This is a genomic window from Megasphaera coli (assembly GCF_900095855.1).
In the GTDB taxonomy this organism is placed as follows: domain Bacteria; phylum Bacillota; class Negativicutes; order Veillonellales; family Megasphaeraceae; genus Megasphaera; species Megasphaera massiliensis_A.
Map to the genome: position 1 here is coordinate 807401 of NZ_FMIY01000002.1, position 230686 is coordinate 1038086.

The window sequence follows — 230686 nt, forward strand, 5'->3', positions numbered from 1 at the left end:
TTTCTCTCCAAAAAGCCGATCCATCCCGGAACGTGTCACAAACCAGCCGGAGCTACATTGCCTGTACTCATCGTCGTTAAATTTTTTCCATTTACGCACTCCTCTGCACGCATCTTTTATTGTCTGCGGATTAACGCCATAAATCTTGGCCGCCTCAGCGGCAGTCAGTACCTCTTTTAATGCCTGTTTACTAAATTTCTCAGTCATAGCGCAATTAAGCTCCCTCGTCATTAATAATTCTATCATACCAGATAAAACCGGCACGTTGACAATACTAATATTACGCCGATCATAGCCTCACACTATTTAGATATCTCAGAAAATTGGATACACTTAGATATGGCTATATTTTCACCGGCATATAAATATACTCTTGGAAATATTCCGCTTCCGGTATCTCCTCATAATAAACGTTATACATCATTCATTAATACTGAATTATGCTTCATTCATTAGTAATAAAATCGCGATAAAAAGATGAATAGTTTACTGGGCAGTTTCTTTATGTATTCGGCATAGAACCGTATACTTGTTCCATACCGGTCCGTGTAACAAGCCGGATACGGCCTGTTTTACGTGCTTTCATCGATGCAAATCGAGGCTTTCCGCCGTGATACCCCGTGCATGCCTGTTGTACCGTACGTATCAACCGCCTCCGTTTCACAATCGCTTTCGTTGCTGTCATTACTTCGTGTAAAGCCTTTTCACTAAATTTACTGCCCATAAACTTATTGCACCTCCTACTATTAATAATTTAAGTGTAACGAGCGTCATCGGCTCATCATACATAATTACTAATATGCCGACAATAAATGCCACGTTGTAAACTACAAATTTCATACACTTCTCTCCTTTCAATATTCAACTAACAAGTAAAAAAATATCCATACCGGCATTACTAAACTGCCTTTGCGGCAGCTAACACTCGCAGCTTTGATGATTTTAATGACAGCGATTTCTAAGCTGCCTTTGCGGCAGCTAACGTTTTGACGGCACAAAAGCTGCAATAGTTGCATTTCTAAGCTGCCTTTGCGGCAGCTAACCCGATGCTCGGCATTGGTAGTGCTGGGCTTATTTTCTAAGCTGCCTTTGCGGCAGCTAACGCTTTCTTCCCGTTCGTGTATTCTACCATGCATTTCTAAGCTGCCTTTGCGGCAGCTAACATGAGGCCGTCCGCCGTATCATACTCTTTGCCTTTCTAAGCTGCCTTTGCGGCAGCTAACTAAAGGGGAACATAATAGTGTTTCCCCGGAAATTTCTAAGCTGCCTTTGCGGCAGCTAACTGACACAACGTTTTTACTCAAGCATTTTGAGATTTCTAAGCTGCCTTTGCGGCAGCTAACTTCTTTGCGACTGATACTTGTGCTATGAGTTTTTTCTAAGCTGCCTTTGCGGCAGCTAACCTGTCTAAAAATGACCACATCATATCGCGGCATTTCTAAGCTGCCTTTGCGGCAGCTAACCAAGATTATATCACGGTGGATGCGAGCTAGAATTTCTAAGCTGCCTTTGCGGCAGCTAACTTTCTGCTTGTGCTTTGTTGCTCCAGTGTTTATTTCTAAGCTGCCTTTGCGGCAGCTAACTCATCAATATGCGTAATCGGACTTACAAAACCTTTCTAAGCTGCCTTTGCGGCAGCTAACCAGTTTATGCAGCTCCTCTGATTCGGCGTTAATTTCTAAGCTGCCTTTGCGGCAGCTAACGATCACGACGCAGGCTGTCATGACATCTACGTTTTCTAAGCTGCCTTTGCGGCAGCTAACTTTTGAGCGCGCGGCGTGTTACCGATAAACGATTTCTAAGCTGCCTTTGCGGCAGCTAACGTAAATGTGCGGACTGACACCAAAAGATTTTGTTTCTAAGCTGCCTTTGCGGCAGCTAACTCGGATGAGTAGCGCGAATGGCTTATCTGAGCTTTCTAAGCTGCCTTTGCGGCAGCTAACATCCCGTGCGGTCGTTGTATTGGTTGCCGATTTTTCTAAGCTGCCTTTGCGGCAGCTAACGGACGACGCTCGAGCTCTGCCGTAACCATTATTTTCTAAGCTGCCTTTGCGGCAGCTAACAGCTGCGGGCGTCTATACGGATGGACGTCAAATTTCTAAGCTGCCTTTGCGGCAGCTAACAACGCCTCTGCCGTCCGGACGGACTCCCAAATTTCTAAGCTGCCTTTGCGGCAGCTAACATATCGCAGCTGCAGTATGTAAAGTAGGTGATTTTCTAAGCTGCCTTTGCGGCAGCTAACGAGTAGACCTGCTGCCTTACTCGTCTCCGTCATTTCTAAGCTGCCTTTGCGGCAGCTAACGACCACCAGAAACGCGAGCCGTAGCACCTAATTTTCTAAGCTGCCTTTGCGGCAGCTAACACGGCACTGACAGAGTGGCAAGCGCAGCAAGATTTCTAAGCTGCCTTTGCGGCAGCTAACACGCAAAAAGCGCGTAAAACCGTTAGGACTATTTTCTAAGCTGCCTTTGCGGCAGCTAACACAGTCCACAGATTATTTAATTCCGCAGGTAAATTTCTAAGCTGCCTTTGCGGCAGCTAACATCTCCGGGCATGAGTCGCTGTGGCCGCTGCATTTCTAAGCTGCCTTTGCGGCAGCTAACCCGGGCAATTACGCCCGGCTGATTGATAAGTATTTCTAAGCTGCCTTTGCGGCAGCTAACACGACCGTTGACGATAGCATGGTGGCGCGTATTTTCTAAGCTGCCTTTGCGGCAGCTAACAGTTTGTTTCCCATCCCCATCACCTCCTTTCGTTTCTAAGCTGCCTTTGCGGCAGCTAACTCTGACAAAAACCAAGGCGGCGTCAGCATGGATTTCTAAGCTGCCTTTGCGGCAGCTAACGTCAAGCGGAAACAGTAACGCGATGGACGTAATTTCTAAGCTGCCTTTGCGGCAGCTAACCAGGTTACAGTTATTGAGCCGCAAGCTCAGATTTTCTAAGCTGCCTTTGCGGCAGCTAACGTTGGTTAGGCAGTATTTTAGGTGGTGCAGTTTTTCTAAGCTGCCTTTGCGGCAGCTAACATACAATAGCAAAGGCCTGTATTTCCGCATTCTTTCTAAGCTGCCTTTGCGGCAGCTAACATCCTGCGCGGCGATCCCGTGCAGCAGAGCCATTTCTAAGCTGCCTTTGCGGCAGCTAACTTATGCCTGGCATAATGCCAGTACATTGCTTGTTTCTAAGCTGCCTTTGCGGCAGCTAACATAAAAAGGACGCCCCGATTCAGGGCCCCCTTTTTCTAAGCTGCCTTTGCGGCAGCTAACTTCCTCAATTTCTTTTAGCATGAAAGCCCGAATTTCTAAGCTGCCTTTGCGGCAGCTAACCAATAAAATTAACGGTTGCCGTCAGTTCTTTATTTCTAAGCTGCCTTTGCGGCAGCTAACGGTTCGTCAGGAAAACTTCTGTCACGCTACTTTTTCTAAGCTGCCTTTGCGGCAGCTAACAATTGAACTGTTTGAAGGGCGTATTTTTTACATTTCTAAGCTGCCTTTGCGGCAGCTAACGTGAAGGTGGAGAGTTCGTATCTAAATCAAATTTTCTAAGCTGCCTTTGCGGCAGCTAACCCGACACGGTGACCATCTCTTATGCCCAGATTTTTCTAAGCTGCCTTTGCGGCAGCTAACACGTCACGCGCGGCATGACGGAAAACGCCCTGTTTCTAAGCTGCCTTTGCGGCAGCTAACGGTGGCAATAGTGATGGATGCACGTTTACATTTTTCTAAGCTGCCTTTGCGGCAGCTAACGCCCGCCGCGCCTCGGATATAGTCACCGGTTATTTCTAAGCTGCCTTTGCGGCAGCTAACAGTAGCATTATATCACACAAATGCTGATTATAGCTACTATTACGGGGGATTATCCCAAAATACCCAATTTTTTCCACCCGTCTTTCAAAGCCTGTATTTTACTTGCTTCTCGCACTGGCAAAATATTTTGGTTAAAATTCCGGAACTGTTGCTCGAACACTAAGTCCATAGGTTCCAACTTCTCCTTCACACGGACTGTCAACCAGTTTTTTTTGGACGAAAAGTCTGAATTGATTTTGATTGGAAATGCTTTTCATCTGAATATACGGAAACCGTTCTTTGTCTTTTTTCTGCCTCAAAAACTTCACTGCCTGCTCATAAGTCGTTTCCGGATGTCGTCGTGCATATCTCATCGCCTTTTGATGTACTGAGCCGTCTCCTTGATACCGGCTGTATACGGCATATGATTTAATCCTGTTTTTAGGTACCGCCCTAACTTGTGTAATATGAACATAATCAAAGAATCGCTGCAATATCAATTTTAATTCCAGACTTTGTAATATTCCCTCTGTATCTGCAAAAACCCTGAGTTTACTACCCGGGCCAACTGCAGCATACTCAGGAAAAGAAACAGCGAAATCCATACAGCCTGTTTTATTTTTTCGATCCGCAAAGGCAATATGCAGCTGCGTGAATACTTTCGTCCATAAAAAATGCACCGGAATCTCTGCATCAGGCAATAGGGTTACTTCCTGATAATATTCCATGTCCTACTCCTTTTCTTTGGTTCCGAACACACCGCCTCGTACCAAAACAGCCATAACATAGTTTTTATCATTTTCATTAACCAAATCTTTATCAGTATTGGAAGACCATTTGTCAAATAACGTATAAAAATCCTTTTTATCCGCCTTGTTACCGCGAAAAGCACGCCCCAAATTTGTGACGGATCCGTATACTTCAATTGCAATCGGTCCATTTGGTAATTCATCATAATGTGGATACCACGTATCAATTGTTCGAACGGCATTTCCAATTTTTTGCGAATGCATGGCGGCAATATTATTGACACTGTAAAGAACCTTGCTTTTTTCTCCATTATTTTTATTTTTGTTCTTATCCAAAATTAACTCTTCACTCGGATATACTTCCTGCCCATTCCCAACTTTAGCAAAAGCTGTTACTTCCAGTAATAAGGTCTTACATTTTTCGGTTTCGGTTAATGTATTGGCAATGATTTCACTCAGTTCTTTCACATCCGAATTTTCGACCTCAAAATTCTTTAATGGTAGTTTATAAGAATCAAAAGTCCACGTTTTATCTGTGCCTTTTATCGTTATAACAGTTTCCAAAGCTTCTGCACCAACACGATTTCGCCAAAGAAAACGTGCATTTGCAAGATTTATGGCATAGCGTTTGGCCAACTCTTGAAAACCGTTTTCTTGTATAAACTTTTCGCCCATAGATTTTATGTTTTTTAAATGAGTTTCATCATTGCAAGCTGACGGTATATGCGGATTGGGCAAGACTTTTACTGTAAATTTTAATTTTAATGTATCTTGTTCCATACTAAGCATTGCATTGTCAACGGTCTGCAAATTCGCTTTTTCCACTTCTGCGCTTAATTTACCGGGATCTCCCGTAACTGAATCAGGTAACCGATGAGAGATAGTCCCTCTAACCGATTTTTCAACCAAGCGTATCGGTGTTTCTTTGTCATTATCCCGATTCTCCCATGTAGTTCCATACATATATCCATCAGAGAAAACTAATTTTTTCTCAAATGCCAATACCGATGCAATTCCATCCTTTTTCTTAGCCATAACACTTACCTCCTATTTTCTGATTTTTACACAAATACAACTGTTCACCTTCGTCATACTCATAATGCCACATCATGTCTTCAACTTTTGTAAATCGATATGGCATTTTAAACTCGCCTAATGTCACTACGGGCTCTACAAAGCGATGCGGCATATTGGGATCTCGCTGCTTTTCTACCTTCCCAAGCGGAGATAATCCCTTAAACCCGACTGCCACAGGCACTAACCATCCCGACTCACGTTTACTTTTCTTCCATTCTAAAACTTTACCGGACTCTGATTTTACCGCTTCATTCTGCACCGCTAAAAAGTTTATAAGCGCATCCAAGGCATCTTCCTCACGTTCCTCTTCTGTTAATAAATCACTTCGTTCTACAATAACAAACCCCGGCATTAAGGACGCAATTATCTTTCTCTCACTTCGTTCGTCTTCTTCATCAGCATATAAGACACGTACAGACTCTACTTTTAATAAATCACCTCCGGCAAATTTCATTAAGGGCAACTGTTTTTCTACTGCATTCTTAAATATTGCTTCCGTATCGCCGTTAATACCCTGCAATTCCATGAGAAGAGATACATTTAAATGTATCCTCGGTTCTTCAATAAAAGAAGGTCTCTCCCCTTTTTCATTAAGAGGATTGGCTGTACCTATAATAGAGTTAACATAATCACCCGATCCTCGATACACTTGTAAATCTGTTTGATGATAGGAAACGGCAACCTTGGGAATTCTTACTGCCTTTAGGCCATCATGTGCAGTAACGTTCCGTTCCAAAGCATGGACTGCTCCAAGCCAGGCAGTCATAGCCGGCACACCCATAGTCAAAGTACTGCTCATGGCATTGGCATTATGAATTTCCAAGTTTTGCATCAGTAAGTACGCTGCCATTCGTATACGTCACCTCCTCTTTCAGTACGGCTTTCATCCGTTCGGCAAAGAATTGAAACTCTGCGTCTCCCAACAACACGGCATCTTTTACCATTCGCTCATAAGACTTAATAAGCCAGCGAGAAAAGTCTTTGCTCAGTTCTGTAAGTTCCCGTTCCACATCGTCTTCCAATTTATATTTACAATCAAGCCATGCTTTATAGCGAGGCGGCAAACTTTTATAAGCATCTCGTCCAGTCCACCCCGCCGGCTCTTGTAACAATTGATACCGCACACACATGACTACATCGATTATTGCATCTATTGCATTTCTTATGGCTGTTCTGATTTTCAAGTTGTTCCGGTCTAACAAAAACAGTTCTTGTAATCTGTAGATCAAATCTGCATATTGCTCACGAGGTATACTTTCCTTCCAAAAATCTCGCTTCGGTAATCGTATGGTTCGAACTTTTATATTAGGGGGCAACGATTCAAGTAGTCTAGCCTCTCCATGATTCAAATGATTCTGTCCACTAATATTCTGTGATTTTGTACCACCAAAACCGATAACTGTCATATTTAATAATTCCAAATAACTTTTACCATAATCTTTATTCTTTTTTTCTTCTTTATCTTCTGTAATCTTTTCACTCCGATAATTATTTTTTTGTTCAATCAACTTACTAATCCGTCTATGCAATTCCATCAGTATTCCTGAAGCTGGCATAACAGTCAACAAATGATACCCATTGTTAACCGGAAAGTACACTTGTCTTAATCTTCCGTCAGATTTTATATTACTTGGTCTATCATTCATTATCTGTTTCACATGATTACATAATTGAGAATAATCTCCACCTAGTTTTTCAATAACTGTCCTAACCTCAATATCCTCAGCTAATATATGCTCAATTACTTTCTTCCCATCTTTCAAGTCTGACAATAATAACTCTGCACTTGATATATACGCTGCATTTACAGTGATGTCCAGCGGATAATCAACTGTATCAGACATGATATATCTCAGATTTTCTGTTTTTTGCCTGCTATACCAATAAAAAACTTTTGTAGCAGGATGAGTAAACTTACCTATATGAGTAGCCAGTTTACACTCCGGTATTTTACTAATGCAGCTTTCTAACCATTCTTCCGTACGCACTTTCTTTTTTTTCGCTTTATCTTTAATACGCTCCTCCAAAATACTCATCTATCTCCCTCCCATCTATTCCTTATATTCTCTAAATAATCCGAAATGATCCGAATAGTACCATTGGGAATTATTTGTATTGTATGGCATTACAATTTCTCCATACTGTCTAGATATCTCTTCTAAAATAATCGTTTCATCCTTTCTGCCATCCGCTATAATTCGCTTTTGCAATGCATTCTTATAATCTCTATACAACCAAAGCCGCTCCTTCATAATTTCGTTCATCCCTTCCCGTATAGAGATATTTAAGATTTCATTCCTGCGTATATATTTACCATTATTATACTCACAAAAATCAATCCTTTCATCTTTATAAATCGCCCAGAGTTTCACATCCGTTCCTGTACTTTCACGAAATGGGTTAAACCGCTGCGGCAGGGCCGTAAGCCACCAGTACTCTTCCAGCCATCCGTTTAACTGCTTTGGTCCGTCTTCATGGCTGTTAAAATCCAGCATGACTTGATGTTCCAAGTCAATGAGACGTTCTTCCGGCTTCAATGCTTCCGCCTTTATAATGCGCGGTATTGCATCCACTCTTTCCGCCAGTTCAGTCTCGTTCAAGAGCGAAGTAATATCGTGTGTACGTAGCAAATGTAGTCCCGATTCATACCCCGGACGACAAAAGGCAATTTTTTGCTTTTCCAAGCCGCGCAAATTAAACTGCATAATCGCCATATTATAGGCTTCAATACCCTTGTCATTTCGCCTATGGCGGCGTATTCTGCCGGCAAGCTGAATGATGGAGCGATACGATGACGGCTCGACTACGGCCCAGTCCCAATCATGGTCGCGCCCCACCTCTTCAACGGGCGTGGCCACGAGGATAAAAAGAATATTCTCCGAATCACACGAATCGATATGCTTACGAACAACAGAATCTTCGAAATCTGCAATATTCGATTTTTCTTGATGCCGTTTCAACAGTTTATCTAAATATTTTTCCTGTTCATGTCGCAATAACAAGATTTGTCGGCTGTGATATGCCATGACTCGCACCGTAATATCTTTGCTCCAGGAACAAGACAATAAATAGCGGCATAATGACACGCAAGGCTTGATATTGGCCGTACGCACGACGCCGAAGGAGACTTTCTTCCCGGTCTTTTTGTCGCATACACAGTTTTGTCGGTGCAGCGCTTCAGCCGCTTCTTTAATCTGTTCAAAATATCGAATCTCAACGGTATTGTGCTCAATACACGTTCCGGCCTCATCAATCGCTTCTGCGGTGCAGTTCTGTATGTAAGCTTTTCGTTGAATTGGTTGCTGCCGAAGTTTTTTCACCCGTTTCTTAACAAAGCGCTCATGAACGTCTGCAAAACAACGGTCTTTAATATTTATATCTTCCACTTGCGCTTTAAATTCATCACAGTGAATTAGAACTGGCTGCTTTTTTTCGGAAAAAAATCCGTTATGGCAGGCAAGACCGGCCGTATATGCTCTATAAAGACCTTCCGCCAAATCCGGCGGTATGGTAGCAGACGATATGGTTACATTTCTACCGTACATACCTGCCAAGTGCACCAAGCGTGAAATGGCAATTAAATCTTTTTTGCCAAAATCATCGATCTCATCAATGACTAAATCAGAAGACATAAGCCGTAAAGACGGTAATAAGAATCTTCCGCCACGTACAGTTTCAGTTGCACCCATCATATGGTCAATCGTTGCGACCAGAACCGGTTTATATAAGAGAGCATGATTCTTTGCGGCTTGTTTTGAGCTGATTCCCCGTTTTCCCGGCGTGACTGCTTTGAAAAAGATATCCAGAAATTTTACTTGCTCATCATCTTCCGTATCAACATATTCAATTTCTTCCTCTACCAGTTCTTCAAGATTACCGTCTATAGCCGGTTCATATTCTTTATCTTGATTGTCTTGCCGATGTAATTCCCGTACTGCTGTCGAACCGATTAAAACGGCAAGTTCCGTATCATCCAAACGTATGCGCTCTTTATATTCATCACCTGTTTGCAATGTTAATGAACGAAGCCCTAATGCCAAAATATAGCGAAGAGACCTGCCGTCTTTTGAGAGTGCCTGCATAATTTTCGCATTGGCAAATGTCTTGCCGCAACCGGTACTGGCCATATTTATCGTAAAGTATGCATACCTTTCTTCTTTGTCTTTTCGAAAGGCTTTTATTTCTTCTGCTACCGTATCTTGCCATTTAAATTTTTCCGGGCTTTTTTTCTTCAGTGTCTTATTATCAGTTACACTTTCCATCTGCTCTGTAAGGCGCGGCAATTGATGAGCAATTTTTACGGCCTGTTCACATACTCGCACCAAATGCTCTTCTAAAAGCTGCCTCATTCCCGATATATCCGTATTCGCCCATAGTTTTAGACTATTACACCATCGTCCTGTATTCTCCGCATCCATGGACGACACATAGTGATCGCCCAAGACTAAACATATACGGGCATAGTTAAGGAGCTGCCTAAAAGCATTTTTATTTGTTTTGTTATTAAAAAGACATAAAAAAGCCTCCCTGTTTTCCAGTAATCGGTAAGTCCATTTTTTTACCGCTTTATGCCACTGCACCTGCTTCGGTCCGACCAATCCTTCAGAAAAGGTAAAACAACCGTCCTTATTCAAAGCTTGGGTATTTTCATATCCCCAATCGGCATGAATACTGTTCAACATTTCGTTAAACTCTTTTTTAGATACGTCTTTAAAACTTCTGCACTTCTCTTTATCTGCCAGGTCAGGAAGTTTATGATGGCATAAAATTAACCAGCAAACACTCTGTGCAAGAGGCGGTAACTTATTAAAATTAATTTTCCCGTCTTGTTCGGACGCCACCATCCGGGCTATAGAACATATGTCCAATTCTCCGTTTTGTAAGATCTGCAACCATTTACAATCGTTACTTTCATGAACACCGGAACCGGCATGTTTAACGATCATCTCCAACAGTTTACACGACATCCACTCGTGCCGAAAGGGATCTCTTTCGAGACTTCGCGATTTCAATTTCTGCTGAAAATGATCTGATGCTTTTCCGTAGTCATGAAATAAAGCGGCTACAGCTACCAGAGCTTTCAATAAGGGCAAATATGTCCAGCCGTTTTCCCATTCTCTATGAAGGATATTTGTCCTGGTAGAATGGACCGGAACTATACCATTGTCATTAAAACATTCCCGATTACCGATAACCCATACGAGTTCACTGCGGCTACGGGAACGAATCCAATGGCAGGCAACGGCCGTGTTTTTTGTCGCACTTTTTCGCAGCAAGGTTCTTACGGCGGACAGGCCTTCCGCCGTTATGACTGTTTTCCATGTATCATTGCCGATACGATCCGCAAAGCTGTCTAAAATACGTCTGACCGTATACAGAGCCTTTTTCTCGCTCCTACTTGTAAAAACAACCATCATATGCCATCACTGTCGCAAAATAGGCGACTTCCTTTTTTCACTTCATCAAACATAAAATCAAGAGCTTTATGTTCCGTAAATTTTTGCAAACACGTTTGTCTGAAATCCTGTTCCGCTCTGCCGTCTGCAGCACAAATAAAGGCCCACGGTAATACCAGCGTATCTTTAACTAAATCAGCCACATCAAACACAAGTGCCCCTCTACGCGTCTTTCCATGCATTACGGCAAAACCGTGCGGTATTCCTAAAACCCACAATGTACAAGCAGCTAATCCGTATGCAAGATAATTACCGTGATTAAGAAAACAATTAGCGTCATCAGTACCGTCATGATCACGCGTAAAACTATTCTCACCGCTTGTCCGCTGGGCCGCATACTTGTAAAGTTTTTTAGTAAATTCCGCTTCCGCTGTCAAAAGCTTAGTGACATTAGGGGCTACTTCTATTTTCTTTTTATACGACGCCAACGCATGTTCAATATCCGTATCGTCACAATAAAAACTATACGACTGTAATTCCGAATCCTTAGTCCACACTACCTCTAAAAATTGACACCGCTTCCTTTGGAATTCTTTAGCCAATTTCAACCGTTTTTCCGAGTCAAACCAAAAAGACAACCAACCTTGTACATACTCAGTAGGTCTGTACTCACTCTGCGGTGCAAACCATTCTATTTCCGTCCCTGCAAATAAAGGCGTGCCGCCGCCGCCACAGAATCCGACTAAAACACCGGCAGCAGCCAGCAATCTCATAGCAGCTTGAGTTATGGACGTACCTGTCCCTAACATAATAACTGTCGTATTTGCAATAGGAATATTCCAATAAAGACTCTCTTTTTTGCCATCTGTCAAATAAACAATACGCCCATCCTTCTGCATGACTCTACATTTCTCAAGATAATAAATATTGGCCCTCTTAGAATGTAATATTGCTTTTAAATCCGAACGATTTATATCTTCCATACCTTATGCTCCATCAAAAATTAACCATCTTTCCATGTATATTCGTCATATACTTTATCATTATATCTTGCTAATTTCTACATGAAATATTGTAACATTTTTATGATATTTTGTGTTATTGGGAATAATTATTAAACCACTTATTTGATTGACTTAAACTCATAGATATTTTTTCAGTTTTATCGGAACGATTTATATTGCTGCGTCGGGAAGCAACTCTTTTGTCCTTATTCATTTTCTCCTTGCCGCAGTGCAATAAATCTGCTAAACTAATTGTACTGGAAGACCTTGCATAATTGTTCCACGGCTCTTGAGCCGTTGCGTATGCAAGGTCTTCTCTTTTTTTATAATGTCTTTCTTATGGTATGATATAGGCGGGTATATATTATCCGAAAATACTAATAAGGAGACATGCACCATGACCATTAGAATAGGTAAAAAGTTTTTCATCATTGCGGCACTCATTATCGCAGCTGTAGCCGGCGCTTACGGTTATTATCATTTTTATTACACGCGCACGCCCGAATATACGCTGCAAATCATCCGTACGGCCGTGAAGGATCATGACGCGGACACGTTCAACAAGCACGTCGACATTGACAGTATTATCGGCAAATGGATTGACGGCGAAATGGAAAAAGACGAATCCATCAAGGCCAATCCTTTTGCTGCAGCCCTGATTCCGGTTGCCAAGAATATTTTAACGACGTCCGTCAAAAACGCCGTTAACGCGGCTATTACGGATACGCCGAAGGCTGCCGCTGCAAACACATCCGGGCAAAGTACGCCGGCCGATACGATCATCTCCGAAAAGGACGACCTCTCTATCGGCAACATTTCTTCTGTCAAAAATGCCGACAAAACGGCCGATATCAGTATTGTCGTTGAAAACAAAAAGAAAAACACGTCGACAACGCTTAAATTGAAAGCCGTTTCTCTGGAAGACGGCACATGGAAGATTACGGAGCTCGAAAATCCGGAAGAAATAAAGAATTTATAATCGGTTTTATTCAAATTGATATAATTGCTGCCCGGGTCTGTTACAACAAAGTAATTGTATTCATGCGGCCCTTTTGCTATAATGTTTTGCGTATAACTTTTACATAGTAAAGATCTAAATTTATAGGAAAGTAGTGGTTTTGTATGGCAGAAGAACAGCAACAATTGCGGCGCAGCCTCAAAGCGCGTCATATGAACATGATCGCCATAGGCGGCGCTATCGGCACGGGTCTTTTCGTTGCCGGCGGGGAAACGGTCAGCTCGGCAGGCCCGGGCGGTGCCCTCCTGGCTTATGCCTTCATCGGCGTAATGGTTTATTTTCTCATGACCAGTCTCGGCGAAATGGCTGCCTATTTGCCGGTCAGCGGCTCCTTTGAGACCTATGCCAACCGGTATGTCGACAAGTCTCTCGGCTTTGCCCTCGGTTGGAACTATTGGTTTAACTGGGCCATTACTCTCGCGGCGGAGCTCGTGGCAGGTGCTCTTATCATGAAGTATTGGTTCCCCGATGTGCCTGCGGCCGTCTGGAGCGGTATTTTTCTTGTCGTCTTATTTTTCCTGAATTACCTGTCTACCCGTTCATATGGGGAAAGTGAATTTATCTTCGCCGGTATCAAGGTCATTACGGTCGTAACCTTCCTTATTGTCGGTACACTCCTCATTCTCGGCGTAGGCGGCGAATCACCGGGGTTTACGAACTGGACTGTCGGCGACGCGCCTTTTGTAGGCGGTGTAACGGCAATTCTCGGTATCTTCATGGTAGCCGGCTTCTCCTTCCAGGGGACGGAAATGATCGGTATTGCCGCCGGTGAAAGTGAAGAACCGGAAACGAATATCCCCAAGGCGGTACATTCCATTTTTTGGCGTATTCTTCTCTTTTACTTAGGTTCCTTCGTCGTCATCGGCTTCCTCATACCTTATACGGATGAAAACCTTTTGAACACGGCTATTGAAAATATCTCCATCAGCCCGTTTACACTCGTCTTTGAACGGTTCGGGCTCGTTGCAGCGGCTTCCGTTATGAATGCCGTCATCCTTACGGCCGTCCTGTCCGCAGGCAATTCGGGCCTTTACGTATCGACACGTATGCTCTATGCCATGGCCAAGACAGGCCAGGCCCCGAAGACCTTCTTGAAGCTCAACAAGCGCGGCGTTCCTTCACACGCCCTTTTCGCTACGGCCGTATTCGGTCTGGCAGCTTTCCTGACATCGCTCATCGGTGAAGGCAAGGCCTATGATTGGCTCGTCAACATCAGCGGCATGGCAGGCTTTATTACATGGATCGGCATCGCTATTTGCCACTACCGCTTCCGCCGCGCTTTCAAGGCACAGCACAAGGACTTGTCCGTCCTGCCCTATAAGGCATCTCTCTTCCCGTTCGGGCCGATTTTGGCTCTCATCCTCTGTATTATTGTCACGGCCGGCCAAAATTATTCGGCCTTTACAGGTCCTGAAATCGACTGGTACGGTGCCAGTGTCGCTTACATCGGCATCCCCGTATTCCTGGCCGTTTTCCTGTACCACAAGTTTAAGCACAAGACAAGTCTCATTCCCTTAAAAGAAGTTAATTTGTCTCGTGATGAAGAAATATCCCGCTAAATTAACAAACGCAAAAAGGGCGGTCCTGGTGAACCGCCCTTTTTGTATGCCCACTTCACTCGTATGCGCATTTCTATGTGAGGCGCATCATGACATGCGCCGGCACGCGGCGTACGTCGCGGACACCTGTAATCGTCATGGCATCGCGAAGCTCTCCTTTTATTTTGTTAAAATACAGTTCTACGCCTTCAGCGCCGCCGCCGATGGCCGCAACCGCCACGGGTCGTCCGATGAGAACGGCGTCGGCCCCCAAAGCGAGCATTTTAAGGACGTCTTCACCCGTACGTACGCCGCCGTCGACAAGAATGGTCGTCTTCCCTTTTACGGCTGCCGCAATTTCAGGCAATACATCTGCCGTTCCGGCCATGCCGTCCAGGACGCGGCCGCCGTGATTGCTGACGACGACGGCCCCCGCTCCGGCCGCAACACACCGCTTCGCCTCCACGGCGGACATGATGCCCTTCACAATAAAAGGGATACTTACGGCCTTTGAAACGGCACGAATGCTCTCGGGACTCTTCGGTCCTACAGGCTGCCCCAAAAGCCGCATATTGATAAGCGTCGCCGCATCGACATCCGACGCGACGGCCGGTGCGCCGCACGCAGCCGCAAGCTTTGCCTTTTCAATTATCTTATCATCTTCCCGCGGCTTTATGGTCGGTATGACACGGCCGGGACAGGCCTTACATGCCTGTAAGGAGCCTTCATACATGAAGGGTGCACCGCCGTCCCCGCAAAAGGCCGCCGTCCCCGCTGCAGCCGCACCTTGAGCGACAGCCAGGTCATAGGCCGCTTCTATTTCCGCCGCATCGCCTTCCATCTTTGCATTAAGTGAAATCGCACCGACAGGCGCCGCCATGACGGGCAGGGACAGCTTCATGCCGAAAAGGGTAATTTCCGTCCGAGGCTCCTCAACCTGTGCCAAACTGTTCATAATAAGACCGTACTGCCGCAGAGATTCCACATTGCGAATAAAGGACCGGGCCGTCCGCAGGCCGCCGAATCCCGGAATTTCTCCGATACAGCCCAAGCCGTTACATTCTTTGCACACACGGCATCCATTCATTCGTTTTTTCGCCTGCGCACGCACTTCGCTATAGTCCATCGTCAACACGCTCCCATAAAAAAAACTGCTGTCACATTTTTATGATAGCAGTTTTTTTATTATGCGTCTAATCTTATAATTTTTCGAATGCGTCTTTGCCTGCACCGCATACGGGACATACCCAAGAATCGGGAAGGTCCGCAAATTTCGTGCCTGCCGGGGCGCCGTTATCGGGATCACCTTCAGCTTCGTCGTAAATATAACCGCATACCGTGCATTCGTACTTATCCATACTTAACTCCTCCTATAGGAACATATCATACCGCTCTAAAAGCGGTCGGCTTTATCATAACACTTGCATTTGAAAGGTACAACCTGATTCTTATCAAGATTGACTTTACTTATACGCATAAACGCCGTACTTATAACTTAACAAAAGCATCCTTGTCCGCACCGCATACGGGGCATACCCAGGAATCGGGAAGGTCCGCAAATTTCGTACCTGCAAGGGCACCGTTGTCGGGATCGCCTTCAGCTTCATCATAAATGTAACCGCAAATTGTGCATTCGTACTTTTCCATTTTTACTTCCTCCATTTATTCTCAACAAATTATTATTATTAATTAAATCTATATGTATAATAACATAGATTCTTTTTGAATGCAACAGGAATTACAAACTCTTTTTGACCGAAAAAAATCACGTATTTTTGCGGTTCCCAAGGTAATATGATATAATTCGGCCATAAGGAGGGTGTATGAAAAAGAGATATTTTTTCTTCTTTATTCTCGCCTTCATGGCCATGGCCGTTTGGAGCCATATTACGGACAAACCCTATAACGCTAATCCCTTTGCGGCATCGGAAGAAGCCGATTCGTCCCTTGCGCCGTATCTGCATTTTCGCGAATCCATGCAGAGCAAAATCAGGCATATTCACGGTTACGTCAAGGCCGATAAGCTTCCCCGCTCTCTTCTCCGGGCTGTCGTTTCCGTAGAAGATAAACGCTTTTACGACCACGGCGCAGTCGACCCCGTCGGTATTATTCGTGCCGGTGCCGTCAATCTCTATGCGGGCAAGACGGTAGAAGGAGGCAGCACAATCAGCCAGCAGGTCATAAAAAACACGTTCCTCTCGCAGGAGCGCACGGTCTCCCGCAAAGCAAAGGAATTGCTTTTAGCCATCCTTCTGGAGCGTAATTACACAAAGGATGAAATCCTCGCCATCTACTTAAACACGGCCTATTTCGGCGCTGACGCGACGGGAATCGCCCAGGCAAGCCATACATACTTCGCTGTTGAGCCGGAAAATCTCACGCTGGCTCAGTCGTCCATGCTGGCCGGCCTTCTTCAGGCGCCGACTTACTATAATCCGCTGGAAAATTACAAAGCGGCCAAAGAGCGGCAACAAACGGTCCTCGCCCAAATGACGGAAAGCGGCTTCATCTCAGCCGACGAAGCCCGTCGAGCTTATGAGGAAGATCTGCATCTGCAAAAGTAAAATATGCCCGTATACACGAAAATCCCCCTGCCCGAAGAGCAAGGGGATACTTTTCTTCATGCTTATTTCGCGTAGTCGACCATGCGCGTTTCTCTGATAATGACAACTTTGATTTGTCCGGGATATTCCAATTCCGATTCAATTCGTCTTGCCACATCGTGAACCAGAATGACGCAATCATCTTCGCTCAATTTTTCCGGTTTTACCATAACGCGAATTTCGCGGCCGGCCTGAATAGCAAAGCATTCTTCAACGCCGTTGAAGGATTTTGCGATTTCTTCGAGTTTGGCCAACCGTCTTAAGTAATTTTCCAGTGTTTCCCGACGCGCCCCCGGCCGTGCCGCCGATATGGCATCGGCCGCCGCTACCAACACGGCTTCCACGGATGTCGCTTCTTCATCACCGTGATGCGAAGCGATACAGTTGATGACGGTCTTCGATTCGCCGTACTTCTTGGCTACATCAACACCGATGGACACGTGCGTTCCCTCGAGGTCATGATCCAACGCCTTACCGATATCATGCACCAAGCCGCCGCGGCGGGCAAGGGTTACATCAACGCCCAGCTCGGCCGCCATAATACCGGCAAGCTGCGATACTTCAATGGAGTGGCGCAAGACATTTTGCCCGTAACTCGTACGGTAACGCAAGCGTCCCAATATCTTGATCATTTCCGGATGCAGGCCGTGAACGCCCGCTTCATATGTCGCCTGTTCACCGGCTTCGCGAATCTTCTGGTTCACTTCTTTACGGGCTTTTTCAACCATTTCTTCAATGCGTGCCGGATGAATACGGCCGTCGACAATGAGTTTTTCCAAAGCCAGGCGGGCAACTTCACGACGAATGGGGTCGAAGCACGAAAGAATAACCGCTTCCGGCGTGTCGTCGATAATGAGATCGACGCCGGTCAACGTTTCAATAGCGCGAATATTGCGACCTTCGCGACCGATAATGCGTCCCTTCATTTCGTCATTGGGCAGAGATACGACAGAGACTGTCGTTTCCGCTACATGATCGGCGGCACATCGCTGAATAGCGAGAGAAATGATTTCCAAGGACTTCTGCTCCGCTTCTTCCTTCGCTTCTTCTTCGAGTGTCTTAATGAGCTGTGCCGTTTCATGTTTCACTTCGTTCTTGACGTTTGCCAGAAGAAGTTCTTTCGCATCATCGTAGGTCAGTTCGGAAATACGTTCCAACTCGGCCAGCTGACGTTCGTGCAGTTGGTCGATTTTTTCACGTACCTTCGCGACTTCCCCTTCTTTTCTGACGAGAAGTTCTTCTTTTTTCTCCATGGACTCGGATTTTTTATCCAGGTGTTCCTCTTTTTGAAGCAACCGCCGTTCCAGACGCTGCAATTCGGAGCGCCGTTCTTTATTGTCCCGTTCCGCGTCAATACGCAGTTTGTGAATTTCTTCTTTGCCTTCGAGAATCAGCTCTTTGCGTTGTGCTTCGCCTTCCTGTTTGGCCGTCGTAATAATACGGGCCGCCTCCGCTTCGGCACTGCCGAGTTTGCTTTCGGCAATGCGCAGGCGGTAAAAGTAGCCGAAGCCGAGGCCGATAGCACCGCAAACTACGGCTGCAATTATAATTCCAATCACTTTACACTGTCACCTCCTTTTCATTAAAAAAAGCCGAACTCCCGTCCGGCTTTTCTAGTATGCGTCTTACTTTTCTGCATCTTTTTTCAAAAAACCATCATAGCTGCATATAAGAACCGATACTGTCATTCGGTTACTCTTATTGTAAATTTTTTTCACTCATCTGTCAAGCTGACAAAGTCATCGAAAACCGCTCGTACAGCCGTTCCCGAAAAACCGCGGTTCTGTAAATAACGGGCAATTTTGCGCCTGTCGGCTTCCGTCCGGGAAAAGTATTTTCGTACGAGAGCAAGAGCGGCTTCCGTTTCGTCATACTCTTCCCGCTCTTCCGGCAAAGGCAATAGGCGGAGGCGCAGTTTATTGCAAATATACGCATGACCGTACTTTGCTTTTTGCGCATAATGGCGATATACGGCGGCTGCCAGGCGCTCGTCATCAATAAATCGCTCCGTTTTCAGCTTCTCTACCACTTCATCAATTACATCGTCCGCCGCTTCACGAGCCTGCAATTTGCGGCGCAGCTCACCTTCGCTGAGAAAGCGCACGCTCAGCAGGTGCAGCGCCTTGGCATAAACCTCTTTCGCATTCACGGCTTACTCTGCGGCCGCTTCATCGGCGTGAGGCCGTTCCGTCAGCACTTCGTCGAATCGTTCCGGTTCCGCCGCAAGGGTGTCACGAATAATTTGTTCCACTTCCGACGCTATTTCCGGGTGCTCTTTGAGGAATGTCTTCACGTTTTCCTTACCCTGGCCGAGACGCTGGCCCTTGTAGGAATACCATGTACCGCTTTTTTCCAGGATGTCCATGGATGCGCCCAAGTCGAGGAGCGTTCCCTCCTTGGAGATACCTTCACCGTACATGATATCCACTTCACAGTTACGAAAAGGCGGCGCCACCTTATTCTTTACGATTTTGACCTTCGCCTTATTGCCTACGAGTTCACCGCCGACTTTAATGGCTTCACCCTTGCGAATTTCCATACGCACGGATGCGTAGAATTTAAGGGCCCGGCCGCCCGTAGTCGTTTCGGGATTGCCGTATATGACACCTACTTTTTCACGCAATTGGTTGATAAAAATGACAATGGATTTGGACTTAGAAATAATGCCCGTCAATTTACGCAAAGCCTGGCTCATGAGTCGGGCGTGGAGACCTACATGGGATTCACCCATTTCCCCTTCAATTTCCGCCTTCGGCACGAGAGCCGCCACAGAGTCGACGACAATGATATCGACAGCACCGCTGCGTACGAGTTCTTCCGTAATTTCCAAAGCCTGTTCTCCGTTATCGGGCTGAGAAATGAGCAGTTCCGCCGTATCGACGCCGAGATGGCGCGCATATACGGGATCCAAAGCATGTTCCGCATCAATAAAAGCGGCAATACCGCCGTCTTTTTGAGCCGAAGCGATGGCATGCAGAGCTAATGTCGTCTTACCGGACGATTCGGGACCGTATATTTCTATGACTCGGCCGCGCGGATAGCCGCCGACGCCGACAGCCGCATCAATAGCCAAGGAGCCGGACGAAACAACTTCCAAGTTCATTTTTTCCGCCAAATCGCCGAGCCGCATAATGGCGCCCTTGCCGAAGTCTTTTTCAATTTGCTTCAACGCGTTTTCCAGCGCCGTTTGTTTCGCTTCCATAAATGTGCCTCCTTCTATGAATGTTCCATTATATACTGTAATGCATGATAAACGGCCTTAGTCGCCGCTCTTTCTTTCACTTCTTTACGTTCGCCCGGAAAGACGCTCTTATAAACCGTCGTTCCCCACGGGCCGGCGACACCCGTATAGACAAGGCCTGCAGGTTTTTCTTTCGTACCGCCGTCGGGACCGGCGATACCCGTTGTGCTGACGGCAATATCGCTGCCGTAAAGCTTCCTGCTTCCTTCCGCCATTTCGGCAGCCGTTTCTTCGCTCACTGCCGTATGAAGGCGCAGCGTTTCCGAAGACACACCGAGGAGTTTCGTCTTCACGCCGTCCTGATAGGTCCCGGCAGAGCCGAGGAAGTAGGCCGAACTGCCGGCAACGTCCGTTATATACGAGCCGACAAGGCCGCCCGTACAGGATTCGGCACAGCTCATCGTAAGCTTCCGATCAAGCAAAGCACGGCCCAAGGCGGCGGCAACCGTCTCGTCGTTATACGTCACGGCAGCGCGCCTGAGGCGCTTACGCAGCTCGTCTTCCACAGGTCTTACCAGTGCCTTGGCGGTTTCCTCATCTGCCGCTTTTGCCGTGACACGCACTTCCACAAAGCCGATGCGTGCATACATGGCAATGGTCGGGTTGGACTGTCTCTCAACGAGATCCATAATCATGTCTTCAATACGTGCTTCGCCCATATCATATATTTTAACATAAGTCGAATAAATATAGCCCTGAGAACCGAAAATATGCCGTAAATAAGTCTTTACCCGGTTATTGAAGACCCAGCGCATTTCCGACGGCGGACCGGGCAGGTGGATGAGAACCTTTCCGTTCTTATATAAGGCCGTCCCCGGTGCCGTCCCCGCCTCATTGGCAAGAACCGTCGCTCCCTCGGGGATCATCGCCTGGCGTCTCTGGTTATCCGTCAAATCCCGTTCGGGATGACGCAACTTGATCCAGGCCGTAACGCCTTCCATAACGTCTTTGCGAAAGACGAGAGACACGCCCATGACCTGAGCACCGATGATCTTAGTCACATCTCCCTGCGTCGGCCCCAAACCGCCCGTCGTAATGACGATATCCGCTCTGTTTAAAGCCGTGCGCAGAACCGTCTCCATACGATTCGGATTATCGCCGACCGTCGTCTGATAGATAACGGAATAGCCCATTTTATTGAGCTGTTGTGACAAGTAGCGCACATTTTCATTGACAATTTCACCGAGCAGCAGTTCCGACCCGGTCGTTACCAGTTCTACGAGCATGTCTTATCCACCTCGCCGCTATACTCTTTCGGCAATTAAATCATAAGCGAAGCCGCGCACTACTTTGACGGGAATAATATCGCCCGGCTCAAGGCCCGCGCCGTCTTCCACATAGGTCAGGCCGTCCACTTCGGGAGCCTGCGTATTGATACGGCCCACAGCCTGTGTATAACCGTTTTCGTCCGTAATTTCTTCAACAATGAAAGGATGAACGCTTCCTTCAAGCTCGCAGTTTCGTTCCTCCGAAACCTTTGCCTGAATGGCCATGAGCTTATGATACCGTTCCTCCTTTACGCCTTCGGGAATTTGATCCTTCATGGCCGCTGCCGGTGTACCTTCCTCCTGCGAATACGTAAAAACGCCGACGGCATCGAATTTCGTCTGCTCCACGAAATCGCAGAGCTCCTGAAATTCTTCTTCCGTTTCACCCGGAAAGCCGACGATAAAGGTCGAGCGCAAGGTCAGCTTGCGGCCGTGACCGCAGAGCTTGCGGACGAGCCGTAAAATATCATCCTTCGTGTCCCGTCGATTCATACGCCTCAATACCGTATCGGAAATGTGCTGCAGCGGCAAATCGACGTAAGGACAGATTTTATCCTCCCTGACAATAATATCCATCAATTCGTCCGTAAAGTAATGAGGATATAAATAGAAGAGGCGAATCCACCGCACCTTGTCTATTTTTACGAGGCTGCGCAGGAGTTCGGGCAAAAGCGGCTCACCGACCGTATCGATACCGTAACTCGTCGTATCCTGGGCAATAAGGTTGATTTCCTTCACGTCGTTTTGCGCCATATCTTTCACTTCCGCCACGATCGAGTCCATAGGCCGGCTATACAGAGGACCGCGTACTTTGGGAATAATACAGAAGGTACAGCCGTTGTTGCAGCCTTCACCGATTTTAACGTAAGCGCTGTACGCCGGCGTCGTCCGCAGACGACTCGTCTCCTGATCGTACAGGTGGCTGACATCATCCATAAAACAGGCGCGTTTTCCCTGTTTTGCCGCCGTAACGGCTTCCCAAATGCGATCCCACGAGCCCGTACCCAAGAGGGCATCCACTTCGGGCAGTTCTTTCAAGAGTTCCCGTTGATACTGTTGACTGAGACAGCCCGTAACGATGAGGATTTTGCATTTTCCGTCCGTCTTATAGCGTGCCGCAGCCAAAATCGTTTGAATGGATTCTTCCTTCGCCTTTTCAATAAAGGTGCACGTATTGACAATAATAATGTCGGCGTCCGCCATGTCTTCGGTCAGGCCCATGTGGCGCTGCTGCAAAATACCGAGCATGACCTCCGTATCTACTAAATTCTTTGAACAGCCCAAGCTGACAAAAGCAATTTTTTCCATTACCCTTCCCTTCCGAATCGTACGGCTCTGAGCCACCAATCCTGCATGGACTTGCGTTCACTGTCGTTATAATGCTTCGTCCCTTTAAAGATGACGAGATTTTGCTGTTTCGAGTCCTGACGCGCAGGCAATGTACTGTTGGCATAGTGGAAATAGAGGCGGTTTTTGCGCAATACGGCTGCCGCTTTATCAGACAAAAGCCAATCTATAAAGGTTCCCGCCAGGTCTTCATCGGAGCACCACCTAGTCACGGCGGCTCCGGTCAACCAAGCGGATGTTCCGTCCTGCGGAAAAATAACATATACAGGCGCGCCGTCAAAACGATACTGCTCGGCCGTAACCGCATCGACTACGCCGACCTGGGCTTCACCGCCGGCGACGCGGTGCATAATGGGGATCATCGTTTTCGTGTACGAGCCTATACGCTCCTGCAAGCTTCTGAAGTAAAGAGCCGACCGTTCCGTCCCGTGTTGTTCCACATATTCGCAAAGAAAATCGCCGGCAATGTCCGTCGCCGCAAGATCCGGAAAACTGATGACCATAGTCGAATCCGTAAGCAAGTCGCCCCACGTATTGATATTACTGCCGCCCATACCGTAATAGTCACGGTTGACTACAAAGACAAGAGGATTATACCACAGACCCGTCCAGGCACCGGCATCGTCTTTACGCTCGGGCGCAACCGTATCCGTCATGTCCGACAGATACGGCAAAAAGGCGCCTTGAAGCCGTCCCGTGCGCAACGTCCCTTCCGAAGCGATGACCGCGTCGGGCTGCTGCCCCGGTGTAGGGTGCTGCAGTGAACGCTGCAGGGCGTCTTCCGTGAGCGTCACCATGCGCACGCGCAGGCCCGTTTCCTCATAAAAGGCCGTCGCCAAATCGCGATTCGCTGCGGCCGGCAGGTCCGAATACACGGTCAAATGCCGTTCTTTTTCGTACATTGCCTGCGCTTCAAGCTGCTGTTCCCGATCCTGCTGTATAAATACGCCTGCCCAAAGGAGGCCCATAATAAAAAGTATTATCCCTAAAAGAGGAAGATGTTTTTTCATGCACCCGTTCTCCTACGCGGTTAACCGTCCGTCTCGTTACAAGACCTGCCATACAACGACTGCGGCAAGACAAATGACCATGCCGACAATGCCGACTTCAACCCATCTGCCCTGATTACGCCGATTATTTTGCGTACGCCGCAAAAAAGAGGATTTTCGCACCTTGCGGCGCACGGGCTGCGGCCTTTCCGGTGCGGTATGCTGTAAATACAACTCTATCAACTCCTCGCCGTTTATGCCCAAATAATTGGCATAGGAGCGAATAAATCCTTTGACAAAAACCGCACCCGGAATAGTATCATACTTATCGGCTTCAAGGGCCGCCAAGTAATCCGTCTTTATATGCGTAGCCGCCGCTATATCCGTCAACGTCCGACCCTGAACTTCCCGTTCGGTTTGTAGAACTTCTCCTGCTGAAGGCATATATGTATCCTCCGTTTATGGTATATATAGTCAAACCGACAGCTTTTTAATCGGAAAAATACTTATGCTGTACTTCTTCCGCCGTCATGAGAATTTCTCGCGCCTTACTGCCATTGGCGGGACCGACAATATGCATGACTTCCATTGTGTCGACCATGCGGGCGGCACGAGAAAAGCCGATACGAAAACGGCGCTGCAGCATGGATACGGAGGCCTGTCCCGTTTCCAAGACCATCATAATCGCCTTTTCCATCAATTCGTCTTCAAAGAAATCGCCGCCGTCGGCCTTTTCTTCCTGCTGAGCCGCCGTGACGGATTCGTCATACTGCGGCTTGCCTTGCGCCTTAATATATTCGACGACTTCGTCGATTTCGTTGTCCGATATGAAAGCGCCCTGAACGCGCACAGGCTTTGACGCACCCATAGGATAAAAGAGCATATCTCCCTTGCCGATAAGCTTTTCCGCACCGGCCATATCCAAGATAGTGCGCGAGTCGATTTGGCTCGACACGGCAAAGGCGATACGGCTCGGCACGTTAGCCTTAATCAGGCCTGTAATGACATCGACGGACGGTCGCTGCGTTGCCAAAACGAGGTGCATGCCGCAGGCGCGGGCTTTCTGCGCCAAACGGCAAATAGAGTCTTCCACATCGCCGGCTGCAGCCATCATAAGATCCGCCAATTCGTCGATAATGATAACCACATAGGGCATGGCTTCCTGCGGATGAAGCTCGTTATAACGCTTAATATCGCGCGTCTTCGTCATGGCAAAACGCTTATACCGATCATCCATTTCCCGTACGGCCCAACGCAGTATATTGGCCGCCTTTTTCGGATCCGTCACGACAGGTGTCATCAAATGCGGTATGCCGTTATAGTTCGACAGTTCGACAACCTTCGGATCGATTAAAATCAGTTTTACATCCTGCGGCCGCTGTTTAAAGAGGATACTGGAAATAAGGGTATTAATACACACGCTCTTGCCCGATCCGGTAGAACCGGCGACGAGCAGATGGGGCATCTTCGCAAGATCCGCCACAATAGGTGTGCCTGCAATATCCCTGCCCAGACCGACGGGAACACCGCCGGCGGCATTGCGAAATACGTCTGTATCCAAGACGTCGCGCAGGCAAACGGGCGTCACCTTGTGGTTGGGCACTTCAATACCCACGGCAGCCTTGCCGGGAATGGGAGCCTCTATACGAATATCCGTAGCGGCAAGCTTTAAAGCCAAATCATCCGCCAAGTGAACAATTTTGCTGACCTTGACGCCTGCCGCCGGCTCCAGCTCATACCGTGTTACGGCAGGGCCGCGACTGGCTGTCAGCATTTTTGCATCAATGTTAAAGCTTTTTAACGTATCCTGCAAGATCTGAGCATTTTGCCGCACTTCATCACTCAAACCCGTTTCGGCCGCATCGCCGCGATGCAGTATGGAAACAGACGGCAGGCGGTATGTGTGTTCGCCTTCAGCCGTCGGTACGGCCGTCTGTCCTCTCGCGCCCACTTCGACCGTACCGGCCGTAAGCTCCGTTTCGAGAGGCTTTAAGTCCTCCATTTCAACAGCCGGCGCCGTTGCGGCCGTATACGCCGCCGGTTTCGTATCGTCGATGACGACCGTTTCGATTATACCGTTGCCGTCGTTTGCTTTACCTGCTTCGGCCTCGGGAATCTCCGCATCGTCTTCATCATAACCATAAGCTTCCAATTCGGAGCCATATACGTCTCTGCGGTCTTCAAATTCTCCTTTATCGGCAAAATCTGTGTTGTCGCCGCCGGCTTCGACAAGCGACAACTCGTCAGATGAACTCGGTTGTACGATTTCACGCTCTTCCCAATTTTCCGTTTCCGTCACCGCGGACTGCGGATTATGAGACACGACAACTGATGCGGCAGCTGCGTCGTTCGCTTCCTTTTCAATGTCAAAAATCTTTCGCTGTTCACGCTGTTGCCACTGTTCGCGCACGACCTGCGTCGCTTCCTGAATGCCTGTAACCGCCTTGCTCGACGCATAGGCGACAGGCCTCGAGATGGAGATTTTCTTCCAGATCATGAAAGCTGCAATAAGAGCAACGACAAGAATTAAAACAGTGCCGAAAGGACCGCAAAGGCTGCGCAGAGCCGAAGTCGGCAGGGCGCCCAAAATTCCGCCGCCCAGACGCAGAGACGCGGGAACGAACTCTTCGCCCTGTCCCGTAAAAAAGGCGTGCCAAAGGCTCAGCAAAAGCTCGTACACCAAGGCGCCCATGCACCAGCTTTTCGTAAAGGGCAGGGCTTTCCGTTTAATTATGTACTGAATGCCCGCCGCAATAAAGGCAACAGCTACAAAGAGGCGACCCGCACCGAAAGCATAAGCAAGGAGGTCGTCCAGAGCATAGCCGATACTGCCCGTGTCAACACCCATAAAACCGACGGTAAAAAAGATGCCGCCTACCAATAAAAAAAGCCCGATTATTTCATATTTTAACCAAGGCGTACCGCTTTTTTTACGCGTTGCCGCCCTCTTTTTTGCACTCCCGCCTGAAGCCCGCTTCACTTCGGTCCGTGCCGCCTTTGCCCGAGTCTTTCGTTCAGCCACTTTGCCACCTGCCAATTATAGCGCTCCTGTAGATTTATAGGTTTCGTACCATATAGAAAGCCGCCAAGCTAACTTAGCGGCCGAATAATCATGGATTATCTGTCAAAAAAGAAGCCCCACCATGCCGTCTATAACCGAGTTTTGAGCCTGCCTGAGCAGGTGGGTGTCCTCCTATTGGGAGTCAACAGTCCAGTGAAGGCATTGTTTAACCGCAATAGAGCCCGAACTCCCGATGTATAAGTGTTGGTTCAAAACATCGAGTACCTTTACGCACACAGTAGGGTTTTCTCTTGACCTTAGTATACTTAATGACCGCAAAAAAATCAAGTCATACCGCCAATTCTCACATATCTTGACGGCATGACCCGGCCATTGGAATTCTCTTGCCTTATACGGATTTAATGACATCGCATTTCATATACGGACGGAGCACTTCCGGTACTGCGACGGAGCCGTCCGCCTGCTGGCAGTTTTCCAGAATGGCCGCGACCGTGCGGCCTACGGCAAGACCGGAGCCGTTCAGCGTATGGACGTATTCGGGCTTCGACTTGGCATCGCGGCGAAAACGAATATTCGCACGCCGTGCCTGGAAATCTTCCGTATTGGAGCACGACGAGATTTCGCGATACTTGCCCTGCGCCGGGAACCATACTTCCACGTCGAAGGTCTTTGCTGCGGAAAAACCGATATCGCCCGTGCAAAGGCAGACGACATGATACGGCAGCTTGAGTTCCTGCAGAATAGCCTCGGCGTTTTGCGTCAACTTGTCCAGTTCGTCATAACTCGTTTCGGGGGTAACGTATTTTACCATTTCCACTTTGTGGAACTGGTGCTGCCGAATAAGGCCGCGCGTATCTCTGCCGGCGGATCCCGCTTCGGCACGGAAACACGGCGTAAGGGCCGTCAAGTAAACGGGCAGTTTCGCACCGTCAATGATTTCGTTGCGATAGTAATTCGTGAGCGGTACTTCCGACGTCGGAATCATGAACATTTCCTGTCCTTCAATACGGAACATGTCTTCATAAAATTTCGGCAACTGCCCCGTTCCCTGCATTGACTCGCGATTTACGATATACGGCGGAATCACCTCCGTATAGCCATCCACTTCCGTATGGCGGTCGAGCATGTAATTATAAACGGCCCGTTCCAAATGAGCGCCGGCACCTAAATAGAAATAAAAGCGCGAACCCGCCACTTTACCGGCCCGTTCGGCGTCAAGGATGCCGAGAGCTTCACCGATTTCCCAATGGTCTTTGGGCTGAAAATCAAAGTGCGGCAATTCACCCCACTTACGCACTTCCGGATTGTCGCTGTCGTCTTTGCCGACGGGAACGGACGGATGGCACATATTGGGCAGCATGAGCCGGATGGCGACCATCTTGTTTTCCGTGTCCCTCACTTTTTCATCAAGTTCCGCAATTTCATCGCCCAATTTTTTCATGTCCGCAATTTTTTCATCTGCATTTTCTTTGTTTCGTTTGAGCACGCTGATTTCTTTTGTCACTTCGTTACGGCGGCTTTTCATGGCTTCAACGCGGCCTAACAAATCGCGCCGTTTTGCATCAAGTTCAATAAAAGTATCCACGTCGACGACAGTGTTGCGTCGTTTTAAATTCTCTTTTACAGCCTCTGTATTTTCACGAATAAATTTTGCATCCAACATATTAATATCTCCTCTCATTGTACGCTGATTATAAGCCTTTTTGGTCTGTCGTGCTGAATAAATATCCCATGTGAAGTGTTGAGTTCAGCAGGACCAGGCGCCACTTGCCGTCCTGTTCCTCCAGGACGTTAATGCACGTATTATCCTGCTTTACTTGCCAGAATTTGTCGATTCCCATACCGAGAAGATCACAAATAATAACCTTGTTTACCGCATCGTGAGCGGCAACGAGCACGGTTTTGCCGGAAAAGCGGGCGGCGTAGTCGTCAAAGGCCGGGCGCACTCGTTTTCTCACGTCTTCCAGCGATTCGCCGCCGGCACCGGGCATTTTCACCGTATGAGGGGCTTTGTGCCAAGCCTTAAACTCGTCGGCATACAGGCTTTCAATTTCTTCCGTAAGGCGGCCGCCCCAATCACCGTGATGGATTTCCGTCAATCGTTCGTCCTTTTCAACGGAAAGATTATGCAAATCGGCACAGAGTTTGGCCGTTATAAAAGCACGTTGCAAAGGGCTCGACAGGCAGACGTCGAAAGGAATGTCCTTGAGGCTCCGAGCCAGCTTTTCTCCCTGCTCCCGGCCATAAGCGCTGAGCGGGGTGTCTTCCTGTCCCTGATAGCGACCCGTAACGTTCCACTCCGTTTGGCCGTGGCGAACTAAAATAATACGTACCATCGGTCTCCTCCTTATTGGTGCGGCTCACAATGAATGAGTTTCATATCCAAAATGCCGTCGATTGCCTTGAGCTTCAACATGACATTGCTTGGAATATCGTCGGCGACGGCAATAGCCATTATATTCGTCCCCTTTTGCGTCATATTCCCGACCTGCATGCCCGTAATATTGATCCGCGCTTCGCCAAGGATGGTCGAAATCTGGCCGATCATATTTGGCTGGTCAATATGCGGTGCCAGGATAAGGTAGTTTTCCGGCGTGAAATCGACGCGGTATCCGTCAATCTGCACGATTTTCGCTTCTGTCCGGTTAAATAAAGTTCCCACGATGCTGTGTTCGCCCTTTTCCGTCACAATGCGTACCGTAACGGCGTCAACAAAGGTACCGGGGTCGGCGCTGCGTATTTCTTTGACCGAAATATGCCGCTGCTTGGCCACATCCGGCGCATTTACGAAATTGACCGAATCCTGCAGGATCGGATTCAGCGCACCTTTCAAAACGGCCGTCGTCAAAAGCCCGGTCTCCGTTTCGGCAAGCTTCCCCGTGTATTCGACCGTAATTTCCTTCATAGGCCCCTCAGCCAAGTATACACCGATGATGCCGATACGTTCCATCAGATCGAAGTAGGGCTGAATTGTAAGATAAACGTTCTTGGCAATAGGTACCATGTTGACGGCCGTCGGCACCGGTTCACCGCGCAGTCCGGCCATAATTCCTTCGGCCACATCTACGGACACGCCTTCCTGAGCCTCTACGGTCGATGCACCGATGTGCGGTGTAATGACGACGTTTTCCATGCCCTTGAAGGGATTGATATCCGCCGTAAGCGGTTCTTCCGGGAAAACGTCTACGGCTGCGCCGGCAACGTGACCGCTTTTGAGGGCGGCGGCCAGGGCATGTATGTCGAGGACGGCACCGCGCGATACGTTAATTACGCGCACACCCTTTTTCATTTTCGCTATTTCTTCAGCGCCGATCATGCCGCGCGTCTCCTTTGTCAGCGGCGTATGGAGCGTAATATAATCCGCTTCGCGCAAGAGCGTATCCAAATCGACGAGCTCGCAGCCCAGCTGCTTGCCCCGTTCTTCCGGTATGTACGGGTCATAGCCGATAGTCTTCATTTCCATGGCCTGCATGCGTTTGGCAATACGCGAGCCGATACGACCGACACCGATAATCCCGACGGTCTTGTCCTTGAGCTGAATACCCGTAAACTTTTCCCGGTTCCACTCGCCGGCCATGAGCGAATCGTGAGCCTGCGGAATATGGCGCGTAACGGCCAAAATCATGGCGCACGTGTGTTCCGTCGCGGCAATCGTGTTGGATGTCGGCGCGTTGACGACAATAATACCGCGAGCCGTAGCGGCTTTGAGGTCGATACTGTCGATACCGACACCGGCACGGCCGATGATTTTAAGCTTCCCCGCCGCTTCAATGACCTCCGCTGTAACGTGCGTCATAGACCGCGTAATGAGGCCGTCATACTCGCCGATGCACGTAATGAGGTCTTTTTCGTCGAGGTTTGTTTTTATATCAACATGATATCCGTTCCTGCGCAATAACTCGACGCCCTTAGCCGACACGTCGTCGCTTACCAGTATTTTCATCATCTCTTCCATTGCCGCATCCTCCCGTCTATGTTATGCATGGTTCTTGCGAAATATCCTCATAAAATCCGCCAATACTTCACAGGCTTCAAGTGTCACCGCGTTGTATACGGACGCCCGACAGCCGCCTAAGGAACGGTGCCCTTTAAGACCCGTTAAATTTCGTTCCGCCGCTTCATGTACAAACTTCTTTTCCAGTTCCGCCGACGGCAGGTTGAAGGTAATATTCATGATGCTCCGCGAATTTTTTGCCGCATGCCCTTTATAAAAACCGTCGCTTTCATCAACGGCTTCATAGATGACGGCCGCTTTTCGGCGGTTGCGCGCTTCCATGGCTGCCAAGCCGCCCAGAGACTCCAACCAATGAAGGACCTTGTTGACGAAATAAATGCAAAAAACCGGCGGCGTATTGTATGTCGAATCGTGGTCAAAAAAGGTACCGTATTTGAGCATAAGCGGCAAGTCTTTCTTTGCTGTCCGCAGCAGTTCTTTTTTCATAATACCGATGACCGCACCGGCAGGACCGACATTTTTCTGAATACCCGCGTATATAAAAGCAAACTTGCTCACGTCCACAGGCCGTGCCAAAAAGTCGCTGGATGCATCGCAGAAAAGAGGGACGCCGACCGTCGGGTAATCTTGCCACTGCGTGCCGTGAATTGTATTGTTCGACGTAATATAGACATAATCCGTATCGGGAAGAACCGTAAAATCGGCAGCCCCGGGAATGTATGTGAAACCGTCTTTTTCACTTGACGCCACATCATACACTTCTCCGAAAAAGGAAGCCGCTTCCTTGGCTTTCTCCGACCACACGCCCGTATTGATGTAGCCGCCCCTGCGGCGCAGGAAATTCGCACCGTGCATGAGAAACTGCAAACTGCCGCCGCCCTGCATAAAGGCGACGACGTAGTCGTCGGGAACGGCGAGCAGTTTGCGCAAGAGCGAAACGGTCTCATCCTGCATTCGCTGATACGCGTCGCTGCGATGACTGATTTCAACGATACTCATGCCGGTCCCGTTAAAATTCAAAAACTCGTGCTGTACTTCTTCCAACACGTTCAGCGGCATGGCCGACGGACCGGCATTAAAGTTATAGACTCTTTCCACCGTCTTTCCTCCTCACTTCCCGGAAAAAATAAATACGGAGAAGCTGTCCACTTGGGACGAGCCTCTCCGTATCTCGCGGTACCACCCAATTTGCCGTAATGCGAAAAAACAAAAAAACTCCCGTCCCTCAGGGACGAGAGCATATTCCCGCGTTGCCACCCAACTTGCCGTACGGCCATCTTTAAGCGCTATATCGGGCGCAGCCCGTCAAATTCGTCATTTGCCGCTCCGGAGCGGAACGCCTCACAGTCCTGTCGCCTCGCACCGGCCGGCAACTCTCTGAAAAAGACTCCGATTTGCTTCTCCATCACTGCGTTTCCTTATTATTGTTCATAGTATATGCATTTTACCGTTCCCTGTCAATACATATGCTTATATTCGTATATCCATCCATGCAATAACTGTATATATCTGCGTGATTATAATCTGGACTTTTTAAGTATTATTTGTTATACTTGTCATATGATAATCATTATCGACTTTTTATAAGGAGGTTTTTTATTATGGCATACACATTACCCGATTTGCCGTACGCATATGCGGCGTTGGAACCGTATATCGACGAGGAAACAATGCATTACCATCACGACAAACACCACAACACGTACGTAACGAATTTGAACGGCGCTGTTGAAAAGCACCCGGAGCTTTTTGCAAAGACGGCTGAAGAACTGGTCGCCGATCTGAACGCCGTTCCTGAAGATATTCGTACAGCCGTTCGCAATAACGGCGGCGGACATGCAAACCACACGTTCTTCTGGAATATTATGAGTCCTGACGGCGGCAAGCTTTGCGGCTCCGTGGAAGACGCTATCAATACGGCTTTCGGCAGCACGGCGGAATTCCAAAAACTCTTTACCCAAGCCGCCACAAGTCGTTTCGGCTCCGGTTGGGCCTGGCTTGTCGTAAACAAGGGTAAGCTCGAGGTCATGTCCACGGCCAATCAGGATTCACCTCTCAGCGAAGGCAAGACGCCGATTCTCGGTCTCGACGTGTGGGAACATGCATACTATTTAAAATATAAGAATGCCCGTGCGGCCTACATTGATGCTTTCTGGAATGTAGTCAACTGGAAACAGGTAAACGAACACTTTGAAAAAGCAAAATAAATTTTCCATAACCGAAATGGCCGTCCTCAAGGGGACGGTCATTTTGCATACAAATTACTATCTCATTCTTATAAAAACAGGGACAACACCATTTGGTAAAGTATCAATATGCCCCTTTGCACGGGAATAAGGATCGTTCCCAATATATTCGTCATCAACAATACGATGAGAATCAGGAGTGAGTATCGTTCCAGGCCGGCCAGTTTATATGCCCATTCCTGCGGCAAAAGAGCTGTCAGGATCCGCGAACCGTCAAGGGGCGGAATAGGCAGTAAATTAAAAACGGCGAAATTGATATTATACATTACGATTAATTGCAATACCAGGAGCATACCGCTTGACAAGAGCACATCAAATCGGTTAAATACGGCTATCATCCCCATTGCCAAAAAGGCGACCAAAAAGTTTGCTCCCGGTCCGGCAAAGGCGACAAGAATCTCGCCGCGCCGCCAATTTCGAAAATTTCCGGGATTGATCATAACCGGTTTGGCCCAGCCGAAGCGTGCAATAAACAACATAAGCAGGCCGACGGGATCAATGTGGGCAATCGGATCCAAGGTAAGCCGTCCTTCCCTTTTGGGTGTATCATCTCCCATAGCGACAGCCGTACGGGCATGAGAATATTCATGAACGGTCATGGCGATAATTAAGCCGGGAATACCCGCTACCATGGCAAGTATATCAAAGTTAAACATATTATCCTCCAAGAGTGTATCAGTTGGATTTTTTCTTGCTGATTTCCATGCGCATACGTTCCATATTATCCTTAAACGTTTCCGAATCGGCCATGGCAATACGCGTATAGAGTATGTCCGCAACGGCCATGTGAATCAGACGGGACGCGCCGGCTTCAGAAGAGTAATTGACCTCCCGCCCCATACCGTGCAGGCAAATATCGGCAAGCTTCGCCAAGGGCGGGTGAATATGGCTGGTCAGGGCGATAACGGCCGCGCCTCTCTTTTTCGCCACCTTCACGGACTGTATAAGCTCGTCTGTCGCTCCCGTGTGAGAGACGGCAATGACCGCATCCTGCGGTGTGAGCATAGCCGCCGACGTCACCTGCATATGGGAATCGGAATAATCCTGAATGGCAAAACCGAGACGCAAATACCGTGTCATAATATCACGACAGACCGTTGCGGAATTGCCGAACCCGTAGACGGCGATGCGCCGAGCCTGCCGCAAAACTGCGGCAGCCCGGTCTACAGCCCGATAGTCGAGAAGTTGAAGCGTATCCAATAATCCGTCTGTAATATTCTGAAATATTTTAGCCGCAACGGCACTGCACGAATCGTCAACGCCGATATCATGGTAGTTTTGCATTTCACTGGTCAGCAAATATGCCGTCAAGGCCTGCTTTAATTCTTGTCCCCCCCTGTACCCCAGTTTCTTACAAAACCGGGATACCGTAATTTCCGAACTCTCCGTTTGATCTGCAATCTCGGAAATGGTCATTCTCAAAAAAACTTCCGGCTGCTGTGCCATGTATTCGGCAATGCGCCGTTCCGATTTGGTCATGCCGGGATAGGCGCTGCGGAGAAAGGGGATTTTTTCTATATTTTCATTAATCATATGTCAACACTCTCTGCCTGAATGACTATGCCACAAAAGCATTCAATACGAGTACGCCGATGAGGCCCATAACCGCGATAATCGTTTCCAAGGCGCACCACGTACGCATCGTTTCTTTTACGGTTAAGCCGAAAAATTCCTTAAACAGCCAAAAACCCGGATCGTTGGGCGGACTGAAAATCAGAGATCCTGCGCCCGTCGCCAAAACCATGAGCTCCGGATTGGCACCGGTAGCGGCACAAATGGGGGCGGCAATACCGCCGGCTGTAAGAGCCGCAACGGTCGCCGAACCGCAAGCCGTACGAATAACGGCCGCTACAAGCCATGCAAGGACGAGAGGCGCAAGACCCGCGTCGGCAACGAGGGTACCGATATACGTTCCCACACCGCTGTCGATGAGAATCTGCTTCAATGCACCGCCTGCACCGACGATGAGAAGAATCATGGCAATAGCGAGAATGGCATCCTTAACGGTAATCATGATTTCATCCATCTTTTTGCCGCGCGCCAGGCCGAATGTATACAAAGCTATAGCCACGGAAATGGTCAGGGCCATGTCGGGCTGGCCGAGGAACTCGAGGATCACTGCCGCCGCCGACGCCTGGTCGAGGACGAGTTTGGCAATAGCCGATGCCGCCATGAGGACGACCGGCACGAGGGCCGTGAATACGGAAACGCCGAAGCTCGGCATTTCTTCATCGGCAAAAATTTTAGGATTATACAGTCCTTCAGGAATGGCCGGATTAATATCTTTCGTGAAGTTGTAGAACAAAGGACCTGCAACGATGGCCGTAGGCACGGCAATAACGGCGCCGTATATGAGGGTCATGCCGATATCGGCATTATAAATGACGGCAATGGCGGTAGGACCCGGGTGGGGCGGCAGAAATCCGTGTGTTACGGACAGGGCTGCAGCCATAGGGATACCCACTTCAAGAAGAGGAATCTTCGCTTCCGCCGCAATCGTGAATACGAGCGGTATGAGCAGGACGAAGCCGATTTCGTAAAAGAGGGCAATACCGACGATAAAGCCCGTCAGACTGACAGCCCATTTGACGTTCTGCCGACCGAAAACGTTGATCAGCGTCGTCGCAATACGCTGCGCACCGCCGCTTTCGGCCATGAGCTTGCCCAAAACGGCACCGAACGACACGACGATAGCCAAGCCGCCGAGGGTGCCGCCCAATCCCTTCTCAATGGTGGGAATAAGCTTGGCAACGGGCATTCCTTCGGCCAGGCCGACGAGTCCTGCTACGAGCAGGAGCGCAAGAAAGCTGTTGAGCTTAACGCGCACAATAAGAAAAAACAAGACGAGTATGCCGATTGCTAAAATAATTAATGGCATGCTGTGCACCTCCTGTATAGAAAAATAATTGCCGGCCGCAGAAGCGGCGAAAAAGTACTAATGCCGTTTCCAATCGTGGTGAACCGCTTCTCCCGTATCGACGCGCTCAAAGGTGTGAGCGCCGAAATAATCGCGCAGTCCCTGAATCAGGTTGGCCCCGACGGACCGGCTGCGGAATATGTCTATATACTCCAAGGCACTCATGTATGCCGGTACGGGAATACCGCCGAGGGCGGCCGCCGAAACGGTGTGCCGCAGGTTGTCCGTACCGTCGTTGATGCGCATGAGGAAAAATTCGTCGAACATAAGATTTTCCAAGGACGGATTATGTTGAAAGGCTTCCACTATTTTATTGAGAAAATCGGCCTGAATAATGCAGCCGGCTCGGAAAACGGAAGCGATATCGGAAAAGTTCAAATGCCAACCGTAGGCGTCCGATGCCGTGTGATACAAGGAAAAGCCCTGCGCATAGGCAATGATTTTGGCCGTATACAAGCTCTTCCGCACCATTTCCGCAAAGGCCTCTTTATCGGCACGGGAACATTCCGACTGTGCCATAGCCCGGCGTGCCGTTATACGACCGGAATCGTTGGATGAAATACGTGTGTTGCAGGCGGCATCGATCATGGAAACGTTTACGCCGAGGCGCATAGCTTCCATACACGTCCAACGGCCGGTTCCCTTTTGGCCGGCCTTGTCGACGATCTTGTCGATAATATAACCGGCGGCGACATCATCGTGCTCCGCCAAAATATCTGCGGCCGCACCGATGAGAAAGCTCTTCAGCTCGCCCTGATTCCAACTGCGGAGGATTTCGGACATTTCCTGATTCGTAAAGCGGCCCACGTATTTGAGAAGTAAATAGGTTTCGGCAATAAGCTGCATATCGGCGTATTCAATGCCGTTGTGCACCATTTTCACAAAATGGCCGGCTCCGTTTTCGCCCATATAGGCACAGCAGGGCCTGCCGTCGTCCGCTTTGGCCGCAATAGCCTCATAAACGGGCCGAATGGCTTCATAAGCGGATGCGTCGCCGCCGGGCATGATGGACGGTCCCTTACGTGCCCCTTCTTCACCGCCCGAAATACCCATGCCGAAAAAAAGCACTCCCTTTTCCTTACACTGTATGCAGCGGCGCCGCGTGTCGCCGAAAAAGGAGTTGCCGCCGTCAATGATGATATCGCCCGGCTCAAGAATATCCAACAGCTGAAGGACCATGCTGCCTACCGGCGCGCCGGCCATGATCATGAGCATGACCTTGCGCGGTTTTTCCAGGGAGTCTACAAATCCTTTCAAGTCATAGTAAGGTGTAATATTTTCATGCGGCCGCTCAGCCGTAAATTGTTTCGTCAAATCAGGGGTATAGTTGTATACGGATACGCGAAAGCCGTGATCCGCCATATTCAGGGCAAGATTGCTGCCCATGACAGCCATGCCGATGACCCCGATGTCCTGTGCCACGTTCGGTCCTCCTTATAATTTGTTCTGATATGCCGTAATCGCCGTAAATTCAGGCTGTAAATTTTCGTAAATCCGTTCAAAAATCCGAAACAGCTCTTTATATACGGCTACGTTTTCCGCCTGCGGCACATATACCTTCTTCGGATGGACGAGGCTTGCCGTATCGGCAATACCGCTCAATTTTCCGCCGGAAATAAAGCCCAGGACGGCAGCGCCGAAAGCGGCACCTTCACTGTTGTCGGGAAGCGTAATGGGCTCGTTCAATACATCGGCAAGAATTTGCAGCCAAAGCTGAGACTTTGTAAAGCTGCCGCTCACACGAATGTCTTCAACGGAGCCGAACTCACGCAGGGCCGACATAACGCTGTTCAGACTGTAGCAAATACCTTCCATGACGGCGCGGATCATGTGCGAACGGCTGTGATTTAAGGAAAAGCCGAAAAACATACCGCGCAGCTCCGAATTCCAGTAGGGAGCACGTTCGCCCGTAAAGTAAGGCAGACAAATAAGGCCGTCCGCACCGGCATCGACGTGTTCCGCCTTCATAGTCATGAGATCGTACGGGTCGATGTCGAGGGATTCCAGGGCACTGCCGCCGTAATGGCAAATTTTGTCGCGTACCCAGCGCAAAATCATGCCGCCGTTGTTGACGGCACCGCCGGCGACCCACACATCATCGGTCAGGTTGTAGCACCACGTGCGCATGCGCTTGTCCGTCTTCGGTGCCTGTGTCAGCATGCGCAGAGCGCCGCTCGTACCGATAGTGCCGCTCAACTGGCCCGGATTGACGGCACCGATGCCGACATTGACGAGAACGCCGTCCGTAGCGCCGATAACGACGGGAAGGCCCGCAGGCAGGCCCATGGAAGCGGCAGCGCTGTCCGTAAGGGTGCTGCTGTATGTCGTCGAGACGACAGGAGGCATATAGTCTTTAGAAATACCTGCGTACTGCAGGATTTCTTCATCCCATTCCAAAATAAACTCATTGTACAGGCCGCTTGCACTGGCCGCGGAACGGTCAATAACCCATTCACCCGTAAAGTTACGAAAAATATAGTCCTTCAGAGAACCTACGTATTTCATTTGGCTGAATAAGTCCGGCTGGTGCCTGCGCAGCCAAATAATTTTGGCCAACGGATAGCAGGCGTGTACAGGGCAGCCCGTCCGTTCATAAAAGCTGCGGCACAAGTCGGCATCAAGCTTCATGTCCCGCACAATGCCGGCACTGCGGCTGTCCGCCCAAGTCTGCATGTCCATGAGGGGCTGCTTGTTTTTATCAAGACCAGCAAAGCTGTGCATGACTGTACTCAAAGCAATACCGGATAATTCCTTATTCTTATAGCGCAGCTGTGACGCCGTTCTGCGAATAACATCTTCCACGGCTTCGTAGATTTGCAGCGGACTTTCTTCAGCCCAATCGGGATGGGGCGTCAAGAGCGGATAAAAGGCTTCCGCCGAGCACACATTTACACCTTCCGCCGTGTAAGCGATAGCGCGCACGCCCGTCGTACCGACATCAACACCTATCCAAACTTCCTGATTCGTCGAATCCATGGTCATTTTCGATTACCGCCTTTCACGCTGCCCGTTCATCCGCAAGGTATTATATAATGCCATTATACCCGTTATTCACAGTATATAGCAACATTTATTTCATACTATTAAATAGATTGCGATAGCTTTTTATCATAAATTTCCCCTTTTGCACAATTGCAAAAGGGGAATGCTTTTATGTCTCCAATGCGCCTACAATATCGCCGATTCGGTGTATGCCTTCGCGACGGCACCATGCTTCCATGCCGTCGGCAATTTCCGCCAAGGCACGGGGATTTATAAAATTGTATGCGCCTACTGCAACGGCACTTGCACCGGCCAACATGAATTCGACGGCATCCTGCCAGGTCGCAATGCCGCCGAGGCCCAAGACGGGAATGTCCACCTTATTTGCAACCTGCCAAACCATGCGCAGAGCAACAGGCTTTACGGCCGGGCCGGACAGGCCTCCCGTAATATTGCCGAGAAGCGGTCTGCGCGCAGTAATGTCTATAGCCATACCCGTCAGCGTATTAATAAGGGCTACCGCGTCGGCCCCGGCCGCTTCGACGGCCTGCGCTATTACCGTAATATCCGTCACGTTAGGCGAAAGTTTTACAATAACCGGTTTTCTCGTACGGGCTTTCACACTTTTTGTCACGGCTGCCGCCGCCTGCGGATCCGTGCCGAAAATGATGCCCCCTTCTTTTACATTCGGACAGGAAATATTCACTTCCAACGCATCCACACCGTTCACATCGAGCTTTGCCGCCATTTCTCCGTATTCATCGGCCGTACCGGCAGAGATATTGACAATGAAACGTGTATCCAATTGTTTTACCGTCGGCAGTATATGTTTCATAAAGGCATCGATGCCAGGATTTTCGAGGCCTATGCAGTTGAGCATGCCTCCTGCCGTTTCGGCTACGCGCACACCCGGATTACCGGCACGCGGTAAAGGCGTAATTCCCTTGGAGATGACGGCGCCTACATCTTTCATGGCGAGGAAATCTTCATACTCCGTGCCGAAGCCGAAGGTACCCGAAGCGCCCATGACAGGCGTATTCATAGGCATTCCGAGGAAATTGATTCCTATACGTTCCCGCTTCATCAGAACACCTCCCTGCCGTCAAAGACGGGCCCGTCGGTGCAAACCTTATAGCGCTTGCCGTCGATCTTGCTTTCAAAGGTACAGCCCAGACAGACGCCGATACCGCAGGCCATGCGTTTTTCTACGGATACTTCACAGGGAAGGCCGGCCGCTGCAGCCGCCTCGGCCACGGTCCGCATCATGGCTGTCGGCCCGCATACGGCAATGCGTCCAATGGCGTGGTTTTGCAATATATGCGGTACAGCCGCAACGGCAAAGCCCTTCATACCGGCACTGCCGTCATCGGTCGTCACATAGAGCTTCTCCGCATTTTCTGCAAAAAAATCCGTCCAAAAAAGCTCTTCCCTATTTCTGCCGCCGACGAGGACTATAGGCTTATCCGGCAAGCGCCGTGCCAGGAAGATGAGCGGCGCCAAGCCGACACCGCCGCCGACAAGAAGCGTTTTTCCCGGTTTCGTCGAAAAAGTTCCCTCACCCAAGGGACCTTCTATAGAAAAGCGGTCACCGGTCCGCAGCTTCGCCATATTCTCCGTTCCCGTGCCGACGATGCGGTAAATAATTGTGATTTCACGGGCTTTAGCAGAAACACCGGCAATGCCGAAGGGACGGCGTAAAAAGGTATTTCTTCCTGTAAGGGCAATATTGACAAACTGCCCCGGCAAGGCCGCCGCCGCAACCTGTGGCGCCCGACAGTCGAGCTTATACACCGTATCCGTAACCGGACCGTTCGCCGTAACAGCCGCTTCCTCCAAGAACTTCTTCACACCGCTACCTCTTCTCCTGTAAGTTTCTCTATATTCTACCACAGGCGGCGATAGGGAAAAAGGTATTTTATCTATTATCGATCTTTTCCGGATACAAGTCACGGTTCATCATTCTGTAGCGGGCTATACCGGCCCATTTCGTACCGGCCTTGCCGTAATTGCAGTACGGATCGATGGAAATGCCGCCGCGCGGCAAAAACTTTCCCTGTACTTCAATGTATTTCGGCTCCATAAGAGCCTTCAAATCTTCCAGGATTATGTTGACACAATCTTCGTGAAAGGCGCCGTGATTGCGAAAGGAAAAAAGATAAATCTTGAGACTCTTGCTCTCCACCATCTTTATATCCGGCACATAGGCGATAGTAAGAGCCGCAAAATCGGGCTGTCCCGTAACGGGGCAAAGGCTCGTAAATTCGGGGCAGTTAAATTTTACGAAATAGTCGCGATTGCGGTGCTTGTTATCGAATACTTCCAATACAGTCGGATCGTATTCACTGCTGTAAGATACCTGCTTGTTTCCCAATAACGTTAATTTTTCCATTATCTTATTCCTTTCAGGGCCGGATCTTGCACATGATTGGCCGCAAATGCGGCAGCCCTGTCCCGGCATGTACCGCAGCGCCCGCAGGGTATGTCGCCGTTTTCATAGCACGAACGGGTAAGTTCATACGGAACTTTGAGATCCAAGCCTATTTTTATAATAGCCGCCTTATTCATTTGTATAAACGGCGCTTCTATGCGTATCTGTCGGCCCGTCCCTTCCCAAACGGCTTTTGCCGCAGCTTCGTTAAAGGCAGGCGAACAATCGGGATAAGCAAAGCCTGCCGCGTCATCCGCATGGGCGCCGTAATAAAGGACGCTGCTGCCGCGGCTCAAGGCGATTCCCGCCGCAACGGAAAGAAATATGCCGTTGCGAAAGGGCACATAGGTGCTGACCGGCGTCTCGCCGTTTATCTTCTCCAACTGAGCCGCATAACTTTCCTTCGGTATGTCCTCAGTCGAGTGCTTGAGCAGAGACGACGGACTGTACTGAAAAACGGTTGTCAAGTCTGTAACAAGCTGTTCCACACCGTAATGAGCCGCAATAGCCGCGGCTGCGGACAATTCGGCTTCATGCTTTTGCCCGTAGCGCACGGACAGGGCCGTCACGTTTTCCCGCCCCGCCTTTTCGATTGCCAGAGCCAAAACCGTCGTCGAATCGATGCCGCCGCTGAAAAGTACCGTTGCTTTCATTATGCTTCCTCCGTCATACCCCGCGCGCCGCAGGGTCCCAAATAACCTTGTGTATCTGTATTTGCAGGCGCCAGTCGTTCAGCTTGCGTTCCAACATATAGGCGACAATTTCCTGCGGATCGACAGCTCCGAAGACGGGACTTACATAGACATGGCACCGCTTCATCAGACTGTAAGCCCTTACGATTTCTTCGGCACGCATCAAATCCGCTCTTGACGAGACGACGAATTTCACCGTGTCGTCCGGACCCAGGCAGGCAAAATTTTTGCATATCATAGCGTCTTCGCAGCCGCTGCCGGGCAGCTTGCAGTCCATCGTAAAAACGGGATGTGCACCGCTGCAAAACGGCTGAAGCGGTACGGCACCGTTCGTCTCTATTTCTGCACGCAGGCCGGCGTCGGCCAGCAGCCGCAGGAGCTCTTTCATATCTTCCTGCAAGAGCGGCTCACCGCCTGTAAGTGTCACATTCTTAATTCCCGTTCGGGCGGCATAGGTACAGATTTCGGCCGGTGACATTTCCATATAAGGACAAGCCGCCTCATTGACCCACTGCGTGTCACAGTAAGAGCAATTCAGATTACAGCCCTTAAAGCGAATAAAGACAGCCGGTTCACCGGCTCTCCGTCCTTCGCCGTTAATGCTGACAAATTTCTCCGCCACCTGCATGACTAAGCCTCGTAAGCGGCACAGTTAACGGGTGTCTCATATACTTCCGTGCGGCAAACCGAAAGCCCTCTTGCCTGCAGGACATCAAAAAAGTAGCGCGCCAAATTTTCCGCCGTCGGCCTGAAAGGTACTGCACGCAGCAAAAAGCCTTCGTCCTTAAGAGCCGCCAAAGTCGCCGGTTTTAAAGAGTTTCTCTCATATATAAGCGCATGGTCGAAATAATTACAGATTTCCCGCAATACCCGCTTCAAATCGCCGAAGTCGACGACCATACCCGCTTCCTGCCGGGTATGCTGCAAAGCTTCACCTTTAATCTGCGCCGTAACGCGCCAATGATGGCCGTGCAGATTACGGCATTTACCGTCGTAGTTTTTCAAAAAATGGGCACCGTCAAAGGTCGCTTCCGAAGTAATATAAAACATGAACCCTCCCAATAAAAAAGCTCTGCCCGTGACAGAGCGTTACGCCGTGAGCGCAACAAAAAACAGCCCTGGTTTTGTTTAAGGACAGGATGGCACAAACGAACTGTCCGCGTTTCCGCTGTTTCAGTGTAGCCGACGGAGCGGCTTTTGTCAATTAGAAGAAGCCTCTCCGTTCTTGTCGGAAAGGCTTCTTTCATAACGAGTTACAGGCCGCATATTATTCATTAATCAAGTCGGCTGCGTAATTCGCCTTCGCAAGCAGCATGCGGCCGATGCCTATAAGATCCGCATCGCCGGCATTTAAAATGTCTTCCGCAGCGGCACGTGTCTTAATGCCGCCCGTCACGAGAACGGGAATGGAAACAGCTTCCTTAGCGGCGTGCGATACGTCGCGGTACCATCCCTCTTGTGTATTGCCGGGACGTGTAAATCCGTTAGCACCGCCGGAAATGCTGATCAGGTCCGCTCCGGCCGCTTCAAACCGCTTGGCTGCAGCTCCGACGTCATCAATAACCGCTCCGCCCGGCATGTCGTCCACGGCACCCAGGCGAATAGAGACGATAAAATCGCCGCCTACGGCCTTGCGCACGGCTTCCAGGATCTCCGTCTGCAGCTGCGTACGTCCTTCTATCGCAGCTCCCGTATAGGCATCAGTACGATGATTCATGAGGGGCGAATAAAATTCGCTCAGCAAATAGGAATGGGCACTGTGGATTTCGACACCTGCAAAGCCTGCCGCTTTGACGCGCAGCGCTGCCGCCACGAATTGGTCTTTAACCGTATTGATGTCGTCCTGCGTCATTTCATGAGGCAGAACCGGTGTTTTGTCTTTATAGCGCCTTACAATATCCGGGCGCCTGTTGGGTACTGCCGACGGCGCTATGGCCTGCGCATCCAGTGCGGCTTCGTTGGCGCTGCCGCCGTGATTGATCTGCACTAGACCGACCGTCCCGTTCACCTGTACGGCGGCGGCCAATTTCTTCAAGGCTTCAATATCGCTGTCACGGGCGACGGAAACCTGTTCCGCTTCCGCTCTGCCTACTTCGGAAATGTAGCTGTGCTCCGTAATAATCATGCCGATGGCACCCGTAGCGGCGCGGTCTTTATAATAAGCGAGTGTCTTATCAACCAACCCCCTGCCGAATCCGGTTGCCATAGGCGGCATGACAATACGGGATTGCAACGTATATGGACCTACTTTAATCGTATCTGTTATTTTCATCATGCCCTCCCCATTTATCAAGAGATTCCGTTCAAGGAACGCCCAAAATTCGTACTTCCGTTTCCAACCGCACGCCGTGCACCTCATGGACGCGCCGCTGTACCTCATGAATGACGGCGAGTACGTCCGCTGCCGTCGCATTGCCCCTGTTGACGACAAAGCCCGCGTGTTTCGTAGACACTTCCGCATCGCCGTGAGAAAATCCCTTCAGTCCCGTCTGATCGATGAGTGTCCCTGCAAAATACCCGGGCGGGCGCTTGAAGGTGCTGCCGGCACTGTGCATTTCAAGAGGCTGCTTCGCCAATCGCTTTTCCGTAAACTCGTTCATCTTTTCCCGAATGACCTCTTTATCACCATACTGCAGCCGGAGCTCCACTTCAACGACAAATTCCTGAAGCCGCTGAAACATACTCGTCCGATAGGAAAAACCGAGCTTTTCCGCTTCATACGTCGTCACACCTCCGTGACCGTTAACAGTGCGCACGCGAAAAACAATGTTGCTCATTTCGCCGCCGTAGGCGCCGGCATTCATGAATACGGCACCGCCGATGGTACCCGGAATGCCGCAGGCAAACTCCGCTCCTGTAAGCGCATTCTGACAGGCAAAGTCACAAACATCGGCAAGCATATAGCCCGAAGCGGCGTGAATCTTATTGTCGTGGCAGGAAAGAACGCGCTTCATCTCGTTAAGCTGAATAACGACACCGCGAATACCGCCGTCCAGAACGAGCACGTTCGATCCGCCGCCGAGGACGGTCAGCGGCAGTGATGCCGCCCGTGCCGCCCGTATGGCCAGGGACAGTTCCTTAACCGATTTCGGCTGCACCAACACGTCCGCCGGCCCGCCGACGGCAAAGGTCGTATGTCTGCACATGGGCTCATCCGGCAATATTCGCTCTGCCGGCATGTCCGCACCGAGACGATCTATAAATTCTCCAACAGCCTTACCGGTCAAGAATGCTCATCCCTTCCGCCATAGAATCCTGAATGATTTGATAAATTTCGCCGGCCTTGGACTGCCATTTATTATATGCCTGTAAATATTCCATAGCCGTAGGCCTGTTTTTAAGGATTTTCGCCAACCGGTTGAGTTCTTCAATCTTTTTCTTTACGGGCTTGTCCCCCATGGATTGGGCATAGGCGAGTTTTGCCTGAAGAACCAGGTAATCACGCACGTGTATGCGCGTTGCCGCTTCTTGGTCCAGTTTTTCACCTGCCGCCAAGAGCGCTTTATAGTCTTCGCAGTCTTTTACTGCCGCTGCCAGAGCGTCGGCTTTCTCGTATATCGCTTCCATTATAAATTCCTCGTTTAACGTAAATGTTCAATTCCTGTACCGCCTTTGGCAAGATCGGGAAAATCAAGCTGCCGCAGGGCTTCGTACGAAACGACGGCGACGGCGTTGGATAAGTTGAGGCTGCGCGCCTCGTCGATCATGGGAATGCGGAAACAGTTTTCCTTATTGGCCTTCAGCAAGCTTTCAGGCAGGCCCTTTGTCTCCTTGCCGAAGACAAGCATGTCGTCGGGCTGAAAGCGAATATCCGCATAGCATTTATCGGACTTCGTCGTCAAATAGAAATAACGGTTTGCCTTATACTTTTCCTGTAATTGCGCAAAATTTTCGTGTACTTCCAGGTCGAGAAGCTCCCAATAGTCAAGACCGGCCCGCTTCAAGTACTTGTCTTCCAGTGAAAAGCCCAGGGGCTTCACTAAATGTAAGGTAATATGGTTGGCCGCACAAAGGCGGGAAATATTTCCCGTATTCCCCGGTATTTCCGGCTCTACCATGACAATATGCATAACCTATCACACTCCGCCATCATTGTACAGGATGAGGCGCCTAAAGACAAGAGCGCGGTCAGCGTAAAAACCTGCCGAACACATAATTGCCGTATGGCAGTCCCCGCTTCGTCAGCTTATAACCTCTTGCGGTCTTTTCCAAAAAACCTTTTGCCCTGAGCTCCGGCAGCACCGGGCCGAAAGCGGCTTCCACGGTCCTGCCGAAAAGGTCCCGAAAACGATTGCCGTCAATACCGTCGCGCATGCGCAGGGCAAGAAAGCAGTAATCTTCTTCGCCCCGTTCGGTGTCTATATCTTCCTTTTCCGCCACAACGGATGTTTTGCCCGCCTGTTTAATGTATACCGGAATATTGCTTTCATTGGCAAAACGCGTCTTCCCGTCAAAAGAGTGGGCCGACGCGCCGAAACCGATGTACGGCTCGTAAGTCCAATACTTTATATTGTGGCGCGACGCATAGCCGGGCCGGCAATAAGCGGATATCTCGTAGTGTACAAAACCGCTTGCCGCCATAGCTTCCCGAATAAGCGTGCCTGCCGCTTCCACTTCCTCAACGGAAGGAAGCGACACCCTGCCTGCCGCAACAAGGCGCTCCAAGGGCGTGTGCGCTTCTACGATGAGGCTGTACAGGGATGCGTGCGTAATCGGTAAAGACAGAAGCGTTTCCACGTCGCACCGCAGGGCGGCCGCGGACTGCCCCGGCAGTCCGTATATAAGGTCGACGGAAATATTTCCGATGCCTGCGGCATACACATCTTCCACGGCGCGTACGGCCTCTTCCGCCGTATGGATGCGGCGCAGGAAGCGAAGCGTTTCATCACCAAAGGACTGAACACCCAAACTGACGCGGTTTATGCCGAGAGCCGCCAGCTCTTTCGCATATTCTTTGTCCATGCTGTCCGGATTGGCTTCAAGTGTAATTTCCGCATCCGCTCCAAGAGAAAAGGTCGCCCGTACGGCCGCCATAATCCGATCGACTTGCTCAGCCGTCAAAAGTGACGGCGTACCGCCGCCGAAGTAGAGAGTATCCGCTTCTCCGCCCGCATAGGAAGAGGCGCCGATTTCCCGGCACAGGGCAGCCACATAGTCTTCCTGATATGACGAAATGCCTCCGTATGACGGGAAGTCACAATAGAGGCATTTCTGCATGCAAAACGGAATATGTACGTATATCCCCGTCATTATGTATCATCCACCTGCAGTACCGCCATAAAGGCTTCCTGCGGGATTTCCACACTGCCTACCTGTTTCATGCGTTTCTTCCCTTCCTTCTGCTTTTCCAGAAGCTTGCGCTTGCGGGAAATATCGCCGCCGTAGCACTTTGCCAGGACGTCCTTGCGCAGGGCCGCCACGTTTTCGCGGGCAATGATCTTATTGCCTATGGCCGCCTGAACGGGGATTTGAAAGAGCTGCCGCGGAATGAGACCGCGCAACTTTTCCACCAGCCCTCTGCCGCGGCGAACGGCAAAGTCCTTGTGCACGATAACGCTCAATGCGTCGACGACGTCGCCGTTAATGAGAATATCCATCTTCACCATGGGCGACGTGCGATAACCGTCAAGCTCGTAATCCAAGGATGCATATCCCTTCGTCGCCGACTTAAGAACGTCAAAATAATCGTAGAGAATTTCGCAAAGAGGCAAGTCATAAACAAGAGATACCCGCGTGTCGTCGAGATAGTCCATGGTTACGTACTGGCCGCGCCGGTTCTGCGATATTTCCATAACCGTGCCGACCATTTCCTTGGGAATGATAATAGTCGTCTTCACGTACGGCTCTTCAATATGCTCTATCCTCGTCATTTCCGGCAAGAATGCCGGATTGTCGACAGTCGTCATCTTGCCGTCCGTCGTATAGACCCGGTAAATAACGGACGGCGCAGTCGTAATCAGGGCCAGGCCGTATTCCCGTTCGAGCCTCTCTTTGATGACATCCATGTGAAGGAGCCCCAAAAAACCGCAGCGGAAGCCGAAGCCGAGGGCCGTTGATGTTTCAGGTTCATAGAGGAGGGCGGCGTCATTGAGGTTGAGCTTTTCCAAGGCGTCCCGCAGGTTATCGTAGTCGCTCGTATCGGCCGGATAGAGGCCGCAGTAAACCATGGGCGCCGCCGGCCGATAGCCAGGCAAAGGCTCCGTCGCCGCCTTGTCCGCCTCGGTAACCGTATCACCGACGCGGCAATCGCGGACATTCTTCATGCTTGCCGCAAAATAGCCGACGCTGCCGCATTCCAGGTCTTTTACCGGATACATGCGCGGCAGAAAGACGCCCGTTTCAATAACTTCAAACTCCTTGCCCGACGACATCATGCGAATCGTATCACCCGTCTTGAGGGATCCTTCCATAATACGGATATTGGCGATGGCACCCTTATACGGATCAAAATGGGAGTCGAAGATGAGAGCCCGCAAGGGCTTGCCGCTCTCGTCCTTGGGCTCGGGAATCTTCGTGACGATTTCTTCCAGCACTTTGTCCACGCCGAAGCCCGTCTTGGCGCTGACCATGACGGCTTCGGACGTGTCGAGACCGATGACGTCTTCAATTTCCCTGCACACCCGTTCCGGGTCGGCACTGGGAAGATCGACTTTATTGATAATGGGGATGATTTCCAAATCGTGCTCGAGGGCCAAGTAAACGTTGGCCAAGGTCTGGGCTTCCACGCCCTGTGTTGCGTCGACGACGAGGAGTGCCCCCTCGCAGGCTGCCAGACTGCGGGATACTTCGTAGTTAAAATCGACGTGTCCCGGCGTGTCGATGAGGTTCAACGTATATTGGTGCCCGTCTTCGGCGTCATACAAAAGCCGCGCCGACTGTGCCTTAATCGTAATGCCCCGCTCCCGTTCGAGGTCCATCGTGTCGAGGAGCTGTTCTTCCATTTCCCGCCGCGTCACGGTGCCGGTCATTTCCAGCAGGCGGTCGGCCAGGGTCGATTTGCCGTGATCGATATGCGCGATAATGGAAAAGTTGCGAATATATTTCGTTGCCACTGTGGGATCTCCTTTATTATATAATTACACCGCCGCCTAAGACGCGGTCACCGTCGTACAGCACCAATGCCTGCCCTGCCGTCACCGCCCGCTGCGGTTTGTCAAACTCCGCTTCCAGTCCGTCTCCGTCGGGATAGACACGGCAAGCCGCTTCCTCGGCTGCATAACGTATTTTGCCGTACGCCCGAAAGGGCTTTGTCGGCGTTTCTTCGACCCACGTCGCTGATTTTGCCCTTACGCGCGTGGAAAATAAATCTCTTTCGCCGCCGACGACGACACGGTTATGCACCTTGTCGAGAGCAATTACGTAGTACGGGCCGCCGGGTCCGCCGATGCCGAGGCCGCGCCGCTGACCGACGGTATAGGCCGCAATACCTTTATGGCGGCCGACGACCTTGCCCCTTATATCTACAAAATCACCGGCTTTAAAAATGTCAGGCGATACCCTTTCCAAAAAGCCTTTATAGTCATTATCCGGAATAAAACAGATATCCTGGCTTTCGGGCTTATTAAAGACCGGCAGTTTCCACTGCTTCGCCAGTTCCCGGGCCCTTGTCTTTTCAATATGCGCCATGGGAAACAGCAGGTGCGGCAGTATATCCTGCGTCAGCTGATAGAGTACGTACGTCTGGTCCTTGTGCAGATCCTCGCCGCGCCGCAGCGTATACAATTGCCGCTTTTCATCGTAGATGACGCGCGCATAATGGCCCGTCGCAAGAAAATCGGCACCGAACTGCTGCGCCTGCTCCCAAAGGAGACCGAATTTGATGAATTTATTGCATGCAATACAGGGATTCGGCGTCTCGCCGCGGGCATATAAATCGACGAAATAGTCGATGACGTCACGTCGGAACATGTCGCGAAAATCAAGGGTATAGTGAGGAATGCCCAGAATAGTCGCTACGGTCTTGGCGTCGTCCACGGAGTCGAGAGAGCAGCAGGCGTGAACGTTATTTTCCACACGGCACGACGGCTCTTCCTCCCACAAACGCAGCGTAATGCCGATGACGTCATACCCCTCGCGCCGCAAGAGGCCGGCTGCAACGGAGCTGTCCACACCGCCGCTCATGGCGACGGCCGCGCATTTAGCCATGGTTCGGCTCCTCTCCCGCAATAGTGCGTATAATCTCTATGGCCTTCCTTATGTCGGCCTCAGTCGTATCTTTTCCCAAGGACAGGCGCACACTGCCGTACAGCGCCTCACCTCCAAGGCCCATGGCCGTAAGAACGTGAGACGGCTGTGCCGCCCCCGATTCACAGGCCGACCCGGCCGACAAAGCGAGGCCCTTACGGTCCGCCGCAATGAGAACGACAGTCCTGTCCTTATGAGCAATAGAAAAATTAATAATATGGGGCAACGAATTTTCCAATGTGCCGTTCAGGCAATATGTTTCGCTGCCTGCAATGAGTTCTTTATAGAAAAGAGCCTTTAAGGCGTACGCATGACGTACGCGTTTTTCTCCTTCGGCGGCAAGGAGTTCGCAGGCCTTGCCGAAGCCGACGAGGGCCGCCACGTTCTCCGTCCCCGCCCGCAGATGCCGTTCCTGCGGGCCGCCGTACATATCCGGCTGAAGCTCAAGACCGCGGCGGATGTAAAGGGCGCCGCATCCCTTCGGGCCGTACACCTTATGAGCCGCCACACTGAGAAGATCAATATGCCGGGTCAAGGGATGCAGCGGGAGCCAACCGAAGCCCTGGACGGCGTCGACATGAAAGACGATACCTGCTTCGTGAGCTATAGCACCGATTTCTTCAATAGGCTGAACCATGCCGGTTTCGTTATTTGCCGCCATGACGGAAATGAGAACCGTATCGTCCCTAAGGGCCTGTCGTACGGAATCGGGCGCAACGCGACCGTCCGCTCCTACCGGTAAAATCGTGAGGTCATATCCCTTTTCCGCCAAGGCCTTAAAGGTCTGCAGGACCGCGGCGTGCTCGACAGCCGTCGTAACGATATGACCGCCGCCCGGACAGCTTGCGCGCAAATAACCGAGGACGGCCAAGTTGTCCGCTTCCGTGCCGCCGCCCGTAAAGACGATGTCCTTCGCATCCACATTCAGAACGGTCGCCACCTGACGCCGTGCCGTCTGCACGGCTGCCCGTGCGGTTTGCCCGAAGCGGTGCAGACTGGAAGGATTGCCGAATTCACTTGTCAAATAAGGCATCATCGCCGCCAGGACGCGTTCATCAAGAGGCGTTGTTGCCGCATAGTCCAAGTATATGCGCTCCATGCGAATCTCCTCATAAAAATCTATCTTTTATCATATCACATAGGCGCCTTGCCGACCAGATAGGTCAACCTCGGAAATACATATTTTCCTTGCTATGGAGCCCTATTCATGATAGAATGACGAAGTACGGCACATGCGCCTATAGCTCAGGGGATAGAGCACCGGTCTCCGGAACCGGGTGCGCAGGTTCGAATCCTGCTAGGCGCACCATATACATAAAGAGGCTTCTCGAAAATATTTCGAGAAGCCTCTTTATGTATATATCGGACATCACTCATACACTATACCTATAGCCTAATAAGCGGCAGCCGTATGGTCTCGATTTATAAGATCATGACAAAGGTTCCTGCCGTGATGAGGAAAGCGCCAATGATAACTTTCAAGGTTACCGTTTCGTGCAGGAAGATAAATGCCAGCACGATGGTAATGACGAGACTGAATTTATCTATCGGAACCACCTTGGATGCATCGCCCAGTTGAAGGGCCTTAAAGTAAAAGAGCCATGACGCGCCGGTGGCAAGACCGGAAAGGATTAAAAATATCCAGCTCTTTTTGGAAATGTCCGAAATCCCCTGCTGTGTTCCTGCAAAAAATACCATGCCCCACGCCATGACGAGGACGACGGCCGTGCGAATGGCCGTCGCCAAGGTCGAATTGATTCCGTCGAGGCCGACCTTGGCCAAAACCGAGGTCAATGCCGCAAACAGGGCGGACAAAAGAGCATATACAAACCACATAGTATCCCCTCATTTATTTATAAAAATTTTCGTCCACTCATCGATACGCTGCTTCATTTCTTCTATATTGAGGACACCGCAGGCAAAGCCTTTCTTCACAAGATCCGGCGGCAAGTATTCGTCGTATTTGTCGAAGAGGGGCAGCTCTTTCGGATATATGAGCTCCATCGGGTCCAAAGGCTTTTGTATTTCCTCGGTAAGGACCGCAAAAAATTCTTTTTCTCCCGCCTGCATGGTGAACTGCATGTAAAAGGGCCGCGCCGAGTCGAAGGCGCGCAGGCCCAAGGAACCTGCACATCTTATGCGCAGGAATCGCTCCAACGCATAAAAGGAGTATGTCCCGAGCCACGGCAAAAGACAGTACATATTGCCGCCCAGATTGATGAGAGGCCTCTCGGCTGCTCCCGAATGAACTGCTGTATTTCTTGCCTGTGCCAGACGGACGACAGCGTTTTTCTTCGGCCTTGCGCCGTGCCTCTTCTTCTTTGCGCCGCCCTTCTTCTCGTGCATGAGTCATATTCCATTGGCGCGTCACTTCTTCTTCGATAAATTTTAAAATCCATTTTGTGCGAACGACGGGACGGACCGGATACTTACTCCCGTACACTTTCCGCATGAGTGAATCGACGGTACGAATCAAATCACCGGGCTTATGCTTCTTTAAACGATAAAAGTTAAAACACCGCAAACTCCAATGTCCATCCTTTACGCGATACACACGGGCCGGATTGACTTCGTATATCCGATCCTGCGGTTTGCTCTTTTCATAAAAGGTTGCCGTATAGAAGGGATAGAACGGATTGTTGAAGAAGGATCCAAAGTAATCTTCGAGCCATGTTTTCGTCCGGCCGGCCTTATAATACGCACTCAGACGCCTGACAACATTTCCAAGGACGGTCAGCATATCATCCGGATACTGCTTATAAAAGCGATTTCTCTCTATTCTAAAGTCTGACGCGATAATAAGAGCCATGCCGACTTCCATATCATCAAATTGATCCAGGTTGCTCAAAGTGAAAATGGCCCCATCACGGAAATCTTCCTCATCACGCAGTAAAAATGGCGGAAGATCATAGTAGATCACGTAGTCCGTCAGCCACTGACCTACATAGTAATAATAGCCGTTCGAGTGGCATACATTTATGTAATTCAAGCAAAGATTAGCCAGCTTCTCATATCCGTCAAGGGGATCTTTACACCCGATTTGATTAATGAGTTCATACGCGTACAGGCAGACAAACGTAAAGGGCATTGTTTTCCATATATACTTGCGCGCTTGTGTACGCCACGTAAAATAACCGCGCAGTTCCGCATCCGTAAGGTCTCCGTAGGTCGGATAAAACTGTCTTACTTCTTTTGCATAGGGCTTATTGTCCTCATAGTTTTCCATGAGCTTCGCTTCCGCGACGAAGAGCTGCGCAGGCGATACTTTACGCCGATCCGCAGTATTTTCGAGGTCGCGCAGTTGTTTAAAGGGCGGATATACTTTCCTCTGTTTTTTCCTCCCGTTACGGTAAGGAACGGATTCCGATGAATAGGTCTGTTCAAAAAAATGCTCAAGCCATGACATATTGAAATTTCTCCATTATATATGACATTAAGGTATATTCTTCCTTTTCTTTTATATTATCAAGTAAAATACATCCGAATGCAAGAATAAATATTTTATATCTTTATGGAAAAGTATTTCAATTAATATAAATCCACATTATATATTTTTTCTATTAAACTCTTAATAAAGTGAAATTAATAACTTTCTATTTTTTATAGTTTATACACTTTGTTCATTATAAATAAGCTGTTCCTAAAGTATTCTTTTTTAGTATTATTTTTATTTGAAACAGGCAATATTGTAACTATTGACAACATTCTCCATAAGATACATAATCAAGAAAACAAATCAGTTTGCCGGCGATATGAATGTATCGGGACAGGCATGATTCTCATTGCCGGCAGCCTCAACAAGAGGCGTGCCGGTATTTTAATATGATATTACAAGGAGGTTCATTATTATGTTACAGAATGCAGCATGGAAGGATTTTGCAGGACGTCTCTGGAGAGAAGAATGCAACGTCCGCGACTTTATTCAACGCAACTACAAGCCCTATGACGGTGACGAAAAATTTCTCGTCGCTCCTACGGACGCAACGAATAAATTGTGGGACAAATTGCAGGAGCTGCAAAAGCAGGAACGTGAAAACGGCGGCGTTTTGAAAGAAGAAACGGATGTCGTTTCGGGCCTCACCGCATACGGCCCCGGCTATATCGATCCGGCTTTAAAGGATCTCGAAAAGGTTGTCGGCCTGCAGACGGACGAACCGCTTAAACGCGCTTTCATGCCTTACGGCGGCATTAAAATGGCTGAGGAAGCGCTGGAAATGTACGGTTACAAACCCAATCCGGAACTGCACAAGATTTTTACGGAATATCACAAAACTCACAACGAAGCCGTATTCGACGCATATACGGATGAAATGATGACGGCACGGCATACACACATCGTTACGGGCCTTCCCGATACGTATGGCCGCGGCCGTATTGTAGGCGACTATCGCCGCGTAGCTTTATACGGCATCGACCAGCTCATCACCTGGAAAGAAGAAGACAAGAAAAATTGCGGCGACGGCCACATGACGGAAGAAATTATTCGCCAGCGCGAAGAAATCTCCGAACAGATCAAGGCTCTCAAGGGCATGAAGAAGATGGCCGAAATTTACGGCTATGATATCTCTCAGCCCGCAACGAACGCTAAAGAAGCCGTACAGTGGCTCTATTTCGGCTACTTGGCGGCTATTAAGACACAAAACGGTGCTGCCATGTCGGTCGGCCGTATTTCCACCTTCCTCGACATCTACCTCCAACGGGACATGGACAACGGCACGCTCACGGAAGCGGAAGCGCAGGAATTAATCGACCACCTGACGATTAAGCTGCGTATGGTTAAGTTCGCGCGTATCCGTTCGTACAACGAGCTCTTCTCGGGTGACCCCATTTGGGCAACGTTGGAGTTGGCAGGCATCGGCATGGACGGCCGCTCCATGGTAACGAAGACGGATTTCCGTTTCCTCCACACGCTGGAAAACATGGGCCCTGCTCCGGAACCGAATCTGACGGTCCTCTACTCGTCCGCATTGCCTGAACCCTTCAAACGGTACGCTGCGGAAATCTCCGTAAAGACGAGTTCCATTCAGTACGAAAACGACGATGTCATGAAACCCGTATGGGGCGACGACTATTCTATTTGCTGCTGCGTATCGGCAACACAGACCGGCAAGGAAATTCAGTTCTTCGGTGCCCGCGCAAACCTGGCAAAGGCTCTGCTTTACGCTATTAACGGCGGCGTCGATGAAAAGTTCAACATCCAGGCCGGCCCGGCTTACGCTCCCATCACCTCGGAATACCTCGACTACGACGAAGTCATGGAAAAATATAAGCTCATGCTCGACTGGTTGGCAGACATTTATGTCAACGTCCTCAACACGATTCATTACATGCACGACAAGTACTACTATGAAGCTGCCGAAATGGCGCTCATCGACACGGACGTACGCCGCACGTTCGCAACGGGTATTGCCGGTTTCTCCCATGTAATCGATTCCCTGTCGGCTATTAAGTACGCAAAGGTCAAAGTCATCCGCAACGAAAAGGGGCTGGCTGAAAGCTTTGAAGTGGAAGGAGACTTCCCGAAATACGGCAACGACGATGACAGAGCCGACGATATCGGGGTATGGGTATTGCACGAATTTATTACGGACATCAAAAAGAGACACACGTACCGCAACTCCGAACCGACAACGTCTATCCTGACGATTACGTCCAACGTCGTATACGGCCGCTTCACGGGCATGCTGCCTGACGGCCGGGAAGCTTGGACACCGTTCGCACCGGGCGCAAACCCGAGCTACGGCGCTGAAACGCACGGCCTTCTCGCTTCGCTCAACTCCGTTGCCAAGATGCCTTATGAATGGTCGCTCGACGGTATTTCCAATACCCAGTCCATGAACCCGAGCGCATTGGGCCACGATGAAAGAGAACGTTCGGAAAACCTCGTTCACGTTATGGACGGTTACTTCGATCAGGGAGCACATCACCTGAACGTCAACGTCTTCGGCCGGGAAAAACTGGTCGACGCTATGGAACATCCGGACAAACCGGAATATGCAAACTTCACTATCCGCGTTTCCGGCTACGCCGTCAAGTTCATCTCCCTTACCAGAGAACAGCAGCTCGACGTTATTGCCCGGACATTCCACGATAAAATGTAAGATTCAGGTTCTCATTGGGACAGCCCTGAGCAGCTCTTGCCCGGGGCTGTTCCCTTATGTGGAACCTCGGATAAAGGAGGCGGCTCTTATGACGCGGGAACAAAGAACAACGGACACAGCAGTCTGTCCTGCCAAGCCGAAAAACCCGATCATCGGCTATATACACTCGACGGAATCTTTCGGAGCCGTCGACGGCCCCGGTGTACGCTTCATCGTCTTCATGCAGGGCTGTCGCATGCGCTGCCGCTACTGTCACAACCCGGAAACGTGGGCCCTGACGGGAGGCACGCCGCGAACAGCCGAAGACGTGCTGGCACAGGCGCTGAAATACAAGTCCTACTGGAAGAACGGCGGCGGCATTACGATCAGCGGCGGCGAAGCGCTGCTGCAAATCGACTTCGTCATCGAGCTCTTCCGCCTGGCTAAAGAAAAGGGCATCAATACGGCTCTTGATACGTCGGGTAATCCGTTCACGCGGTCGGAGCCCTTTTTCCATAAGTTTCAACGCCTCTGTGCCGTAACGGATCTGTTTATCCTCGACATTAAGGAAATCAACGATATAAAACACCGCGATTTAACGGGACAGACGAACGTCAATATCCTCGACATGGCCCGCTATCTGTCGGATACGGGCAAGGATATGTGGATTCGCCACGTCCTCGTGCCGGGTATTACGACGAATACGGATGACCTCAAGGGGTTGGCCGAATTTCTAAAAACCTTAAAAACTGTAAAGCGCACGGAAATCCTGCCCTACCACAAATTGGGCGTGCCCGAATGGGAACGGCTCGGCATTCCCTATACCCTAAAGGATACGGAACCGCCGACAACGGAAGAAATTGAAACGGCCGAATCCATCTTGGGCATACATAAAAATAAATAAGGCAAAAAGCTCCCGGCAAAGTCGGTATATCCGCCTCTGCCGGGAGCTTTTGTTATATGTGTGTAATGCGTAATATCGGTCTCAGCCGTGCAGTTCCCTGTCCAGTTTCTCCAGGCGTGCAATGCGATCGGCCGTACTCGGATGAGTACTGAATAAGCTTGCCATACCGCGCCGTACGCCGGAAAACGGATTGATAATGCACATGTGCGCCGTTGCTTCAGTCGCACCCGGAAGGACACGGTGACGAGCGTAGGCGTCAATCTTTTCCAAGGCCCTGGCCAACGCCAACGGTTCGTCCGTCATGCGGCCGCCTTCATCGTCAGCCATATACTCACGTGTCCGTGAAATGCTGAGCTGAATGAGCATAGCCGCAAGGGGGGCAACAATAATCGTCACAAGAAGCCCGATGATACCGCCATTATCGTCGTCACTATTTCTTCCGCCGCCAAAAATAGCCGACCACTGGGCAATATTGGCAAGCATGGAAATGGCGCCGGCAAAAGTGGCAACGATAGTGCTGATCAAAATATCACGGTGCAGAATGTGGGACAGCTCATGCCCCAGGACGCCGCGGATTTCATCGTCGTTCAACATGGCAATAATTCCTTCCGTCGCCGCAACGGCCGCATGCGACGGACTGCGCCCTGTCGCAAAAGCGTTAGGCACGTCCGTCGGAATAATGTAAACCTTCGGCATGGGCATATCCGCCCGCTGTACGAGTTCCGCCACAATGCGGTAGAGGCGATGATCCGGTCCTACTTCTCCGGCATGATACATGCGCAGCACTATGGAATCGCTGAACCAGTAGGAAAAGAAATTCATCGCCATGGCAACCATAAACATGACGACAATACCCTGCCGGCCGCCGAAAACCGCACCGACAGCCATGAGAATCACTGCCATCAAAGTCATGAGAAATACGGTTTTTATACTGTTCATATATATCCCTCTTTTTCTTGCAAAGTAAAGGTCAAAAGGTAAAATAGTATGTCCATATTATAAAAAATTTTCGCCCGAAAGTCAATTGCAATCAAAAAAGGGGGAGTCCCGATATGTTCAGGACTCCCTATATATTAGGCATTAGATAGGGGGGAGTTTATCTATTTGCCTAATTCACGATGCAAAACTTCACCTAAGCATTTGATACCTTCTTCAATGCGTTCAGGCGGCATATTGGAGTAATTCAGGCGGAAATGATTCGCATTGCCGCCGTTCGGATAAAACGGGCCGCCCGGTACGTAAGCCACATTTTGCTCCAACACTTTCGGCATTAATTCCTTCGCGTCGACACCTTCCGGCAAGGTCACCCAGGTGAAGAGCCCGCCTTCAGGATATGTAAAGGTTACGTTTTCAGGAAAGTACTTCTTCATGCAGTCGCACATGAGCGTGCGCCGTTCGCCGTAGAGTTTGCGAATCGTTTCCACATGTTTGTCCAAATCGAACATTTCCATGTAATACGCAGCCTGCCGCTGACCGAAAGAAGAGGTCTGCAAGTCGACAGCCTGTTTTAATTTAACAACTTTGTCGATAATTTCCGGATTTGCAACCATCCATCCCAAACGGAAGCCGGGCATGAAAATCTTGGAGAATGAGCCGAGGAAAATAACATTCCCCTTCGTGTCCATTGACTTTAAGGTCGGCACCCGTTCGCCGTCATAGCGAAGTTCACCGTACGGGTTGTCTTCAATAATGGGAATTTCGTGTCTGTTCATGATTTCCATAACAGCTTTACGCCGTTCCAAAGGCCACGTAATGCCCGTGGGATTTTGGAATTCGGGAATGACGTACATCAGGCGAACGCGGTCGTTTTCAGCGAGGATTTTTTCCAACGCTTCCGGTACAATTCCCTTGTCGTCCGTCGGTACTTCAATGAATTTCGGGAATGCCAGCTTGAATGCATTAATGGCACCCAAATACGTCGGGCTTTCTACGAGAACTATGTCGTCTTTGTTCAGGAAGATTTGACCCAACATGGACAGGCCCTGCTGCGAACCGGCCGTGACGATCAAGTCTTCAAAGGAACAGTCCACGCCGAAAGCCGTCTTCATGCGGCCTGCAATTTTTTCGCGCAGCGGATTGTATCCTTCGGTCGTGCCGTACTGAACAGCCTGACGGCCTTCTTTGCGCAGGATCTCCACGTCAACCTTTTCCATTTCTTTAAGGGGAAACAGTTCCGGTGCCGGTAAGCCGCCGGCAAAGGAAATTATTTCCGGCATGGTTGTGAGCTTAAGCAGCTCGCGGATTTCCGATGCTTTGAGGCTCATGGCAACATCAGAAAATTTCATATTCAATCACTCCTTTTGTAAGCAAAATAAACGTATATCTATGATTTGAGTTTATCATAGATATACGTTTAACGCAATTTTTATTTGTCGAAAAATTGCAACAATGCGTTTTTCTCATCATTTTTCATGGCAGCCACCAATTCAGTAATAGAATCGAATTTCTTCTCGTCCCGCAGGCGCTTATAAAAACGAAGGCGCAGCTTCTTGCCATATAAATTTCCCGACCAGTTGATAATATGTGTCTCCACTCGCCTGTATTGGCGTGAGAAAGTCGGATTGCTGCCGATGTTCGTCATTGCCGGATACTCTTTGCCGTCCAAGGTAATCGTCGTGGCGTAAACGCCGTCCGGCGGCAGCGCTATGTGTACGGGAATAAGCATATTCGCCGTAGCGAAGCCGATCGCATTTCCCCTCCTGTCGCCCTTAACGACTTCACCGGTCATTTCAAAAGGGCGCCCCAGAAGGGATGCCGCTTCTTCCATGCGGCCCGAGGCGACGCATTCGCGAATGACCGTGCTGCTCACGGGGCGCTCCCGACCGGGTGCGCCGAGAAGTGCGAGGGCCTTGACGGGTACGCTTTCGGCCTTCATAAAGGCCGTTAAGGCAGCCGTGTTGCCGGCGGCCCCCCTGCCGTACGTAAAGTTCGTGCCTACGACGATTTCTGCCGGCTGTACATACGTCAAAAGAGAACGGCTGAAGTCTTCCGGCGATTCACCGAGAAGCTCCCTCGTCACGGGCAGAATGAGCAGGCCGTCTACACCGAGCTGTTCAATGTATTCTATTTTCTGTTCCAATGTGGCCAGGCGCAGCGGTTCCTTCTCCGGCGCCAGGACGGACAGAGGATGGGCGGAAAAGGTAATGACCAGCGAAGTTACGCCGAGAGCGGCCGCCTCATCTATAGCCGTCTGAATGACCTGCCTGTGCCCCGAATGAACGCCGTCAAAGGTGCCCAAGGCCACAACGGCATGACGGCATGCCTTGATTTCCGCAAAGGAATGATAAATCTCCATGCTTACCTCTCTTGACTGAACATCTTATGCGGCCGTATGACATGATGCGCTTCATCAAAACGACCGATGCCGACCAGCCCGTTTTCGGCCACATAAAGCCTCAATATGTCGCCGTCCCTCAGATCGGCCCGCGCAAAGGGTACCGCCCTGCCCTGCAACAGCGCCTCATAGCGGTCACGTGAAAAAAGGGTACGCCGCATATGTCCGAGAGCCGTATCGACGGGAAGGATGAAACGGTCTTTATTAAGTGCCAATTCTTCGATTGTCGCCGCCGCATCTATGGAAAAGTCGCCGACGCGGGAACGGACCAAGTAAGTCATGGTCGCGAGCGTCCCCAAGCGCTCACCCATATCGCGGATAAGGGAGCGGATATACGTCCCCTTGGAGCAGCTCACTTCTATGAAAACGCGCCTGCCGACCATGGCGAGAAGGCGCAAAGAGTGAACCGTCACTTCCCGCTCGGGCAGCTCGAAGTCCGCCCGCTGCCGCGCCAGTTTATACGCTTTAACGCCGTTTACGTTGATGGCCGAATAGCGCGACGGCCGCTGCTTGATAGTACCCGTGAACTCCGGCAGAATGTCGAGAATATCGTTCTCCTCAAGGTCCGATACGGCGCGGGTCTCGACTACCGTTCCCGTGCCGTCTTCCGTATCCGTCGCAAAACCGGGAACAAATTCGGCGCGATATGTCTTATCTTCATCGCCGCAGTACTCGATGAGCCGCGTGGCCTGCCCCAAAAAAACGGGAAGTACTCCTGCCGCCAGGGGATCGAGCGTGCCGGAATGACCCACCTTTTTCATGCCGTATATGCGCCGGACTTGACCGATAATGTCGTGACTCGACATACCCGACGGTTTCAGGACGTTAATAATTCCCTGTATCATAGGTTCTTTTCTATTTCCTTTACGAGAACTTGCTTCGCTTCTTCCAAAGGCAATGCCAAGGTACAGCCGGCTGCGCGGACATGACCGCCGCCGCCGAAGGCGCCGGCAATAACATTGACGTCCACTTCCTTCGAACGCAAACTGACACGTGTTGTTTCCGGGCCCTGCCACTTGACCGTAAAGGCCACGTCAACGCCTTTCAGACGCCGTGCGTAGTCGATATAACCGCCCGTGTGCTCGCCCGTATACTGCTGTACTTCCTGCGTAAAGGAAATGCCGGCCACGCGGCCGCCTGCAAAGAGCTCGATTTCCTGCAGAACCTGCGCTAAGGCTTTAAGCTTATTCATCGTCGTCTCTTCGAGGCCTTCCGAAATACGGTTCGGCTCGGCACCGGCGTCCACAAGATACGATGCCATTTGTAAGGTATGCCCCGTCGTGTTGGCAAAACAGAAAAAGCCGCAGTCCGTAGCGATAGCCATATAGAGCGCGTTGGCCATGGCCGGCGTAATTGCCGCCTCCCATATTCTGAAGAGCTCCGTCAGGATTTCGCCCGTTGCGGCGCAATCCGTACGTATATATTCCCAGTCGGCGAAATGACCGTTCGATACGTGGTGGTCAATGTTCATGACCTTCCCCGTAATAAGAGCCGCCACCTTGCCGATGCGCTGCATATCTGTCGCGTCCAAGATTACGGAGAGGCGGTTGTCGTCGGCTTTTACCGCTTCAGGACGGACGATGCCCCTGCAGCCGTCATAGGCAAAGAACTTTTCTTCAATGCGGTCGTCAATGACAACGATTACCTTCTTGCCCAAAGAACGCAGCCATCCGGCCAGCGCCGACAAAGAGCCCAAGGCATCGCCATCGGGACTGACATGGGCCGTGAGCAGTATATCCGTATAGGACGTAAACACTTGCAGCAAATCTTTAGGTGTACAATTCATGAGCTAGTCCTTTTTTTCTATGTCCTGCAGCATTTTATCTATCTTCATACCGTAGTCGAGAGATGAATCTTCTTTGAAAGTGATTTGCGGTGAATAGCGAATGCCCAGGTGCCTGCCCACCTCGGAGCGAATGTAACCGCCGGCTTTTTTCAGAGCCGTCAGGGTATTCGCCTTTTCCTCATCGCTGCCGAAGAGGCTCACATAAACCGTAGCCTCGCGCAAGTCGCCCGTAATCCGTGCATCCGTAACGGTCACGAACCCGAGACCGGGATCCTTCAATTCATGCAGGATAATACGAGATACTTCCTGCTTAATAAATTCCTGTATTTTCCGTACTCGTAATTCTCCCATCGTTATGCCTCACTTTATTCTGGAGCGACTTCCACCATTTCGTAGGCTTCCACTTCATCGCCTTCTTTAATGTCGCGGTATCCTTCAATGGTAATGCCGCATTCGTAGCCTTCGGCAACTTCTTTGACGTCGTCCTTGAAGCGGCGCAGGCCGTCCAATTCGCCTTCATGAACGACGATGCCGTTGCGGATCAGGCGAATTTTGGAAGTGCTCGTAATCTTGCCTTCCCTGACATACGAACCGCCGACGATGACCTTTGGCGTCGTAATAACCTTGCGCACTTCCGCACGGCCGATAATGTGTTCTTCATATTTCTTGTCGAGCATCCCCTTAATGGCCGCTTCCACGTCGTTAATGGCGTCGTAAATAACGCGGTACGTACGCATGTCGACCGTTTCCTTTTCGGCCGCTTTGCGGGCGGACAGGTCGGGACGCACGTTGAAGCCGATGATGAGGGCATTCGACGCGGAGGCGAGCATAATATCCGATTCCGTAATGGCACCGACACCGGCGTGAACGATGGAAATACGGACTTCGTCGCTCTTAATGGCGAGGAGCGACTGGCTGAGCGCTTCAACGGAGCCCTGTACGTCGCCCTTGACGATAAGGGACAGTTCTTTCAGCTCGCCCTGCTGAATCTGGCTGAACAGGTCGTCGAGCGTAACCTTCGTATTGACGTGCAGCTCGGAGGAGCGTTTCTTTTCCAAGCGTTTTTCCGCAACAAAACGGGCTGTCTTTTCATCCGTCACGTTAAGAATGTCCCCTGCTTCGGGAACATCGTTCAGGCCGAGGATTTCCACGGGCAGGGACGGTTCGGCCTTCTTCACCCGTTCGCCCCGCTCGTTGTTCATGGCGCGAATTTTGCCGTAACAATTGCCTACGAGGATGGAATCGCCTACGCGCAGCGTTCCCTTCTGAACGAGGACGGACGCGACGGGACCGCGCCCCTTATCGAGCTTCGCCTCAATGACGACACCCTGGGCGGGGCGATCCGGATTGGCTTTAAAATCAGATACTTCCGCCAGAACGAGGATATTTTCCAACAAATCGTCCAAGCCCTGCTTCGTATGCGCCGAGACGGGCACCATAATCGTGTCGCCGCCCCAATCCTCACTGATGAGTCCGTATTCCGTCAGCTGCTGCATGACGTTGTTCGGATTGGCGCCTTCTTTATCGATCTTGTTAATTGCCACGATAACCGGCACGCCGGCAGATTTCGCATGATTGATGGATTCAATCGTCTGCGGCATGACACCGTCATCGGCCGCTACAACGAGGACGGCAATATCCGTAACCTGGGCACCGCGGGCACGCATGGCCGTAAACGCTTCGTGACCGGGCGTATCCATGAAGGTAATACGCTTGCCTTCATAGCGAACCTGATAAGCACCGATATGCTGTGTAATACCGCCCGCTTCCTGGCCCGTGACGTTTGTCTTGCGAATGGCGTCGAGGAGGCTCGTCTTGCCGTGATCGACGTGCCCCATAATGGTGACCACGGGCGGACGATGCTTGAGCGTTTCCGGCGCGTCCGCAATTTCTTCGATTTCCGTCGGATCTTCCGGCGGTGCCTCCATGGACACGGTTACACCGAATTCGTCGGCAATGAGCGCAGCCGTGTCGTAGTCGATTTCCTGATTAATAGTCGCCATGATGCCGCCGAGAAGAAGGCGTTTAATGACTTCGCCCACCTCGCGGCCGAGTCGTTCGGCAAAGTCCTTGACGGAGAGCGTCTCCGGCAATGTAACGGCTTCAGGATAATTTTTCTTCTTCGTCTGCTGTCCGTGGGGATCGTTTGAATTGTGTCCGCGATGGTCGTTACGGCGATTGTTCTTGTTCTTGCCTTTATTGAGTACATTCGATAAAAGCGTATGCGGGCGGTTGGCCTGCTTGTTGCCGCCCTTATTGCTGCGGTCGTTCTTGTTGCGCTTGTTGTCGCCCTTCTGGGGACGATTGAAATACTTCGTCCGCTTTGCGGTACTGCCCTGACCGCTTTGACCGCCTTGGCCGTTTTGACGCTGCTGCCCGCTGCGGTCGGCACCATTCCTGTCGCTGTTGTTTCTTTCGGAACGGTTGCTGCGATTGCCGCCGTTTTGACGCTGCTGTCCGTTCGGCCGGCCGCCGCGGTTATCCGCGCGGCCGTCATGCCGTCTGTTTCGGTCCTGTTGCTGTGCTGCCCGGTCGCTTTGACGACTGCTGCCGCCATCTCCTGCAGGCCGTCTGTTTTGCTTCTGCTGACCGGATTGTTGTTGTCCGGCCTGCTGCCGGCCGCCGTGCTGAGGCCGGTCTTTTTTTGCGGCCTGCCCTTTGCTTTGTCCGTCCCGCCCGGCCGGTCGCTGCTGCGCTTTCTCGGGCTGCCGCTTTTCCGCCGGCTTGGAAGGCGCCGCTTCGGCACTGCCTGCGCCTTTAAACTTCTTATCCAAAATAACCTGCATGGATGCATCTACACCCATAAAATTGCTCGCCTTGATATTATGTTCCGCCAAGGCTTGAATGACCGTCTTTGTCTGTACTCCGTATTCCCTTGCTGCTTCAAATACTCGTTTCGTCATCTGGTTACCCCCTCCGTACTCAGTCCATCGCCTGTACCGCCTTACTCATCGCATCGGCAAATCCCTTATCCGTAAGCACGACGACTGCCGTCTGTGCTCTTCCCAGGACTTGGCCCAACTGTTCTTTCGTATACCTTCGTATAACGTTTATATCTTTTTGCGTGCTTAAACGCAAGTATTTTTCTTCATTATTCGGTCCGCAATCTTCAGCCAATAACAGGATGTATGCAGCCTGCTTTCTCAAGTGCTGCTCCGCCGCAGCCGCACCGCACACGGTCTTACCGGCCTTATAGGCGAGGCCCAACAAGTTCAGAACCTTATCGTTTCTCATGATTCCAACTCGCTGCGGAGTCCTGTATATATTTCTTCGGACACCTTCGTCTTCAAGGAGCGTTCAAGTCGATGCTCCTTATAGGCCTTTTCCAAACATTCGCTTGTTGCACAGACATATACGCCCCGTCCCGACTTCTTTCCGGTCCTGTCGATTTCAACGACGTCTTCCGGTGTTCGCACGATGCGCAGAAGCTCTTTTTTCGGTTTTTGCTCCTGACAGCCTACACAAACGCGCAGCGGAATCTTTCTGACTTTCACGACGGGCCTCCTATTCTTCTCCGTTGACCGGTTCCGCCGGATCTTCGGCAGCCGGTACGGCGAGTTCGTTCATCATATCATCCGTATCTGCAAGGTCTTCTGCAGCCGCAGTTTCAGCAACGCCTTCAAAACCCTCTTCTTCCGCCTGGCTTTCGCTCTTAATATCGATTTTCCAATTGGTCAGCTTCGCCGCGAGGCGGGCATTCTGGCCGGCCTTGCCGATAGCCAGGGACAGCTGATAGTCCGGCACGACAACGGCGGACGTCTTCTTGCTTTCGTCGACGGTCACGGAAATGACCTGTGACGGGCTCAAGGCGTTGGCAATGTACACGGCCGGGTCTTCATCCCATTTAACGATGTCGATTTTTTCATTCTGCAGTTCCATGACGATGTTCTGCACGCGCGCCCCCTTGGGGCCCACACAGGCACCGACACAATCGACGTTCGGGTCACGCGAATAGACGGCAATTTTGGAGCGCCGTCCCGGCTCTCTCGCAACGGACTGCAATTCCACGACACCGTCATAAATTTCGGGAACCTCCAGTTCAAAGAGGCGCTTGAGCAGGCCCGGATGCGTACGGGACAGGAGAATCTGCGCTCCCTTCGTCGTCTTGCGCACTTCTACAACATAACACTTGATTCGTTCGCCGACAGCATATTCTTCCGTCGCAATTTGTTCAGCCTGCGGCAATACGGCTTCGGCCTTACCCAAATCGATATACACGTTTTTTTGCTCAACGCGGCGGATAATGCCTGTAATAATATCATCCGTGCGGTTGTAAAACTCATCATAAATAATATTGCGTTCCGCTTCGCGCAGGCGCTGAATCATGACCTGCTTGGCCGCCTGTGCCGCAATTCGGCCGAAATTCGACGGCGTCACGTCAACCATAATTTCATCGTCCGCTTCATAGGCCGAGTCAATTTTTTTCGCCTCTTCCAGAGAAAGTTCCGTTTCTCCGTTTTCGACGACATCAACGACCTTTTTCGGCGCTACAATACTGTAATCACCCGTTGTTCTGTCAAGGCGCACGATCGCGTTCGGATTGGCGTCAAATTCTTTCTTATACGCCGTAATCAGAACGGCTTCCAGAGAATCGCAAATAACATCGACGGACACGCCCTTTTCTTTTGACAAATATTCAATCGCACTGAGTAACTCTTTATTCACTTCGTATAACCTCCGTTAAAAATCTACGTGTAAGCGTATCTGCGCTATTTCTTTCCGCTCTATATCCGTCTCCGCACCGTCTACGGACAGGCGTACCGTATCGCCGCTCTTACCGACCAGAACGGCGACGATCATCTTCATGCCGTCGCGGGGCTTAAAAAAGTGAACATCTACGTCGCGCCCCTTATAGCGCACGAAATCGGCGTCTTTCTTCAGCACGCGATCCAATCCGGGCGACGATACTTCGAGGAGGTAATTGTCCGCAATCGGGTCTTTCGCGTCCAAAACCTTGCTGAGCTTCTCACTGACCGCCTGACAGTCCTCCAGGCCGACGCCTCCTTCTTTGTCGATAAAAACGCGCAAATACCAGTCCCGCTCACGCACGTACTCGACGTCTACGAGCTCAAGGTCCGTACCGGCAATAATCTGTTCCGCTTCACGGGCTACCAAATTTTCAATGTCGCTTCGTTTCATTCTCTTCACCCATTGTCCTTAATGCTGCTTCGCATAAAATTTGAGAGCGGGCTCACACCCACTCTCAACACAAAAACGCTCAAATTACAATAAGTATACCACCATTGCCGCGCCTTTACAACGCTTTGTGTTCCGCCTTGTCTCTGATTTCATCCAGGACGGGACAGAGTCTTTCACGTAAAGCGCCGCGCAATTCATCGACAGACGTGCTGTCGAAATCATGGACGAGGTTCGGAAAGTTGTGTACCCGCCGTTCGGCGAAAAAATCGTCGCGCAGAAAATTATACATAACGGCCAGGCCGCTCTGCGTTACGCCGTCATAATAGGCGGCGACCATGTAGGAACCGTTGATGATACGCACGGCACAGGTCGGGTCGACGGTCCGCCTGAAGCCGGCATACGTCGCCGGCAGCAGACTCTCCCAATCGCCGTCGGGAACGCCTTTTTGCTTCATAATGACGTTGAAGTCCTTCTCCGCATGTACATAATGACTTTCTATGATGGCCGGCAACCGTTCTTCCGTCATGCCGCGAAAGGCATCGAAGTCGTCCGTAATAAACTCGATGAGCGAAAATTCCAGCATGCCGATGTCAACGCGTACGGAAAAATCACCGGAACCGTCATTGTATAAAGCGCGAACGGTCCACCCTTTTTTCTCATCCTTATACGCAAAAACCGTTTCTTCCCCTTTGCCGGCCGGCTCAAAAGAGAAAATTAACGTAAAATCTCCCACCTGAAGTGGGAGAGAGGCATCAATATTCCATTGTTTCACTGCTTCTATCAACGTCTCGTCCATCAGAAATACATGGTGCGGTTGGCGGGACTTGAACCCGCACGACCAAAGATCACTGCCGCCTGAAGACAGCGCGTCTGCCATTCCGCCACAACCGCATGACAACTAAAAATCATACAACGCATGATAGCGTTCTTCGTTTTGCATTACTACTCTAACATATTCTCGCGTTTCTGAAAAGGGGATACTGTCTATTTCGGAAAAGTTTTTATCCCAGCCGTAATCACTCATCCACTTGTCCACATGGCCGCGGCCGGCATTATAAGCCGCCAAGGCGAGAATCGTATTGCCGTCGTACTCTTTTAAGAGATACGCCAAATACCACGTGCCCATGCGCAAATTCGTACTTACGTCGTTTAACCTGTCAGGCGTAAAGTTATGCAGGCCCATTTCCTCGGCAATCCATTCGCCCGTTTCGGGCATGATCTGCATGAGGCCGCTTGCGCCGCGATGAGACGCTGCCTGCTGATTGAACTTGCTTTCCGCAAGGACTACCGCCGCCACGAGAGACGGGCGCACACCGTTCGTATACGCATACTGGCGAACCATATAATCGTATTCCAGAGGGTATACGAATTTGCGCATAATCGTATGCCGCCACGCACCGAAGTAAAGGACACATAAGAGAAGTGTCAACACGGCTATAACAACTGTACCGGTTTTGTTTTTCCTCTTCACCGTGTCCTCCCGTTTTATACTCGCGACTGCAAGGACCGCCACTGCTCCCAAACCTGTTTTTCAGTCTCTTCCCCGGAGCCCGAATTATCGATGACGACGGGAGACAGCCTTTTTTTTTCGTCCATCGCCATTTGTGAGTGTATACGGGCCAAGGCTTCTTCTTTCGTATAGCCGTTGCGTTCCTGCAGGCGCTTGAGCTGTACTGCCGGCGGCACGTACACCAGCCACACTTCGTCGACGCATGCATTATATTTTACTTCATACAAAAGAGGCATGTCAAGAAAAGCTACGGACTCGCCGGTCTTTGCCAAATGCTCCAAGGCCTCGTCGATGCGCTTAAAAATAAGGGGATAAAGCAAGACTTCGAGACGCTTTTTCGCCGTCTTGTCCGAAAAGACGAGATCACCCATATAATCCCTGTCCATGGCGCCATCCGCACCGACGGCGGCCGCACCGAAGGATGCCGCTACAAGACGGGCCCCTTCCGACCCTGCCGCTACGACATCATGCGCGATGACATCACAGTCGATGACGGCTGCCCCCAAACGGCGGAGCATATTTGCAACCGTACTCTTGCCGGACGCAATACCGCCTGTCAGGCCGATACGATACATAATTCCTCCTTATTTCTGACAATGCGGGCAGTAATGAGTCCCTCTGCCGCCCTGCTTGACATAGGCGATTTTCGTACTGCAGCGCAGGCACGGCCGTCCCTGCCTGCCGTAAACGGCAAGGTTTTCGCTGTTTTCGCCCTCTCTGCCGCTGCCGTTGACGAAATCGCGAATCGTCGTGCCGCCGTAAGCAATGCCATCGGCCAGAACGTCGTCAATAGCTTTTTTCAAGGCTATAAGTTCCCTTTTCGTAATTCCGTAACAGCGCCGCGAAGGCCTGATACCTGCCGCGAAGAGCGCTTCGTCGGCGTAAATATTGCCGAGACCGGCCACAACGGTCTGGTCGAGGAGAAAAGCTTTAACGGTTCGCCGCGACTTGTGCAGGATGGGCCAGGCGTAGTCAATCGTAAAAGCCGGATCCGTCGCGTCCGGGCCAAGTTCATCATATCCCTTAATACCCGTTTTTCCCGTCTTCGGCACGAGCCAAAGGCAGCCGAAGGTGCGTACATCGCAGTAAACAAGTATCCCCATATCAAGTGTAAAGACGATGTGCGCCGTACCGGGTATGCCGCTGCCGGCAGGCATATAAATGAGACTCCCCGTCATGCGCAAATGGATGAGAAGGTCCTTGTCGCCGTCAAGGACCAGGCGCAGGTACTTGCCCCGCCGCACCACAGAAGTTATGACGCGGCCTGTCAGGGTATGTCCAAAGACCTGCGGTACCGCATTCTTCAAAAGGCGCGGCAAGAAAACCTGTACGGCCGTAATCTTTCGCCCCGTCACTACATCCGCCAAGGTACGGCGTACTGTTTCCACTTCCGGTAATTCAGGCATGGTCCGCTCCTATTTCGCTTCTTCCCAATTCGCTCCGTGGTGAATATCTGCAATAAGAGGCACGGACAGGGAGACAATGTGTTCCATCGTTTCTTTTAAAAGCATTTCAACCACTTCCTTTTCCGCCGCCGGCACTTCCAGGACGAGTTCGTCGTGAACCTGCACGAGCATACGGCTCCGAAGCTTCCGTTTTTCCAATTCGCCCTGCACGGCGTTCATGGCCATCTTAATGATATCGGCGGCGCTGCCCTGAATGGGCGTGTTCATAGCCGTCCGTTCCGCAAAGGAACGGCGCATGAAGTTCTTACTGTTTATTTCCGGCAAGTCGCGGAGGCGGCCGAACATGGTACGCGACTCGCCCGTTTCGCGAGCTTTTTCAATGAGACCGTTCATGTATTCGTGAATCGTGCCGTAACGGGCGAAGTAGGAATCAATATAGCGTTTAGCCTGCTGCCGCGTAATGCCGAGATTCCTGGCCAGTCCGAAATCGCTGATACCGTAAATAATGCCGAAGTTGACGGCCTTGGCATGCGAGCGCAGTTCGCCCGATACTTCATCCAGGGGTATGCCGAAGACTTCCGATGCCGTCCGCCTGTGAATATCCTGGTTCTTCCGAAAGCCGTCAACCATGGTCGGATCCTGCGACAGATGAGCCAAGAGGCGCAGCTCGATTTGCGAGTAATCGCCGGAGACGATGTAATCATAGCCCTCTCCGGGAACGAAGAAGGAACGAATTTTACGGCCCTGATCCGTGCGAACGGGGATGTTCTGTAAGTTCGGTTCCGAGCTGCTCAGGCGCCCCGTTGCCGTTACCATCTGGTTGAAGGAAGTATAAATCCGTCCCGTTTCGGGCATGATAAGCGGTTCCAGGCCGTCCAGGTAAGTGGAAATAAGCTTCTTCAAGGCTCGGAATTTTAAGATGGGCTCAATGATTTCGCTCTGCCCGGCCAATTCTTCCAGTACGGACGAGTCCGTAGAATATCCGGTCTTTGTCTTCTTAATGACGGGCAGGCCCATTTTTTCAAAGAGAATGACACCGAGCTGCTTGGTCGAATTGATGTTGAAGGACTCGCCGGCAAGGTCATAAATCTTGTTTTCCAGCCCGTCCGCTTCCTGCGACAACTCGCCTTTCATCTCTTCAAGCCGTTCTTTGTTTACGGCAAAGCCGTTCAGTTCCATTATCGCCAAGGTGCGTACGAGAGGTGCCTCAACGGATGTATACAAATCCGTCAGGCCTTTCGCATCAAGGGCCGTCGATAAAGGCCCGCGCAGCGACAAAATAAAGGAGGCACAGCTGCCGAGGCGCCGCTCTTCACTGCTGCCGTCTTCATGAAAAGGCAGGCCGAAAGCCTCGGATAAATACGTCAGGCCGTACGCGGCGCGCGTCGGCTCGAGAAGATAGGCAGCCAAGGTGACGTCAAAAACCGGAAGATCCGTACAGCCTGCGTATTTTGCCGCCTTATAAAGGGATTTCCCGTCTTCCGTGAGAACGGCCTTTGCCCGCGTCAAGGCTGCAAGCCAAAAGCCGATTTCATCGGCCGGCACGGCAAAGACGCCCGCTTCAACGGCAATACTCAGGGCCGCTGCGCGCAAATCCGACGCGACCCGTTCGTACGTGAAGGCGACGGCGACGTATTTATCTTCAATATCATTTGCCGACAAGGTGTCCAGAACGGTAATATCCGCCGTTTCTTCGGCCTTGTCGAGACTTTCAAAGCGGTCGAAGGCGGCGAAGCGTTTCAAGAGATTGCGAAAACCGAGGCGTTTAAAGAGTTCCTTTACTTCCGCTTCCCGCGGCTGCGGCAAAAACGTGTTTTGATCAAAGGCCACGGGCACATGGCAGTTGATGGTAGCCAGCTTTTTCGAGAGTATGGCCTTCTCCTTATTGTCCGCCAGCTTTTCACGCAGTTTCGCGCCGCCCACTTCATCAATATGGGCATACACTCCTTCGACGGAGCCGAACTGACTGATAAGCTTTTGCGCCGTCTTTTCTCCGATGCCCGGCACACCGGGAATATTGTCGGATGTATCGCCCATGAGAGCCTTCATGTCGATGACCTGCGCCGGTGTGTAACCGTACTCACGCACCATGACGTCAGGCGTCACGGCGAGCATCGTCGTAATCCCCTTCTTCGTCAGGCAGACCGTGATTTTCTCGTCGACGAGCTGCAATGCGTCGCGATCGCCCGTAATGACGGATACATCCGTATCGCCGTCGCGGACACTTTTGGCAACGGTGCCGATAATGTCGTCACCTTCATAACCGTCGATTTCCAGGACACGGATACCCAAACACGAGAGAACTTCGCGAATGAGGGCGAACTGGTGCCGCAGCTCATCGGGAGCCGGTTTTCTCGTCGCCTTGTAATCCGCATAGATGTCATTGCGGAACGTATGCCTGTCCTTGTCGAAAGCGACGGCCACATAGTCGGGGTGCAGTTCTCCATAGAGCTTGAGAAGCATGTTGAGGAAGCCGTAGACGGCATTCGTCGGATTACCCTGACTGTCGGACAGAGGCGGCATGGCATAAAAGGCTCTGTAGAGCAAACTGCTCCCGTCAATAATAAGTAATTTTTTTTTCATCTTCTCTCCCGGTTACGTACATTAACGCAAAAACGACTTAATAACGGCATAAATAAAGTAAAGGACGGCGGCTCCCAATAAATAAGGGAGGGCAAATAAAAGCAACCCGAAAAAGCTGACAATGACGGCGATGACAAAGAAAAGAATGATGCCGACAGCAATCTTTATGCGTAAGGGCAAGCCGTTCACAGTATATATGCGCACGTGCTCCGATGCTCTTCGCGCTTCGTATCCGTCCCGGCTGATGCCGCTGTACACGTTACCTTCTTCGTCTATGGTCTGCCCGCGGAAGCCGTCCCTTTCTTCATCGGACAGAACCGTTGCTTCTTCCCGGTCGCTGTGGCAGCTCTCGCACAGCCCGTCATCATATACGGCATCCCTGTCACATTGACGACATTTCATGGTTCATTCCTCCGTAATTTAATAGTCTCTATTTTTCATGCGCCGCTCAATATCGCGCTTCGCTTCTTTTTCAGCCAGTTCCTGCCGCTTATCGTAGAGCTTCTTGCCGCTGGCCAGGGCAACGGTTACTTTGACGCGCCCTTTTTTAAAATATAAATTGAGCGGAATAAAAGTGTAGCCCTTTTCCTTCGTTGCACCGATAAGTTTGCGTATTTCCTCCTTATGAAGCAGAAGCTTGCGCGTCCGCACGGGGTCAACGTTAAAGCGATTACCCTGTTCATACGGGCTGATATGCATGCCCACAATATACGCCTCTCCTTTGTCGATGCGGCAGAAGCTGTCCTTCAGGTTCACTTTTCCCCGGCGCAGGGACTTTACTTCCGTTCCCGTCAAGGCAAGTCCCGCTTCATACGTATCGTGAATAAAATAATCATGGCGAGCCTTGCGATTGTCTGTAATGTATTTTACGCCGTTCTTCTCAGCCATGTCTTACCTCCTGCCGCGCTTGCCGCGCTTTTTTCCTTTAGGCGATTTTTTCTTTCGCTTGGCCTTGCCGCCGAAGGTGAGCTTTTTACGTTCCGTCCCCGTCCGTTTCGGCACGGCCCGCTTTTTCTCCTTGCGGCTGTCCGGCCGCGCGGCCGTGAATTTTGTCAAATCGGCCAACGTTTCAAACGTACCGGGCACAAAGTCGATTTCACAACGTTCTTTATTGACGGCAGCCAGCGTGACCGTTATGGCATCGCCGAGGCGATAGACCTTCCCGCCGCGGCGGCCTATGAGAGTATACGTCCCTTCGTCGAAATCGTAATCATCCTCCCTCAAATGAGAGATGTGGACAAGTCCTTCAATGCCGTTGTCCAAGGAAACGAAAAGCCCGAAGGACGTAATACCCGTCACGTGAGCCGCAAAAGCTTCGCCCACAAAGGGCGCCATATATTCGGTTTTCTTCAAATCGTCCGTATCCCGTTCCGCTTCGACGGCAATGCGTTCACGAATGCTCGCCTGCTCCGCCGCGGCGGCGAGAAAAGCCGTCCGTGCCGATATTTTCGCTTCGTTATACCGCTCATCATAGGCCCGTATGAGGCGATGAACGAGTAAATCGGGATAACGTCGAATAGGTGATGTAAAATGAGTATAACAGGATGATGCCAAGCCGAAATGGCCGGCATTTACAGCGGCATATTTCGCCTGCTGCATGGCCCGCAGCGCAACGGTCTGCACAACCTGTTCCGCCGCCGTTCCCTTGGCCAACGACAGAAGGCGCTGAAATTCTTCGGGTTTTACGTCCGCCGCCGCAGGAACAGGTAAATCAAACACGGAAAGAATCGTCTCCATCAATTTGACGCGTTCCGCGTCGGGGCATTCATGAATGCGGTAAATCGACGGATTATCGCCCTTTTCCAAATAAGCGGCGACGGTTTCATTGGCAATGAGCATCGCCTCTTCCACAATCTGCTCCGCTTCCGACCGTTGCCGTTCTTCCATGCGCAGCGGTTTGCCGTCGGGATCCAAAATAACCTTATATTCGGGAAAATCAAAATCAACGGCGCCGCGGCGCAGACGCATGTCCTTTAAAGTCTGCGAAAGCTCCCGCAACGTACGGATCACGGGCATCAGTGGTGCCAAGTCGTCGGGTACGATATCCTCGCCGAGAGCCTGCTTAATTTCCCTGTAACTGCAGCGCCGCTTCACGTTAATAATCGCCGGACCGATATCCGCATGAACGACTGTACCGGTCTTGTCAATTTCCATGACACAGGTCATGGCATACCGGTCTTCACCGGCCTGAAGGCTGCAGATATGATTGCTCAACACTTCGGGCAGCATGGGGATAACCCTGTCGACAAGATAAACGCTCGTACCGCGCTTATACGCTTCTTTATCAATGGCCGAGCCCGTCTTGACATAACGGCTCACGTCGGCAATATAGACGCCCAGGCGGCAGTTGCCGTTAGGCAGCCTTTCCGCGTCTACGGCATCATCCAAATCCTTCGCGTCTTCACCGTCTATGGTAATGAGCTGCCGGCTTCTGTAGTCACGCAAACCCGCTTCGGGCGTGACGCTCTTATTGATGTGCTCCGCTTCTTTTTTTACGTCTTCAGGGAAATCGAAAGGTAAGTTATGGCGTGCCATAATGACTTTAATATCCAAGTCCTTATCGCCCGTATAGCCGATGACTTCTTCAATTTCCCCTTCGGCCTTGTGCTTTCCTTCGGGCCACTTCGTAACCCGCACGAGAACGCGGGCACCGCTGCGGGCACCGCCGTCCTGCCCCAAGGGGATATATATATCTTCTCTGAGCCGTTCATCATCGGGCGTGACAAAGCCGGCCGTCTTTTGCCGGTCGTACGTGCCGACGAGCGTCTCATTGGCTCTTTCATCGACAAAGAGAATTTCGCCTTCCCGTTTCCCCTTGCGCGTGCCCGGCAAAAACCGCGCCGTAACGGCATCGTTATTCATGGCACCGCAGCGATTTTCCTCGGCAATATAAATATCTTCTTCTCCGTCAGGTGTAATGACAAAGCCGAAAGATTTCGTATAGCCCTTGTATATACCTGTTATGTTGGCGGCCTTTTGCGTTTCCTGCCGCTCTTTCGTCGTAAATTTCACTGCATCAAACTTCCTTTTTACCTTCTCAGTCCACTATAAATTATGACTGTATTATATCACACATGCCGCCCGTAGCGGGCAGGCATCAAAAAACAAAAAACCTGCGGTATGACCGCAGGTTCCCGTACGAATACATTAGAAAGTATGTAATAATCTGCCTAAGAGCATGGCTGTAAGGGCAAAGATGACGGACAGGATAATGGTCAGCTTTGACAACAACGCATCCATCCCTCTGGCACGGCTGCCGAAGAGGTCTTCCGCACCGCCGCCGAAACCGGCACCCATTCCCTGTGTCTTGCTCTTTTGCGCCACAACGACACCGATAAGCAAAACAGATACTATCGTTACGAGAACTTCCAATACGCTAATCACTGTATTCCTCCTTACGGTCCACAATCAACGGTATTATTGTACACTCATTTCTTTTTTTCGGCAACAGGCCGTTCCTTTTTCGCTTCGTCATCCCGTGCGGCCAAGTAATGCTCCACCTTTCGCTTAACCCGCTGCAAGGCATTGTCGATGGATTTTTCATGCCGTCCCAGCTGAACGGACATTTCGTGGTACGATTTGCCGTCGAGGTAGGCGACGAGCACTTGCCATTCCAAATCACTCAAGACCTCGTTCATCTTGATTTCAATGTCTTCATATGATTCGCGGCTAATGACCAGTTCTTCCGGATTCATCGCATTCAGCCCCGTCAGGACATCCTGCAGCGTTCTGTCCGAATCGCCGGCATAGACGGGCTTGTTAAAGGATATGTACGAATTGAGAGGAATATGCTTCTGTCTTGTTGCCGTCTTGATGGCCGTAATAATTTGACGGGTAATGCAAAGCTCCGCAAAGGCGCGAAACGAAACATGCCTACCCGCTTTGAAATCACGCGTAGCCTTATAAAGGCCGATCATCCCTTCCTGCACGATATCCTCTTTATCGGCACCGACGAGAAAATAGGCATGAGCCCGCGCTTTTACGAGGTTGCGGTATTTCTGAATAATATAGTCCGCCGCCGCGCCGTCACCGCCCTGAGCCGCGCCGACAATTTCTTCGTCCGCCATGGCTTTAAAGGATGGGCCCTGTTCATTATTCATATGTATCTCCTATTTGGAACGGCGCAGCTTTTCAAGCTTTTCCCAAACATCCCTGTTGCGCACGTGATTTGCCACTTCATTGCGATTTCGCGTCTCCAGGCGGCTGTTATCGTGTCCGTAGCGCTGCGCTTCCCGTTTCATGCGCGCCACGTCTTCCGCAAGCTCCCGCGCCGGTACGCGGCAGGCACCGCTGCCGAGAATCTGATTCTGCTCCGTCCCGTCCGACGTGGCCACATATATGGTACGTCCGTCACCTTTATGCGCGTAAACAAGTCGTTCAATACAACTGTCCGCCGTCTCTTCTTTATCCGTGTAAATAACCGTACACTCTCTGCCGATTTGCTCTTCTTTCGCCGCTTCGTCGTTGTGCATGGCATCAAAGACAAGAACGAGCTCCACACCTTTGATTTTACCGTACGCCGCCATCATGTCGATAAGCCGCTGCCGTGCGTGTTCCAGCGACTGGCGCGCCAAAGTTTTCAAAGAATCCCACGTAAAAATAATATTGTATCCGTCTACAAAAAAGAGGTCCTTCATCGCGCATCTCCCCGCTGCCGCACGACTTCGTACATGAGCAGCGCCGCCGCGACGGAAGCATTTAAGGAATTAATTTGCCCGAACATGGGAATGCGTACGAGAATATCGCAGTTTTCCCGCACAAGCCGGGACATGCCCCTGCCTTCACTGCCGATGACGAGTACGACGGGCCCGGTCAGAGAGCTGTGAAAGTAATCGTTCTCCCCGTCCATGTGAGCACCGATAATCCAAAATCCCCGTTTCTTTAAGCTCTTTAAGAGGCTCGTCGTATTGCCGACTTGGACGATGGGCATATATTCAACCGCACCGGCCGACGTCTTGCCCACGGTCTCATTGACAGGTGCGCTGCGCCGCTTCGGCACAAGGACGGCATGAACGCCGGCGCATTCGGCCGTGCGGATGACGGCACCCATATTGTGCACGTCCTCCACACCGTCGAGGAGAACGAGAAAAGGTATTTCCCTCTTTTCCTGCACCCGGGCCAGGACGTCATCCAAGACGGCGAAGGATACGGCCGCCGCAAAGGCGATGACATCCTGATGGCGCGTGTCCGGCGCATAACGCTGCATGGCTTCGGGCTTAACAAATTCCAAGGGCACGCCTTTTTCCCGGGCGAGAGCCTTGATTTGCCGCAGGGGCTGTGAAGCTTTATCGGCAGTCATATATATTTTTGTCAGCGAGCGTCCGGCTTTCAGCGCTTCGGCCACGCTGTTTCGACCTGCAATAATCGTTGCCATCCGTTTCTACTCCCTGTGATGAAGGGCGCAATATTGCCGCGTCGCCTCACAGACGGCCGTCATAAGTTCCCGGAGGCGCTCCCTCCGTCCGCTCAGGACGAGGTAGCCCACCAAGGCTTCCAAAGCCGTACTTGCCCTGTATTCCGCAACGGACGCGCTCTTCGGCACGGACGAATCCGTGTTGCGGGCACGGCGGCAAAGCGTTTCCTCTTCTTCCGTAAGACATTTTTTTATTTCTTCATACACAAAAGCCTGGGCCCGGGCGGAAACAAATTCCGCCGCCAAAGCGTGGAGGACACGCACATGGGGGATACCCAGTTTCAAAAGATGCCTGCGCATCATCAGGGCGTAGTATGCGTCGCCGACGAGTGCCAGGTTCAGCGAGTCCGACAAGGCCGCTTTCATGGTAGGGGAAGCTAAAGGAGCGTCCGCCATGAACGCATCATAGGCTGTCTGCTTTACGTGTTGGAACTGCTTGAATTTCACTTTTTCCAGCGCGCCCCCTGCGGTGAATCTTCAATGGTAATGCCGATGGCCGCGAGCTTATCGCGAATAGCATCGGCCAGGGCATACTGCTTTTGAGAGCGGCATTCCTGACGCAGCTCCAGGATTACCTCCATCAGTTCGGCATAGTCTTTATCGCTTGCACTGCCGTTTTTGCCGGTCCAGCGGTCTTCGAGGACACCGAGAATGTCGGTCATCATCTTGAAAATACGCTTTACTTCCGACAATACGGCCGAGTCCGCGGGAACATTGTTCGTCGCCACGTCATTCTTGTAAATGTTGATCTTCTTGGCCAATTCAAACATGGCCGCACTGGCAAGAGCCGTATTGAAGTCGTCACACATGGCTTCTTCATACTCTTCTTTCGCCTGTTCCGCGTCGGCCAAAAGCTGTGCCGATGCGGCCGATTTGCCGCCTGACGGCAGTTCAAGAAGGTAGAGCGTGTTGTCGATAGCCGTGCCGAGCCGTTCGAGGCTGCGCGTCATTTCCGTAAGCCGTTCGTCACTGAAGTCCAAGGGGCTTCTGTAATGGTTGGAAATGAGGAAGTACCGGAGCGCGTCGGCGCTGTAATGTTCCAATACGTCCTTGACGAGGAAGAAGTTATTCAAAGACTTGCTCATCTTTTCCGAGTCGATCGTAATAAAGCCGTTGTGCACCCAATAATTGACCATCGGGCCGTGGCCGCAGCACGCTTCGGTCTGGGCGATTTCGTTTTCGTGATGCGGGAAAATCAGGTCGCTGCCGCCGCCGTGAAAATCAAAGGGCTCGCCCAGGTATTTAAGGCTCATGGCGGAACATTCGATGTGCCAGCCCGGCCTGCCTTTGCCCCACGGGCTGTCCCAGGACGGTTCACCCGGCTTTGCGGCCTTCCAGAGAGCGAAATCCATGGGATTTTCCTTGCGGTCGTCCACTTCGATGCGGGCGCCGGCCATCATATCGTCCAAGGAACGGTGGCTCAATTTACCGTAGTCTTTAAAGCTCGTTACGCGGTAATAAACGTCGCCGTCGAGCTCATAAGCGTGCTTTTTCCGAATCAGCCCGGCAATCATATCGATAATGTCGTCCATGTGCTCCGAAACGAGGGGATACTTGTCGGCACGCTGAACGTGCAGCTTGTCCATAACATCAAAATACGACGCAATGTAGCGGTTCGTAATGGTGTCCCACGACACTTCTTCACCGTTGGCCGCGTTAATAATCTTGTCGTCGACATCCGTAAAGTTCTGGATGTGCGTTACTTCATAGCCGAGGTGACGCAAATACCGTTTAATGACATCCCATGTCACGAAGGGCCGCGCGTTGCCCATATGGGAATGGTTATACGGCGTAATGCCGCAGACATACATTTTCACCTGACCCGGCGTAACGGGTTTAAAAACTTCTTTTCTTCTCGTCAACGTATTGTATACTGTAAGTTCTCTCATCGTGTCCTCCCATTTACACGCAAAAAGGGCCGCCATCCCTCTACAGAGACGGTGGCCCGCGGTTCCACTCTGCTTTACGGCAGATGCCGTAATCTTAAGGCCTCTAACGGCGGCAGCCGGGCCGGGGTACTTCAGTTCACCCGACCTGCTCGCAAAGGCAGCTTCATCGTTTTGCCGTCTGAAAAAGCTCTCAGCAACCGCTCTTTCTCTCTGTAGCGCTCGACGACGAACATATTTCGGTCATCGCAGTTACTATTCTGTCTGAAGAGGCAATTTTATAATATACTATAGTATATGACAGTTTCGCGCCTGTCAAGACGGAACTATTGCAAGAGGCCGCTTTTTTGCAGGCGCGCCATTACCTTTTTCCGTCCCATCAGGGCAATGATTACGTTCAAATCCGGCCCGTGCATAACACCTGTCAGGGCCACGCGAATCGGCATGTATACGAACTTGCCTTTTACGCCGAGTCCCTTTTGCACCTTTTTGAAGAGGGGCTGTACTGTGTCGGCCGTCACCTCCGGAAGGGCCTCAAGTTCCTGCACGAACGCGGACAATACTGCCGGCGCCGTTTCTTCCCGGAGGACTGCCGCCGTTTCTTCATTTTCCGGCGCGTAATCGTCCGTAAAGAAAATTTTCGCCGCTTCCACGACCTGCGCGCCGTACTGAATGTGTTCACGCAAAGCCCAAACCATTTCCTTCGCCCAGGTGAGCGTTGCCGCGTCGGCATCTTTTGCAATCCGGCCGGCCTGCTGCAGATGCGGCAGGCATACTTCAAAAAGCCGGTCCGCGTCGAGCTGTTTCATGTATTGGAAGTTAATCCAGTTGAGCTTTTCAATGTCGAAGACGGCCGGATTTTTTGCAACCCGTTCAAGTGTGAACCGGCTGCAAATTTCATCGTGCGAAAGAATTTCTTCATCTCCCTCCGGGGTCCAGCCGAGGAGCGCCAGAAAGTTAAAGAGCGCTTCGGGCAAATACCCCATATCCCGATACTGCTGCACCGATGTGGCGCCGTGACGTTTACTCATCTTCTTCCTGTCCGCACCGAGTATGAGCGACACGTGGGCGAACCGCGGCGGTTCAAAGCCGAGAGCCCGGTAGATGACGAGCTGGCGCGGCGTGTTGGAAAGGTGTTCTTCCGCACGAATAACGTGCGTAATCTTCATAAGGGCGTCGTCAAGGACGACGCAGTAGTTGTACACGGGCACGCCGTCCGACTTGACGATGACAAAGTCGCCGATATTGGCCGCTTCAAAAGGAACCTTGCCGCGAACGATATCATCCACTTCGACCAAGCCTTCCTTCGGTGCTCTGATACGTACGACATGAGGACGGCCCTCCTTTAAATATTCTTCCACTCTGTCATGCGAAAGACAGCTGCACTTGCCGCTGTACACGGGTGTTTCACCGTCAGCCAGCTGCTTTTCCTTTTCCGCTTCCAGTTCTTCCGGCGTGCAGAAGCAGTAGTACGCCTTGTCTTCGGCAATGAGCTTTTCCGTATATTTTTTGTACAGGTCGAGACGTTCCATTTGACGGTACGGACCGTAGTCACCGCCCACGTCAATGCCTTCATCCCAGTTGATGCCCAACCAGCGCAGAGCTGCTTTAATATTTATTTCCGATTCGGCCGTAGAGCGCTTCAAATCCGTATCTTCCACACGCACGACGAAGGTTCCCCCTTCGTGCCTGGCAAGAAGATAATTGAACAGAGCCGAACGGGCCCCGCCGATATGAAAAGGACCGGTCGGACTGGGCGCAAAACGTACGCGAACTCTTTCAGACATAACTAAACGCCTCCTACAACGCATTGTATTTCAAAATCATAGCAGCCGCCTGGGCGGCCATCCCCTCTTCTCTGCCGACGAAGCCCAGGTCTTCCGACGTCGTCGCCTTGACGGACACATCGGCCGTGCCGATTTCCAGAGCCGAGGCTATATTTTGTATCATTTCGGGAACATAAGGCCTGATCTTCGGCCGCTGGGCCAGAAGTGTCGCATCCACGTTGATAATGCGGCAACCGTTCTCAACGAGAAGCTGCTTCACTTTACGGAGCAAATGCAGGCTGGAAATCCCCTTAAACGCCTTGTCCGTATCGGGAAAATACGTGCCTATATCCTTCAGGCCCGCCGCCCCCAGGAGAGCGTCCATGACGGCATGAGTGAGGACGTCCGCATCGGAATGACCGTCAAGCCCTTTCTCGAAGGGAATTGCCACGCCGCCCAAGACAAGGCGCCTGCCTTCTTTCAGGCGGTGGACGTCATAGCCGCTGCCGACACAGTACTTCGTAGGCCCGTTCAAGTAAAACTCCAGGACCGGAATATCGTCCGGCGTCGTCACCTTGCGGTTACGTTCGTCTCCTTTGAGAACGACGATATCTTCGCCGAGAGCCTCGACGAGGGCGGCATCATCCGTCGCCTCTATACCGTTGTCTTTGGCGTATTTATATGCTGCCAGCAAGGTTTTTCGCCGAAAGATTTGGGGTGTCTGCACGGCGATAAGACGACTCCGCTCCAGTGTTTTCAGCTGCTCCGGCCCGTAGTGCTCCTCCGTCCCGCACAGCTTTACCGTGTCTTTGACGGGTACGGCGTAAATGGCGGCTACGGCCTTTTCCATGACGGCCGCGGCATTATCGTACCATTCCGGCCCCGCCCAGGGCCGCGAACCGTCGTGAACCATGACGACGTCACAGTCGCCTGCCGTCTCCATGAGGCCGTTATATACAGACTCGCCCCGCTCGGCACCGCCTAAGGCGAACTTGACCGGCACGGCCGGGCGCAGAGAAAAGACGAGTTGCTCCGCCTCTCGCCGGTCCCGCTCCGAGATGACCAGGATTACTTCATTTACCTTTCGCGCCGCGAAGACGCGGGACAGTGTGTGTTCCAATACGGGTTTACCGCAAAGAGGATAAAACAGCTTATTTCGTTCATAACCAAACCGCCGACCGGAGCCGGCGGCTACGACAATAACGGATACGTTCAAAAAATCCACCTGTTTCTTATTCAGATACTTTAACAAAAATCATACGCCCTGCAGAGGTCTGCAAGACCGACGTAACCGTGACGGGGATATTCATACCGATGTACTTTTCCCCGTTTTCCACGACGATCATCGTGCCGTCGTCAAGATAGGCGACGCCCTGATTTTCTTCTTTACCGGCCTTGACGACGAGAACGTTCATCTCTTCGCCGGGAACGCGCGCCGGCTTCAACGCATTGGCCAGATCGTTGATATTGAGAACAACGACACCCTGAAGTTCCGCAACCTTATTAAGATTATAATCGTTTGTAATGACCTTGGCATTGAGCTTTTTGCCCAAGCGCACCAGTTTGGAATCAACGCCCTGAACATCGTCGAAATCGTCGTTAATGACATCAACCTGCACATGCCGGTCCTCCTGCATGCGCTTTAAAATATCAAGTCCGCGCCGGCCCTTCGTACGCTTCAGCAGATCTGCCGAATCGGCAATCAGCTGTAATTCTTCAAGGACGAAGACAGGGACGAGCAAGGGGCCTTCCAAAAATCCCGTCGCGCACAGTTCCGCAATACGTCCGTCAATAATCGTACTCGTGTCGAGGAGTTTTCCGGCCCCCGCACCGCCCGGTTTTGTATTCTTCTCTTTACTCTGCTTACTTACGCGCAAGGTGGAAATAAGAGTGGAAACTTCCGTCTTTTTGCGAACGGCGATACTCATACCGGCGTAACCGAAGACGAGGTTGAATACAATCGGCCCGTACGCGCCGATAATGGGAAGCCGGGAAAAAGCAAATCCGATTAAATTAGCAATAATAAGTCCAATAAGCAACCCTACAGTCCCGGCGAGCAGATCCTGTCCGGACAAACCGCTCAAGCTGTATTCAATGCGATGAATAGCCGCCCAAATGAGGCGCAAAATAAAATGTGACAAAATGTACCCAGTCACGGCACCGATAACCGCACCGACCGCGTAAGCGATAACCGTGAGCACGGTCAGGCCGAGTATACCGCCCGACGCGGCTTCACCTTCCAGTTCGGCACTGAAGAAAGGTGTCGTCAAAAGTTCGTCCGCAAGAACGACAAAAATAAGGGCCACGACGAGGACGATGAGCCATCGCATGAGATTATCGGCCAGCTTGTGCACCTTGGCACGGCGCGCTTTTCCTGCATCACGTTCATTGGCGGGCGACATGTTTTGTGTTGTCATATTCGTTCACCTCCCATATACGACCGGGAAACTGATTAATTATATCATGTATAACCGGACATGAACAGAAAGAAACTTAAATCACTCCTCTTTAAACGCCGCACGAAGCGCTTCGCCGAGATTCTTGACGTAAACAACGTCATACGTATGCCTGCCCATGTCGTCCTTATTGCCCCGCGGCAGAATAAAACGTGTAAAGCCGAGCTTGGCCGCTTCCTGTACACGCCGCCTGACATGGGGCACGCGGCGGATGTCACCTGTAAGACCGATTTCACCCATAAGGGCCGTGTTTTTGTCCACGACGACATCGCGCAGGGACGAGACGATCGCCAAGGCTACGGGCAAATCGGCGGCAGGCTCATTCAGCTTCAATCCGCCCGCAATATTGATATACACGTCCTGTGTCGACAAATTCAGGCCGACACGTTTTTCAAGAACCGCCAGAAGGAGGATGAGGCGGTTATAGTCCATACCGACAACAGTACGCCGCGGCACGGCAAAAACGGAACGCGACGTGAGGGCCTGCACTTCTCCCAGGAGCGGACGCAAACCGTCCATGACGGCGGCCACGGCGGATCCGGCTTCGCCTGCGGACCGTTCCGCCAGGAGCAGAGCCGACGGATTTAAAAGTTCTTTGAGGCCCGTTTCGGACATGGTAAAAATACCGGCTTCGTTCGTCGAGCCGAAACGGTTTTTCATGCTGCGCAGAATACGGAACTGATACTGCCGCTCCCCTTCCAAATAGAGAACGACGTCGACGAGGTGTTCCATGAGGCGCGGACCGGCGATGGCGCCGTCTTTCGTAACATGGCCGATGACGACGACAGGCATACCCGTCGACTTGGCAAAGTTCATGAGTTTGTTCGTTCCTTCGCGAATCTGCCCCTGACTGCCCGGCGCGCCGTCACAGTCGCTCGTATACATAGTCTGGATAGAATCGACAATGAGAAGGCCCGCTTTTTCATTTTCCGCCGTCTTCAAGACCGCATCCAAATACGTGTCGGCCTGAATAAGAAGTTCCGGTGCGTCTATACCCAGGCGCCGGGCACGCAGCTTAATCTGTCCAGCCGACTCTTCCCCTGTCGCGTAAAGGACCGTTCCGGCCGCCCCGCAAACGGCTGAAGCCAGCTGCAGAACAAGCGTCGACTTGCCGATGCCCGGATCGCCGCTCAAGAGAATGAGAGCACCCGGCACGATACCGCCGCCCAAGACGGCGTCGAGCTCGCCGATACCCGTGACGAGGCGGGCCGTCTCTTCCGATTTAATATCCTTAAGCGCTGCCGGCGATTTCCCGGCCCGGCGCACGACTGAACGGGCCGCGACCGGGGCGGGCGGCGCCTCTATTTCTTCGTGCAGTGTATTCCACTGACCGCACTGCGGACAGCACCCCAGCCATTTGGCGGAAACGCTGCCGCACTCCGTGCAGACATAGCGGCTTTTTATCTTTGCCATCCCTTCTCCTTATGTGACATCAATAACGGTAAAGGTCAAATTCTTGCCGTCCGTGCTGTCGGCGCGGACAGTCTGTCCTTCCGTCAGGCTGCCGGCAAGAAGCAGCTCGGAAACGGGATCTTCCACCTGCTTCTGAACGGCTCTGCGCAGGGGCCTCGCACCGTAAGCGAAGTCCGTGCCCTCGCCGACGAGAACGTCCACGGCGGCAGCCGTCTTTTCAAAGTGAACGCCCTTTTCTTCCAGCCGCTTTTCAAGGTCCGTCAACATGATGCCCACAATATGCCGCAAGTCCGCCTTTTCCAAAGGCTTGAAGACGAGCATTTCATCCAGCCGATTAATAAACTCGGGTTTAAAGAAGCGCCGCACGTCGGCGAGGATTTCCTTTTTCGCCCCTTCAAAAGCGGCCATGCCTGCCGGTTCTCTGTCGGTGTCGAAACCCATGGTCGGCGTTTCCGGCCGCAAGTGAGACGCGCCGAGGTTACTCGTCATGATGATGACCGTATTTCGAAAATCCACGCTGCGGCCCTTGGAGTCGGTCAGTTTGCCGTCGTCCAGGACCTGCAGGAGAAGGTTGAAGAAATCGCCGCTCGCCTTTTCCACTTCGTCAAAAAGGATGACGCTGTACGGCTTCTCCCGCACCTTATCCGTAAGTTCGCCCCCTTCTTCATGGCCCACATAGCCGGGAGGAGAACCGATGAGACGGGAAACATTGTGGCGCTCCATGAACTCGCTCATGTCGATACGAATAAGGGCGTCGTCGCTGCCGAAGAGCTGCTTTGCCAGCGCGCGGGCCAACTCGGTCTTGCCTACGCCGCTCGGTCCGAGGAAGAGGAAGGATCCGACAGGGCGGCGTTCATCTTTAAGACCAGCCCGGGCGCGGCGTATAGCCTTGGAAACGGCAGTAACCGCTTCGTCCTGGCTGATGACGCGTTTGTGCAGGTCTTCTTCCAAATGCAGCAGCCGATGCGCTTCCGTTTCCGTAAGCTGCCGCACGGGTACCCCCGTCCAGACGGACACGACATCGGCTACGTCGGCCGCGGTAACAACAGGCGCCGTTTCTTCTGCCGCCTTTTTGCCGCCGCGCAGATGCCGGAGCTTTTCTTCAAGAATCTTGCACTTGTCGCGCAGGGCTGCGCAGGCTTCAAAATCTTCCGCCGCGAGAAGCGCTTTCTTCTCTTTCGCAAGCTGTGCCAATTCCCGTTCCAAACTCTTTATTTCCGTTGTCGGCGCAGTGGCGCAAATGCGTACCTTCGCGGCCGCTTCGTCAATGACGTCTATCGCCTTGTCGGGTAAAAAGCGGTCCGAAATATACCGTGCCGACAGGAATACGGCTTCGGCAACGGCCTCGTCTTCGAGACGGACGTGATGAAATTCTTCGTACCGCTCCTTCAGGCCCGTTAAAATCTGTACGGCTTCTTCCCGCGACGGTTCTTCCACGCGAATAGGCTGAAACCGCCGTGCCAAGGCCGAATCCTTTTCAAGGTATTTCTTGTATTCTTCCGTCGTCGTCGCACCGATACATTGTAATTCGCCGCGCGCCAACGCGGGCTTTAATATATCGGCCGCATCCATCGCCCCGTCTGCCGAACCTGCGCCGATGAGCTGGTGCAGTTCATCAATAAAAAGGATGACGGAACGGTCGTTTTTCACCGTATCTACAAGACGTTTAATACGTTCTTCAAACTCGCCGCGGAACTTCGTACCCGCAACAAGGCTTGCCAAATTAAGAGAAAAGACCTTTTTGTCCGCCAAAATATAGGGCACTTCGCCATCGACAATTCGCTGCGCCAATCCTTCGGCAATGGCCGTCTTACCGACACCGGGCTGCCCCAGGAGAACAGGATTGTTCTTTGTGCGGCGGCAAAGGATTTGAATAACCCGTTCAATTTCTTTAGCCCTGCCGATGACCGGATCGATTTTTCCCTTGCGTGCTTCTTCATTTAAATCCCTGCCGTAAGCGGACAAGCCGTCGTCCTCAAGGGGTTCTTCATTAGCCGCCGTTTCCGCCCCGTCATCTGGTCCTTCATCATGTCGCGACGAAGAGGACATGCCCTGCTCGAAGGCGTAAATCCGTTCGGCAATTTCCTGCGGCGCAATATCCATGCTTTCCAAAATTTGCGCCGCCATGCTGTCATCTTTCTGCAAGAGGCCGAGCAATATATGCTCCGTCCCTACATAGGACTGTTTGAGGCGTTTCGATTCTTCAACGGCGAACTCCATAGCCTCTTTCATGCCCGTCGTCAGGACGAGATGTGCGTTCGGCGTCATCCCGAGACCGACAATATTCTCTACGGCACGAGTCACGTTTGTGGGCGTCAGGCCCATATCTCTGAGCATCTGCCCGGCCGTCCCTTCTTCGTTGAGCACGAGGCCCAAGAGTATATGTTCCGTCCCCACGTAATTATGAGCCAACCGCTGTGCCGCATTGCGCGCATAGCGGAGAACTTTTTTAGAATCATCAGTAAACCGATTATACATGCACATCCCCTCCTTACAGGTTATATACATTCTTACAAAAGGTATTCGCGAAGTGTATGCTGCAATATACGCGCCCGCACTTTTTCTTCCGTGTCGAGAACGCCTCCGCCGGCAACATGAATATAGGCGGGCTCACTGACGCTCATCAACGCCGCATAAGCATGAGTCCTCAACGAAAGATATCCCAGCGCAGCGGCCAGCTGCACGTCGCTTAGGAGCGACAGAGCCTCTTCATAATCGACGAGCCAGGCCTGTGAAAGAAGGCCGTAACTGCGCATTAAGCGATCGTGCAGCGTATCGGGCTCGTTTTTCAGTAAAAGTGTCCGACACTCCCGTTCTTCTTTTACAACATGCGTGACAATTTCTTCCAAACGACTGATAATATCTTTTTCCGTTACGCCGAGCATAACTTGATTGCTGATTTGAAAAATATTGCCTACATACATATTGCGGCTGCTGTACAGACCGCCGAAGACAAAGCCGAATTTTGTAATATCCTGCGTAATCCGCCGCAATCGATTCATGGCGGCCAGAGCCGGCAAGTGAAGCGTTACACCGGTGGAAAAGCCGGTCCCCGTCAGGGACGGAACGGACGTAAGGTAACCGAAGTCTTCATGAAAAGCAAAATCCAGTTTTTCTTCCAACGCATCATCTATACGAAAAGCATCATAAGCAGCCTTATGAAGAGCAAATCCGTTTCCGACCGTTCTGATGACAAGATGATCCGCCCCGTTCACCATAAGTGCTGCCGCACCGTCCTCGCGAATCGCCAGTCCTCTGTTTTCAGGCTCATCCACAAAGGCACCTGAAATAAACCGCTTTGCCGCGGCAAGCTCCCTTTCCCTCCTCGTTAAATTTTCAAGAGCCGTATATTCAAAGCCGCAACGGCAGGCTGCATCAAGCTGCGGCAAGGACTTACTTACCTCTGCCGTGACGGCCTGCAGCTCTTCTGCAGACGCGCGGGCAGGAAAAAGATGCTGCTTGATGTTGCGCGCCAAGCGCACGCGGCTGTCCAGAACTATATCACCGTCCATGGTCGGATCATGCTGCCACGGCAGGAGAACGGCCCCGACCATTTCCTTAATCACGGCTGCCCTCCCCGTCCTTTTGAAGACGCTGCCGTTCAAGCACCTTAATTTCATCGCGCACCTTAGCGGCTTCTTCATACGCTTCCCGGTCCACGAGCTTTTGCAAATGCTGCTTCAACCGCTTAATGTGCGTAGCCGTACGAAAAACGCCGCTGCCCCGTTCGGGTACCTTGCCGACATGACGGGCATGACCGTGAATACGGCGCATGAGCGGCTCAATTTCTTCGGCAAAGGCATCATAGCAGAAGGGACAGCCGAACCTGCCGTCACGGGCAAACTCGCTGTACGTCATACCGCAACGGCTGCACTGCGGTTCATCTATAGGTTCGCCGGTGTAACCGGGATAAATCATTTTACGAAAAAAATCGTTATCCATATTGTTCATTTCACGTTCTCCGCCCAAAGCCCCCTGCTTATTGGCGCAGACTGCGCAAAGATGCAGTTCCGTACGTTTACCGTTTTCTATCTTTGTAATGTGTACGACCGCATCCTCGCGTTTACACATTTGACATAACATAAGACTTCTCCTTTCACATATTCGGGCGCAGGTTGAGACTCTTTAAAATGCGCGTAATGACGGCAATGCGCTTCGGCTCATCGTCGATTTCCGCAAAGAGCGCACGAAACGTATGGTGCAGCATAATGGCTTCCCCGTTGGTAACCGCCTTGTGTTTCAACAAACTGAAAAGGAGACCGTCCAAATCGTCCAGAGAGATACTGACGGCAGGACGTCGCTCGGACAGCATGACGGGCATGCGGTCCGCTTTCTTCTTGCGGGCAATCCGCACGATGCGCACAAAGCCGCCGGAACCGCGGCGCGATTCGACAATAAACCCCTTGTCATTGGAAAAACGCGTGCTCAGGACATAGCTGATTTGTGACGGTGCGCAATCAAGTTCGTCCGCCAATTCGTTGCGGCGCAAGACGATATTTTCTTCCTCTTCCGCAAGGAGTTTGTGAAGAATAAATTTTTCTATTTTATCAGCGAGAATGCTCATAGTATCACCTCATGAAAAGATAAAAATGACGGGTCAAAACATGAAATTTTGACTTTATGTCTTATTATATTAGACTTTTTGACTTTTTGCAAGAAAAGGCGCGATTCACGTTCCCTGAAAAAGGTTGACAGGCCAAAAAACTTACTCCTATAATATATGTACTGTTTTAATTTTGATTCGGGAGGCAGCTATGCTCAGTACATCCTATTTTTGGAACCTGTCGCGCCTTATTTATAAACACCGTAATATCAGAGAAGATAAACGGGCCTTCGTTTTCTTCTGCAAAGCCGTGACCAATAAACCGCTGTTCCGGGAATTATATGATTTTTTGGATGCCTGCAAGCCCATGAAGGGGTTTCTCACCGAAAAGGACCGCGACTTCCACGAAGTGATGACGCGCGTTTTTCTCTTTAAAAACTCGACCATGCGCAATCGCCTCGATGCATTGGAGCACCACTTTACTATTCTCCGCACCATGTTTACGGATGAGGTTATTCACAACCTTTACTGGGGCACGGACTATACGCTGTGGAAATCACCTGACGCCGACCTGCCCTTGGAGTGCAGTCTCCGCTTCGATACGGGCCAGCGCAAAGAAGGCTTTCTCTCCCTCTACCTCTATTATGCCGGACAAATGATGTACCACTTCAACTTCCGCTTCGACTACAATGCGGAGGGGATGCCGTCCGTCTATGTCGGCACCCTGCAAGGCTCCAAGGAAGGGCTGGAGCAGACGAAAGTCTTAACGAAAAAACTCTTCGGTTACAGGCCGAAAAACTTTATACTCTACTTGCTGCGCATCTTCACACAGACCTTGGGAATCAAAAATCTTTACGTCATTACGGACGAAGGCTTCTACACGAACAGCCACCTTCTGCGCGGCAACCGCTCCAAGAAGACGGAATTTAATACCTTCTGGCTCGAAGAAGGAGCGACGAAAGCACCGGGCGAGAAACACTTCTTCGCCCTGCCCATCGAAGAAAAACGCCGCAAATACGGCGAAATCAAATCACAGAAGAGAAACCTCTTCCGCAAGCGCTACCTTCTCATGGACACGATCGTACCGCCTTATATGGACGCAATCCGGATACTGTGCCGCCCGGAATTTGCACCCGTACCGTCGGCTGTCGACGAAGCGGCCATTACGGACAAGCCGGCAGACTACGACCCCATCGAAGCGCCGCAGAACTGAAATATATGACAACCCCGCTCAATCCGACAAAAGCCGAATCAAGCGGGGTTAATTTGTATATAAATTTATACCGATTTTCTTAACTTTCCGTAGGGCTGCAAGTATGCTTCAGCTACGGTACCTGCAACGCTCCTCGCCTCATCCGATATACCGTCCTTCAAACAGATATGCTCCTTCAAAATGTGCGCAATTTCATGAAAGAGGCTGAAGCGAAATTTATCTAAATCATCTGTGCCGCTCCTTGTAATCCCTACTATAATTTTATCCGTATTGCGATCGTAAAAGGTTATGCCGTGTAAAAAAGAGTTCTTCAAGGCCGGCAAAAGCACCAGCGCTATACCACAAGACCTGAGCATATCCGACAACGGTTCCTCAAAATCTCCCGTTTCGCCACTCGTTATATTGCGTATTTCCTCTATTTTACCTGCCAAATTATTGGCGGAAAAAGACTTGACTTCTATATTTTTTGCCTTAATTTTTGCATATTGTGCCAAAGCCCGCATAATATACGCATTTTTTTTCGTCACGGGCAAATTTCGACATACAGAAGGCATCAATCCCTTATTGTTAAGAAGCTTTAAATCACTGACCTCAAAAAATTTACATAAATTAATGTATTTTTCCAATCGGTTATCAGTGTTCGGAACCATACCCCATTGAGCCATTTCACTATATGGATACTTACTTACCAGCTTCTTTTGCTCAGCCCATTCATTTTCCCGCTTTACTCGAATTAGCTTCTCCTGATAAACAGCTTCCAGCTTATTCCAAAATCCGGCCGGTATCCCTAAGACCAGCTCCAGCCTTCCGGCCATGTCAGGTGTTAAATGAACATCCCCGTTAACAAGCTTGCTGATATGTTTTTCAGACATTCCCATCCGCGCGGCAAATTCCTTTTGTGTCATGCCGCGGTCTTTAAGCTGTTCCCTAATCATAGCACCCGGTGGTGTAGCAATATAAGTTTTACTCTCCAACATAATTTTCACTCCCTTTGCTTTACCGGTGATAATCGATAATTCCCTGTATCCGGGCGATTTGTATTTCCTGCCCTATTTTAATAAAAACCAACCGGTACGGATGAACTAAATCCATTGCATATTGACCGGCCCTATTTCCCGTTAATAAATGACATCGCCCGATGTGTCCTTGAACCAAAATTTCAACTGTGTCAGCTGCTTTAATTACATCAATCCGCTGATGAATTTTCCGGGCCATTTCATCGCCATATTCCTTACGAGCAACATTTGCATCTGTACACACTTTACACAACTTTTTACTCCTATATAGGATTTCCAACGCCGCACCTCATTTACCTATAAGGTTAATATTATTTTATGTCAAACTGCGAAATAAATCAACTATTTTATTTACCTTATAGGTTAATTCAAATTATCCCGTTCTTTAAAATACCTGGCAAGTGTGTTATAGTCTAAACATTTTTATCTTATAGAACGGCCGTTACATTTCTGTTTCCATAGGATACCCGACCTGGCGAACAGAAAAAGGCAAATGCTTCGTAAAGGGGCCGTTGAACCGCCGTTCATATTCAGCTTCATAGGCATCCGGATACTTATAATACAGCTCGGTTAATCCCTGATATGTCATAAGGCTCCTCCAAATAGTAAAATCGTTGCTTATTATAATAAAAAAATAGTGAAATAGTAAAAAACGCGTTTTTTACTATTTCACTATAGTTATATATTGAAATCCTAATTATATTGCAAATCGGATTGACAACACCATTCCCTAAACAATGGTGACGCCAATCCCATTATATTCCTCGTTTATCCGGTCTCTACAACCGAAACATATTAAGTAAAATGAAAGTCCTTAATACTGGAGCATGTATTTTATGTCAGAATTGAATCTATACCAATATAATAACGGAGTAGATGATCGGTTTTATCTTTATCCACCCATTGGAAACCTTGTTCTTCATAAAATCGTTTTAAATAACCTATATCTTCACACTCGACAACAACTGCCCGACCACCAATAATTCGATGAACCACCATAATCTTATCAATTGCCAATTGTAACAGTTGACGTCCAGTGATTAAATGAGCTTGATCAATTCTGTCTTTATAATTCTTTGCTAGTTGCCCCACCAAATATACTGCACAGTCTTTTCTGCCGGAATACCCGGAAATTATTTTTCGAATCCTATTTGATACCCCATTAACCATACTTAGATGTTTAACTGCAATGGCATAGTATCCTAGAAGTTTCTTCTCACCCTTATACTGCCCGAAGATAAAATAAGTACGAGATAACCCCAATCTTTCAAATTCAATGGATTTATCTCGTAAGAAAGTCTCTACTTCCGGATTTAACGGGCAAGAAAAACTATCAATAATAAATTGTACGATTTCTTCATCATCAATGACTTCACTAAGCGCAATAGTATTATAATCTATCATTCAGTTTCATACCCAAAAATGCACGAACATGCTCTTTTTTTACTTCTTCTTCAGTGAAGTCTTTCTCGAAAGAAACTTTCTTATTTGAGTTAATAATTCTGATCAGTTTTTGCGTATCTCGTTTACGTATCGAAAAATTTTTCATAAAACTTTGAGTCGCCATACCCCTCACCTCTCACACGTACTACAGCAACCAAAACTCTTAGTTTATTATGACACAATTCTTTTTATGAAGTCAATGAACCTATATAAAAGGACAGTGTCAAGTTGTTGTGGAAAATAGATTGACAAGGACTCCTTGGAAATAGAATTAATTTAGATAATGATACCATCCATTTTGTATGTCGCGCATTTGTTCTTGCTCATGAGTTAGAACATATTTTTCTTCATAACAAAGGTAGAACCCAACTTGTTCTTCCTTCAACGATTTTTTAACATATGTCTGACCAACCTAATCACATATAGCAAGAAGCCATGTTACTCAAAATAGAATAACATGACTTCTTGTTTAGGCGTGGTCTAAAACCACTTATAAAAATTTTAATGCGAGGCTAAACCTCTTTGTTATTCTATTGTATAAATCGTTCAGCTGTTAAATAAAGGTATTAATGCCGCACAGAGCGGAACTCCTCGCTATATGTCCTTCAGTTCTTCTATAATATGCTCGTTAATCTCCGTCTTTTTCAGCTTTTTTATCGCTTTTTTCAGGGCCGGGGACAACATGCCGCCTTGTTCCCGCCAGCTTTTAACGACATTAAGCGCCATATGCCTGTTATTGACAACCGGGGACTGCAGCGCGCAAATAACGAGTTTCTCACCTAAGCCGTCATAACCGTGCAAATGTTGTAACACCTGCGACAGGATTAAAAACGATTTTGACAGTTCATGGCCGAAAGCGAATAACTCGTCCGGCCCTGTCGCAATTTCATACAAAGGCAGAGCCTTTTCATAAAGGCCGATGAGCCGTTCATTTATCTGCCTGTCATCACCCAAAGCATATTCCAGCACGTGTATATTCTCCAAAGGATCACGTTCAATACAGTTAACAGCTGCCTGCCGACATTCCATATTCATGGCGGCTGCCAAGTAAAATCCCCGGCCCGTTTTAAATGCTGCCTCTACCGTATCCCTGCATTCGGGCGTAACCAAAATATCACCGCACATCTGCTTTATCCGGTACTGCGCCGGACTTTCCTCCCATGGGTGAACATACTGCAATATATGTAATACCAGCTCAAAATGCTCTACGGTTCTCGTATGCTTTACCATTTCCCGGAGAAAGGCTTCCAAAATAACTTCTTTATTTTCTATATCCGACAGCCCCGGTGCCTCATCTTCTAAAAGTAAGGTACCTATAATTTCACCTACGCCTTTATACTCATCTTCCGGCAGTGAACCGCGTTGCAGCAAGTCTGCCAAATCGACGGTCTTGGCAATTCGCAGAGCCGGATATTCCTGCTCCCAATTACAACGGTACCCCTCCGTCAGCAGCCACCGCTTTATTTCTTCCGTTTCCGGTTCCAACCATTCAAGCGCCAGGACACGGCCCCAACCGAATACATGCTTGACCATTTCAAAAATCAACTCGTTCTCATTAGGCCAATCCTGTACGGCAAATACACAAAACAGAGTAAACTCATCACACCTTGCCAAATCTTGTATACAGGCAGCCAGCTCGTCTATACCGCCTAAGTCACAAGATCCCAATAGAGCCAGTGAAAATTTAATTACTTCCACATTCCGCGAAAAAGTAATCATATTGGCCGTAAAATACGCTAAATTATTGGCATCCAGCTCTTCTTCATGCTCTATCAACCACTCGGAAATATCGTCAATAATAGATAACATGTTGGCATTCCGCATATCAAAGAAATATGAATTAAGCCCGTCTATAGCCGCTTCATAATCAGCTTGCGAAATCAGTCTGAGTACTTCATATATCGGTTCCGGATCCTGTTCATCAGGGGCTACGTGATATGTTATGGTGCCGTCCCAAAAACCGTCAACAAAAGAAATACCGTGCCTGCCGCTTTCATAGACCGCATTGATGCTGAAATCAGGCGGCAACGTGCCGTCATCCTGAATATGTTCTCTAATATAATCCAGTATGGGCGGAGCTATATTTTGTACCGCTTCAGCCTCTTCCTTCTCCAAGTCTTCCGTAATATCCGTCCAGCTGCTGAGATTCGGGAGCCGCCCTTCCAGCAAATATGCTTCAACCCACCCCTTCACTTTATCCAAATCATCCGTAGTAATCGCGTATTGGCGGAACGCATCCATCATATTCAAGGCGCATTTCCGCATCATAGGACTCAATAACATTGCCGTCCTCATCCCGCCTGCAGCACGTGCCTACCAGCAGATACACACTGTTGTCAATAGGCTCCGTCGGCTCCAGCACTATATAATTCCACTTATTAAAGTCAAAGGCATCCAAGGCCTTACATATATCCTTTACGCTCGGATTCTGGATCCGTGTTTCTCCTTTGCCTTCCATATTGGTTATTAACGTAAATAAGAGAGAATTTTTCATTTCGCCACCGCCTTTGGTAGTATCGAGGTATCCAACAAGCTAGTAATTTTCCTCAACTAATTCACAAATAATATGGCCCGCCAATATATGCATCTCCTAAACACGGGCCGTCGTTTTAGTCGGTACGGCTAAAGTCAAATCGCAAAGCTCCTTCAACTTGCCGCCGCCGTCTCCGGTGAATGCAAAGGTTTGTATACCCATAGTCTTGGCAAACTCAACAGCCTTCACTACGTTAGCACTGTTGCCGGATGTGGAAATACCGATAAGCACATCACCCGCTTGCCCTAATCCCTCTACTTGGCGCAAAAATATTTGCTCGTACCCGTAATCATTCCCTACGGCTGTCAAAATCGACGTATCCGTAGTGAGTGCTATGGCCGGCAACGAGCACCGTTCTTTTACAAAACGTCCCACAAATTCGGCTGCAATATGCTGCGAATCCGCTGCAGAACCGCCATTTCCATAGAGCAAAATTTTATGGCCCTTTTCTTGTACCTTTGCAATGCAGAAAATCAAATATATATAACAGTTTTCTTGTAATTTCTATGCAACAAAAATGAAAAACTCTCTTGCAATATATTTTCAGTAATCAAAGCATCAAATAATCCTCATATCAAGCAGAGCATATGCAGCACTATATGTGTATAGTGCTGCATACATATAAAGCTCTTTCTAAGGCTTGATCCATATTATAATATTTAAAATCAGCTAATCTTCCACATACATACAAATTAGTGATCTTACTGGCTCTCTTTTTATACTGATTAGATAACGCAATGCTTGCATCTGTTAAAATAGGATAATACGGCTCTTGCTTAACGTTAGGCTTATATTGAACAGGATATTCTACAGCATACGATGTGCCAACGACATTTTGTATTGGCAATTTTTTGAATTCCGTGATTCTTGTATATCCTCTGGCTTGAGGATAGGCTACAACTGCTGCAGTCTGTTTTTCTTCTATTTCTTCATAATACCATTTAAATGTTAAAGAACGGTATGGAAGAGCACCTTCATCCATACCAAATAGTTCATCTAATGCACCGGTATAAATAACGGGAATATCAAGAACACTGCCATCCACTAAAACACTCCCCGTCTTTTCAGAAATACACACTGATTCCAGGGCATCTTTCCCTGTCACAACGGTAATATTAGGATGATTCAGCAAGGTCTCAAAAAAGCTGGTATACCCTTCATACGGCACGGCTTGATATATATCATCAAAAAATCTGTTACTGTAAGATAGTTTGATTTTAACCCGTTCTAAAATACTGGGATCTATCTCATTCGCAGGAATTCCCCACTGTTTGCTTGTATAAGGTTTATAATCCTTTTCATATAGAAACTCTGCGTATTCTTTAATAAGAATATCCGTAGACTCCAATAATTCTAATATAGAGACTTCTGATTTATTACCAAAATATTTCCGAATACGTTCTTTCAAAATTTGAGCATCCGACTTCGTATAAAAATCATCTATTGTTTTAAAATTGAAAGGCGTATCTGTATATATTCCCTCCATATACGTATTGTAGGTAAGATCAAAAGGTGTCATTTCCACATATTGCTGCATATATGAAAATAAGTCTTTGCTATTGGTATGGAATATATGTGGTCCATATTTTTGTACCCGTATATGATGTTTATCAACGTAATCATACATATTTCCACCAATATGCGCTCTACGCTCCCATACACATACCTGTTTTTTATGGTTTTCTGCTAAATATCTGGCAATCACGGAACCGGATAGGCCGGCACCAATTACAAGACAGTCCATTTAAAATGCCCCAAATTCATTAATAAACTCTTTCAAATATGGTAATTCTTTATCCTTATCAGCTAAAATCAGCTTCTCACCGCTACCGATTTTATCTAATGGCCACTCTACATTAATATCCGGATCATTCCAACGAATGCCGCCATCGTATTCGCCGTAAAATTTCTCAGCACATTTATATGAGACAATAGACTCTTCCAACACTAAATAACCATGCGCACACCCGGCAGGAATTAAAACTTCCGTATAACTGTCTCCTTTTAAATTAAAAGCCAGCCATTTTTTAAATGTTTGGCTATTTTTACGCAGGTCAACAACTACGTCATATATATGCCCGTAAATACAACGAACCAATTTTGGTTGCTGTTTTACACGTTGGAAATGAAGTGCCCGAATGACGCCTTTATGAGAAGTAGTATAGAAAACTTCCGCTAAGTTATAATTAATCCCATTTTTTTCAAAAATTCCCTGCGAATAATCTTTTGTAAAACAGCCTCTAATATCCGGCGCATTAAATACTTTAATTAAATATGTTCCACTAATCTCAGTCTCTACAAATTCAAAATTCTGATTCATATTTTACTTACCTGCCTTTTCTAACCAAGCTCTCGTTCGTTTCGTTCCCTCAGCAAAGCTAACTTCAGCTTTAAACGTGGTATCTTTTTCTGTTTGTGTACAATCAAACACATTTAACGACAGATTAGTACCTGTAAAAGGAATATCACCAAAAATAAAGTCCAAATCCGGAGCAATGGATTTTTTCATTTCCAGCAAAAATGACTTTAACGGTTTAGCTTCTGAACTGCCAATAATATATTCATGGAAAGGTTTGCCATTTTTGCCGATCAGATAAAATGCTCTGGCAACATCGTCAATATATACAAAATCATAATTTTGCGTACCGGCAGTAAATTGCGGTGCTTCTCCATTGATACATTTTCTAATCGTTGTATTAACAAGCCTCGGACTGATCTCTCCTACACCATAGGCGTTTGTAATTTCCGCCCATACAAAATCAATCCCCAACTTTGCTGCTACAGATTTACTCATGACATGGGCAATCAATTTACCGCCGCCATAAATATAACCGAGTCCGGGCCTATTGCCTTGAGTATATGCAGCAGCCATTGTTTCATGTTCCATAATACTGCCGGCACCAACAAAGCGGGCACACCCTAATGTATGAGCCAAAGTTAAAGCATCAACAGTCCATTGGGCATTTTGTAGCTGTAATCGCGTATCGGCGCGTGCCTCTCCAGAGGTTCCAGCCCAAGCAAAATGGTAAAAGGCATCATACTTTTCCTTTGGAATATCTTCAGCTACTGCAGCTATATTTTCAATAGAAAAAGGAACATGTATCACTAAGTCCGATACAGGTATATTATTATAATGATCTACTCGATGTAATGCAAGGACATGAATTTGTTTCGATACTAAATATCTAACAACAGCACTACCTATAAAACCGTTAGCACCACTGACGATAACTCGCTTCATTATTTCACCGCCCAACATTTATAAATGCTTCTATTTGATAATCCATTTCTTCAGTAATATTACCTTTCCCCAAATACACCCGTGTCCATTCCACAATTTTTTGAACAGCTTCTTCTATATGCCATTGAGATTTCCAGCCAAATGTATTTTTGATTTTAGAAGAATCCAGTTTTAAGAAATTGGCTTCATGCGGGCCATTATCTGATTCATCAATCCAATTTAAGTCTCCCCAATATTTACAAAAAAGACTCACCAATTCACCGGTAGTTAAACAATCGCAATCATCCGGACCTACATTATACCAGCCCGATAATGACTTGTTATCATATTGCTTAGCACAAATCAATAGGTATGCAAATAAGGGCTCTAATACGTGTTGATACGGCCGAGTTGAAAACGGGTTTCTGACAATTACATTCTTCCCCATTTCAATAGCGCGAACACAATCAGGTATAATACGATCCTCCGCAAAATCGCCGCCGCCGATCACGTTACCGGCTCTGGCAGTAGAAATAGAAGCATGACCATCAGTAAAATAGCTGCTCTTATAACTATGAGTTACAAGTTCAGAACAGCTTTTAGAATTAGAATAGGGATCGAATCCATCTAACGGTTCATTTTCACGATAACCCCATTCCCACTCATTATTTTTGTACACCTTATCAGTTGTTACATTTAGAAATGACTTCACCGTATCACTATGACGAGCACATTCTAATATGTTTACTGTCCCCATAACATTGGTCTCGTAAGTATATACCGGATTAATATACCCTTCTCTAACTAACGGCTGTGCCGCCAAATGCAGTACAATCTCCGGCTGGCTGGAATCAAATGCGTCCTGCAGTGCTTCTTTATCTCGAATATCGCCAATTATATGATGAATATGATTCGAGATATCGACTAATTCAAATAAGCTGGGATTAGTTGGCGCCGGTAAACTATAGCCTGTTACGTTAGCCCCGGCATTAATTAATATACGGCTTAACCATGCACCTTTGAACCCGGTATGTCCTGTAATAAATATATTTTTACCTTTAAAAAATCCTAAATCAACCATTATTTCCCCCAAACTTTCCATGCAGCTTGGCCTCTGTTCCATAAGCCTTCTAATTTCTCACGATCGCGTAATGTATCCATACATTGCCAAAATCCATTATGTTTAAATGCCATTAACTGTCCTTCTGAAGCAATATTTTCCAACGGTTCCCGTTCAAAGGTTGTCTCATCATCTCTGATATAATTAAAAATCTCCGGCTCCAATACCATATATCCGCCGTTAATATAGCCTACATCGTTTTGACTTTTTTCACGGAATGATTTGATCGCTGTATCATCAATGTCCAAAATACCAAATCGTCCTTCAGGCTTTACGGCAGTCATTGTACAGATCTTACCATGACTTTTATGAAATTCGACTAGTTTATTAATGGGAACATCGCTGACACCATCACCATATGTTAACATAAATGTGTTGTTTTCAACATATGATTCGATTCTTTTAATCCGCCCTCCTGTCATTGTTTCTAAACCGGTATCAACAACAGTCACTTTCCAAGGCTCAGCACTACGATGATGTACGATCGTATCATTGCCCTTTGTAAAATCAAAAGTAATATCGGACGTATGAAGAAAATAATCAGCAAAATATTTTTTTATATAATCTTGTTTATATCCGGCACAAATAATAAATTCATTGAATCCATAGTAAGCATATTCTTTCATAATATGCCATAAAATAGGCATACCTCCAATTTCAATCATAGGTTTAGGCTTAAATTGAGATTCTTCACTAATACGAGTACCAAATCCACCTGCTAATAAAACGACTTTCATATCAGAACACTCCTTATCTGACTATTTATTTACCAATTAATTTGAAATAATATTTCTTAACAAAATTTCTTCGTTTTGATGCTTTAGGCAATACCATATAACATAAGGGCTCTGATATATGCTTAATTGTAAATAGTATCTGTTTTTTCATATGGTCAAACCATCTACTAGTTTCAGTATCTTCAAAATAGACCATTTGCAACTCTTTTATCTTACATGAGTCCTGTATGGATAAATAATAAATATATATGCCGTATAAAATCTCACCTAAATACCCTATAGTTCGTTCACAGTTTCCTATATATCCTGATTTACTCAGTTTATCTTCCAATACCGTCAAGACACCGAATTGGAATTCACACATATTATAGAATAATTTTCGTTTCATAATATAACAATTATATCCCCTATGCCATCGTCCGTATAAATACTCTTGTGTAGCGGCATAATATTCCGGAAATCTATCTTGTATAACACTTATCAAAATAGGCAAAACCCGCTTATCTATAAAAACCTTATCGTGAGCAGCCCAATGGCCATAGACTGTTGCTTGTTTTCCTTGAGGTGTCGGTACATTAGTAATATCTATCGCTTTATTAACAACAACATCATTTTCTTCTATGAGCTGTTTCATACGTTTACTATCCAATAAATTATATTTTTTTTCTGACCGCTCGTCCAAAAAATTTTCATTAACTTGGCCCAGCATGTCTGTAGTAAATATTTCTTTACTGAAAGATAGATACCGCCGATAATGACACAACCCATAATACCTAGACTCAATATTTTTCCAAGCCCAATATTGTACCGTAAACTCACAATAAGAATTCCGTTTATTGGAAATATTATCCCCTGTATTATCCCCTACAATTCCTGTTGCAAAAGGCGATTCTCTAAAAATTGCCCCGCAATATACAGGTATATATAGAGAGTTTGGGATCTGTACACTATTTAAATCAATACGATTCGATACAAAAATATTAATGGCCTGGCTCATAATATTACTCCCTATATGTTTTGCCTCTTATTGCAAAATACATTCTGCGTAACGCATAATATCGTTTTGTACCAACCGGAAAAATAAGCTTTACAATATTTTTCAGTTTATTTATCCTATAAGGGTTAAAAACTCGTCTGATCAATCCTGCCGTATGAACTGCTTGGTGTCTTAAAATAGAATCATTGACCTCCTTATTTACCATTTTATATAAAATTCTTTCATAAAAAGCGGTTTGTCTGGCTACCTCCCAGAAATCATTACCAAATTCTACAAAGGGATTATTCCACGGCTTGTGATCCCCGGCGTAATGAATAATATACGGCGCTTTTCTTGATTGTTGGAATGCTGCTCTAACGTCTTCCGGAGCATCATTTATAGCTTTTTCAATAACCTCGCCTTCACAAATCATATGATTCCATCTAAAATCAATTAATTTGCTTTTTCCTTCTAACAAAATATTAAATATATCTTGATCTACAACACGTAACTGATATTTATTAATATATTCAACAATAGTAGCCACATTAACGTAATCTCTGTATTTCTCAAAATCCAATAACACCAAACCGCCATTAAAACATTTATATGGGTCAGTAATACGAAGATAATCTATATAATAATAATAAGTATCGTTCATCTGTCGATCATTCAACCACCCCTGAAGAACGATATCATTTACGCCGCCGATAATTTTATCTCCCAAGTCATCAAAGTATAAATCTGCCAAATCATGTTTTGCAATCATATCACAATCCATGATAATAGCACGTTTAAAGTTCGATAATACATAAGGGGCTAACAACCCATAATAAGTTTCCTGAGACAGTCTGGTGCTATTAAGATAAAAATTTAATCCTTTCATGGTCTCAGTTACATTAAAAAATCTAATGGACACATTGCGCTTATCTTGTATCATCTTTAAAATATTAGACTTATTAATATCCGCAATCTCTCGTTCAAGAACAATGATATCATAATTATATTGATTTGACGCATATAACAAGATCGATTTAATACATACGCCTAAGTATATAGAAAATTCATCACTTGAAGATAATATAATAACGATATTATTTTGTTTAAATGCAGGTATTATCGTATTTCCTTTTATAGCCATGCTTTCAACTCCATTAGTAATTAATTTATACTTCTTTCATGTATTCCATATACTGTTCAATAACTGCAGGTGGCAAATCATCCATAACTAAATGCCCATCTCTGATCCATAATGCCCGATCACAAAAAGCTCTAATTTGTTCCATGGAATGGGAAACAATAACAATTGTCGTACCTTCTGACTTTATTTCTTGTAATTTTTTAAAACATTTCTCTTGAAAATGAATATCGCCAACCGCTAAAATTTCATCAATTAATAATATATCAGCCCTTACATTTATAGCAACAGCAAAAGCTAATCTCATGTACATACCGCTGGAATACACTCGAACCGGTTCATCGATATATTGTTCTAATTCAGAAAAACTAATAATACGTTGAAGCTTAACATCTATTTCTCTTCTCGTTAACCCGAAGATAGAAGCATTAATATATATGTTTTCCCGGCCGGTCATATCTGGATGAAAACCTGCTCCCAATTCTATTAAGCTGGCGACTCTGCCTTTCATTGAGATGCGTCCAGTATTAGGAAACATAATCCTGCTCAGCAGCTTTAACATTGTACTTTTCCCGGAACCATTCGTACCAATAAGACCGACAGCCTCTCCTTTTCTTACGGTGAAGTTGATATCATCAAGTACAACACGTCTATCATATTTATTCCGCTGCCAAAACAAGGCCCTTTCCTTTAAACTATGCCCTTTATCTTTATATACTTTAAAACTTTTACCAACATGATTGACGATTATAGAATTCATTATAATTCCTCCGCAAAGTTTCTTTTAAGTTTTGTAAAGGTATATACGCCAATGCAAAAAATAATAATGCAGAATACAAGCGAATGTGCAAGCAGCATCATGTCTGGCAATCGACCATAATATAAGATATCTCTATACGAAATAATAATAGGTGCCATCGGATTCAACGAAAATAGAAAACTATATTTTTCCGGAATCAACGATTCCGGATACATGACGGGCGTTAAGAATTGCCAGCCAAACACAATAATACTTAGAATGTGCTCCATATCGCGAATATATACAGTAACTGCCGAAATAATGAAAGCAAACCCTAATGCCAATATATACTCCATTATTGCTACAACAGGCAAAGTTAGCCAGGCAATCAAGTTAAGATTATAATTATAAAAAACAACGACAGCCAAAACGATCACAAAACAATACAGCATATTGATAAAATGACTAGTTACGACCGATAACGGCAGTACTTCTCTCGGAAAATATATTTTAGTCACTAAGTTCTGATTATAAACAATGCTCCCAATAGCGCCTAGTAAACTATTAGCAAAAAATATCCAAGGAATTAATGTTACAAACAGGAATACTTCATAGTGCTCAATTCCCATTCGCATAATACTGGAAAACACGACAGTATAAATCAACAGCTGTAGCAACGGATTAATGAAAGTCCACAAAAACCCCAACATAGACCCTTTATATCTGCCGCGTAAATCCCGTTTGACCATACTGCTGATCATTTCACGATACTGATATAATTCTTTTATCGTATCAATCATACCTCAATTTTCCCCCACTATTGTAATATTTATGACTATCTCACAACTTTTCTAACCAAAAAATATGTTATCTTTTTCAGCCAATTTTGCGGTTCTATAAAAGACACATTCTGCTCGGCATAATCAATCTTATTTTTTTCAAGCCACACGTCAAGCAGTATTTCGCTGACAAACCCGAAAACACGGGCTTCATAGGAATTGTAAGCGGATATATCTATTCGCTCTTCCAACTCCGTCAAGACCGAAAACAACCACGTACAATAAGAATCAAATAAATCCTTGCGCATGACAAACATATTAAACATATGTGCCCATGTACGGCTGCATACTAGCTCAAACGCTTCACTATAATCCGGGTACAGCATCCAAATAATACGCTCCGTCTCATCCAGTCCTTCCCTATGGTGAGCGTGGTTATAATGAGACCGGTTCGACTCGATGTAATAGTTTCGTTTATCCGCTACTACTACAGGATGCAGGGTCAAGAGATTCCGCCAATCGGCTGTCGTCAGGATCTGTGCTTTTTTGCCTTCAATACCGTGCACTTCTTTGCGTGTAAAGTAGCGGCGGTAATGTACCAGACCGAGGTAATCCGCATCAAGATTTTTCCATGCCCAATACAATCCTGTCAATTCACAATAGCCAGCATTTTTGGAAGAAATATTCTCTCCCGTATCATCGCCCGCATACCCCAGATCGCTTTTACCCGTACGCCCCACATGTATGGGGAAATATGCGGGATCATCAGGCATCCAATAGCGTTTATGCGTTGCCACCAATATATTAATATCCACTAGCTGCTCCCTAATTCTCGTTCCGCCAGATCCAATGCACCCGCAATCACTTTATCCATATCATAATACTTATATTCCGCCAAGCGTCCTCCGAAAACAGTCTTTGTTTCCGCATCGGCCAAGGCAGCATACCGTTCGTACAAAGCTCGGTTTTTATCATCATTCACCGGATAATAAGCTTCGTCACCGACCTGCCACTTTTTCGGATATTCTTTAGTCACATATGTAACGGGCTGCCGGCCGAATTCAAAATGTTTATGCTCAATGCTGCGCGTATAGGGAATATCTCCTGCCGTATAATTCACTACGGCGACGCCCTGATAATTTTCCTCGTTCAATCGTACCGTTTCAAAATGCAGCCCTCTATACTCCAAATTGCCGAAGCGATACTCAAAATATTCATCAATAGGCCCCGTATAGATAATTTTTTCCGCCAGCCCATTATATATATCACGTTCCTTTATATAGTCAACACCAAGCCGGACTTCAACATTCTCCAGCAGGCGCTCAATTAACTTGGTATATCCGCCTACGGGAATTCCCTGGTAGGGATCATCAAAATAATTATTATCATACGTATACCGAACGGGCAGGCGTTTGATAATAAAAGCCGGCAATTCCGTACATTTCCGTCCCCACTGTTTTTCCGTATACCCTTTAATGAGCTGCTCGTAAATATCCGTTCCCACCAGACTGATCGCCTGCTCTTCCAAGTTTTTCGGTTCACCCTTTATACACTGCCGCTGCCTGGTAATAATCGCTTTCGCTTCTTCGGGAGTTCGAATCCCCCACATCCGGGAAAATGTATTCATATTAAAGGGCAAATTATAGATTTTCCCCTTGTAGTTGGCAATGGGGCTGTTTATATAGTGATTGAATGAGGCGAATCGATTGACATAGTCCCATACATGCTTCATGGAGGTGTGAAAAATATGAGCACCGTAAACATGAATAGTAATGCCGTCCTTATTTTCACAGTATACATTGCCGCCTATATGATTACGTCGCTCAATTACATGACATCGTTTCCCCCGTCTGGTTATTTCATGAGCAACTATACTGCCAAACAATCCACTTCCTACAATTAGGTAGTCATACATCTAGGCTTCCATCTCCCCAACTGTTAATAAGCCCCTTTTTTATTCAACACGATAGCTATAGTCCGCCAAATCAATACAATATCAAACCATACGTTCCAATTACGAACATACCATGTATCCATTTGCACCCGTTCGTCATAGGAGACATCACTGCGACCGCTGGTCTGCCACATGCCCGTAATGCCGGGTCGAACCATGTAAAAGTCTTCAATATATTTGCCGTAACGGGAAACTTCCGCATCAATAATAGGCCGAGGGCCGACGAGGCTCATTTCTCCTTTAAGCACGTTAAAAAGCTGCGGCAACTCATCCAAGCTTGTTCTGCGTAAAAATGCCCCGCTGCTGGTAATGCGCGGATCGTTCTTTAGTTTGAATTCTTTTTCCCATTCCGCTTTTGCCTCTGCATCCTTTTCGAGGAGTTCTTTCAGTTTTACATCCGCATCAACACACATGCTGCGGAATTTATAACACGGAAATTTCTTGCCGTTGCGCCCGACTCGATAGTGTTTAAAAACAACAGGCCCCGGCGAATCTTTATATATCCAAATGGATATTAACAGAAACACCGGTAACAAGCAAATAATGCCGATACTCGTCAAAGCCAGATCTACTGCCCGTTTAATTAAGCGGTTATACCAGTGGTCTAAGTTATTCCGGATTGTAAATGTAACAATATGTCCGTCAATAAGGCTTTCCATATCCATAGTAGCCAACGGCATGGTCCCCATGTCGGGAATAAAGGAGATACGCCTTACTAAGGGCTGCAGCCGATAAACTATATTTTGAATGCCTTCGTTATTCAGTCCCGGAGCGATGACCATGATCTGCTGTACCCCCGTTGCTTTAATAACGGTTTCCGCATCGGAAAATTTCCCTAAATGAGGCATCATGGAGATAACCTTTTGTTCGGCTTTATTATCCTCCAAGTAACCTATAAAATCATAACCCAAGCCGGCATCGGTCTTTAAATAATCGAGAATAAGAGACGCCGTCTTGCCTGCACCCATAACAAGAACAGGTATCTGAAGCATATGGGTATATAAAAATATTTTTTTCATAATATACCGCATCGCCACAAGCAAGAAGAAAGACGATATCGCCATGAAAATCACAAACAGACGTGACGTAGACGCCGCCACTTGGTTCAGGTACATCAGAAAGACAAGTGAGACGACAGCATAGACATTGACATTGAATATTTTAGAAATGACCCGCCAAAACTGCATCCGCCGCGTATACAGCCCGCTAATTTGCATAAATACGATATATACGAAGGGGATAATGACGTGAAAGCTTAACCACGAAAGACGAAAATATGTCGACGAAATGAGACAATTACGCAGTGCTTCCGAAAAAAAGGCAGCCAATAAAATGGCAAAATAGTCTCCTGCAGCCAAAACTATCGGCAAAATAGTCGTGCTGTATTTATTTTTAATGGAAATTTCGGAATGTCCCTGCTGTTCCCCGGCCATATATCCTCCGATTCATCAGATTCCAAAATACTGTTACCGCAAGCTCATATACTCTGTTCTTTTAAGTCGGTTTCCATGCTCCTTCCAGCGCAAGCAGATACCTTTTCCTGTTCATACCGCCTGCATAGCCGGTCAGGCTGCCGTCACTGCCGATAACACGGTGACACGGCACGATAATGGAGATCGGGTTGTGGCCGACGGCGCCGCCGACGGCTTGGGCAGCCATCCGTTTTCCCGTCTGTGCAGCGATTTTTGCTGTAATTTCACCGTATGTAACGGTTTTTCCATACGGGATGGTACGCAAAATGTCCCACACGGCACGGCGAAAAGCCGTGCCTTCCATTTGCAGCGGTATATCCCACTGCGGTCTGCGGCCGGCGAAGTATGTGTCCAGTTGCCCGGAAACGTTTTTCAATAAAGCCGTCTCTTTTTTTACATAATCTTTGCCGAAATCGGGCGTATATGTACCGGTCTCAAACCATAAGCCCGTAAGAGCGGCGTCATTGGCAGTCAAGGTCAACGGACCGACGGGTGAATGATAAATATGTATGTATTGCACGGGGGTCTCCTTTCTCTCTACAGTAAGGCCGTCGAGTCCAAATGTTCCCATGCTTTCAACAGATCGTAAACGGCAGCTTTAATCTTCGCACAACCGCCTGCTTCCCTGCTCTCTATGTTAAGCGGCATATCGGGATCGTGCAGAGACATGCGCAGGAGTGCCCACCCTTGAGAAAAGCACAGGCGTACGCCTTCATATGACGGTGTCGCAATGGGTATGCGCGCGTCCAAGGCCGCTTTTTCCAGGCCGTCGAGGACACCGGCACCGTAAGCCTGCACGTCCGTCGTGCCCGATATGGCCAGCCTGTATTCGCACGCTTCCGCCGGCTCGCGCAGCTTCTCAATGAGGCTTGCCAGCGTTTTGCCTCTGCGCCGCGCCTTTGCCGCCGCCGTAAGAAGCTTCACCGCCAAATACGCACCGTCATCGAGGTAATAGTTTTCACTGAGCGCACCGTGACCTGACGTTTCGATGGCCAGCGGCGACATGACGAGGCTCTTATTGAGACGCATACATTCATTAATGACATTTTTGTAGCCGCGCATATAGCGATGATGTACGAGGTGAAGCTCTTCTTCCAAAAACTCCGTCAATTCGTCGGACGTAACCGAGTCCGTCACAATCGTACTCTTCGGGTAGTCCGGCGCCAAAATGGCCGCCATCATGGCGATGAGAGCATTACGGTTCACTTCCGTGCCGTCTGCAAGAACGGCGCTCATGCGGTCCACGTCGGTGTCGAAAATAAGGCCCAAATCGGCACGGTTCTTGAGGACCGCTTCTTTAACGGACGCCATGGCGGCCTTGTCCTCCGGGTTGGGAACGTGATTGGGAAACATGCCGTCAGGCTCCAAAAAGCGGCTGCCCGCCGTATCGGCACCGAGAGGCCGGAGAATGTCGGTCACAAAAAATCCGCCGGCGCCGTTACCCGCGTCAACTACGATGTGCATGCCTTCAAACGGCCGTGCCGTTTCGGGCATATTCAGTTCTTTGCAAATAAGCCGCCGCAAGTGAGCCGTATAGAGGCCCATGAGGTTATATTCCTTTACGTCGGCCGCGCCGCCCGGAACGGTCTCTTCTTTGGCGGCAATATCCAAAATTTTGGCAATATCCGCTTTTTCCAGACCTCCGTCAGGCGTAAAAAACTTCAGGCCGTTGCGGTTATATGGCAAATGGCTGGCCGTGAGCATGACGGCACCGTCCGTCTGCATTTCTTCAAAGACCGTGGACATAAACATGGCCGGCGTCGAGGCGAGACCGCAATCCATGGCCGCTACACCCTGCCCCGCCAGGCCCTGCAGAAAGGCCTCTTTCAGTTCGGGGGCGGAAATACGCGAATCGTGACCGACGGCGATTTTTAAATCGCCTGCCGCCCTGCCGCTTCTCTCCGCTAAAAAGGTCACAAAGGCACCGCCGATTTGAGCGACCCGCCGCGCCGTCAGGTTCACGGCTTCTCCCTTGACGCCTGCAACGGCTACACCGCGTATATCGCTGCCGTTCTGTAATTTTTTGTATACAGCATTATCCGTCATGGCCTCATCTCCCTTTACAGTCAAAAGGACTTCCTGTCGCACAGATCTATAATACCTTGGCCGCTTTGACTATGGCTTCCGCAGTCAGGCCGTATTTTTCCAATAAATCCTCGGGTGATCCCGATTCGCCGAAGGTATCCTGAATCCCGACAAAAGCCTGCTTTGTCGGACAGCTCCGCGCCAATACTTCGGCAACTGCCGAACCGAGACCGCCGATAACGCTGTGTTCTTCCGCCGTTATGACCTTGCCCGTCTTTCTCGCCGATGCGATGACGAGTTCTTCATCCAAGGGCTTGATCGTATGTATATTGACGACGCGCGCACTTATACCGGCGGCAGCCAATTCCCCTGCAGCCGCCAAAGCCTTGGCAACCATGATCCCCGTCGCGAAAATCGTCACGTCGCCGCCGTCGCGCAGAAGTTCACCTTTCCCCCATTTAAAAGCATAGTCGTCGCCGTGAATATCTTCCACTTCGGCACGGCCGAGGCGCACATAGACGGGACCGGCATGATCGACAGCCGCACAAACGGCGGCTGCCGCTTCTTTGGCATCGGCCGGATTGATGACCGTCATATTCGGCAAGGTCCGCATGAGCGATATATCTTCTACAGCCTGATGACTGCCCCCGTCGGCACCGACCGTAAGGCCTGCATGGGTGGCGCAGATTTTTACATTCAAATTAGGATAGCATATGGAATTGCGTATCTGCTCAAAGGCTCTGCCCGCAGCAAAAACGGCGAAGGTGCTGGCAACAGGAATTTTACCGGCTGCCGCAAAGCCTGCGGCCGTACCCATCATGTCCTGTTCGGAAATTCCCATGTTAAAATACCGTTCCGGCGCCACCTCTTTAAAGGCTGCGGACTTCGTGGCATTGCCAAGATCCGCTTCCAGGACGACGACATTCGGATTCTTATATAAAGTCGACTTCAGCACCTGACCGTATGCCGCTCTCGTTGCCGTTCCCATTACGCTTCACCTCCCAATTCACGAACCGCCAGAGCGCATTGCTCCTCATTCGGCGCCTTGCCGTGCCAACCGACCTGATTTTCCATAAAGGAAACGCCCTTCCCCTTCACCGTTTCCGCAACAATGACCGTCGGTTTGCCCACGGCCGCCTTGGCTGCCGTCAAAGCGCCGCGAATGGCGTCATAGTCGTGCCCGTCGATTTCAACGGTGTTCCAGCCGAAGGCCCTGAATTTTTCCGCAATGGGCATGACCGACATAACCTCATCATTCGTGCCGTCAATCTGCAATTTATTATGATCTACAAAGACGGTCAAATTATCCAACTTATAATGACCTGCCGACATGGCGGCTTCCCAAATCTGCCCTTCCTGGAGCTCACCGTCACCGCAGACGGCATAAACGCGCCGCGCAGACTTGTCCAACTTGGCTGCCAAAGCCATGCCGTTTGCCGCTGAAAGCCCCTGTCCCAGAGAGCCCGTAGACATGTCGACGCCGGGTGTATGTTTCATATCGGGATGGCCTTGGAGCATGGCACCGCACTGCCGCAAATGCCACAGCTCTTCTTCCGGAAAATATCCTTTCTCCGCAAGCGTCGCGTAAAGAGCCGGCGCCGCGTGTCCCTTGGAGAGGACAAACCGGTCTCTGTCGGGCGCATCGGGCCGGGCGGCATCCACATTCATCGTCTCAAAGTAAAGGACCTGCAATATATCCGTAACCGACAAAGACCCGCCGGGATGGCCGGACTTCGCTACGGTCAGCATTTTCACTATATTTCGGCGCACATGGGCCGCATGCTTTGCCAAATCTTCGTTTTTCATTTTCTTCTCCCCTTTTTATGGCCTGCCGCATATTACAGCATACAGAAAAATAACCGTGCCGTAAAGAAAAGATCTATGCCGTTTTCTAATGCGCCCTAATATATTTCTATAGTCTTGCCGGCTTGTACATCTCGGGGCAATAATTTTTCTTCACCTGCCGCCATAATGCAGCCGGGCCGCTGCGCTTCACTGCCGCCCGTAAAGCACAGCGTACAGTGTCCCAGTTCGCTCAAAGACTGCAACGCCGTGCTGCCGACAGCCGTAACGGTAAATACTTTGCCGCAAATGACAAGCATATCGCCGGCGGCGATCGTCGGGGAACAGACTTTTTGTTTTTGCAGCACTGCGATTTCCGAAAGCTCCGGCGGTACATGCTTGTCAAACAAAATAAGGGACTCTGAACCGGGATCGGTCAAAAAACGCAGCGCTTCCGTCCCGAAGCCGACTATTTCGGCATAATATTTCATTCTCAAGACTCCTCAGTCATCGTTTTCCGGCGTTTCCTCATAGGCAAGAAGCCCCGTCGCACAGGAAACATCCGTAATGAGCGTATTGATGTAACCGCCCCGAACGGCGCCGATAACGGCTTCCACCTTGCCGCTGCCGCCGACGACGCCGATGCGCCGCGGCACGTTGCGCAAATCCGCCAGTGTCATGCCCGCCACGTGCTCGTTGTGCGATGTGAACCGCTCCGTCCGGCCGTGTATGTCAAAATATTGCAGGCCGATGTCGCCGACGGCGCCGCGGGCCGAGAAATCTTGTAAAATGGTTTCGTCAATATACTTCATCTTAATGACCGTCGAGTAGTCGCCCTGCGGTACGCCTATACTCATGACGACGGCGTCCAAGTGCTCAAAGAGCGAGAATATACGGGCAATGGACGGCTCCCGTTTAAAGCCGCGCAGAACATTGGCGTCCGAAAAGACGGCCGGTGCGTAAAAGGGCACGTAGTCGGCACGAAAACGCTTGGCAAATTCCGCGGCCAAGCTGTTGGCGTGAAGTTCCAAATAAGTTTCGCCGACGCCGCCCAAAACGGGAATAAAACGGCAGTGTACGGCCTTATCAACAGTATAGTCCGCGTGCGCAATATTATGCAGCGTAAGGCCCAGGGTCACGCCCACATCATCGCCGTCCTTGAGGACCCGTTCCAAGTAGGACAGCGCCGTCGTGCCCATGAGGCTGCTGATGTGTTCCGTTGCGACCGCAACGGGCCGATCTTCCACGACGATGACCTCCTGCAGGCCGAAGCGCGCCTCCAGCCGCCGTTCCAAATCGCCGTATTCCGGCGCAAAGGGGTCGACCACTTCAATTTTGACAATTCCCCGGTCCCGTCCCATTTTCAATAAGCGTGAAACCGTCGGCCTGGACACGCCCAATATATCACAAATTTCCTGCTGGCCGAGATTCTCCCTGTAGTATAAAATACAGCTTTTGACGAGAAGTCTCTTGTCGTCAATGATTTTTCTCACGAGGACACCTCTTTTGCATAAGTAAGATAGTTTTATTATACACCGCTTGCACGGATAACACCATGTATGCCGCATATCTTTACAATTCCGAAAATGTATGATAATCTGACGATACCGGTTGTTCGGTAATAAGGTATTATTTCAGGTGTACTCATGGAGGACATCTGTCTTTAACAAGGATAAGGCTATGGCAGATATAAAGAAAGTAATCAACGAAAAGAAAGAGGCGCTCCGCCAAATATGCAAGGGATTCACATCAAACAACACGGGCGGATGCTGCGGCGTCAGCCTGCCGCCGGAAGAGCAGGCCGAATTGAAGCGCCTGAAAGAAGGCAAAACGTAAGCACGGGGATGTAAAGGTTTCGACGTGCGCAGTTGTATCATGAACAGCGAGCCGGGGTTTCATCTGCCCGTAAAACGGTGAACCTTAAATTAAACGCAAAAGAAAATAATTTTGCTTTAGCCGCCTAAGGGCAGCTAACGTCTCTTACCGTTATTCCTGCGGGCAGTAGGAGACGTCACTAAGCAGGATACCGAGCGGTTGTGCCCGACAACCGCTTTGGGAACTCGACGGGCTGGATCGGTCCGGTTTGTCCTTGTACGAAAACCGATTGAGACGCCGAACAAGGTCTGCGCTCGGAGAGGTTCATGGGGCAGTGCGTACGGACAGGAGTTCGACTCTCCTCATCTCCACCAAAATATAAAGGGGACATCAGGAAAAACGTCTTGATGTCCCTTATTTTTATGTTTACCGGTACATTTTACATTTCTTTTGACGACTCAAAATCCATTACCTTGCCGGGATTTAAAATCCGGTTCGGATCGATGGCTCTTTTTATGGTCTTCATCAATTCCAGTTCGACCGGGTCCGTATATTTTTCCATATATTTGAGCCGCTTCAGGCCGATGCCGTGCTCGCCGGATAACCGGCCGCCCAGGCTGTAGACATACGGGTATGCGACGGCGCGGAAAGCCTCCGTCTGTCTTTCCCATTCGTCATCGCTCATATCACCCTTGAGGATTTGGAAGTGCAGGTTGCCGTCACCTGCATGGGCAAGGCAGAAGATGCGAAAATCGTACTTTCGGCTTTCCGCCGCTAAGTGCCGAATACACTCGGCGATGCGCACGACCGGTACGACCAGGTCTTCCGACGTGGCGACTTTGGAAAAGGCACGCGTACTTTCGAGGCAATTGCGCCTCACCTTCCAGACGCGCTCGTCCGCTTCGACCACGTCCGTTGCGCCGCAGGCCTCACAAATAGAAGCGAGCTTTTCCATTTTTTCGTCAAGCTCCGCCTCGTTAAAAGTTTCAATCGTAATAATATCGTAAAACCCGTCTTCATAATGAGGCAGGCGCACTTCACTGTAATCGGAAGCGCTGCGCACGAAATTATTATCCATAAATTCGACGGATGTCGGATTTATACCTGCCTTGACGAGCGGCGGCACGAGAGCCGTCGCCGCCGCAAGGTTCGTAAAGACGGCGAGCACGTCGATGTGATACGGGCAGAGGGGAACGAGCTTTACGGTCGCCTTCGTAATGATGCCGAGTGTCCCTTCACTGCCGATGATCAGCTGTTCGAGGCAAAAGCCGGTGGAACACTTTTTGAGGACGCCGCCGAGATTCGTTATCTTTCCGTTCGGCAAAACGACCTCTACGGCATAGACCTGATGACGCGTCGTGCCGTAACGAACGGCCTTATTCCCACCGGCATTGGTGGCAAGATTGCCGCCGATGAGACAGCTGTCGGCACTGCACGGGTCGCCTGCATACAGGAGCCCTTTCGAGCGGGCCAGGTTCTGTATATCTCCTGTGCGCACGCCCGCCTCAACGGTCATGTACATGCCCTCTTCATTCAGCTCCAAAATTTTATTCAGCCGTTCCATGAGCAGAACAATACCGCCATATGCAGGAACGGCACCGCAGCTGACACTTGTACCGGCACTGCGCGGCGTAACGGGTACTTTACAACGGTTGGCGATTTTCATGACCGCCGCCACTTCTTGAGCCGATGCCGGCAGGACGACGGCTTCCGGTAAGCTCCAAAAAGACGGCGTCATGCTTTCATCTTTTTTATATACCTCCAATACGGCCGGCTCCGTTTTTACATATTTTTGACCGACCGCTTCCTGCAGAGCCCGTATGACCTCTGCCGTTACAGGATTATATTGCACCGTCCGCACCTCACGAAATTATTATTTTATAATTGGCCCATGAAAAAGGCGATAATAAGACGTACGACAATTAAGAGGATAACGCCTTTCGACACAAGTGCCAAAAAGCGTTCAAATCCGTCTTCTTCGCTGTATCTTTGATATTCCATACTCTCTTTCTCCTTCTGTCAGTGGGGAAACAGCTCATGCACGAGGCGAGCCGACGTTTCGTCCTGATTGATGCCCATGATCAGCGTCCGTTCCGAGTTTTCCATATGCTTTTTGGCAATTTTCCGGGCCTGCGTGCTGTTGCGGTTGGCAATACATTCGACAAGTTGCCGATGCTCTTCCCACGTCGCCGCCAGTCTGCCCGGATAATGCATGGAAATGGAGCGAAAACGCAGCATTTGCTCGCGCAGATTGCGGAGAATGTCGACGAGGCGGTTGTTGCGGCTCGCCTTATAGAGGATACCGTGGAAGCGAATGTCCGCATCGACTATCTTGTCAAAGTCATCACGCGCAATATAGTCGTTAATTTCCACGAGAATCCGTTCCAGCTCTTCCAGCTCGTCCGGCGTAATGCGCTCCGCCGCAAGGCCGGCGGCCAATTCCTCCAGGGCACTGCGGATTTCAAAGACCTGCACGACGTCTTTTAAGGAAATGTCGGCCACGTACGTACCGCGGCGCGGCACCATGACGACGAAGCCTTCAAGCTCCAGCTTACGAATGGCTTCCCGTATGGGCGTACGGCTTACGCCGAGCTCGTCGGCGAGCTGAATTTCCATAAGCCGTTCTCCCGGCTGCAGGACACCTTCACGAATAGCCTGCCGCAGCGCTTCGCTGACGACATCACGCAGGGGCTTATACGTATCCAGCCTGATCGGTTCCAATTTATGCTGCTTGTTCACTCTCTATCCCTCTCTATTGCAAAGTCGTCAAAATGACTTCCGTCGTTTTCGTTTCGTTTTCTATGGCTGCCGCCAGCTCCTCGCCGTCCGTATCGGACGGAACGAGAGCAAAGACGGTCGGCCCGCTGCCCGTCATAAGCGGCCGCAGTCCGCGGCGCCTGAGGAGGTTCATACACTCTCCTACAGCCGGCACGTGCGGCATAATGAGTGTTTCAAAGGTATTGCTCATGGCGTCGCACACGCGTGTAAAGGACTTGGACGCGACGGCTGCGGTCATCTCGCCTACATCCGTCCCGGCAAGGCCGCTTGCCTTATCGAAGAGAACGTATGCCTTATCCGTGTGCACGGACACGGGCGGATGAAGGATAATTACCTGCCACTGCGGCAAAGGCGCAAGGGGCACGAGAATTTCACCGATGCCGCCGGCGCGGGCAATGCCGCCGTTAATGCAAAAAGGGACGTCCGCCCCCAAGGCCCTGCCGATTTTCCGCAATGTATCGGGCGACAAACCCAGTTTCCAGAGGCGGTTCAAACCGCGCAGGACGGCGGCACAGTCCGCACTGCCTCCGGCAAGACCTGCCGCCACGGGAATATGTTTGTCAATATGAATGTGTAACGGCCGCGGCCCGTCGCAAAAGGGCAAAAGGGCCGTATATGCTTTGTAGGCCAGGTTCGTCTCGTCACAGACAAGATCGTTGCGCGAACAGGTGAGGCGAAATGTTTGACTCGCCTCGAATAAAATGTCATCATGAAGAGAGACGGACTGGTAGACCGTATCCACTTCATGGTACCCGTCAGGCCGCCGTCCCAATATATTCATGGCCAGGTTTATTTTGCCGTACGCTTTTTCGGAGTGTATCATCACACCTCGCCGCGAAGAGGGCTTTGTGCTTTTATCATTTACTTATAAATTTCCCTCATGCTATAATGAATTCATATTAATTCAGCATTATCATGAATTGCTATGGATATTCCTGTTTATTATACTGGTTTCTCCAAGCTTTTACAATCATCATAAAGGACAGTCCCCGTAATGAAACAAAAGGAAAAACTCACGAAAAAACAGTTGGCTACACCGTACATAGCCAATCTCATAGGCAGCATCATCGCCGCCGTCGGCATCAACGCCTTCTTTATCCCCCATCACCTCTTGAGCAGCGGTATCGGCGGCATCGCCATTATGGTCTACTATGCGACGGGCCTTCCCGTCGGCACGGGCAACTTTATCATGAACATACCGATCCTCTTCGCCTGTTATAAGTTCATGGGCAGGCGTTATACGGTATTAACGATTGTGGGGACCTTTCTCTATTCGTCTCTCATCGACATGACCGCCTTTCTGGCCAATCAATCGATCATTCAGGATTCCATGACGGCAGCTATCACCGGCGGTATCCTCAACGGTATCGGCATGGGTATTATTTACCGCTATAACGGCAACACGGGCGGCCTCGACGTGGTCGGCGCCATTGTGAAAAAGTTCTATTCCCTCGAAATGGGCAATGTCGTCATGGGCCTGAACACGTTTATCCTCATCTTTGCGGCATACATGTTTAATTTGGAACTGGCCGTATTGACATTCATTTCCTCGTATGTATCGGCTTTCGTGACCAATAAGGTCGTCATCGGCCTCAATCAGCGCAAAGCCGTCACTATCGTCTCCAACCGGCCGGAGCAGATGGCACGCGTCATTATGCGTTACATCGGGCACGGCGTCACCTTTATTGAAGGCAAGGGCGCCTATACGATGCAGGACAAGCAGATTATTTACGCCGTCATCAAGCTGACGGAAGTATCCAAGTTAAAAGAAATCGTCAATAAAGTCGACCCGAAAGCCTTCATGACCATCAGCGACGCATCGGATGTATTCGGCACGGGTTTTACGAAGCCGTCGCCTAAATTTTATGAAAATCCCGGCGATTCCCTGAGTATGCCGCGAACGAAAAAATCCATTCCCCCCGAATATTAATTTTGTGCAACAGTTTCTCATCAATTAGTATGCGACCGCCTCATGCAACACTGCCGTACGGCCTTTCATGAGGCGGTTCTTTTTATACTGCCGGATTCATCTGTTATATGAGTTTAAAATAACGGTCAATCCATTTATGTTGACATAGAAATATGACTCCTATATACTTTACCGGATAATGAATGTTATTATCGTGCCGTAAATGCCGATATCCTTTAATCATGGCATTCACGGCGAAACGGAGCGTAATCAGGGAGGCATAACATGAACATCAGAAGATTGGCAGACATGGAAGCGGGCGCTTCCGGTACTGTCGAAAAGCTCGAAGGACACGGCAACATCCAGCACCGGCTGGTCGATATGGGCGTCGTAAAGGGCTCTCATATTTCGGTAGTCAAAACGGCGCCTTTAGGTGATCCCGTAGAGGTAAAAGTAAAGGGCTGTGCGTTGGCTCTGCGAAAAAATGAAGCGGCTATGATCAGTGTAGCCGTCGACGGGGAGGAAAACTGTTAAAATGAATTCAAACAAAACTGTACGAATCGCCCTGGCAGGCAATCCGAACTGCGGCAAGACCACGATCTTCAACAACATTACAGGCGCCAAACAGCACGTCGGCAACTATCCGGGAGTTACGGTAGAAAAAAAAGAAGGCCACCGGTCGTACAACGGCGAAGATCTTCTTTTTATCGATCTGCCGGGTACATACAGCCTGACGGCCCGTTCCCTCGACGAAGTGGTGGCTCGGAATGTTATTATCAACGATAAGCCGGATCTGATCGTCAATGTACTCGACGCGTCCAATCTGAACGCAACCTTTACTTGGCAGCTCAGCTCGCCGAATTGGGCAGGCCTGTAGTCCTGGCGCTCAATATGATGGATATTGCCGAGCGGATGAATGTCAAAATCGACTTGGAGAAGCTCGGCGAAAAACTCGGTGCCGTCGTCGTTCCTCTCGTAGGCAGCAAAAATATCGGTACGGACCGGCTGCTTGCCGTCGTCATTGATGAAGAACGCCTGAGCAAGCTCAAGAATCCGCAGATCTTCTACGGTCCGGTGGTGGAACCGGCGATCACGGCATTAACGAAGGTCATTGAAGAATCCGGCAATATCAATTATCCGCTCCGCTGGCTGGCAGTCAAGCTCCTTGAAAACGACAGCGATGTCGTCGAAAAGGTTCAAGCTGTCGACGGTGCCGAAAAGATACTCGAAGAAGCTTCCCGGCTGCGGGCCGGGTTGAAAGATAAGGTGGATCTTGATTTCCACTTCGCGCAGTATCGCCATCAATTTGCCGTTGAAGCATACAACGCCGCCGTCGTCTCCGCCGGCACGAGCGATACTCTTTCCGACAGGATAGACCGGGTCCTGACGCACAAGATCCTGGGTCTGCCTATATTCCTGTTCTTTATGTGGCTTATGTTCACGGTCGTTATCGACTTGGGCGCTTATCCGCAGGATTGGCTGGAAACGGGCTTCGGCATGCTCGGCGACCGGCTCGGCACGATCATCGAAGACGAACAGCTTCGCTCTCTCGTCGTGGACGGCGCCATCGGCGGTGTCGGTGCGGTTCTCAGCTTTGTACCGCTCATCGTCCTTTTGTACTTTTTCATCAGCCTTATTGAAGACTCGGGCTATATGGCGCGTGCGGCCTTCCTGATCGACCGTATCATGCGGGCCTTCGGTCTCCACGGCAAGTCTTTTATCCCCATGATCCTCGGCTTCGGCTGTAATGTACCGGGAATCATGGCCGCACGCACCTTGGATAATGAAAGGGACCGCATGGTCACGATCCTGGGCCTGCCCTTCATGTCCTGCGGCGCCCGCCTGCCGGTATACACACTGTTTATCGCGGCCTTTTTCGGCTCGACGGGATTCGGCGGCACCGTGCTCTTCGGCATGTACCTGCTCGGCATCGTCGTGGCAATCGCTATTGCGCTCATCCTGCGCCGTACGGAATTTAAAGGCGAGCAGGAGCCGTTCGTCATGGAGCTGCCGCCTTACCATGTACCGACTGTCAAAGGCGTACTCATGCACATGTGGGAACGTACAGTTCTTTACTTGAAAAAAGCCGGTACGATCATTCTCGGCGCTTCCATCCTCGTTTGGTTCCTCACGGCCTACCCGATGGACGTAGATTATTCGCAGGACTTCGACGCCGCAAAGGATGCCGTAACGGCCACGTTGGAAAAGCGGCAGTCGGCGCTCCTCACCTCGTACGGACTGACCTCCATCGAAGACAACGCACGGCTGAGCAGCATGTATGAATCCATGATCAGCGCACAAAAAGAAGCCGATGACGCGGCAGACGACGAAGATCAGGACATTAAAAATGTCAAGCAGGCACAGGAAGCGGAAGATAAACCGGAATATCCCGATGCCTTTGCCGGCCTCAAGCAGTCCGACCCGAACGTCTATGCGCAGGCGCTTCCCCTCTTTGATGCGCAAAAGGCTGCCGATGACGCGATAAGTGACTTGGATTCGCAGCAAAAGGCTGAAAAATTATCACAAAGCTACGCCGCCCGTCTCGGCCGGTTCATCGAGCCGGCAATCAAACCGCTCGGATTCGACTGGAAGATCGGCGTAGGCATCATTGCCTGCACGGCTGCAAAAGAGGTCATGGTCTCTACGCTGGCCACCATTTACAGTGTAGAAGCGGACGATAAGCACGAAGCAAACCTCGTCACCTATCTTGCCGACGACCCCAGCTTCAACCGGGCCGTCGCTCTTTCACTAATGGTATTTTGCCTCCTCTACATGCCTTGTGTAGCCGCACTGGCCGTTATCAAGCGTGAAACGAACTCCTGGAAATGGATGGGCTTCTCTGCAGGCCTGGGACTTACCTTGGCTTATGTATTCTCCTTTGTTGTATACCACTTGGCTCTTCTTGCAGGATTAGGCGCATAAGAGTTCTTCAGATTCGGGCATTATGCAAAAACCGCAGTGCCCAATACGGAAAGAAGGCGATCAGCATGACCCCGGCAACATATATTATAGGGATCGTAATCATCATTGCCGCCGTATACATGTTCAGACACATACGCGGCCTGTTCAAAGGAACATCAGGCTGCTCCTGCTGTAACGGCGACGATTGTTGCTCCTCGAAAAAACAAAAAACCTCGGCACCGAAATAAAAATCGTATCAAAAAGGGGCCGTAACAGGATAATATTTTCAGTTATCCTGTTACGGCCCCTTAGTTATAGGCAACCTTAGCCGTTTGCCATGTTCTTATAGATTTCGTATTTTTCTTTCGCAAAGTCTTCGGCTTTTGCAAACAATTCGTCCGCAATATCCGGGAAGGTTCTCGTAAGAGCGGCATACCGCGTTTCGCCCATGAGGTAGTCGCGGAAGGACGCCTTCGGTTCTTTCGAATCGAGGATGAACGGGTTCTTGCCCTGTTCCCGCAGCTCCGGATTGTAACGATACAAGTGCCAGTAACCGCATTCTACGGCGCGCTTCATTTCTTCCTGCGCCCGGCCCATGCCGCAGCTCAGGCCGTGGTTGATGCAGGGCGAGTAAGCGATGATGATGGACGGGCCGTCATAGGCTTCGGCTTCTTTGATCGCTTTCATGAGCTGATTCGGATCGGCGCCGAGCGCAACCTGGGCGATGTAAATATGACCGTACGTCATGAGGAGGCGCCCCAGGTCTTTCTTGTTGGAGCGGCGGCCTGCCGAGGCGAATTGCGCCACTGCGCCTACAGGAGTCGCCTTGGAAGACTGCCCGCCCGTGTTGGAATATACTTCCGTGTCGACGAGCATGATATTGAGGTTATGGTGCATCGAAAGGACGTGATCCAAACCGCCGTAACCGATATCGTACGCCCAGCCGTCACCGCCGTACATCCAAATGGTCTTCTTGACGATGTGTTCCTTGTGGGCGAGGATGTAATCGCGAAGCTCCTTCGCCCTGCCGCTTACATCGGCCTTGGCGAGGGCCGCAATATAAGCCTTACTGAGGCCTTCCGTCACTTCCCCTTCGTTCTTCACGCCGAACGAGTCGAGCCAGGTCTGCGCCGCTTCGGCCAATTCACCGTCGACGAGGGGCAGGAGCTCTTCCGTCTTCAGGCGCAAATCCATGCGCTGCTGATCCATGGACAGGGACATGCCGAGTGCAAATTCCGCATTATCTTCGAAGACCGAATTCGACCATGCCGGGCCGTAGCCGTCGGCATTCGTCGTGTAGGACAGACTCGGCATGGCGGAGCCCCATGCCTGCGTACAGCCGGTCGCGTTGGCAACGAGCATGCGCTGGCCGAAGAGCTGCGTCAGGACCTTCATGTACGCCGTTTCGGCACAACCTGCGCAGGCGCCGGAGAATTCGAGAAGAGGTTGGTTGAACTGGCTGCCCTTGACGGAGAACTTGTCGAAGGTCGTTTCCTTCTGGCTGAGCGTTACGGCAAATTCCCAATCTTCGTGTTCATGAAGCTGCGTGTCGAGAGGTTCCATGACGAGGGCTTTTTCCTTCGCCGGGCAGGCGTTGACGCAGCACTGGCAGCTGTAGCAGTCAAGCGGTGACACCTGGATACGGAAGCCGTATTCTTCCATACCCTTGCCGGTTGCCGGTTTGGTTTCAAAGCCCTGCGGCGCCTTTGCCAATTCTTCCTTCGTCGCCAGGAAGGGACGAATAGCGGCATGCGGGCACACGAGGGAGCAGCGGTTGCACTGAATGCAGTTTTCCCGGATCCACCGCGGCACGACGCTGGCAATACCGCGCTTTTCGTACTTCGTCGAGCCCATGGGATAGGAGCCGTCCGCATAGGGAACAAATTCGCTGACCGGAATATCATCGCCCTTCTGCAGGTTCGACGGTTCGACGATTTTCTTGATGAAATCGGGAATGTTGCGTGTATCTTCCTGCACCGCTTCTTCCGGAAGCTCCGCCCAGGCGGCGGGAACATCGATTTTCACGATACCGTCCACACCGCGGTCAACGGCGGCCTGGTTCATGGAGACAATCTTGTCTCCCTTGGCCATGTATGTCTTGTAAATAGCTTTTTTCATATGTTCCACAGCGTCTTCAATGGGCATGATGTTGGCCAGTTTGAAGAACGCCGCCTGCAGCACCGTGTTCGTCCGGTTGCTGCCGAGGCCGATTTCGCGTGCGATTTTCGACGCGTCGATCGTGTAGAACCGTATTTTTTTCTGCGCGATTTGGCGCTTTACCTTATTGGACAGGTGCGTTTCCAATTCTTCCGGCGTCCAGCTGCAGTTGAGGAGAAATACGCCGCCGTCCCGTACTTCACCGACAATATCGTACGTACTCATGTAAACGGGCTTATGGCAGGCGAGGAAATCCGCTTCCTTAATATAGTAGGTCGCACGGATCGGATTCTTGCCGAAACGCAAGTGTGACTTCGTGACGCCGCCGGACTTCTTCGTATCATATTCGAAGTATGCCTGTACGAACATGTCCGTGTTGTCGCCGATGATCTTGATGGAGTTTTTGTTGGCGCCGACAGTACCGTCCGAGCCGAAGCCCCAGAACTTACAGTTGACGATGCCTTCCGAATCGACCGCCAAGGGCACGTCGGGAATGGAAAGATGCGTCACGTCGTCGTTCAGGCCGACCGTAAAGTGTACCTTAGGCTGCTCCGCGTCCATATTGCGGAAAACCGCATGAATCGAAGCGGGCGGTACGTCTTTCGATGACAAGCCGTAGCGACAGGCGTAAATTTTCGCATGCAGATCCGTATGGCGAACAGCAGCGCAGACATCTTCATAAAGCGGTTCGCCGAGGGCGCCCGGTTCCTTCGTGCGATCCATGACCGTGATCTTCTTCACCGTCTTCGGCAGGGCCGCCACGAAGTGTTCCAACGAGAAGGGGCGATAAAGGTGAACCTGCACATAGCCCGTCTTCTTGCCCTGCGCGTTCAAGGCGTCCACCGTTTCCTGAATCGCGCCCGTAACGGAACCCATGGCGATGACGACCGATTCCGCATCGGCTGCGCCGTAATAGTTGAAAAGCTTATATTCGCGCCCTGTGAGCATGCTGATTTGCTGCATGTATTCATCGACGATCTGCGGCAGCCGGTCGTACCAGAGGTTGCTCGCTTCTTTGGACTGAAAGTACATGTCCGGATTCGTTACGGTACTGCGCATGACCGGGTGTTCCGGATTGAGGCCGGTATGTTTGAACTGATAAAGCGCGTCTTCGTCGATGAGTTTTTTCAGTTCTTCTTCCGGCAGCATGGAAATTTTTTGAATTTCATGGGACGTGCGGAAGCCGTCAAAGAAATGCATAAACGGCACATGTCCCTTAATGGCCGACAAATGGGATACGGCAGCAAGATCGGCGCATTCCTGAACGCTTGCGCTGCAAAGCATGGCAAAGCCCGTATTGCGACAGCCCATGACGTCGGAATGATCGCCGAAAATGGACATGGTATGGGTCCCGACCGTACGGGCCGCAATATGCAGAACAACAGGCTTCAGCTGACCGGACAGGCGGTGCAGTACGGGAATCATGAGCATGAGTCCCTGCGACGCCGTAAAAGTCGAACAGAGACTGCCCGTTTCGGCCGCACCGTGAACGGCACCGATGGCACCCGCTTCGGACTGCATTTCCACGAGTTTGACGGGCTGGCCGAAGAGGTTCTTGCGGCCGTGTGCCGCCCAGGCATCAACGTGTTCCGCCATCGGCGATGACGGCGTAATCGGGTAAATCGTCGCTACCTCCGTAAAGGCATAAGCCACGTCGGAAGCCGCCTCGTTCCCGTCGAGAGTTTTTATGATTTGTTTTGCCATAGATCTCACTCCTTTTCAGTTTACGTATAACGTTTAACTTTATCTTAATTATAAAGATTTTTATCCATTTGTGTCAAGCATAGTTCTATTTCTATTTTTGCATTATTACTGCCATTCCATTTTCTTTACGCATTCGGCGTATATATTCTCAATTAGATGCAAAAGGGGGAAGTACATTACAGGAATGTACTCCCCCAAGGATGTATACATTTATTCAACTGTTACGGATTTGGCAAGGTTCCGCGGCTTGTCGACATCACAGCCTCTCGTAACGGCCGCATAATACGCGAGCAGCTGCAAGGGAATGACCGCCAAAATAGGGATCAGGAGTTCGTCCGTAGCGGGTACCTTGATGACATGGTCCACATACTTGGCAAGTTCCGTGTCGTCGGCGGCGGCAATGCCGATGACGACGGCATCGCGCGCCTTTACTTCTTTTATATTGCCGAGCGTCTTTTCATACACGGACTTCTGCGTCGCCAGGGCGATGACCGGCACACCTTTGACGATCAGCGCCAGCGTACCGTGCTTGAGTTCGCCCGCCGCATAGGCTTCCGCGTGAATATAGGAAATTTCCTTCAGTTTCAGAGAACCCTCCATGGCCACGTTGTAGTCGAGAGACCGGCCGATGAAGAAAGCGTCTTCATTAAAGCCGTACTTCGTGGCAAAGGTCTTGATCGGCTCCACATCTTCAAAGGTACGGCTCACGTCGTCGGGCAGCTTCTGCAGGGCCGCAATGAGTTCGGCAATCCGTTCGGACGGCTGTGTTCCTTCAATTTCCGCCATGTACAGGGCAAGCATGAAAAAGGCGACGAGCTGTGTCGTATACGCCTTCGTCGAGGCGACGGCGATTTCCGGACCGGCCCACGTATAAATAACCCGATCCGCTTCGCGGGCAATGGACGAGCCGACAACGTTCGTAATGGCCACCGTCTTGGCACCGCGCCGCTTCGCCTCTTTCAGTGCCGCCAAGGTATCGCTCGTTTCACCGGACTGGCTGACGACGACGGTCAGCGTCTTGTCGTCAATAATAGGGTCTTTGTAGCGAAACTCCGAGGCCACGTCGATTTCAACGGGAATACGCACCAGCTTTTCGATATACGTCTTGCCCACGAGACCTGCATGGTAGGCCGTACCGCAGGCGACGATGGAAATTTTGTCGATCGAATCGAGAAAATCCTTATCCCACTTGAGCTCGTCAAAAACGACGGACTTCCCGTCTTTCGCAATGCGCTGCGACATCGTATCGCGCACGGCTTTGGGCTGTTCGTGAATTTCCTTGAGCATGAAGTGCTCATAGCCGCCCTTTTCGGCAGCTTCGGCATTCCAGTTTACTTCAAAAACCTTCTTGTCGATCCGTTCGCCTGCAAAGTTGCACACATCCACGCCGTCCCTGTGAACGACGGCGATTTCTCCGTCATTTAAAATATACGTTCGCCGCGTACGGGAAATGATGGCGGGAATATCGGAAGCGATGAAATTTTCCCCGTTGCCGAGACCGATGACCAGAGGATTGTCCTTTTTCGCGCAAATGAGGCGATCCGGGTGGTCCTTGGAGAGAAATACGAGAGAATACGATCCTTCGATCATGGTCAGGACCCTGTGCACGGCAGCCTCGAAATCGCCGTCATAGACATCGGCCAAAAGATGAACAACCACTTCCGAATCCGTTTCCGACTTAAATTCATGGCCCTTCTTCAGAAGCCCTTCTTTTAAAGGCAAATAATTTTCAATGATACCGTTGTGGACGACGGCAAAGCGCCCCGCTCCGTCCGTATGGGGGTGGGCATTGTTATCGGCCGGACGGCCGTGTGTCGCCCAACGGGTGTGGCCGATGCCGATAGTCCCTTTAGGCACATGACCGTCGATTTTTTCCTTCAGCGCCGCCAAACGGCCGACGCATTTTTCCACGACGAGTTTCGTCCCGTCGATAGTGGCAATGCCGGCCGAATCGTAGCCCCGGTATTCCAACTTGGAGAGGCCGTCCAACAAAAAAGGAGCCGCCTCTTCCTTTCCCACATATCCGACAATACCGCACATACTGTAAAAACCCTCCTTGCAGCTGCGGTTCGCGTTCCTGCCCGAGCCCTTATATACCGCTTTGTCCTCACCGTCACCGCTGAGTTTTAACGGCCTTTATCGACCGGCCCGGCCGAGAGGCATCCGCTGAAACCTCGACAACCTCTTCCTCGTCCTCTCCTCGCGGAGAGCCAGCGCTAAGACAACGTCTTTTCCGTAAAACGGACAGCACACTGCGAACACAAACATATAAAAATAACAGGCAAGGCAACCTGCCCAGCCATCGTGTTTATCATACCCAATACGGCCCCTGTCGTCAAGCTGAGAAACATAATCGACAGGCCGGCCTACCCGCCCGCTTACGCAGTATTGTCACAGTATCTTTTAATGTTATTACTCAGGTTGATTATATTTCAATTAAAATCAAGATTTTTCACATGCCGTTATGATACCGTAATATAGCTTCCGTTATTTCCAAAAATCAAATTTCTTTACTGTCTTTACTTACGTATTATTACGTATTATACTATTTTTTAATAAAGGAACTGCTAACATGAAAATATCTGAACCGGCAAAACTCCTGAGAAAGAACGGTTGTCTAAAACTCCGCAGCGGTTCACGCCACGATATTTGGTATAGTCCCATTACAGGTAATGAATTGCAAATCCCTCGTCACAATGCAAAAGAAGTAAAAACCGGAACTGTTCAAGCTATTTTAAAGGATGCCGGCTTAAAGTAGTATTTTCTTTTTTATTGCCGGGGTCCGTTAGAGGAGTGATCGCTTATGAAGTATATATATCCTGTTGTTTTTACGCATGCCGAAGAAGGAGGGTATTTAATTTCTTTTCCCGATTTTCCGCACATTCATACGGACGGCGAATCCTTGGCCGACGCGTTTTCCATGGCGGAAGATGCGTTGAATTTGTGGCTGTGGCATGCCGAGGAGAAGAGCAAGGAAATACCCGTACCCACTAACCCCCGTGATTTAGCAATAGCCGACGATGACATACTCGCTTTAATCAAGGCGGATACGGCGGAATATCGCAAACACAACGATACGCAGGCTGTAAAAAAGACCTTGTCCATTCCCCGTTGGCTCGACACGCTGGCAAAGGAGAGTAACGTTAATTTTTCCAATGTGCTGCAAAATGCCCTGATGAATGAATTAAACGTAAGTGAAGGACATCCGAAATAGAAGTCGCCGCTTACTGTCTAAATTTCATACATGATGAGAAACATAATCGACAGGCACGCTCATGTTGCAAGCGGCAGCATGAGCGTGCCTGTCCCATTGCCGAAATTTCAAGAATATCGTATCAAATCATATATATTTTGCGCCGAAATGCCGTTCATATACGAACCGATTTGCATCTTTTCCAGTGCCGCCAACAAGTCCTCCCGTTTCAACGGCAGGCCGACAAATTTTTTCTCCAGCTCGGAGATATTTTTATCGCCGAAAAAATCGCCATAAAAGTTGATCGATTCGACCCGGCCTTTATCTACCTGCATATAAACGGTCACCAAGCCTGCAGGAAATTTTTTCTCACGGCGAAAGTTATATGCCGGCGATTTGCCGTAATTCCATTGCCAGGCAGCGAATCTTTTTTCCTTAAGTTTTTTTATATTTTCCCAATCCGCTTCAGTTATTACCAACGGTTCCATATTTTCGTTATCCTTCAGCACTTCCTGCAGCAACAGCTTTTTAAATTGCGCTGCATTAACGGGAATTGATAAATGTGAGTTGACCGATGTCACCCGGCTCCGGACGGACTTGATACTGCGCGATTCATATTTTTTCTTTTTTACCTGCAAAGCACTTGAAAGATAGTCTACGTCGGCATCAACCATAATACAGCCGTGATGCAGCAAGCGCTCTTCATTTACACATTGCGCATTGCCGGAAAACTTCATGCCGTCTATCAGTAAATCATTCCTTCCCGAAAATTCAGCCTTAATTCCCAGGTTGTTCATAACACGTAATACAGGCTCGGCAAAAACAGCGAAGTTAAAATCTCTATCGCGTTGCCGCTTCACAATGAATGAATAATTTATATTCCCTAAATCATGAAAAACGGCACCGCCCCCGGTCAATCTTCTGACGACATGAATATGATGCTCGTCTACAAATTTACAATTTATTTCTTCGACCGTATTCTGATGTTTTCCCACTAATATAGTGTTGTCAATTTGCCATAATAAAAAATAGTCATCCTTCGGCTCCATATATTCAAAAATATAATTTTCCAAAGCCAAATTCAAATACGGATCAGTTGATTTCACTTCTAAATATTTCATCTTATCCCTCTGTTTACTGTTTCTTAATTTAACCGAAGTCGGCAGAGGTTCCTTCCCGGGCTTTATAATAATCATCAACTGCAATGCCGGCTTTATAAGAGCTTCTGACCAGCGGACCGCTTACTACATGCGAAATTCCCGCCGCTTCGGCCATGTTTTTATATAATTCGAATTTTTCGGGCGTAATATACTCCGCAACGGGCACGTGTTCCTCAGACGGTCTTAAATACTGCCCTATAGTAATAATATCCGCTCCGGCGGCCTTTAAATCACGAAACGCTTCTTCCAGATCCGCCGGCGTCTCCCCGAACCCCACCATAATCCCGCTTTTAATTAGCGGCCTGACGGCATGGTTTGCCGCATACTTCAATACCTCCAGCGAGAGGTCGTAGCTGCCAATTGGACGAACGTCGGAAAAGCGGCGCCTTACGGCCTCGATATTATGGTTAAATACAGTCGGTCGGCTGCGCAGTACCAAATCGAGACTGCTCCGCTTCCCCTTAAAGTCGGGTACCAATACTTCTGTCGTCGTCTTGGAGGAATATCGGCGTACGGCCTGTATACATTCGGAAAATTGAAAGGCGCCGCCGTCAGCCAAATCATCTCGCGCAACCGACGTAATAACGACATGCTTTAACCCCAACATCTCCACGGCTGCCGCCAATTTTCCCGGTTCATCCCTATCCGGCGGCAACGGTTTTCCCTTTGTAACGGCACAATATCTGCACGCTCTGGTACACACGCCGCCGAGGATAAGAAAGGTAGCCGTTTTATGACCGAAGCATTCACCGATATTGGGGCAATCGGCGTTCTCGCACACCGTATGTAACTGCAACCGTTTCATCATATTTTTTACGGCAGTATATGTCTCATCATTACAAACCCGTTGCTTGAGCCATTCCGGCTTTTTCATATGAGCAGTCATGTTCCTCACCTCGAACAGCAGGTAGGCTGCGGAAAGGGAATTTATAACCGCTCCCCTGCCGCAGCTCATATCCCTAATTTATTTGCGTTCAGGCGGCCAGTGAATAGATGCTTGGAATACATCCAATGCGGCCTCTCCAATAGCTTCCCCTACGGACGGATGTGCCCAAATCGTGCTGATCAACTCATCCACCGTAGCCTCCAGCCGTATCGCCAAACTGCAGGCGGCAATCAACTCGGTCACACGCGGTCCGTACATATGGACGCCCAAAACCTCGCCGTATTTGGCATCGGCAATAATTTTTATCATGCCTACTCCGCCGTTTTCAATAAGCGATTTTCCGTTTCCCGATAACATGAAGCGTCCTGCTTTATACTCAATCCCTTTAGCGGCCGCTTCATCTTCCCGCAGGCCTACGCCTGCCACTTCCGGTTCCAAGTAAATGCATGCCGGGGCCGTCGCCTCCTCAAACGAGCCTTCACCCCGCATAATGTACTCGACGGCAGCCACCCCCTGTGCCGAAGCGGCATGAGCCAGCATTAGTTTTCCGTTGCAATCGCCGACGGCGAAAATTCCCGGTACGGAAGTCCGGAAATGTTCATCCGTAACGATCCGGCCGCGTTCCAGAACGACACCTGCGTCTTCCAGGCCGATATTCGCCGTTCTCGGCCTGCGTCCGACTGCAACGATAACCGCTTCACCGGTAACGGCAAGGTCTTCTTCCTGCCGTTTGGCATATACGGTCAGCAATCCGTCCTGCCGCTCGATGGACTCGACTTTCGAGTTGACAGCTACTTCAATGCCCCGTTTTTCCAAATCTCCCTGAACGAGAGCCACAATTTCTTTATCCACCGGCGGCAAAATATAAGGCAACGCTTCCACGATTGTGCATTTTGCCCCTACGGCCGCAAACATGGCTGCAAATTCAATACCGATAACACCGCCGCCGATAATGACAATAGACTTCGGAATCTTTGTTAATGCCAAAGCCTGCGTACTGTCAAGCACTCCCGGCAAATCGGCCCCGGGGAGCTTTAAGTATACCGGTTCCGAGCCGGTGGCCAGAATGATATAATCGGCAGTCAGCTCCTCACCGGCCGCATCTACCGTATGGGCATCAATAATACGGCCGTGCCCGGTATATTTTTTTACGCCGTTGGCTTTCAGAAGGCTGTCAACACCGCCGACCAACCGCTTAACAACGGACTCCTTATATTTAACCGCCTCGCTCCAATCAACAGCTGCACCGGTTACATGTACACCCACGGTTCCTGCTTCTCTTATAATCGAATCGTACAATGAGCTGACATGTATCAGCGCCTTTGTCGGAATACAGCCTACATTCAGGCAGGTGCCGCCGACATGGTCTTCTTCAATGACGGATACGTCCGCACCAAGCTGTGCCGCTTTAATCGCGGTTACATATCCGCCGGGACCGGCACCGATAACGATAATACGTTTTTTGCTTTTTTCAGCACTCCTGCCGGACGTCGCCGCAGCCGCTTTTTCAACAGCTTCACCGCTCGTGCCGTCCGTACTTTTTGCGGCGGCTGCGGCAACGACTTCACCGGCGGCACCGATATAGCCCAACACACCCTTTACCGGCAATACATCTCCTTCTTGTGCGACTATTTTCAACAGAACGCCGTCTTCCGGCGCTTCCACGATATTATTGATTTTATCGGTCTCCACTTCGACAATGCCGTCACCTTTTTTGACGGCATCGCCTTCCTGCTTCAACCACTGCGAGACGGTTCCCTCCGTCATCGTCAGGCCCAATTGAGGCATAATCAGTTCACCGGCCATAATTCACGGTCTCCTTTCATCCGTCCGAATAACTGCATTCCTTATAACAGCAACAGCGGATTTTCCATGTATTCCCTCAAGCGCGAGGTTACCAGCCCGGCAGTGGCGCCGTCAATAACGCGGTGGTCATAGCCCAATACGGCATTCATCATAGGCGCAATCACAATTTCCCCGTCTTTAACTATCGGTTTTTCCACTGTCCGGCACACACCGAGAATCACCGCTTCCGGCGGATTGACGATCGGTGTGAAGTGGTCGCAGCCGTACATTCCCAGATTACTGATCGTGCAGGTTCCGCCCTGCATTTCATCCGGTGAAAGCCGCCCTGCTCTCGCTTTTTCAGCCAGCTCGCCTACTTTGTCGTGAATCTGCATTACGCCGAGGCGGTCGGTATTTTTAATGACAGGCACGATCAAGCCGCCGTCAATCGCTACAGCCACGCCCATGTTAATGTCCGCATTGTGGATAATATAGTCATCCGCAAAGCTGTCATTGGCGGCAGTATATTCTTCCAATACACGGCTCAGGGCCTTGATAATCAAATCGGTAAAAGAGAGTTTCTTATCCATTTTCTTAAAGGCCGCTCTCAGCGCCGTCGCTTCCGTCATGTCGATTTCAACCGTATGATGGACATGCGGCGTATTGCGCCAGCCTTCACTCAAGCGTCGGGCAATGACCTTGCGCATGCCTTTTAACTCAGTTTTGTTCGTGTCCTTTGCCGCCGTAGCCGCACTCACGTCAAGCTTCGCGTCAGGCTGCCGAAGCGGGACTTCCGCGGCAGCTCCGGCCGCACGCAAAACATCCTTTTTCATAATGCGGCCGTCCGATTGAACACATCCCGTATCAACACCCAATTCAGCGGCAAGCTTTGCGGCTGCAGGTGAAATACGAACCTTATGCTCTTCTTTATACGCCGACACGTCATCGCCGACGATTCTGCCGTTCGGCCCGCTGCCTGTTACAAGCGCCAGGTTAATGCCGTCTTTTTTTGCTAAAAACCGGGCATAGGGAGTAGCCAATACCCGGCCGTCAACAACGACATTCTGTACCGGAATTGCTCCGCTCAGCTCGGATACGGCGGCCACTTCTTCATTTGCCGCCGCAATTGCGGGCAGATCAAAGGTATCATCAGCTGTTCGCCGTACATTAACCGTTTCTCCGGCAGCGCCGATGATGCCGAGTAAGCCTTTAACCGGCAATACGTCGCCTTCCCGGGCGACTATTTTTAACAAAATGCCGTCTTCCGGAGCTTCTACGATATTATTGATTTTATCGGTCTCCACTTCGACAACGCCGTCACCTTTTTTGACGGCATCGCCTTCCTGCTTCAACCACTGCGAGACGGTGCCCTCCGTCATTGTCAGGCCCAATTGAGGCATAGTCAGTTCACCGGCCATAATTCAGTTCCTCCTTTATTTCGGTCAATACACCTTTTCAGATTATGTTTCCTTATTTATTCCCGGACTGAAGCTTACCCTTTTTGGGCAGGGACAACATGACCAGTCCCGAAATGATCAGCATGCCTCCGAGTGCCCAATAGCCGGCATCGGTTGATCCCGTAGTCTGCTTAATAACGCCCAGCATATAGGGCCCCAAGTATCCTCCCAAATTTGCGATGGAGTTAATCATTGCCGTAGCACCGGCCGCCGCCGCACCGCTGAGAAAAGTCGTAGGTACGGACCACCAGGTTCCCATTGCCGAATACACGCCGACAGCCGTAACGGAAATGAAGATCAGGCTGAGAATGCCTGTATGAATAAACGGAGCGCAAATCAACCCGAAAGCGCCTAAAAACATGCAGCCTGCAATGTGCCAACGAACTTCTCCGGTTTTAGAGGAGTGGTGCCCGATAATAATTTGAGCAATCAATGCCGCTCCCATGGGAAATACAATGGCAATACCCACTAATGCCGGTGACCAGCCGGACACGCTTTTGAGAACCTGTGGCATCCAGAAATTGAAGCCCCAAAAGCCGGTAATCCAGGTAAAATAAATTACACATAACCGCCATACTTTCTTATCCGTAAGAGCCTGCCAAATCGTATACTTTTTAGCTTTATCCTTTTCCTCTTCTTCCGCTGCAATAGTTTCTTTTAAATACTCTTTTTCCAGCGGCGAAAGCCAATTAACCTTATCCGGCCGATCTTTAACCCAAAACAGGAACACGAATGTAAAAACCACGGCCGGAACGGCTTCCAGCAAGAACAGGCATTGCCAACCGTAAAGCCCGAACAAATTCAGTTCCAGCAATATTCCGGCAATGGGCGCGCCTATGATAGCCGCGATCAAAAGAGAGGTCAACATTAAGGAAATAGCTGCCGCCCGCTCCCTGCCGAGGAACCACCGCGGAAACAATACGGCGTAAATTACCGGATACAGGCTGGCTTCACACGCACCGAGCAAAAACCGGAACAAATAAAAATGCCACGGTGCCGTCATGAATGCCAACAATCCGCACACAATACCCCATGTAAACATAATCCGGGCAATCCATTTGCAGGCATCAAATTTCGCCGCAATTAAGGAGCCGGGAATTTCAAAGAAAAAGTATCCCAAGAAAAACATACCTGCACCGGCGCCGAATATTTCAGGCGTGAGCCAATCCAACTGCTGCGCCATCGTCATGCCGGCGTAAGCAATATTTACCCGGTCTATAAAGGCAATGACGGAAACCAGAAAAACGGGAAGAATAATATGAAGCTTCCTTCTGCGGTCTAAACCGGCAAAATCAATACCGCTGTATTTCGGATCCATAAAAATACATCCTTTCTGTCGATTATTTTTATAAAAATAAATTATTTTCCGAGCATGTCCTTCACGGCCCTGCAAATATCTTCCGGCTCAATTTTCACCAATCGTTCCAGCGTCGGCGCATACGGAATCGGTACGAACGGTGCCGCTAAACGGACAATAGGCGCATCCAGATAATCGATCATTTCTTCCGCGGCACGCGCGGCAACTTCCGCACCGACGCCGCCCTGCTTTACCGCCTCGTGTACAATCATGAGCCGTTTTGTCTTTTTCAGGGATTGATACACCGTATCCATATCAAGCGGAGAAATCGTTCTTAAATCTATGCATTCAAGAGAAATACCGTCTTTTGCCAATTCGTCCGCCGCCGTCAACACATGGTTCATATAAAAGGAATAGGATACAACCGTTATATCCATCCCCTCTTTGGCTACACGGGCTTTGCCGATAGGTGTCAGGAATTCACCTTCCGGTACATCTCCTTTCATGGAAAACAACCGTTTATGTTCAAAATACAGTACAGGATCGTCACTGCGAATCGCAGCTTTCAACAACCCTTTGGCATCTGCCGGGTTGGACGGGATAACGACCTTGATGCCGGGAATGTGCATGAACCAAGCTTCAACGCATTGCGAATGCTGTGCCGCGCCGCCCCGTGTCATGCCGTCGGGAGCACGCAATACAAGAGGCACTTTTGCCTGGCCGCCGAACATATATCTGGCCTTTGCCATTTGGTTGAAAATTTCATCCATAGGCACGCCGATAAAATCGGCAAAATGCATATCTACAACCGGCCTCATACCGGCTAACGCGGCACCGACGCCGCCGCCGATAATAGCGGTTTCCGAAATAGGCGTATCACGAACGCGGTCATTCCCGAATTCTTCGGCCAAGTCTTTAAACTGTCCGAAAATACCGCCTTGCCGCGCAATATCTTCACCCATCAAAAATACATTCTTGTCCCGTTGCATTTCTTCACGCATTGCTTCCTGCGTCGCTGCGGAAAATGTAATCTGCCTCATATCCATGCCCTCCTGTATCACCTGTTTATCTGCCTATTCACAATAATAGTTTTCCATCAGTTCCGATTCTGCCGGGTACGGTGCCGCCATCGCTTCCTGTACGGCTTCTTCCACCAGGGCCTTCGCCTTTTGATCAAGCTCGTCCAACTCGGCCTCGGTAAGCCACTTTTTACCGGTAACGACGGCACGGAAATTCTGCAGGGGATCGTCTTTAGTGAAGTGTTCTTGTACTTCCTCTCTGGTGCGGTATTTTTCCGGATCCCCCACAAAATGCCCCTTTATGCGGTATGTTTTTAATTCCAGCAAATACGGGCCTTTACCGCCGCGAACATACGCGACGGCTTCTTTTGCCGCTTCATATACTGCAAAAAAGTCATTGCCGTCAACGCTTTTACCGGGCATATCGTACGCCGCGGCCCGAACGGCGATATCTTCGACCGAGGTGGTGGTTCTATACGGAGTCGTTGACGCCCATCGGTTCATTTCGCAAACATAAAGTACGGGCAATTTCCAAACGGAAGCCATATTGCAGGATTCGTGGAAGGTCCCGCGGTTGGATGCGCCGTCACCGAAGAAGGCAACGGCAATTTGTTCCGTCCTTTTCAATTTCGCCGCCAATGCCGCCCCCATGGCCAGGTTATAGCCTGCGCCGACAACGCCGTTGGCACCGAGCATACCGATAGAAAAATCGGCAATATGCATGGAACCGCCTTTGCCGCGGCAATATCCGGTCTCTTTCCCATATAATTCCGCCATCATCTTCTTTATATCCGCCCCCTTGGCCAGGCAATGACCGTGGCCGCGATGGGTGCTTTCAATATAATCATCCGTGCGGAGATTCTCGCATACGCCTACACCGCAGGCTTCTTCACCGATGTATAAGTGAGTAAACCCCGGTAATTCACCGGCAAGGAAAATCTCTTCCACCTTCGTCTCATACGCCCGAATGGTCGTCATTTTGCCGTATGCTTCCAACAAAAACGCCTTATCATATTTCTTCATGCTGCGCTCACTCCTTTTCGTTTATCTTGTTCGCACTCGTCAAAGAATTAATCAAACAGGTCTATTGTTTGCAAATGTCCGGACAATACATGCCGTTCCCGCTCCGTTTGGCCGAAATCCTTAATAGCTTCCGCCAACTTTCGGAGACCGTGTTCCCCCCTTTCCGTCCTGGGAATGTGATATATGAAAACATGCTCCGGCGAAACATGCCGTAACCATGCTTTACTGCGGCTGTCCGCATAAGCCAACGGATTAATAAACACTCCCTTTACTTTGTTTTTTACAGTCAGTGCCAACAGCTTTTCAGCCGGACAGGTCGTATCGGCGTCACCGAGAAAGATAAAACTCTCCTCTCCGATATTGAGAACCGGGCAATAATGCGTTATATCAAAAATCGGCTCTCCCATATGATGCGAACGAAAAAAAGCGACATTCACGTTACGGCCCAACCGGTGAAAAGAGCTTTTCGAATTGCCGCCCTCTACATAAATGATGCTTGTCCCGTATCGTCCCGATGCAATCGCCCGCGTATCTTCATAGGGCATTCCCGGATTACCCGCTTTAGGGATATATACTTGCTTTACTTTGTTATTCTGCAGGTATCGCTCCGTCTGAAAAGCATCAAAATGATCTTGATGACGATGGGAAAATAACAGGAACTCGATATTCCTGAACCTGTCGCCGTCTCCCCTGGCAGCCCGTAAAATCTCTGCCGGCCTGTCGCGGAAAAATTCGTTTACGCCGTAAATTCCGTCTATCAAAAACGTATGTCCGCCGGCCTCCAAATAAATACCTGCGTTACCTACCGTCGTTATTCGCATGGCAATTCACTTTATCCCCGACCTGCGCGTGTCCCCATCTTTTCTTCAAAGTATTTAATCATTCCGGCCTGATCGATATCGATATAGCCCTTATCTTTCATCCAATCCATAATTCGCAGCGTAACATCGGTCACCGGCAAATCGATGCCCAATGTGTGCGCATATGCCTTTGCATTGAGGATATCCTTGCGGTGAACGGCAATCCTCGCCCCCGGTTCATAATCGTGGGCAATAATTTTAGGCACCTTGTTTTCATACAAAGGCCCTCCCGCAAAGCCGGTCCTGGTGGCATCGAAGGTCGTCCGTAAATCAATGCCGGCCTTGGCGGCAAAGGCGTATCCTTCCGCAATGGCCGCCAAATATGCTCCGGCAATCGTATTATTAATAAGCTTCGTAATGCTGCCGCTGCCGACACCGCCGGTATGTACCGGATTTCCCATGCACGCTAATAACGGCTCTATACGTGTGAACACTCCCTTTTCGGCACCCGTCATAATAGCTAACGTACCGTCGGCCGCCTTGGGATTGCCGCCGCTCACGGGTGAGTCCGCCAAGAACATACGGGCTCCTTTAACTTCTTCATTCAGTTCCGAAATAATATGCGGCGCCGTGGAAGAGAGGTCTATGATTACTGTTTCGGGAGCACTCAGCCGTACGGCCTCCCTTACGGAATGAATAACGGTTTCATGAGTCGGAAGCATTTGCATTATGACGCTGCAGGTCTTATATATTTCTTCCGGCTCCGCTGCCGTGTGCCCCCCGGCTTCTTTGAACAATTGCATTTTTTCGTCAACCACATCGAATCCGTATACGGGACAACCGGATTTCTTAACGAGATTAACCGCCATCAACAGTCCCATAACACCCAATCCCAAAAAACCGATTCTTTCGTTCCCTGCTTCCGCCACTTTGCTTACCTCCTCGTATGCAGTACTTTTCATTCCGGATTATCATTTTATAAATTACCGTTTGTTATTATCAGGCTACCATAATATAAAGTTGCCGATTGTATAAATTGATACACTTTTCAACTTTTTCTTTTCATTAATACAGTTTTTCAGTACGTATATATAAAATATTATTGTTATTTTTATCACTATCTGTTACTTTTTATTTACTCAATATTATTCTCAATACATTGACTTATTTCTACCGTTACGGTATAGTTAATTACAAATAATCATGTATTGATTTTGTTTTCGTGATTTATTTATATGGAATCTGAAAATGAATACAGCCGATTTTCGTACAGTAACTGCCAATCTTATAAATGTATTCAAGCAATACGGACGCGAAGAGCGGTATACAAACGGGCAAATAATCTTCATCCGGAATGAAGAAGCGAAAAATCTCTACTTTATTCAAAGCGGACTGATTCGTGTATACTTGCCCTATACGGACGGAACGGAAAGAACGCTGTGCTACTTCTCGGGAAATACGATTATCGGAGAAGATGCATTTACGTGCCCGTCCCTGCGCATTGTCTGCACGAATTCCCTATTTAACACGCATGTATACAAGCTTTCTGCAGATGAACTCATTCGCCAGGCCATGCAAAGCAAAGAGCTTATTCGCGGAATCCTGTCTTTCTTCATGCACAAAATCACATTGCTGCACAGCTGGATATTTTATGCCCAATTCCCGAAAAACGAAGAAAAATTGGCCTGTCTCTTATACACACTTTCTTTATCCGAGCCGGCAATACAGCTGTCGCACCATCAGCTCGCCTCCGTTACGGGGATGAGCCGCATTACGACAACGCGCATATTGAATTCATTTGCCAGGAAAGGCCTGATTTCCGTGCGGTATAAAAAAATCGAAATATTGGACCGGAAAAATTTACGTTATATTTTTAAAGACAAGGGCTTCTATTAATTCATTACATACAAAAAAGCCGGACAGTACCACGTGTTATGCACGTAACACTGTCCGGCTTTTCATTTACAAAATCTTACAGATTCGTTTAATATGTACGCAAACAGGCACGCCTGCCGTTTCCGGTATGGCGTGCCTGCCTGTTTCTGACAGCATTTGTTGTATGTTAGAGGAGTGTGCTGTCCTATATAAAGATGGGATTTTAGAATTTATACGTCGCCTGAATGCGCGTGTAGTCGCCGAGCTTGAAGCTTTCCGGCCCGTAGAGCGTATCGCGCCTGCCGATGCCTTTGGCATCGAACGTATAGAACGCCTCGATGAGGAAGTCCTTCGCCGGCACGTAACCTGCACCGAGTGTAAAGCTTCTGATGCCGTCCAGATACCGGTCGGGCACGCTTTCCGTACCGTTGCCGCCGAGGAAGGAGCCGTGTTCAAAATACTTGTAGTCCGCGAAAGCGTTCCACGAACCCTTCACGTTCGTGTCGGCCTTGCCCACGTCGAAGCGAAGCACCCAGAACGTCGGTGCCGAACCGCCGCCGGTGTAAGCGCCGTAGGCGTCGCGGCCGCCGTGGAAATAACGACCCGTATCGGCCCGATTTACGCCCCAGTCAAAGGAGAGGACGGATCCGCCGATTTTATACTGCGCGCCCAAACCGAAGACGTTGGCCACACTTAATTCCTTCGTTTTTACACGGTAGCCGTTTCCGGACGAACGGAGATACCACGCCGCAAGACCGAGATTATCGCCCACCTTCCGCCGCACCTGCACGTAAGCGGCGCGGTCGATTTCGGGAATGATATCACGTTTGACGAAAGATCCGTCCGTCAAAATAATCTTGGGAAGCTCGCTCAGCGGTATGGGCGCACCGTCAGTCGGATGGTAATTTGTTCCGAACTGTTCCACTTCTGCTCGTCCCATAAAGGCCGCATACATAGAATCCCATACTTCCCGTTCCGTCAGATCCCGGCCGTCTTTATCCGTAAAGATCACGGTCTGACCGTGCTTGCTGTAATTGAGCTTAATGGCGTCCGTATAGGACTTGAAGTAGTCGTAGAGCTTCGCCTTGCCCGCAGCCATATCGGGGTTGAAGATATCTCCCCAGCTGACGGGACGCACGTCATAGCCGAGTTTGCGCAGCTTTGTCGCATTACCGTATATCCAAGACATAAGCTCACCATCGTCCATGTATTGATATGCATCTTTCCCTAAATCATGGTGAAGCGCATTATTCAGGTCCGAAGCGCTGAAAATCGTAATACCGGGGATATCGCTTACCTTGCCCCACACACCCAGCCTATTAACTTCATGTTCCGGCGCATACATTTGTCCGTATTCCGGTGAGTCCACGTACATACCTGACGGTGTATCTACAGGCCAGGCATACTTGGCTTTTAAGAAAAAGTTATGATAGAAGTCATAGCCACGCTTATTTCTACTTACCATATCCTTGCCCAAGTTCTTACGGATCTCATTGAGCTCCGTAAGGACCTTGAGCCGCGCATCGGCGATTGCTACGGGATCTGTCAAGCCGTCACCGGCATGTTTCAACTTATTTTTATAGTCAATATTCGCATTCGTCCAATCCATGCCCGGCGCGGTCGTGCCGTTAATGAGTTCGTCGTACGTCGGTGAGCGGTAGAATTGCCCCTTTTCGGCATGCGTATAGGCCGAGTCCGTAATGCCCGTACTGCTGCTGAAATCACCGTAACCGATGCGGACCTGCGTCTTTTGATCGGTCCACGTCGTGCGGACGCCCGTATAATCTTGTCCGAACCAGTAGCCCGTGACACCCATCCGTTCCGTCAGGCGTCCTGCCGTAAAATCCCACTTGCCGGTGCGGCGGTTGAGTTCGGCCCGTTCGAGACGCACGTCATGAAGGTCGCGCTTATCGGCAACGGCATACCGCGTGTCGCGAACACCCGTCGACCCTTCGACGAGGAGATTCGTCTTTTCGTCAAGCTGCGCGTCCAGACCGAGGCGCAGACGCTGTTCCAGGCCGTGACGGGGACGGTTCTTCAAGCTTTCCACGGCACCGTCGTCACTGCTGCCGGTCGTCATCGTATAGCCCGTGCGGCGGCCCGCATCGTCGTAAACAGGCGTCAGGAAAACAAGTTCCCGCACGCCTGCCGTTTCGACACCGCCGTGCATGTTGCTGCGCACGCGGTAATCGCCGATAAAGTCGATATCGCCTTTCTTGCGTCCCGCATCCTTGTCGGACGGTCTCGTAAGGAACCGGTCCGCCGACGCGACGGCCGCATCCGTATAGACGGCGGCATCCGTTTCGCTTCCCGCCGCAGCAGCCTTTTCGGCTTTCTTCTTGGCTTTGGCCGCCGCTTCCGCCGGCGTGTCTACACCGAACTTGATGTTTGCTCCAATACGGTACAGGCGATCCTGGTAGGCCCTGTCATCATCGCGGTGGTTAAAGATATTGTCTACGCCGACATAGACCATCATGTCCTTGCCGAAATTCTTTTGCACCATAAGGTTCCAAATGCCGAAGGTTTTCTTCTTATAGTCCGCCTTTTTCTTGGCCCACGTGCCCGTTGCGGCATCATAATCATCGTGCGTATATATTGTGTTGATGGAATTGCTGTCGAGCATGTGGATGTAGTAGTCGCCCCAGAGAGCGGCCTTCCAGCCGTGCGCCTTGTCTTCATAGTTAAGGCTGATATCCACCTTGTGCTGCGGCCGGTCGAGGAGCTGCCGCGGCATGTCGGGATCACTCTTGTTGACGGCATGGAGCCAGGCGTAGCCGAGTTTGGCGGACCAGCGGTCGTTGAATTTCTGCTGCACTTCCGCTTCAAAGCCCGTAATTTCGGCGCGTCCGAGGTTCTTAAAGCTGTAAATCCGGTCCGCGTCGAGGGCGCCCTGTCCGGAAATATAGCTGCCGAAGTTGATGAGCTGCCCGACGAAATAGCTCGTCATGTAATTGTCAATGCGGTTGTGGAAGAGCGACGCACGGCTATAGGTCTTGCGGCTTTCCCCTTCTATAGAAATATCGAAGTTGACCGACTTTTCCGGCTTTAAATTCGGGTTGCCGATCCAGTACCAGCCGTAGTTGGCACCGCCGGAAGAGCCGTACATTTCCCAGTTGTAGTACAGTTCACCCAAACCGGGCGTGGCGTAGCCCGTACCGACGTTGAATTTCAAACGCCTGTGCGCATTGCCGCCTAGATTGTGCGTCATGCCCAGGTTTGCCGTCAAATGACTGCCGAATTTATCGCTGTCATCGACGCGTAAAACCGGCGTAATGATAGTATCCTTATTTACCTGCCACATGTCCTGCACAAAGGCATAGCGTTTACGCAGGCGCGCTTCGCCGCCGCTGACGAGGTTTTTCCGTTCATTAAAGGCCTGCATGAAGGTCTTGCCGTTGTATACGGGCCGCACCGTATCTTCACCGTAATCATCAAGACCGAGATACAAATTAACGATATCACGATAATGTGTATCATATCCCGGGTTCTCCGCTTCGAGCTGCGCCTGAAAGGCGTCGTGTGCCGGCCCTGCCGTAAGGAGGCGATTATACGTGTCCCGCGTAATGGTACCGTCATGCAGCGCCTTAGCCAGACTCGCTGTATATGTGCCTGCCGGTACGTATCCCCATTTTTCATATTGATACACGGCTATAGGCGTCAAAGTGCTCCCCATGCCGGAGTCGATGTAAATTTCCGGCGACTTGCCGTTAAATTCTTTCATGGCTTCATACGTAATGGGCGGTGCCGTATCGCTGTTGTAGTATTCCTTGTTTTTATTCCAGTTCAGCGTCCCGTCGGCACCGGTCGTAAAGAGGTAGTCGTGGACACTCGACTCGGGCACGTTTTCACTGTCCGTATAGAGGTTCTTGTCATAGTCCCACGGGTTAATGCTCTTGAGCCACTTTTTCGGTGCGTTCTTGAGGCGTGTCCCGTCGGCCCGTTCATCCGTATAACCTGCACCGTAGGTCAATAAGTGCTTGTCATTTACGGCCGTATTAACTGTCCCCTTCACATCGAGCTGCTTATGTTTCAGCCAGTCGACGGCGGACAGACCGTTTTCGCCCATGTAACTCGTAAAGCCGGCGCCGAAGTAGCTCGTCTTGGTCGTGTCGTTTTCCTTCATCTTGCCGTACATGACGTCGATTTTCCAGTCGGACTTCTTATTTTTGCCGCTGTACGTCAGGGCATACGTATCACGACTGATGTCGCGTGAAAATATCCGCATCGGCTCGAAAGCGGCGCCTATGGGGTTGGTCTCGGTCTTGCTGCGCCGCTCCATATCTTCTTTTTCGTGCATGATACGAAAAGCGAGTTTATTGTTTTTATTCAACTCGATTTCGGCGGCAGCACCAATGTTTTTGATGTCACCGTAGTAACGCAGGGACGGCTTGAAATCACTCGTCCAGATACCGCTGCCACCACTGATACTGCCGATGGAGCTTGAATAGGCGAGGCGATCCGAGTAGACAGGGAGGATATCACGCTTGCTGCCGAAGATGCTGAACTTCACGTTGCCTATCTTACCCGTGTCGGCGCGCATATAGTAGTTGGACGGCCACGTATTTCTGTTTTCGTCCGTGCCGTCATGATTGTGGTAACGAGCTTCCGCATTGAGCTGAAAGGACGGGTTCTTCGACGGCGCCTTCGTAATGATGTTGATAACCCCGCCGATGGCGTCGGGTCCGTATTTTGCGGTCGCTGCGCCGCGAATGATTTCAATGCGCTCAATATTTTCCGCACCTATGCGCATCGCTTCGTCGCTACCGCCCATGTACTTGGATACGTCACTTAATACCTGCTGGCCGTCTACAAGTATGAGCGTATGACGCGGATCGGCGCCGCGGATGGATATACCTACGCGCCCCATGGCATCGATGGTGCGGGTCACGCCGGTCTCGCTGAAGATAATATCTTCTACGGACTTGGCCTGCTTTTCTTCAATATCCTTCTTCGTAATAATCGTCGTGCTCTGAGATTCGTACTTTGCCGCTTCCTTAGCCGCGTCGGCCGCTACGACGATATCCCCTGTCGTAACGTGAGTGTCCCCCCCCTACAGGACTGTCCGCCGCACAGACGGGCAGAGCCAGCCAAGTCAGGACGGCACACTGCAGGAGAAGATACTTCGTCTTCCTGTTTACGTGATACTTCATACTTCCGTTCGCCTCCCTCATGTTTTTGTCACAGTTTTTTTGTTTCGGATATAGGTTCTTTATATTTTATATTGAGTATAAATATCACTGTTTTTATAATATCTAAGGATTGTTGTCCTTTCCACTCCATTCGGACCGAAAATAATCCAATCGGACAAAAATAATATAAATTCTCATATCTTTTTCGCATAAAAACCGGTCCACCTATACGCTCAGCAAATCCATCCGTCCTGCACGGGCGCACAAAAAAACAGACACGCCATATAACGTGTCTGTCCGGTATTTTTTCCTTTAAAAGGAATACGGAATTTTGTACTATAATACTTTTTGCACCAACGCTTCCTGTAATACCTGCGAGAAGTTCAGTCCCTTATCCAAAGCCCTGTCATTAAGCCATGACGGGATGGTAAGCGTCTTCTTGACGGATTTTGCATGCTTACCCAAATCTACGTCAGCCTGTACCAAGGTTACGTAACTGTTCGACTCATGGCAGACAATAGGCTTACGATCATCAAAGGGCGGCAAAGTCCTTCCTCGCTCCAACGTATCAATGACAAACAGCTCCAATGATTCAACGGCATTTGCCATGAGGTCATTTAAATCATCACCTTGTGTAAATACGCCGTCCAACGTCGGAAACTCCGCCCACAACCCATCATCATCATGATGAAAAATTGCCGGATATATAAATTTCATATCAGTTCCTCCTACCGGCTACTTCAGCCCTGCTTGTTTTAAAATTGCATTTTCCAAGCCTTTTTTCATATCTTTTCCGTGTACCGGAATCGATATATATTTACCGGCTTTGCTTAAACGATGATGACTTCCACGTTACCGCTCGTGCTGCCATCCGTTTTCTATTAAAAGTTTCAGTAAATCTCTATCTTTCATTATCAGCCTCCAATATTAGATTAACACGTATACACGTGCTAATCAATATAGTTTTAATTGAATTTGTTTGTCAAAAAGTCTGATAACATGTCCGTATCATCCAACTACCGGCATATTAAACAACGCATAACACAAACCAGGGGCACTCACATCACACGGTGATAGGAGTGCCCCTGTCTTTAGAGAGTGTATTTAGATTAAACGGGCTTAGAAGTCCGCTTTCCACAAGCCGTGAAGGTTGCAGTATTCGTAAACCGTACCGGACGGGGAATCACAAACTTCGACAACCGGTTCTTCGCCGGGCTGCAAGTATTTAAATACGAGGCGGCCTGCCGATTCTACGGCAATCCAGGCAATGTGGTGTTCCGCCAACATGGGATGCAAAGCGGAGCCTACTTGAATATGGAGTACGCCGTTCTTTCTTGTCACGACGGGAACATGCTTTTCCTTTGCCGCATCGGTCGTATTGGCAATAAGTTCTTTTGCGCCCGAACAGGCTTCTTCACCGTTCAGGCTTACGAAAATCGCTTTATTTTCTTCATTTTGATAAAATTTAACCATCTCCGGTTCCTCCATTCGATAATTATAATCAATAATTATTATTTGTTATATTTATTATAAATTATTTTCGTCCCTTTGGCAAGAGGCAAATAAAAAAGAATCTCCAAAGAGATTCCTTTTTATTCCCTGTATCTCACTGTATGCCGTAAGCGGCATTTTCCAAGATAAGTGTGGAGACGACGGCACCTATGCCGCCGGGAACGGGGGTATAAGCCGCCGCTTTTTGCGTCGCCTCTTCGCTCACGTCGCCGACGGTCTTGCCGTCCGCACGGTTAATGCCGATGTCAATAATGACCGCACCGTCCTTCACCATGTCGGCCCTCACAAAACCGGCCTTGCCGACGGCGGCAACAAGAATATCCGCCTGTCTCGTGATACGTGCCAGGTCTTTTGTTTTGCTGTGACAGATCGTTACGGTCGCGTCCCGCTTCAAGCAGAGATGGAGAAGCGGTTTGCCGACGACCGTGCTGCGGCCGATGATGACAACGTGCCTGCCGTGCAAGGTAATGCCGTTGTCATCAAGGACAGTAATAACGGCCCGGGCCGTACAGGGGGCAAAAGCCTTCCGCCCCGCCAAAAGATACCCTTGGCTCGCCGCGGTCTGACCGTCCACGTCCTTTTCCGGCACGATGCAATCGACAATGCGGCGCTCATCATACTGCTTCGGCAGGGGCAAAAAAGGCAAAATTCCCGAAATGTCGCCGCACCGGCTGAGTTCACTTACAGCCCGAACGAGTTCATCCTCCCCTGTTCTTTCTTCATAGACACAGAGCACGGTCTCCATACCGACGGCGGCAGCCGCCTTTTGCACGGAGGCGGCATAAAGGGCCGAAGCCTCGTCCGAGCCTACGAGAAAAAGTGCCAATTTACGTGTCTTTCCGTACTTTTTCAGTTCTTTCAAATAGGCGCTGAGCTTTTCCTTGTGAAGAGCCGCCGTTTTTTTTCCGTCCAATATGGTCATCGGTCTTCCCCCGTCTCCTATCTTGTAAATGACACGTATACGTCGCTGCCCGCTTCCACGTACGTGCCGGCTGCCGGCGATTGGTACACGGCCTCGCCCGTCCCGTTCGGCACAAAGCCGAGGCCCGCTTCGTTCAGCCATGTATTGACATCGCGCGAGTCATAGCCGAGAAAGCTCGGCAATAAAATACTGTCACCGCTCTTCGTCACCGGCGGCAGGGACAGCCGCGGGCGCCCTGTTTCTTTAGGCAGAACCGGGTCGAGAAGAGATTTTTCCGTCGGCCGTATACCCTTAATGCGCACAATGTCCGTCATAATATCTTTGAATATAGGTGCCGCAACCTGCGCGCCGTAGTAAATTCCCGACGGATTGTCGACGACGATGAGGACGACGTACTGCGGATCTTCCAGGGGACCGAAGCCGACGAAGGAGCCGATGTACTGCCCTTCGGCATAGCCCGTCCCTTCTGAATTCAGACGCTGTGCCGTCCCGGTTTTGCCGCAGAAGGAATACCCGTCTATTTTAGCGTTCAAGCCGCCGCCGGAGCTGATTTCTTCAGCCATAATACGGCTGATAATCTTGCTCACGTCGGCACGTATCGGTTGGCCCGCCTGTACGGGTTCGGTCTTCTTGTAAACGGAGCCGTCGGGATTGTCGATTTCCTTGATGACGAAGGGTTTCATCATCCTGCCGCCGTTGGCCAGACCGCCGAAGGCCTGCACCATTTGCAGGGGCGTTACGGCAATACCTTGACCGATGGCCATAATGGCCGTATCGACGCGGCTCATCGTTTCGGGATCAAAGAGGATACCCTCGCCTTCACCGGGAAGCTCAATGCCCGTAATTTTGCCGAAGCCGTACTTCTCGGCATATTTCGTAAGTGTCGGGCCGCCCGTACAGAGACCGATTTCGGCCATGCCCGTGTTGATGGAGAACTTCAGTATGTCCTTCAGCGTCACATTGCCCATGCCGCTTTCGTCCCAGTTGTGAATCGTCCTGTCGTCGACATTGATATAGCCTATATCATGATATACCCTGTCTTCCGTCCACTTCCCCGAATCGAGGGCGGCGGAGGCCATGATCGGCTTAAACGTCGATCCCGGTTCGTAGAGGTTGACAACGGCCCGGTTCTTATAAGCAGCCGCATCGCCTTTGCCGTACTCATTGGGATCGAAGTTCGGACGGCTCGCCATGGCCAATATTTCACCGGTTTTCGGATCCATAACAATGACGGCCGCCCCCTCGGGGTGATGCCGCTTTACGACTTCATCAAGCCCTTTTTCGGCAATATACTGAATTGTACTGTCAATGGTCAGGCTGACGGACCTTTTCTTATCCGGCAAAATTCGCTCCAAAGCCGAGTCGAAGATGGGCACGTTATTGCTGTCCGTCGTAAGGCGTAATTTTTGCGTATCGCCGCGAATTTCATCATCCAGAATCATTTCGATACCGTCGAGTCCGCGGTCGTTGTCGCCGACAAAACCGATAAGCTGTGCCGCCAAGGTCCCGTTCGGATAGTAGCGCCTGTTTTCATCGACAAAGCGCAGGCCTTTAAGTTTTTTTTCGGCAACGACGGCCTTCAATGCCTCGTACTTGTCGTTATCCATGGTCCGGTCGAGCCAGACGAAGGCCGTGTCCCGGCTGAGGCGTTCTTCAATGTCCGCTTCTTTAATACGCAGATAAGGTGCCAAAATCTTTGCCATTTCAGCCGGCGATTTTTCCGTCATCGTCGGGTCGGCGTAAAGCGACTTTGCCATTTCGCTGATGGCCAGTACCTTGCCGTCCCGGTCCAGAATCATGCCGCGGGGCGACTGAATCTTGCGGTCCGCCTCGCTTTGCATGCCCACCCGTTCGGCATATTCTTCACCGTTGACAACCTGAATCCAAATGAGCCGCGTTGCCAAAAAAATAAAGAGTCCGCACAAGACGGCACAGCATTTGACGAGGCGCTTGTGCATATTCGGCTTATTCTTTTGTGTCGACTTTTTTGTATTTATCATTTGCATCCTCAGCCAGACCGTGACGTTTCATCCATTTATATGCCGCAGCAGCGCACGTATCGGCATCGTTATGTGCATGACCGTTCTGCACGCGCCGTAAAAAATCGCGTAAAAAATCGCCCGTACGGCAGCCGCAGCATGTCGGCACACGGCGGTCATAATCGAGATCCTTCGTCCCTACCGGCATGGCCGCGGCTGCCTGCGCCATGTATTCACCGAAGGACTCCGTACCGCCCGTATCCGAGTCGGGCCGGCAGCCCTTCGCATCGGCTGCGGCCAAGACAGCCGCCTGCCGTACGGCTTCCACAAGGTCTTTCGTAGTGTGAAAGGCCTTGCCGAGCGCTTCGCGGCGCAGCCATTTGTTTACATCGCCCTGCCCCGTATTGGCAAAGTAGTGAAACTTCATATGCGTTTTGACGAGCCAGGCCACGCGGGCCGTCATGTATTTGCCGCAGCCCCACCGCCTCATGACCTCCGCCGCCAGGCGCGCACCTTCCCTGTCGTGACCGTAGTCCGTATAGCGGCCGTCTTTGACGCCGCGAATGCCAGGCAGGCCCTTGGCCATGTCGTGAAAGAGGGCGGCGTACCGCAGTGTCAAATCCGCCGGCGTATGAGCCACGACGGCAAGTGTATGATTCCACGCGTCAAAGACATGATACGGCCGGGATTGCGGCGTTTCCGGCAGGTGCGCCAGCTCCGGCAGGATGGGAACCTCCCGGTACACGCCCTTCTCTTTGCGTCTGCACGAGCAGCTGCCCAAGCCGGAGCGGACGAGAATATCCAGCCCCTTATAGGCGGCAGGCGTCACGAGAAGACGCTCCGTCTCGCCGACGACCCGTTCGACGGAAAGACCGGCCACGCGCGGAAAGGCCTTTTCCATAGCGTAAACCGTCGCCTTGTCCGTCACGAAATCGAGCTGTCCGGCAAAACGGCAGAGGCGGAAGAGGCGCAGCGCGTCTTCGCGAAAACGAACAGCCGGGTCGCCGACGGCGGCAAGGCGCTTCTTTTTTATATCCTTCCGCCCGCCGACGTAGTCGTAGACGGCACCGTCCTTATCCATGGCCAGGGCGTTCACCGTAAAGTCGCGGCGCTGCACATCCTCTCTGAGTGTCGACGCATACCGAATCCGCTCGGGCCGGTGGCTGTCCGTGCCGTAAATTTCGCTGCGAAAGGCGGCGACTTCAAAACTTTCACCGCCCGTAATGACGCGGGACACGCCGAAGGCAAGACCCTTACCGTCAACGTACCCCCAACCTTGTTCGGCGGCGACGGCAGCCACTTCTTCGGGCCGGGCGGACGTAACGATATCATAATCATGAGGCCGCCTTTTCATGAGTATGTCACGCACGGCGCCGCCGACAATATACGCTTCATACCCGGCCCCGTTCAGGGCGGTCAAAATCCGGCGAGCAGCCTCATTCATGCTTTTCCTCCTGCCAAATTACTTCTATTCTTCCATTACGCCCATTTCGTGCTCAATGACACCGGCAATATCGTCGACAATGCGCTCCAATTGCTTCAAATCCGGCCCTTCGGCCATAACGCGGATAAGCGGTTCCGTGCCGGACGGACGCACGAGAATGCGGCCGTCCTCGCCGAGCTCCGCCTCACCGCCCGAAACGGCCGCGGCAATAAGATGGTTTTCTTCCCAGCCCGATTTCGTTTCGACGCGGACGTTCTTTAAAATTTGCGGATACTTCGTCATGACGCCGGCCAGTTCGGATACCTTCCTGCCCTGCTTTTTCATAACCGTCATGAGCTGTACTGCCGTCAGGAGGCCGTCGCCGGTCGTGTTATAGTCGAGGAAGATAATGTGCCCCGACTGCTCGCCGCCGAGAGAGTAGCCTTTGCGGCGCATACATTCCAGGACATACCGATCGCCGACGGCCGTAATTTCGGTCCTGCAGCCCATCTTTTCGGCAGCCTTGTGGAAGCCGATATTACTCATGACGGTACCGACGATCGTATTTTCACGGAGGCGATTCTCCCGCTTCATCTGCAAGGCGCAAATGAGCATAATCTGATCGCCGTCCAGTTCGTTTCCTTTTTCGTCAATAACAAGACAGCGGTCGGCATCGCCGTCATTGGCAATGCCCAGATCCGCACCGTGCTGCAAGACCGCTGTTTTAATGCTTTCCAAATGCGTAGAACCGCAATTATCGTTAATGTTGATGCCGTTCGGCTCATCGTGGATAGGGATGAGCGTGGCGCCGAGGCGCCCGAAGATTTCCGGCCCCACGCGGTAAGCCGCGCCGTTCGCCGCGTCATGAACGATTTTGATACCCGCCAGGTCGATATCCGTACTCTTGCAAATGTAGTCGATGTACTCGCCTTGAAGATCGGGCAGTTCCGTCACCGTGCCGATCTGCGCACCCGTAGGCCGATGTTCCGGACCGTTTCGTTCGTCCTTGAGCATATACTCTTCAATCATGTCCTCCGTTTCATCCGGAAGCTTATAGCCGTATTTGTCGAAGAATTTTATGCCGTTATACTCAAAGGGATTGTGCGACGCCGAAATGACGACACCCGCATCCATGTGTCGGGCTCTCGTCAAGTAGGCAACGGCCGGTGTAGGGATAACGCCGGCCATGCAGCACTTGCCGCCGACCGAGGCGATGCCCGCCGCCAGGACGTCGGCAAGCATGGAACCGGACAGGCGCGTATCCATGCCGACAAGAAAGGTCGGGTGTGCCTGTTCCCGGCCGAGAACTACTGCCGCGGCCCGTCCCAGATGATATGCCAGTTCCGGCGTAAGCGATTCGTTCGCCACGCCGCGTACACCGTCAGTACCGAATAATCTTGCCATTTATCTTACCTCCATGGGTTTATACTTTTTCATAATGGTTCGCGCCGTTTCCAAGCCGTCCAAAAAGGCGCTCATAATGCCGCCTGCATAGCCGGCCCCTTCGCCTGCGGGATAGAGTCCGGGCGTTGCGACGGCCTGCCGCGTCGTTTCGTCCCTCACGATGCGGACGGGAGCGCTCGTACGCATTTCCACACCGGTCATGACGATATTGTTGTCGTCAAAGCCGTGTATTTTCCTGCCGAAATAGGGCAGTGCCCGTTCGAGTGTATCCGTGACAAAGGACGGCAAAACCGTGTGCAGATCTGCAAACACGACACCGGGCCCGTACGTTGTCACCTTTCCGGCCCGTCCTTCACCGCTGCGGCCCAGAAAATCGCCGACCGTCTGGGCAGGCGCTTTGTAGGTCTTGCCGCCTGCGAGAAAGGCCGCTTTTTCATAGCGCCGCTGAAATTCGATGTTCGCCAGGGGCGAATCGCCGCCCGTGTCCTCGTCGGTCACGTTGACTACAAGGGCGCTGTTGGCTATGCCGCTGTCGCGGCGATAGGCGCTCATACCGTTGGTTACGACCATGCCCTTTTCCGACGCGGCCGCGACGACCGTACCGCCGGGACACATGCAGAAGGAATAGCAGGCCCTGCCGTCGGGACCGTGATAAACCAGACTGTAGTCGGCGGCATCCAGACCCAGGTCGGCAGCCTTGCAGCCGTACTGGGCGATATCTATAAGCTCCTGTTCGTGTTCGATGCGTACGCCTACGGCAAAGGGCTTCTTTTCAAGCTGCACCTTTCTGTCATGGAGCATGTAATATGTGTCGCGCGCGCTGTGGCCGACGGCAAAAACCGCAAGGGACGCAGCCGTTTCTTCCGTTCCGTTTATGACGACGGCCTTAAGGTTACCGGCTTCGTCCGTGCGTATATCCGTCACGCAGCTGTCGAAGCGGACCGTGCCGCCGAGTCGTTCTATTTTTTGACGCAGTTTTTTTATGACGCTGCGCAGTACGTCCGTGCCTATATGGGGACGGTACATATAGAGGATGTCCTTCGGTGCGCCAGCTTCGACGAGTTCTTCTAAAATTCGTCTGAGAAGCGGATGGTTGACGCGCGTCGTCAGCTTGCCGTCCGAAAAGGTACCGGCACCGCCTTCGCCGAACTGAACGTTCGATTTGGCATTAAAGACACCGGTCTCCCAAAAGGCCTGTACGTCCTTCGCGCGCCTGTCCACGTCGTAGCCCCGCTCAAGAACAATCGGCCTGTAGCCGTTTCGGGCAAGCTCCAAGGCTGCAGCAAGACCGGCAGGGCCCGTGCCGACGACGATCGGCCGCTGCGGCAGCGGTTCCGTACCGAAGAGGAGCGGCTCTTCCCGCTTTTCTTCCTCCTTACGGACATGTTTGTCGCGGCGGCAGCGAAAGAGGATTTCCTTTTCGCGCTTCACCTTGACATGGAGTGTAAAGACAAAAAATATATTCGGCTTATGCCGCGCGTCTACGGAGCGTCGGGCAACGGTTACTTCTTCAATATCGTCGGAAGAACACCGCAATTTTTCCGCCGCCAGGGCCGTAATGGTCTTTTTCAGGGGCACGGCAACACGTATATCGGTCAAGCGTATCAATTCTTCTCTCCTTTATTCGGCCGCTTCCGTTTCCACTTTTACCGTAACCGTGTCGGGCTCAATTGTGCCGTCGCCTACGGACCAGGGAATGCCTACGCGCCATTCCTTGTCGGAGCCGAGACCTGTCAGGTCAATGGGTTCGAGCGTAACGGCCCAAACGGAGTTCAATTTTTCCCGCGTGCCGCGTATTTCCACCGTATCCGGTAAGACCGTAACAGATTTTACCTTGACGGACGAATCGACATCACCGTACGTGGGCACGGCGACGGGAACCTTCTTTGTCACGGCGTTTTGTGTCAGCGTCAAGGCGACGCTGCTCTGGTGCGGTGTCAAGTCCAGACCCTCGACCGGTGTACCGTCGGCATGAATGAGGTGGATAGGCGCCATGGCCGTGAAATCAAGGCTCTTTCCGGCTACGGGAATTTCGACGACCGCCTTGTCCACTTCATTGATCAGGCGTTTCGCGCCGCTGACGACGATGCGTTCAGGCAGGAGTTTTATTGCCGTTACGGCCGCACCGTCGGCGAGTTTACCGATTAAGTGCGGTGTCAGGCGGAATTCCTTAACCGCATATACGTCGACTGTAATATTCACGTCCGTCACGCTCTGATATTTAAGCTCCGTTCCGGCAGGCACTTCTACATGCACGGGCACGTTCACGGTTCCTTCCTGAACGGCGGACATATCGACATAAGCCTTAATATCGTCCGGGTTGATATTGATAATCGTGTTGCGCGGCCCGGACAGGCTGATATATACGTTCTTCGGCATCTGCGACACGACGTACTGGGAGTCCAGATTTTCCATGACGACGGGCACTGTATACCTGCCGTCACTGATAGGGTTCTGTTCGCTGATGATGGCAAACCAGAGGCCGATGGCCACGATAATACAGATAATTTGTATCTTCCATTTTTCTTGAGGCACCTTGATCATTTAGCGGACCTCCACTTCAGTATATTGGCCAGCCCCTGGGGCTGTTTGGAAAAGAAATCGTTCAGCACCTTGCGCAGGCCTTCGCCGCTCAGGTGGCGGTAAATATGGCCGCCGTATGTATAAGAAATGGCGCCGGTCTCTTCACTGACGACGACGACGACGGCGTCCGATTTTTCACTGATGCCGATGGCTGAACGGTGGCGTGTACCCAATTCCGTAGAAAGGGATCGTTCCATCGTGAGCGGCAAGAGGCAGCCGGCCGCCATGATCCGGTTTTCCCGAATGACGACGGCTCCGTCGTGCAGCGGCGTATTGGGAATAAAAATATTGCCGAGCAGCTCCTTGGATACGATGCCGTCTATAGGAACGCCCGTATCGATGATTTCATTCAAGCCTACTTCCCGTTCAAAGACGATGAGCGCTCCCGTCCGCGTTTTGGACAGGCTTTCGGTCAAAGGGATGATTTCGTCAAGCATATGCTCCATCTCTTCTTTACTGATCATGTGATCCGAGCGAAACAGGCGTCCCCGGCCGATATGTTCCAGGGCACGCCGCAGTTCGGGCTGGAAGACGACGGGCAGAGCGACGAGGATGACCGTCATGCCCTGCTGCAGAAGCCAGTTGACGACATGCAGGTTAAGGGCGCGGCTGATGACCGTAATGATACCCAAAAATGCCAGCCCCTTGATAAGGGCAACGGCGCGCGTATTGCGGAGAAGTAAAAAGAGTTTATATAAGAAAAAGGCGACCAAGGCAATGTCCAATATATCCAAAAGCCGAAAACTGCTGATAAATCCTTGAATCGGTATGTATGCCATGAAGATTCTCCCATCTATGCGCGTCAAAGTATTAACAGATACCAGTATTTTACAATATTTTATAGGGAAATACCAGAAATACGCCGCCTGCGGACTATGAAACAAAAACAACTCCTCGCGTGAGGAGTTGCGCATGTACGTTATGGGGTCTGCTGCTTGCGCCGGCGCCAAAGGAGGCCGTACACGGCCATGACGACAGCCGTCAGGACAAGAAGTCGTGCCCAATGCTCGTGAACGAGGAGCAAATCGTGGCCGAACCAGACCTCTATGGCAACGGCCGGAAATTTTCCTACGGCATTGGCAATGAAGTGATCGCGGTAACTGATGTGGCTGAGGGCGCCGAGAGCCGTTACCACCACATTGGGGGCGTACGGAATGGCCCGTCCGGCCATAATCGTCTTCACGCAGCTGTACGAATCGAGGCGTTCCAGCATATTGCTGCGGCCGATAGCCTTTTTCGCGCGGTTGCGGAAGAGTGTCCGCGTCAGGCGGAAGTTGATTTCTATGCCGACGACCTCGCCGATCCAGGAAATAATAATCCCCGGCAGAAGCCCGAAAATAACGCCGTTCACAGTGAGAAAGAGAACGGACGGCACGCCGATGGCATTGACGAAGGCGACGATGAAAACGCTGACAAAGATGGCCTTATAGCCGAAGGATGAAATATACGCCGTCAGTCCTTTAATATCGCCGTCAAGCATGAGATACCACATGGTTGTATAGAAATCGGGTAAAACCAATTGAATCGCCCACAGGACGGCAACGACGACGAGGACGCCGCCGCCCTTAACAAGAAGGCTCATTGTTTTATCTGTCATAAAGTTTATCTGCCTCTTATAATCCCGGCATATCGCCGTACGGCGAGACCTTATATATTTCCTTATAATACCGAATATATTTATTATATCACACTTCACGCCTTCGGAGACAATAGTGACTCCGTATCGCCGTCTTCGGCACGGCCCAGCGCCGCCAATGTCCGATCCAGGCAGCTTTGCTCGTAAAAGACGCGTTCTAAACAAAGGCCCTGCGCCGGCGCTGTAGCGCCGAGATTGCGCCTGTCCCTGCCGGCAAGAATGACGGGCAGATCTTCCGCCCGCTTACGGCCCATACCCACGTCGACCAGGGCGCCCACCATGTTCCGTACCATGTGATAAAGAAAGCCGTCACCGACGACGTCTATATACAGGCGATTTTTTTCCCGATGCAAGGCAACGGCATACATGGTCTTAACGGGATTCATGGGCGTCGTGTTGGCCCCTTCAAAGGCGGAAAAATCGTGCGTCCCCAGCAGAGTCCGGGCGGCGCGGCGCATTTCGCCCATATCCAGGGGCTTGCGAATATGCCAGCTGTAGCGCAGCATAAAGGGATCGTGAACGGGCCCGTTGATCAATGTATAGCCGTAGTGCTTTCCCAAGTTATCGTGACGCACGCTGAAACGCGCTTCCATTTCCGCAGCCTCAAGGATCGCCACTGTCGACGGCAAACCGCCTTTCAGCGCATACGGCAGGCGGCTTACGGGAAGCGTATCGTCGCCGTAAAAGTTGACGACCTGCCCGCGCGCGTGTACGCCCGCATCGGTACGGGCGGCGCCGTATATGCGTACAGGCCGGCAATAAATTCCGCTCAACGCTTCTTCTACGGCCTGTTGTATCGTCGGAAAGTCAGACTGCCGCTGAAAGCCTTTAAAATCCGTACCGTCATAGGCGAGGATGAGGCGAATATTCTTTACTACAGGGCCCATCGCATCACCGCCAAAACCGTCGTCATCAGCAACACGCAGACCAAAGCCGCGCCGTCGCGCCAGGTATATTTCAATTTATGCAGGCGTGTCCTGCCTTCACCGCCGCGATAGCAACGCGCTTCCATAGCCGTGGCCAATTCGTCGGCGCGGCGAAAAGCGCTGATAAACAGAGGCACCAGGAGGGGCACCATATTTTTACCGCGCTGCCACAGGTTGCCGCTCACGAAATTTGCGCCCCGCGCCGTCTGAGCCTTAATAATACGGTCCGTTTCTTCAAGGAGAGTCGGAATAAAACGCATGGCAATGGTCATCATCATGGCCAGCTCATGTGCAGGCACGCCGAAGCGTTTAAAGGGATTTAAGAGGCGCTCAATTCCGTCCGTGAGAGCGATGGGCGACGTCGTATATGTGAGGAGTGCCGAAAAAACGATTAAATAGGCGAGCCGCAAGGTCATGAAGACGCCCTGATAAATACCGGCACCGGTTATCTTAATAAAGCCGTACTGCCAGAGCGGCTCACCGGGCGTCGTAAAAACATGAACGGCCATGGTAAAAAGAATGATGGCCCACAAAGGCCGCAGCGATTTATACATACAGCTCAACGGCAGTTTCGACAGGCCGTACGAAAGAATGATAAATGCCGCCACCAGGACATATGAAAGAGGTGATGCCGCAAAGAAAACGGAAACAATGAAGATCAACGTGCCTATGATTTTCATGCGCGGATCTAAGCTGTGAAGGACGGAATTCCCGGGGAAATACTGCCCCAGCGTAATATCAGTCAGCATGTCCGTCCCCCCTCAACGCATCATAGAGCAAGGCCGTCCCGTCGGCAACGGTCCTGGCCCGATCCGAAACGGCAAGGCCGCGCCGGCGCAGGTATTGAAGTACCTGCGTCACAGGCGGAGCGTCTACGCCCGCTTCCTGCAGGATATCGCGGTGATGCGAAAAAATCTCGAGCGGCTCGCCGTCCAACGTTACCTTGCCGCGCGATAAAACGATAAGCCGGTTGGCGAGGGCCGCAATATCGTCCATGTTGTGTGACACGAGAATGACCGTAGTACCCGTTTCTTCATAACGGCGCCGAATTTGTGCGAATATTTCCCGTCTGCCTACGGGGTCAAGGCCCGCCGAGGGCTCGTCGAGAATGAGATAGTCCGGCCGTACGGCAATGATGCCGGCAATGGCGACGCGGCGCATCTGCCCGCCGCTCAGGCGAAAGGGTGAGCGATTCGCGTATTCATCATAGTCAAGACCGACGAAGGACATGGCTTCGCGCACACGCTCTTCCGTTTCCGCCGGCGGGAGACCGTAATTTTTGGGACCGAAGGCGATGTCCTTGGCAATCGTCTCTTCAAAGAGCTGATACTCGGGATACTGAAAAACCATGCCCACGCGGCGGCGAGCCGCCAGGGCGGCAGCGCTTTTACCGGCAATATCCGTGTCATCGACAAAGACCTGCCCTTCCGTAGGCTGCACAAGACCGTTCAGGAGTTGTACGAGCGTCGACTTTCCCGACCCGGTATGGCCGATAATACCGACGAATTCGCCTTTTTTAATTTCCAAGTCAACATGTTCCAAGGCCGTACAGGCAAAGGGCGTGCCCTGGCCGTACTGATGAGACACGTTGTTCAGTCTGATGGACATAAGCGGTCTCCCAACTCTTCCTTTGTAATGATATCTCCCTTCAGAGCTATGCCCTTTTCCCTCAGGCGCACCGCCATTTCCGCGGCGACGGGGACATCAAGCCCCATAGCGAGAAGTTCGGCTACGTGTGAAAAGACATGGCGCGGCGTGCCGTCCATTTGGACGGCTCCCCTGTCCATAACGATGACCCGATCGGCTTGAACGGCTTCTTCCATGAAATGGGTGATTAAGACAATTGTTATACCGTCCCTGCGCAGCTGCAGCAATTGAGACATTACTTCCGCCCGTCCGGCAGGATCAAGCATAGCCGTCGGTTCATCAAGGACGATGCAGGCCGACTGCATGGCGAGGATGCCGGCAATGGCAACACGCTGCTTCTGACCGCCTGAAAGATGATGCGGTCCCTGCAGGGCAAAGGAAGTCATACCTACCCGTTCCAGAGCGCTGTCGACACGACTGCGGATTTCCGCCGCCGCGACGCCGATATTTTCCGGTCCGAAGGCCACATCTTCTTCAACGACGGCCGCCACGATTTGGTTGTCCGGATTCTGAAAAACCATCCCCACATGCTGTCGTATGGGCCACACGTTTTCGGACACATCCGTGCGCATGCCCGCGATTTCGCAGGTGCCTTCCGTCGGCAGCAGAAGGGCATTAAAATGCTTGGCCAGCGTCGATTTGCCGGATCCGTTCGTGCCGATAATAGCCACAAACTCGCCCTGTTCGACGGAAAGCGTCACATCCTTTAAGGCGTATATGAAATTGCCCTCTTCATCATTATACGTATGACTGAGATGAGTTGTCCGTATCATAGCCATATTTGTATTCCTCATCAGGACGTTGTCTTCCCATTGCGCTTCCCTTTCATGAAGGTCAGGCCCGCGTAGGTAATAAGAGCCGCCAATTGGGCAAAATTTGCCGCCTGTGCCATACCGAGAATGGGCAGGATAAAACCGCTGCAATAGCAAATAAAAGGGAACGCAAAAAAGACGCCGCTGCGCCCTATATCATGGCAGCGCCGTACGCCGAGAGAAATTTGCGACATAACCGTCGGTATAGTAAAGAGAATCAATAAAATGCCGAAAAAAGCCGCCACAAAAGGCCGGTTCAAGAGAATTCCCTCCGCCATGCGGCTGTAGAGGACAAAGGTAAAGATAAATTGGGCAAAAAAAAGGACGAGCATACGCAGTGCGAAGGGAAGTCGCGCCAAATTTCCCGTACGGACGAAGTATTTGCACTTCAAGTCCGCCATATCCCGAAAGCCCAGGTACCCGTCGCCGCCGGCTCCTGCCGGCAGGGACAGTCCCTTCTGCAGGCGCGCCGAAGCGGCGGAGCGCTTCTGTAACTTTATTTTTTTCGACTTTGCCATATATTCCTCCTGCCTGAAGGGCAAGGCGCAGGCCGGTAATAAAACCTTTTACAACATCCTAAAGAAGGTAGAAATGAATAAACGCGACGACTGCCACTACAAAGCGATAGTATGCAAAAGAGGCGAGCGTCGATTTGTTAAGAAACCGAAGAAACCAAAGTACGGAAACATAAGCGACCGCAAAGGCCGTCACAAAGCCGACGGCAATCATGACGAGGTCGCCGCCGTTCAAGTCGGCAATGCTCTTCAACAAGTCGTAGAAACAGGCGACGATCATGACGGGAACGGCGATAATAAAAGAATAATCGGCCGACGCTTTCCGGCTGATTCCCAACAGCAGTCCGCCGCCGATGGTCGAACCGGAGCGGGAGAAGCCGGGCCACAGGGCGAGCATCTGAAAGGCGCCTACAAAAAACGCCTGTAGGACGGTCAGCTTTTCCACGTCATTACAAATAACGGGGATGCGCGCCTTTTCCGCCGCGAGCATGAAAAGACCGCCGACGATAAGGCCGATGACGACGGTACCCGGCGAAAAGAGATAGGCCTTGATGGCGTGGTGCGCAAAAAAGCCGACAATCATAACCGGCACAATGCCGGCGGCAATGTGGGCCAACGTAAGTCCCGAGTCGCGGCGCCGCCAATTTTCGGGCCGCAAAAGGTAGACGCAGTTGTACTGCCGCAGCATGTGAATAAATTTTTCCTTGTAAATAAAGACGACCGACAAAATAGCTCCCAGCTGAATAAACACTTCAAAGACGCCCGCTCTCGGTCCGTCAAAGCCGAGCCAATCGCCTACCAGGATCATATGTCCCGTCGACGAGACGGGCAGGTATTCCGTAACACCTTCGACGACACCCAGAATGACGGCAATTATAATATCGCTCATAGTCCGCTCCTTATATCAATCAATATTGTTTGCACGCCGCTCATTATATCATAGGCAGGATAAAAAAAAAAGCAACGCCCCAAGGCGTTGCTTTGTGTCATCAGTCCAATGAAATAACGTGATTCGGATTTTCAACGATAAACTTAGCGTATTTCGGATCCCCGTTATGTTCGAAGTAAAGCGTGTTTCCGTCCAATTTTCCACGCCAGCTTACGATAATGGGGCATTCACGGCTGAGTTGTTTCAGCATGGCAACGGGATTCAAATTTAAAATAGGGGCGAAGAGAAAACCTACATTATCGATCATGACGACGCGTGCATTTAAGCGTCTAATGGCATTGGCAATCAGGTCGATCGCCTTTTCCGGCCGGTCGGCACGGGGAATTTCCAAGAACTCGTCGTCAAAGAGCTCTCTGGCCTCACAGATTTTCCAGCCTGCCTGATAGGTCAGGTCGCGAATGAGTTTACTTTTTCCGGACCCCGGCCCGCCGATGATAATCAGCAGCTTCTCCTCTTCCTGAGCAATGTACTTCCAACGTTTTAAGACTTCTGCATCTGTCACCATGAAAATCACCCTCATTTTCCTGTATTGGTTTATTTTCCCTCATTATACTTGATTTTCGCGACTCAAGTAAAGGCTTTAGGTATGTTCTTTTGTGATAGGTCTTTTTTCCTTTAAATCGTAACGGCCCAAGGGATCCTGAAGGTCCTCTATGGGACGATCCGTCAGGATAACGTCATTCACGTACGGCATGTCGTGACGGATAATGAAGACGAGCGACAGTGCTTCACCGAAGGGGCTGTCATAGTAATATGCGTCTACGGCCGATTCCGTATTGGGGCCTTTTTCAATACGGTTGGGCACGCCGTAAGCGGCGAGCAGGGTCGAAACGTTATACCCTATGGTTACACCGCGGCTTGTAAATGCGGAATTGGAAAGAAGGAAGACATTATGGATAATGCCGGCTTTGTCCACTTCCACACCGTAGTCGCCGTAGAGCCAAAGCTGTGCAGTCCCCCGCTTAATAACCGTTTGCCACATATTATACTTATTTTGAATAAAGGGCCGTCCCGGCACAAAGCCCATGAGCGTAAAATCGTTTTCTTTCAGCGGCAGCGGGCAGGCGTCCCGTTTTACATCCGCAAGATAAGGAGCCCGCGGCGGCATCAGGGCAACGCGCTGAATTTTTCTGTCACCGAGAGCAAAAATAAGGTTTTCATGCAATTTCCCCGACATATAGACAAAATAATACACATTGGCATCGGCATCACGCAAAATCTTTTGCGGCGCCCCGTAACGGCGCACGAGAAGTTCTGCGGGCATATGAAGTTGCAGGTCTCCGCCTATAGTAAGGGAATCGCCCTTCGACAGGTAGACCGATTCCACGCCGGTCACGATCCGATTGCCGTCAATATGATTTTCGCTCAGGGACGGCGGTACTTCCTTACGCAGGACGACACGCATTTCCATGTCATCCTTTTCATAATTAAGCGTCAACAGGTGCGTCGTTTCCGAACGCTTCTGCGGTTGTCCGTATTGGCGCAGTACTTCGGCAAGAGATGTTCCCTTGCGCAGACCGGCGACGACAAAAAAATCTTCCGACAGAGGATGCGGTTCGGCAGCCTTAATGCCCGGCGGCAGCTCCGCCCGGTCGTACGGTTTCAGCCCGTCCTGCCACGATGTGTCAAGCTTCATAGAGTCTTCTATTGCCTTGACCTTATAGTTCGTCTTTACTTTTTTATCGTCTTTATTTGCTTTCTCTTTTTCCGTATTTTTGCTCTTCTCCGCAGTGTTCGCGTCGTTTTCAGCGGCAACGCCCGCAGCGTCGTCGGAAAAACCGGCTCCCGGGCCCGGGCCGTTCCCCGCTCCGGAGCTGTAACCCGCTCCCGTCTCGGCGAGCTCGGCAGGAACAGCCGAATTTGCGGCAAAGGACGCCGCCGTCAGGAGAAAAAGACAAAGGGCCGCACCGGCAGATACATAGGATTTCATACAGTCTCCTTCATCGTGTGAAAAGCACCCTCCGACAGACATCAAAGGGTGCAAAAAAGCTATTTCTGTTCCGGCCGGCTCAAGGGGAACAGCAGTACGTCACGAATGGATGCACTGTTCGTAAGAAACATGACGAGGCGGTCAATGCCGATACCCAAGCCGCCTGTAGGCGGCAAGCCGTATTCAAGGGCGCGGCAATAATCTTCGTCCATCTGATGCGCTTCATCATCGCCCAGAGCACGTTCTTCCATTTGTTTCAAGAAACGCTCGCGCTGATCGATGGGATCGTTCAACTCGGAAAAACCGTTAGCCAGCTCGCGGCCGTAAATAAACGCTTCGAAACGATCCGTCAAAAGCGGATTATCTTTGTTCTGCTTAGCCAGAGGCGAGATTTCCAAGGGATGGCCCGTAATGATCGTCGGCTGAATGAGTTTCTCTTCTACATATTCTTCAAAGCAGCCGTTTATAATCTTGCCGATGCCGTCATGCTCCGTGTATTGCACGTGCAGCTCATCCGCGACGGCACGCGCTTCTTCAACGGACGTAACCTTGGAGAAGTCTTTGCCCGTGAATTTTTCCACCGCTTCAATCATGGTCATGCGGGGCCACGGAGCAGCCAATTCAATTTCTTTATCGATATACGTAATCTTCGTCGTTCCGTACAGTTTCACGGCAAGCCCGGAAACGAGTTCTTCCGTAAGGGCAATGACATCTTCCAAATCGGCGAAAGCCTGATAGAGTTCAACTGTCGTAAATTCCGGGTTGTGCTTCGTGTCGATGCCTTCATTACGGAAGCAGCGATTCATTTCATAAACCCGTTCCAAGCCGCCGACAATAAGGCGTTTTAAGTGAAGTTCCGTAGCAATGCGCAGGTAAATATCCATATCCAGCGCATTATGATGTGTAATAAAGGGGCGCGCAGCGGCACCGCCGGCAATATTGTGCAGCATGGGCGTTTCCACTTCCAGGAAGCCGCGGCCGTCCAAATATTCCCGAATCCCCTTGACAATACGGGAGCGCATAATAAAGGTCTGCGTCACTTCCGGGTTGACGATGAGGTCAAGGTAACGCTGCCGGTAGCGCGTTTCCTTATCCGTCAGGCCGTGGAATTTTTCCGGCAGCGGCCGCAAAGACTTGGACAGGAGCGTCCACGTCTGTACGCGCACCGTAATTTCTCCCGTATGGGTTGTAAATACGTTGCCGGCCACGCCGACAATATCGCCGATGTCGAGAAGCTTGAAAAGTTCATACGATTCTTCGCCTACGACGTCCTTACGGAAATAAAGCTGCACTTCGCCGCTCAAATCGCGAAGTACGCAAAAAGCCGTCTTGCCGTGGCGGCGCAGCGCCATGAGGCGGCCGGCCAGGCGTACGACAGCGCCGTCCGTTTCCAGTGCCTCCGCCTTATCCTTAATCTCCTGTGCATGGTGATCCCGGTTAAATTTCTGCCCGAACGGATAGACGCCGGCGTCAGCGAATTGCTGCATCTTTTCACGGCGCACCATCATTTGGTCGTTCAATTTTTCCGCTTCCGCAGCGGCTGTTACTTTCTTTTCCTGATCGGCCATCTTATTCCCTCCGGTATTATGCTTCAAACGGCAAAATGCGATATTGTACTTCTCCTACCGGCGCTTTGACGGAGACGATGACGGGATTTTTCTTGTCCACGTTCTGACCCAAAATGGCGGCACCTACAGGACTTTCATTGGAAATGCGATTGTTGAACGGATCCGCTTCGGCCGTACCGACAACGGTATATTCAAAACGGTCTTTCGTTTCCACGTCTTCCAAAATGACCTTGGAGCCCAGGCGTACTCTGGCAATACCGCCCGTTGTTTCTTCTATGATTTTCGCCGTACGCACTTTATTTTCCAGTTCGGCAATACGCCCTTCAATAAAGGCCTGTTCGTTTTTAGCGTCGTCGTATTCGGAATTTTCGCTTAAATCGCCTAAGGCGATGGCTTCCTTAATGCGCTGCGAAACGGCAATACGGCGAACCGATTTCAATTCGTTCAGTTCGCCCTTCAGTTTTTCAAGTCCTTCAGCTGTAATCAGTGTTTCATTAGCCATTATAGTAATACTCCTTTTTCCCCATACGGCAAACAGGAATAGAAACCTTTCGAGGTTGCTATTCCTGAAATACCTTTAGTAATGCAAGTACGTATAATTATATTCTTATATATAAGCCGTGTCAATCAACGCGTTTTTCAAACACCGATACGGCTTCGCGGATAATGCCGCGAAACTCATCGGGCGACACGGCCTTGTTAATGCGCTGCCGCAAGGCTGCCGACGCGTACATGCCCTTGGTGTACCACGACGCATGAGAGCGCATTTCCCGCAAACCCACGTACTCGCCTTTAAATGCCAGAAGGCTGTCGAAGTGCTCCAATATGAGGGCACACCGTTCCTTTGCCGTCGGCGGCGGCACGACCGTGCGATCCCGCAAATAGGCTTCCACCTGTCTGAAAATCCACGGATTACCTTGAGCGCCGCGGCCGATCATGATGCCGGCACAGCCCGTCTGTTCCGCCATACGCTCGGCCGATCTGCCGTCGGTGACATCGCCGTTGCCGAAGACGGGAATGGAGACGGACCGTACGACGGCGGCAATTTTGGCAAGGTCGGCAGTGCCGCTGTAAAATTGATCTCTCGTTCTGCCGTGTACGGTAATTGCCGCTGCACCGGCCCGTTCACATCGCTTGGCCAATTCCGTCGCCGTAAAGGACGCAGCGTCCCACCCGGTGCGCATTTTCACCGTAACCGGCACAGATACGGCGCGGACGACGGCGGCGACGATTTTTTCGGCAAGAGGCAAGTCGCGCATCAGCGCCGCGCCTTCACCGTTCGTGACGACCTTGCGCACGGGACAGCCCATATTGATATCGACAATGTCGGCACCGCAGCTTTCCGCAGCCGCCGCGGCACGGGCCATGATATCCGGCTCGGCGCCGAAGATCTGCATGGACAGGGGGTGTTCGCCGTCAGCGACGGTCAGCATGTCTCGCGTGTGCTTATTGCCGTAGACAAGGCCTTTGGCACTGACCATTTCGGCGCAAACTAAAGCCGCGCCATGGCGACGGGCAATGACGCGGTACGGCAAATCACATACACCGGCCATAGGTGCCAGTACGAGCGGCGTTTCCAAGGTCACCGTACCTATGCGCAGGGGTTTAAGAATTCCGCTCATAAATAATTCGCAGTCCTTCCAGCGTAAGCATAGGTTCGACGACATCGATGGCCGCCGTCTCGGGCGCAATAATGACGGCATACCCGCCTGTAGCAACGATCTTTGCCGTCTGTCCCAGTTCCTTGCGCATGCGTGCCACGATACCTTCCACCTGACCGACAAAACCGTAAAAAACGCCGGCCTGCATACTTTCCACCGTATTGCGGCAAATGACACCGTCCGTACGGCGTACTTCAATGCGCGGCAGCTTGGCCGTCCGCTGCACGAGAGCTTCCGTGGAAATACCGATGCCCGGACAAATGGAACCGCCCAGGTAGACGCCCTTGCCGTCGACGGCGCAAAAGGTCGTGGCCGTGCCGAAGTCGACGATGATAACGGGGCCGCCGTACTTATCGTATGCGGCGACGGCATTGACAATGCGGTCGGCGCCGACTTCCCGCGGGTTGTCGTACTTAATGTCCATGCCCGTCTTCACGCCCGGCCCGATGATAAGCGGCGACAAGCCGAAGTAGCGCTGGCACATGCGTTCCAGCGTGGGCATGACGGGCGGCACGACGGACGAAATAATAATAGAATCAATACTTTCGGCATTGACCTCATTTAAATAAAAGAGCTCGCGAATGAGGACACCGTATTCGTCGGTCGTCCGCAAGCGATCCGTCGATATACGCCAATGATCGACGAGTTCCGTTCCCTCGTACACGCCGAGTACTATATTCGTATTCCCTACATCAATAACGAGTAACATAGTCTGCCATCTCTCCCATAACAAAATACATCGGTCTTATCATAGCAAAGTTCGGCAGAAAAAAACAGCCTTTTTACACGGTCCGAACACCGGCTTTTGTCAAAAGACGTACAATCCGGCGCCCCACGAAAAGGGCGAGAGCCGTTTTTACAAGATCGAAGGGGATAAAAGGCAGGGCGCAGACCGCAAAGGCTTTGTACAGGGATACGGGCTTTTGGAAAAGGTACATATACTCCGCCCAAAAGCCGACGACACCCAAAGCGTAAACTGCAGTCAGCGAAAAAGCGGCACCGAAAAAGGCTGCCGCCGGGTGCCGGCCACGCAAATAACCGCAGACGGCGGCATGAAAAATAAATCCCCCGAAAAAGCCGACGAGCGGGCCGAAGACTACGGCAGGACCGGCCTGCGCCATAGCAAAGACGGGCAAACCGAAGGAGCCGAGCAAAATCCAGACGACAACGCTCACGGCACCGTCTTTGGCACCGAGAACAACACCGGCCAAGGTAATCGCAAAGATTTGCAGCGTATGAGGCACGGGACCGACAGGCAGGAAAAACTGAGAACAAACGGCCAGGAGAGCTGCGAAGATAGCAATGGCTGTCATACGGCGAAGAGACATAATAAGACCTCCTGATAAAATAGCTACATCTTTATCTTATCAGGAGGTCCTATTATGGTCAACTCTATTTTCCTTCTTTATGATTAACAATATGTTTTCTACGGACACGCACGTCGCCGGCAACAATCCGCTCCACACCGTCCGCCGTCGCTAAAAGAAGATTACCGTCGGCATCAATATCGACAGCCTTGCCTGCAAGCATCCCCTTGGGTAACATGACTTCCACGTCCGCCCCTAAGGTGACGGACAGTGTTTTCCATTCTTCAAGTATGGAAACGAAGCCTTCATTTACGGCCTTTTCGTAATACGCTTCCAGTTCTTCGACGACGGACATCCACAAGTCATTCCGGTTAATATCAATGCCTTCCATACGAAAACTCGTCGCAATACCGCGAAGCTCCTCGGGCAGTTCTTCCTCCGTAAAAGACGTGTTGATGCCCATACCGAGAATCATATAATCGACCTGCTCCATGGACGCGTTCAATTCCGTCAGGATGCCGACGATTTTTTTTCCGTCCACGAGGATGTCGTTGGGCCACTTAATGACACAGTTTGCAAGACCTTCGATACGAAAGACTCTTGTCAAAGCGACGGCTGCAAGAAGAGTCATCTTCGCCACTTCAGCCGGCGGAAACGGCGGACGTAAGATAAGGGAAAACCAAAGTCCCTTGGCGTAAGGAGAGAAAAAGGAACGTTCCAGCCGCCCTCTGCCGCCGGTCTGTTCTTCCGCCATGACGACGGTCCCCGACCCGGACCCTTCGGCGGCCAGCTGCTTGGCCAACGTATTCGTCGAATCCACCCGCTCACGATAGATTATATTTTTCCCCATATACTCGGTCTTCACCTCATCCATGAGGCGATCAATTTCCATGAGCTCCGGCACTTCCGTTAAACAATAGCCGCGTTTCGTATAAGAGGCAATCGTATATCCCTTATCGCGGAGGGCACAAATATGTTTCCATACGGCAGTCCGTGTAATGCCCAATTCTTCGGACAGCTTTTGCCCGGAAACGAACTCGCCCCGATGGGCCTCCAAATAGCTCAGAATATCTTGGCGCATACGTTTTCCCTCCTCTCGTTTATAAACTGTCACCGCTCGTTATGAGTTAACTAATTGTAGCACATTTAGTCAAACTTAGACATTATTTTCCAAAATTTCTGTAAAAAGGGAAAGTACAAAGAAAAGACATGATTGAATCTATCCTTACAATCAAAGCGATCAACTCTGAAGAAAGAAGACTCAATCATGTCTTTTCTTATTATATGCATCTTATTCCTAATACAGGCCGATGCTTGCCGCATAAGCCAACAAAACGGCCAAAGGACCCGTTACGACACGAGAGTAGAGGACGGCGGGCACACCCAGTTCCACCGTTTCCGGCTCCGCTTCGCCGAGGCTGAGGCCGACGGGAATAAAATCGGCACCCACTTGCGAATCGATGGCAAAGAGGGCCGGCAGCGCATATTGCGGCGGTATATGACCCAAGCCGATTTCAACGCCCAGAAGGGTGCCCACAACCTGAGCAATAACCGCGCCGGGTCCCAATATAGGTGAAATAAAGGGAATGGCACAAATGAGGGAAATGACCAGCATCCCCGGCAGGGAGCCGGCAACGGGGGAAATGGTGACGGCAATGACATTACCGATGCCCGTAGCCGTAATAATCCCCAAGATCATACTGACAAACGCCATGAACGGCAAGATGCTCTTAATCGTAATATCGACGGATTCTCTGCCGGCGGCATAAAATTTATTCACGATTTTGCCGATACCGATACCGATGCGCGTAATACCGTTTACCGCCGGCCCGTTCGGCTCCGATTCCGGCACAGCTGCCGCCGTCTCTGCAGCTGGACCTTCTCTTTCCGCCTGTACCGCCGTTTCTCCGTCTGCAGCGGCAATACATTCGGCCGTAACGCCGGATACATAAAGATCTTCACGAATATAGTTCGCTAAAGGCCCGGACTGTCCGACGGGAACGACGTTAACCGTTTTAATTCCCTTGCGCGGATACACGCCGCAGCGGGCCGTACCGCCGCAGTCTATAACTACGGCCAAAACAGCTTCATCGTTCACGCCCGTACTGAATCCGTCCACCACTTCCGCACCTGTCAAGTCGGCAATGTGCCGGGCCAGGGGATGAATACCGCCGCCGGTGACATTGAGGATAATATGCTTTTCTTCCGTCGGCAACAACGTAAGCGGTCCGCCCCAGCCGCCGCTGCCTTTACGTATGACAACAGCCTTATACATAGTCGGTCACCTGTCCCTTTCGTCCCGCTTTGCGACACATATACAAATAAATCCGTTCCGTCACGATCCCCCGCAGGAGAATGACGACCATGCCGACAAGAAAATACCGTACCGCCAAATCCCCCAGTTGATACCCCAGGGTCTGAATACCGGCAGCAATCCCCATGTAGACAAAGAGCTCACCGCCGTTGGCATGAGGAAACAGGCCCGTAACGGGATGGACAAAGCTGACCTGAGCGTCATAAAAGGCGGGCTTATACCTTTCGTCCACAAAACGGCCGAACGTAAAACACATCGGGCTGGTCAAAAAAATAACCGAAAGGACGGGTACGATCGTATAACGCGTTACGGTATATTTTGTCGCTCTTTTGGCGAAGCCGTAAAACCGCTCTTCACCGATAATTTTAATCAGTGAATTAACTGCCGTCATCAAAATGACGACCAGGGGGATAATCCCCGTCACAAAGCCCGTAAAGACGCCGGCACCTACTTTAAAGAGTTCCATAAACGAATTGGCACACGCCGCAATAAATTCCATATCAGTTTGTCTTCTCCTCTCCGTTCTCCGTTTGTGTCAATCGCCGCTCCAACGCGTCGAGAGCCTGTATATAACCGCTGTAGGCATCCCGTTTCGCATCCGTATAAGCTTTCAGCCGCCTGTTGACATCATAGATTACTTGCCCGTTCCAGTCGTCGAACGGTTTAAACCGGTTGAATACGGTAATGCCCTTCATCAATTCGCCGCCTGTAATAACGCCCTTGCCGTCACAGCTTATGAGGACGACATAACCGGGGCCGGCTTTCCGTTTTTTCGAGCCTACACCGACATTGCCGCGTTTATGCAGTCCGGCCATAGCCCTTTTAAAGGACCTGACCTGCAAGCGTGTCCCCCATACTTGTCCTAGCATAAGCAAAAACACCAACGCAAAAAACAAAGCGACTTTCATAGGATTTTCCCTCACTTGCCGGCAGGCCATAAAAAATGCCCGAAACACGCAAACCGTATTCCGGGTATTTCGCAAACCCTTCCGGAGACTGTGTAACACATCGGCAAAGCCGATTCGACCGTGCACTTACTCGTTTATGATATCATTATTTTTATTTCTTTTCAACAATTATACATAAAGAACATTCGTAAACCATAGTTACGTTCGTCAACAAAGAAAGTCCGTACTCCCGCAGAAGTCGGACTTTCTTTCATCACAAGGGCATCAAAGGCTCGAAATTACTCACTTTTTATAGCCTGTCGTAAAATCGACTTCATTAATCAACGGCTCTCCGGCAAGGAAAGCGCGCAAATTACGCACGCCGATATTCACGATTTCATTCTGCGTATGCAGTAAATGGAGGCCGCCGGCAATATGCGGCGTAATATAGACACCCGGCGTTTGCCAAAGGCGGTGACCAGCCGGCAAGGGCTCCGGCGTCGTCACGTCCAGTGCCGCCCCGGCAAGACGGCCGTTTTCGACGGCATCGCAGAGGGCGTCCTGATCAACGGCGGTGCCGCGGCCGGCGTTAAGAAAGTAAGCCCCTTTTTTCACGGCGGCAAAGAAATTTTTATTGAAGACGCCCCTCGTCGCTGCCGTATCGGGCAAAGCGGAAGCGATGATATCGGCGCGAGCCGCGTAATCCACCAGTTTGTCCATGGTTCCCATTTCGCTCGCCTCGGGCACGAGGTACGTCGAGCGGCGGCGAATACCGATAACATGAGCACCCATAGCCTTTAATGCTTTGCCGAAGCGGGCGCCGATGTCGCCGAAGCCGACGATGATTGCCGTAGAGCCGTACACGCCCTCGACAGGGCCTTCATCCCGCCACACTTCGGCCTTCTGGTTGTCGCAGTACGCAGGCAGACGCTTCATCATCATGAGCAGTTGACTCAGCAGGTGCTCCGCCACGGCCACGCCGTAAGCGCCTGTAGCATTCGTCAAGAAAACGCCCGGCCGCAGGACGCCCGGCGCGACATACGAACCGGCACCGGCGCTGTTAAGCTGAAGCCACTTCAAATTCTTTGCGTGTTTCAACAGGGGCGGCGCCACATTGCCGATAATGACATGGGCGGCAGCGAGTTTTTCAACATCGACGGGCACGGCCGTTCCGGACAAATCGCCTGCAGTAAAGACGACCGTATTGTCGCCGGCGGCGGCTCTAATCTGCGCCTTGTGCGCCTCCGTCACGGCGCAGACAACAAGTATATTCATTATATTTACTCCTTTCGTACCGAGCTGCGGAATGATCCGCGGCGAAAGAAAAGGGTATAATAACCATCCACCCGCATAGCGGGTGGTTTTTCTGTTTCGGGCATAGCCCTAACGTTAAAGGCAGCGCACAAGTGCGCTTTTTATTGGCCTGCCAGCCACGCACGGGGTTACTTGCTACCCGTAAACGGGTCTTGCGGGTCAAATAAACTTAATTGATCGCTCTCTTTATCTGCTTTCAACTGATTCTCTATATATTCTTTTATCGCTTTTGTATTTTTCCCTACCGTATCCACATAATATCCTTTGCACCAGAATTGCCTATTCCGATACGCAAATTTCATATTCCCGAACCGTTGGAAGATCATCAAACTGCTTTTTCCTTTTAGATATCCCATGAAACTTGATATACTCAATTTCGGTGGAATACTAACCAGTAGGTGGATGTGGTCCGGGCACACTTCTCCTTCTACAATGTCTACGCCTTTCCATTGGCATAATTGTCTAAGTATATCCCGGATAGCTCCTCTTTTTTCTGCATAGAATACTTTCCTCCTATACTTTGGCGCAAATACGATATGGTATTTACAATTCCATTTTGTATGTGCTAGACTAGTTCCAACATTAGATTGCTTTGTCATCTTAATGTCCTCCTCATGTCATAGTTTTGCGTAACTGGCAGGTCACGCCTTTATCCTATCACATGAGGAGCTTTTTTGTTTTCCTCATCGCTTAAGCTCTTTTGAACCACGCGACTATCGCGTGGTTTTCGGATATACAAAAAAAGACGGTAGCCGAGGTTACCGTCTTAAAAGGTCATTATTCAGCTTAACTTACGCTTTCGTTACGTTAGCAGCCTGCGGTCCGCGAGCGCCGTCAACAATATCGAATTCAACTTCCTGACCTTCGGTCAAAGATTTGAAGCCGTCTTCCTGAATAGCCGAGAAATGTACGAATACGTCGCCACCATCTTCTCTTTCGATGAACCCATAACCTTTTTCTGCACTAAACCATTTTACTTTACCTTGCATGACAAAATCCTCCTAAGCATAAACCATTTCCAGCTATTTCCTAGCTCTTTGCTAAGTCTATCACAGTTGTTCAACCGTGTCAATGAATACTTTCTACATTCACTTTCCTTAAAAATACAGTGTTTTTACTGGTCCTTGTCTTTTTTACGTGTATAGTCAACAAAAGAAAACGAATATTTATTACTACGCGTAACTTCATAATCTTCACGCTTCGCGCACTCCCATTGAGCTTCATCTTCTGCCGGAAAGTACGTGTCCGCCTCAAAACGGGCGTGTATTTCCGTAATATAGAGGCGGTCGGCAACAGGCAAAAAAGCCTCGTACATCGATGCGCCGCCGATGACGAAATACTCTTTTTTTTCATCCAGCTGACAGCGCAATTCGTCGACGGAATGATAAATGACAATACCTGCACGGCCTTTTGCATAATCGGCCTGCGACGTGACGACGAGGTGACGCCGTCCCGGAAGCAGCCCCGGCAAGCTTTCAAAGGTTTTGCGGCCCATGATCAAATCGTGACCCATGGTTAAGGCCTTAAAGCGCTTCAAGTCGGCTGAAATATGGCAGAGCAGTTTGTTGTCCTTACCGATACCGCCCTGCTCATCTCTGGCAACGATGATATTTATCATCAGACGGCAACCTCCATGGCAAGTTTTCCGGCATGCTTATACTCGTCAAGCCGTATATCTTCCGGTGTAAAGGCATAGAAATCCGTAATACCTTCCGTCAGAATAAGATGCGGTGCCGCTGCGGCCTCGGCGCTACGGGCAAGCTGTGTACGCAGGGCATCAACATGATTTTCATAAATATGGGCATTATTGATGATATGCGTAAACAGCCCCGGCTTGAGTCCCGTCACCTGCGCAATGAGATGGACGAGAACGGCATACTGCGTCATATTAAAGGGAACGCCCAACCCCATGTCGCCGCTGCGCTGGATGAGCATGCAGTTCAGCCGTCCGTCCGTCACGTCCCACAAGGTTTGAAAGGCACAGGGCTGCAGGGCCATGTCGGGCAAGTCTTCAATATTCCACAGGGATACGATCATGCGCCGATCCTGCGGATTGGTCTTCAATTGTTCCAAGAGCTTATCAAGCTGTTTAAACTTGCGGATTTGATACCCGTACGCTTTGCCTATGGTACCGTCGGGACGCATCCATTCATCCCAAACATGGCAGTTCATCTTTTGTAATTCCCGTACGTCATTGCTCTGTAGCTGCCAAATCCACAAGAGCTCCTTGACTGCCGTCTTGAAGGCGACGAACTTCGTCGTCAAAATGGGAAATTCGTTACTCAAGTCGAACTGCATCATTTGGTGCGGCAATTTATAGGTCGGTACGCCGGTCCGATTGTTCGCATAATAACCGTGCTCCAAAATATTGTCCACAATGGATAAATACTGTTCGTCTGCCATGCTCATGGTTATCTTCCTTCCTGTTTGTATTCCTCAATAATCCGCAAAAAAGACGGGCCGTATTTATACAGTTTGAACCGGCCTACGCCTTTTACGTCACTCATTGCCGCCAAATCGGCGGGCATACATTCCGCCATTTCCCAAAGCGTTGCGTCGGAAAAAATGACAAAAGGCGGTATATGTTCCTTTTGTGCCGTTATGCGGCGCAATTCCTGCAACCGCTTGAAGAGGGGGCGCAGTTTCTCTTCATCGTACGACTTTTGCGCGGCCTGCCGGCGCCGCGGTACAACGGGCGTTTCCTCTTCGATTATTTTATGGTGCGTAATCTTTTCTTTCGTCCCGCCGTCGAGGAGATCCCGTCCCGCCGCCGTCAGAGACAATGTCGGGTAACGGCCCGGCGCCGTTTGTATATAGCCTGCACGCAGGGCTTCACGCATAAGGACCGTTACTGCACCTTTATCGCAGTCCGAAAGCATACCGAAAGCGGCTTTCCCGGACAGGCCGTACTGCCTGATTTTGGGCGTCCGTTCACCGCGCAATATACTGCTGACAACAGTTTGCCCGAAACGGCCCTTCACTTCGTCTATACACATGCAGATGAGGCGCATCTCCTGCGTAATGTCTTCTTCCACCGTTTCGGCATCGCAGTTGCCGCATTTTTCGCAGCGTTCCCACTGCGGCCGTTCGCCGAAGTAAGAGAGAATGTTGCGGCGCAGGCAATGCGAGTCTTCACAATATTCGACCATGCGGTTCATAAGCTTCAGCTCATTAGCCTGAAGCGATTCATCCCGGACGGAGGCCTCGATGAGAAATCTCTGTACCATAATATCGCTGCGGCTGAAAAGGAGTATACATTCTCCCGGCGCACCGTCACGGCCGGCACGGCCCGCTTCCTGATAATAGCTTTCCATGTTCTTCGGCATTTGCCAGTGAATGACGAAACGCACGTTGCTCTTGTCGATGCCCATGCCGAAGGCATTCGTCGCCACCATGACCTGAATGCGGTCGTACGTAAAATCGTCCTGACCGCGGCGCCGCTCTTCGTCGGGCAGGCCGGCATGGTAGCGGCCGACCTTAAAGCCGAGCTTCACAAGAGCCGTATAGACCTTGTCCACTTCCTTGCGCGTCGCCCCGTAGACAATGCCGCTCTCGTCATTGTGCGCCGCCAAGTAAGAAATGAGAAAATCCGTTTTCCTCGTCGTCTTGACGACACGAAAATACAGATTGGGTCTGTCAAAACCGCCGACAAAGACCTTCGCCCGCCTCAGACCGAGGAGGTTCAGCATGTCTTCCTTGACGCGCTCCGTCGCCGTGGCCGTAAAGGCGCCCGTTACGGGCCGCACGGGCAGGGAGTCGATCCACGGGCCGATTTCCTTATAGCCAGGACGAAAATCGTGCCCCCACTGAGAGACGCAGTGCGCCTCGTCGATGATGACCGCCGCCACGGGAATCGCCGCCATAAAGGCCGTAAAAAATTCATTTTGCAGCCGTTCCGGCGACACATAGAGAAGTTTAATCCGCCCCTGCCGCAATTGGCGAAAGCTCTCCTGCACCTCCTCCAAGGTACACTGGCTGTTAATAAAGGCCGCCGCAATCTGCTGTGCCCGCAATGCGTCGACCTGGTCCTTCATGAGCGATAAGAGCGGTGATATGACGACGGTCACACCGTCTTTCAAGAGCGCCGGCACCTGAAAGCACAGGGATTTTCCCGCTCCCGTCGGCATAACGGCCAAACAGTCGCGGCCGTCCAAAAGTGCCTGAATAACTTCCTCCTGTCCCGCTCGAAAGGATGTATAACCGAAATATTGTCTTAATATGTCAATCGGTCTTACCATACAATCGTTCCTTCATTTGTATTTTACGACCAAAAAGAGACCGTAATAAATGAGCTACACTCATTGTATTACAGCCTCCCCGTCTCTTGCAATTTAAATAACGCAATTGTTTCACTTCTTCTATTTTGACTTCCAACACCTTACGGAGAAAAGGATATTCCACCTCTCACCATATAGAAGTCCGCATCCCGTTCAAGTACGGCCGTACCTGTATATATAGTATTAAAAGGCTGTACCCCTGCCGGATACAGCCTTTTTTGGTGGGCGATGACAGGATCGAACTGCCGACATCTTGCTTGTAAGGCAAGCGCTCTCCCAGCTGAGCTAATCGCCCGAGTGTGGTGACCCCTACGGGATTCGAACCCATGTTATCGCCGTGAAAGGGCGGTGTCTTAACCACTTGACCAAGGGGCCATGGCTCCTCAAGTAGGACTCGAACCTACGACAAATCGGTTAACAGCCGATTGCTCTACCAACTGAGCTATTGAGGAACAATGTATCGTTCACTGTGGAACAATAGAGATTATAACAAAGAACAACACAAAAAGCAAGCCGTGATTTTGCCTGCCGAAAAGCGAAAAGGTGCCGCTGCTATGCGGCACCTGTCGGCTTATACGGTAATAATCGGCTTACATCATGCCGGGCATACCGCCGGGCATGCCCCCGGGCATTGCGGAAGAGGCATTTGCCGGTTCCGGCTTGTCCGCAACGAGCGTTTCCGTCGTGAGTACGAGGGAAGCGATGGAAGCGGCATTCTGCAAGGCCGTACGCGCTACCTTGGCAGGGTCGACGATACCCGCTTTAACCATGTCCACGTATTCTTCTTTCAGGGCGTTAAAGCCTACGCCGTCGTCGGAAGCCTTAACCTTCGCAACGATGACGGAACCTTCAAGGCCTGCATTATGCGCAATTTGACGAACCGGTTCTTCGATTGCCCGCTTTACGAGGTTAATCCCGGTCTGTACGTCGCCTTCTTCTTTAAATTCATCCAATACGGGCAGAATGTCGATAAATGTCGTACCGCCGCCGGCGACGATACCTTCTTCAACAGCTGCGCGCGTAGCATTCAATGCATCTTCAAGACGAAGCTTCTTTTCTTTCAATTCCACTTCCGTTGCGGCGCCGACTTCGACGACAGCTACGCCGCCGGACATCTTAGCCAACCGTTCCTGCAATTTTTCTTTATCGAAATCGGAAGTCGTTTCAGCGATCTGCGTCTTAATCTGGGCAACACGGTCTTTAATAGCCGCTGCATCGCCATGCCCTTCGACGATTGTCGTTTCATCCTTCGTTACGCGAACCTGACGGGCCGTGCCGAGGTCTTCCATCGTAATGCTGTCGAGTTTACGGCCGATGTCTTCCGTAATGACCGTCGCCCCCGTGAGGATAGCGATATCCTGAAGCATTGCCTTACGGCGATCGCCGAAGCCCGGAGCTTTGACGGCAACGGCCTTGAACGTGCCGCGGAGTTTGTTGACAACGAGGGTTGCCAATGCTTCGCCTTCCACGTCTTCGGCAATGATGAGGAGCTCCTTACCTGCCTGAACAACCTTTTCCAGGGTCGGGACCATTTCCTGAATGGATGCAATCTTGCGGTCCGTTACGAGGATGTACGGTTCGGACATGACCGCTTCCATCTTATCGGGATCCGTAACCATGTACGGCGAAATGTAGCCGCGGTCGAACTGCATGCCTTCTACAACGGAAAGCTGCGTGCCCATGGTCTTCGATTCTTCAACCGTAATAACACCGTCTTTACCGACCTTTTCCATTGCGTCCGCAATAAGTCCGCCGATTTCTTCATCCCCTGCGGAAATGGATGCGACCTGTGCGATGGATGCCTTGTCGGAAACGGCAATGGAGCGTTTCTTAATTTCTTCAACCAGTCTTGTCACGGCCTTTTCCACGCCCCGTTTCAAAATCATCGGGTTTGCGCCTGCAGCGACGTTGCGCATGCCTTCCTGAATCATGGCTTGTGCGAGAAGAGTAGCCGTCGTCGTGCCGTCACCGGCTACGTCATTGGTCTTCGTAGCTACTTCTTTGACGAGCTGTGCGCCCATATTTTCAAAAGGATCTTCCAGTTCAATGTCGCGGGCAATAGTTACACCGTCGTTCGTAATCGCCGGCGCACCGAATTTCTTATCCAATACGACGTTGCGGCCCTTAGGTCCCAAGGTTACTTTCACGGCATTTGCCAATGCGTCTACACCGTTACCCAAGGCGCGACGTGCTTCTTCGTTGAACAAAATCTGTTTTGCCATTATTATCCACTCCTTATTGAAGATAGTTAATTACATTACTGCCAAGATATCCCGTTCGCTGACGATTAAATATTCCGTCCCTTCGACCTTGACTTCCGTACCTGCATATTTCGAGAAAATAATTTTATCACCTACGCTTACTTCCAACGGAATACGCATACCGTTTTCCTGTACCTTACCGGAACCTACAGCCATAACTTCACCTTGGCTCGGTTTTTCCTTTGCCGTGTCGGGCAGGAAAATGCCGCCGGCCGTTTTTTCTTCCTGTTCCAATACACGTATTACAACACGATCTCCTAAGGGCTTAATCATTATATACTCCTCCTTCAAACTTCTCTTTACTAGCACTCTCGTACTTTGAGTGCTAACTACGTTATCTATATTACCGTTCAAAGGTGAAAAAGTCAAGGATTATTTTTTCATTCCTTACAAACCGCTTCAATAAACTGCAGCGCCACAGTCTTTAAGGCCAGTCCTTTCTTCATGCTGTACTGCTGCAACCGTTTATGTGCTTCTTCCTCCGATATGCCGTACATTTCCATGAGGAGCCCCTTTGCCCGGAAAACGGCTTTTCGCGCCGCCGCTTCTTCGGCCAGTCTTGCCACGGCCTCATCCGCTTCCTGTTGCCGTCGAAACTGGGCCGTTGCCACTTCCATGGCGGGAAAGAGCTGCTGCGGATTCACCGGCTTTACGAGGTAGGCAAAGACACCTGATTCGGCAGCTTCCGCCACGATTTCCCGTTGACTGTAGGCGGTCAGCAGGATGACCGGTGCCAAACGCTCGCGATAAATCATACGCGCCGCGTGGATACCGTCGAGTCGGGGCATCTTGACATCCAATAAAACAAGATCGGGCCGCGTTTTATAGGCCAGTTCCACTGCCGCCGCGCCGTCCGATGCCGTACCGACAACGTAATGCCCCGCTTCTTCCAACATTTCTTTCAGATCCATGCAAATTAGCGCTTCATCATCGGCAATTACAATTTTGTAAGCCACAAAGCTCACTCCTCCCTAAAGGGAAACGACAGAGTTGCCGTCGTGCCGCCGGTTTCACGCGGCGCAATGGAAAAAACGCCGTGCAAATCCTTTTCTACGACTGTCCGCACGATTTCAAGGCCGAGGCGGCCGCCCTTTCCCGTGCAGCCTTCTTCCAAGCCGCACCCCGTATCGGTAACGGCTACCTCGCACATGTCGTCACCGGTTGTCACCGTAAGGGCCACTTCGCCCTCAGCAAGACCGGCAAAGCCGTGCAGGACGGCATTTGTCAAAAGTTCGTTAAGGACAAGGGCCAAAGAAACGGCCGTGCGGGACGAAAGGAAGACGGGAGCGCCGTCAAAGCGCATAGCAATACGGCTGTCTTTTCCTACGAGGCTCTGCGCCAATAAGTCCGTTAAACGCCGGCCCATTTCGGATACGTCGATTCGTTCTTCCTCATGATAGGCTAAAGTTTCATGAACGAGGGATATGCTTAAAATCCGGTTCAGCGCTTCCTGTAAAGCCGCCTTTGCCTCCTCATGCTCAACACGCCGCATTTGCATGCGCAATAAGCCGGCAACAGTCTGCAGATTATTTTTTACACGGTGATGAATTTCTTTAATAACCGATAATTTGACAAGCAGCTCTTCTTCTTTACGTCGCAGCTCCGTCCGTTCCGACATAATCAAAATGAGGCGGAAGAGTTTTCCCCGCCTCAATAAGGGGATAACCCGCATCGTCACAACCGCGTTGTCGCCGTGCATTTCTTCCGCCGCTCCCTGCCGCGTTATAAGCGCATGTTTGGCCGCGGCCAGGTCAAAGCGTCCGCTGTAAATATTCTCACCGCCGAGCGGCACCGTATGTCCCTGCAGACGCATGATATTTTCCGCCATGTCGTCGGCATACTCGATCGTCCCGGTGCTGTCTATGAGAATGATGCCGTCCTGAACGGAAAGCCGCTTATACAAGTCCGCCGTGCCTGCCGTCGCGGGCACCTGCAAGGCGCGAAAAGCGGTTTCCGTAAGAATCCGCTTATTTGGCGCCACTTTTCCCGTAAAGGTAAATACGGCTACGGTCTTGCCGCCGTTGTCCTCAAAGGGATAGGCAATCATCGGTTCCGTACGGCCGTAGTCGATTTCCTTCAGTGCCGTCAGGCTCCGCTTTTCCGCCATGACCTTCGCGACGACGGGTTCTTCTCCTGCGGGGATGACGGAACCGACCGCATCTATGTCCACGGTGCCCTCATGACTGCCGAATAAGGGCTGTCTCACGGCGACGGGAATAAACGCCCCCGCCCGGGCCGCCGGGACGAATAAGGTCAGGCGGCGCTGCGATAAATCGCTGGCAAATTGTAATAAAGGCTCGCTGTTTTGCAGAATATGTATTTGCACGTCCGTAAGGGAACTCTTCTTGCGGCAAATTTCCGCCAATGTCGAATTCATGATTACTTCGCCGTTTCCGTAATAGCCAGTGCCGGCTGCGCATTGAGCGTCAAGTCGGCAAACTTTCCGGCCTGTGCCAGATAATAGGCGCGGCAACCGATCATGGCGCCGTTATCCGTACAAAGGATCGGCTCGGGATAGTAAAAAGCACACCCCGCCGCCGCACAGGCCGTCCTCATGGCCTTGCGAAGGGCACCGTTGGCGGCAACGCCGCCGGCAAGAACAACCTGTTTCAGGTTCGCCACGGCGGCGGCATCCGTCGTTTTTTCGACAAGCGTGTCGACGACGGTCTTTTGAAAGCTTGCAGCCACATCGGCGGCATTATATGTTTCGCCGCGCTGTTCCAATGTATGTAAGTAGTTCAGTACGGCCGACTTCAAGCCGCTGAAGCTGAATTCAAAATTGTGCTTTTCATGAAAGGCTTTCGGAAATTCGACAGCCTCCGCATTTCCCGTGCGGGCCAGTTTTTCAATCTGCGGTCCGCCCGGATAAGGGCACCCCATAACGCGGGCAATTTTATCAAAGGCCTCGCCTGCCGCGTCGTCCCGCGTCTGCCCCATGAGCTCGAAGCGGTTGTAATCCAAAACTTTGACGAGCTGCGTATGGCCGCCCGAGACGACGAGGGCCAAAAAGGGCGGTTCCAAATCAGGATGACTCAGGAAGTTGGCAAAAATATGGCCTTCCATGTGATTCACGCCGACAAGCGGCTTATCCAGTGCAAAGCTTATCGCCTTGGCCGCCGCCACTCCGACGAGGAGGGCACCCACCAGGCCCGGGCCGTACGTCACGCCGACGTGATCTATGTCGTTCAGGGCTACGCCGGCCATATCGAGGGCTGCCGCGATGACGGGCATGACGTATTCCACATGTCGGCGCGACGCGATTTCCGGCACGACACCGCCAAATTTACGGTGTACAGGCACCTGTGTCGATATAATATTGGACAGGACGCGGCGGCCGTCTTCGATGACGGCTGCCGACGTTTCGTCGCAGCTTGTTTCCAATGCGAGAGTATACATGTATGTTCACCTTTATATTTCAGCGCACCCACGGGTAGGATCGCTTTTTACAATCCATGATAAACGCGTCTTCCACCGGGTTGGAGTAGTAGTTTTTGCGCACGCTCAATACTTCATAGCCAAGCTTTCTGTAAAACTGCAAGGCTGCCTGATTGGACACGCGCACTTCCAAAAATATGTCGGTACAGCCGGCTTCCCACGCGGCCTCCATGAGAACGCGCACTAAAAGTTCGCCGTACCCTTGACGGCGAAAAATTTTGCGCAAGGCAATATTCGTAATCTGCCCTTCATCAAGAACCTTCCACAGGCCCGCATAACCGGCAATAAGACCGTCTTCCCGCTCGAGGACGTAGTACATGGTCCGTTCTTCGTTGGCCAAATCCCGCTTAATAGAGTCCAAGGACCAAGGAACGGAAAAAGCATCTTCTTCAACGGCGTATATGCCCGCACCGTCTTCAAGTCGCGCCTTACGCACAATTATGGACATGACGCACCTGAACGGCGCTTTTCCCAGAGGATTTCCGCTTCACTGCGACGCTTATACGCCGGCGTCAAAGTCATGCAGTCGTCCGTACGGCCTGCGGCAAACCGCTCGGCTGCGGCCAAGGCGAGGGCGCCGGCCCGGGGAATGACCATATGGGGCGGTGCCAATCGGCACGGGCCGCCTGCCGACTCTATGGCCGCAGCGAATTTCAGGGCACCGTCACCGCAGAAGAAAACGTCGTCTTTACTGCCGGCAAAGCGGGCAATGACATCAATTGCAGGAGCAACCGACACGGGCTCTATTTCCTTCAGTACGCCGTCATGCCACGCATAAAGAGAAACGTATACATTTCCCTTCTGCGCGTCAATAAGCGGACAAACCGCTTTTGCCGAATCGACGAAATTCCAGGCCAGGACACGCGGCGTTTCAATGCCTGCAAGCGGTATCTTCCGGGCAAAACTCAGGCCTTTTGCCGTCGCCAGGCCGATACGCAGGCCCGTAAAGGATCCGGGCCCGACGGATACGGCAATGCCGTCTATATCGTTTTTATGAACGGCCGCTTTTTGCAGCATGTCGGCAATATGCGGCATCAGCTGTTCCGAGTGAGTCAGTTTTGCCTGTACCGTCACTTCGGCACGCAGTGTTTTTTCGTGCAGCAGAGCGACGCTTGAGACGAGACTTGAGGTCTCAATGGCAAGAAACATACTTTTCAACCTCTTTTATCAATATATTCCACCTGTTTAAAGCGGCATCTACAGTAAATTCCCGCGACGTGCCGCCGGTTTTGCAAATAGTAATGCAGGCCGCATCATCGGGCAGACGGTGAGGAAATTTTTCGGACCATTCGACAAGGGAAATGCCGCTTTCCCAATAATCATCTATGCCCAGCGTATCCAGCTCGTCTTCCGTCTCAAGACGATAAAAATCAAAATGCTGCAGCGGCGGCACGTGATCATACACGTTCATCAGGGAAAAGGTCGGGCTTACGACGGGAACGTCAATTCCCATTCCCTGCGCCACGCCCTGTACAAAACGGGTCTTGCCGGCACCCAAATCACCGCACAGGGCGATGACATCACCCTGCTGCAGAACAGCACCGATTCGTTTTCCCAGCTCCGTCGTTTCCGCTTCACTGCACGTATATACGGCAACCGTCATTTTTTCACCTCAGTAAAATGAGCCCATCCGGCAGGCGGCAGAATCCGCCGCACACCGTCTGCCACCAAGTATACCTCACCTGCACCGGCTTCAACGTATCCGATACGTGTTACGTCTCCGTAGTCCCTGCGCAGGGCTGCAAAGTCTGCAGGGCTCATCGTAAAGACGAGCTCATAATCTTCACCGCCCGTCAACACGTAATCACACGGGTCTTTACCCGCTTCTTTCGCCCAGGCCGCCGTTTCGCGGGAAAGCGGAAATGCTTCCTTTTCCAGTACGAGTGTAACGCCGCTCGCCTCGGCGATTTCATTACTTTCACTGGCCAGGCCGTCACTGATGTCATTCAGGCTGTGGCAGTTATGTATTACAAGGGCACGGCCCAGTTCAATTTGCGGTACCGGCAGGCGGTGTGCTTTTTTCAAGGAAGGATAGCCGTCCTTTCCCTGCAGCAGTACATCCAGTCCGGCACCGGAGTCGCCGATCGTGTGGGAAACGGCGACGATGTCACCGGGCCGGGCGCCGCTGCGGCGGATGGCCTTTCCCGCTTCGATCTCGCCGAAAGCGGCAACCGTAATAATAAGCCCTTCTTTTGACATGACCGTATCGCCGCCGAGAATGTTGACCTTATAGGCACGGCAAATATCTTTAATCCCCTGATAGAGCTCCAGCAGATCGTTCGACTCCATGGAAGGCGCAATGGCTGCGGACAGAACGATATGCGTCGGCACGGCACCCATGGCGGCAATATCGCTCAAATTGGAAGCTACCGCCTTATATCCCACGTCATACCACGTCGCCGTCCTGCCGATGATGAAATGACCGTTTTCCACCATCGTGTCAATGACGGCAACCTGCTCCATGCCGCCCGTCGTCCGATATACGGCGCCGTCGTCGCCGATACCGATGACAACGGAGTCCGGATTAAAGATCGTATTATCTTTTATAGCATCAATAAAACCGAACTCGCCCAATTCGGATATCTTCATAGCGGCGCTTCCCCCTTTATATCTATGGCTATTTTAAAATAAGAAGGGAAAATTGTACAGCCTCCGAAGGGCGATGCGTTCTATGAGTGAACATCAGGCCGTGCCGCAGAGAACGAATAAACCGCGTCACCCGTATCTAAACTCTGCCGGATATATTCCGGCCGCAATCACCAAGCCCGGTCTATTGTGCCGAATAATCGTACGCCATGCGTTCGCTGCCGCGAACTTCAATACTGCCGCAGCAACGAAAGCCGAATTTCTCAATTGCCCGCTGCATAAAAACATTATTTCGGTGCGTATCGATGCGAAGATACGGATACAGAGAAGCGCAAAAGGAAAAACATATCCGTGCGGTCCCCCTGAAGATCCCGTCCGACGCAAGGCGGTGAATCGTGCCGTACGACCCGTCATGATGCCAGGTGCCGCCGCGGATTTTCTTATATGTCGGTTCTTCACCGATACAAAAAGAAAACACGGCGACGACCGTATCCTTCTCTATAAGGACATAACAATTTTTATTGACTATATCTTCTGCAATAAGATGACTGTCGGGGTAGCCGTCGGTCCATTGATCGGTATTGCCGTTGGCCGACATGAAAGCTCTCGCCTTTTCATATATATGTAAAATACGCGGTAAATCGCTTGTGTTTGCAAGCCGGATATGCCCGGTCCGTTCACTTGATATTACTTCATCCATTTCCTCAAAAACACTTCCCTTCCGGCACAACCCGACTATAACATAAAAGAAGCCCTCTATAAATAGAGAACTCCTTTGTCTTACGAAACTTCTATCTAATAAACAGCGCCGCCCATGTCTTGAGCTCCGCTTCATTTACATCGGCAGCAAAACGCTTTCCTTCCTTTAAAACCGCACCGGCGCAGGACGGCGCGAGGCGTTCGTTCGTCTTGCCCATGCCGCTGATACCGGACGTGGCAAAGGGAATGACAGTCTTGCCCTTGAGATCATACCCTTCGAGGAAGGTGTTGACAATCGTCGGCGCCACATACCACCAAATGGGGAACCCTACAAAAATGACGTCGTATTTCTCCATACCTTCCACGGTCCCGGTAATTTCCGGCCGTGACGCGCGGTCATTCATTTCGACGGAGCTGCGGCTGTTCTTCTTCGTCCAGTCCAAGTCCGCTTCCGTATAGGGCGTCTGCGGTTCGATTCTGTACAAATCACCGCCGACAACCTGAGACAACCGTTCCGCAACGGCCTCGGTCACGCCGGTTGCACTGAAATAAGCGACCAATATATTTTTCATATGTATCATCTCCCTTACAGAAAACAACTTACCGTCTCTTATCCTTCTTTTCATCCGTACCGAGGAGGCGCATTACGGTGTTATAAGTCATTTCATAAGGCGTCATGAAATGAAAATGCATGCCTGCACGCTCCATGGCAACCTTTTGTTTATCCGTCACCGTCGTGTACGGATAAATACCGAACAAGAACGGAAAGAATGCGAAAATAAATCCGTCCCGCTCCGCTTCGGTCATAGCCGGGAAATATATTTCCAAGCAGGTATTGACAGCCATCATCGTCCGGCCGTAAGCGGCCTTAAATTCCGCCAGTCTTTCAGGACTGCTGTTCGCTTCCATTTCATAATGATTCATGGACAAGAGTTTTAACATGCGCGGCCGTTTTTCCAGGGACCGCGCCAATATACGGGCAAAACCGGCACGGCTCAAGGCCCGCTTTGTCCGCGCCAGCTCACGGAGCTCGTCGGCCCAGCCATCATATTCCCGCTGCAGGAGGGCTAAAAAAATCTCCTCCTTCGTATGAAAGTAGTTATAAATGGACGGCCGTGTAAAGGACGTAAACTTGGCAATTTCTTTTATCGTTACATCGCAAAAACACATGGTTTCATATAAATGAGCACAGGCATTAATGATTTCGTCGCGCCGCGCCTGCGTTAATTCCGGTGATCCTTTAGGCAATTTCTGCGCTTCCTTTCTAAATGAGCTTTTGCTTGCAGTGTATAAAGTATCATACACCGCTCACATATATGATATCGTTCCCCTGACATTATGTCAATTCCATTCATTCTGTCAGTTCTTTCCTCATATAAATAACATCCTCCAGCGGATTATCATAATACGGCTCACATTCGGTAAAACCGAATTTTTTATAGAGACGGATCGCCGCCCGGAACGGCTTAAGCGTGTCAAGGACCATTTCCGTATAGCCTGCTTTCTCAGCCCGGGCGAGCAGCTCCATGATCAACTTTTCCCCCAGATTATTCCCTCTTTTTCGGGGACTTACATAGAGCCGCTTCATTTCGCAGCGGGTTTCCGAGTGCCTATGATATGCGACAAGACCGTAAACGATACTTTCCTCGACGGCCACCAGCAGTTCTCCCTGCGGCGGCGTATACTTGCCGGCAACGTCTGCAAGCTCTTCGCCGAGATGCTGAAAAGCCAAATCCCGGCCGACCCAAGTCGTATATTCTATGATTAAGTCTCTCACCTGATCAAGATAAGGTTCACCATTTGTGATTTCCATGTCCTTCACCTTATTTTTTTCATTATACGCTTCATCATCTAATAATGATACTTTTTCCGCTTCGCCACCATAAAACTCAAGGTCATGAGAGCAGCCATACATTCGGCCACGACATCGGACGACCAAATGCCGGTCAGGCCGAAGAAAGCCGGCAGAATGAGAACGCAAGAGACTTGAAATACCACATGGTACGCATAAAAGAAATGAGGGCCGACGTAAGGCCGTCATTCAAAGCCGTAAAGAAGCCCGAACCGAATACGGCAAAATCCATGAAGAGGAAAGAAACGGCATATACGCGAAAACCCGAGACGGTGAGCTCCATGAGGACATCGTCATAGGCGACAAAAACGTATGCAAGCGTGCGGGCAAACACTTGTGCGGCCGTCATCATGGTCAGGCCGGAGCAGCAAATTAAAAAGAGGCTTTTTCGCAGCAGTCCCTTCAGTTCACAGTAATTCTTAGCGCCGTCGTGGAAGCTGATGACCGGCGCGACGCCGATAGAATAGCCCATACAGATGCCGGAGAATATCATGCTCACATACAGCATGACACCGTAAGCGGCGACGCCGTTCTCCCCGGCATATTTGAGAAGCTGTATATTGTAGAGCATGCCGACGATGTTGACGGACACGTTGCTCATAAACTCGGATGAGCCGTTTATGCAGGCCCGCCGCAGAGCCTCTCCGTCGAAAGACGTCCTGCCGAGACGCAATAAACTGCTGTTTTTACGCGCAAAGTAGACGAGAGGAACCGTACCGCCGAGAATCTCGGAGACAGCCGTCGCCGCTGCCGCCCCCATGAGCTTGTACTCCTGCGGCAGGGACAGCACCAGGACGGCATCGAGAACGATATTCGTCATGCCGGCGAGAATCGTAACGGCCAGACCGAGTTTAGGTTTTTCGGCAGTAACGAAAAAGACCGTAAAGAGGAGCTGTGATACAAAAAACGGCAAGGAAGCCAGGACGATGCGCCCGTATAAGACGGCATTCTCAAGAAGTCCGCCGTCTGCGCCCAAGAAGACGACAAAAGGTCGAATGAGTACATTGCCCAGAAGAGCAAATAAAATGCCGACGGCAACGGCCGTAAGAACACATAAGGAAAATAAGCGGTTCGCCTTCTCCCGATCCCCTTCGCCCAAGGTCTTCGCGACGAGAGCGCTGCCGCCCGTGCCGAACATGAATCCTACCGTCGATAAAAGGAGGAGAAAGGGCATGACGAGATTGACGGCGGCAAAAGACGTCTTGCCCGTAAAGTTGGAAACAAAAAACCCGTCGACCACAATATAAACGGATGTAAAGACCATCATGGCAATCGTCGGTAACGTAAACCGCAGCAGCCTGCCCATGGTGAAATGATCCGAAAGCTGTATCTGCATGCCGCCCTCCCCTCTTTTTGATGAATACAATCATATCATACATACTGCCTGAAGGTACAATTTTACAGATAAAAATAAGAAGGACTCCCTGTATGCCGATTTTATCAATAAATCAACAGGAAGTCCTTCTTTATTGTAAGAGCGATCTATCTATTTATTTTATTAAATTCCGACAAATACTTCGACTATTCGTCTGATTTTTTCAAGTACGGATTCTTTTTTCTTTTCTCTTGCACCGCCTCTTCTTGATGTAGGTGGTAATAGTCCATCCAAGTCGTCTCCTGCATAGTCTACATAGCCTTTATTTATAGATTTTTCTATAAAGAATTTAGCTCCTTCTTTAACTGGGGTAAGGTCAGGGGCGGTCTTATTATTATGTATCCTGACAGGCTGACGGCACAAAGAAAACAGTCCGTTATTTCTTGTTATAGAAGACCGCATTTACAGACTTTTCTTCATAGACTCCCACTGTCCTTCATGATATATCTTTATATCTGCATCATTTCTTGTTTTTCCCAATAAAATCAATACGCCATATTTGTATTTATATTCATCCTCATCGCAATAATCTTCAATCTTCTTCTTATCATCTTCTTGTTTCGAATTCCACCATGGCTTAAATTCCATTACTATAAGGTTCTGATCCTTACGACCTCTCTTATGTACGATCAAATCAGTACAGCTTCCGTTAGATCTAGAGCGCGTTTCTTTTTTATCATTTATATTACGATTGTATTCTGTATCCACATTGAATGACGGAAGTTCTTTCTTAACAATTTCATTTATATATATGCTATACTTGGATACAATACTCCGCTCAGATAGATGATTTTCTTCATTTCCATTATTTAAAATTAAATACTGATCCTTTTCATATAGTTCATCTAATGCTAATGAAATTATCGTTCTAACATCTTCGATCGTCATGACAACCTCCATTTATATGCCTATATGTCTAAAATAAACAATAATATTATATTTTTTCTTAATTAAATATAACGTTCACACTATCATATCGGGTTAGTGTTATTTAAGCCGATTGTAACATAAATTAGAAAAGCCAGAGTCAGAATCTCGCGGCAAGATAGAGCCCCCACAAATTAATAACGTGCAAAGAAAAGGAAAATACAACCATAATGGCTATATTCGCCTTTCTATTTCCTAAGCCTTGCGACTCATATAGGTTATTCTTTTGTTTTTTCTTCTTTATTCATGCTGTTTGACAGGTCATTACCCCAAGGGCTGACGTTTTTCGCCGGCGCTTCCGTTTCCGGTTCTGCCGCGGTTTCACCGAGTTTATCCGTATTCGGCGCTTCTTCAGGTTCCGCTTTTGTTTCTTCCGGATTTTCCAAGGAGCCGTAGCGCATAATATTATCCACTTGCTGACGGTTGATCGTTTCCACTTCCATCAGGGCGTCGGCCATGTGATTCAGGGCATCGCGGTGTTCTTCGAGCATTTTGATAACGTCGTCATAGGCCTTGGTAACGATATCGTGCATTTCCGAGTCGATCAGTTCCGCCACGCCTTCACCGTAGTTCCGTTCGTGGCCGAGGCTCTTGCCGAGGAAGACCTGGTCCTGCTGTTCGCCGAAGACCATGGGGCCCAGTTTGGAGCTCATGCCGAGGCGCATAATCATTTGCCGCACAATATGCGTAACGCTCTGCAAGTCGCCCGACGCGCCGCTGCTGATTTCGTTGAAGACGATCTGTTCCGCCGCACGGCCGCCCAAGGCGACGCGAATTTGCGCCAAATAATAGGACTGCGTTTCGTACGATCTGTCTTCTTCAGGCAGCATCATGGTGTAACCGCCGGCACGGCCGCGCGGAATGATCGTGACCTTGTGAACCGGATCCGCTTCGGGCAATAAGTAAGCAACGAGGGCATGGCCCGATTCGTGCACTGCCGTCAGGCGCTTTTCCTTGTCGCTGATGACATGGCTGCGCCGTTCCGGACCGAAGGCGACTTTTTCGCTCGCTTCTTCCAATTCATTCATGCCGATGATTTTCTTATCGCCCCGGGCCGCGAGGAGGGCCGCTTCATTCAAAAGGTTACTCAAGTCGGCGCCTGTAAAGCCGGGCGTCTTCTTGGCAATGGTCTTTAAGTCGACATCCTTGCCCAAGGGCTTTCCCTTGGCATGGACGCCCAAGATAGCGACGCGGCCGCGCAGGTCGGGCCGGTCTACAGTAATCTGCCGGTCAAACCGTCCGGGCCGCAGGAGGGCCGGGTCGAGAATATCCGGCCTGTTCGTCGCCGCAATGGTGATGATGCCTTCGTTGGCACCGAAGCCGTCCATTTCGACGAGGAGCTGGTTAAGCGTCTGCTCCCGTTCGTCATGACCGCCGCCCAAGCCGGCACCGCGCTGACGCCCTACCGCGTCTATTTCGTCAATAAAGATAATACAGGGTGCATTTTTCTTTGCCTGCATGAAGAGGTCACGCACGCGGGAAGCGCCGACACCGACAAACATTTCTACAAAGTCCGAGCCGCTGATGCTGAAGAAAGGTACACCCGCTTCACCCGCTACGGCTCTGGCAAGCAGTGTTTTACCCGTGCCGGGAGGCCCGAAGAGGAGAACGCCCTTGGGAATCTTTGCGCCGATGGCGTTATATTTTCCGGGATTACGCAGAAATTCTACGATTTCCGATAATTCTTCTTTTGCTTCATCTGCACCGGCCACGTCCTTGAAGGATACTTTCACCTTTCCTTCACCGTGCATCTTGGCGTGGCTCTTGCCGAAGTTCATGACCCGGCTGCCGCCGCCCTGTGTCTGCTGCATAATGAAGAACCACACGGCCACGAGGATGAGAATCGGCAGTACGGCCGTAATCAGGCTCATCCACCACGACGGCTGTTCAGGCGGCTTGGCGACAACATTGACTTCCGCTTCGCGCAGGGCCGGCAAGAGGGCCGCGTCCGTCGGCGCGTATGTCGTAAAAGACGAGCCGTCCTTCAGCTGTCCCGTAATGGCATGATCCGCCGTGATTTGCACGGAATCAACCTTTTTCTGCTGTACTTGTGCCAGGAAATTCGTATATGTAATTTCGGACTTGTCCGTACGATTGCTGATGAACGCGTCGATAATCGTCGCGGCCACGACAATGAGCAATAAATACAAGCCGACATTTCGTACAAATTTACTCAAAATAGGACTCCTTTCCTTTTCTATATAAAAACCGTGGACATTCCTATATTATCATACTTCCGTCGTCGGAACAACAATCAGCCCTTGTAAACGGACTCTTTCAAAATACCGATGCACGGCAGGTTACGGTACTTTCCGGCATAATCCAGGCCGTAGCCGACGACAAAGGCGTCGGGAATTTCAAAGCCGTTGTAGTCGACGGTCACCTTGGCCCGGCGGCGCGACGGCTTATTGAGCATAGTCGCAATTTTAACGGACGCGGCGTCACGGTCTGCCAAAATCGGTTTCAACCGGCTCAAGGTCGTACCCGTGTCAATAATATCTTCGATGATGAGAACATCTTTGCCGGCAATATCCGCATCCAAATCTTTGCGTATCTTTACAAAGCCGCTCGAATCGGTGGAGTCTCCATAGCTGGAACACACCATGAAATCAAATTCGACGGGCACGTCGATTTCCCGCGCCAAGTCGGCAAAAAAGGTGACAGCACCCTTTAAGATGCAGCAGAGCAGGATACTTTTGCCTGCATAATCGGCCGTAATCCGCTGTCCCATCTCGTGCACGCGCGCGGCAATTTCCTCTTTTGTGAGCAATACCTTTTCCAAATCTTTATGCATTCGTATGTCCCTCCCGAAAAGTACAAACCGCCGCGCCTGCCGAGCAGCCGGCAAGATTTATGTCGGCACTCCGGCCAAAGACGAAGAGAACCGCGTTGCCGTCACACAAAAGAGGTATCTCACCTCTGTGCGCTGCAGGTACTTTTTTTTCGTTAAAGTATTTTTTTAATGATTTATGATGACCGTTTTTTAAATAAATTCTCTCACCGCCCCGGCGATACCGCAGGCTAAGCAGCTTATTCACATATTCGGGCGCGAGGAAAAACTCATTTTTCTGCAGTTCATAGTTTCCTTCAGGCACCGGTCTTACACACAGGTGCAAAGAGCCCAGAGCATATTCGCCCGTCCCCTGCACGACTACCTCTGCCGCCGTCGGGACGGCCCTTTTTTTCTCCCGCTTCACAGGGCCGGCAAAGCGGATTTCATCATTCGCCACGCTGACGGTCAGCTTCTTGAGACGAATTTCCTTGCCGTTTTCCTTTGCCAAAAGGTCTCTGACACGTTCGACGAAATCAAAGCTTATGTCCTCGCCGTCCCCTTTGACGGCGGCACCAAGACGGCGAATGAGGCGCCGTCCCAATGCCGGATGAAGACGCTGCAAGGCCTCACGACGCACGTAATATTCACCGTTCTCACGGCGGACGAGGCGGGCAAAGAGGTCTTCCGTTTCACCTGCCAGGTAATCGTCTTCAGCCCGGCTTATTTCGGCAAACCGGTTCAGTCCTGCCGCAACGGACGGATTGTAGGCCTTGAGGAGCGGCAAGAGGTCCAGGCGAATACGGTTGCGCGTGTATCGGCGATCTTCGTTACTTTCGTCTATACAATAGGGCAGGCCCCGGTCTCTTATGTAAGCCCGAATTTCATCACGTGTAAGGCATAACAGGGGCCGTATGACACTGCCGTTCTTCGGCTGCATACCGGCCGCGCCGCTCGTACCGCCGCCGCGCAAGAGATGGAGAAGAACCGTTTCCGCCTGATCGTCCGCATGATGGCCGACGGCGACGGCGGCCGCGCCAAACCGCTGCAGGCAGTCCGCAAAAAAAGCGTACCGGGCAACCCGTCCGGCCGCCTCCGTGGAAACTCCCCGTTCCTTAGCCAAGGCGGCCACGTCGACACGCGTGCTGCAAAAACGGGCACCGAATTTCTTCGCCTGCGCTTCCACAAAAACAAGCTCTTTATCTGCAGCCGCCCGCAGGCCATGATGCACATAGGCCGCAACGAGCGTCAGGTTCCATCGCTGCCGCAGCGTCGCCATGAGATGAAGGAGAGTCATGGAGTCGGGGCCGCCGGAACAGGCGATGATCAACGTCTGCCCGGCCTGCAGCAAGTCGTTGCGCTCACAAAAAGACGCCACTTTTTCCGCTGTCTCCATTTTTCCTCCTAAGGCTGATAAATCCGGCAGGCGTCGTAAAAGGCCTGCTTATAGAAGACACCTTCCAATAAATCCTGTTCGCTCACCGTAATTTCATTTATACCGTAGTGCTCCATATACGACTCGGCAATGACGAGACCGGCGAGAATAATAGTGCGCCGCTGCGGCATAAGGCCCGGCACGCGGCGCCTGTCGTCATCGCTCATGGCGACGAGGCGGCGCAGATGACGACTCACGTCGTCCTTTTGCAGCACATAGCCTTCAACGCGCTGCGGATCGTACACTTCCATGGCCGCGTCGATTGCCGCCAAGGACGTCAGCGTACCGCCGACACCGATGAGTATCTCCGGTTTTGCCGGTTGCCGCAGCCAGGCACGGTCACAGCGTTGCCGCATGACATTAATATCTTCCGGACCGATTGTTTCCGACCCGGTAAGGCGTACGGCGCCTAAGGGATAGCTGTGCGACCACGTGACATGACCGTTCTTGCCGAGGGTCGTTTCCGTACTGCCGCCGCCGATGTCGAGGACGGCGACAAGCCTGTCGTCCTTAACGGACGACGTGGCGCCGCAAAAGCTGAGGGCCCCTTCTTCGGCACCGGATACGACACGGCACTGCCAGCCGAACCGCCAGCGCACTTCCGCCAAAAAAGCCTGACCGTCCTTTGCTTCCCGCACGGCCGAAGTAGCAACGGCGCAAACGGGAATGCCCTGGAGCTCGCGATTCCACTCTTCCATAACCGCCAAGGAATTGGCAATGCCGTCGGGCCAAAGGCGTCCCGTCTCGGCCAGACCTTTAGCGAGCCGCGTCGTCGCCATTCGCTTCGGATAAAACCGCCACGCGCCGTCTCTAAAAAGTCCCTGCATGAGGCGCAGCGAATTGGAACCGACATCGACGACGGCATATTCTGTATCTGTCATAGCTCGTATAGACCCCCTGTTGCGACGAAAAAAAAAACAAAAAGAGCATTCCCTCAGGAATACTCCCGTTGCCCGTCACTGTTAAACAACCTAGTTGGCCCGGCGCGCGCCGCGTCCGCCCCGTTTGGATTCCGTATTCCGTTTCAAGTCGCTCAACCGAGCTTCACTATCCTTCAGGAACCGGCTCAATTGGTCTTCAAAAGACGCAGGCATACTCGTCCGGCGCCGCAACTCTTTTTTACCCTCATTTTCCTGCGACTGTTTAATAGATAAGCCGACTTTACCTGTATCGTCAACGGACAATACTTTGACCGACACTTTCTCGCCTACCTTCAAAAAATCATGTACATCTTTTACGTACTCATTTGCCACTTCCGAAATATGTACAAGACCGACCTTCTTCTCCGGTAATTCGACAAAAGCGCCGAATTTCGTAATTCCCGTAACGATGCCTTCCAGCACGTTTCCCGTTTCAATTGCCATGCTGTGTACTGATTCCTCCTTATAGTACTGAACGTTTACAGCCATTATACCTGTCGCAGGTGAAAAATTCAATTATTATTTTAGAATATACGCTATACATACAGTACGAGAAAAGTAAATAAAAATGCGGCCTTACTGCTTATACGGAATTTCTCCCTGTTTGACCAGTCCGAACTGTTTACGAGCCCGCTGCCTGAGCTCATCCGGATCGACGAGTTTCTCCTTTTCATTGAGGAGTCTGCCGTTTTCCTCGCTCAGCTCCTCTTCCTGCCTGACCGTATTCTTCATATCGCCGCGAATTTCCCAGAGCACATAGAACCGGTTCAAGAGAAATGCTCCACCTATAACGAGAATAAGGATGATAAATTTTTTATATAAGGACGTTTGCTTTTTGGGGGCTCGTCTTCGCCTTGCTACACGCATACGGTCCGGTCGGGTTCGTCGTTCTGCCGCCATTTGACTCTCCTTCGCTACATAAACCATTCTCTTGCAGTATAGCATTATTTTTCTGCAAGATAAAGGGCATCTTTATGCGCAGCAGAGCCATATTTCCATATTTATGCAATATCTTCGGCCCGAAAAGCGGAAAAAGCGGAGACGTCCGCCTTTCCGATATAGTATAATAAAGGACATCAAGCTTTTGAGGAGGCACACATAAAACCATGAAATATACACCCTTATCAACGGACATCTTGGCCGCACTGAAAGCGATTGTAGGCGAAAAGAACCTTATTACCGACGCAGACAGGCTCCAACCGTATTCGCACGATGAAGTGGCCAATCCGGCCTACCATCATATGCCGGAAGCGCTGGCCCTGCCGGAATCGACCGAACAGGTGGCGGCCATCGTAAAGCTTGCCAATGAGCGCCGCTTTCCCGTTATTCCGCGCGGTGCCGGCACAGGGCTGGCCTGCGGAGCCGTCCCCATTTACGGCGGCCTCGTCGTGTCCTTGGAAAAGATGAACCGCATTTTAGAAATAAACGGCGATGCCCTCTACGCCGTCGTCGAAGCGGGCGTGCGCACGTCGGATTTACAAGCAGCCGCAGAAAAAGAGGACCTCTTTTATGCCGGTGATCCGTGCAGCAGCGACTCGTGCTGCATAGGCGGCAACATCGCCACCAATGCGGGCGGCAACAGGGCCGTAAAGTACGGCACGACGCGCCATCAAGTGCAGGAGATTACGATTGTCAACCCGCTCGGCGAAATTGTCCGCCTGGGCAGCCGCCTGAAGAAGCAGTCTACCGGTTATTGCCTGGATCAGCTCGTCATCGGTTCGGAAGGAACCTTGGGCATCATTACGGCGGCCACGGTCAGGCTCCTGCCGAAAGCACCTTATATGCTGGACATTCTGGCCGTTTTCAAGAGAGCCGACGATGCCTTGAATACAGTTCAGCAAATTCTGAAAAGCGGCATTAAGCCGACGTGCATCGAATTCATCGACACCATCACCCTCCGGTCCATCGAAAAATTTCTGCAGACGACCGTCCCCGACAGTGAAAGCGGCAATCCCCTGATCATTGAGCTCGAAGCGGACAGCGAAGACGAGCTCGACGACAAGACGGTCCGCCTTGACGAACTCTGCACGGCCGGCGGGGCCGTCAACGTCCTCGTGGCCGACTCGGAACGCATTTGGAAGGTGCGCAAGTCGTACAGTGAATCCATTCGTTCCGAAAGCCGCATTGTCGCGACGGAAGACATTGTCGTCCCTGTGGACAGAGAATTGGATACGCTCCACTTCATTCTGACGCAGGCCGAAAAGTATAACCTCACGACCCGTATTGCGGCTCATGCGGGAGACGGCAATATTCATCTCAACATCTTAAAGCTGCGGGACGACGACTACGACGAATGGAAGGACCGAACCGACCGCAATCAGGCGGAACTCTTCACGTACGTCTATTGCGCAGGCGGCCGCCTTTCGGGTGAACACGGCATCGGCTATAAACGGCGCCACCTTATGGAACGCTTTGCCGATCCGGTGGAGCTGTCCATGATGCGTGCCGTCAAGAAAGCTCTCGACCCGAACAACGTTTTAAATCCGGGAAAAATATTTACGTTGGACGACTGATATGCTCTTGCATTTCACAGGTCACATCAGTATAATAAGGACGAAAGACAATTATATTTATATATCTTCAGGGCAGGGTGAAATTCCCGATCGGCGGTTACAGTCCGCGAACGCGTTGCGTAGATTCGGTGCGATTCCGAAACCGACAGTATAGTCTGGATGAGAGAAGATACGGTTACCTATTATGTTCCCATTACACCAATACGCCCTGATATCCTTACGGACATCAGGGCTTTTAATATTCAGGAGGCCATATTATGATAGAGAAAAAACAGCAATGCAACACCATAGAAGAAGCACTTGAAGACCTGCGCGCCGGTCGTCTCATTATTGCGACGGACGATCCGGAACGGGAAAACGAAGGTGACTTCATTTGTGCCGCTCAGTTCTGCACAACCGAAAACATGAACTTCATGGCGACTTACGGTAAAGGGCTTATCTGTATGCCCGTCAGCCGGGAATATGCGCGCAAGCTGAATCTTACGCCTATGGTCACACAAAATACGGACAACCATGAAACGGCTTTTACGGTCACTATCGACCACGTCGATACGACGACGGGCATTTCCGCAGTCGAACGGGCCTTTACGGCACGCAAGCTCACGGACGAAAATGCCCGTCCCGAAGACTTCCGCCGTCCGGGCCACATGTTCCCGCTTATCGCCAAAAAAGGCGGCGTTCTCACGCGGAACGGCCATACGGAAGCGACGGTCGATCTCATGCGCCTGGCCGGGTTGGAACAGGCAGGCCTTTGCTGCGAAATCATGGCCGGCGACGGCACGATGCTGCGTACGTCGGGCCTGCGTGAATTTGCCAAAAAGCACCATATCAAGTTCATCACCATTCGAGATCTCCAGAACTACTGCCGCCGTCATGACCGCCATGTCATTCGCGAGGCCGAAGCGAACATGCCTACGCACTACGGTGACTTCAAAATTTTCGGCTACGTCAACGACTTGACGGGCGAACACCACGTGGCACTCGTCAAGGGGAATATCGGCGACGGCAAGCGCCTCCTCTGCCGGGTTCACTCGGAATGCCTTACAGGCGACGTCTTCGGCTCATGCCGCTGCGACTGCGGTGAACAGCTCGCCGCCGCCCTATCACAAATCGACAAGGAAGGGCGCGGTATCCTTCTCTACATGCGTCAGGAAGGGCGCGGTATCGGCCTGATCAACAAGCTCAAGGCCTATGCGCTCCAAGATCGGGGCTACGACACGGTAGAAGCGAACGAAAAGCTCGGCTTCGCCCCGGATTTGCGTGAATACTGGATTGGCGCGCAAATCCTCCAGGACCTGGGTGCCCGGGAACTCCGCCTGCTCACGAACAATCCCGAAAAGATTTACGGTCTTGAAGGCTTCGGTGTAGAAATTACGGAACGGGTTCCCATTGAAATGGTACCGCAGCAATTCGACAAATTTTACTTGGAAACAAAGAAAAATAAAATGGGTCATATCCTGCCCCATCTTCATTAAGAAATGCAACAAACCTCTCCTGTGCACTTGTACGGGAGAGGTTTTGTTTTTACTGAAAAAGCGTGAATGTATCCTTGTGGTAGGATATGAGGCCGTCTTTTTGCATGCGGCTCAATTCGGCCGACATGGCGCTCCTGTCGACGGAGAGGTAGTCCGCCAGCTGTTGGCGATTAAATTCGATGGTAAATGTTGCCTTGCCGTGCTGCCGTGCCTCATCGGACAAATAAGCCATCAGTTTATGCCGTGTCGAACGCTGGGATATATAGCGGATTTTCTTAGTGAGGAGAAGGTTTTTTTGCGCCAGAAGACAGAGAAGATTGTGCACCAGCTTGCGCCCGGGCAGACTGAATTCATCCGTAGCTTTAATGACGGAGGCTACGTGAATGAAAAGGATATCCGTGTCCTCGACGGCGATGACGTCGACAATAGCCTTTTCTTCAGGCAGGGTCGCAAAGGCTTCGCCGAAGAACTGGCCGGCCTGCATAGCCGTGAGAATATTGCGGTTGCCCCAATAATCTTCCTGCACAATATGAACCTGCCCGGAGAGGACAATGCCGATTGTATTGATATCATCACCGGCATAAAAAACGAAGCCGCCCTTTCCAAAATGCCGTCTCCGCGCACCCATATGCTGCAAAAAGGGTTCTACCTCTCTTTCAGCAATGCCCGTAAATAAAGGCGTCTTGCTTAACAGGGACACATAGCTTTCCATCATTACCACCTCAAATACAATACGAATCGGTTACTGCCGCAAATGCACACGTTTCCGCGCTTGGGACACCACTTACAATAACCATCCACCCGCATAGCGGGTGGTTTTTCTGTTTCGGGCATAGCCCTAACGTTAAAGGCAGCGCACAAGTGCGCTTTTTATTGGCCTGCCAGCCACGCACGGGGTTACTTGCTACCCGTAAACGGGTCTTGCGGGTCAAATAAACTTAATTGATCGCTCTCTTTATCTGCTTTCAACTGATTCTCTATATATTCTTTTATCGCTTTTGTATTTTTCCCTACCGTATCCACATAATATCCTTTGCACCAGAATTGCCTATTCCGATACGCAAATTTCATATTCCCGAACCGTTGGAAGATCATCAAACTGCTTTTTCCTTTTAGATATCCCATGAAACTTGATATACTCAATTTCGGTGGAATACTAACCAGTAGGTGGATGTGGTCCGGGCACACTTCTCCTTCTACAATGTCTACGCCTTTCCATTGGCATAATTGTCTAAGTATATCCCGGATAGCTCCTCTTTTTTCTGCATAGAATACTTTCCTCCTATACTTTGGCGCAAATACGATATGGTATTTACAATTCCATTTTGTATGTGCTAGACTAGTTCCAACATTAGATTGCTTTGTCATCTTAATGTCCTCCTCATGTCATAGTTTTGCGTAACTGGCAGGTCACGCCTTTATCCTATCACATGAGGAGCTTTTTTGTTTTCCTCATCGCTTAAGCTCTTTTGAACCACGCGACTATCGCGTGGTTTTCGGATATACAAAAAAACGGGAAAGGGCAAGAGCCTTTCCCGTTTTTTTTTGCATTACACGTTCCACTCCTCTTTCAGTGTCGATAAACAGAGGAAAGTTTGTGTCGACGTGACTGCAGGGATTTCATTGAGTTCTTTCATAATGAAATCCTCCAAGTCGTCCGGCGTCTTGACGAGTACCTTCAAAATATAGTCGAAAGCACCTACAATATGATGGCATTCGAGTACTTCCTTAAAGGTGACAATGCGTCTGCGAAATTCGTCATCCGTCGAAGCCCGTTCGACCGTTACCATGATGAAAGCCGTTACGTTATAGCCCGTCTTGCGTCGGCTGAGCTTGACACCGTAGCCTTCAACAATGCCGTTGTGCTCCATCTTGCGGATACGTTCGGCAACTGCCGGAATGGACAAGCCTACTACCTTGCTGACTTCCGTTGCGGACACCTTACCGTTGCGTTTCAGTATTTCCAAAATATGCTCGTCAATATGATCCATGTTTCTACCGCCCTTTGCGAAAAATTTCGTTATTCTGTTGTCATTATCTTATATTATGGCAAAAAAGTAAATATGAAATGCGAAATTCATATATTCTTTATATTTTCTCTTCTACCGGACTTATTCACTATAGTGAAAATCGCCGTTCACATCGGAAAGATGACTCCTAAACCCGTCACTGACATATACAGTTCCGTCTGTTGACGTAATTTCTCCCTCCACGCCGTCAAGGCCGTTAAGAAAAGCCATGCCCTTTTCGGGACCTAAGACGAAGAGAATTGTCGTCAACATATCGCTGAGCATACCGCCGTGTTCCACATCGGCAGCGACGAGGACGGAATCACTCATGACGCCGCTGCGCGCAGGATATCCCGTCTTCGGGTCAAAAATATGGTGGTAGCGAACACCGTCTTGAACGAAAAAGCGCTCGTAGTCGCCGGACGTGGAGATGTTTTCATCACTGACGGAAACGACTCCCAAATATACGTCCTTTGCATCGGACCGGGGATGTTTTATGCCGATGCGCCAATCGCCGCCCTTTTGATTCTTGCCGAAGGCGAACATAGAGCTGGCGCCGAGGTTGATTAAGCCGTCTTTAATATGGTGCTTTTCGTAAATCCTGCGCACTTCATCAACGGCAAAACCCTTGGCAATACCGCCGAGATCCAAACTCATGCCTGCCTTGGCCAGCATGATGCCGTGATCTTCAGGACGCAATAAAATATCTTTATAGTTGACAAGGCTCTCGGCAGCAGCCACTTCCGCCTCTGTCGGAATATGCTGTTTGTCCGTACCGATGCCCCACAGATCCGTAAGGACGCCGGTCGTGATATCCCAGGCACCTTGTGATTTTTCAGAGTAATTTTTGGCAAATTCGACCATTTCATATATTGCCGGGTCAACTTGCACATAATCTTTTCCGGCTGCAGCATGAATCCTGCTAATATCGCTGTCCGATCGCCGGGAACTTGCCAGTTTGTCGAGTTCCCGGATTCTTGCGAAGCCTTCTTCTACAGCTTCCTTTGATTCCTCCCCCGTCGCTTTCAGGTATACCGCCGTATCCATGGCGACACCGTTCTTATCATAAGACTGCTCCGAATGTAAACTACATCCGGAGCAGACTGCTGCAAGAATGGGGATGAAGACGGCAACGAAAAATTTCGCACATCTGTTACCCATGTTTTTATCCTATCTTTTGTTCACTTTTAGCCGCTTTTACATAGGCGGCAATAGCCTTCGTCGGGCACTTGGAAACACATGTCGGCTCTTCGCATTGACGGCAGATTTCCGGATTTACCCGGGCTAAATGTTCCACGACCTGCACACCGCCTTCATGAGTACAATTGCGCACGCAGAGTCCGCAGCCGATACATGCGGCGGAACAGGATTTCTTGGCAACGGCACCGGCTTCTTTTGAGCTGCAGCTTACGCTGACTTTCGCACTCACCGGCAAGAGCTCGATAACATGGTTCGGGCAAACGCTGGCACACTTGCCGCAACCCGTACAGAGCAGCTTGTCAACCTGAGGTAATCCGTTGGTACCCATGGTCATAGCGCCGAAGGGGCAGTTACGCACACAGTTGCCGAAACCGAGACAGCCGAATTTACAGGACTTGGGTCCCTGCTGAATCTGTTTTGCCGCAGCGCAGTCGTGAACACCTTTATATTCGTACGACAGCTTGGCAATACCGATGCCGCCGCGGCAACGGACGTGAGCAAATTTTGCTTCCGCCGCTTCAGCGACCTTACCTGTCAACTTGGCAACCTCGGCAGCGACTTCGGCCTTACCGGGAACACAGAGATTGGGCGGTACGTCCGGGTCGTTGACAACCGCTTCGGCGTACTTTGCGCAGCCCGCATATCCGCAGGCACCGCACTGCCCTTGCGGCAACGCTTCTTTTACTTCCTCGATGAGAGGGTTCTCTTCCATAGCGAATTTTTTATCGGCGACGGCAAGGACAAAGCCGAAAACGACGCCGACGCAAACCATAACGGCAATAGCCATCATGGAAATAAATAAGGTTTCACTCATAATATATCACCCCTATCTTATAACATGCCGGAAAATCCGAGGAACGCCAAGGAAAGCATGCCGGCTACCACGAAGGCAATGGGTGTTCCCTTCATAGCTGCAGGAACGTCAGCATAGTCGAGTTTTTCACGGGCACTGGCCATGAGGATCAGAGCCAGTGCGAAGCCGATACCGGAGCCGACGGAAAAAACAATATTTTCAATGAAGTTGTAGTTGTTCGTTACGCTCAGTACGGGGACGGACAAAACGATACAGTTCGTCGCAATGAGCATGAGGTAGATCCCCCACATATTATACAACGTAGGCGATTCTTTTTTAATGATAATTTCCAAAAGTTGTACGAAACTCGCAATGAGCACAACGAAAGTGATCGTCCGCAAAAAGGTCAAATCAAGCGGCACAAGAACGAAGTTGTACACGAGCCAGGCGAGCATGGTACTCAAGGTAATAACGGAGGTTACGGCAAAGCCCATACCGATAGAGGCGTTCAGGTTTTTGGAAACGCCGAAGAAGATACAAAGACCGAGGAACTTGGTCAATACAAAGTTATTAATCAGTACGGCACCGATAAAAAGCGTAAAATATTCACCCATTATGCTTCACTCCCTTCCAGTTCTTTCAAGAGACGAGCCTTTTCACGTTTCTGGTTCCATACCTTGAAACCTGCCATGATGAAGCCGATGAGCATGAATGCCCCGGGCGGCAACGCCATGATCAACGCCGGCTGATACCAGTCGCCGAAGACGGGAATACCGAAGATGCTGCCGTTGCCCAAAACTTCACGGACAACGGAGATGAGGAACATGGCTACTGTAAAGCCCACACCCATGCCCATGCCGTCGAGGAAGGAAACGACGACGCCGTTCTTGGAAGCTACCGATTCGGCACGAGCCAGAATGATGGCAAACACGACGACCAGGTCAAGGTATACACCCAAAGCTTTATACAAATCGGGAGCGAATGCCTGCAAGAAGAGCTGTACGCATGTAACGATAGTAGCGATACATGTAATGTATACGGGTACGCGGACTTTCTTGTTAATCGTCTTACGAATGATGGAGACGACTACGTTGTTGCACGTAATAACGAACCAAACAGTAAGACCCATAGTCAACCCGTTGATGACGCTCGTCGTAACGGCGAGGCCGGGGCAAAGACTCAGGGCCAAGACGAAGTACGGGTTTTCTTCAATGATACCCCTGCTAAATACTTTCCATAAGCTCATGATTAGTTACCCCCTAACTGCGCCGCTTTTTCAACAGCTTCTTTGACACCGCGAGTAACTGCACGGGAAGAAATGGTGGCACCGGTCATTGCCTGGATGTGTTTGGTATCACCGTGTTCCTTCGTAACTTCCAAGTCATCCGATTTCTTGCCTTTAAATTGATCGCGGAATTTGGGTTTCGACGCGTTATCACCCAAGCCCGGCGTTTCATTGTGTTCAAGCATGGTATAGTCCATGACGGAGCCGTCGAGAGCCACTGCCGTCAACAATTTGATGGGACCGCCGTAGCCTTTAGGTTCCGTCGGAATGACATAAGCAAGAGTTTTACCGTCTTTTTGAGCAAAAAATGTATCCTTTTCGCCGGGTACTTCGACAAATTTATCTGCGTCCGGCACAAGAGCTTTCATGGACTCCTGTTTCATTTGCTCCGCCTTGACCTTGGCAATGGGACCGGTTACATAATAAACGGCACCGATAATGCACCCCGATACAAGACAGGTGAGAATGAGATTGAAGGCAATCTTGACAATGTTGTTTCCTGTAGTTTCAGACATCTTATTTAGCCTCCTTTACCTTGACCGTACCGAAGATTCTCGGTTTAACAATGCGGTCGATTAAGGGGGTTACGGCGTTCATTAGAAGGATGGAATAACAAACCCCTTCGGGATAGCCGCCGAGAAGTCGAATGAGTACCGTAATCAGGCCGGCACCGACAGCAAAAATAATTTGGCCCTTAAGTGTAATAGGAGCCGTGACCATATCGGTGGACATAAAGAAAGCCCCGATAATAAGGCCGCCCGCCATCATATGGAAAACGGGGTCGCCCGAGAAGAACGTCCCTGCCGCATGAGAACCGACGGCGCCGCCGAAGATCCACATGAGAATACCCACTGTAGCAATCATGGCGACGGAAGCCTGCCATTTTACATACCCTTTATAAATGAGAACGAGGCCGCCGAGAATGAGGAGTACCGTAGACGTTTCGCCCATCGAACCGTTGCGGAAGCCGAGGAACATGTTCTGATACATTGTCATGGGGTCGTTGCCGAAGAGCTGCAGTAAGGCGTCATAGCCGTTCTGTTTCAATACATTGAGCGGCGTGGCACCGGCAACGCCGTCAATAACGCCGCCGTCCATCTGGGTCCACGTCGTCATGGCGACGGGCCAAGATACCATAAGGCCCGCACGACCTACGTGCGCCGGGTTAAAAAGGTTGTACCCGATACCGCCCATAGCCTGCTTGCAGACGACGATGGCAATAAAGGAGCCGATAATCGTCATCCACCAGGGCAAAGAAGGCGGACAGCACATAGCCAATAAAAGACCTGTAATAACGGCGCTGCCGTCATTAATCGTGATTTTTTTGTGCATGAATTTTTCCCATGCCCATTCAAAAAACACGGCTGAAGCGATAGCGACAACAATATTAAGTAAAGCGTTCATGCCGAAGTAATATACACCGAAAGCGGCAGCCGGCACCAAAGCGGCTACGACAGTCCACATTATCTTGGGGATGGATTCGTTACAACGGACATGCGGTGATGAGGACACAGTCAACATGACTGCTTGTGCGCTCTGTTCCATAGTTTATCCCTTCTTCCATTAAGTCCGGCCTATTTGGCCTCTGCTTTTGCTTTTGCTGCTTGTTGCTGCGCCTTGACCTGCGCCTTGGCGTTGCGGATGTATTGTACAATATTTCGCTTCGCAGGACAGACATATACGCAGCTGCCGCATTCAATACAATTCATGACGCCGTATTCCATGCATTTGTCCCAAGCTTCGCAGGACGAGAAAATACTGAGCTGGCTCGGAATCAGGCCCATGGGGCAGGCATCAACGCAGCGGCCGCAACGAATGCAGGGATCTTCCACACCGACCCGGCATTTTTCCGGCGACAGGGCAAGGATACCCGACACGCCCTTGGCAACGGGAACGTCCAACTGGAACTGAGCCAAGCCCATCATGGGACCGCCGGCAATAACGCGGTCCGGCTGATTAACGAAACCGCCGCAATAATCAACGGCATATTGGAAAGGCGTGCCGACACGCAAGGAGAGGTTCTTCGGTTCCTTAATGCAGTCGCCCGTAACCGTCGTTACGCGTTCGATGAAGGGGATACCGTGACAAACGGCATCCGTAATGGCGATAACCGTGCCGACGTTGCTGACGACGCAGCCAACGTCCATAGGCAAGCCGCCGGGTTCCACTTCGCGGTTTACGACTGCTTTAATGAGCATTTTTTCGCCGCCTTGAGGGTACTTGGTCTGCAAAGCTTCCACCGATACTTCCGGAACAGCCTTGAAGGCCTCGGTCAATACTTTTACGGCTTCGGGCTTATTATCTTCAATGCCGATATAGCCCTTTGTCACGCCTAAGGCTTTCATACAGATCTGCACACCCGTAACGAGCTTTTCACTCTGTTCAAGCATAAGCCTGTAGTCACAGGTCAAATAGGGCTCGCATTCGGCCGCATTGACGATAAACGTGTCAACCGGTTTGTTCGGTGCAAGCTTAACGTGTGCCGGGAAGGTTGCACCGCCGCAGCCGACAACGCCGCCCTTTTTAATGCGTTCCACAATTTCCGCCTTGTCCATTTGGCGCCAATCTTTTTCGTCCGGCAAACCGTCGGCCCATTCGTCGAGGCCGTCCGCCTTGATGACGACGGACATACAGGTAACCATCATGTTATGCGGCATAGGAGCCACTTTGACAACATCGCCGGAAGTGGACGCGTGAATGTCCGCATGTAAAAACGCGTCGCTCGTCCCTATCAGCTGCCCCTTTTTTACATGATCGCCGACTTTAACCGTCGGTGTACAGGGTGCGCCGAAATGTTGACTCATAGGGATGATTACTTGTTCCGGAATGGCCGGGGTCTCGATGGCCTTATCCTTCGCATAGGCCTTGCCGTCGTCAGGATGAATCCCACCGATAAAGCTTTTCATCATCTGAAATCACCTCAATGTAAGTTAAGTATGAATAAAAAATAATGAAGACTGAACCAGCGATCGAAACGGCCTGACAAATTGCGCAACACATGTATCTCCGCTATTACCAAGATGCATGAGGCTTGCTTCAGAAAGTTTCACAGCGAACGTTCTTATATACATGTTTCGTATAAAAATCCTGTCTCAAAAACCGTCGTTCACTCCGGTTTCTAAGTAAGTGCACATGTTCTTCCCTGCCATATCAAAGAGAAAAGAACGATTCCGCTTCATGTATACTAATTCCGCCAAGCCGCAAAAAATCTATCACTTCCGCCGTTTCAACCGTCTACATTATATCATTATGATTCCCAATATTCAACGAAAAAAGAAATTGAATTAATCGTTTTACAACAATAGTTTTTTATTTTGATATCTTTTATCATAATGAATTAAAATGTACTGCAAGAGTATGTTTTGTGATACAAAAGAACACTCTTTCACTCCACATATATTACTGCAAGTTCTAGCCTCATTTTTTCATTCTCATCAGAAAACGGATACATACGGTCTATGCACGAATAACAAAAAGACGGCTTCATCGATACGACCGTATCGAAAGAAGTCGTCTTTATTTTTATCATATTTTATACTGTTATATCCTTATTCCCGTTCCAAAGCGGCCTTTATAAATCCCTTAAAGAGAGGGTGGGCTTTTGTCGGTCGAGACTTAAATTCAGGATGAAACTGGCAGCCGACGAACCAGGGATGGTCGGCAATTTCCACAATCTCCACGAGTCTGTCGTCAGGGGACGTGCCCGAAATGACCAAACCCGCATGAGTCAACTCTTTGCGGTACTTGTTGTTAAATTCCCAGCGGTGACGGTGCCGTTCGTAAATCAAATCTTCGCCGTACACGTCGTGGGCCTTTGTACCGGGGACGAGCTTGCACGGATAGAGGCCGAGCCGCATGGTGCCGCCTTTCTCCGATACTTTTACCTGGTCGGCCATGAGGTCGATGACGGGGTACGCCGCCGTTTCGTCGAATTCGGACGACGTGGCGTCCTTCATGCCGCAAACGTGACGGGCAAAGTCCATGACGGAGCACTGCATGCCGAGGCAGAGGCCGAGGAAGGGAATCTTGTTTTCCCGCGCGTATTGAATGGCTTTTACTTTGCCTTCAATACCGCGATTGCCGAAGCCGCCGGGAACGATAATGCCGGCAACGCCTCTAAACACTTCTGCAGGCGACACGTTCGGCTCTTCCAAGGTTTCCGAATCAATCCAGCGAATGTTGACGTTCACCTTATAAGCCGTGCCTGCGTGACTGAGCGCTTCGGCAACGCTGAGATAGGCATCGTGGAGTGCCACATATTTGCCTACGAGGGCGATTTCCACATCCCGTTCCGTGTGATAAATATCATAGACCATTTTCTTCCAATCTTCCATATCGCAGGGACGGTCAGGCAAATCAAGTTTTTTCAGGACAATCGTATCGAGTCCTTCTTCGGCAAGCAGCAAGGGAACTTCGTAAATGCTGTCGAGCGTGCGGTTCTGAATGACCGCCTCCTTATCGATGTCGCAGAAGAGGGCAAGCTTGTCCTTCATTTCTTCGGACAACGGCTTTTCGGAGCGACATACGATAATATCGGGCTGAATGCCGATACCGCGCAATTCCTTGACGCTATGCTGTGTCGGTTTCGTCTTTAATTCACCTGCCGCGCCGATATAGGGAACGAGTGTAACGTGAATGTAGAGGACGTCATTGCGGCCCACTTCTTTTTTTATCTGGCGGATAGCTTCCAGGAAAGGCAGGCTTTCAATGTCACCGACTGTACCGCCGATTTCCGTAATGACAATGTCGGCGTTGTCGTCATCGCCAACGCGATGAACGCCTTTTTTGATCTCGTTCGTAATGTGCGGAATGACCTGTACGGTCGAACCGAGGTAATCACCGTGCCGCTCTTTTTGCAGAACGGACCAGTAAATTTTCCCGGTCGTCACATTGGAATGCTTGCCCAGGTTGATATCGATAAACCGCTCATAATGGCCCAAGTCCAAGTCCGTTTCCGTGCCGTCGTCCGTGACGAAAACTTCGCCGTGCTGATACGGACTCATCGTACCGGGATCAATATTGATGTACGGGTCAAATTTCTGAATCGTCACCTTATAGCCGCGGTTTTTCAAAAGGCGCCCCAACGCGGCCGCCGTAATCCCCTTGCCGAGTGAAGATACAACGCCGCCTGTTACGAATATATATTTAGCCATAATTCCTCCCTGTCGGGCCTGCGCCCCTTTACACATAAACGGTTCCAATCGGTTTTAAGACGGCAGCACTTACATTTTTTCAGGTGCCGAAATTCCCAAGATTGCCAAGCAGTCGGCAATCGTAATTTGCACGGCCGTAACGAGTGCCAGCCGGGCTTCTTCCAATTCTTTATCTCTCTGTATGATATGGCAGTTATTGTAAAACGCATGGAAAAGACTTGCCAATTCATAGGCAAAATGAGCGATGCGATGCGGCGCTCTATCGACGGCGGCCTTGCGAATTTCTTCGGGATAGGCAGCCATCTTCTTAATTATTTCCAGTTCCCGTTCTTCCGTCAGCTTCTCCCATATGACATGTTGCCACGTCTTGTCAAAGGCATCGCCGTTTTCGGCAACCTGTCTGTAAATACTGAAAATCCGCGCATGCGCGTACTGAATATAGTAGACGGGATTCTCATTGCTGTGTGACGTAGCCAAGTCGATATCGAAGTCAAGCTGTGTATCAAGAGAACGCATAATAAAGAAATAACGCGCAGCATCAGTGCCGACTTCTTCAATGAGCTCATTGAGCGTAACGGCTTCGCCGGTCCGCTTCGACATTTTAACGAGTTCGCCGTCGCGGAAGAGGCTGACCATCTGGAGAAGCAGGATCTCCAGCCTGTCCGGGTCCTTGCCCAAGGCCGCCATAGCTGCCTTGACGCGGGCCACATAGCCGTGGTGGTCGGCCCCCCAAATATTGATGAGCTTTTTAAATCCCCGTTCATACTTGTTTTTATGGTAGGCAATGTCCGCCGCCAAGTAGGTGGGCACACCGTTCTCCCGAATGACAACGCGGTCTTTGTCGTCACCGTAGGCGGTCGACTTCAACCAAAGCGCGCCGTCCCGCTCGTACATGTTACCGTTGCGGCGCAGTGTGTTGCAGGCTTCACGAACCGCTTCCGGATGCAGGGTTCGTTCACTGAACCACTTATCGAAGATGACATTGAAGTTCGCCAAGTCCCGCTTCAGCGCTGCCAGTTTTTCTTCATACGCCCTGGTTTTAAAGATTTCAAGGCGGCGTGCTTCGTCCATTTGCAAGTACGAGTCGCCGTCCTGTTCTATAATGGCGCGGGCCGTGTCGACAATATCCTGTCCGCGATAACCGTTTTCCGGAATCTCCGCTTCTCTGCCGAGGAGCTGTAAGTACCGCGCATTGACGGATACGGCCAGATTATCCATCTGATTACCTGCGTCGTTAATATAATATTCAGCTTCCACATTATAGCCTGCAGCCCGCAGAAGGTTGACGAGAGCACTGCCGTAGGCGGCGCCGCGGCCGTGGCCGACGTGGAGAGGCCCGGTCGGATTAGCGCTGACGTATTCGACCTGCACCGTATCTTCCGGCCTCACGGGCACGTGACCGTACGCACTGCCGGCAGCGAGAATTTTTTCCAACGTATCATAAATAATGTTATGCTTTAAGAAGAAATTGATAAAGCCTGCGCCTGCCACTTCCGCTTTCAAGAGCCACGGCGCCTCCAAGTGTTTCAAGATGACGTCGGCAATGTGCCGCGGCGGCTTGTGAGCCGTTCTGGCAGATTGCATGGCCAAGTTCGTGGCAAAGTCGCCGAATTCTTTCTGCGGCGGTATTTCCAACAAAACGGACGGATATTTTCCTGCCGGCAATTCACCCGCCTCGACGGCTTCAACCAAGGCCGCTTCCAGTCCCCGTTTTACGATTTCTTTCATTTCCATTACGACTTGTCCTCCCGCACTGTAAAGATCAACTGATTATACGTAGACGCCAGTTCCCCCAGGAGAACATCATAGACCAAACGAATCTCGCCTATACCGTCGTTCAGCTCCACCTTGCATTCATAGGTCTTCATACTGATTTCCATTGCGCCGAAAGGCGTTTCGTACAAAGACTTGCACAGCTTGCCGACTTTATATTCCTGCCGGTTTCTGATCTTGCCCAGACGCAATAAGACGAGCGTTCCGTCGGCTTGTACCTTGATTACCGTCGTCACGCCCTCCATGCCGGTAATTTCGCTTTCTTTATAAACGAAATATCGGGTTCCGTCTTTCTCATAGTATTTACCCGCCGAAACGAGTTCCAATTTCAGTTCCTGCCCGTGATGATCCCGTTGAATACTGCAAATGCTTACAATGACTCGTTTCAATCGGATTCGACCTTCCCCATAATAATCTAATGTTTACTATTATATACCAGATAGGGCAAAAAAAAAAGAAAGTCCAATCAAAGAAATACCTTCATTTCGCGGGAAATGAAGGTATTATGTGCATGTACAGCTTATACAACGGCGCGCGCTCTGTTTACGGGCATATCGGTGCACATGCCGGCGCGCTCAATCCAATGCAAGTCATAGGGTTCGAAAACGACCTGTTCGTACGCCTTTACGTCCAAAAGCGTACCGTCCCAGTCGGAATGAATCCGGCCGGTCTGTTTAATCAAAATATCGTAGAGAATATTATACGTAATGCCGCTTGATTTATTTTTTTCCACGATCGTACTGTACGGCAAGGTCTTGTGATAAGTAATGCTCATGCCTTTATAATCGAAGTGGAAACCGCAGCGCATACGGCAGCCGTCAAGCCCTCTGTAATCGGCGATTTGTTTCAAGTCATGAAGAATTTTATCATGTGCCGATTCGTACAAATTCTCCGGTGTCGTTTCCGTATAGTCGAAACGAAACTGAACGGATGCGCCCGGAACGGCACGAAACCGCTCCAAATAAGGAATCATATCCTTGACGGGATAATTCCTGTACAAAACGCAATTAATGCGAAAAGGAACTGCCAAGCGCTTCAAGAGGTCATCATTCGATTCGACGACATAATGCTGCATATGGCGCGATATGTTGATGCACGTAATCTTGTATTTATTGCGTTCTGTAAAAGAAATAACATCGTCTTCCGTCTGGAACTGCGATACGGGCAAGGTCGTATTGATGTACACCTTGTGCGTACTCGGAATGCAGTCCAACATTTGCTGCAGCACTTCCAGGTCCGCAAAAGGCTCACCGCCCGTAAAAACAAAGTCGCAACAGGGCGTAATCCTGTCCATGCGACGAATGCTGTCACATATTTTTTCTGCCGAAAAGCCGACGGGGTTGTCGTATTCGGCCTTGTTGATGCAGAAAGGGCAATTATTTGAGCAATTATAGGGAACAAATACGGTTACAGTCGCACCGCCTTCACGCGTTTTATACGGAGCCCCCCCCAGGCTGTGTGTTTCCGTATTTTTCTCCGGTTCAGCAACCATAGCAATCTCCTCATATCAATCGTCATGGAAACGAATATTTTATAGTAAATGCATACGCCTCATCCATTGGATACGCTAATAATCAAAAGTCTAAACTAGATGAATATAATATATTTTAACATATATTCACCGTTCGTTAAAGAGCGGCATTAAAAGCCGCATTTTCGCTTTCATTATGAAAAAAAGAAGCGGCAAAGGCCCAGCCGCTCCGAAAATAATTAAAATGAATGAATTTCTATAGTCTATGTTTACCCGGCCGTCCGGTTCATCATACGGCTTCATACAAGGATTCGCCCATATTGACGAGGAGGTCGAAACACTCAAGCGTGTTCAACCATCCCGGCGGCACCGCTTCAGCTCCGTAAATAGTCCCGGCCAAACTGCCGCAAACGGTTCCGCATGAATTACTGTCATCATCGTGGTTACATGCCATGATAACGGCACTGCGCAAACTGTCTGTTTTCAAAATACAATAGACGGCGACGGCCAGAATTCCTGCAGCCCGCTTGCTGTCGCAAAGGTGCTTAATGCTTTCAAGAGGCTCCTCATCCGAGTTGACCTCTGCAACGGCCATTTGCAGACGCTCCGCCGTCATCTCGCCGCCGTTTTCATGGCGGGCCAGTTCAATAACCTGCCTCAAGGCGTCGCGCAAGTCCGTCTCTGCAGTCAGAAAGGCTACAAGGGCGCAATAAGCACCGGTCGTCACGACCGCTTCTTCACCGCCGTGTGTGAGAAAAGCGGTTCTGCACCCCTGCTGAAAAGCGGCTTCCGCATCATCACAGTAATACAGGCCGACGGGAGCGGCTCTTTTTACGGCACCGCCGCTCTTACTGGCATTCGGCACTTCGTGCGCACCGAAAGTACGCCCTAATGCCAAGGATTTAAGGCACGTTTTTCCGGGCGCGCGCCGCGCGTACAGGGCTTCCGTATCCATCATATTATAGCCCCATTTGTTTTCATGCGGCTGCGGCTTCATCCATTCCAACTGCTCGGGCTTTACAATGCGCTCGGTCTGTGTATAATACCAGCGCATATACGAGCGAAAAATCCGTTCAACCGGATCGGCTCCGTCCTGAGCTGCCCAAAGCAGACCGTCAGCTGTAAACAAAGCCAACTGCGTATCGTCGGAGATGACGGCCTTATTGCCGTTATTTTTAGACTTTAAAATCGTCCGCAAGCCGTGCGGACCGTATTTGCGGCGAATCGTGTTCCAACTGTCGAACTCGATGACGTACCCCAATGCGTCTCCCGTTGCTCCCCCAAGCATGCATCCCGTAAACCGTTCTATTCTGTCCATAGGCTTCTCCTCTACCGGACTGCCGCCGGCTGTCGAACAACTGATACGCCCGCATGAAAAGCATTTATTTTCTACATCGCCTCAGTATATAATAATGATCTTGTATTTATGATTATAACAACGCCCCCTGGTGTTTGCAATAAACTTGCCAACTCCGTATATTACTGTCGAAAAACGGGCTTGCCATGCGTATTTTTGATGATAAGGAAAAGAAAAGCGTCATTTTTCCCTTATTCCGTCCTGTGCGGTTCAATGCGGTGAATGTCCCCGACAATAAAAATAAACGAGAATACGCCCATTGCGGCAACACAGGCAATAAACGCCATAGCGCCGACAAAAGAGCCGGTTGCCTGAACGATAAAGCCGATGACAATAGGTGTAATAATACCGGCCAAATTACCGATGAAATTAAACACGCCTCCGGCGAGACCGACCGAATCGGCCGGCGCCATATCACCGACAGTACTCCAAACGATGGCCGCCATCCCCTGTCCGAAAAAGGCCAGCGTCATAATGGCGATGACTTCATGGAAGGAATCGGCATAGTTAGCCGCCATAATCGTCATGGAACAGAGCAGTCCGCAGACGACAGGCAGCTTACGTGCCTTTGAAAGGGATGCGCCTTTTTTCAGCATGTAGTCGGACCAACGGCCGCCCAAAAGGACGCCGCACAAAGCGCCGATATAAGGGATGACCGCAAATATACCGGCCTTGAGCATGGGCATTTGTTTTGCCACGATGAGGTACGTCGGAAACCACGTGAGGAAGAAATACATTGTACTCGTGTTGGCGAACTGCCCCAAATAGACGCCTATGAGCTGGCGGTGCGCAAAGAGCTCGCGAATTTGGCGCCACGAAATGTGCCGCACGGAACCGGCTTTTTCTGCGAGGCCGCCGCCTTCGCGGATGTATGCGAGTTCCGCTTCATTCACGCCCTTATATTCCGCCGGATCCCGATAGAGGTGATGCCAAAAGAGGCTGACAATAACACCGATAATACCGGTAATATAGAAAATTTCCTGCCAGCCGTAGTTTTCCAATACCCAGAAGAGAACCGGCGTCAGAAAGGCGAGGCCGATAAACTCGCCGGCCGTATAAACAGACGTTGCCGTCGCCCGCTCCCTGTCGGGAAACCACGCAGCCACAACGCGGCTGTTCGTCGGAAAGGCCGGCGCTTCGGCCATGCCGATGGCCAGGCGAATGCCGAAGAGAGAGGCAAAACTCCTGCCGAATCCCATGACAATAGTAAAGGCCGACCAGAAAAAGAGGGAGACCGTATAGGTCAGGCGGGATCCGAAGCGCTCTAAAAAGAGACCGCCCGGAATCTGCATAATGCCGTAAGACCAGGAAAAGGCGGAGAACAAAAAACCCATCGTCGCCGCGTCGAAGCCCAGGTCACGGCTCATACTGGGAGCGGCAACGGCCATATTGGTGCGATCCAAATAATTGATAGCCGTCAATATAAACAACAAGGTCAACATGAACCAGCGCTTTTTTGTCCTCACTCTGCCGATGCCTGCAGCTTCATACGGCCTTTCCATAATAAAGTCCCCCTTATAAATCCATAAGATATATTCATAAAAGCTACTTTATTATAAACATTGTATAATTATCATACAATCCCCCTGGGCATATCTTCACTGCAAAGACTGATATCAATATGACATACGGACTATTACACGACTTCTTCAACAAGGGCCGCTAAATGCGCCAACACAACGGCAATACTCTCGTCGTTGGCAATACGGTAGTCTGCGGAAGCATGATAAATATGAATGCGCTCTTTATAGAGGTCAAATATTTTTTGCGGCCCGTCCTTGAGAAGGGGCCGTTTCGACACGTCCACGTCGGTCACAATGTCTTCGGGCGGCCTATCTAAAAAGATGATGATCCCCTGCTCCTTGTAAATGTCGATGTTTTCCTGCCGCTTCACGACGCCGCCGCCCGTTGCGATAACGGTCCGCTTTTTTTCGCCCAAAGCACGGGCCGTCCGCGTTTCGGCATCGCGAAAGCAGTCTTCACTGACGGCAAAGAGCTCCCGAATGGTCTTGCCTTCTTTTTCTTCCAAATACGTATCGGCATCAAAAAATTCGCGGCCCAATACATTTGCCAAAGCCTTGCCGAAGGTGGTTTTACCGCTTCCGGGCATACCGATGATGACAATATTTTTATCTTTCATTTAGATAAAGTCCTCCATTTCTCGGGCCAACTGTTCTACAACGGAAAACTCAATATCTCGGTTAAGCCAAATCTCTTCCGAACCGATGGCCTGCGCGACGAGCATGTACATGCCGTTGAGCGTGCAGGCGCCGTTGTTTTTGCCGTACTGCAAAAAGAGCGTATCCCGCGGATTGTAAATGAGATCAACAACGGCCGCGTACGTTTTTACGACCGCTTCACTGACGGGCGATACGCCCGGATTGGGTGACATGCCGACGGGCGTACAGTTAATAATCACGTCGCCGCCCGGACGGTTCTGCAAATCTTCGTAGCCGATAAGGTCCGCCGCAATATGTGTCATAAAGTCGTCAAAATCGGGTTTGGAGTGGGGTTTACGGGAAACGATCGTCACGGCGGCAGCCTTCTGGTCGGCCAAATACTGCGCCACCGCCCGAGCCGCACCGCCCGTACCTAGAATGGTGCAGGCCCTGCCGCGGACAGATATGCCCGCATGGTCCAGAGAACGGCCGAAGCCGATATAATCCGTATTGTAGCCGTAGCAGCCGTCTTCCTTAATATGAATGGTATTAACCGCGCCGATGCGCCGCGCTTCTTCGGAAATATCCGTCAAATGAGGCATGACATCCAGTTTATAGGGAATGGTTACATTCATGCCCGTATATTCCTTGGCAAGTTGTTCCAATTCATTCGGTATGTCGTGGCGATTCATTTCCAACAGGCCGTACTCCATTTCATGGTGCAGGTCGAGCATTTTAAACAATCGTCTGTGAATTTCCGGGGAATAGCTATGTCCCAATTTTCCACCGATAAGCCCCAATTTCACCGTATATTCCTCCTCACATCGCACAAGCTGCAGTTACGCGCTTGCGTCTCACCTTTATTTTTATGATTGCTGTGTCAACAGTATGTCCAGTATCGTCCAGGCTGCGGCACCTTCAATAACGGGCAGAGCGCGCAGTACAATACACGGATCGTGCCGGCCTTTTACGGAAAGGACGGCTCTTTCTTTTGTTTTTATATTAATTGTCTCCTGAGCCTTGGCAATAGAAGCCGTCGCCTTTATGACCGCTTTAAAAGTAATCGGCATGCCGTTCGTAATACCGCCGTTCAGACCGCCGTTGTGATTGGTCCGCGTCTTTACGTTTCCGTCCGTGTCATAATAAAAGGCATCGTTGCTCTCCGAGCCGCCCATGGCGGCCAACTCAAAGCCGTCGCCGAAGGAAACGCCCTTTACGGCGGGAACGGAAAAGAGCATGTGTGACAGGCGGCTTTCTACGGGATCAAAAAAGGGGTTGCCGTAGCCTGCGGGAATACCTGTAATCATGGTCTCGATCGTACCGCCCACGGAATCGCCCGCCTCTTTGGCCGCCGCAATTTCCCGCTCCATGAGCGGTGCCTTGGCAACATCCAGTACCGGAAGCGTTTCCGCTGTAAGAGCCTGCAAGCGTTCAACCTTCTCGCCCAGCGGATTGAACGGCATATCGACAATACTCCCGATTTGCAGCACATGCGTACCCACGACAATGCCGCGTTGCCGCAAGAGCTGCTTGGCTACAGCACCGGCAAAGACGAGCGGTGCCGTAAGGCGGCCGGAAAAATGACCGCCGCCGCGATAGTCGTTATGACCCTTATAGCGAATCGTTCCCGCATAGTCGGCATGGCCCGGGCGCATGAGGTACTGCAGTTCCTCATAATCACCGGAACGGCAGTTCTCATTTTTCATAACGACACACAGCGGAGTTCCCGTCGTATGATTGTTGTAAAATCCGCTTTCCACTGTGAATGAATCGGTTTCGGAGCGAGCCGTAGTCAAGCTGCTTTTTCCCGGCGCACGCCGTCCTATTTCCCGCTTCACTTCATTCCAATCTATGGTTTCACCGGCCGGCAACCCGTCCAATACGGCTCCGATGACCGGGCCGTGAGACTCGCCGAAAACAGTGAGCTTTACATTTTCACCCCATGTGTTGCTCATGCTTTTCTACCTTCTTTCGCAATAATGCCGCCGAGGCTTTGAAAATCCCGCCAAAACCGAGGATATGACTTGCAGACGCAGCCGGCATCTTCAATGATAACAGGCTCGTCACAGCACTGCGCCGCTACGGCCAGGGCCATGGCGACGCGATGGTCTTTCCACGCCGACACGCGGCCGCCTTGCAGCCGCTTCTGCCCTTCAATGATGAGGGCATCCTCTTTCTCTTCTACCATTGCACCCAAGCGGTTCAGCTCCGTCGCCATGGCATGAAGACGGTCACATTCCTTCAGCCTGGCCCTGCCGGCCCGGGCGATTTGCGTTACGCCCCTGCTGCAGGCGGCGAGTACAGCCAGTGGCGGGACAAGGTCGGGACAATCGGCCACGTCTATCGTGCCGCCGCCCATTCTCCCGGGCAGAGCCGTTACGGCAGCGCCGCTTACCTCAATTTGCCCGCCCAACGTACGTATAAGAGGAATAATCGCCTTATCGCCCTGCCGAGAGTCCTGCGAGAGTCCTTGTATTTTAAGGTTTGAACCGACGGCGCCGGCGGCGAACCAGAAAGCCGCCTGCGAATAATCTCCTTCCACCCTGTATTCACCCGGCATGTAGTGCTGTCCGCCGCGAATACGGTAGGTTCCGACTCTTTCACATTCCGCCTCCACGCCGTGCCGCCGCAATACGTCGAGCGTAATACCGACATAGCTTGCCGATTCCATTTCCGTCGTACTCCGCAAAAGAGAATCGCCGTGTACGAGCGGCAGGGCCAGTAAAAGGCCCGTAAAAAACTGGGAGCTCACATTACCGGCCAATTCATACGTCCCTACCGTCAACGGGCCCTGCACGGTAAGCGGCAAAGAGGCGGCCCCTTTTCGGCAGCTTATGCGGTGCTCCTCAAAAAGCCGTAAATACGGTTTCAAGGGCCGCTCCGCCAACCTGCCGCGACCGGTAAAGGTGATTTCTCCGCCCGTCAGAAGACTCACGGGAATGAGAAAACGCAAGGTCGATCCGGACTCGCCGCAGTCAACAGTCCTTGCTCCTACAATCCGCTTCAGGCCGCCTGTAACCTCAACGGACAGGGCATCGCCGTCCGCCGCCGGTTCTGCGCACTCTATACGGGCGCCGAACTCACGCAGAACGCGGCACGTCGCCCGTATGTCTTCGGAAGGAGATATATTATGAATAATGCTTTTCCCGTCTGCCAAGGCCGCACAAATGAGCTCTCTATGGCTTATGCTTTTAGATGGCGGAACCGTAATCGTTCCGGCCAATTTCTTCGGTGTCACTACAATATTCACGGCTATACGCTCCTTCGCAGGTAGTTTTTTACTTCCTCACAGGCGACGGGAAGGAGTCTTCCCCGTCCTATTCTGTCAATAATGGCCAAAGTCATGTCCTTGCCCCGCCGTTTTTTATCCCGTTTCACAAAAGAAAAAATATCTTCATCAGCGCCGTCCACATCGACGGGGAGATTGTATTGACGCAACAATTTTTCTAATCGCTTCGCCGTGCCCGGCTCGGTCAGCTCCAAACATTCCGTCCGGGCCGTCACGCGCACCATACCGACGGCTACGGCTTCACCGTGCATATACGTACCGTAACCGTAATACCTTTCTACAGCATGACCGAAAGTATGTCCGAAATTCAGCAGCATGCGCCGCCCCTTGTCATAAACGTCGTCTTCTACAATGGCGGCCTTGGCCTGCACACAACGGCGGATAATGCCCGTCCAATCAAGAGCGTTCGGTTCACTGCGCTCAAGTATTTCAAAAAGCTCGGCATCACAAACGGCTCCGTATTTGACGACTTCACCCATGCCGTCGCGAAAGCACCGCCGCGGCAAGGTATCGAGCAGCTGCGGATCTATGTATACCGCTTTAGGCTGATAGAAAGCGCCGACCTGATTCTTGCCGCTTTGTAAATCGATGCCGACCTTGCCGCCTACACTGCTGTCCACTTGGGCAATAATGCTCGTCGGTACCTGTGCAAAAGGGATTCCCCGCAAGTACGTAGCCGCCGCAAACCCGCCCGCATCACCGACAACACCGCCGCCGAGAGTCAGGATGAGGTCGTTGCGGCTTATGTCCATGGCAGCTAAAGATGCATAAACTTGCGCGAGCGTGTCCATATTTTTATGCCCTTCACCCGCTTGAATAACGATGCACTTCGTCTCCATGCCGGCAGACTTCATGGCACGGCATAAGGAGTTCCCGTACAGGTCGGCCACGTGCGTATCCGTAATGACGGCCGTACGCCGTCCTCGCGCAAAGGCTTCCAAGTGAAGCGGCAGATTTTCAAACAGACCTCGTTCGATGTGTACGGTATATGTATCTTCACCCAAATCAACACGTACGTTTTCCATGCATGACATCCCTTCTGCGTTTCGCCGCTTCCGTCAAAAACCGTTCCAACGCGGTGCCGTCCTCCCGTTCAAGGGCCGCCTCAACTTTTGCAAGGGCTGCTTTAAAATGCTTGATTTCCGTCAGCACCGACTCCCGTCCGCTGAGCAGAAGGCACGTCCAAAGAGCGGCATTTATATCGGCGACACGCGTTGTATCGCGAAAGCCGCCGGCAATAAAATACTTCATTTCTGCATTCATGGAATGGCTGTTTACCAGGCTGGTCGCCAGAATATGAGGCAGGAAACTCGTGTAAGCGATACGCCTGTCATGTTCCGCCGCCGTAACGACCGGCACGGCACTGCAGCCAAGAGCAACGGCCATGGCTTTCACCATCCGGACGGCGGCGGTGCTGCTGTTTGCAGTCGGCACGATAATGTAGTTGGCTCCTTCAAAGATTTCGGCTCTCGACATGGCGTAACCGCGCCCTTCGCGGCCGGCCATGGGATGGGCCGGCACATAATCGACATAGTCCGGCAATAAGTTGCTTACATCCTCAACGGAGTCCTGCTTAATACCGATTATATCCGTTATTACCTGCCCGGGCACGAAAAACTTCCCATTTTCTACTATAAACCGGGCCGTCGCCGCCAGAGGCAGACAAAAAAGGATGATCTGCGCCTCGGCGAGCGCCGCCGTGCCGGTTGAAAGTATTTCGTCCGCAACGCCGTCCGCCGAAGCCATGTTCAATACGGCTTCATCCGTGTCTATAGCTATGATTCGCTTTACGCCTATTTGCTTAAACCGCTTGGCAAAGGAACCGCCCATAAGGCCCAAGCCGACAATACAAACCGTACAGTCTGCTGAAAATGTGAGAGTTTCCTGCTTCATCTCGTCTTATATACTCCTTCCCACGACGGGGGCAAGGCGCCGCAAGTCCTGCATGAGCTCCGCAAATACGGCGGGCGTAATGGACTGCGGTCCGTCGCACCATGCTTTATCCGGGTTCGCATGAACTTCGACCATAATGCCGTCCGCGCCGACGGCAACGGCGGCCTTAGCCAGATCGGAGACCATCCAGCGCTTGCCGGCGGCATGGCTGGGATCGACGACAACAGGCAAGTGACTCAACCTTTTCACGGCCAGAACGGCGCCCAAATCGAGAGTGTTGCGCGTATATGATTCAAAGGTACGAATACCTCGCTCGCAGAGAATGACGTTTTCGTTTCCTTCGGACATGATATACTCCGCCGACATAAGCCATTCTTCAATAGTCGCACTCAGGCCGCGTTTCAGAAGGACGGGCTTACGCGTTCGTCCGAGAGCCTTTAAAAGCTCAAAGTTCTGCATATTGCGTGCCCCCACCTGGATGAGATCCACATTTTCCGAAAGAAAGAAATCAAGCTTATGAGCGGAAAGGATTTCCGTAACGACCGGGAGCTTTGCCTTCCTGCCTGCCGTTATAAGCATGTGCAGACCCGAATCACCCAATCCCTGGAAAGCGTACGGCGACGACCGCGGTTTGAAAGCACCGCCGCGGAGGATAGAACCGCCCGCTTCTCCGACAGCCTGCGCCACACCTTCAATCTGCTCGGTCGTTTCGATGGAGCACGGTCCGGCAATGACGGCCAACTTTTTGCCGCCTACGGGAACACCGGCTACATGAACGATTGTGTTTTCCGGATGAAAGGCCCGGGCAGCCCGTTTATAAGGCGTATCTACGGCGACAATTTCTTCGACGTAATCGCGAGACGTTATTTCTTTCGTATTGACGGCACGTGTATTGCCGACGACACCGATAACCGTTTTTTCTTTACTTTTCCGAACATCTGCCGTAAGCCCCTGTTTGCGTAAATCCGAAACGATAGTATTGATCTTCTCGTCCGATGTACCTTTCTTGGCTATAATAACCATTTTCCCGTCTCCTTTCCGTCAATAAAAAAAGCAGGCTCCCATGAGCCTGCTCAATCACTTGCGCAAAACGCTTAGTTTTCAACCGGATATGCCCCTGCTATACAGCCCGTGCCATACCGCCTGATTGTCCTTGTCTCATGTCGTATGTCGTACAATTGAATTTTTTGCAGCCCAAATAGCCGACGCTATAATAGTAATAGCCCCAGCTCTGTGCAACAGCGTATTCAATTGTCTGCAACAACATGGACACTCTGTTCATTTAAAAATTCCTCTCACCAATTTAAGAAGTAATAATTGACGCTATTGTATCGTACTGCAAGATACTTGTCAATAGGGAAAATGCATATCCATTAAATATACCGAAAATAATCATACTTACTCGAAATCTTTTGCCGTCAATTTTACTTCCCACTTCTTATCTACCTGCTTGTACGTAATGGCGGCAACAAAGGAGTGTAAATCACGAACCCACGTGTAATTGCGATCCGAAATATAATGACCGTCCAAATCCTTGGCCATGGAGAAAATGAAGACATCCCGCGGGGACAGAACGTAAGCCAGGGAGAAACCGTCCTGGCGGGGATGGTCGATCGTATCGAAGCGATAGGGTGTATAGCCGCTGAGATTATGCTGTCTATACCAAAGTGTCGCCCAAAAACGCTCCGTTATATTTTGTCTGAACGTGACGCCCCAATAAGGATCGTCCCGGCGCTGCGAATGAAGTCCGTACAAGTCGCGGCGATACCCTGCATAGAACTGCAGCGATGCACCGCGCCACAGGCCGAACGGGTCATGGGATATTTCCGCCGTAAACCCTTTATGCGTGCCCTTGCCGACACCGTCTTCATCCCATTTGCCGTAACTCGCGCTGCCGCCGGCATAGATACCGGATTTGCCAAAATATACGCGCGGCGTCGAGTAACGGAACTCGGGCCATTTCGTAACCCAAACGTGATCATCGTTGTCCGATGAACTCACGTCTTTCGTGTAGCCGAAAGAAAAATACCCGAATCGTGTGTCCTTTTGCAATGTAAAGGACGGTTTGAAGCCGCTCTTTGTCGCGATTTCATACGAAACGTTGACAGACAGGCTGCCGTCCTTGCTGAGGGGACGACGCATACGGCCTTGAATGCCGAAACCGTCGTCACTGTTATACATGGGACGTGGGAACAAGGAAAAAATCCATGATTTTTCTTCCGTTTCTTTATTCAAATTTCCTTCATAATGACCGTACGTAAGAACGAGGACGTGTTTAAACCAAAGCTTCGTGTTTTCGGCAGTAAATTTCTGCCCCGGATAGATGCGAATATCGTCGCCTGTCAAATAGTAGTCCGGCGTTTCCGCCACAGCATGGGGCGTCGTAATAAGACCGTGCTTGAGATATATCGTACCGTCCGCAAGTTTTGCGCCTTCTCCGCGAAAGTAAAAATTAGTTTCCGCACCGGCCAAATATCCGTCCATCTTCTCAACGTGTGCCGTACTCCTGATCGCGTCATAGACGAGTCCGTCTCCCGTAACGACCTGTGAACCGTTAATATATATGGTCGTTCCTTCCGTGCGAAATACCTGCGTCTTTATATTCCCTGTCAGGTAATCGGCATAAATTTCGTCACTGCCCCGATTGACGGCAACATTGCCGCGGCTTTCCACATAACCGTCCGTATTGCGCACGTACGTCCTGTCGGCTTCCAGTTTTGCCGGCTGCGGCCGGGCATCAGCCTGTGCCGCAGCCTCATCGAGATCGACAGGAACCACGGCAGCCGTACCCGAGTCTGCAGGGACGGCAGTTCTATCTGATTGTTTCACGGCTTGCCGAAAATCGGCAGCCTCCGTCCGGGCCGCAAAGGACGTTATTCCCAAAGGCACGGTCAGCGCCAGAACCAACGCGGTCAATCGTTTGTTCATCTGAATCTCCCGTATATGCACTAATTGGTCGGAGTTATGGTAATAACCGTTTCATCATCGGAGTCATCCAAATCTACAGGGCGCACGCCGTCAGACGCATCCTCTGCAGTGACAGTCGTATCTTCCAAAGGAACGGGAACGACCGGCGACGCTTCTTCCGTATCAACCGTTTCCGCTTCGGATTCCGGTACCGCTTCAACAGGAACCGTTACGCCTCTGGCAGCCATATCGGCCGTGTTCATATGAGACGGCGCCCCTTCTTCTTTAAAGCCGACAACGTCGGCAGCGTCTTTTGTTTCCGCGTACATCGCCGTCCCTACGGGAATTTCCACGTTATTCCCCTTAACAAAGAGACCTCCTACGAGGCCGACAGGGCCGAAAATAATAGCACCGGCCGCAGACGCGCCGACAGCGCCGGCCGTACGTTTATACTGTTCTTTCGTCTTTTCGCCGACAACAAGGGGGACAGGTGAGCCGTCGGCGGCGTGCACGGAATCATAAGCGATTTCAATCTTCCCGTCACGACCGAAGCGGCCGGCTTTCCGCGCCTTGCTGACCGTTCCTTCCGCTTCCATGCCGCGCGGAATGGCGATGACATCGCCGACCATGATGTCTTCGGCAACGGCAAAGCGAATGCGGTCACCTTCAGTTAAGGTTTTCGATTCAATGGGATCCTTATTAGTCATCTCAATGACCGTCCCGGCAGGAATCGTAACGACTTGAGACACGAATTTCTTATTGCCGAGCATAGCCGAACGCAGGGCGGCAACGCGGCTGCGCAAGGAACCCGTACCGACCTTGCCTGTAATGCCTTCTTCCAATTCGCCTACGCGTGTAACGAGGGGATCATTCGTCACAGAGCCGGAATATTGGCGCTGCATCATATTGACGGCGGCTACCATGGAAAGGTCGGAGCCCGAATTGCCGTACACTTCTTTATACATTTCATTCGTACGCGCTTCAATGCTGCCCGTTGCGGAGGCGGACCCGTTCAACAATTTATCAAGTGCCGCAATACGGCTGTTTAAGGCACCGTCCTGGGTTGTCCCGTAAACGGTCGTTTCCACCTTTTCGGCCTTTTCCAAAATTGTATAGTCCGCAGCCCCGACCGTAACGGCACCGCATACAGCCAATACAGCCAACAGAGCTGTCGTTTTCTTCTTCCACATAGTTGCCATCCTCCTGTCCCGATTACTATCGGTAATGACGTGAAAAGTCGGTAATCAGCTATTATTATATAAAAAGGAGGTCCAAAAAGCAACTGAACGGCATATTTGCGTCCTTCTCGTTATGTATCTATAATATATTCAGTAAAAGAAATCGAAATACCTGTCAAGGAGGTGCACACCATGCTTACAGAAGAGGATTTACGCCGCCGCACGGCAGCTGCCGTAGAGAGAGCCAAAGCGCAAAACCCGTTGGCCGGATCGATTACAAATTTTGTAACTGTCGACTTTGTCGCCAACGCTCAGCTCGCCGTAGGCGGTTCGGCCGCTATGGTCTATCTGCCGGACGAGGGAGAGGCCTTGGCGGCTGCAGGAGAGTCCATGTATATTAATGTAGGCACGCTCTTGCCGATTTATGAAAAAACCGTGCCGGCAACTATGAAAAGGCTGCACGAATTAAAGCGGCCTTGGGTCCTCGACCCCGTTGCCGTCGGCATCGGTGAACTGCGCACAAGTCTTTTACAAAAGGCAAAAGATTATAAACCCGCGGTCATTCGCGGCAACGCTTCGGAAATTATCGCCCTCGCCCGTCTCTGGAATCTGACGGACGGAACGGAAGGCTCTCACGTCCGCGGCGTCGACTCGACTGATACCGTACAGGCGTCAAAAAGCGCTGCTGTTGCCCTTGCCGCCTATACGGGCGGGGCTGTCGCCGTTTCCGGTGCGGAAGACCTGGTTACGGACGGGATTCATCTTGCCCGCTGCCGCGGCGGCTCGCCAATGATGGAGCGCATTACGGGCTGCGGCTGCTCTCTCGGCGGCGTCATCGCCGTATATGCTGCCGTAACGGATCCGTTTACAAGCGCCTTTTGCGGCACGCAGGCTTATAATCTGGCCGGCAAAAAAGCTGCGGCGGCCGCAACGGGTCCGGCTTCTTTTAAAGGACGTTTTATTGACGGCCTGTACAATCTTGGTGCCGACGACATGGCGGTATCCGATTTTATTTGGGAGGTATTGTAAAATGAACACACTCATTGCCCTTTGCATCGCCCCTTGCGGCACAGGCGACGAATATGCACCTGCCGTGGCGGAAATCGTAAAAATTATTCGCGACTCGGGTCTAAAAAACCGCACCAATTCCATGTTTACGGAAATAGAAGGCGAATGGGACGACGTCATGGCGGTCGTCAAAAAAGCGACCTTCCACCTGACCGATCGGGGCATCCGCACGGAAGTCGTTATGAAGGCCGATGTCCGTCCGGGCTATACGGAAATGATGGATAAAAAAGTGGATGCCGTCGAAAAAATACTCTCTCAAACATAGGCTCGGAGCCGAAACTGCGCCGCTTGACAAGGAAAGTCGTCCCAGTGTATACTGATTAGGTCAGCATCTTATGGAGTGGTACTCAAGAGGCTGAAGAGGACGGTTTGCTAAATCGTTAGGGGTCGTAAGGCTTGCGAGAGTTCGAATCTCTCCCACTCCGCCAAATGAAAAAGAGGTATCGCGCGATGCCTCTTTTTTTATGTTTACGCAATTACCGCAATTTGACTTTCCCGTCATTCCGTAGTAATATTTATAGTTGTTTCTATAAAAAATTTATTTAATGAGGTGATGTGAACAATGGCAACAAGGAGAGGCCCACGTTTTAAGGAATGCCGCCGCTTCGGAGTTAATGTCTACGGACACCCCAAGGCATTAAAACGTGTAAAAAAAGACCAACGTCAGAAGAAAATGTCTGAATATGGTACACAGTTATTGGAAAAGCAAAAATTGCGGGCATATTACAACTTGCTTGAACGTCAATTTGTCCGCTACTATGATAGAGCGAGGAAGCAGGAAGGCGTTACAGGCGAAAACATGCTCAAATTGTTGGAATGCCGCCTGGATAATCTTGTTTATCGCATCGGCTTCGCAAACTCCATTCGCCAGGCTCGTCAAATGGTCAACCACGGCCACATTCTGGTAAACGGCAAACGATGCGACATTCCGTCGGCCAACGTCAAAGTCGGCAGCACGGTAACCTTGAAGGAAGGCTCCCGTGCAAATGAAATGTACAAAAAGAACTTCCAGGAGTTGAAGACATTCGACTTGCCTTATATTGAAAAGAACTTCGACGGCTTCGAGGGCACCTTGACCCGCCTTCCCGAACGCAGTGAATTACCGTTGGAAATCAACGAAACGCTCATCGTCGAATTGTACTCCAAGTAAAATTCCACATTAACCGCAAAAGCAGGAAATCTTCGGATTTCCTGCTTTTTTGCATTATATTCCCAGTATACGGTCTACACCGTTACAACGAAAAAGATGACGCCCTCTTTCCATGTGACGCGAATGGTTCCGCCTAAAGATTCCACCAGTCCTTCCGCCATGGAAAGGCCGATGCCGAAACCCGCTTTTTCGCTGTTGTGCGATTCGTCGCCGCGATAAAAACGCTCGAAGAACCGCGAATAGTCGACACCGGCACCGCCTTTAAAATCATTGGCCACCGTTAAGACAAAAGACCCTTTCCGCTTTTTCCTGCCCTTTACGGCAACACGCACAGTTCCTTCAGCATCGCAGTATTTGACAGCGTTGTCGACAAGTATATTGACGAGTTCATACAATCCGCGGCCGTACGTAACGATGTGGATATTCTCCTCTATGTACGCTTCAAGTTTTTTATTTTTATCGGCCGCAACAGTGCGAAAGGACTCAACGACGGCCTGCACCGTTGCGGAAACGTTAAAATCCTTTTTCTCTTCACCCTTGCGGTCACCTTCATTGAGACGCGCCAAGGCGACAAGATTATTAATCAACTCCGTCTGCCGTCTCACTTGCTTCATAATGCTGTCGATCCACTGATTTTTGCCGTTGATCATCTCCAGCGCTTCCGCATTGGCCGAAATAATAGCAATGGGCGTTTTCAGTTCATGGCCCGCATTGGTTATGAATCGCTTCTGGTTTTCTATGTTCGCCGCAAAGGGTTGAATGACCCATTTCGATAAAATCGCAAAGACCAGTATATATACGACAATGCAAAAGATACCCAAAATACAGGAAAAACGCCATAGGACATGGAGAGACGCAAATTCTCTCGTACAATCCATAATGACGATGAGATGGTCCTCATTAGCTTCCGTCGTAATGAGATAAGCGTAAAAAGCCTTATCTTTTTCAAAAAGCCCTTCCACCTTACCTGATGCGACGGACGTTTGTGCATACTTCACGGCCTCTTCATTGCTGAACGAAGCGATATTCTCCGTATTGATTCTTTTTACGTTCCCGTCCTTATCGGCGAGAACGCTGAAAAAACGCGTCTGATAAGAAAATTCTTCCATGTTGTTGCCCCGTTCGCCCGCATTAAACCAACTGCGATTGACGGGCGCGGCCTGTCGCGGTATCATGCCGTTATGAGCCGCAATATACTGCAAGTCGCTGTCCACGTCATCCATAGTCTGTACATAATTGGATACATTCACCAGAATGAGAACAATGCAAACAAGAAGCGCCACTGCTGCCGACGCGAGGAGGATAAAATTACGGCGCAACCGGTGTATCATATTCATATTCTGTCCCTCATACGGCTTTTAACACAAAGGCTCCGTTCTGCTCGCCGTCCAGAGAAACAGCTCCGTGAACGGCTGCCAGTTTCTGCCTCAAATAGGAAATATATACCCAGACGATGTCTTCCGACTCGTCAGTTTCGTCATTCCAAACATACGCAAAAATATCGGGCGTCATCAGTTCTTTCCCCGTATTGAGGAGAAAATACTTTAAAAGCTTCGTCTCCTTCGCCGAGAGGCGAATCGTATTTTCACCTTTCAATTCCTGCGTTTCCACGTTGAGCTCTATGTTGCCGAAACGCAGCAAATCGGGCATAAAATTAGTATTGCGGCGCGTAACGGAACGAATACGCGCCAACAACTCCCTGACGGCAAAAGGTTTCGTCAAATAGTCATCTGCACCTGCATCCAGACCGACAATCCGATCTTCCACTTCCGCCTTGGCCGTGAGCATGATGACGGGCGTTACGTTACCGGCAGCACGTATTTCCGTAAGTGTCTGCACGCCGTCCTTCTTCGGCATCATAATATCAAAGACCATGCAGTCATACCCGTTTCTGGCGGCCATTTCCACAGCGGCCTCGCCGTCATAAACCGTATCGGTCTCGTAACCGCTTGTATTTAAAATAGCCGCAACGGCGGTGGCCAATTCTTTTTCATCTTCTGCCAACAAAATCTTCACTGTCTACAGCACCTCATTTTCCGTGAATTAAATTTCTAATCGTCTGCATGGAGAGGTCGCACGATGCGAGCTCATCGGCACAGCGTTTCAATTCACGACTGATCATTTCCGGATTGGCAATATCCTTCTTATACTTCATTTCATGTTCCAGGCTGGCCCAAGAGTCCATAGCAATCGTACGCAGCTGTATTTCCGCGTAATACAGCCCCGGAATATAGTCGCAGCCCGCCTGCCCCGGTAACTCAAGAACCACGATGATGTGATAACTGCGGTAACCGTTCGGTTTTACGTCTTTAATATAATCCTTTATTTCTGCAATGCGGCAATAAGGCATCCTGCCGATTTGCTCGGCAACGGCATAAATATCGTCAACAAAACGGCAGACGATGCGAATACCGACAGCATCATGTATTTCCTGCAGCATCGTTTCTATGGATAAAGGAAGGCCTTTACGCACGCATTTCTCACGCATGCTCTCC

Annotated in this window: 224 protein-coding genes, 6 tRNA genes, 2 other RNA genes, 2 pseudogenes, 1 CRISPR repeat array and 1 riboswitch (2 of these 236 cut by a window edge); of the genes and pseudogenes, 22 read left to right on the forward strand and 212 right to left on the reverse strand. The window is 50.5% G+C overall.

The window, feature by feature from the left end; genetic code table 11:
* The 9 genes from BQ2674_RS04270 to cas1f all read right to left on the reverse strand — a co-directional run.
* Nucleotides 1–207, reverse strand: partial view of a helix-turn-helix domain-containing protein gene (locus BQ2674_RS04270; protein ID WP_075572604.1) — the 5' portion only. It extends 15 nt beyond the left edge of the window; the window shows 207 of its 222 coding nt (coding positions 1–207); it begins with the start codon at nt 205–207; the stop codon falls past the left edge of the window.
* A gap of 295 nt (nt 208–502) precedes the next feature.
* Entirely contained in the window at nt 503–724 is a 222-nt protein-coding gene (locus BQ2674_RS08740; protein ID WP_075572605.1) for a helix-turn-helix domain-containing protein, read from the reverse strand.
* Nucleotides 685–840: a hypothetical protein gene (locus tag BQ2674_RS08395; protein WP_159427198.1), complete on the reverse strand. Its 156-nt coding sequence runs from the start codon at nt 838–840 to the stop codon at nt 685–687. The genes BQ2674_RS08740 and BQ2674_RS08395 overlap by 40 nt, the downstream gene beginning before the upstream one ends.
* Nucleotides 841–895: 55 nt before the next feature.
* Nucleotides 896–3803: a CRISPR direct-repeat array (repeat unit 28 nt; unit sequence TTTCTAAGCTGCCTTTGCGGCAGCTAAC).
* A 131-nt stretch (nt 3804–3934) separates the two neighbouring features.
* On the reverse strand, nt 3935–4510 hold the full coding sequence (cas6f, locus tag BQ2674_RS04280; RefSeq protein WP_075572606.1) for a type I-F CRISPR-associated endoribonuclease Cas6/Csy4: 576 nt from the start codon (nt 4508–4510) through the stop codon (nt 3935–3937).
* Nucleotides 4511–4513: 3 nt separating this feature from the next.
* The gene (csy3, locus tag BQ2674_RS04285) at nt 4514–5566 is read right to left on the reverse strand and encodes a type I-F CRISPR-associated protein Csy3 (RefSeq protein WP_075572607.1); all 1053 of its coding nucleotides are present in this window, start codon (nt 5564–5566) and stop codon (nt 4514–4516) included.
* Complete coding sequence (gene csy2 / locus BQ2674_RS04290) at nt 5559–6458, reverse strand: type I-F CRISPR-associated protein Csy2 (RefSeq protein ID WP_075572608.1); 900 nt, start codon at nt 6456–6458, stop codon at nt 5559–5561. The genes csy3 and csy2 overlap by 8 nt, the downstream gene beginning before the upstream one ends.
* Nucleotides 6418–7644: a type I-F CRISPR-associated protein Csy1 gene (locus tag BQ2674_RS04295; RefSeq protein WP_075572609.1), complete on the reverse strand. Its 1227-nt coding sequence runs from the start codon at nt 7642–7644 to the stop codon at nt 6418–6420. Before BQ2674_RS04295 ends, csy2 begins: the two co-directional genes overlap by 41 nt.
* 15 nt (nt 7645–7659) lie before the next feature.
* A complete protein-coding gene (cas3f, locus tag BQ2674_RS04300) occupies nt 7660–11025 on the reverse strand; it encodes a type I-F CRISPR-associated helicase Cas3f (protein WP_075572610.1) in 3366 nt (1121 codons plus the stop codon).
* Entirely contained in the window at nt 11022–11987 is a 966-nt protein-coding gene (gene cas1f, locus BQ2674_RS04305; protein WP_075572611.1) for a type I-F CRISPR-associated endonuclease Cas1f, read from the reverse strand. The genes cas3f and cas1f overlap by 4 nt, the downstream gene beginning before the upstream one ends.
* A 418-nt stretch (nt 11988–12405) precedes the next feature.
* On the opposite strand from cas1f, the gene BQ2674_RS04310 reads away from it, so the two are divergent.
* Entirely contained in the window at nt 12406–12987 is a 582-nt protein-coding gene (locus BQ2674_RS04310; protein WP_075572612.1) for a hypothetical protein, read from the forward strand.
* A gap of 143 nt (nt 12988–13130) precedes the next feature.
* Nucleotides 13131–14585, forward strand: a complete 1455-nt coding sequence (locus BQ2674_RS04315; protein WP_075572613.1) for an amino acid permease — start codon at nt 13131–13133, stop codon at nt 14583–14585.
* 73 nt (nt 14586–14658) lie between these two features.
* Here BQ2674_RS04315 and BQ2674_RS04320 read toward each other — a convergent pair whose 3' ends face one another.
* The 3 genes from BQ2674_RS04320 to rd (BQ2674_RS04330) form a co-directional block, all read right to left on the reverse strand.
* On the reverse strand, nt 14659–15690 hold the full coding sequence (locus tag BQ2674_RS04320; protein ID WP_075572614.1) for an alpha-hydroxy-acid oxidizing protein: 1032 nt from the start codon (nt 15688–15690) through the stop codon (nt 14659–14661).
* Between the two features lie 73 nt (nt 15691–15763).
* The gene (rd, locus tag BQ2674_RS04325) at nt 15764–15922 is read right to left on the reverse strand and encodes a rubredoxin (RefSeq protein WP_075572615.1); all 159 of its coding nucleotides are present in this window, start codon (nt 15920–15922) and stop codon (nt 15764–15766) included.
* Between the two features lie 130 nt (nt 15923–16052).
* On the reverse strand, nt 16053–16211 hold the full coding sequence (rd, locus tag BQ2674_RS04330; RefSeq protein WP_075572616.1) for a rubredoxin: 159 nt from the start codon (nt 16209–16211) through the stop codon (nt 16053–16055).
* A gap of 176 nt (nt 16212–16387) precedes the next feature.
* On the opposite strand from rd (BQ2674_RS04330), the gene BQ2674_RS04335 reads away from it, so the two are divergent.
* Nucleotides 16388–17128 carry a transglycosylase domain-containing protein gene (locus tag BQ2674_RS04335; protein ID WP_075572617.1) on the forward strand — a complete coding sequence of 247 codons (741 nt, stop codon included), beginning with the start codon at nt 16388–16390 and terminating at the stop codon, nt 17126–17128.
* 62 nt (nt 17129–17190) lie between these two features.
* Here the strand turns inward: BQ2674_RS04335 and rny are convergent, their stop codons facing one another.
* The 14 genes from rny to BQ2674_RS08650 form a co-directional block, all read right to left on the reverse strand.
* A complete protein-coding gene (gene rny, locus BQ2674_RS04340; RefSeq protein ID WP_075572618.1) occupies nt 17191–18726 on the reverse strand; it encodes a ribonuclease Y in 1536 nt (511 codons plus the stop codon).
* 155 nt (nt 18727–18881) lie between these two features.
* On the reverse strand, nt 18882–19316 hold the full coding sequence (locus BQ2674_RS04345; RefSeq protein ID WP_075572619.1) for a regulatory protein RecX: 435 nt from the start codon (nt 19314–19316) through the stop codon (nt 18882–18884).
* Between the two features lie 3 nt (nt 19317–19319).
* Nucleotides 19320–20369, reverse strand: a complete 1050-nt coding sequence (recA, locus tag BQ2674_RS04350; protein ID WP_075572620.1) for a recombinase RecA — start codon at nt 20367–20369, stop codon at nt 19320–19322.
* A gap of 14 nt (nt 20370–20383) precedes the next feature.
* Nucleotides 20384–21634, reverse strand: a complete 1251-nt coding sequence (locus tag BQ2674_RS04355; protein WP_075572621.1) for a competence/damage-inducible protein A — start codon at nt 21632–21634, stop codon at nt 20384–20386.
* 18 nt (nt 21635–21652) lie between these two features.
* Nucleotides 21653–22984, reverse strand: a complete 1332-nt coding sequence (rimO, locus tag BQ2674_RS04360; RefSeq protein WP_075572622.1) for a 30S ribosomal protein S12 methylthiotransferase RimO — start codon at nt 22982–22984, stop codon at nt 21653–21655.
* Complete coding sequence (locus BQ2674_RS04365; protein ID WP_075572623.1) at nt 22984–24033, reverse strand: ABC transporter substrate-binding protein; 1050 nt, start codon at nt 24031–24033, stop codon at nt 22984–22986. Before BQ2674_RS04365 ends, rimO begins: the two co-directional genes overlap by 1 nt.
* Nucleotides 24034–24069: 36 nt before the next feature.
* Nucleotides 24070–24456, reverse strand: coding sequence for a helix-turn-helix domain-containing protein (locus tag BQ2674_RS04370; protein WP_075572624.1), 387 nt, complete (start codon nt 24454–24456; stop codon nt 24070–24072).
* Nucleotides 24457–24502: 46 nt separating this feature from the next.
* Nucleotides 24503–27034 carry an FtsK/SpoIIIE family DNA translocase gene (locus BQ2674_RS04375; RefSeq protein ID WP_075573358.1) on the reverse strand — a complete coding sequence of 844 codons (2532 nt, stop codon included), beginning with the start codon at nt 27032–27034 and terminating at the stop codon, nt 24503–24505.
* A 109-nt stretch (nt 27035–27143) separates the two neighbouring features.
* Nucleotides 27144–27321, reverse strand: a non-coding RNA gene (ssrS, locus tag BQ2674_RS04380) — 6S RNA.
* 101 nt (nt 27322–27422) lie between these two features.
* The gene (gene serS, locus BQ2674_RS04385) at nt 27423–28697 is read right to left on the reverse strand and encodes a serine--tRNA ligase (protein WP_075572625.1); all 1275 of its coding nucleotides are present in this window, start codon (nt 28695–28697) and stop codon (nt 27423–27425) included.
* Between the two features lie 28 nt (nt 28698–28725).
* Nucleotides 28726–29370, reverse strand: a complete 645-nt coding sequence (locus BQ2674_RS04390) for a histidine phosphatase family protein (protein ID WP_075572626.1) — start codon at nt 29368–29370, stop codon at nt 28726–28728.
* 11 nt (nt 29371–29381) lie between these two features.
* The gene (serA, locus tag BQ2674_RS04395) at nt 29382–30977 is read right to left on the reverse strand and encodes a phosphoglycerate dehydrogenase (protein WP_075573359.1); all 1596 of its coding nucleotides are present in this window, start codon (nt 30975–30977) and stop codon (nt 29382–29384) included.
* A 33-nt stretch (nt 30978–31010) separates the two neighbouring features.
* Nucleotides 31011–32087 (reverse strand): 3-phosphoserine/phosphohydroxythreonine transaminase, encoded by a 1077-nt coding sequence (serC, locus tag BQ2674_RS04400; RefSeq protein ID WP_075572627.1) that lies wholly within the window; start codon nt 32085–32087, stop codon nt 31011–31013.
* A gap of 188 nt (nt 32088–32275) precedes the next feature.
* On the reverse strand, nt 32276–32398 hold the full coding sequence (locus tag BQ2674_RS08650; protein ID WP_268872865.1) for a hypothetical protein: 123 nt from the start codon (nt 32396–32398) through the stop codon (nt 32276–32278).
* A 192-nt stretch (nt 32399–32590) separates the two neighbouring features.
* Between BQ2674_RS08650 and BQ2674_RS04405 the strand changes: the two genes are divergently transcribed.
* Nucleotides 32591–33196: a superoxide dismutase gene (locus BQ2674_RS04405; protein WP_075572628.1), complete on the forward strand. Its 606-nt coding sequence runs from the start codon at nt 32591–32593 to the stop codon at nt 33194–33196.
* A gap of 68 nt (nt 33197–33264) precedes the next feature.
* Here BQ2674_RS04405 and BQ2674_RS04410 read toward each other — a convergent pair whose 3' ends face one another.
* The 19 genes from BQ2674_RS04410 to BQ2674_RS04500 all read right to left on the reverse strand — a co-directional run bounded on the left by BQ2674_RS04410 (nt 33265) and on the right by BQ2674_RS04500 (nt 51537).
* Nucleotides 33265–33891 (reverse strand): site-2 protease family protein, encoded by a 627-nt coding sequence (locus BQ2674_RS04410; protein WP_075572629.1) that lies wholly within the window; start codon nt 33889–33891, stop codon nt 33265–33267.
* A gap of 19 nt (nt 33892–33910) precedes the next feature.
* A complete protein-coding gene (locus tag BQ2674_RS04415; protein WP_075572630.1) occupies nt 33911–34768 on the reverse strand; it encodes a MurR/RpiR family transcriptional regulator in 858 nt (285 codons plus the stop codon).
* A 25-nt stretch (nt 34769–34793) separates the two neighbouring features.
* Entirely contained in the window at nt 34794–36113 is a 1320-nt protein-coding gene (locus BQ2674_RS04420; RefSeq protein ID WP_075572631.1) for a gluconate:H+ symporter, read from the reverse strand.
* Nucleotides 36114–36170: 57 nt separating this feature from the next.
* Entirely contained in the window at nt 36171–37574 is a 1404-nt protein-coding gene (gnd, locus tag BQ2674_RS04425; RefSeq protein WP_075572632.1) for a decarboxylating NADP(+)-dependent phosphogluconate dehydrogenase, read from the reverse strand.
* 12 nt (nt 37575–37586) lie between these two features.
* Nucleotides 37587–39134 carry a gluconokinase gene (locus BQ2674_RS04430; RefSeq protein ID WP_075572633.1) on the reverse strand — a complete coding sequence of 516 codons (1548 nt, stop codon included), beginning with the start codon at nt 39132–39134 and terminating at the stop codon, nt 37587–37589.
* Between the two features lie 169 nt (nt 39135–39303).
* Nucleotides 39304–40218: a dihydroorotate dehydrogenase gene (locus BQ2674_RS04435; protein ID WP_075572634.1), complete on the reverse strand. Its 915-nt coding sequence runs from the start codon at nt 40216–40218 to the stop codon at nt 39304–39306.
* Nucleotides 40218–40982 (reverse strand): dihydroorotate dehydrogenase electron transfer subunit, encoded by a 765-nt coding sequence (locus BQ2674_RS04440; protein ID WP_075572635.1) that lies wholly within the window; start codon nt 40980–40982, stop codon nt 40218–40220. Before BQ2674_RS04440 ends, BQ2674_RS04435 begins: the two co-directional genes overlap by 1 nt.
* A 67-nt stretch (nt 40983–41049) precedes the next feature.
* Entirely contained in the window at nt 41050–41523 is a 474-nt protein-coding gene (queF, locus tag BQ2674_RS04445; protein WP_075572636.1) for a preQ(1) synthase, read from the reverse strand.
* On the reverse strand, nt 41523–42215 hold the full coding sequence (gene queC / locus BQ2674_RS04450; protein ID WP_075572637.1) for a 7-cyano-7-deazaguanine synthase QueC: 693 nt from the start codon (nt 42213–42215) through the stop codon (nt 41523–41525). The genes queF and queC overlap by 1 nt, the downstream gene beginning before the upstream one ends.
* A 13-nt stretch (nt 42216–42228) precedes the next feature.
* The gene (gene queE / locus BQ2674_RS04455) at nt 42229–42882 is read right to left on the reverse strand and encodes a putative 7-carboxy-7-deazaguanine synthase QueE (protein ID WP_075572638.1); all 654 of its coding nucleotides are present in this window, start codon (nt 42880–42882) and stop codon (nt 42229–42231) included.
* A 2-nt stretch (nt 42883–42884) separates the two neighbouring features.
* Nucleotides 42885–43304 carry a 6-carboxytetrahydropterin synthase QueD gene (gene queD, locus BQ2674_RS04460; protein WP_075572639.1) on the reverse strand — a complete coding sequence of 140 codons (420 nt, stop codon included), beginning with the start codon at nt 43302–43304 and terminating at the stop codon, nt 42885–42887.
* Between the two features lie 217 nt (nt 43305–43521).
* On the reverse strand, nt 43522–44529 hold the full coding sequence (locus tag BQ2674_RS04465; protein WP_075572640.1) for an NADH:flavin oxidoreductase: 1008 nt from the start codon (nt 44527–44529) through the stop codon (nt 43522–43524).
* A gap of 28 nt (nt 44530–44557) precedes the next feature.
* Nucleotides 44558–45433: a UDP-N-acetylmuramate dehydrogenase gene (gene murB / locus BQ2674_RS04470; protein ID WP_075573360.1), complete on the reverse strand. Its 876-nt coding sequence runs from the start codon at nt 45431–45433 to the stop codon at nt 44558–44560.
* 37 nt (nt 45434–45470) lie between these two features.
* Nucleotides 45471–45821, reverse strand: coding sequence for a YlbF family regulator (locus BQ2674_RS04475; protein ID WP_075572641.1), 351 nt, complete (start codon nt 45819–45821; stop codon nt 45471–45473).
* Nucleotides 45822–45835: 14 nt separating this feature from the next.
* Nucleotides 45836–46324, reverse strand: a complete 489-nt coding sequence (trmL, locus tag BQ2674_RS04480; protein WP_075572642.1) for a tRNA (uridine(34)/cytosine(34)/5-carboxymethylaminomethyluridine(34)-2'-O)-methyltransferase TrmL — start codon at nt 46322–46324, stop codon at nt 45836–45838.
* 58 nt (nt 46325–46382) lie between these two features.
* A complete protein-coding gene (gene hemW / locus BQ2674_RS04485; protein WP_075572643.1) occupies nt 46383–47504 on the reverse strand; it encodes a radical SAM family heme chaperone HemW in 1122 nt (373 codons plus the stop codon).
* Nucleotides 47504–49306: a translation elongation factor 4 gene (lepA, locus tag BQ2674_RS04490; RefSeq protein ID WP_075572644.1), complete on the reverse strand. Its 1803-nt coding sequence runs from the start codon at nt 49304–49306 to the stop codon at nt 47504–47506. Before lepA ends, hemW begins: the two co-directional genes overlap by 1 nt.
* A 16-nt stretch (nt 49307–49322) precedes the next feature.
* Nucleotides 49323–50399: a tRNA 2-thiouridine(34) synthase MnmA gene (mnmA, locus tag BQ2674_RS04495; protein ID WP_075572645.1), complete on the reverse strand. Its 1077-nt coding sequence runs from the start codon at nt 50397–50399 to the stop codon at nt 49323–49325.
* Nucleotides 50392–51537 carry a cysteine desulfurase family protein gene (locus BQ2674_RS04500; protein ID WP_075572646.1) on the reverse strand — a complete coding sequence of 382 codons (1146 nt, stop codon included), beginning with the start codon at nt 51535–51537 and terminating at the stop codon, nt 50392–50394. The genes mnmA and BQ2674_RS04500 overlap by 8 nt, the downstream gene beginning before the upstream one ends.
* A gap of 135 nt (nt 51538–51672) precedes the next feature.
* On the opposite strand from BQ2674_RS04500, the gene BQ2674_RS04505 reads away from it, so the two are divergent.
* Nucleotides 51673–51747: transfer RNA gene (locus tag BQ2674_RS04505), tRNA-Arg, on the forward strand.
* 113 nt (nt 51748–51860) lie between these two features.
* On the opposite strand, the gene BQ2674_RS04510 is transcribed toward BQ2674_RS04505, so the two are convergent.
* On the reverse strand, nt 51861–52274 hold the full coding sequence (locus BQ2674_RS04510; RefSeq protein WP_075572647.1) for an EamA family transporter: 414 nt from the start codon (nt 52272–52274) through the stop codon (nt 51861–51863).
* 37 nt (nt 52275–52311) lie between these two features.
* Nucleotides 52312–53844: a TerB N-terminal domain-containing protein gene (locus BQ2674_RS04515; RefSeq protein ID WP_075572648.1), complete on the reverse strand. Its 1533-nt coding sequence runs from the start codon at nt 53842–53844 to the stop codon at nt 52312–52314.
* Nucleotides 53845–54286: 442 nt separating this feature from the next.
* On the opposite strand from BQ2674_RS04515, the gene pflB reads away from it, so the two are divergent.
* Both pflB and pflA read left to right on the forward strand, forming a co-directional pair.
* Nucleotides 54287–56539: a formate C-acetyltransferase gene (pflB, locus tag BQ2674_RS04520; protein WP_075572649.1), complete on the forward strand. Its 2253-nt coding sequence runs from the start codon at nt 54287–54289 to the stop codon at nt 56537–56539.
* An 88-nt stretch (nt 56540–56627) separates the two neighbouring features.
* Nucleotides 56628–57422: a pyruvate formate-lyase-activating protein gene (gene pflA, locus BQ2674_RS04525; RefSeq protein ID WP_075572650.1), complete on the forward strand. Its 795-nt coding sequence runs from the start codon at nt 56628–56630 to the stop codon at nt 57420–57422.
* Nucleotides 57423–57503: 81 nt separating this feature from the next.
* Here pflA and htpX read toward each other — a convergent pair whose 3' ends face one another.
* The 34 genes from htpX to BQ2674_RS04695 all read right to left on the reverse strand — a co-directional run bounded on the left by htpX (nt 57504) and on the right by BQ2674_RS04695 (nt 90678).
* Complete coding sequence (htpX, locus tag BQ2674_RS04530) at nt 57504–58361, reverse strand: zinc metalloprotease HtpX (protein WP_075572651.1); 858 nt, start codon at nt 58359–58361, stop codon at nt 57504–57506.
* A 161-nt stretch (nt 58362–58522) separates the two neighbouring features.
* Entirely contained in the window at nt 58523–59707 is a 1185-nt protein-coding gene (locus BQ2674_RS04535) for an aminotransferase-like domain-containing protein (protein ID WP_075572652.1), read from the reverse strand.
* A gap of 80 nt (nt 59708–59787) precedes the next feature.
* Nucleotides 59788–60717 (reverse strand): bifunctional riboflavin kinase/FAD synthetase, encoded by a 930-nt coding sequence (locus tag BQ2674_RS04540; protein WP_075572653.1) that lies wholly within the window; start codon nt 60715–60717, stop codon nt 59788–59790.
* A gap of 2 nt (nt 60718–60719) precedes the next feature.
* Entirely contained in the window at nt 60720–61601 is an 882-nt protein-coding gene (truB, locus tag BQ2674_RS04545; RefSeq protein ID WP_075572654.1) for a tRNA pseudouridine(55) synthase TruB, read from the reverse strand.
* Nucleotides 61598–62542 carry a DHH family phosphoesterase gene (locus BQ2674_RS04550; protein ID WP_075572655.1) on the reverse strand — a complete coding sequence of 315 codons (945 nt, stop codon included), beginning with the start codon at nt 62540–62542 and terminating at the stop codon, nt 61598–61600. The genes truB and BQ2674_RS04550 overlap by 4 nt, the downstream gene beginning before the upstream one ends.
* A 3-nt stretch (nt 62543–62545) precedes the next feature.
* Nucleotides 62546–62893: a 30S ribosome-binding factor RbfA gene (gene rbfA / locus BQ2674_RS04555; RefSeq protein WP_075572656.1), complete on the reverse strand. Its 348-nt coding sequence runs from the start codon at nt 62891–62893 to the stop codon at nt 62546–62548.
* A gap of 14 nt (nt 62894–62907) precedes the next feature.
* Nucleotides 62908–65445, reverse strand: a complete 2538-nt coding sequence (gene infB / locus BQ2674_RS04560) for a translation initiation factor IF-2 (RefSeq protein WP_075572657.1) — start codon at nt 65443–65445, stop codon at nt 62908–62910.
* Between the two features lie 19 nt (nt 65446–65464).
* Complete coding sequence (locus tag BQ2674_RS04565; protein ID WP_075572658.1) at nt 65465–65776, reverse strand: L7Ae/L30e/S12e/Gadd45 family ribosomal protein; 312 nt, start codon at nt 65774–65776, stop codon at nt 65465–65467.
* Entirely contained in the window at nt 65773–66036 is a 264-nt protein-coding gene (gene rnpM, locus BQ2674_RS04570; RefSeq protein ID WP_075572659.1) for an RNase P modulator RnpM, read from the reverse strand. The genes BQ2674_RS04565 and rnpM overlap by 4 nt, the downstream gene beginning before the upstream one ends.
* Nucleotides 66037–66046: 10 nt before the next feature.
* Nucleotides 66047–67207 (reverse strand): transcription termination factor NusA, encoded by a 1161-nt coding sequence (nusA, locus tag BQ2674_RS04575; RefSeq protein WP_075572660.1) that lies wholly within the window; start codon nt 67205–67207, stop codon nt 66047–66049.
* Nucleotides 67208–67222: 15 nt separating this feature from the next.
* Entirely contained in the window at nt 67223–67681 is a 459-nt protein-coding gene (locus BQ2674_RS04580) for a ribosome maturation factor RimP (RefSeq protein WP_075572661.1), read from the reverse strand.
* Between the two features lie 115 nt (nt 67682–67796).
* Nucleotides 67797–68453 carry a hypothetical protein gene (locus tag BQ2674_RS04585; protein WP_235828815.1) on the reverse strand — a complete coding sequence of 219 codons (657 nt, stop codon included), beginning with the start codon at nt 68451–68453 and terminating at the stop codon, nt 67797–67799.
* A 34-nt stretch (nt 68454–68487) separates the two neighbouring features.
* A tRNA-Leu gene (locus BQ2674_RS04590) sits at nt 68488–68572 on the reverse strand.
* Nucleotides 68573–68579: 7 nt separating this feature from the next.
* The gene (locus BQ2674_RS04595) at nt 68580–69152 is read right to left on the reverse strand and encodes a lytic transglycosylase domain-containing protein (RefSeq protein WP_075572663.1); all 573 of its coding nucleotides are present in this window, start codon (nt 69150–69152) and stop codon (nt 68580–68582) included.
* Between the two features lie 14 nt (nt 69153–69166).
* Complete coding sequence (gene coaE / locus BQ2674_RS04600) at nt 69167–69766, reverse strand: dephospho-CoA kinase (RefSeq protein ID WP_075572664.1); 600 nt, start codon at nt 69764–69766, stop codon at nt 69167–69169.
* A 9-nt stretch (nt 69767–69775) separates the two neighbouring features.
* Nucleotides 69776–70597: a bifunctional DNA-formamidopyrimidine glycosylase/DNA-(apurinic or apyrimidinic site) lyase gene (gene mutM / locus BQ2674_RS04605; protein ID WP_075572665.1), complete on the reverse strand. Its 822-nt coding sequence runs from the start codon at nt 70595–70597 to the stop codon at nt 69776–69778.
* 9 nt (nt 70598–70606) lie between these two features.
* Entirely contained in the window at nt 70607–73180 is a 2574-nt protein-coding gene (polA, locus tag BQ2674_RS04610; RefSeq protein ID WP_075572666.1) for a DNA polymerase I, read from the reverse strand.
* A 21-nt stretch (nt 73181–73201) separates the two neighbouring features.
* Nucleotides 73202–73582: a hypothetical protein gene (locus BQ2674_RS04615; protein ID WP_075572667.1), complete on the reverse strand. Its 381-nt coding sequence runs from the start codon at nt 73580–73582 to the stop codon at nt 73202–73204.
* Nucleotides 73583–73600: 18 nt separating this feature from the next.
* On the reverse strand, nt 73601–74068 hold the full coding sequence (smpB, locus tag BQ2674_RS04620) for an SsrA-binding protein SmpB (protein WP_075572668.1): 468 nt from the start codon (nt 74066–74068) through the stop codon (nt 73601–73603).
* 3 nt (nt 74069–74071) lie between these two features.
* Nucleotides 74072–76192, reverse strand: a complete 2121-nt coding sequence (rnr, locus tag BQ2674_RS04625; protein ID WP_083222303.1) for a ribonuclease R — start codon at nt 76190–76192, stop codon at nt 74072–74074.
* Between the two features lie 135 nt (nt 76193–76327).
* Nucleotides 76328–76564, reverse strand: a complete 237-nt coding sequence (gene secG / locus BQ2674_RS04630; RefSeq protein WP_075572669.1) for a preprotein translocase subunit SecG — start codon at nt 76562–76564, stop codon at nt 76328–76330.
* A gap of 44 nt (nt 76565–76608) precedes the next feature.
* Nucleotides 76609–77280 (reverse strand): RNA polymerase sporulation sigma factor SigH, encoded by a 672-nt coding sequence (sigH, locus tag BQ2674_RS04635; protein ID WP_075572670.1) that lies wholly within the window; start codon nt 77278–77280, stop codon nt 76609–76611.
* Nucleotides 77281–77289: 9 nt separating this feature from the next.
* A complete protein-coding gene (locus BQ2674_RS04640; protein WP_075572671.1) occupies nt 77290–77817 on the reverse strand; it encodes an NYN domain-containing protein in 528 nt (175 codons plus the stop codon).
* Nucleotides 77814–78554, reverse strand: a complete 741-nt coding sequence (gene rlmB / locus BQ2674_RS04645; protein ID WP_075572672.1) for a 23S rRNA (guanosine(2251)-2'-O)-methyltransferase RlmB — start codon at nt 78552–78554, stop codon at nt 77814–77816. Before rlmB ends, BQ2674_RS04640 begins: the two co-directional genes overlap by 4 nt.
* A gap of 6 nt (nt 78555–78560) precedes the next feature.
* Nucleotides 78561–79040, reverse strand: a complete 480-nt coding sequence (locus tag BQ2674_RS04650) for a Mini-ribonuclease 3 (protein WP_075572673.1) — start codon at nt 79038–79040, stop codon at nt 78561–78563.
* On the reverse strand, nt 79037–80482 hold the full coding sequence (gene cysS / locus BQ2674_RS04655; protein ID WP_075572674.1) for a cysteine--tRNA ligase: 1446 nt from the start codon (nt 80480–80482) through the stop codon (nt 79037–79039). Before cysS ends, BQ2674_RS04650 begins: the two co-directional genes overlap by 4 nt.
* 323 nt (nt 80483–80805) lie before the next feature.
* Entirely contained in the window at nt 80806–82266 is a 1461-nt protein-coding gene (gene gltX / locus BQ2674_RS04660; protein WP_075572675.1) for a glutamate--tRNA ligase, read from the reverse strand.
* 13 nt (nt 82267–82279) lie between these two features.
* Nucleotides 82280–83497, reverse strand: coding sequence for a 2-C-methyl-D-erythritol 4-phosphate cytidylyltransferase (ispD, locus tag BQ2674_RS04665; RefSeq protein WP_235828816.1), 1218 nt, complete (start codon nt 83495–83497; stop codon nt 82280–82282).
* Nucleotides 83478–84647 carry a PIN/TRAM domain-containing protein gene (locus tag BQ2674_RS04670; protein WP_143696424.1) on the reverse strand — a complete coding sequence of 390 codons (1170 nt, stop codon included), beginning with the start codon at nt 84645–84647 and terminating at the stop codon, nt 83478–83480. Before BQ2674_RS04670 ends, ispD begins: the two co-directional genes overlap by 20 nt.
* A 96-nt stretch (nt 84648–84743) precedes the next feature.
* Nucleotides 84744–86114, reverse strand: coding sequence for a DNA repair protein RadA (gene radA / locus BQ2674_RS04675; protein ID WP_075572677.1), 1371 nt, complete (start codon nt 86112–86114; stop codon nt 84744–84746).
* Between the two features lie 9 nt (nt 86115–86123).
* Complete coding sequence (locus BQ2674_RS04680) at nt 86124–88592, reverse strand: ATP-dependent Clp protease ATP-binding subunit (RefSeq protein WP_075572678.1); 2469 nt, start codon at nt 88590–88592, stop codon at nt 86124–86126.
* A gap of 32 nt (nt 88593–88624) precedes the next feature.
* Nucleotides 88625–89680: a hypothetical protein gene (locus BQ2674_RS04685; RefSeq protein WP_075572679.1), complete on the reverse strand. Its 1056-nt coding sequence runs from the start codon at nt 89678–89680 to the stop codon at nt 88625–88627.
* Nucleotides 89673–90185: a UvrB/UvrC motif-containing protein gene (locus BQ2674_RS04690; protein WP_235828817.1), complete on the reverse strand. Its 513-nt coding sequence runs from the start codon at nt 90183–90185 to the stop codon at nt 89673–89675. The genes BQ2674_RS04685 and BQ2674_RS04690 overlap by 8 nt, the downstream gene beginning before the upstream one ends.
* A gap of 25 nt (nt 90186–90210) precedes the next feature.
* Nucleotides 90211–90678: a CtsR family transcriptional regulator gene (locus BQ2674_RS04695; protein ID WP_075572681.1), complete on the reverse strand. Its 468-nt coding sequence runs from the start codon at nt 90676–90678 to the stop codon at nt 90211–90213.
* Nucleotides 90679–90868: 190 nt separating this feature from the next.
* Between BQ2674_RS04695 and BQ2674_RS04700 the strand changes: the two genes are divergently transcribed.
* Nucleotides 90869–91870, forward strand: a complete 1002-nt coding sequence (locus tag BQ2674_RS04700) for a DUF535 family protein (protein ID WP_075572682.1) — start codon at nt 90869–90871, stop codon at nt 91868–91870.
* A gap of 65 nt (nt 91871–91935) precedes the next feature.
* Here the strand turns inward: BQ2674_RS04700 and BQ2674_RS04705 are convergent, their stop codons facing one another.
* From BQ2674_RS04705 to BQ2674_RS04820, 26 genes are all read right to left on the reverse strand, one after another.
* The gene (locus BQ2674_RS04705) at nt 91936–92847 is read right to left on the reverse strand and encodes a HigA family addiction module antitoxin (protein ID WP_075572683.1); all 912 of its coding nucleotides are present in this window, start codon (nt 92845–92847) and stop codon (nt 91936–91938) included.
* A gap of 19 nt (nt 92848–92866) precedes the next feature.
* Nucleotides 92867–93130, reverse strand: a complete 264-nt coding sequence (locus BQ2674_RS04710) for a plasmid maintenance system killer protein (protein ID WP_235828852.1) — start codon at nt 93128–93130, stop codon at nt 92867–92869.
* Nucleotides 93131–93328: 198 nt separating this feature from the next.
* Nucleotides 93329–93475 carry a hypothetical protein gene (locus BQ2674_RS08400; RefSeq protein ID WP_159427199.1) on the reverse strand — a complete coding sequence of 49 codons (147 nt, stop codon included), beginning with the start codon at nt 93473–93475 and terminating at the stop codon, nt 93329–93331.
* A 245-nt stretch (nt 93476–93720) separates the two neighbouring features.
* Nucleotides 93721–94290 carry a hypothetical protein gene (locus BQ2674_RS04715; protein WP_075572685.1) on the reverse strand — a complete coding sequence of 190 codons (570 nt, stop codon included), beginning with the start codon at nt 94288–94290 and terminating at the stop codon, nt 93721–93723.
* Nucleotides 94277–94453, reverse strand: a complete 177-nt coding sequence (locus BQ2674_RS08405; RefSeq protein ID WP_159427200.1) for a hypothetical protein — start codon at nt 94451–94453, stop codon at nt 94277–94279. Before BQ2674_RS08405 ends, BQ2674_RS04715 begins: the two co-directional genes overlap by 14 nt.
* Before the next feature lie 470 nt (nt 94454–94923).
* Nucleotides 94924–96597 carry a hypothetical protein gene (locus BQ2674_RS04720; RefSeq protein WP_205407610.1) on the reverse strand — a complete coding sequence of 558 codons (1674 nt, stop codon included), beginning with the start codon at nt 96595–96597 and terminating at the stop codon, nt 94924–94926.
* Nucleotides 96533–96823, reverse strand: coding sequence for a hypothetical protein (locus BQ2674_RS04725; RefSeq protein ID WP_075572687.1), 291 nt, complete (start codon nt 96821–96823; stop codon nt 96533–96535). The genes BQ2674_RS04720 and BQ2674_RS04725 overlap by 65 nt, the downstream gene beginning before the upstream one ends.
* Nucleotides 96824–96919: 96 nt before the next feature.
* Complete coding sequence (locus tag BQ2674_RS04730; protein WP_083222305.1) at nt 96920–97345, reverse strand: D-sedoheptulose-7-phosphate isomerase; 426 nt, start codon at nt 97343–97345, stop codon at nt 96920–96922.
* 112 nt (nt 97346–97457) lie between these two features.
* On the reverse strand, nt 97458–98606 hold the full coding sequence (gene glf, locus BQ2674_RS04735; protein WP_075572688.1) for a UDP-galactopyranose mutase: 1149 nt from the start codon (nt 98604–98606) through the stop codon (nt 97458–97460).
* Nucleotides 98607–99182, reverse strand: a complete 576-nt coding sequence (gene rfbC / locus BQ2674_RS04740) for a dTDP-4-dehydrorhamnose 3,5-epimerase (protein ID WP_075572689.1) — start codon at nt 99180–99182, stop codon at nt 98607–98609.
* Nucleotides 99183–99185: 3 nt separating this feature from the next.
* A complete protein-coding gene (locus BQ2674_RS04745) occupies nt 99186–100103 on the reverse strand; it encodes an NAD-dependent epimerase/dehydratase family protein (RefSeq protein WP_075573363.1) in 918 nt (305 codons plus the stop codon).
* A 4-nt stretch (nt 100104–100107) separates the two neighbouring features.
* Nucleotides 100108–101184, reverse strand: coding sequence for a CDP-glucose 4,6-dehydratase (gene rfbG, locus BQ2674_RS04750; protein ID WP_205407611.1), 1077 nt, complete (start codon nt 101182–101184; stop codon nt 100108–100110).
* Nucleotides 101163–101939 (reverse strand): glucose-1-phosphate cytidylyltransferase, encoded by a 777-nt coding sequence (rfbF, locus tag BQ2674_RS04755; protein WP_075572690.1) that lies wholly within the window; start codon nt 101937–101939, stop codon nt 101163–101165. Before rfbF ends, rfbG begins: the two co-directional genes overlap by 22 nt.
* 25 nt (nt 101940–101964) lie before the next feature.
* Nucleotides 101965–102936: a DUF4422 domain-containing protein gene (locus BQ2674_RS04760; protein ID WP_075572691.1), complete on the reverse strand. Its 972-nt coding sequence runs from the start codon at nt 102934–102936 to the stop codon at nt 101965–101967.
* Nucleotides 102937–102940: 4 nt separating this feature from the next.
* Nucleotides 102941–104056: a glycosyltransferase family 8 protein gene (locus BQ2674_RS04765; RefSeq protein WP_075572692.1), complete on the reverse strand. Its 1116-nt coding sequence runs from the start codon at nt 104054–104056 to the stop codon at nt 102941–102943.
* A 25-nt stretch (nt 104057–104081) separates the two neighbouring features.
* Complete coding sequence (locus BQ2674_RS04770) at nt 104082–104813, reverse strand: ABC transporter ATP-binding protein (protein WP_075572693.1); 732 nt, start codon at nt 104811–104813, stop codon at nt 104082–104084.
* Nucleotides 104813–105592 carry an ABC transporter permease gene (locus tag BQ2674_RS04775; RefSeq protein ID WP_075572694.1) on the reverse strand — a complete coding sequence of 260 codons (780 nt, stop codon included), beginning with the start codon at nt 105590–105592 and terminating at the stop codon, nt 104813–104815. Before BQ2674_RS04775 ends, BQ2674_RS04770 begins: the two co-directional genes overlap by 1 nt.
* A 35-nt stretch (nt 105593–105627) precedes the next feature.
* Nucleotides 105628–106386 carry a DUF4422 domain-containing protein gene (locus tag BQ2674_RS04780; RefSeq protein ID WP_075572695.1) on the reverse strand — a complete coding sequence of 253 codons (759 nt, stop codon included), beginning with the start codon at nt 106384–106386 and terminating at the stop codon, nt 105628–105630.
* Nucleotides 106386–107486: a UDP-galactopyranose mutase gene (gene glf / locus BQ2674_RS04785; protein ID WP_075572696.1), complete on the reverse strand. Its 1101-nt coding sequence runs from the start codon at nt 107484–107486 to the stop codon at nt 106386–106388. The genes BQ2674_RS04780 and glf (BQ2674_RS04785) overlap by 1 nt, the downstream gene beginning before the upstream one ends.
* Nucleotides 107487–107509: 23 nt before the next feature.
* Nucleotides 107510–108958, reverse strand: coding sequence for an undecaprenyl-phosphate galactose phosphotransferase WbaP (gene wbaP / locus BQ2674_RS04790; RefSeq protein WP_075572697.1), 1449 nt, complete (start codon nt 108956–108958; stop codon nt 107510–107512).
* Nucleotides 108959–109019: 61 nt separating this feature from the next.
* A complete protein-coding gene (locus BQ2674_RS04795; RefSeq protein ID WP_075572698.1) occupies nt 109020–109517 on the reverse strand; it encodes a methylated-DNA--[protein]-cysteine S-methyltransferase in 498 nt (165 codons plus the stop codon).
* A gap of 17 nt (nt 109518–109534) precedes the next feature.
* Nucleotides 109535–111043, reverse strand: coding sequence for a phosphohexomutase domain-containing protein (locus tag BQ2674_RS04800; RefSeq protein WP_075572699.1), 1509 nt, complete (start codon nt 111041–111043; stop codon nt 109535–109537).
* Nucleotides 111044–111089: 46 nt separating this feature from the next.
* A complete protein-coding gene (locus BQ2674_RS04805) occupies nt 111090–112010 on the reverse strand; it encodes a transketolase family protein (protein ID WP_075572700.1) in 921 nt (306 codons plus the stop codon).
* On the reverse strand, nt 112010–112828 hold the full coding sequence (locus BQ2674_RS04810) for a transketolase (RefSeq protein ID WP_075572701.1): 819 nt from the start codon (nt 112826–112828) through the stop codon (nt 112010–112012). The genes BQ2674_RS04805 and BQ2674_RS04810 overlap by 1 nt, the downstream gene beginning before the upstream one ends.
* A 95-nt stretch (nt 112829–112923) precedes the next feature.
* The gene (locus tag BQ2674_RS04815; RefSeq protein ID WP_075572702.1) at nt 112924–113295 is read right to left on the reverse strand and encodes a PTS glucitol/sorbitol transporter subunit IIA; all 372 of its coding nucleotides are present in this window, start codon (nt 113293–113295) and stop codon (nt 112924–112926) included.
* A gap of 12 nt (nt 113296–113307) precedes the next feature.
* On the reverse strand, nt 113308–114297 hold the full coding sequence (locus BQ2674_RS04820; protein ID WP_075572703.1) for a sugar-binding transcriptional regulator: 990 nt from the start codon (nt 114295–114297) through the stop codon (nt 113308–113310).
* Between the two features lie 187 nt (nt 114298–114484).
* Between BQ2674_RS04820 and BQ2674_RS08430 the strand changes: the two genes are divergently transcribed.
* Nucleotides 114485–114640 (forward strand): hypothetical protein, encoded by a 156-nt coding sequence (locus BQ2674_RS08430; protein ID WP_162839816.1) that lies wholly within the window; start codon nt 114485–114487, stop codon nt 114638–114640.
* Between the two features lie 4 nt (nt 114641–114644).
* Nucleotides 114645–114993: a transfer-messenger RNA gene (gene ssrA, locus BQ2674_RS04825) on the forward strand.
* A 65-nt stretch (nt 114994–115058) separates the two neighbouring features.
* Here the strand turns inward: ssrA and BQ2674_RS04830 are convergent.
* Genes BQ2674_RS04830 through ispE form a run of 4 tightly spaced genes read right to left on the reverse strand, consistent with a single transcriptional unit; the run spans nt 115059 to nt 118220 of the window.
* A complete protein-coding gene (locus BQ2674_RS04830; protein WP_075572704.1) occupies nt 115059–116471 on the reverse strand; it encodes an FAD-binding oxidoreductase in 1413 nt (470 codons plus the stop codon).
* Between the two features lie 26 nt (nt 116472–116497).
* Nucleotides 116498–116620, reverse strand: a complete 123-nt coding sequence (locus BQ2674_RS08655) for a hypothetical protein (protein WP_262359904.1) — start codon at nt 116618–116620, stop codon at nt 116498–116500.
* 18 nt (nt 116621–116638) lie between these two features.
* Entirely contained in the window at nt 116639–117358 is a 720-nt protein-coding gene (locus BQ2674_RS04835; RefSeq protein WP_075572705.1) for a GntR family transcriptional regulator, read from the reverse strand.
* Nucleotides 117359–117371: 13 nt separating this feature from the next.
* The gene (gene ispE / locus BQ2674_RS04840) at nt 117372–118220 is read right to left on the reverse strand and encodes a 4-(cytidine 5'-diphospho)-2-C-methyl-D-erythritol kinase (RefSeq protein ID WP_075572706.1); all 849 of its coding nucleotides are present in this window, start codon (nt 118218–118220) and stop codon (nt 117372–117374) included.
* A 171-nt stretch (nt 118221–118391) separates the two neighbouring features.
* Between ispE and BQ2674_RS04845 the strand changes: the two genes are divergently transcribed.
* The 3 genes and pseudogenes from BQ2674_RS04845 to feoB all read left to right on the forward strand — a co-directional run bounded on the left by BQ2674_RS04845 (nt 118392) and on the right by feoB (nt 122228).
* Complete coding sequence (locus BQ2674_RS04845; RefSeq protein WP_075572707.1) at nt 118392–119327, forward strand: YitT family protein; 936 nt, start codon at nt 118392–118394, stop codon at nt 119325–119327.
* Between the two features lie 264 nt (nt 119328–119591).
* Nucleotides 119592–119840, forward strand: coding sequence for a FeoA family protein (locus BQ2674_RS04850; protein WP_075572708.1), 249 nt, complete (start codon nt 119592–119594; stop codon nt 119838–119840).
* Nucleotide 119841: 1 nt separating this feature from the next.
* A pseudogene (gene feoB / locus BQ2674_RS08745) lies at nt 119842–122228 on the forward strand (ferrous iron transport protein B).
* A gap of 303 nt (nt 122229–122531) precedes the next feature.
* Here the strand turns inward: feoB and nifJ are convergent.
* Together nifJ and glmS are read right to left on the reverse strand one after the other, a co-directional pair.
* Nucleotides 122532–126068: a pyruvate:ferredoxin (flavodoxin) oxidoreductase gene (gene nifJ / locus BQ2674_RS04860; protein WP_075572709.1), complete on the reverse strand. Its 3537-nt coding sequence runs from the start codon at nt 126066–126068 to the stop codon at nt 122532–122534.
* Nucleotides 126069–126278: 210 nt separating this feature from the next.
* Nucleotides 126279–128108, reverse strand: a complete 1830-nt coding sequence (gene glmS, locus BQ2674_RS04865; RefSeq protein ID WP_075572710.1) for a glutamine--fructose-6-phosphate transaminase (isomerizing) — start codon at nt 128106–128108, stop codon at nt 126279–126281.
* Nucleotides 128109–128640: 532 nt separating this feature from the next.
* Between glmS and BQ2674_RS04870 the strand changes: the two genes are divergently transcribed.
* A complete protein-coding gene (locus BQ2674_RS04870; RefSeq protein ID WP_075572711.1) occupies nt 128641–128826 on the forward strand; it encodes a type II toxin-antitoxin system HicA family toxin in 186 nt (61 codons plus the stop codon).
* A 45-nt stretch (nt 128827–128871) separates the two neighbouring features.
* Complete coding sequence (locus BQ2674_RS04875) at nt 128872–129282, forward strand: type II toxin-antitoxin system HicB family antitoxin (RefSeq protein WP_075572712.1); 411 nt, start codon at nt 128872–128874, stop codon at nt 129280–129282.
* A gap of 107 nt (nt 129283–129389) precedes the next feature.
* On the opposite strand, the gene BQ2674_RS04880 is transcribed toward BQ2674_RS04875, so the two are convergent.
* The 9 genes from BQ2674_RS04880 to BQ2674_RS04920 are packed head-to-tail and all read right to left on the reverse strand — an operon-like array spanning nt 129390 to nt 139617.
* Nucleotides 129390–130382: a lipoate--protein ligase gene (locus BQ2674_RS04880; RefSeq protein WP_075572713.1), complete on the reverse strand. Its 993-nt coding sequence runs from the start codon at nt 130380–130382 to the stop codon at nt 129390–129392.
* 28 nt (nt 130383–130410) lie between these two features.
* Nucleotides 130411–131376: a lipoyl synthase gene (lipA, locus tag BQ2674_RS04885; protein ID WP_407922194.1), complete on the reverse strand. Its 966-nt coding sequence runs from the start codon at nt 131374–131376 to the stop codon at nt 130411–130413.
* Nucleotides 131377–131385: 9 nt separating this feature from the next.
* A complete protein-coding gene (gene lpdA, locus BQ2674_RS04890; protein WP_075572715.1) occupies nt 131386–133113 on the reverse strand; it encodes a dihydrolipoyl dehydrogenase in 1728 nt (575 codons plus the stop codon).
* Between the two features lie 41 nt (nt 133114–133154).
* Nucleotides 133155–134510, reverse strand: a complete 1356-nt coding sequence (locus tag BQ2674_RS04895) for a 2-oxo acid dehydrogenase subunit E2 (protein WP_075572716.1) — start codon at nt 134508–134510, stop codon at nt 133155–133157.
* Between the two features lie 52 nt (nt 134511–134562).
* A complete protein-coding gene (locus BQ2674_RS04900; RefSeq protein WP_075572717.1) occupies nt 134563–135867 on the reverse strand; it encodes an MFS transporter in 1305 nt (434 codons plus the stop codon).
* A 41-nt stretch (nt 135868–135908) separates the two neighbouring features.
* The gene (locus BQ2674_RS04905; protein WP_187364805.1) at nt 135909–136886 is read right to left on the reverse strand and encodes an alpha-ketoacid dehydrogenase subunit beta; all 978 of its coding nucleotides are present in this window, start codon (nt 136884–136886) and stop codon (nt 135909–135911) included.
* A 33-nt stretch (nt 136887–136919) separates the two neighbouring features.
* Complete coding sequence (locus BQ2674_RS04910) at nt 136920–137888, reverse strand: thiamine pyrophosphate-dependent dehydrogenase E1 component subunit alpha (protein ID WP_075572719.1); 969 nt, start codon at nt 137886–137888, stop codon at nt 136920–136922.
* A gap of 47 nt (nt 137889–137935) precedes the next feature.
* The gene (locus BQ2674_RS04915; RefSeq protein WP_075572720.1) at nt 137936–138709 is read right to left on the reverse strand and encodes an MBL fold metallo-hydrolase; all 774 of its coding nucleotides are present in this window, start codon (nt 138707–138709) and stop codon (nt 137936–137938) included.
* An 11-nt stretch (nt 138710–138720) separates the two neighbouring features.
* On the reverse strand, nt 138721–139617 hold the full coding sequence (locus BQ2674_RS04920; RefSeq protein WP_235828819.1) for an NAD(P)-dependent oxidoreductase: 897 nt from the start codon (nt 139615–139617) through the stop codon (nt 138721–138723).
* Between the two features lie 319 nt (nt 139618–139936).
* Here BQ2674_RS04920 and BQ2674_RS04925 point away from each other — a divergent pair, with 319 nt between their 5' ends.
* Nucleotides 139937–140584: a Crp/Fnr family transcriptional regulator gene (locus BQ2674_RS04925; RefSeq protein ID WP_075572722.1), complete on the forward strand. Its 648-nt coding sequence runs from the start codon at nt 139937–139939 to the stop codon at nt 140582–140584.
* Nucleotides 140585–140786: 202 nt separating this feature from the next.
* On the opposite strand, the gene BQ2674_RS04930 is transcribed toward BQ2674_RS04925, so the two are convergent.
* The 61 genes and pseudogenes from BQ2674_RS04930 to BQ2674_RS08585 all read right to left on the reverse strand — a co-directional run bounded on the left by BQ2674_RS04930 (nt 140787) and on the right by BQ2674_RS08585 (nt 196463).
* A complete protein-coding gene (locus BQ2674_RS04930) occupies nt 140787–145583 on the reverse strand; it encodes a TonB-dependent receptor plug domain-containing protein (RefSeq protein ID WP_262359920.1) in 4797 nt (1598 codons plus the stop codon).
* A complete protein-coding gene (locus BQ2674_RS08410; protein WP_159427201.1) occupies nt 145558–145713 on the reverse strand; it encodes a hypothetical protein in 156 nt (51 codons plus the stop codon). Before BQ2674_RS08410 ends, BQ2674_RS04930 begins: the two co-directional genes overlap by 26 nt.
* Before the next feature lie 315 nt (nt 145714–146028).
* On the reverse strand, nt 146029–146409 hold the full coding sequence (locus tag BQ2674_RS04935) for a type II toxin-antitoxin system HicB family antitoxin (protein ID WP_075572724.1): 381 nt from the start codon (nt 146407–146409) through the stop codon (nt 146029–146031).
* A gap of 18 nt (nt 146410–146427) precedes the next feature.
* Nucleotides 146428–146532: pseudogene (locus BQ2674_RS08580) on the reverse strand (type II toxin-antitoxin system HicA family toxin); the annotation flags it as partial.
* A 279-nt stretch (nt 146533–146811) separates the two neighbouring features.
* Complete coding sequence (locus BQ2674_RS04945; protein WP_075572725.1) at nt 146812–147165, reverse strand: desulfoferrodoxin family protein; 354 nt, start codon at nt 147163–147165, stop codon at nt 146812–146814.
* A gap of 133 nt (nt 147166–147298) precedes the next feature.
* Nucleotides 147299–148126 (reverse strand): bifunctional 5,10-methylenetetrahydrofolate dehydrogenase/5,10-methenyltetrahydrofolate cyclohydrolase, encoded by an 828-nt coding sequence (locus tag BQ2674_RS04950; RefSeq protein WP_075572726.1) that lies wholly within the window; start codon nt 148124–148126, stop codon nt 147299–147301.
* Nucleotides 148127–148143: 17 nt separating this feature from the next.
* Entirely contained in the window at nt 148144–150126 is a 1983-nt protein-coding gene (locus tag BQ2674_RS04955; RefSeq protein ID WP_075572727.1) for a penicillin-binding transpeptidase domain-containing protein, read from the reverse strand.
* Nucleotides 150092–151549, reverse strand: coding sequence for a CCA tRNA nucleotidyltransferase (locus BQ2674_RS04960; RefSeq protein WP_075572728.1), 1458 nt, complete (start codon nt 151547–151549; stop codon nt 150092–150094). Before BQ2674_RS04960 ends, BQ2674_RS04955 begins: the two co-directional genes overlap by 35 nt.
* A 24-nt stretch (nt 151550–151573) precedes the next feature.
* A complete protein-coding gene (gene glmM, locus BQ2674_RS04965) occupies nt 151574–152932 on the reverse strand; it encodes a phosphoglucosamine mutase (RefSeq protein WP_075572729.1) in 1359 nt (452 codons plus the stop codon).
* Nucleotides 152933–154540, reverse strand: coding sequence for an NAD(P)/FAD-dependent oxidoreductase (locus tag BQ2674_RS04970; protein WP_075572730.1), 1608 nt, complete (start codon nt 154538–154540; stop codon nt 152933–152935).
* A gap of 12 nt (nt 154541–154552) precedes the next feature.
* A complete protein-coding gene (locus BQ2674_RS04975) occupies nt 154553–155476 on the reverse strand; it encodes a CdaR family protein (protein WP_075572731.1) in 924 nt (307 codons plus the stop codon).
* The gene (gene cdaA / locus BQ2674_RS04980; protein WP_075572732.1) at nt 155473–156294 is read right to left on the reverse strand and encodes a diadenylate cyclase CdaA; all 822 of its coding nucleotides are present in this window, start codon (nt 156292–156294) and stop codon (nt 155473–155475) included. Before cdaA ends, BQ2674_RS04975 begins: the two co-directional genes overlap by 4 nt.
* A gap of 140 nt (nt 156295–156434) precedes the next feature.
* A complete protein-coding gene (locus BQ2674_RS04985) occupies nt 156435–157112 on the reverse strand; it encodes a TVP38/TMEM64 family protein (protein WP_075572733.1) in 678 nt (225 codons plus the stop codon).
* Nucleotides 157113–157207: 95 nt separating this feature from the next.
* Nucleotides 157208–158038, reverse strand: a complete 831-nt coding sequence (gene truA, locus BQ2674_RS04990) for a tRNA pseudouridine(38-40) synthase TruA (protein WP_075572734.1) — start codon at nt 158036–158038, stop codon at nt 157208–157210.
* The gene (locus BQ2674_RS04995) at nt 158026–158826 is read right to left on the reverse strand and encodes an energy-coupling factor transporter transmembrane component T family protein (RefSeq protein ID WP_075572735.1); all 801 of its coding nucleotides are present in this window, start codon (nt 158824–158826) and stop codon (nt 158026–158028) included. The genes truA and BQ2674_RS04995 overlap by 13 nt, the downstream gene beginning before the upstream one ends.
* Nucleotides 158816–159685, reverse strand: a complete 870-nt coding sequence (locus BQ2674_RS05000; RefSeq protein ID WP_075572736.1) for an energy-coupling factor transporter ATPase — start codon at nt 159683–159685, stop codon at nt 158816–158818. Before BQ2674_RS05000 ends, BQ2674_RS04995 begins: the two co-directional genes overlap by 11 nt.
* Entirely contained in the window at nt 159670–160503 is an 834-nt protein-coding gene (locus BQ2674_RS05005; protein WP_075572737.1) for an energy-coupling factor transporter ATPase, read from the reverse strand. The genes BQ2674_RS05000 and BQ2674_RS05005 overlap by 16 nt, the downstream gene beginning before the upstream one ends.
* A 14-nt stretch (nt 160504–160517) precedes the next feature.
* Nucleotides 160518–161054 carry a DUF805 domain-containing protein gene (locus BQ2674_RS05010; RefSeq protein ID WP_075572738.1) on the reverse strand — a complete coding sequence of 179 codons (537 nt, stop codon included), beginning with the start codon at nt 161052–161054 and terminating at the stop codon, nt 160518–160520.
* 58 nt (nt 161055–161112) lie between these two features.
* Nucleotides 161113–161940, reverse strand: a complete 828-nt coding sequence (locus BQ2674_RS05015; RefSeq protein WP_075572739.1) for an undecaprenyl-diphosphate phosphatase — start codon at nt 161938–161940, stop codon at nt 161113–161115.
* A gap of 100 nt (nt 161941–162040) precedes the next feature.
* A complete protein-coding gene (brxF, locus tag BQ2674_RS05020) occupies nt 162041–162505 on the reverse strand; it encodes a BREX-3 system P-loop-containing protein BrxF (protein WP_075572740.1) in 465 nt (154 codons plus the stop codon).
* 75 nt (nt 162506–162580) lie between these two features.
* On the reverse strand, nt 162581–163930 hold the full coding sequence (locus BQ2674_RS05025) for a hypothetical protein (RefSeq protein WP_075572741.1): 1350 nt from the start codon (nt 163928–163930) through the stop codon (nt 162581–162583).
* A gap of 59 nt (nt 163931–163989) precedes the next feature.
* Nucleotides 163990–165498, reverse strand: coding sequence for a lysine--tRNA ligase (gene lysS, locus BQ2674_RS05030; protein WP_075572742.1), 1509 nt, complete (start codon nt 165496–165498; stop codon nt 163990–163992).
* A 16-nt stretch (nt 165499–165514) separates the two neighbouring features.
* A complete protein-coding gene (gene greA / locus BQ2674_RS05035; protein WP_075572743.1) occupies nt 165515–166000 on the reverse strand; it encodes a transcription elongation factor GreA in 486 nt (161 codons plus the stop codon).
* Nucleotides 166001–166121: 121 nt separating this feature from the next.
* Nucleotides 166122–167120 carry a tRNA dihydrouridine synthase DusB gene (gene dusB / locus BQ2674_RS05040; RefSeq protein WP_075572744.1) on the reverse strand — a complete coding sequence of 333 codons (999 nt, stop codon included), beginning with the start codon at nt 167118–167120 and terminating at the stop codon, nt 166122–166124.
* The gene (locus BQ2674_RS05045) at nt 167104–167868 is read right to left on the reverse strand and encodes a type III pantothenate kinase (RefSeq protein ID WP_075572745.1); all 765 of its coding nucleotides are present in this window, start codon (nt 167866–167868) and stop codon (nt 167104–167106) included. The genes dusB and BQ2674_RS05045 overlap by 17 nt, the downstream gene beginning before the upstream one ends.
* 73 nt (nt 167869–167941) lie before the next feature.
* On the reverse strand, nt 167942–168487 hold the full coding sequence (locus BQ2674_RS05050; protein ID WP_075572746.1) for a biotin transporter BioY: 546 nt from the start codon (nt 168485–168487) through the stop codon (nt 167942–167944).
* 64 nt (nt 168488–168551) lie between these two features.
* Nucleotides 168552–169547 (reverse strand): biotin--[acetyl-CoA-carboxylase] ligase, encoded by a 996-nt coding sequence (locus tag BQ2674_RS05055; RefSeq protein ID WP_075572747.1) that lies wholly within the window; start codon nt 169545–169547, stop codon nt 168552–168554.
* A 216-nt stretch (nt 169548–169763) separates the two neighbouring features.
* Nucleotides 169764–170741, reverse strand: a complete 978-nt coding sequence (gene srlE, locus BQ2674_RS05060) for a PTS glucitol/sorbitol transporter subunit IIB (RefSeq protein WP_075572748.1) — start codon at nt 170739–170741, stop codon at nt 169764–169766.
* Entirely contained in the window at nt 170734–171279 is a 546-nt protein-coding gene (gene srlA, locus BQ2674_RS05065; RefSeq protein WP_075572749.1) for a PTS glucitol/sorbitol transporter subunit IIC, read from the reverse strand. The genes srlE and srlA overlap by 8 nt, the downstream gene beginning before the upstream one ends.
* Nucleotide 171280: 1 nt before the next feature.
* Entirely contained in the window at nt 171281–171718 is a 438-nt protein-coding gene (locus BQ2674_RS05070) for a transcriptional regulator GutM (RefSeq protein WP_316244729.1), read from the reverse strand.
* A gap of 252 nt (nt 171719–171970) precedes the next feature.
* A complete protein-coding gene (locus BQ2674_RS05075; RefSeq protein ID WP_075572750.1) occupies nt 171971–172942 on the reverse strand; it encodes a D-2-hydroxyacid dehydrogenase in 972 nt (323 codons plus the stop codon).
* 167 nt (nt 172943–173109) lie between these two features.
* A complete protein-coding gene (gene tnpA / locus BQ2674_RS05080) occupies nt 173110–173580 on the reverse strand; it encodes an IS200/IS605 family transposase (RefSeq protein WP_075572373.1) in 471 nt (156 codons plus the stop codon).
* A gap of 192 nt (nt 173581–173772) precedes the next feature.
* A complete protein-coding gene (locus tag BQ2674_RS05085) occupies nt 173773–173970 on the reverse strand; it encodes a cold shock domain-containing protein (RefSeq protein WP_006790110.1) in 198 nt (65 codons plus the stop codon).
* A gap of 125 nt (nt 173971–174095) precedes the next feature.
* The gene (locus BQ2674_RS05090) at nt 174096–174599 is read right to left on the reverse strand and encodes a dihydrofolate reductase (protein ID WP_075572751.1); all 504 of its coding nucleotides are present in this window, start codon (nt 174597–174599) and stop codon (nt 174096–174098) included.
* The gene (locus BQ2674_RS05095) at nt 174599–175390 is read right to left on the reverse strand and encodes a thymidylate synthase (RefSeq protein WP_075572752.1); all 792 of its coding nucleotides are present in this window, start codon (nt 175388–175390) and stop codon (nt 174599–174601) included. The genes BQ2674_RS05090 and BQ2674_RS05095 overlap by 1 nt, the downstream gene beginning before the upstream one ends.
* A 2-nt stretch (nt 175391–175392) precedes the next feature.
* Complete coding sequence (gene recQ / locus BQ2674_RS05100; protein WP_075572753.1) at nt 175393–177219, reverse strand: DNA helicase RecQ; 1827 nt, start codon at nt 177217–177219, stop codon at nt 175393–175395.
* Between the two features lie 258 nt (nt 177220–177477).
* Nucleotides 177478–177553, reverse strand: a tRNA-Val gene (locus BQ2674_RS05105).
* 5 nt (nt 177554–177558) lie between these two features.
* Nucleotides 177559–177633: transfer RNA gene (locus BQ2674_RS05110), tRNA-Glu, on the reverse strand.
* A gap of 1 nt (nt 177634) precedes the next feature.
* Nucleotides 177635–177710 (reverse strand) — tRNA-Asn (locus BQ2674_RS05115).
* Nucleotides 177711–177848: 138 nt separating this feature from the next.
* Nucleotides 177849–179480: a chaperonin GroEL gene (gene groL, locus BQ2674_RS05120; RefSeq protein ID WP_075572754.1), complete on the reverse strand. Its 1632-nt coding sequence runs from the start codon at nt 179478–179480 to the stop codon at nt 177849–177851.
* Nucleotides 179481–179510: 30 nt separating this feature from the next.
* A complete protein-coding gene (gene groES, locus BQ2674_RS05125) occupies nt 179511–179792 on the reverse strand; it encodes a co-chaperone GroES (protein WP_075572755.1) in 282 nt (93 codons plus the stop codon).
* Nucleotides 179793–179899: 107 nt separating this feature from the next.
* Nucleotides 179900–180475, reverse strand: a complete 576-nt coding sequence (locus BQ2674_RS05130; RefSeq protein WP_075572756.1) for an ANTAR domain-containing response regulator — start codon at nt 180473–180475, stop codon at nt 179900–179902.
* Nucleotides 180476–180480: 5 nt separating this feature from the next.
* Nucleotides 180481–181896 (reverse strand): sensor histidine kinase, encoded by a 1416-nt coding sequence (locus BQ2674_RS05135; protein ID WP_083222306.1) that lies wholly within the window; start codon nt 181894–181896, stop codon nt 180481–180483.
* A 2-nt stretch (nt 181897–181898) separates the two neighbouring features.
* Entirely contained in the window at nt 181899–182915 is a 1017-nt protein-coding gene (gene tsaD, locus BQ2674_RS05140; RefSeq protein ID WP_075572757.1) for a tRNA (adenosine(37)-N6)-threonylcarbamoyltransferase complex transferase subunit TsaD, read from the reverse strand.
* Between the two features lie 19 nt (nt 182916–182934).
* Nucleotides 182935–183402 carry a ribosomal protein S18-alanine N-acetyltransferase gene (gene rimI, locus BQ2674_RS05145; RefSeq protein ID WP_187364806.1) on the reverse strand — a complete coding sequence of 156 codons (468 nt, stop codon included), beginning with the start codon at nt 183400–183402 and terminating at the stop codon, nt 182935–182937.
* Nucleotides 183393–184103 carry a tRNA (adenosine(37)-N6)-threonylcarbamoyltransferase complex dimerization subunit type 1 TsaB gene (gene tsaB / locus BQ2674_RS05150; protein ID WP_075572758.1) on the reverse strand — a complete coding sequence of 237 codons (711 nt, stop codon included), beginning with the start codon at nt 184101–184103 and terminating at the stop codon, nt 183393–183395. Before tsaB ends, rimI begins: the two co-directional genes overlap by 10 nt.
* Nucleotides 184087–184557, reverse strand: a complete 471-nt coding sequence (gene tsaE / locus BQ2674_RS05155; RefSeq protein ID WP_075572759.1) for a tRNA (adenosine(37)-N6)-threonylcarbamoyltransferase complex ATPase subunit type 1 TsaE — start codon at nt 184555–184557, stop codon at nt 184087–184089. Before tsaE ends, tsaB begins: the two co-directional genes overlap by 17 nt.
* Nucleotides 184554–185543, reverse strand: coding sequence for a thiamine-phosphate kinase (gene thiL, locus BQ2674_RS05160; RefSeq protein WP_075572760.1), 990 nt, complete (start codon nt 185541–185543; stop codon nt 184554–184556). The genes tsaE and thiL overlap by 4 nt, the downstream gene beginning before the upstream one ends.
* A gap of 181 nt (nt 185544–185724) precedes the next feature.
* Nucleotides 185725–186240, reverse strand: coding sequence for an N-acetyltransferase (locus BQ2674_RS05165; RefSeq protein ID WP_075572761.1), 516 nt, complete (start codon nt 186238–186240; stop codon nt 185725–185727).
* Nucleotides 186241–186331: 91 nt separating this feature from the next.
* Nucleotides 186332–186811, reverse strand: coding sequence for a flavodoxin (locus tag BQ2674_RS05170; RefSeq protein WP_075572762.1), 480 nt, complete (start codon nt 186809–186811; stop codon nt 186332–186334).
* A 28-nt stretch (nt 186812–186839) separates the two neighbouring features.
* Nucleotides 186840–187487: a TetR family transcriptional regulator gene (locus tag BQ2674_RS05175; RefSeq protein WP_075572763.1), complete on the reverse strand. Its 648-nt coding sequence runs from the start codon at nt 187485–187487 to the stop codon at nt 186840–186842.
* 103 nt (nt 187488–187590) lie between these two features.
* On the reverse strand, nt 187591–188052 hold the full coding sequence (locus BQ2674_RS05180) for a GNAT family N-acetyltransferase (protein WP_075572764.1): 462 nt from the start codon (nt 188050–188052) through the stop codon (nt 187591–187593).
* Between the two features lie 133 nt (nt 188053–188185).
* Nucleotides 188186–189427: an MATE family efflux transporter gene (locus BQ2674_RS05185; protein ID WP_205407612.1), complete on the reverse strand. Its 1242-nt coding sequence runs from the start codon at nt 189425–189427 to the stop codon at nt 188186–188188.
* Between the two features lie 162 nt (nt 189428–189589).
* Nucleotides 189590–189868 (reverse strand): hypothetical protein, encoded by a 279-nt coding sequence (locus tag BQ2674_RS05190; RefSeq protein WP_205407613.1) that lies wholly within the window; start codon nt 189866–189868, stop codon nt 189590–189592.
* A complete protein-coding gene (locus BQ2674_RS05195; RefSeq protein WP_075572765.1) occupies nt 189869–190354 on the reverse strand; it encodes a hypothetical protein in 486 nt (161 codons plus the stop codon).
* A gap of 257 nt (nt 190355–190611) precedes the next feature.
* A complete protein-coding gene (gene ftsH, locus BQ2674_RS05200; RefSeq protein WP_187364807.1) occupies nt 190612–192570 on the reverse strand; it encodes an ATP-dependent zinc metalloprotease FtsH in 1959 nt (652 codons plus the stop codon).
* Between the two features lie 77 nt (nt 192571–192647).
* Nucleotides 192648–193187, reverse strand: a complete 540-nt coding sequence (hpt, locus tag BQ2674_RS05205) for a hypoxanthine phosphoribosyltransferase (protein WP_075572767.1) — start codon at nt 193185–193187, stop codon at nt 192648–192650.
* On the reverse strand, nt 193180–194559 hold the full coding sequence (gene tilS, locus BQ2674_RS05210; protein ID WP_075572768.1) for a tRNA lysidine(34) synthetase TilS: 1380 nt from the start codon (nt 194557–194559) through the stop codon (nt 193180–193182). Before tilS ends, hpt begins: the two co-directional genes overlap by 8 nt.
* A gap of 8 nt (nt 194560–194567) precedes the next feature.
* Nucleotides 194568–195479, reverse strand: coding sequence for a Ppx/GppA phosphatase family protein (locus BQ2674_RS05215; protein ID WP_075572769.1), 912 nt, complete (start codon nt 195477–195479; stop codon nt 194568–194570).
* A gap of 90 nt (nt 195480–195569) precedes the next feature.
* Nucleotides 195570–195962 (reverse strand): S1 domain-containing RNA-binding protein, encoded by a 393-nt coding sequence (locus tag BQ2674_RS05220; protein WP_075572770.1) that lies wholly within the window; start codon nt 195960–195962, stop codon nt 195570–195572.
* A 132-nt stretch (nt 195963–196094) separates the two neighbouring features.
* Nucleotides 196095–196463: an FtsB family cell division protein gene (locus BQ2674_RS08585; RefSeq protein ID WP_316244727.1), complete on the reverse strand. Its 369-nt coding sequence runs from the start codon at nt 196461–196463 to the stop codon at nt 196095–196097.
* Nucleotides 196464–196624: 161 nt separating this feature from the next.
* Here BQ2674_RS08585 and BQ2674_RS05230 point away from each other — a divergent pair, with 161 nt between their 5' ends.
* Both BQ2674_RS05230 and BQ2674_RS05235 read left to right on the forward strand, forming a co-directional pair.
* The gene (locus BQ2674_RS05230) at nt 196625–198031 is read left to right on the forward strand and encodes an FAD-binding oxidoreductase (protein ID WP_075572772.1); all 1407 of its coding nucleotides are present in this window, start codon (nt 196625–196627) and stop codon (nt 198029–198031) included.
* A gap of 59 nt (nt 198032–198090) precedes the next feature.
* A riboswitch (FMN riboswitch) is annotated at nt 198091–198206 on the forward strand.
* Between the two features lie 82 nt (nt 198207–198288).
* Nucleotides 198289–199506: a bifunctional 3,4-dihydroxy-2-butanone-4-phosphate synthase/GTP cyclohydrolase II gene (locus BQ2674_RS05235; RefSeq protein WP_075572773.1), complete on the forward strand. Its 1218-nt coding sequence runs from the start codon at nt 198289–198291 to the stop codon at nt 199504–199506.
* 49 nt (nt 199507–199555) lie between these two features.
* Here BQ2674_RS05235 and BQ2674_RS05240 read toward each other — a convergent pair whose 3' ends face one another.
* The 26 genes from BQ2674_RS05240 to BQ2674_RS05360 form a co-directional block, all read right to left on the reverse strand.
* Nucleotides 199556–200221 (reverse strand): Crp/Fnr family transcriptional regulator, encoded by a 666-nt coding sequence (locus BQ2674_RS05240; protein ID WP_235828821.1) that lies wholly within the window; start codon nt 200219–200221, stop codon nt 199556–199558.
* Nucleotides 200222–200403: 182 nt separating this feature from the next.
* Nucleotides 200404–200874, reverse strand: coding sequence for an IS200/IS605 family transposase (gene tnpA, locus BQ2674_RS05245; protein WP_075572373.1), 471 nt, complete (start codon nt 200872–200874; stop codon nt 200404–200406).
* 182 nt (nt 200875–201056) lie between these two features.
* Nucleotides 201057–201497: an Lrp/AsnC family transcriptional regulator gene (locus tag BQ2674_RS05250; protein ID WP_075572775.1), complete on the reverse strand. Its 441-nt coding sequence runs from the start codon at nt 201495–201497 to the stop codon at nt 201057–201059.
* Nucleotides 201498–201617: 120 nt separating this feature from the next.
* Nucleotides 201618–202676 carry an FAD:protein FMN transferase gene (locus BQ2674_RS05255; protein ID WP_075572776.1) on the reverse strand — a complete coding sequence of 353 codons (1059 nt, stop codon included), beginning with the start codon at nt 202674–202676 and terminating at the stop codon, nt 201618–201620.
* A 4-nt stretch (nt 202677–202680) separates the two neighbouring features.
* Nucleotides 202681–203529 (reverse strand): RnfABCDGE type electron transport complex subunit B, encoded by an 849-nt coding sequence (gene rnfB, locus BQ2674_RS05260; RefSeq protein WP_075572777.1) that lies wholly within the window; start codon nt 203527–203529, stop codon nt 202681–202683.
* Nucleotides 203530–203546: 17 nt separating this feature from the next.
* Nucleotides 203547–204122 (reverse strand): electron transport complex protein RnfA, encoded by a 576-nt coding sequence (locus tag BQ2674_RS05265; protein ID WP_075572778.1) that lies wholly within the window; start codon nt 204120–204122, stop codon nt 203547–203549.
* Entirely contained in the window at nt 204122–204754 is a 633-nt protein-coding gene (gene rsxE / locus BQ2674_RS05270) for an electron transport complex subunit RsxE (RefSeq protein ID WP_075572779.1), read from the reverse strand. The genes BQ2674_RS05265 and rsxE overlap by 1 nt, the downstream gene beginning before the upstream one ends.
* A gap of 2 nt (nt 204755–204756) precedes the next feature.
* On the reverse strand, nt 204757–205308 hold the full coding sequence (locus BQ2674_RS05275) for an RnfABCDGE type electron transport complex subunit G (protein WP_075572780.1): 552 nt from the start codon (nt 205306–205308) through the stop codon (nt 204757–204759).
* Between the two features lies 1 nt (nt 205309).
* Entirely contained in the window at nt 205310–206338 is a 1029-nt protein-coding gene (locus BQ2674_RS05280; protein WP_075572781.1) for an RnfABCDGE type electron transport complex subunit D, read from the reverse strand.
* Between the two features lie 29 nt (nt 206339–206367).
* Complete coding sequence (gene rsxC, locus BQ2674_RS05285) at nt 206368–207702, reverse strand: electron transport complex subunit RsxC (protein WP_075572782.1); 1335 nt, start codon at nt 207700–207702, stop codon at nt 206368–206370.
* A gap of 639 nt (nt 207703–208341) precedes the next feature.
* Nucleotides 208342–209946 carry a CTP synthase gene (locus BQ2674_RS05290; protein ID WP_075572783.1) on the reverse strand — a complete coding sequence of 535 codons (1605 nt, stop codon included), beginning with the start codon at nt 209944–209946 and terminating at the stop codon, nt 208342–208344.
* Nucleotides 209947–210015: 69 nt separating this feature from the next.
* Nucleotides 210016–211680, reverse strand: coding sequence for an arginine--tRNA ligase (gene argS / locus BQ2674_RS05295; RefSeq protein WP_075572784.1), 1665 nt, complete (start codon nt 211678–211680; stop codon nt 210016–210018).
* Nucleotides 211680–212108 carry a DUF1934 domain-containing protein gene (locus tag BQ2674_RS05300; RefSeq protein WP_083222307.1) on the reverse strand — a complete coding sequence of 143 codons (429 nt, stop codon included), beginning with the start codon at nt 212106–212108 and terminating at the stop codon, nt 211680–211682. The genes argS and BQ2674_RS05300 overlap by 1 nt, the downstream gene beginning before the upstream one ends.
* A gap of 131 nt (nt 212109–212239) precedes the next feature.
* A complete protein-coding gene (locus BQ2674_RS05305) occupies nt 212240–213211 on the reverse strand; it encodes a 4Fe-4S cluster-binding domain-containing protein (RefSeq protein ID WP_075572785.1) in 972 nt (323 codons plus the stop codon).
* Nucleotides 213212–213479: 268 nt separating this feature from the next.
* The gene (locus BQ2674_RS05310) at nt 213480–214508 is read right to left on the reverse strand and encodes an ADP-ribosylglycohydrolase family protein (RefSeq protein ID WP_075572786.1); all 1029 of its coding nucleotides are present in this window, start codon (nt 214506–214508) and stop codon (nt 213480–213482) included.
* Between the two features lie 230 nt (nt 214509–214738).
* Nucleotides 214739–216049 carry an MFS transporter gene (locus tag BQ2674_RS05315; protein ID WP_075572787.1) on the reverse strand — a complete coding sequence of 437 codons (1311 nt, stop codon included), beginning with the start codon at nt 216047–216049 and terminating at the stop codon, nt 214739–214741.
* Nucleotides 216050–216183: 134 nt separating this feature from the next.
* Nucleotides 216184–216687, reverse strand: coding sequence for a shikimate kinase (locus tag BQ2674_RS05320; RefSeq protein WP_075572788.1), 504 nt, complete (start codon nt 216685–216687; stop codon nt 216184–216186).
* Complete coding sequence (locus BQ2674_RS05325) at nt 216688–217512, reverse strand: shikimate dehydrogenase family protein (protein ID WP_075572789.1); 825 nt, start codon at nt 217510–217512, stop codon at nt 216688–216690.
* 60 nt (nt 217513–217572) lie between these two features.
* A complete protein-coding gene (gene aroC / locus BQ2674_RS05330; protein ID WP_075572790.1) occupies nt 217573–218661 on the reverse strand; it encodes a chorismate synthase in 1089 nt (362 codons plus the stop codon).
* Nucleotides 218658–219956 carry a 3-phosphoshikimate 1-carboxyvinyltransferase gene (aroA, locus tag BQ2674_RS05335; RefSeq protein WP_075572791.1) on the reverse strand — a complete coding sequence of 433 codons (1299 nt, stop codon included), beginning with the start codon at nt 219954–219956 and terminating at the stop codon, nt 218658–218660. The genes aroC and aroA overlap by 4 nt, the downstream gene beginning before the upstream one ends.
* Before the next feature lie 2 nt (nt 219957–219958).
* Nucleotides 219959–221020: a 3-dehydroquinate synthase gene (aroB, locus tag BQ2674_RS05340; protein WP_075572792.1), complete on the reverse strand. Its 1062-nt coding sequence runs from the start codon at nt 221018–221020 to the stop codon at nt 219959–219961.
* Nucleotides 221001–221888 carry a prephenate dehydrogenase gene (locus tag BQ2674_RS05345; RefSeq protein ID WP_075572793.1) on the reverse strand — a complete coding sequence of 296 codons (888 nt, stop codon included), beginning with the start codon at nt 221886–221888 and terminating at the stop codon, nt 221001–221003. The genes aroB and BQ2674_RS05345 overlap by 20 nt, the downstream gene beginning before the upstream one ends.
* A gap of 6 nt (nt 221889–221894) precedes the next feature.
* Nucleotides 221895–222911: a 3-deoxy-7-phosphoheptulonate synthase gene (aroF, locus tag BQ2674_RS05350; protein ID WP_075572794.1), complete on the reverse strand. Its 1017-nt coding sequence runs from the start codon at nt 222909–222911 to the stop codon at nt 221895–221897.
* A 97-nt stretch (nt 222912–223008) separates the two neighbouring features.
* A complete protein-coding gene (locus tag BQ2674_RS08435; RefSeq protein WP_162839817.1) occupies nt 223009–223170 on the reverse strand; it encodes a hypothetical protein in 162 nt (53 codons plus the stop codon).
* 116 nt (nt 223171–223286) lie between these two features.
* The gene (locus BQ2674_RS05355; RefSeq protein ID WP_075572795.1) at nt 223287–224816 is read right to left on the reverse strand and encodes an LPS-assembly protein LptD; all 1530 of its coding nucleotides are present in this window, start codon (nt 224814–224816) and stop codon (nt 223287–223289) included.
* Nucleotides 224817–224836: 20 nt separating this feature from the next.
* Nucleotides 224837–225985, reverse strand: a complete 1149-nt coding sequence (locus BQ2674_RS05360) for a hypothetical protein (RefSeq protein WP_075572796.1) — start codon at nt 225983–225985, stop codon at nt 224837–224839.
* Nucleotides 225986–226165: 180 nt separating this feature from the next.
* On the opposite strand from BQ2674_RS05360, the gene thiM reads away from it, so the two are divergent.
* From thiM to rpsD, 4 genes are all read left to right on the forward strand, one after another.
* Nucleotides 226166–227002 carry a hydroxyethylthiazole kinase gene (thiM, locus tag BQ2674_RS05365; RefSeq protein WP_075572797.1) on the forward strand — a complete coding sequence of 279 codons (837 nt, stop codon included), beginning with the start codon at nt 226166–226168 and terminating at the stop codon, nt 227000–227002.
* 1 nt (nt 227003) lies between these two features.
* Nucleotides 227004–227306: an MTH1187 family thiamine-binding protein gene (locus tag BQ2674_RS05370; RefSeq protein ID WP_075572798.1), complete on the forward strand. Its 303-nt coding sequence runs from the start codon at nt 227004–227006 to the stop codon at nt 227304–227306.
* 72 nt (nt 227307–227378) lie between these two features.
* Nucleotides 227379–227469 (forward strand) — tRNA-Ser (locus BQ2674_RS05375).
* 134 nt (nt 227470–227603) lie between these two features.
* The gene (gene rpsD / locus BQ2674_RS05380) at nt 227604–228191 is read left to right on the forward strand and encodes a 30S ribosomal protein S4 (protein WP_075572799.1); all 588 of its coding nucleotides are present in this window, start codon (nt 227604–227606) and stop codon (nt 228189–228191) included.
* Between the two features lie 74 nt (nt 228192–228265).
* Here the strand turns inward: rpsD and BQ2674_RS05385 are convergent, their stop codons facing one another.
* The 3 genes in view from BQ2674_RS05385 to BQ2674_RS05395 are tightly spaced (at most 13 nt apart) and all read right to left on the reverse strand, a layout consistent with a single transcriptional unit that may run on beyond the window.
* Nucleotides 228266–229528 (reverse strand): sensor histidine kinase, encoded by a 1263-nt coding sequence (locus tag BQ2674_RS05385; RefSeq protein ID WP_075572800.1) that lies wholly within the window; start codon nt 229526–229528, stop codon nt 228266–228268.
* Nucleotides 229529–229538: 10 nt separating this feature from the next.
* Nucleotides 229539–230207 carry a response regulator transcription factor gene (locus BQ2674_RS05390; RefSeq protein WP_075572801.1) on the reverse strand — a complete coding sequence of 223 codons (669 nt, stop codon included), beginning with the start codon at nt 230205–230207 and terminating at the stop codon, nt 229539–229541.
* A 13-nt stretch (nt 230208–230220) separates the two neighbouring features.
* Nucleotides 230221–230686, reverse strand: the 3' portion of a protein-coding gene (locus BQ2674_RS05395) for a GTP pyrophosphokinase (protein WP_075572802.1). 149 nt of this gene lie beyond the right edge of the window; the window shows 466 of its 615 coding nt (coding positions 150–615); its start codon lies beyond the right edge, outside the window; its stop codon occupies nt 230221–230223.

What these genes read in the sequence shown, in the direction of transcription:
- BQ2674_RS08740 (WP_075572605.1), bottom strand. Translation starts at nt 724, where the DNA reads ATGGGCAGTAAATTTAGTGAAAAGGCTTTACACGAAGTAATGACAGCA.
- BQ2674_RS08395 (WP_159427198.1), bottom strand. Translation starts at nt 840, where the DNA reads ATGAAATTTGTAGTTTACAACGTGGCATTTATTGTCGGCATATTAGTA.
- cas6f (WP_075572606.1), bottom strand. Translation starts at nt 4,510, where the DNA reads ATGGAATATTATCAGGAAGTAACCCTATTGCCTGATGCAGAGATTCCG.
- csy3 (WP_075572607.1), bottom strand. Translation starts at nt 5,566, where the DNA reads ATGGCTAAGAAAAAGGATGGAATTGCATCGGTATTGGCATTTGAGAAA.
- csy2 (WP_075572608.1), bottom strand. Translation starts at nt 6,458, where the DNA reads ATGGCAGCGTACTTACTGATGCAAAACTTGGAAATTCATAATGCCAAT.
- BQ2674_RS04295 (WP_075572609.1), bottom strand. Translation starts at nt 7,644, where the DNA reads ATGAGTATTTTGGAGGAGCGTATTAAAGATAAAGCGAAAAAAAAGAAA.
- cas3f (WP_075572610.1), bottom strand. Translation starts at nt 11,025, where the DNA reads ATGATGGTTGTTTTTACAAGTAGGAGCGAGAAAAAGGCTCTGTATACG.
- cas1f (WP_075572611.1), bottom strand. Translation starts at nt 11,987, where the DNA reads ATGGAAGATATAAATCGTTCGGATTTAAAAGCAATATTACATTCTAAG.
- BQ2674_RS04310 (WP_075572612.1), top strand. Translation starts at nt 12,406, where the DNA reads ATGACCATTAGAATAGGTAAAAAGTTTTTCATCATTGCGGCACTCATT.
- BQ2674_RS04315 (WP_075572613.1), top strand. Translation starts at nt 13,131, where the DNA reads ATGGCAGAAGAACAGCAACAATTGCGGCGCAGCCTCAAAGCGCGTCAT.
- BQ2674_RS04320 (WP_075572614.1), bottom strand. Translation starts at nt 15,690, where the DNA reads ATGGACTATAGCGAAGTGCGTGCGCAGGCGAAAAAACGAATGAATGGA.
- rd (WP_075572615.1), bottom strand. Translation starts at nt 15,922, where the DNA reads ATGGATAAGTACGAATGCACGGTATGCGGTTATATTTACGACGAAGCT.
- rd (WP_075572616.1), bottom strand. Translation starts at nt 16,211, where the DNA reads ATGGAAAAGTACGAATGCACAATTTGCGGTTACATTTATGATGAAGCT.
- BQ2674_RS04335 (WP_075572617.1), top strand. Translation starts at nt 16,388, where the DNA reads ATGAAAAAGAGATATTTTTTCTTCTTTATTCTCGCCTTCATGGCCATG.
- recA (WP_075572620.1), bottom strand. Translation starts at nt 20,369, where the DNA reads ATGGAAGCGAAACAAACGGCGCTGGAAAACGCGTTGAAGCAAATTGAA.
- BQ2674_RS04355 (WP_075572621.1), bottom strand. Translation starts at nt 21,634, where the DNA reads ATGCTCGTAGAACTGGTAACGACCGGGTCGGAACTGCTGCTCGGTGAA.
- rimO (WP_075572622.1), bottom strand. Translation starts at nt 22,984, where the DNA reads ATGGAAAAAATTGCTTTTGTCAGCTTGGGCTGTTCAAAGAATTTAGTA.
- BQ2674_RS04365 (WP_075572623.1), bottom strand. Translation starts at nt 24,033, where the DNA reads ATGAAAAAACATCTTCCTCTTTTAGGGATAATACTTTTTATTATGGGC.
- BQ2674_RS04370 (WP_075572624.1), bottom strand. Translation starts at nt 24,456, where the DNA reads ATGCCTTCAGCAGGAGAAGTTCTACAAACCGAACGGGAAGTTCAGGGT.
- serS (WP_075572625.1), bottom strand. Translation starts at nt 28,697, where the DNA reads ATGTTGGATGCAAAATTTATTCGTGAAAATACAGAGGCTGTAAAAGAG.
- BQ2674_RS04390 (WP_075572626.1), bottom strand. Translation starts at nt 29,370, where the DNA reads ATGGTACGTATTATTTTAGTTCGCCACGGCCAAACGGAGTGGAACGTT.
- serA (WP_075573359.1), bottom strand. Translation starts at nt 30,977, where the DNA reads ATGAAAATACTGGTAAGCGACGACGTGTCGGCTAAGGGCGTCGAGTTA.
- BQ2674_RS04405 (WP_075572628.1), top strand. Translation starts at nt 32,591, where the DNA reads ATGGCATACACATTACCCGATTTGCCGTACGCATATGCGGCGTTGGAA.
- BQ2674_RS04410 (WP_075572629.1), bottom strand. Translation starts at nt 33,891, where the DNA reads ATGTTTAACTTTGATATACTTGCCATGGTAGCGGGTATTCCCGGCTTA.
- BQ2674_RS04415 (WP_075572630.1), bottom strand. Translation starts at nt 34,768, where the DNA reads ATGATTAATGAAAATATAGAAAAAATCCCCTTTCTCCGCAGCGCCTAT.
- BQ2674_RS04420 (WP_075572631.1), bottom strand. Translation starts at nt 36,113, where the DNA reads ATGCCATTAATTATTTTAGCAATCGGCATACTCGTCTTGTTTTTTCTT.
- BQ2674_RS04430 (WP_075572633.1), bottom strand. Translation starts at nt 39,134, where the DNA reads ATGACCATGGATTCGACGAATCAGGAAGTTTGGATAGGTGTTGATGTC.
- BQ2674_RS04435 (WP_075572634.1), bottom strand. Translation starts at nt 40,218, where the DNA reads ATGAAGCGGGAACGTATAGGAATCAATTTCCTCGGAATGCCTATGAAT.
- queF (WP_075572636.1), bottom strand. Translation starts at nt 41,523, where the DNA reads ATGGAAAAATTAACGTTATTGGGAAACAAGCAGGTATCTTACAGCAGT.
- queC (WP_075572637.1), bottom strand. Translation starts at nt 42,215, where the DNA reads ATGAAAGCAACGGTACTTTTCAGCGGCGGCATCGATTCGACGACGGTT.
- queE (WP_075572638.1), bottom strand. Translation starts at nt 42,882, where the DNA reads ATGCAGGTGGCGGAGAAATTTGTCAGCATTAACGGCGAAGGACGGAGA.
- queD (WP_075572639.1), bottom strand. Translation starts at nt 43,304, where the DNA reads ATGTTTTATATTACTTCGGAAGCGACCTTTGACGGTGCCCATTTTTTG.
- BQ2674_RS04465 (WP_075572640.1), bottom strand. Translation starts at nt 44,529, where the DNA reads ATGATGAAAATAACAGATACGATTAAAGTAGGTCCATATACGTTGCAA.
- murB (WP_075573360.1), bottom strand. Translation starts at nt 45,433, where the DNA reads ATGCCGGCAGAGCGAATATTGCCGGATGAGCCCATGTGCAGACATACG.
- BQ2674_RS04475 (WP_075572641.1), bottom strand. Translation starts at nt 45,821, where the DNA reads ATGGAAGCGATATACGAGAAAGCCGACGCTCTGGCAGCGGCAGTAAAA.
- trmL (WP_075572642.1), bottom strand. Translation starts at nt 46,324, where the DNA reads ATGCATATTGTCATGGTAGAGCCGGAAATACCGGGGAATACGGGAAAT.
- hemW (WP_075572643.1), bottom strand. Translation starts at nt 47,504, where the DNA reads ATGACGGGGATATACGTACATATTCCGTTTTGCATGCAGAAATGCCTC.
- mnmA (WP_075572645.1), bottom strand. Translation starts at nt 50,399, where the DNA reads ATGGCTAAATGCGCGGCCGTCGCCATGAGCGGCGGTGTGGACAGCTCC.
- BQ2674_RS04500 (WP_075572646.1), bottom strand. Translation starts at nt 51,537, where the DNA reads ATGGAGCGCATATACTTGGACTATGCGGCAACAACGCCTCTTGATGAA.
- BQ2674_RS04510 (WP_075572647.1), bottom strand. Translation starts at nt 52,274, where the DNA reads ATGTGGTTTGTATATGCTCTTTTGTCCGCCCTGTTTGCGGCATTGACC.
- BQ2674_RS04515 (WP_075572648.1), bottom strand. Translation starts at nt 53,844, where the DNA reads ATGTCATGGCTTGAGCATTTTTTTGAACAGACCTATTCATCGGAATCC.
- pflB (WP_075572649.1), top strand. Translation starts at nt 54,287, where the DNA reads ATGTTACAGAATGCAGCATGGAAGGATTTTGCAGGACGTCTCTGGAGA.
- pflA (WP_075572650.1), top strand. Translation starts at nt 56,628, where the DNA reads ATGACGCGGGAACAAAGAACAACGGACACAGCAGTCTGTCCTGCCAAG.
- htpX (WP_075572651.1), bottom strand. Translation starts at nt 58,361, where the DNA reads ATGAACAGTATAAAAACCGTATTTCTCATGACTTTGATGGCAGTGATT.
- BQ2674_RS04535 (WP_075572652.1), bottom strand. Translation starts at nt 59,707, where the DNA reads ATGAAATTTTCTGATGTTGCCATGAGCCTCAAAGCATCGGAAATCCGC.
- BQ2674_RS04540 (WP_075572653.1), bottom strand. Translation starts at nt 60,717, where the DNA reads ATGGAGATTTATCATTCCTTTGCGGAAATCAAGGCATGCCGTCATGCC.
- truB (WP_075572654.1), bottom strand. Translation starts at nt 61,601, where the DNA reads ATGATACAGGGAATTATTAACGTCCTGAAACCGTCGGGTATGTCGAGT.
- BQ2674_RS04550 (WP_075572655.1), bottom strand. Translation starts at nt 62,542, where the DNA reads ATGAATTGTACACCTAAAGATTTGCTGCAAGTGTTTACGTCCTATACG.
- rbfA (WP_075572656.1), bottom strand. Translation starts at nt 62,893, where the DNA reads ATGGGAGAATTACGAGTACGGAAAATACAGGAATTTATTAAGCAGGAA.
- infB (WP_075572657.1), bottom strand. Translation starts at nt 65,445, where the DNA reads ATGACGAAACGAGTATTTGAAGCAGCAAGGGAATACGGAGTACAGACA.
- BQ2674_RS04565 (WP_075572658.1), bottom strand. Translation starts at nt 65,776, where the DNA reads ATGAGAAACGATAAGGTTCTGAACTTGTTGGGCCTCGCCTATAAGGCC.
- BQ2674_RS04580 (WP_075572661.1), bottom strand. Translation starts at nt 67,681, where the DNA reads ATGAAACGAAGCGACATTGAAAATTTGGTAGCCCGTGAAGCGGAACAG.
- coaE (WP_075572664.1), bottom strand. Translation starts at nt 69,766, where the DNA reads ATGTATCGTATCGGCCTGACAGGCGGTATTGCGTCCGGCAAGAGTACG.
- mutM (WP_075572665.1), bottom strand. Translation starts at nt 70,597, where the DNA reads ATGCCTGAATTACCGGAAGTGGAAACAGTACGCCGTACCTTGGCGGAT.
- polA (WP_075572666.1), bottom strand. Translation starts at nt 73,180, where the DNA reads ATGAAAAAAAAATTACTTATTATTGACGGGAGCAGTTTGCTCTACAGA.
- BQ2674_RS04615 (WP_075572667.1), bottom strand. Translation starts at nt 73,582, where the DNA reads ATGAAATGTCGTCAATGTGACAGGGATGCCGTATATGATGACGGGCTG.
- smpB (WP_075572668.1), bottom strand. Translation starts at nt 74,068, where the DNA reads ATGGCTGAGAAGAACGGCGTAAAATACATTACAGACAATCGCAAGGCT.
- sigH (WP_075572670.1), bottom strand. Translation starts at nt 77,280, where the DNA reads ATGAATAATGAACAGGGCCCATCCTTTAAAGCCATGGCGGACGAAGAA.
- BQ2674_RS04640 (WP_075572671.1), bottom strand. Translation starts at nt 77,817, where the DNA reads ATGAAGGACCTCTTTTTTGTAGACGGATACAATATTATTTTTACGTGG.
- rlmB (WP_075572672.1), bottom strand. Translation starts at nt 78,554, where the DNA reads ATGGCAACGATTATTGCAGGTCGAAACAGCGTGGCCGAAGCGCTGAAA.
- cysS (WP_075572674.1), bottom strand. Translation starts at nt 80,482, where the DNA reads ATGAGAGAACTTACAGTATACAATACGTTGACGAGAAGAAAAGAAGTT.
- gltX (WP_075572675.1), bottom strand. Translation starts at nt 82,266, where the DNA reads ATGTCTGAAAGAGTTCGCGTACGTTTTGCGCCCAGTCCGACCGGTCCT.
- BQ2674_RS04670 (WP_143696424.1), bottom strand. Translation starts at nt 84,647, where the DNA reads ATGTCGCCCGCCAATGAACGTGATGCAGGAAAAGCGCGCCGTGCCAAG.
- radA (WP_075572677.1), bottom strand. Translation starts at nt 86,114, where the DNA reads ATGGCAAAGATAAAAAGCCGCTATGTCTGCACGGAGTGCGGCAGCGTT.
- BQ2674_RS04680 (WP_075572678.1), bottom strand. Translation starts at nt 88,592, where the DNA reads ATGTATAATCGGTTTACTGATGATTCTAAAAAAGTTCTCCGCTATGCG.
- BQ2674_RS04690 (WP_235828817.1), bottom strand. Translation starts at nt 90,185, where the DNA reads ATGTGTAAACGCGAGGATGCGGTCGTACACATTACAAAGATAGAAAAC.
- BQ2674_RS04695 (WP_075572681.1), bottom strand. Translation starts at nt 90,678, where the DNA reads ATGAGCATTCTCGCTGATAAAATAGAAAAATTTATTCTTCACAAACTC.
- BQ2674_RS04700 (WP_075572682.1), top strand. Translation starts at nt 90,869, where the DNA reads ATGCTCAGTACATCCTATTTTTGGAACCTGTCGCGCCTTATTTATAAA.
- BQ2674_RS04705 (WP_075572683.1), bottom strand. Translation starts at nt 92,847, where the DNA reads ATGTTGGAGAGTAAAACTTATATTGCTACACCACCGGGTGCTATGATT.
- BQ2674_RS08400 (WP_159427199.1), bottom strand. Translation starts at nt 93,475, where the DNA reads ATGACATATCAGGGATTAACCGAGCTGTATTATAAGTATCCGGATGCC.
- BQ2674_RS04715 (WP_075572685.1), bottom strand. Translation starts at nt 94,290, where the DNA reads ATGATAGATTATAATACTATTGCGCTTAGTGAAGTCATTGATGATGAA.
- BQ2674_RS08405 (WP_159427200.1), bottom strand. Translation starts at nt 94,453, where the DNA reads ATGGCGACTCAAAGTTTTATGAAAAATTTTTCGATACGTAAACGAGAT.
- BQ2674_RS04720 (WP_205407610.1), bottom strand. Translation starts at nt 96,597, where the DNA reads ATGATGCGGAAATGCGCCTTGAATATGATGGATGCGTTCCGCCAATAC.
- BQ2674_RS04725 (WP_075572687.1), bottom strand. Translation starts at nt 96,823, where the DNA reads ATGAAAAATTCTCTCTTATTTACGTTAATAACCAATATGGAAGGCAAA.
- glf (WP_075572688.1), bottom strand. Translation starts at nt 98,606, where the DNA reads ATGGACTGTCTTGTAATTGGTGCCGGCCTATCCGGTTCCGTGATTGCC.
- rfbC (WP_075572689.1), bottom strand. Translation starts at nt 99,182, where the DNA reads ATGAATCAGAATTTTGAATTTGTAGAGACTGAGATTAGTGGAACATAT.
- BQ2674_RS04745 (WP_075573363.1), bottom strand. Translation starts at nt 100,103, where the DNA reads ATGAAGCGAGTTATCGTCAGTGGTGCTAACGGTTTTATAGGTAGTGCT.
- rfbG (WP_205407611.1), bottom strand. Translation starts at nt 101,184, where the DNA reads ATGGAAAGTTTGGGGGAAATAATGGTTGATTTAGGATTTTTTAAAGGT.
- rfbF (WP_075572690.1), bottom strand. Translation starts at nt 101,939, where the DNA reads ATGAAAGTCGTTTTATTAGCAGGTGGATTTGGTACTCGTATTAGTGAA.
- BQ2674_RS04760 (WP_075572691.1), bottom strand. Translation starts at nt 102,936, where the DNA reads ATGAGCCAGGCCATTAATATTTTTGTATCGAATCGTATTGATTTAAAT.
- BQ2674_RS04765 (WP_075572692.1), bottom strand. Translation starts at nt 104,056, where the DNA reads ATGGCTATAAAAGGAAATACGATAATACCTGCATTTAAACAAAATAAT.
- BQ2674_RS04770 (WP_075572693.1), bottom strand. Translation starts at nt 104,813, where the DNA reads ATGAATTCTATAATCGTCAATCATGTTGGTAAAAGTTTTAAAGTATAT.
- BQ2674_RS04775 (WP_075572694.1), bottom strand. Translation starts at nt 105,592, where the DNA reads ATGATTGATACGATAAAAGAATTATATCAGTATCGTGAAATGATCAGC.
- glf (WP_075572696.1), bottom strand. Translation starts at nt 107,486, where the DNA reads ATGTATGACTACCTAATTGTAGGAAGTGGATTGTTTGGCAGTATAGTT.
- wbaP (WP_075572697.1), bottom strand. Translation starts at nt 108,958, where the DNA reads ATGGCCGGGGAACAGCAGGGACATTCCGAAATTTCCATTAAAAATAAA.
- BQ2674_RS04800 (WP_075572699.1), bottom strand. Translation starts at nt 111,043, where the DNA reads ATGACGGATAATGCTGTATACAAAAAATTACAGAACGGCAGCGATATA.
- BQ2674_RS04805 (WP_075572700.1), bottom strand. Translation starts at nt 112,010, where the DNA reads ATGGGAACGGCAACGAGAGCGGCATACGGTCAGGTGCTGAAGTCGACT.
- BQ2674_RS04810 (WP_075572701.1), bottom strand. Translation starts at nt 112,828, where the DNA reads ATGAAAAACGAAGATTTGGCAAAGCATGCGGCCCATGTGCGCCGAAAT.
- BQ2674_RS04815 (WP_075572702.1), bottom strand. Translation starts at nt 113,295, where the DNA reads ATGAAATATTATGCCGAAATAGTCGGCTTCGGGACGGAAGCGCTGCGT.
- BQ2674_RS08430 (WP_162839816.1), top strand. Translation starts at nt 114,485, where the DNA reads ATGGCAGATATAAAGAAAGTAATCAACGAAAAGAAAGAGGCGCTCCGC.
- BQ2674_RS08655 (WP_262359904.1), bottom strand. Translation starts at nt 116,620, where the DNA reads ATGGAATATCAAAGATACAGCGAAGAAGACGGATTTGAACGCTTTTTG.
- ispE (WP_075572706.1), bottom strand. Translation starts at nt 118,220, where the DNA reads ATGATACACTCCGAAAAAGCGTACGGCAAAATAAACCTGGCCATGAAT.
- BQ2674_RS04845 (WP_075572707.1), top strand. Translation starts at nt 118,392, where the DNA reads ATGAAACAAAAGGAAAAACTCACGAAAAAACAGTTGGCTACACCGTAC.
- BQ2674_RS04850 (WP_075572708.1), top strand. Translation starts at nt 119,592, where the DNA reads ATGAACATCAGAAGATTGGCAGACATGGAAGCGGGCGCTTCCGGTACT.
- nifJ (WP_075572709.1), bottom strand. Translation starts at nt 126,068, where the DNA reads ATGGCAAAACAAATCATAAAAACTCTCGACGGGAACGAGGCGGCTTCC.
- glmS (WP_075572710.1), bottom strand. Translation starts at nt 128,108, where the DNA reads ATGTGCGGTATTGTCGGATATGTGGGAAAGGAAGAGGCGGCTCCTTTT.
- BQ2674_RS04870 (WP_075572711.1), top strand. Translation starts at nt 128,641, where the DNA reads ATGAAAATATCTGAACCGGCAAAACTCCTGAGAAAGAACGGTTGTCTA.
- BQ2674_RS04875 (WP_075572712.1), top strand. Translation starts at nt 128,872, where the DNA reads ATGAAGTATATATATCCTGTTGTTTTTACGCATGCCGAAGAAGGAGGG.
- BQ2674_RS04880 (WP_075572713.1), bottom strand. Translation starts at nt 130,382, where the DNA reads ATGAAATATTTAGAAGTGAAATCAACTGATCCGTATTTGAATTTGGCT.
- lipA (WP_407922194.1), bottom strand. Translation starts at nt 131,376, where the DNA reads ATGAGCTGCGGCAGGGGAGCGGTTATAAATTCCCTTTCCGCAGCCTAC.
- lpdA (WP_075572715.1), bottom strand. Translation starts at nt 133,113, where the DNA reads ATGGCCGGTGAACTGATTATGCCTCAATTGGGCCTGACGATGACGGAG.
- BQ2674_RS04895 (WP_075572716.1), bottom strand. Translation starts at nt 134,510, where the DNA reads ATGGCCGGTGAACTGACTATGCCTCAATTGGGCCTGACAATGACGGAG.
- BQ2674_RS04900 (WP_075572717.1), bottom strand. Translation starts at nt 135,867, where the DNA reads ATGGATCCGAAATACAGCGGTATTGATTTTGCCGGTTTAGACCGCAGA.
- BQ2674_RS04905 (WP_187364805.1), bottom strand. Translation starts at nt 136,886, where the DNA reads ATGAGGCAGATTACATTTTCCGCAGCGACGCAGGAAGCAATGCGTGAA.
- BQ2674_RS04910 (WP_075572719.1), bottom strand. Translation starts at nt 137,888, where the DNA reads ATGAAGAAATATGATAAGGCGTTTTTGTTGGAAGCATACGGCAAAATG.
- BQ2674_RS04915 (WP_075572720.1), bottom strand. Translation starts at nt 138,709, where the DNA reads ATGCGAATAACGACGGTAGGTAACGCAGGTATTTATTTGGAGGCCGGC.
- BQ2674_RS04925 (WP_075572722.1), top strand. Translation starts at nt 139,937, where the DNA reads ATGAATACAGCCGATTTTCGTACAGTAACTGCCAATCTTATAAATGTA.
- BQ2674_RS08410 (WP_159427201.1), bottom strand. Translation starts at nt 145,713, where the DNA reads ATGAAGTATCACGTAAACAGGAAGACGAAGTATCTTCTCCTGCAGTGT.
- BQ2674_RS04935 (WP_075572724.1), bottom strand. Translation starts at nt 146,409, where the DNA reads ATGAAATTTATATATCCGGCAATTTTTCATCATGATGATGATGGGTTG.
- BQ2674_RS04945 (WP_075572725.1), bottom strand. Translation starts at nt 147,165, where the DNA reads ATGGTTAAATTTTATCAAAATGAAGAAAATAAAGCGATTTTCGTAAGC.
- BQ2674_RS04950 (WP_075572726.1), bottom strand. Translation starts at nt 148,126, where the DNA reads ATGACCATATTGGACGGAAAAAAAACGGCGGCTCTTCACAAGGAAAAG.
- BQ2674_RS04955 (WP_075572727.1), bottom strand. Translation starts at nt 150,126, where the DNA reads ATGATAAATACAAAAAAGTCGACACAAAAGAATAAGCCGAATATGCAC.
- BQ2674_RS04960 (WP_075572728.1), bottom strand. Translation starts at nt 151,549, where the DNA reads ATGAATGAGGCTGCTCGCCGGATTTTGACCGCCCTGAACGGGGCCGGG.
- glmM (WP_075572729.1), bottom strand. Translation starts at nt 152,932, where the DNA reads ATGGCAAGATTATTCGGTACTGACGGTGTACGCGGCGTGGCGAACGAA.
- BQ2674_RS04975 (WP_075572731.1), bottom strand. Translation starts at nt 155,476, where the DNA reads ATGATCAAGGTGCCTCAAGAAAAATGGAAGATACAAATTATCTGTATT.
- cdaA (WP_075572732.1), bottom strand. Translation starts at nt 156,294, where the DNA reads ATGGCATACATACCGATTCAAGGATTTATCAGCAGTTTTCGGCTTTTG.
- BQ2674_RS04985 (WP_075572733.1), bottom strand. Translation starts at nt 157,112, where the DNA reads ATGACAGATAAAACAATGAGCCTTCTTGTTAAGGGCGGCGGCGTCCTC.
- truA (WP_075572734.1), bottom strand. Translation starts at nt 158,038, where the DNA reads ATGGGCCCTGTAGTAAAGAATATTCGCCTCATCCTCGCCTATGACGGT.
- BQ2674_RS04995 (WP_075572735.1), bottom strand. Translation starts at nt 158,826, where the DNA reads ATGCTGACTGATATTACGCTGGGGCAGTATTTCCCCGGGAATTCCGTC.
- BQ2674_RS05000 (WP_075572736.1), bottom strand. Translation starts at nt 159,685, where the DNA reads ATGTCCATCAGACTGAACAACGTGTCTCATCAGTACGGCCAGGGCACG.
- BQ2674_RS05005 (WP_075572737.1), bottom strand. Translation starts at nt 160,503, where the DNA reads ATGGCTATGATACGGACAACTCATCTCAGTCATACGTATAATGATGAA.
- BQ2674_RS05010 (WP_075572738.1), bottom strand. Translation starts at nt 161,054, where the DNA reads ATGGCAAAGTCGAAAAAAATAAAGTTACAGAAGCGCTCCGCCGCTTCG.
- BQ2674_RS05015 (WP_075572739.1), bottom strand. Translation starts at nt 161,940, where the DNA reads ATGAGCGATATTATAATTGCCGTCATTCTGGGTGTCGTCGAAGGTGTT.
- brxF (WP_075572740.1), bottom strand. Translation starts at nt 162,505, where the DNA reads ATGGTGACAGATGCAGAAGTCTTAAAACGTTGGAAGTACATTGCTCAG.
- BQ2674_RS05025 (WP_075572741.1), bottom strand. Translation starts at nt 163,930, where the DNA reads ATGAAATCCTATGTATCTGCCGGTGCGGCCCTTTGTCTTTTTCTCCTG.
- lysS (WP_075572742.1), bottom strand. Translation starts at nt 165,498, where the DNA reads ATGGCCGATCAGGAAAAGAAAGTAACAGCCGCTGCGGAAGCGGAAAAA.
- greA (WP_075572743.1), bottom strand. Translation starts at nt 166,000, where the DNA reads ATGGCTAATGAAACACTGATTACAGCTGAAGGACTTGAAAAACTGAAG.
- dusB (WP_075572744.1), bottom strand. Translation starts at nt 167,120, where the DNA reads ATGAGCGGAATTCTTAAACCCCTGCGCATAGGTACGGTGACCTTGGAA.
- BQ2674_RS05045 (WP_075572745.1), bottom strand. Translation starts at nt 167,868, where the DNA reads ATGTTACTCGTTATTGATGTAGGGAATACGAATATAGTACTCGGCGTG.
- BQ2674_RS05050 (WP_075572746.1), bottom strand. Translation starts at nt 168,487, where the DNA reads ATGTCTCTTCGCCGTATGACAGCCATTGCTATCTTCGCAGCTCTCCTG.
- BQ2674_RS05055 (WP_075572747.1), bottom strand. Translation starts at nt 169,547, where the DNA reads ATGCGCCAAGATATTCTGAGCTATTTGGAGGCCCATCGGGGCGAGTTC.
- srlE (WP_075572748.1), bottom strand. Translation starts at nt 170,741, where the DNA reads ATGTATAAGGCTGTTGTCATACGTAAAGGCAGCGGCGGCTGGGGCGGA.
- srlA (WP_075572749.1), bottom strand. Translation starts at nt 171,279, where the DNA reads ATGGAATTTATTGCGGCGTGTGCCAATTCGTTTATGGAACTCTTTAAA.
- BQ2674_RS05070 (WP_316244729.1), bottom strand. Translation starts at nt 171,718, where the DNA reads ATGGCCTGCCGGCAAGTGAGGGAAAATCCTATGAAAGTCGCTTTGTTT.
- BQ2674_RS05075 (WP_075572750.1), bottom strand. Translation starts at nt 172,942, where the DNA reads ATGAATATACTTGTTGTCTGCGCCGTGACGGAGGCGCACAAGGCGCAG.
- tnpA (WP_075572373.1), bottom strand. Translation starts at nt 173,580, where the DNA reads ATGACAAAGCAATCTAATGTTGGAACTAGTCTAGCACATACAAAATGG.
- BQ2674_RS05085 (WP_006790110.1), bottom strand. Translation starts at nt 173,970, where the DNA reads ATGCAAGGTAAAGTAAAATGGTTTAGTGCAGAAAAAGGTTATGGGTTC.
- BQ2674_RS05090 (WP_075572751.1), bottom strand. Translation starts at nt 174,599, where the DNA reads ATGATAAATATCATCGTTGCCAGAGATGAGCAGGGCGGTATCGGTAAG.
- BQ2674_RS05095 (WP_075572752.1), bottom strand. Translation starts at nt 175,390, where the DNA reads ATGAGCATGGCAGACGAACAGTATTTATCCATTGTGGACAATATTTTG.
- recQ (WP_075572753.1), bottom strand. Translation starts at nt 177,219, where the DNA reads ATGGTAAGACCGATTGACATATTAAGACAATATTTCGGTTATACATCC.
- groL (WP_075572754.1), bottom strand. Translation starts at nt 179,480, where the DNA reads ATGGCAAAACAGATTTTGTTCAACGAAGAAGCACGTCGCGCCTTGGGT.
- groES (WP_075572755.1), bottom strand. Translation starts at nt 179,792, where the DNA reads ATGATTAAGCCCTTAGGAGATCGTGTTGTAATACGTGTATTGGAACAG.
- BQ2674_RS05135 (WP_083222306.1), bottom strand. Translation starts at nt 181,896, where the DNA reads ATGAATTCGACATTGGCGGAAATTTGCCGCAAGAAGAGTTCCCTTACG.
- tsaD (WP_075572757.1), bottom strand. Translation starts at nt 182,915, where the DNA reads ATGTATACTCTCGCATTGGAAACAAGCTGCGACGAAACGTCGGCAGCC.
- rimI (WP_187364806.1), bottom strand. Translation starts at nt 183,402, where the DNA reads ATGTCCATAATTGTGCGTAAGGCGCGACTTGAAGACGGTGCGGGCATA.
- tsaB (WP_075572758.1), bottom strand. Translation starts at nt 184,103, where the DNA reads ATGTTTCTTGCCATTGAGACCTCAAGTCTCGTCTCAAGCGTCGCTCTG.
- tsaE (WP_075572759.1), bottom strand. Translation starts at nt 184,557, where the DNA reads ATGACGGTTGCCGTATATACGTGCAGTGAAGCGGAAACGACGGAGCTG.
- thiL (WP_075572760.1), bottom strand. Translation starts at nt 185,543, where the DNA reads ATGAAGATATCCGAATTGGGCGAGTTCGGTTTTATTGATGCTATAAAA.
- BQ2674_RS05165 (WP_075572761.1), bottom strand. Translation starts at nt 186,240, where the DNA reads ATGGATGAAGTAATATCAAGTGAACGGACCGGGCATATCCGGCTTGCA.
- BQ2674_RS05170 (WP_075572762.1), bottom strand. Translation starts at nt 186,811, where the DNA reads ATGAAAAATATATTGGTCGCTTATTTCAGTGCAACCGGCGTGACCGAG.
- BQ2674_RS05180 (WP_075572764.1), bottom strand. Translation starts at nt 188,052, where the DNA reads ATGGAAATCACAAATGGTGAACCTTATCTTGATCAGGTGAGAGACTTA.
- BQ2674_RS05185 (WP_205407612.1), bottom strand. Translation starts at nt 189,427, where the DNA reads ATGCAGATACAGCTTTCGGATCATTTCACCATGGGCAGGCTGCTGCGG.
- BQ2674_RS05190 (WP_205407613.1), bottom strand. Translation starts at nt 189,868, where the DNA reads ATGCGGTCTTCTATAACAAGAAATAACGGACTGTTTTCTTTGTGCCGT.
- BQ2674_RS05195 (WP_075572765.1), bottom strand. Translation starts at nt 190,354, where the DNA reads ATGACGATCGAAGATGTTAGAACGATAATTTCATTAGCATTAGATGAA.
- hpt (WP_075572767.1), bottom strand. Translation starts at nt 193,187, where the DNA reads ATGCATAAAGATTTGGAAAAGGTATTGCTCACAAAAGAGGAAATTGCC.
- tilS (WP_075572768.1), bottom strand. Translation starts at nt 194,559, where the DNA reads ATGGAGACAGCGGAAAAAGTGGCGTCTTTTTGTGAGCGCAACGACTTG.
- BQ2674_RS05215 (WP_075572769.1), bottom strand. Translation starts at nt 195,479, where the DNA reads ATGACAGATACAGAATATGCCGTCGTCGATGTCGGTTCCAATTCGCTG.
- BQ2674_RS05220 (WP_075572770.1), bottom strand. Translation starts at nt 195,962, where the DNA reads ATGGCAATTGAAACGGGAAACGTGCTGGAAGGCATCGTTACGGGAATT.
- BQ2674_RS08585 (WP_316244727.1), bottom strand. Translation starts at nt 196,463, where the DNA reads ATGCTATACTGCAAGAGAATGGTTTATGTAGCGAAGGAGAGTCAAATG.
- BQ2674_RS05230 (WP_075572772.1), top strand. Translation starts at nt 196,625, where the DNA reads ATGAAATATACACCCTTATCAACGGACATCTTGGCCGCACTGAAAGCG.
- BQ2674_RS05235 (WP_075572773.1), top strand. Translation starts at nt 198,289, where the DNA reads ATGATAGAGAAAAAACAGCAATGCAACACCATAGAAGAAGCACTTGAA.
- BQ2674_RS05240 (WP_235828821.1), bottom strand. Translation starts at nt 200,221, where the DNA reads ATGATGGAAAGCTATGTGTCCCTGTTAAGCAAGACGCCTTTATTTACG.
- tnpA (WP_075572373.1), bottom strand. Translation starts at nt 200,874, where the DNA reads ATGACAAAGCAATCTAATGTTGGAACTAGTCTAGCACATACAAAATGG.
- BQ2674_RS05250 (WP_075572775.1), bottom strand. Translation starts at nt 201,497, where the DNA reads ATGGATCATATTGACGAGCATATTTTGGAAATACTGAAACGCAACGGT.
- BQ2674_RS05255 (WP_075572776.1), bottom strand. Translation starts at nt 202,676, where the DNA reads ATGGGTAACAGATGTGCGAAATTTTTCGTTGCCGTCTTCATCCCCATT.
- rnfB (WP_075572777.1), bottom strand. Translation starts at nt 203,529, where the DNA reads ATGAGTGAAACCTTATTTATTTCCATGATGGCTATTGCCGTTATGGTT.
- BQ2674_RS05265 (WP_075572778.1), bottom strand. Translation starts at nt 204,122, where the DNA reads ATGGGTGAATATTTTACGCTTTTTATCGGTGCCGTACTGATTAATAAC.
- rsxE (WP_075572779.1), bottom strand. Translation starts at nt 204,754, where the DNA reads ATGAGCTTATGGAAAGTATTTAGCAGGGGTATCATTGAAGAAAACCCG.
- BQ2674_RS05275 (WP_075572780.1), bottom strand. Translation starts at nt 205,308, where the DNA reads ATGTCTGAAACTACAGGAAACAACATTGTCAAGATTGCCTTCAATCTC.
- BQ2674_RS05280 (WP_075572781.1), bottom strand. Translation starts at nt 206,338, where the DNA reads ATGGAACAGAGCGCACAAGCAGTCATGTTGACTGTGTCCTCATCACCG.
- rsxC (WP_075572782.1), bottom strand. Translation starts at nt 207,702, where the DNA reads ATGATGAAAAGCTTTATCGGTGGGATTCATCCTGACGACGGCAAGGCC.
- BQ2674_RS05290 (WP_075572783.1), bottom strand. Translation starts at nt 209,946, where the DNA reads ATGGCTAAATATATATTCGTAACAGGCGGCGTTGTATCTTCACTCGGC.
- argS (WP_075572784.1), bottom strand. Translation starts at nt 211,680, where the DNA reads ATGGAAATGAAAGAAATCGTAAAACGGGGACTGGAAGCGGCCTTGGTT.
- BQ2674_RS05305 (WP_075572785.1), bottom strand. Translation starts at nt 213,211, where the DNA reads ATGGTTGCTGAACCGGAGAAAAATACGGAAACACACAGCCTGGGGGGG.
- BQ2674_RS05310 (WP_075572786.1), bottom strand. Translation starts at nt 214,508, where the DNA reads ATGGACAGAATAGAACGGTTTACGGGATGCATGCTTGGGGGAGCAACG.
- BQ2674_RS05315 (WP_075572787.1), bottom strand. Translation starts at nt 216,049, where the DNA reads ATGGAAAGGCCGTATGAAGCTGCAGGCATCGGCAGAGTGAGGACAAAA.
- BQ2674_RS05320 (WP_075572788.1), bottom strand. Translation starts at nt 216,687, where the DNA reads ATGAAAGATAAAAATATTGTCATCATCGGTATGCCCGGAAGCGGTAAA.
- aroC (WP_075572790.1), bottom strand. Translation starts at nt 218,661, where the DNA reads ATGAGCAACACATGGGGTGAAAATGTAAAGCTCACTGTTTTCGGCGAG.
- aroB (WP_075572792.1), bottom strand. Translation starts at nt 221,020, where the DNA reads ATGGAAAACGTACGTGTTGATTTGGGTGAAGATACATATACCGTACAC.
- BQ2674_RS05345 (WP_075572793.1), bottom strand. Translation starts at nt 221,888, where the DNA reads ATGAAGCAGGAAACTCTCACATTTTCAGCAGACTGTACGGTTTGTATT.
- aroF (WP_075572794.1), bottom strand. Translation starts at nt 222,911, where the DNA reads ATGGTTATTATAGCCAAGAAAGGTACATCGGACGAGAAGATCAATACT.
- BQ2674_RS08435 (WP_162839817.1), bottom strand. Translation starts at nt 223,170, where the DNA reads ATGAACAGAGTGTCCATGTTGTTGCAGACAATTGAATACGCTGTTGCA.
- BQ2674_RS05355 (WP_075572795.1), bottom strand. Translation starts at nt 224,816, where the DNA reads ATGAACAAACGATTGACCGCGTTGGTTCTGGCGCTGACCGTGCCTTTG.
- BQ2674_RS05360 (WP_075572796.1), bottom strand. Translation starts at nt 225,985, where the DNA reads ATGTGGAAGAAGAAAACGACAGCTCTGTTGGCTGTATTGGCTGTATGC.
- thiM (WP_075572797.1), top strand. Translation starts at nt 226,166, where the DNA reads ATGCTTACAGAAGAGGATTTACGCCGCCGCACGGCAGCTGCCGTAGAG.
- BQ2674_RS05370 (WP_075572798.1), top strand. Translation starts at nt 227,004, where the DNA reads ATGAACACACTCATTGCCCTTTGCATCGCCCCTTGCGGCACAGGCGAC.
- rpsD (WP_075572799.1), top strand. Translation starts at nt 227,604, where the DNA reads ATGGCAACAAGGAGAGGCCCACGTTTTAAGGAATGCCGCCGCTTCGGA.
- BQ2674_RS05385 (WP_075572800.1), bottom strand. Translation starts at nt 229,528, where the DNA reads ATGAATATGATACACCGGTTGCGCCGTAATTTTATCCTCCTCGCGTCG.